This window comes from Limnohabitans sp. WS1, from assembly GCF_003063265.1.
Taxonomy (GTDB): Bacteria; Pseudomonadota; Gammaproteobacteria; order Burkholderiales; family Burkholderiaceae_C; genus Limnohabitans_A.
This window is the reverse complement of the sequence record NZ_NERU01000003.1, coordinates 56,827-287,512: the sequence shown is the minus strand read 5'-3', so window position 1 is coordinate 287,512 and position 230,686 is coordinate 56,827. Positions and strand designations below refer to the sequence as shown.

Below are 230,686 nucleotides of genomic sequence, written 5' to 3'. Positions count from 1 at the left end.
TGAGTTGAGGTAACCCAAGCCCCCCATTTCCTCGGCCTTGCCCAAATTTTGCAACTGTTCGTTGACGGTGATCACGTCTGCAGGTTTGGATGCATTGATCAATGCACCAATCGCTGCGTAAATCAATTTGTGCTCGTGGCGGTAAAAGTCATTGTCAACCAGCAAATCACCCACTCGATCCCAAGCACTGTTGTCCAGCAAAAGTCCACCCAAAACACTTGACTCGGCCTCAATGGAATGAGGCGGCACACGCAACTTGGCCACTTGGCTGTCCGTGGACAGATCAGCAGGGAAAGTGTTCAGAGGTGGGGAAAATGCAGCGGACATGGATGAATGGCTTTAAAAGGCCATGGTAGAGGTGAAAGTAGGAAATTGATCGAAATAAAGCGACAGCTAGACTTTGATTATTCGGTGACCCACACAATAAAAGTCAATCCGGGCGGCATCAAACTCCAACAAAAAAGCCGCCAAGCACAAGGCCAGGCGGCTTTCTCAGAACGTTGCAGTGATCAGGCAGTTTCGCCGAGCACGGACACTGTCACATCAACCACCACATCGGTGTGCAAAGCCACAGCAACAGAAGATTCGCTGACGGTTTTGATCGGGCCCATGGGCATACGAATCTGCGACTTGAGCAGTTTGTAGCCTTGCTTGTTCAGCGCATCGGCGATGTCGTTGTTGGTCACGGAACCAAACAAACGGCCATCCACACCCGCTTTTTGAGACAACTTGATGACCAAGCCAGCGAGTTTTTCGCCTTGGGCTTGTGCATCGGCCAATTTGGCAGCTGCGGCTTTTTCAAGTTCAACACGGCGTGCTTCGAACTCGGCCTTGTTGGCTTCGGTGGCACGACGAGCACGACCCTGAGGGATCAGAAAGTTGCGAGCGTAGCCGTCTTTGACTTTGACGATATCGCCCAGATTACCCAGGTTCACAACCTTTTCGAGCAGAATGATTTGCATGGTTGGACTCCTTAGACTTTGTGCTGGTCGGTGTAGGGCAACATGGCCAAGAAGCGTGCACGCTTGATGGCTGTGTTGAGTTGACGCTGGAAAATGGCACGGGTGCCAGTCAAACGTGCGGGAATGATCTTGCCGTTTTCGGCGATGAAGTCACGCAAAGTGTCCACATCTTTGTAGTCGATTTCTTCGACACCGGTCACTGTGAAGCGGCAAAAGCGCTTGCGCTTGAACAGCAGTGACTGGGTGTTGCGCTTGGGGCGCTTGTCTTTGTTGAATTTTTTGAACGTGGCCATGGGGCCTCCTGAAATTAATCTTGCTGAAACTCTTGAATGTGCAACACGACACTTTTGCCTTGTCGAGGGGTGGCCAAAAAGCCTTTAAACGACCAAACACTGCCTACCGATTGCTTGACCAGTCTTTCAGCGAGTGACCCGAAGGCCAAGGCACGAAGTTTTAACTGGATTTTGCGCATTTGCCCTGCCTCTTGAATTTCAGAGGCATGCTCCAGAATCAAGTCCAAAGCAGGCAATCCGGCGGGGGTGTATCGCAAAGCGGCTTGCTCGGCAATACAGGCGGTCAGTTCGGTACGGTTCACTCCTCAACAAGCACGTGTCAAGCAGCGAATTCGGCTTGTTGTGACTTGCGGGCTTCTTCGCGCTCGACGGTCTTCATCATGGATGAAGGACCGGTATCGGCTTTTTTCTTCAGAACGGTCAGGTGACGCAGCACGGCATCGTTGAACTTAAAGGCGTGTTCGAGTTCAGCCATCACAGCTTGGTCGGCTTCAATGTTCACGCAAAGGTAATGTGCTTTGCCCAGCTTGTTGATCTGGTACGCCAATTGACGGCGACCCCAGTCTTCAACGCGGTGGATCGCACCACCACCGGCAACGATCATGCCTTTGTAACGCTCCAGCATGGCTGGAACTTGTTCGGACTGATCGGGATGGATCAGCAAAATGATTTCGTAATGACGCATTGAGACTCCTTGCGGTTAACCCAAAAGGTTGGAAAAGCCGCCCCCAGCGTCTGGTCGGGGTGCGGCAAGGGAAAGCCTAAGATTATAGCCTGAAATCACAAACCCGGATAGGCATCCCTGGCCTCTGTGGCCAACACTTGAATCTGCGCAGCCGGTTCAACCCACCGCTTTGGAATCATCCAAGTTCCTAATGCGATCACCACAAAACCCAGTGGAACACCAAATACGCCTGCAGACATGGGCTGAATTCCCCACCATAGCCCCGAGAACGGATCCATTTGGAAAAAGTGCCTGAATCCTGGCGCATTCAACACCATGTAAAACATGGTCAAGCCTAAGCCAGACAACATGCCCAGGATGACCGCCACGCGATGTACTCGCGGCCAGGTCATGCCCAACACCATACTGGGGAAAAAAGCAGAGGCTGCCAAAGAGAACGAAGCAGAGACCAAGGCCAATATTTCGGCTGGCTTGAAGGCTGCCACCACAGCGGCCACCATGGCTACGGCAAGCAACGCGAATTTGGACAAAATGACCCGACCCTCAGATGACTTGGGGCCCTTAAGACCACTCGGACGCATGTCACGGACCACCGCATTGCTGATGGTCAAAAGCAAACCATCAGCGGTTGACAGTGCAGCGGCCAAGCCCCCTGCAGCAACCAAGCCAGACACCACAAATGGCATACCCCCTAATTCGGGGGTGGCCAACATGATCATGTCCGCCCCCAACTTGAGTTCACCCAACTGCAACACGCCATCACCATTGACATCCGAGAAAGAAACCAAGGCAGGGTCGAGTCGTGCCCATTGGGCCATCCAACTGGGTAAATCAGAAAAACTTTGGCCAACCAAATTGTTGAGCACCTCGAATTTGACCAAGACAGCCAAAGCAGGCACGCACAAATAAATCAATGCGATGAAAAACAAGGACCAAGCCACTGAGGTTCGTGTTTCAGCGACCGATGGCAAGGTGTAAAACCGGGTCAAAAGATGCGGCAAACCGGCCGTACCAATCATGAGGCAAAAAATCAATGCCAAAAAATTCAGTCTTGACTCACTGAACAAGCGTTCCTGAGCGAGTCCACCATCAGGATCCCCGGTGTAAGCTTTGGCATGTGGCGGCATGCCTCCCAAGGGTCGCGCCCTTTCTAAATTGTCATGCATGGCGCGTGTCCATTGTTCGCGAGCGGTAGACGCATCACGAGGCACCGCCAAAAGCTCACGACGCACTTGAGCAATGGTCGAAAAATCAGCCCCTTGCGCTTTGAGGATCTGAATTTTTTCTTCCAACTCCAGACGCAAATCTTGCATGGCAGCATCCACATCCTGCAAGCGAACTGCAAACATCTTGGCACGCTGGGCGTATTCGCGTCTGACCTCGTGCTCTGCCGGGTCGTCCATCAAGCGCTGCTCAATGCTGGCGATGGCAGATAACTGGGAGCCATACACAAAAGGGGCTGCAGGGTTACCCAATTGCTTGTAGGCCAACCACGACACGGGAATCAAAAAGGCCAGCAGCAGCATGATGTATTGCGCCACTTGAGTCCAAGTGATGGCACGCATGCCCCCAAAAAAAGAACACAACAGAACACCGCCCAGTCCCAGCAAAATACCTATTTCGAACTGCACCCCCGTTAGGCGTGAAGCAATCAGGCCAATGCCATAAATTTGTGCCACCACATAAGTGAATGAACACAAGACAGATGCCAGTGCTGCAATCACACGAGGCCAACGGCCACCAAAGCGTTGGTCAAAATAATCCGGCAAGGTGTACAAACGCATGACCCGCAAATGGGGCGCAATCAAAAGCGCCACCAAGCAAAAGCCTCCCGTCCATCCGATCACATAAGCCAAGCCCCCGGGCTGGTTACCACTTCCTGAAAAACCTTGGAGGTACAGCGCACCCGCCAGACTGATGAAGGAGGCCGCACTCATCCAATCGGCAGCAGTGGCCATACCGTTGTACATGGCCGGTATGCGCCGACCAGCGACGTAGTACTCATCCTCATCCGTGGTTCTGCCAGCAATGCCAATCAAGGCATAAATCATCACGGTGCTGAAAAGGAAAATCGGACCAATCAGGTTTCGTGATAAACCCAAATGCTCGGCCCACGCCAAAGCACCAATCAAGACCAACAAAAAAACAATGTAAATCAGGACGTTGCGATGGAGCCGCCAGCGGTAAGCCGATGTCATCGCGACTTCCAGAGGATTGCGCATCAAGCTGTCCTGATTTACGGGGATAGGGACAGCTTCAGCTGCCCAGATTGGTCCAAGTTTCGATGACGGTATCGGGATTGAGCGAGATCGAGCTGATGCCCTGGTCCATCAACCAATGCGCAAAGTCAGGATGGTCCGATGGGCCTTGGCCACAAATACCGATGTACTTGCCCTGCGCCAAACAGGCTTGGATGGCTTGCGAGATCAAGGCTGTGACCGCCGGATCGCGTTCGTCAAAGTCTGCGGCCAGCAACTCCATGCCCGAGTCGCGGTCCAGCCCCAAAGTCAGCTGTGTCAGGTCATTCGAGCCAATCGAGAAGCCGTCAAAGAACTCGAGGAACTGCTCGGCCAGAATGGCGTTGCTGGGCACCTCGCACATCATGATGACTTTGAGCCCCTGCTCGCCACGGCTCAAACCTTGGCTGGCCAGCAATTGGGTGACCTTTTCGGCTTGCCCCAAGGTGCGCACAAAGGGCACCATGATCTGCACGTTGGTCAAGCCCATTTCGCCGCGCACCCGTTTGAGGGCTTCGCATTCCATGGCAAAGGCTTCGCCAAAGTCTGCGCTGATGTAACGCGCAGCGCCTCGGAAGCCGAGCATCGGGTTTTCTTCTTCCGGCTCGTAACGGCTGCCGCCAATGAGTTTGCGGTATTCATTGCTCTTGAAGTCCGACAAACGCACGATGACCGGCTTGGGCCAGAAAGCGGCAGCGATGCTGGCCACGCCTTCGGTGACTTTGTCCACATAAAAAGCACGGGGGGATGCGTGGCCACGGGCCACCGATTCCACGGCTTTTTTCAGGTCGGCGTCGATGGCGGGGTAATCCAGGATGGCCTTGGGGTGCACGCCAATGTTGTTGTTGATGATGAATTCCAAACGCGCCAGGCCCACACCGGCGTTGGGCAGCTGGGCAAAGTCAAAGGCCAGCTGGGGGTTGCCCACGTTCATCATGATCTTGGTTTTGATCTCGGGCAGCACGCCGCGCTGAATCTCACTGATCTCGGTTTCCAGCAAGCCGTCGTAAATGTGGCCGGTATCGCCCTCGGCGCAGCTCACGGTGACCAGCGTGCCTTCGGTCAGTTGCTCGGTGGCGTTGCCGCAACCCACCACCGCCGGAATGCCCAGCTCACGGGCAATGATGGCGGCGTGGCAGGTGCGCCCGCCCCGGTTGGTGACGATGGCGCTCGCACGCTTCATCACCGGCTCCCAGTTTGGGTCCGTCATGTCGGTCACCAGCACATCGCCGGGCTGGACCTTGTCCATCTCGCTGATGTTGTGCACCAAGCGCACGGGGCCCGTGCCAATCTTTTGACCAATCGCGCGGCCCTCGGCCAGGATGGTGCTTTTGCCTTTGAGTTTGTACCGCAGTTCAGGCGTGCCCTTGGCCTGGCTTTTCACGGTCTCGGGGCGGGCCTGCAAGATGTAAAGCAAACCGTCGGTGCCGTCTTTGCCCCACTCGATGTCCATGGGACGGCCGTAATGCTGCTCAATCACCACCGCGTAGCGGGCCAATTGTTCGACCTCGTCGTCGGTCAGGCTGTAGCGGTTGCGCAATTCGGTGGGCACATCGGTGGTTTTGACCAGCTTACCCGACGCGGCTTTTTCTTCGGGGGTGGCGAACACCATCTCAATCAGCTTGGAGCCCAGGTTGCGGCGGATCACGCTGCGCTTGCCCGCGGCCAACATCGGCTTGTGCACGTAAAACTCGTCAGGGTTCACAGCCCCCTGCACCACCGTTTCGCCTAGGCCGTAGCTGGAGGTGATGAACACCACGTCTTCAAAACCGGACTCGGTGTCGATCGTGAACATGACGCCCGCCGCGCCCAAATCGGAGCGCACCATGCGCTGCACGCCGGCCGACAAGGCCACATCGGCGTGTGCAAAGCCCTTGTGCACGCGGTAGCTGATGGCGCGGTCGTTGTAGAGCGAAGCGAACACCTCTTTCATCTTGTGCAGCACGTCCTCGATGCCGACCACGTTCAAGAAGGTTTCTTGTTGGCCTGCGAAAGAAGCGTCAGGCAAGTCTTCGGCTGTGGCCGAAGAACGCACCGCAAACGAGGCCTCCGGGTTACTGCCCTGCAGGCGCACGAACTCTTCGCGGATGGCTTGCTCCAGATCGGCCGGGAAAGGCTGGTCTTCGACCATGGCGCGGATTTCAGCACCAGCGGCGGCCAAGGCACGCACGTCCTCGGTGTCCAAAGCATCCAAACGGGCATTGATGCGCTCGGCCAGGCCGCCAAACGATAAAAACTGGCGAAAAGCGTGGGCAGTGGTGGCAAAGCCTGTGGGCACGCGCACGCCCGAAGGCAACTGGGAAATCATCTCCCCCAAACTGGCGTTTTTGCCGCCGACCGACTCGACATCGGTCATGCGCAACAACTCAAAGGGAACGACCAGGGCGGTCTCACTGAAAAGAACAGACATGCTAAAGCTCCAAAGTTAAAACCGGGCTCCAAGGCGCAGGTCAGGGTTTTTGTTGTTCTTTGAATGGAACCCCAAGCGGACAGCGGTGGATAATCATTCGATTTTAGGGGTCATGTCGACCTCGGCCATTGAAATAAATTACAAGCATGCCAAAACGCACTGTATTTTTCGTCTCTGACGGCACCGGCATCACCGCCGAGACTTTTGGAAACGCCATTCTTGCCCAGTTCGACATGAAGTCGCGGCATGTGCGCCTTCCCTTCACCGACACCATCGACAAAGCTCACCAAGCAGTTCGGCAAATCAACCACACCGCCGAGACCGAAGGCAACAAACCGATTGTGTTCACGACTTTGGTGAACATGGATGTGCTCAAAGTCCTGCAAGAGCACTGCCAAGGCATGTTGCTCGACATGTTCGGCACCTTTGTGAACCCACTCGAAGCGGAACTGGGCATCAAATCGCACCACCGGGTGGGCCGGTTTTCGGATGTGAGCAAAAGCAAGGAATACCACGACCGGATCGAAGCGATCAATTTTTCATTGGCACACGACGATGGTCAATCGAACCGCGATTTGGAGTCCGCAGAGGTGATTTTGGTGGGCGTGAGCCGCAGTGGCAAAACCCCGACCAGCCTGTATCTGGCCATGCAGCATGGACTCAAAGCCGCCAACTACCCCTTGATCCCCGAAGATTTTGACCGCCGCCAATTGCCGCCAGCCTTGGTACCACACCGCAAAAAGATTTTCGGCCTGAGCATTCACCCTGACCGTTTGGCCGAAATCCGTGCAGAACGCCGACCCAATTCCCGTTACGCGAGCATCGAAAACTGCCGCATGGAAGTCTCAGAAGCCGAAGCGATGATGCGCCGCTCGGGCATCCGCTGGTTGTCCACAACCACCAAGTCCATCGAGGAAATCGCCACGACCATCTTGCAAGAAATCAAGCCTGATCGGCTGATTTACTGAGACAGAACTGCAGACTTCATCACAGTACTCTCAACGCGTTGAGCGACAGGCTCAAGCCGCGCCAAGATTTCAGCGCAAGGTCGCTGCAATTCGTTCAGCGCATTCCTGCGCTTGTACGGCATCGCGTGCTTCAACCATGACGCGCACCAAAGGTTCGGTGCCACTGGCGCGGATGAAGACCCGACCGGAATCGCCCAGTTCTGCCTCGGCCGCACGTGTGGCATCCCACAGTGGCTGGTGGCCTTGCCAGTCAAATCCGGGGGTCAAGCGCACATTGATGAGGGTTTGCGGGAACAACGTGATGCCCTCCAACAATTGCGACATGGTCTTGCCGCTGCCCACACAGGCTTGCAGCACCTGCAAGGCGCTGACCAGGCCATCGCCCGTGGTGTGCTTGTCCAGCGCCAACAAATGACCAGAGCCCTCGCCACCCAGCAACCAGCCTTTGTCGTGCAAGACCTCCAGCACATAACGGTCGCCCACTTTGGCCCGCACAAACTGCACACCACGCTGCTTGAGCGCGACTTCGACTGCCAAGTTGGTCATCAAAGTGCCCACAGCACCGGGCACCGCCTCGTCGCGGGCCAAGCGGTCGGCCACCATCAAGTACAAGAGTTCGTCGCCATTGAACAAACGTCCGGCCGCGTCCACAAACTGCAGGCGGTCGGCATCACCATCCAAAGCAATGCCGTAATCGGCTCGGTGGTCTTTCACGGCTTGAACCAATGCAGCCGGATGCGTGGCCCCCACGTCTTTGTTGATGTTCAGGCCATCGGGTGAGCAGCCGATGGCGATGACCTCGGCACCCAGCTCATGAAAAACCTTGGGGGCGATTTGGTAAGCCGCCCCATGCGCGGCATCCACCACGATCCTCAAGCCCTTGAGGGTCAAGTCGTTCGAAAAGGTGCTCTTGCAAAACTCAATGTACCGGCCAGCCGCATCGTCCAATCGGCGGGTTTTACCGAGGGCTGCAGAGTCGACCCAAACAGGGTCTTCCAACAACGTGGCTTCAACAGCCTCTTCCCAAGCGTCCGACAATTTTTTGCCTTGTGCGCTGAAAAACTTGATGCCGTTGTCTGCAAACGGGTTGTGACTGGCACTGATGACAACGCCCAGTGAGGCGCGTTGTGCACGGGTCAGATAAGCGACTGCAGGCGTGGGAACCGGACCCAACAACACCACATCCACGCCCGCAGAGTTGAAACCAGACTCCAAAGCACTTTCCAGCATGTATCCAGAAATACGTGTGTCTTTGCCGATCAATACCGTAGGGTGAGGCTCTTGTGATTTCAAAACCCGACCCACAGCATGTGCCAAACGCAAGATGAAGTCTGGCGTGATAGGACTTTGGCCCACCGTGCCTCGAATACCGTCTGTGCCAAAGTATTGCCGTGCCATGCGAGAGTTCCTGATTTTTGTTGTGGATGGATGAATGAATTCTAGCGAGTCAAAAGATCAACAAAACTGACACACATTCTGAATCGACGATTCAAAGTACACCGTGTTGTTGGTTCACGAAATGCCAAATTTTGAGTGCATCCACTGTGGCCTTGACGTCATGCACCCTCACCACCGATGCCCCCCGTTCCACAGCCATCAAAGCGGCAGCCACGCTGGCCACTTGCCTTTGTGCGGGTTCTGGCATGTGTCCATCTTGCGCCAATGCAGCACCCAGAGCCGATTTGCGCGACCACCCGGCCAACAGAGGAAAACCCAAGCGCAATAAATGGGATTGCTCGGCCAGAAGCTGAAAGTTCTGTGCCACGGTTTTACCAAAACCAATGCCAGGGTCCAACACGACTCGGGATGCTGTCACACCCAATTCCAGCAAGGCGTTCACGCGGGCGCTCAAAAAGGCGTTCACTTCGGTCAACACATCCCCCGTCATCGGTTGAACTTGCATGGTTTGGGGGGTGCGGTGCATGTGCATCAAACAAACGCCGCACCGGGGGTGGGTGGCCACCACCTGCTCAGCACCCGGTTGACGCAAAGCCCAAATGTCATTGACGATGTCAACGCCCCAGTCCAGGCAGGCTTGCATCACCTCGGGTTTGTAAGTGTCCACAGAAATCGGAACCCCCCAGCTCACCGCTTCACGCAAGAAGGGTTCTAGCCTTGCCAACTCTTGCTCCACGGGAACCACCACAGCGCCAGGCCGGGTGGACTCGGCCCCGATGTCCAAGATATCCGCACCCTCGCAAAGGAGTTGCTCGGCATGGCGCAAGGCCTGAGAAGTTTCGGCATGCAAGCCGCCGTCGGAAAAGGAATCTGGCGTGACATTGACAATGCCCATGATCAAAGGCTGAGTCAGATCCAAGTCAAAACGAGAGGTTTGCCAGCGGTTGATCGAAGCGTGTGGCATGGGCTTGAATGTCATCAAAAATTTTCCATGAAAAACGGGGCCTAAGGCCCCGTTCTTTTAAACACCGGACTTGAAAATCAAGCCGCCGTGGTGGCTGGCTCCGGCTGCACGGCCGGTGTACCGCCACCGCTGTTGCCACCGGAAGGCGGCGTGCGAGGGGTCCAGTCCTTGGGAGGCAAAGGATCACGACCGGCCATGATGTCGTCAATCTGGTCCTTGTCGATGGTTTCCCACTCCAGCAAGGCCTTGGCCATGGCGTGCATCTGCGCACTGTGCTCTTCAATCAAACGACGGGCCAAGCTGTACTGCTCGTCAATGATGCGGCGCACTTCCATGTCCACTTTTTGCATGGTGGACTCGCTCATGTTGGTGGTCTTGGTCACCGAACGGCCCAAGAACACTTCGCCTTCGTTTTCGGCATAAACCATTGGGCCCAGAGCATCGGTCATGCCATAACGCATGACCATGTCACGGGCGATGGATGTGGCCCGCTCGAAGTCATTGCTCGCACCCGTGGTCATCTGGTGCATGAACACTTCTTCGGCAATGCGGCCACCGAACAACATGCTGATCTGGTTCAACATGAATTCCTTGTCGTAGCTGTAGCGGTCTTGCTCAGGCAGGCTCATCGTCACACCCAGGGCGCGGCCACGGGGAATGATGGTGACCTTGTGCACCGGGTCGCACTTGGGCAGCAACTTGCCAATCAAGGCGTGACCGGCTTCGTGATAAGCGGTGTTGCGACGCTCATGCTCGGGCATGACCATGCTCTTGCGCTCAGGGCCCATCAAGATCTTGTCCTTGGCCTTTTCAAAGTCGACCATCTCGACCACGCGGGCATTGCGGCGTGCAGCCATCAATGCTGCTTCGTTGCACAAGTTGGCCAAATCGGCGCCGCTCATGCCAGGCGTGCCACGGGCGATGACACCCGCATTGACGTCTTGGCCAATCGGCACTTTGCGCATGTGCACGTTCAAAATTTGCTCGCGACCGCGAATGTCGGGCAATGTGACATACACCTGGCGGTCAAAACGACCGGGGCGCAGCAGGGCAGCATCCAAAATATCAGGACGGTTGGTGGCCGCCACGACGATCACACCCAGGTTGGTCTCAAAGCCGTCCATCTCGACCAGCATCTGGTTGAGGGTTTGCTCGCGCTCGTCGTTGCCACCGCCCAAACCGGCACCACGTTGGCGACCGACCGCGTCAATTTCGTCAATGAAAATGATGCAAGGCGCGTTCTTTTTGGCGTTTTCGAACATGTCGCGGACACGGGCAGCGCCCACACCGACAAACATTTCCACAAAGTCGGAACCAGAGATGCTGAAGAACGGCACCTTGGCTTCTCCAGCGATGCCTTTGGCCAGCAGGGTTTTACCCGTACCAGGGGGGCCGACCAACAACAAACCACGGGGAATGCGACCACCCAGTTTCTGGAATTTCTGGGGGTCTTTCAGGAAGTCCACAACTTCCTTGACCTCCTCTTTGGCCTCGTCACAGCCGGCCACATCTGCGAAGGTGACCTGGTTGTTGTTTTCGTCCAGCATACGGGCCTTGGACTTGCCAAAGCTGAACGCTCCGCCCTTGCCACCACCTTGCATTTGGCGCATGAAATACACCCAAACACCAATCAAGAGGAGCATCGGCCCCCAGCTGACCAGCAAGGTCATGAGCAAGGAGCCCTCCTCGCGGGGCTTGACGTCGAACTTCACGCCGCTGTTGATCAGGTCACCGACCAGACCGCGGTCGAGGTAAGTGGCCGTCGTTTTGATGCGGCGGTCGTCGTTGGTGATGGCCAGAATTTCGGTGCCACCAGGGCTCTCGGAAATGGTGGCGCTCTTGATCCGGTTACCGCGAACCTCTTCGAGGAAATCTGAATAGCCAATGGCGTTCGCACCTGCGACACCACGGTTGTCAAATTGCTTGAACAAGGTGAACAGCACCATGGCAATCACCATCCAGACGGCAATTTTGGAAAACCAAGGGTTATTCAAGAGTGACTCCAATCGAAAAAAAAGACTGATCTCATTTTAGGCCTGCAGCAGCCCCTTAGAGCATTGCAATAGGGTTTGGCCCTCGAAAAGGCAGGAATTAATGATTCAAAGGTCATGAATCAAGCCCATGCCCACCAAAAAAGTCTCCGAAGACTTGTCTCGCGAGGACTTGGGCTTGATGGGTTTGACCACTTTGAAAGTCTCTTTGAACATCTTGACAATCTGGCTGTAACCGCTGCCGTGAAAAACTTTGACCACCAAGGCTCCTTGCGGCTTCATGTGGTTCTGGGCAAATTCGACCGCCAACTCGATCAAATGTTGAACACGGGCTGCATCTGAGGACTCAATGCCGGACAGGTTGGGGGCCATGTCGGACACCACCACGTCAGCCTGCCGCCCTTGCAATGCCGCCTCCAGCAAAGCAGCCACCTCATTCTCGCGGAAATCCCCCTGAATGAACTGCACCCCCTCAACCGGGTCCATGGGCAGAATATCCAGCGCGATGATGCTGCCATTGAGTTCGCCCACAGCCGCACCATCGGGTGACAAGCGGCGACGCAGGTACTGACTCCAAGCACCGGGGGCAGAGCCCAGGTCCACCACCAAATGGCCAGGCCGGATCAGGCCCATGGTTTCGTCGATTTCTTTGAGTTTGTAAGCTGCACGCGCTCGGTAACCCTCTTTCAAGGCCAGTTTCACATAGGTGTCATTCACATGGTCGTTCAACCATGCCTTGTTGACCTTTTTACTTTTGGTTTTGACTTTCATTCTTTTGCGTCCTTGCGGGGATAATACGGGGATGCCCCAAATACAACTCACACCTGCCGAGCGCAAAGTTTTTCGCGCCGATGCCCACCACCTTGATCCGGTCGTCATGATCGGTGGTGATGGTTTAACTCCTGCCGTCATCAAGGAAACCGAAGCCGCCCTGAACGCGCATGGCTTGATCAAAATCCGCGTACTCGGCGACGACCGCGCCGCACGCGAGACCATGTTCGCCCAATTGGCAGATCAACTCAGCGCCGCGCCCATCCAGCACATTGGCAAATTGCTGATCCTTTGGCGACCACAGCCTGAAAAAATCAAAGAAACCGACGAAGACCGCAAAGCGGGACCTCGTGATTTCAAAATTCTGAAATACAGCTCACGAGGTGGTCAACGTCCTGAAGTTAAAACCGTCCGTGTACTGGGCAATCAACGACTGGCCGCCGGGGGCCAAATCAAACGTGCCAAGCCCAAACAAAAATCAGTCAAAAAAGGTCGCCACGACTGAGGGCTGATCGGACTGAGTCAATCTGACTCGTTCATCTGCAAAGGCCGTTTTATACGGCCTTTGGTTTGGCTCAAATGTAGGAAACACCCACAATCTCGTAACGGCGCACGCCGCCTGGAGCTTGTACTTCGGCCACATCACCCTCCTCTTTGCCTATCAAAGCGCGAGCAATAGGGCTGCTGATGTTGATCAAACCCAGTTTCAAATCGGCTTCATCCTCACCCACGATCTGGTACTTGACCGCTTCGCCTGAGCTTTCATCTTCGAGCTCCACAGTGGTGCCAAACACCACACGGCCACCAGCATCAACCGAAGCGGGGTCGATGATTTGCGCCGCTGACAATTTGCCTTCAATTTCCTGAATCCGGCCCTCGATGAAGCCCTGACGGTCTTTGGCCGCGTCGTATTCAGCGTTCTCGCTCAAGTCGCCTTGGGCCCGAGCCTCGGCAATGGCTTGAATCACGCCGGGACGGTCGACTGTTTTGAGGCGGTGCAACTCTTCTTTGAGTTTTTCAGCTCCGCGTTTTGTGATTGGAATGGTGGACATATGGGGTTCTCCAAAAGCAAACCGCCGAGTGTTGGAACTCGGCGGTCATTGACTGCATTATGCACCGCCCGAGCAATCAAGGGCGGCATTCAACACAAGGTTTCAGGCCAACAGTTGTGCGTGCATTTCTTGAACTGAAATAACGTCCAACTTGTCCATGTACTTCATGCCCTCGACCGCTGCCTCAGCACCCGCAATGGTGGTGAATGTGGTCACGCGATTGAGCAAAGCGGAAGTACGGATGTGGCGTGAATCGGCGATCGCATTGCGGCGCTCCTCGACGGTATTGATGACCAACACAATTTCATTGTTTTTGATCATGTCAACAATGTGTGGACGTCCTTCGGTGACCTTGTTCACGATGGCACACGACACCCCTGCTGCGGTGATCGCATTGGCCGTGCCCTTGGTCGCCACGAGTGAAAAGCCTTGCGCTGACAACTGGCGGGCCACTTCGATTACACGCGCCTTGTCGTTGTTTTTCACCGAGATGAAGACCTTGCCCGAAGGCGTGCCGTCGGCCTTGGTGGGGCGTGGCAACTTGGTGCCTGCGCCCATTTGGCTCTTCACAAAGGCTTCGCCAAAGGTCTTGCCCACGCCCATGACTTCGCCGGTGGACTTCATCTCGGGGCCGAGGATGGTGTCGACGCCAGGGAACTTCACGAAGGGGAAGACGGCTTCTTTCACGCTGAAATAAGGTGGTGTGACTTCTTTCGTGATGCCTTGCGATGCCAGGGTCTGGCCCGCCATGCAACGCGCCGCCACCTTGGCCAATTGAATGCCCGTGGCTTTGGAGACATAAGGCACCGTGCGTGAAGCGCGAGGGTTGACTTCCAGTACGTAGATCACGTCTTGGCCGTCCACATGCTGGATGGCAAACTGAACGTTCATCAAACCCACCACGTTCAAGGCACCGGCCATCGCGGCCGATTGGCGCTTGAGCTCGTCTACTGTGGCGGAGGACAGAGAGTAAGGAGGCAAGGAGCATGCCGAGTCGCCGCTGTGCACACCGGCTTGTTCGATGTGCTCCATCACGCCGCCGATGAAGGTCTTGCCTTCGGGGTCGCGCAAGCAGTCCACATCGCACTCGATCGCATCGTTCAGGAAACGGTCCAGCAGCACGGGTGAATCGTGCGACACCTTAACCGCTTCGCGCATGTAGCGCTCCAAGTCACGCTGCTCGTGCACGATTTCCATGGCGCGGCCACCGAGCACATAGCTGGGACGCACGACCAAGGGGTAACCCAAGGCGGCGGCTTTTTCCAAAGCCTCAGCTTCGGTGCGGGCCGTGGCATTGGGCGGCTGGCGCAGACCGAGGTCTTGCAGCAATTTCTGGAAACGCTCACGGTCTTCGGCCGCGTCGATCATGTCGGGGCTGGTGCCGATGATGGGCACGCCTGCGGCTTCCAAGTCCAACGCCAACTTCAACGGCGTTTGGCCACCGTATTGCACGATGACGCCTGTGGGCTTTTCCTTGTCGACGATTTCAAGCACGTCTTCCAAAGTGACGGGCTCAAAATACAAACGGTCCGAGGTGTCGTAGTCGGTCGACACGGTCTCAGGGTTGCAGTTGACCATGATGGTTTCGTAACCGTCTTCGCGCATGGCGAGCGCGGCGTGCACGCAGCAGTAGTCAAACTCGATGCCCTGACCAATGCGGTTCGGACCACCGCCCAGCACCATGATTTTTTTGTTGGTGGTGGGTTCGGCTTCGCACTCGCCGTCTCCGTTACCTTCATAGCAGGAGTACATGTAGGCGGTGTCGGTCGAGAACTCGGCCGCGCATGTGTCCACACGCTTGTAAACGGGGCGGATGCTCAGCGCATGGCGACGGGCACGCACCACATGCTCGGTGGTTTTGAGCAATTTGGCCAAACGGCGGTCCGAGAAGCCTTTCTTCTTGAGCGCACGCAATTCGTCGGCCGTGATGGCTTCGAGCGTGGTGGTTTCCAATTCCAGTTCGATCTTCACGATCTCTTCGATCTGCACCAAGAACCAAGGGTCGATTTTGGTCAAGGCAAACACCTCGTCCACGCTCAGGCCCATGGCAAATGCATCGCCCACATACCAGATGCGCTCCGGGCCAGGCTCGCCCAGTTCTTTCTCGAGCACTTCGCGGTCTTGGGTTTTCTCGTTCATGCCGTCCACGCCGACTTCCAGACCGCGCAAGGCTTTCTGGAACGACTCTTGGAAGGTTCGGCCCATGGCCATCACCTCGCCCACCGATTTCATTTGGGTGGTCAAACGGCTGTCGGCCGTTGGAAACTTCTCGAACGCAAAACGGGGAATCTTGGTAACCACATAGTCGATCGATGGCTCGAAGGACGCAGGCGTGGCACCGCCCGTGATGTCGTTGCGCAACTCGTCCAGCGTGTAACCCACTGCGAGCTTGGCTGCGACTTTCGCAATCGGGAAACCCGTGGCTTTGGAGGCCAAGGCCGAGGAACGCGACACACGGGGGTTCATCTCGATGACGACCATGCGGCCGTCTTTCGGGTTGATCGAGAACTGCACGTTCGAGCCGCCCGTGTCCACACCGATTTCGCGCAAAACGGCCAGAGAGGCGTTGCGCAAAATCTGGTATTCCTTGTCGGTCAGCGTCTGGGCTGGGGCCACGGTGATCGAGTCGCCTGTGTGCACGCCCATAGGGTCCAGGTTTTCGATCGAGCAAACGATGATGCAGTTGTCCGCCTTGTCGCGAACCACTTCCATCTCGTACTCTTTCCAGCCGAGCAAGGACTCTTCAATCAACAGCTCGGTGGTAGGCGAAGCCTCCAGGCCACGCTTGCAAATGACTTCGAACTCTTCGGGGTTGTAAGCAATGCCGCCGCCCGTGCCGCCCAGCGTGAAGCTGGGGCGAATGACGGTGGGGAAGCCCAAGGTCTTTTGCACATCCCACGCTTCTTCCATGCTGTGGGCGATGCCGGAACGCGCGGAACCCAGACCGATCTTGGTCATGGCGTCTTTGAACTTCAAGCGGTCTTCGGCTTTGTCGATGGCTTCAGGCGTTGCGCCGATCAGCTCAACCTTGTATTTTTCGAGCACGCCGTGGTGCCACAAGTCCAAAGCGCAGTTGAGGGCAGTCTGGCCACCCATGGTGGGCAAGATGGCGTCAGGGCGCTCTTTGGCAATGATCTTCTCGACCGTCTGCCAGGTGATGGGCTCGATGTAGGTGACGTCGGCCGTGGCCGGGTCGGTCATGATCGTGGCAGGATTGCTGTTGATCAGAATGACTTTGTAGCCCTCTTCGCGCAAAGCTTTGCAGGCCTGCACGCCGGAGTAATCGAACTCACAGGCCTGACCAATGATGATCGGGCCCGCGCCAATGATGAGGATGCTTTTGAGGTCGGTGCGCTTAGGCATTATTTTGTCTCCATCAGGTTGATGAAGCGGTCAAAGAGGTAAGCAATGTCGTGTGGGCCGGGCGAGGCTTCGGGGTGACCCTGGAAGCAGAACGCAGGCTTGTCGGTGCGTGCAAGGCCCTGCAAGGTGCCGTCAAACAAAGAGACGTGCGTGGCACGCAGGTTGGCGGGCAAAGATTTTTCATCCACCGCAAAACCGTGGTTTTGGCTGGTGATGGACACGCGACCCGAGTCGAGGTCTTTCACAGGATGGTTCGCGCCGTGGTGGCCAAACTTCATCTTGAAAGTTTTTGCACCGCTGGCCAAAGCCATGATCTGGTGGCCCAGGCAAATGCCGAATGTGGGAATGCCGGTTTCAATCAACTCGGCCGCCGCTGCAATGGCGTAGTCACAAGGCTGTGGATCACCAGGGCCGTTGGACAGGAAGATGCCATCCGGCTTGTGCTTGAGCACTTCGGCAGCGGGTGTCTTCGCAGGCACGACGGTCACTTTGCAACCGCGCTCGGCCAACATGCGCAAGATGTTTTTCTTCACACCGAAGTCGTACGCCACCACATGGAACTTGGGGGCGGTCTGAGTGCCATAACCGGCACCCAGTTGCCACTCGGTTTGGGTCCAGTCGTAAGGCTGGGCCACGGTGACTTGTTGCGCCAAATCGAGACCCGCCATGTTGGGGGCCGCCTTGGCCGCAGCCACGGCTTGGTCGATCAGGGCTTGGGTAACTTCTTGGCCTTTGGCCAAACCCACAATGGCACCGTTTTGGGCACCCTTTGTGCGCAAGAGACGGGTCAGTTGGCGGGTGTCGATGTTGGCAATGGCGACCGTGCCAGCGTCCACAAGGTAGGACGACAAGGTTTGACTGGAGCGGAAGTTGCTTGCCACAAGAGGCAAGTCTTTGATGATCAGGCCAGCAGCATGGACTTGGTCAGCTTCGATGTCTTCCTCGTTGACCCCGTAGTTACCGATGTGCGGGTACGTCAAGGTGACGATCTGCTGGCAGTAGCTGGGGTCAGTGAGGATTTCCTGGTAGCCGGTGAGCGAGGTGTTGAACACCACTTCGCCGACTGTGGAGCCGGTGGCTCCAATCGAGTTGCCGATAAAGACCGTGCCGTCTGCGAGCGCCAAGATGGCGGGCGGGAAGGTTCCCTGAAGAGACAAAAGCACTGGGTTCTCCGGAATAGTTCGGGTACGCCTCAGCACTCACCAGAGATGGGATCTCTTTTTGGCTGCTTGTTCGAGGAATGGGCCTGGGATGGACTGTGGCGTACAGGTTGATGCGGGAAAGCCTCTCATTATAGCTGAGGACCGCTAGTAAACCCTGACAAATTACTCACCACAAGTGTCTTCCTGTTGGCCTCCGACTTACAGCGCAACACTTGCGCTGGCATGCAAACAAATGGCAGCGGCAGTGGCCACATTCAAAGACTCCTCTCCACCAGGTTGAGCAATGCGAACTGACAATTGCGCCATCGCCATCAAGTCATCACTTACTCCTTGCCCTTCATGACCAAACACCCAAGCACATTGACCCGGCAACTCGCCTCGCCGAAGTAACTCATGAATAAAAGGGCCTTGATGCGAACTGGTGGTCAAAATGGGCACTTGCAAAGCGATCACATCGCTTGGGCTGACCGACTCGACCAGCTTCAAACCAAAATGTGCCCCCATTCCAGCCCTCAGGACTTTGGGCGACCACAAGGCCGCCGTGCCTTTGATGGCCAGCACCTGACGGTAACCAAATGCGGAGGCGCAGCGCAAAATGGCTCCCACATTGCCTGCATCTTGCAATCGGTCCAGCACCACGGTAGGCACACCGGGCAAGACTTGCTTTTCCGCCGTCCAAGCCACCACAAAGCCCATTCGAGCCGGCGATTCCAGGCCGCTCAAACTGGCAAATAAGCCATCAGGCAAGACAAACACCTGATCCGTGATCCCCGTCCATTGCTCACCCTGTTCAGACCAAAAAGACTCGGTTAGCACCACTTGCAAAGGGCGAACGCCTCGCTCAAGCGCCGCGCGGCACAGGTGGTCACCTTCCAGCCAAAACTGCCCTGCTTTTCGGTAGGCCGTGGTTTCTTGGGCCAAACGCCGCCAAGCCTTCACATGGGGGTTGTCGCGTGAGGTGATCAGCTGCATTGCACACTCCTGGCCACCGGGGCAAATGTCATTCTGTGGCAATTGGTAGGGCCATGCGCTTGCAAAGCGGCCATGTGCTGGGCGGTGCCATACCCTTTGTGCTGATCGAATCCATACACAGGGTAGCGCTCATGCATTTCAGCGCATAAACGATCACGGTGCACTTTCGCCAAAATGGAGGCGGCGGAGATGGCTGGCACCAAAGCGTCGCCTTTGACAATGGCTTCTGAATGCATGGCCAAGGTTGGCAATCGGTTGCCGTCGACCAAGACCAACTTGGGCACAAGCCGCAAGCCTTCGACAGCCCGCTTCATGGCCAGCAGGGTCGCTTGCAGGATGTTGATTTGATCGATTTCCTCAACGGACGCCTCTGCGATGGCGAAACACAAAGCACGCGCACGTATTTCGTCAAACAAGGCCTCACGTCGCTTGGCTGTGAGTTTTTTGGAGTCGTTCAATCCGAGAATGGGGTTGAGCTCATCCAAAATCACAGCCGCAGCGACCACCGGGCCAGCCAAGGGACCACGGCCAGCCTCATCCACACCCGCCATCAGGCCAGAGACTTGGAAATGCAAAGCAGACTGATCAGCGCGAGAGGACTTTTTCGAGGGCATGGGTAGACAAATCAGCCGTATGGCGCTGTAAAGACAAATGCATTTGTTGAAAACGGGACTGGATGGCTTCCACCCTGTCCGGAGCAGACAACCAAGCCAAACAAGCTTTGGCCAAAGCCTCAGGGGTGCAACGGTCTTGCAGCAATTCAGGCACCACAAAGTCCTGACTGAGGATGTTGGGCAGACCCACCCAGGGCTGAAGTTGTTGTCGCTTCATGATCTGCCAACTGAGCCAATTCATGTGGTAACCAATCACCATGGGGCGTTTGAACAAAGCCGCCTCCAAGGTCGCGGTGCCACTGGCAATCAAGGTGACATCACAAGCAGCAAGTGCGGCATGGGATTGCCCTTGAAGCATCAACAAACCCGGCAAACCGCCCTGCGCTTGCACCATGGCCTCCAGTTGAGGCAAAAGACGCGGAATGGCGGGCAAGACAAATTGCAGCCAAGGGTTTTGCCGCTGCATGATTTGCGCCGCCTGAACAAATCGCGGCGTCAGGTGATCTATTTCCGATTGGCGACTGCCAGGCAACAAGGCCACCACGGGCCTTTGGTTATCCAAACCCAGTGACTCTCGGGCAGCAAACCGGTCAGGATTCATCGGGATGGTTTGCGCCAAAGGATGCCCGACATAAGTGGCCTCAATCCCAGCTTGAGCCAACAAAGCGGGCTCAAATGGAAAGATGCACAACATGTGATCGACACTTTGTCGGATTTTTTCGATGCGCTCCGGACGCCAAGCCCAGACAGACGGGCAAACAAAGTGCACCGTTGGGATGCCCGACTGCTTGAGCTTGGCTTCCAGATCCAGATTGAAGTCAGGTGCATCAACACCAATGAATACATCCGGCGGCTGATTGAGCAAACGCTCTCGCAATTGATTGCGGATAGCGACAATGCCTCGGTAATGTCGTAACACCTCCACATAACCGCGAACAGCCAATTTGTCGTGAGGCCACCAAGCCTCAAAGCCTTGGGCCTGCATGCGTGGCCCACCAATCCCATATCCACGCGCCTGGGGCCAACGCGATGTCAGCCCCTGAATCAGCAAACCCGCCAATAAATCACCTGAAGCTTCACCAGCGACCATGGCAAAGGACAAAGCCCCCGAGGGGGCTTGTGTCAAGGCCACAGATTCCAAATCAGTCAACGCACAATCCCACGTTGAGGAGAAGCTGCTTTCAAAAAGTCCAGCATCATGGCCACGTCAGCCAGCGATTCAGGCTTGTCATGGGCCAAGGCTTCAATGCGCACCATGGCATCGCTGAGAGACAAACCATCACGGTAAAGCGCTTTGTGCATGGCCTTCACCGCAGCAATGCGTTCGGCTGAAAAACCACGGCGACGCAAGCCCTCAAAGTTCATTGAACGCGCCTGTGCCGGTTGACCCTGCGCCATGACAAATGGCGGCAGATCGGCAAACAGCAATGAGTTCATGGCTGTGAAACTGTGCGCACCGATTCGGCAAAACTGATGGACCACCGTGAATCCGCCCAAAATCACCCAATCGTCCACCACGACGTGGCCCGCCAACTGGGTGTTGTTGGCAAAAATCGTGTGGTTGCCCACTTGGCAATCATGGGCCAGATGCACATAGGCCATGATCCAGTTGTCATTCCCTACCGAAGTGACGGCCCGGTCACCGGGCGAACCGATGTTGAAGGTGCAAAACTCCCTAATCGTGTTGCGGTCACCGATCACCAGCTCACAGGGCTCGTTGTTGTATTTTTTGTCTTGGGGCACCGCACCCAGTGAGTTGAACTGAAAAATTCGGTTGTCGCGCCCAATGGTCGTATGGCCTTCAATCACACAGTGGCTGGCCACCGTGGTGCCTGGACCAATGCGAACGTGGGGACCGATCACAGAATACGGACCCACTGACACCGAACTGTCGAGCTCGGCACCCGGGCTGATGATGGCCGTTGGATGGATGTTGCTCATGGCATTCAAGCCTGTGGAATTTTCCGCATGGTGCACATTAACTCGGCCTCGGTCGCAATCTCATCACCCACCTTGGCACGCGCTTTGAACTTGAAAATCCCGGACTTCATTCGATCGAGCTCAACTTCCAAAATCAACTGGTCGCCCGGCTCTACAGGTCGCTTGAAACGTGCACCATCAATGCCCGCAAAGTAATACACAGTCTGATCGTCAGGCGTCTCGCCCAAAGTATCAAATGCCAACAAGGCAGCTGCCTGTGCCAGAGCTTCCAGCATCAAAACACCCGGCATCACTGGGCGATGTGGAAAATGACCTTGAAAATGAGGCTCGTTGATGGACACATTTTTCAGCGCCTTGATGCGCACGCCTTTTTCGATTTCGAGCACGCGGTCCACCAACAAAATGGGGTAGCGGTGTGGCAGCTGCTTGAGAATTTGGTGAATATCCATCATGTTCAGGTTTCCTTGTTATTTTGAATGTGACTTTCCAGTGCCTTGATGCGCTCACGCAAGCGGGAAAGTTGTTTCAGGCTGGCGGCGTTCTTTTCCCAATTGGCATTGCTGTCAAGCGGAAACATGCCGGTGTAGTGTCCGGCTTGATGGATGGAACGCGTGACCACCGAGGCGGCCGAAATGTGCACGTGGTCGGCCAAGCTCAAATGCCCCAGCACCACAGCACCACCACCCACCGTGCAATGGGCACCGATTCGGGCACTTCCGGCAACACCAACACATCCAGCCATGGCCGTGTGGGCACCAATATGCACGTTGTGACCAATTTGAATCAAGTTGTCGAGTTTGACGCCATCGCCAATGACGGTGTCTTCCAGTGCGCCGCGATCAATGCAGGTATTGGCACCAATTTCAACATCGTCACCAATCCGAACGGCACCGAGTTGTTCAATTTTTTCCCATTGACCTTGGTGCAAAGCAAATCCAAAACCATCTGCACCAATGACCACGCCCGAATGAACAATGCAACGGGCACCAATGCGACAGTCTTCGCCCAAAGTGACCCGCGATTTAAGGATGCTTGCAGGACCCACTTGAGCACCGCGCTCGACCACACACAAGGGACCGATCACCGCATCGTCGGCAACCATGGCCGACGGATCAACGATGGCTGAAGGGTGAATCCTGGGCCCCGGGCTGACAGGTCGGCAAACTTGCTTCCACAATCGCGTCAAACGCGCAAAATAAAGGTAAGGATCGTCCACGACTATGGCCGCCAGACGATCAAGGACGGCCGTTTCAAAAGCGGGAGAAACGATCACGCACCCTGCTTGGCTTTGGCCTAGCAAAGGGGTGTATTTGGCATGACTGAGAAAACTGATTTGGTCTGCTCGGGCCAATTCCAAAGAGGCAAGGCCCACGATTGAAAAATCAGGGCTCCCGAGCAAACGACCGCCAAGCCGCTCAACAATAAAGCCCAGTGTGAGCGCCACCATTAACTGCCGGTCAACAACCGGTTATTTGGCTGCTGAAGCGTTGAGGGCCTTGATCACTTTTTCGGTGATGTCGTGCTTGGGATGGATATAAACAGCTTCCTGGAAAATCACATCGTATTTTTCTGACTCAGCCACTTGCTTGACCGCTCGGTTGGCCCGTTCCACCACAATTTGCTGCTCTTCGTTTTTACGAGCATTCAAGTCCTCCTGAAATTCGCGTCGCTTGCGCTGAAATTCACGGTCTTGGTCAATCAATTGTTTTTGTCGCGATGTCCGCTGAGACTCGGCAAGGGTTGGCGCTTCACGCTCAAACTTTTCCGAGGCCAATTTGAGGTTGTTGCCCGTGTCGACCAACTCTTTTTCGCGACGTGAAAACTCCTGCTCCAACTTGGCTTGAGCCTGCTTGGCCGTGGCCGCTTCGCGGAAAATCCGCTCTGTATTGACAAAACCCAGCTTGAATTCTTGAGCCTGAGCCATACCGGCAAAGGCAGCCACACTGGCCAGCAAGGTCACGGAAAAATGTTGACGCAAGGTTTTCATTAGAAAGAAGTTCCGATTTGGAATTGAAGTCGCTGAATTTTATCGCCAGTCTGTTGACGCAAAGGTTTAGCCAAGGAAAAACGCAATGGCCCCATGGGAGAAATCCAACTCAAACCCACACCCGCAGAGGCCCTCAGATCACCCAAAGACACATTCTCGTTTTGACCAAAGGCCCGACCCACGTCCGTGAAGCCAAACAATCGCAATGTTTTGTCGTTGCCAGCACCGGGAAATGGGGTGATGAACTCGGCGTTAAACACAAGTTTTTTCGGGCCACCCAAATAGATACCCGAAGTGGTTGAAGCAGGGCCCAAGGTGGACTGTTCAAAGCCGCGAACGCTGCCCAGACCCCCCACATAGAAGTTTTTGAACAAGGGGTAGTCTTGACCCTTGAGCCCCTCGCCCCAACCCAAGTCGGTATTCAGAGCCAAAGTGTATTGTTTGGTGATCGGGAAATACTGCTGAAATTGGTAATTGGCACGCACATAACGCACGTCACCGGCCACGCTGACATCGGCATTAAACCGCTGCAAAGAGCCACGAGAAGGCACCAATGCACTGTCGCGACCATCACGCGCCCAGCCCACAGTCAAGGGCAAAGCAGAACTCGTTTGACCAAATTTATTGGCATAGTCTTGGTACTCGACAGGCAAACCGGTACCTGCTTTGATTTGGGTTTGCTCTGCATTCACGCCCAAGAACACGGTATCGGTTTCAGTCACCGGCACACCAAATCGCAGACCGACACCCGAGTTGATCAAACTGTAGGCATCAATGGCCCCCAAGTAAGGGCGCGTGGTGCGGTGAAAAACATCCACCGTGCGCGAAATGCCGTTTTTCGTGAAATAAGGGTCTGTGGTGCTGAGCACCAAATTTCGGTTGTACTTGCTGGTGTTGACCTCCACAGCAAGGTAATTGCCGGAACCAAAAGCGTTTTCTTGGCGAATGCCAAAGCTCAGCGCAATTTTTTCTGTTGAAGAGAAACCGGCACCCAAAGAGATGCTGCCCGTCGGCTTTTCTGCCACCGTGAACAGCAAATCGACCTGATCCGGTGCACCCGGTATTTCAACGGTTTCAACGTTCACTTCGGTGAAGTAACCCAAACGGTCAACACGGTCTCGCGACAGGCGAATTTTGTCTCCGTCATACCAAGCGGCCTCCAGTTGCCTGAACTCACGACGAATCACCTCATCTCGGGTGCGATTGTTGCCTGCAACCTGAATGCGCCGAACATATGCACGCCGGGATGGCTCTGCTTGCAAAACAAACTGAACCCGATTGTTTTGTCGATCTATCTCGGGTTTGACTTCAACACGCGCAAAAGCGAAACCAAATTTACCAAAAAAGTCGGTGAATGCCTTGGTGGTTTCGGCCACGGTCTCGGCGTTGTAAGCCTGACCCACCTTGATTTTCACCAAAGACTTGAATTCATCGTCCTTTTCCAAGTAATTGCCTTGAAGTTTGACGCCTGAAACCACAAATCGTTCGCCCTCAGTGACGTTGATCGTGATGGACATGTCTTGTTTATCAGGAGACATCGCCACTTGCGTCGAGTCGACCCTGAACTCCAAGTAACCCCGGGACAGATAAAAAGAGCGCAGGGCTTCCAAATCAGCGTTGAGTTTGGTGCGTGAATAGCGATCTGACTTGGTGTACCAACTCATCCACCCACCGGTATCCAGGTTAAAAAGGTCACGCAACACTTGGTCAGAGAAAACCTTGTTGCCCACGATGTCGATTTGACCAATCTTGGCGGGCCCCCCTTCAATGATCGTGAACGTCAGATTGACGCGATTGCGATCCAGGGGCGTGGCTGTTGTGACCACCTGGGCTCCGTACAAGCTGCGGCCAATGTACTGACGTTTCAGTTCTTGCTCCGCCTTGTCTGCCAATGCCTTGTCATAGGGACGCCCCTCAGACAAACCCACTTCTTTCAAGGCCTTGGTCAGGACATCTTTATCAAACTCTTTGAGACCCATGAACTCCACGGAAGCAACCGAGGGACGCTCTTCAACCACCACCACCAAGACATCGCCTTGTGTTTCAAGACGCACATCCTTGAACAGGCCCAATGCAAACAAAGCTCGAATGGCCGCAGCACCTTGGTCATCGGAGTAACGGTCGCCCACGCGAAAAGGCAATGAGGCAAAAACCGTTCCGGGTTCAATCCGCTGCAACCCCTCTACGCGAATGTCACGAACGGTGAAGGGTTCAACAGCCCAAGCTGGAATGCTGACCAAAGCGCACGCCACCAACTTAAAAGCTGCTGGCTGCAAAAGTGAACGGATGTCAGAAAAAATCATGGTGCAATCATTTAAAAAACCGGTCAGTGACATGTCGTCAAAACCGGTTTTGACCAAACGGGTTCAGTGCCGAATATTGGAATGACAAACATGGCATACAGCCCAAATCGGCAAGAGGGAGCTCAAGCACCCATCCAAACAACTGAAGATAATACATCAGGACTTCACCCACTGAAGACCGAAAATCACGGCCGGTGGTCGGGAGTCAGGCTCACTTCAAACGACCGACCAAACTTTGGGCCACCGAGCGACTGCGTGTGTCCAGCTCGATCAAATCATTCAAACTTTGAGGTGCACTCCCCGTCCACTCATCCAAGGTCTGTCGGTTGACTTGGTGAATTTGATCGAACCTGATGAGACGGGTCAAAAAGGCATCCACCGCCACCTCATTGGCTGCATTGAGGACTGCACAGCTGCCAGGTGCCCCATTCAGGGTCTCCCACGCCAGTTTCAGGCCAGGAAAACGCTGCAGGTGCTGTTCATCGTCCATGGCTTCAAATGTCATCGCGGGCAAGGCACGAAAGTCCAATGCTTGTGCACCCGACGTCATGCGCTCTGGCCAACTCAAGCCATACGCAATGGGCACTCTCATATCGGGTGTTCCCAGTTGGGCCACCACGGAATGGTCATGAAATTGAACCATGGAATGAATCACACTTTGGGGGTGAATCACCACCTCCAATTGCTCTGGCATCACACCAAAAAGATAACGCGCCTCGATGACTTCAAGGGCTTTGTTCATCATGGTGGCCGAATCGACCGATATTTTTCTTCCCATGACCCAGTTGGGGTGGGCACAGGCTTGTTCAGGAGTGACGTCCCGAAGAGTTTGAGGATCACGCGTACGAAATGGTCCACCAGAGGCCGTCAAGATGATCTTTTGAACTCGCTGCGGCCAAGTCTTGGGATCATCGGGCAGTGATTGAAAAATAGCCGAGTGTTCACTGTCGATGGGCAACAGACGCGCCCCACCCTCTTTGACCGCGGCCAAAAATACCTCGCCGCCAACCACCAAGGCTTCTTTGTTCGCCAACAGCAAGCGCTTGCCAGCGCGGGCCGCCGCAATGCAAGGCGACAGGCCGGCTGCCCCCACAATCGCAGCCATCACGGCATCGACCACAGAGTCACAGGCCACATCGACCAAAGCTTGCGCACCCCAACGCACTTGCACAGGCAAACCTTCGGCCTTGACTCTTTCAGCCAGTTGTCGCCCAGCCGCTTCCTGTGCCATGACGGCAACAGCAGGCTTGAACTGTGCGCACTGAGACAACATCAAATCCACTTGCGACGACGCGGTCAAAGCATGAAGTCGGTACGACTGTGGATGCCGACTCAAGACGTCCAGCGTACTGGTACCAATTGAGCCCGTGGAGCCCAAAATGGTGATGATTTGCGGATGGGTCATTTCATGTTCTCCTGATTCAAAGCCAAACCATCAGCATCATGGCCAAAGGCAAGGTCGGTAACAAGGCATCTACACGGTCAAGTACACCCCCGTGACCGGGCAGCAAACCCGAACTGTCTTTCATCTTGGCACTGCGCTTGACCAGTGATTCCACCAAATCACCGACCACACTCATGGCCGCCATGAACATCAATGCGGGACCAGCGACCCCCCACCCTTTGAGCAAAAGCAAAGAGTAAAAACTGGGAACTTGGATCTCAAAATGGCGATCAACAGCCACCCAGGCAAGGGCAACCAAAAACACGCCCAACATGCCGCCAAACACGCCTTCCCAACTTTTGCCAGGACTGATGCTGGGCGCCAATTTGAACGGTACCCAGCGGCCACCCAAAGCACGACCAAAAAAGTAGGCAAAAACGTCAGCGGCCCACACCAACACCAGCACCGACAAAAGGAAATTCACGCCCCTTTGATGGGCTTGTGCCAAGGCCACCCAAGCCAGTGCCAACAAAAAAAGGCCCACCAGCCAACGCAATGGGCGAGGCCAAAGCGACCAACCGGCAACGCCCCGTTGGATCATCCATGCCCCCAACAGCACCCACATGGAGCCAGAGAGCCACCACACCCACGCAGGGGTGCTTTGAACCCAACCCATTTGATCTGCCAGCGTGCACAGCAGCAGGCAAAGCATTGCGCCAAGCCATTGCATGCGTGCACCCAAGCCATTCAAACGCCCCCACTCCCATGCTCCAGCTGTGATCATCAACAAACTCAAGGACCAAAATGGCCAAGAGACGGTCGCAAACATGGCGGGCAACAACAAGGCCAACAGAACCAAGGCGGTGATGACTCTTTGTTTGAGCATGCGGACTCCAAAAAAAAGGCCGCCAAATGGGCGGCCCGTCATGCCGTGGGGGACAACCACGGCTGCACAGGGCAGTCAGACTGCCATGATCTCTTGCTCTTTGGCTGTGACCAATTGATCAATTTCAAGCATGCGCTTGTCTGTTGATTTTTGCACATCCGCTTCAGCACGCTTTTGATCATCTTCCGAGACCAATTTGTCTTTGACCAATTTTTTCACCGACTCGTTGGCATCGCGGCGTAAATTGCGAATAGCAATTTTGGCATTTTCGCCTTCGGTACGGGCCAACTTGGTCATTTCTTTGCGACGCTCTTCACTCATGGCCGGCATGGGCACACGGATCAACTCACCCAAAGATGCAGGATTGAGGCCCAACTCGCTTTCGCGGATGGCTTTTTCAATCTTGGCAGCCATGCTTTTTTCCCAGGGCTGCACACTGATCGTGCGAGAGTCCATCAAAGACACATTGGCCACTTGAGACAGGGGCACCAGCGAGCCGTAGTAATCGACATGGATGGTGTCGAGCAAGGCCGGATTGGCTCGCCCTGTGCGGATACGGGTGAGGTTATTTTTGAACGCAGAGATGGATTGCTCCATCTTGGTCTCGGTTGTTTTCTTGATGTCAGCGATGGTCATGGGGTTCTCCTCGTCAGAACGGTCTCAGGCATGAACCAAAGTGCCTTCGTCTTCACCCAGAACGACGCGCTTCAAAGCGCCATTCTTGATGATCGAAAAGACTTTGATCGGCAATTTTTGGTCACGGCACAAAGCAAACGCAGTGGCATCCATGATGCCCAGATTGCGTGATATGGCCTCATCGAAGGTGATGTCGCTGTAACGTGTGGCGCTGGGGTCTTTTTTCGGGTCGGCTGTGTAAACACCATCGACCTTGGTGGCTTTGAGCACCATTTCGGCCCCGATTTCAGCACCACGCAAGGCGGCAGCGGTGTCAGTGGTGAAAAAAGGATTGCCCGTGCCCGCCGCAAAAACCACCACCTTGCCTTCTTCGAGGTATTGCAATGCTTTGGGGCGAACGTAGGGCTCCACCACCTGATCAATGCCAATGGCCGACATCACACGGGCCGTCAAACCCGCCTTGTCCATGGCATCAGCCAAAGCCAATGAATTCATGACTGTGGCTAACATGCCCATGTAATCAGCCGTGGCTCGGTCCATACCGACCGAGCCGCCAGCCACGCCCCTGAAGATGTTGCCCCCCCCAATCACCACCGCCACCTGCACCCCCAATCGGGTGATCTCAGCGATCTCTTGGGCCATGCGCACGATGGTGGCGCGGTTTATGCCAAAAGCATCGTCCCCCATCAAAGCCTCGCCGGACAGCTTGAGCAAAATACGCTTATAGGCTGGCTTGGCTGAAGACATGAGGGACTCCTTGATCATCAATTGGGACGGTGAAATGGCAACTCAACAAGACAATGGGGCTCAGGCTGCGGTGCCTTGAGCGGCAGCCACTTGGGCAGCCACTTCGGCAGCGAAGTCGTCGACCTTCTTCTCAATGCCTTCGCCCACCACGTACAAAGTGAAGGCGCTCACAGTGGTACCAGCGGCCTTGAGCATTTGCTCCACAGTCTGCTTGTCGTTCTTGACGAAGGACTGGTTGAACAAAGACACCTCTTTGAGGTATTTCTGAACCGAACCTTCGACCATCTTGGTCACGATGTCGGCAGGTTTGCCGGACTCGGCAGCCTTGGCCGCAGCAACCGAGCGCTCTTTTTCGATCAACTCGGCAGGCACTTCGGCGCTGGTCAAGGACACAGGCTTCATAGCGGCCACGTGCATGGCAACGTCTTTGGCAGCCGTTTCGTCACCTTCGAACTCGACCAACACGCCGATTCGGGTGCCGTGCAAATAGTTGGCAATCTTGGCTGCGCCAGCGGCACGCTTGAAGCGGCGGAAGCTCATGTTCTCGCCGATCTTGCCGATCAGGCCTTTGCGCACTTCTTCCAGGGTGGGGCCAAAACCATCTTGGCTGTAAGGCAACTCGCCCAAAGCAGCGATGTCGGCAGGGTTGTGCTCAGCCACCAACTTGGCAGCGGCGTTGGCCAAAGCCAGGAAGCTGTCGTTCTTGGTCACGAAGTCGGTTTCGCAGTTCACTTCGATCATGGCGCCTGTGGTGCCGTTCACAAAGCTGGTCACCACGCCTTCGGCGGTCACACGCGAAGCGGCTTTGCCAGCCTTGGTGCCCAACTTGACACGCAACAACTCTTCAGCTTTGGCCATATCGCCTTCGGCTTCGGTCAGGGCTTTTTTGCACTCCATCATGGGAGCGTCGGTTTTTGCACGCAGTTCAGCGACCATGCTTGCGGTAATTGCAGCCATTTGATTTCTCCGTATTCAGTCTAAAAGTCAGATTAAAAAAAAGGGGCCACAAAGCCCCTTTCATCGAGTCTTGGAAACTCAGGCAGCGGCGTTGTCTTCTTCGACAAACTCGTCTGCACCTTCGGTGACAGCCTTGACCACATCGTTGAGTGCATTGGCACGGCCTTCGATGATGGCGTCAGCGATGCCACGGGCGTACAAAGCCACGGCCTTGGCCGAGTCGTCGTTGCCGGGGATGATGTAGTCGATGCCTTCGGGCGAGTGGTTGGAGTCCACCACACCGATCAATGGAATACCCAATTTCTTGGCTTCCGAGATGGCAATCTTGTGATAACCGACGTCGATCACAAAAATCGCATCAGGCAAAGCCGCCATGTCCTGGATGCCACCGATGTCTTTTTCGAGCTTTTCCATCTCGCGCTTGAACATCAGTTGTTCTTTTTTGCTCAGGCTGTCGAGGCCGACTTCTTGCTGGGCCTTCATGTCCTTCAGACGCTTGATCGAAGTCTTGACGGTCTTGAAGTTGGTCAGCATGCCACCCAACCAACGCTGGTCGACGAAAGGCACGCCAGCGCGTTGGGCTTCGGCAGCCACCAGCTCACGGGCTTGGCGCTTGGTGCCCACCATCAAGATGGTGCCGCGGTTGGCGGACAGCTGCTTGGCGAACTTGATCGCGTCCTGGAACATCGGCAGCGATTTTTCCAGGTTGATGATGTGAATTTTGTTGCGATGGCCAAAGATGAAGGGGGCCATCTTGGGGTTCCAGAAGCGGGTTTGGTGACCGAAGTGGACACCGGCTTCCAGCATTTCGCGCATGGTAACGGACATATTAAATACTCCAAAGGTTGGGTCTAAAACCAGTCCACTGATTGAATGCTGTTCAAAAACACGGCACACAACACCTTGACGGGACTGATTCGCGAATGAACTTTGATGAAACAAACAAAACTGAATTGGCGCGTGTCAAAAGACACACAAAAGACAGCTGCTGCACTCAGCAAAGCCTTAGGATTATAGCATCCTGCCTCACCCGAAAGACGCTTGATCCATGAAAACAGACCTGATTGCCACCCGCCAAGCCATCGCGCAAGGCCTGACCCACCCTCAAGCTGTGGCCGAAGCCAGTCTGGCTGTCGCACAAAGCAAGGCATGTGAGCACGCCTTCATCCAACTGACCTCAGAGGCATTGCGCGACACAGCCCAACAACCCCATGTCAACCAACAAACACTGGCCGGTTTGGCCGTCTCCATCAAGGACCTGTTTGACGTGCAAGGTCAAATCAGCGCAGCCGGCTCGGTGGTGCTGCAAAACCAGCCCCCCGCCTTGCATGACGCGGTGGCCGTCAGTCGTTTGCGAGCGGCAGGCGCAGGCCTGATCGGGCGCACCAACATGGTTGAGTTCGCTTTTTCGGGTGTAGGCACCAACCCTCACTACGGTACACCCGCAGCCTGGGACGGCTTGCACGACTGCGCAGTGGGCGCATCAGACCAGACCCATGTTCCCGGAGGCTCAAGCTCTGGGGCGGCTGTGTCGGTGGCCACAGGTGCCGCTTTCATCGGACTGGGCTCTGACACTGGCGGATCCATTCGAGTCCCTGCGGCTTTGAACGGCATTGTGGGATTCAAAAACACGGCACGGCGGGTGCCCACCGCCGGGGCGGTTCCCTTGTCCACCACCCTGGATACGGTCTGTGCCATGACGCGCAGCGTTCGCGACACCATTTTGGCCCACGAAATCCTGTCCGCCCGCCAAGTTCCCAAGGCGCATCGCCCCCTGTCGGATTACCGCTTGGCCGTTTCACGAAGCCTGATGCAAGAGGGCATGGACCCGACGGTCACACGGGCCTTTGAGCGCAGTTTGAACACATTGCGTGCAGCTGGTGCCCACATTGACGAAATTGACCTGCGCGAGCTGAATGAATTGACCGCCATGATGAGCACGGGGGGCTTCAGCCCGGCAGAAAGCTATGCATGGCACCGCCAACGCATCGCCCAAGATGTCGAACGCTACGACCCCCGTGTGGCCCAGCGGATCTTGCGTGGACGGGACATGAAAGCCCATGAGTACATGGATTTGCTCCAAGCACGTCAGCATTGGATTGGCCGGGTTGAAAGCACCTTGCTCGGCTACGATGCCGTGCTCTCGCCCACTTGCCCCATCGTCGCCCCCCGCATCAGCGACATGGCCCCAGGAGAGCAACGCGATGCCGAATTTTTCAGAACCAACGCATTGCTGTTGCGCAACACCAGCGCGGTCAACACGCTGGACGGCTGCGGCATCTCTTTGCCTTGCCACGCTCAAGGCGAGTTGCCCGTGGGTCTGATGGCCTGGCACGCCGCCATGCACGACGACACGGTCTTGCAACTCGCTTTGTTGCTCGAACCCTTGTTGATGGAGCCCCTGAATCAGGCATCGACATGCAAGCCTTGAGGCCCTTGAGCGGCTGGCCTTTGCTGGATGCAGACTCTGTTCGGCAATTGGAGCCGCAACTGCAGCTGCTCAGCCAACGGCCCCTGATGGAAAGCGCAGGATCTGCTGCCGCCCAACTGGCCATGGCCATCGCGCCCCATGCAAGGCTCATCTGGATCGCCGCTGGACCCGGACACAACGGTGGTGATGGGCTGGAAGCTGCCCGTCTTTTGCACCTGTGGGGCAAAGAAGTCATCGTCAGCCTGATGACACGTCCTCATGAGTGCTCCCCACAACTCAAAGCCACGCTGCAGCGAGCCCAAGACGCTGGCGTGCGGATTCAAAAAGAGCCACCCACAGTCTGGCTACAACAGATGGACGAGCGGGATTTGTGCATCGATGCCCTGCTCGGCATTGGCGCAAGCAGACCCTTGGGGCCAGACATGAGGCACTGGCTTCAGCTCATGCAAAGTTGTCCAGGTCAAGTGCTGGCCATTGACGTCCCTACAGGCCTGAATCCACGGTCAGGCCAGTGGTTGGGCCATGAGGACTTGAACGCGCTGCCCATACACGCTCACCATACTTTATGCCTCATTGCCGCCCAAGCGGGTTTGTTCATGGGCCATGGGCGCGATGCCTGCGGACAAATCTGGCTGGAGGACTTGGGCTACCGCGCAGGGTCGTTCCCGATTGCACCATCCGCTTGGCTCAACATGCCCTACACCCCTCACGCCAAACACCATGCCAGCCACAAAGGCAGCCATGGCGACGTGGCGGTGGTTGGCGGTGAAGCCATGGCGGCACACGGCATGGGCATGACCGGTGCCGCCGTATTGGCGGCCACCGCTGCATTGCATGCCGGTGCTGGTCGAGTCTATTTGAGTTTGCTCGGCACCATGGCCATCGACAACGCCCCGCAAGATGTGATGGAGCGCCCATGGACGCACCTGGATTTGGAAAAAACAACGGTGGTGTGTGGTTGCGGCGCGGGAAAAAGCGTCATAGAAGTTTTGCCTCCCATCTTGCAGCGCAGCGCACAACTGGTGCTCGATGCCGATGGACTCAATGCCTTGGCACACGACAAAGCTCTGCAAACTTTAATGCGTGCTCGCGCCAAAGGCAGTACGGTGATCACCCCTCACCCCCTGGAAGCTGCCCGCCTGCTGGGCACCCAAACCTTGGACATTCAAAGTGATCGCCTCAAAGCGGCACAACAACTGGCAGACCAATTGGAATGCACGGTGGTCCTCAAGGGCTCTGGCACCGTCATCGCCGCACCTGAATGCACGCCACACATCAACCCGACAGGCAACGGACGTTTGGCCACGGGGGGCACAGGCGATGTTCTGGCTGGGCTGATCGGTGCACGCATGGCCCAAGGTTTGAACGCTTTTGAAGCGGCCTGCTCAGCCGTTGCACAGCACGGCCAATTGGCAGACGACTGGCCGGCACACCAAGCCCTGACCGCCAGTCGCCTGGCCCAGCGACTGACATGATCACCCTCAACGGCGAGGCTTGGTCGTTCTGGGGCTCTTTTTCTTGCTCGCTGCTTTTTTTACCGAAGCCTTGAGCGCCTGAATCGGAGAACGGTTGCGCTCGGCATCGGCGAGTTTGCGGTCGGTAGCCGCACGTTTTTGACCTCGTCCGGCTTCGGCTGGCACCTGAACACCTTTGTCGCGCATGGCGCGTGGCACCAAGTCGTCTGAGGCGTTGACCAATCGAAAATCGATTTTGCGGCCATCCAGATCCACCCGGCTGACCTGCACCTGCACTCGGCTGCCAATGGCATAACGAATGCCCGTGCGCTCACCGCGCAGCTCTTGGCGCAACTCGTCAAAACGGAAATATTCCCCACCCAGCTCGGTGATGTGCACCAGCCCCTCGACATACAAAGTGTCCAAGGTCACAAAGATGCCGAAGCTGGTGGCCGCAGACACCACACCGCTGTATTCCTCGCCCAGGTGCTCGCGCATGTATTGGCATTTGAGCCAGGCTTCCACATCGCGGCTGGCCTCGTCGGCGCGGCGCTCGTTGGCACTGCAATGCAGGCCCGCAGCCTCCCAGGCGCGTTGGTCGGCCGCCGACATGCGCACCCGAGGCGCAGACGACTCGGGCGCATTGCCCTTGGCCGCGCGGCTTTTCTCCAACCGTTTGCTCAGCTTGGCATGCGCCTCGCCGGGCACGGGCAAGCTGGGCAAGGTGTATTTGCGGTCCAGCAAAATCGCCTTGATGACCCGGTGCACCAGCAAATCCGGGTAGCGCCGAATGGGGCTGGTGAAGTGCGTATAAGCCTCGTAAGCCAGACCAAAGTGACCGCTGTTCACGGGCGTATAAATGGCCTGCTGCATGGAGCGCAGCAGCATGGTGTGGATTTGCTGCGCATCCGGGCGGTCCTTGGTCGCGAGCGCAATTTTCTGAAACTCGCTGGTGTGCGGCTCGTCACTGATGCCCATGCCCAAACCCAGTGCCTTGAGGTAATTGCGCAAGATGTCTTTTTTCTCAGCCGTCGGGCCTTCATGCACACGGAACAAACCCGGGTGCTTGCCCTGCTGGATGAAGTCGGCACTGCACACGTTGGCCGCCAGCATGGCTTCTTCAATGAGGCGGTGCGCTTCGTTGCGCACGCGGGGCACGATCTTCTCAATCCGTCCACTGTCGTCGCAAACGATCTGCGTTTCGGTGGTTTCAAAATCCACTGCTCCGCGCACCGCTCTTGAAGCCAGCAAGGCTTTGTACACATCCTGCAGGTTCATCAAGTCGGTCACACGCGCTTTGCGTTTGGCCGCTTCCGGTCCACGGGTGTTGGCCAAAATGGCCGCGACTTCGGTGTAGGTAAAACGCGCATGGCTGTGCATCACTGCCGGATAAAACTGGTAAGCGTGCACATCGCCCTTGGCGTTGACCAGCATGTCGCACACCATGCACAAACGGTCCACATCGGGGTTGAGCGAGCACAGGCCATTGGACAATTTTTCCGGCAACATGGGGATCACGCGGCGCGGGAAATACACGCTGGTGGCCCTGTCGTAGGCGTCGATGTCAATGGCGCTGCCGGTTTGTACATAGTGGCTCACGTCGGCAATCGCCACCAGCAAACGCCAGCCCTTGCCCCGACCCACTTTGGCCGGCTCGCAATACACGGCGTCGTCAAAGTCGCGGGCGTCTTCACCATCAATGGTGACCAAGGGCACATCGCGCAAATCCACCCGGTCCTTCCGGTCCTTGGCCAGCACCTTGTCGGGCAAGCCTTTGGCTTGCTCCAGACAGCCGACAGAAAATTCATGCGGCACGCTGTACTTGCGCACGGCAATTTCGATCTCCATGCCCGGGTCGTCAATTTCGCCGAGCACTTCTTTCACGCGGCCCACCGGTTGCCCGAACAAGGCAGGTGGCTCGGTCAACTCGACCACCACCACTTGGCCCGGCTTGGCCGTTCCCGTAGCGCCTTTGGGGATCATCACATCCTGGCCGTAGCGCTTGTCCTCAGGTGCCACCAGCCACAAGCCACCTTCGTGCAGCAAGCGACCAATCAATGGATGCTCCGGGCGCTCGACGATTTCAACGATGCGTCCCTCAGGTCTGCCTTTGCGATCTTGACGAACGATGCGCACCTTGATCCGATCGCGGTGCAGCACCGCACGCATCTCATTGGGCGACAAATAAATATCCGACTCGCCGTCCTCGCGAATCAGAAAGCCGTGACCATCGCGGTGACCTTGCACCTGACCTTCGATTTCATCCAGCATCCCGCTGGTTGGAGTTACTTTTTTGATATACAATCCTTGGATTCTGAGACGCCCAGATGGCGGAATTGGTAGACGCACTAGTTTCAGGTACTAGCGAGTAACATCGTGGAGGTTCGAGTCCTCTTCTGGGCACCATCTTAAACACACAACACCTGACCAAGCCGAAGGCCACAAGCCTTCGGCTTTTTTCATGGTGACCGCTGACACACAGACAAACTGCATCCCGAAAAATTTCAAATCTTTTTCAGCACGCAAGCCAATCAACTGTTCAAGCCCCTTATAATTTGAGAATTCCTGAGATGCCCAGATGGCGGAATTGGTAGACGCACTAGTTTCAGGTACTAGCGAGTAACATCGTGGAGGTTCGAGTCCTCTTCTGGGCACCAAACTTATCCCATCCGATAAGGCAAAAACATGACAAGCCGTTGATTTTTGATCAACGGCTTTTTTGTTGGCCAAAACACCTGCGGCTGTTTCCAAAAAGAAACCACTGCAAAGACCTGCAGGCTTGAAGCCTGCGAGGGTCCAAGCGCAACCGGCAAGCGCCCTGAGCGTGTCCATTGCCCAATGCGCCAAAGAAGCCAGAAAAAAACCGTCAGGCACGCAGCGACGCGGCCCCTGACACGCCAGCATCAAACGGGCAGCCCCACCAAGTCGTGACCTTCCACACTCACAATGCGGGCGCGGGTGAACTCACCGACTTTCAGGGTTTTGCTCAATTTTTCTGGCGGTAACAGGCGAACAACGCCATCAATCTCAGGTGCATCACCAAAGCTGCGCCCCACCCCACCTCGCCGCCCCATGGCCGGCGCACTGTCAACCAGCACCTGCATGGTCGAGCCTACACGCTGGTGCAAACGGGCGATCGACACCTCTTCGGCCACGGCCATGAAGCGGGCACGCCGTGCTTCGCGCAAGGCCTCAGGCAACATGCCAGGCAAGTCATTGGCCGTTGCACCGTTGACCGGGCTGTAGGCAAAACAACCCGCGCGGTCAATTTGTGCTTCTCGCAAAAAGCTGAGCAAATGCTCAAACTCTTCTTCGGTTTCGCCTGGAAAACCAGCGATGAAGGTGCTGCGAATGACCAACTCTGGACACAACTCCCGCCAGCGTTGAATGCGCTCCAAATTTTTCTCACCGCTGGCAGGCCGTTTCATGCGTTTGAGCACATCAGGATGGCTGTGTTGAAACGGCACATCCAGATAAGGCAAAACCCAACCCTGTGCCATCAAAGGGATGATGTCATCGACGCTCGGGTAGGGGTAAACGTAATGCAAACGCACCCAAGCATCGTGCGAACGAGCCATTTCACCCAAGGCTTGCACCAATTCCAACATGCGGGTTTTGACCGGCTTGCCGTCCCAAAACCCGGTGCGGTATTTCACATCTACCCCATAAGCAGAGGTGTCTTGGCTGATGACCAGCAACTCCTTGACACCACCTTCAAACAAGGCCTTGGCTTCTTTGAGCACATCGCCAATGGGCCGCGACACCAAGTCGCCGCGCATGGAAGGAATGATGCAAAACGTGCAGCGGTGGTTGCAGCCTTCGCTGATCTTCAAATACGCATAGTGGCGCGGCGTGAGTTTGAGCCCTGCTTCGCCAAAGCCGCCGGGCACCAAATCCAAAAATGGATCGTGAGGCTTGGGCAAGTGGGTGTGCACCGCATCCATCACTTCTTGCGTGGCATGGGGACCGGTCACCGCCAACACGCTGGGGTGCATTTCCAGCACCATATTGCCGCCGCCCGCGCCCGTCTTGGCACCCAAACAGCCGGTCACAATCACTTTGCCGTTTTCATTCAAGGCTTCAGCGATGGTGTCCAGACTCTCTTTGATGGCCTCGTCAATGAAGCCACAGGTGTTGACAATCACCAGGTCAGCGCCTTCAAAGGTTTTGGAAGTTCGGTAACCCTCGGCGCTCAATTGCGTCAGGATCAGCTCGGAATCTGTCAGGGCCTTGGGGCATCCTAGGCTGACAAAACCCACCTTGGGTGTGGTTGGGTTTGCGGGTACGGTTGCAGTTGGGATCATTTCACTCATCCCTCCATTGTCCCTGCAAAAACGAAACGTTTGTGAAAAAGGGTCTGCGCACAAGCCTCAAGTCTTCAAACCCAACACGCCAAGCAGCTGCTCGGTATTTTTCTGGATCTGTTTTTTCATTTGATCTTGCATCTGAGTCATCACGTTTTGCGACGGGTCGGCCAAACCTGAAAACATGTTTTGCATCAGTGGTGTCTGCCACTGCATGAACTGAGACCAGACCTCAGGACTCAAGGCCGGACTCGATTCGCCTAACTTGCTTTGCCAATCCATGAAAGACTGCACATGCGTCTCCAAATAAGACCCCATGTGGCCCTGCATGGCGTGACCATAAAAACGGATGATGTTGGACAACACCGCCTCGCTGAACATGGGCACACCCGCAGACTCTTCTTCGAGGATGATTTGCAACAAAATGGTGCGCGTCAGGTCTTGACCCGTTTTGGCATCCACCACCCGCAAGGGCGATGCGGCCATGACCCATTTTTTAAGCTCAGCCAAAGTCACGTAACTGGAAGTCTGAGTGTCATACAGGCGCCGGTTGGGATACTTCTTGATGGTCCGAACTGTGCTGGCCAACAGGGCTGACTCGTCGACATGCCCCGCCTTGGCTGCACGGGATGACCTCGAGGGTTTGATCGACTGGACGGGTGGCTTGGCCGGCAAAGAAAACTCCTGGTGACAGGCAGCCCATGAAAAATCTGCTGCAATGCACCATTCTAGGCACACACCCGTGCCCCTGTCGCCTTGGTTAACCCTGAGGTTTTGGAGAAGATGCCCACCACCTGACACGCTTGAAGTTGTGCATTTTTTGTTGCACAGCCCCTGTTCAAACCACTTTACCTGCGAAAATAGAACGCTATGTTCACTGGAATCATCACCGGCGTGGGGCGAATCGTCGCCATCCACGACCTGGGTCGCTCTTTACACCACGGCAAGCGCCTCACCCTCGAGGCCCCCGCCGGGTACCTTGACGATGTGGGCTTGGGCGACAGCATCGCCCTGAACGGCGCTTGCATGACCGTCACCACCTTCAGCCCCGAGAGCCGTCAGTTCACCATCGACATCTCGGCCGAATCGCTGGACAAAACCAGCGGATTGGACCAGCAAGGCAGCGTCAACCTCGAAAAAGCACTGCGTGCCAACGACCGACTGGGCGGACACATCGTGTCGGGCCATGTGGACGGTGTGGGCCAAATCAGCCATTTCGAGCAGATCGGTGAAAGCTGGGAGCTGCGCATTCTGGCACCCCACTCCCTGGCAAAATACCTCGCCTACAAAGGCTCGATCACTGTCAACGGCGTGAGCCTGACGGTGAACAAGGTGGCCGATCTGGCCGATGGCTGTGAGATCAGCATCAACCTGATCCCCCATACCGTGGACAACACCGCCCTCGGCAGCCTGAAAGCGGGCAGCCGGGTCAACCTCGAAATCGACACCGTGGCCCGCTACGTGGAGCGCATGCTCAGCGCAGGCCTGATCCAGAAAGACAAGCCATGAACGCCCCAGCGCAACTGACACCCGTGGCGATCTCGCCCGTCGAAGAGATCGTGGCCGAGATGAAAGCCGGTCGCATCGTCATCCTGGTCGATGAAGAAGACCGCGAAAACGAAGGCGATCTGGTCCTGGCGTCTGACCACGTCACGCCCGAAGCCATCAACTTCATGGCCCGCTTTGGCAGGGGCCTGATTTGCCTCACGCTCACCCGCGAGCGCTGCGAATTTCTCAAGCTCCCGCCCATGGCCGCACGCAACGGCACCTTCTACAGCACGGCGTTTACCGTGTCGATTGAAGCCGCTGAAGGCGTGACCACCGGCATCTCGGCCGCCGACCGCGCCAAGACGGTGCAAGTGGCCGTGGCAAAAGCCAGCCAGCCCACCGACTTGGTGCAACCCGGCCACATCTTCCCGCTGCAAGCGGTGGACGGCGGCGTACTGATGCGTGCCGGCCACACTGAAGCCGGTTGCGACCTGGCCGCCATGGCCGGCTGCAGCCCCTCGTCGGTGATTTGCGAGATCATGAATGACGACGGCACCATGGCCCGCCTGCCCGATCTGCAGCTTTTTGCGGCCGAGCACGGCCTGAAAATCGGCACCATCGCCGACTTGATCGAGCACCGCAGCCGCAACGAATCGCTGGTGGAACGCATTGGCAGCCGCCCACTGCAAACTGCGCATGGCGAGTTCACCGCCCATGCCTTCCGTGACCAAACCAACCAAAGCGTGCACCTGGCCTTGGTCAAGGGCGAATGGACGGCAGAGACCGAGGTGGCGGTCCGCGTGCACGAGCCCCTGTCGGTGCTCGACGCCTTGGAAGTCAACCGCGCCATGCATTCTTGGGGTCTGGACGCCAGCCTGAGCTACATCAATGCCCAAGGCTGCGGCGTCGCGGTGCTGCTCAACTGCGGCGAGTCGGCAGACCAATTGCTGGCCCAATTTGAAGGCCGTGCCCGCTCCGCCCAAGCGCCCGAGCGCGGCAAAATGGACCTGCGCACCTACGGGGTGGGCGCACAAATTCTGCGCGAATGCGGCGTGCACAAAATGCGCCTCATGGGTAACCCGCGCCGCATGCCCAGCATGACCGGCTACGGCCTCGAAATCACCGCTTACATCCCCAAGGAATAACCATGCTCGAAGCCAACAAAGGCCAGGCCGAAGAACTCGACGGCCAATTTCTGCACATCGGCATCGTGCAAGCCCGCTTCAACGAAGACATCACCAACGCCCTGGCCAAAGCCTGCATCGAAGAACTCGAAGCCTTGGGCGTGACCAGCATCGACCACGTCATGGTGCCTGGCGCTTTGGAAGTGCCCGTGGCCTTGCAGGCCATGGCCGAGCGGGCCGAATACGACGCGCTGATTGCGCTGGGCTGCATCATCCGTGGCGAGACCTACCACTTTGAGCTGGTGGCCAACGAATCCGGTGCGGGCGTGAGCCGCGTGGCGCTCGACTACAACCTGCCGATTGCCAACGCGATTTTGACCACCGAAAACCTGGAACAAGCCATCGTGCGCCAAACCGAAAAAGGCCGCGACGCGGCCCGCGTGGCGGTCGAGATGGCCTGCATCATGGACGACCTGGCCGCCGACATGGCCGAGCTGGCCGATGATTTTGACGACGAAGAGCAAGCTTGATGACCGAAGCCACCCCCACACCGGGCACCACAGACGCAGACCCAAAGCCAGCTCCAGCAGCTGGCACTCGCAAATCCTCGGCCAAGCCCGCCCGCAGCCGCTCACGCGAATTCGCCTTGCAGGCGCTTTACCAGCACCTGGTGGGGCGCAACGAAGCGGCCGACATCGATGTCTTCACACGCGACCTCTCGGGCTTTCACAAAGCCGACTCGGCCCATTACGACGCCCTGCTCTATGGTTGTGTGGAACAAGCCCAGGCCCTGGACGCCCTGATCGCGCCCAAGCTGGACCGCAGCTTTGCCGAAATCTCGCCCGTTGAGCGGGCCATCATGTGGATTGGCGTGTACGAAATGCAGCACTGCCTGGACGTGCCCTGGCGCGTGGTGCTCAACGAATGCATCGAGCTGGCCAAGGACTTTGGCGGCACCGACGGGCACAAATACGTGAACGCCGTGCTGAACGGATTAGCCCCTGAACTGCGCAGCGCCGAAGTGCAAGCAGATCGCCAATCCGGCCGCGCCAAATAACCCCGCCACCAGAGTCCAGACACCATGCGCATCTCCGAGCGAGCCGAGCGGATCGAGCCCTTTTGGGTCATGGAAGTGGCCAAGGCCGCCTCACAAAAAGCCCGCGAGGTCGCGCACACCGACCGGCCCGTGGTGTTTCTGAACATTGGCGAGCCCGACTTCACCGCCCCGCCCCGCGTGCAAGCCGCAGCACAAGCAGTCGTCGCCTCCGGCCAAACCCAATACACCCCAGCGCTGGGCTTGGACGCCCTGCGCCAAGCCATCAGCGGCTGGTACACGCAGCGCTTTGGCGTGCAAGTGCCCGCCAGCCGCATCGTGGTCACTGCGGGCGCATCGGCGGCTTTGCAACTGGCCTGCCTGGCTCTGATAGACCGGGGCGATGAAATCCTCATGCCCGACCCGAGCTACCCCTGCAACCGCCACTTTGTGAGCGCAGCAGAGGGCACCGCAGTCTTGCTGCCCACCACGGCCGAAGAACGCTTTCAATTGAGCGCCGCCAAAGTGGCCGCCGCTTGGGGCCCCAACACCCGTGGCGTTTTGCTGGCCTCGCCCTCCAACCCCACCGGTACGTCGATTGACCCGGCCGAGCTGGCCCGCATCATCGATGTGGTGCGCAGCCACGGCGGCGTCACCCTGATCGACGAGATTTACCTGGGCCTGAGCCACGACGACCAGTTCGGCCAAAGCGCCCTGGCCCTGGGCGACGATGTCATCAGCATCAATAGCTTCAGCAAATACTTCAACATGACCGGCTGGCGCTTAGGCTGGCTGGTGGTGCCTGAGCAACTCACGCCCGTGCTCGAGCGCCTGGCGCAAAACCTCTTCATTTGCGCCAGCACCGTGGCGCAACAGGCGGCCTTGGCCTGCTTTGAGCCCGACAGCCTCGCCGAATACGAACGCCGCCGTGCCGAGTTCAAAGCGCGTCGTGACTACTTCATTCCGGCCCTGAACGATTTGGGCCTGACCGTGCCTGTGGCCCCCGATGGCGCGTTTTACGCCTGGGCCGACTGCAGCGCCGCCTGCCAAAAGCTGGGCCTCAAAGACAGTTGGGACTTCGCCTTTGCCGCTCTGGAACACGCCCATGTGGCCATCACGCCGGGACGCGACTTTGGCACCGACCAAACCGCGCGCTTTGTCCGCTTTTCCACCGCCAACTCGATGGCCGAATTGCAGACCGCGATCGCTCGCCTCAAAGCCTGGTTGCAGCCATGAACAGCACCAGCGATAAACCCAGCGTGTTTGAACACCCCATCCGCATCTATTGGGAAGACACCGACGCGGGCGGCATCGTGTTTTATGCCAACTACCTCAAGTTTTTTGAGCGTGCCCGTACCGAATGGCTGCGCGCCCTGGGCTTTGGCCAGCAAGTGCTGCGCGACCAATCGGGCGGCATGTTTGTCGTGAGTGAAACCGCCGTCAAATACCACTCCCCCGCTCGCCTGGACGACACCCTGGTCGTGACCGCCGAGCTGCAAACAGGCGGAAAAGCCAGCCTGACCATTGCCCAGCGTGCCTATCTGCGCACCGCAGATCCAAACCCAAGCAACAAGCAACTCCTGGCCAAAGGCACGATTCGCCTGGGCTGGGTCGACAGCACCACCTTGAAACCCGGCCGCATCCCGGCCCCTGTTCTGGAAGCCCTGAAATGAACCAAGACATGTCCATCGTCTCGCTGCTGCTGAATGCGAGTTTTGTTGTGCAGTTGGTGGTGCTCATTTTGCTCGGCATCTCGGTGGCCAGCTGGGCTGCCATCGTGCGCAAGTTGTCCGCCATCAAGCGCATCAAAAACCTGAACGAAGAATTCGAACGCATTTTCTGGTCGGGCACCAGCCTCAACGAACTGTTCAATGCGGCCAGCCAAAACGCCAAAGTGTCCGGCCCCATGGAACGCATCTTTGCCAGTGGCATGCGCGAATACCAAAAACTGCGCGAACGCCGCATCAGTGATACCGGCACTTTGCTCGACGGTGCACGCCGAGCCATGCGAGCGAGCTTTCAGCGCGAAATGGACGTGGCCGAATCTCAACTGGCCTTTTTGGCTTCGGTCGGTTCAATCTCGCCTTATGTCGGTCTGTTTGGCACAGTGTGGGGCATCATGCACGCCTTCACCGGCTTGGCCAGCTTGCAACAGGTGACCTTGGCCACCGTGGCCCCCGGCATTGCCGAGGCTTTGGTGGCCACCGCCATTGGTTTGTTTGCCGCCATCCCGGCGGTGCTGGCCTACAACCGCTTTTCACACGATGTCGACCGCATCGCCATCAAGCTCGAAACCTTCATCGAAGAGTTCTCCAACATCCTGCAACGCAGCCTGGGTGGGGCAGGCACAGGCCAGTCAGCCTCTGGCCACTGAAGGGGACCGCGCATGCCTGCCACGTCATCCCGAGGTCGCGGTCGACGCACCATCGCTGAAATCAACATGGTGCCTTTCATCGATGTGATGTTGGTCCTGCTGATCATCTTCATGGTGACCGCACCCATGATCACGCCCAGCGTGGTGGACCTGCCCAGTGTGGGCAAAGCCGCCAAGCAACCGGACAAAGTCATTCAAATCGTCATTCAAAAAGACGAACAGCTGAGCTTGTCAAACGAGGGCAAGACCGACACGGCCACTTTGAGCAACGTGGCCAGCAAGGTCAAGCAGCGCGTGGGTGAACACAACAACACAGCCGTTGTCATCAGCGCAGACCGGAACGTGAAATACGAAACCGTGGTCAAAGTGATGGACAGCTTGCAACGCGCTGGCATTGCCCGCGTTGGGCTGTCGGTCCAACTGGTGCCCTGAGAGATTTGCCAGTGAACGCCAAGCCTGTCCCGCATCTGGAGTTTGCGCCCCCGCCGCCGCCTGGGCAGCAACGCGCTTGGTGGATTGCAGGTTTGGCGCATGGGGCGCTGTTTCTGGCCCTGGGCTTGGCCACCGCATGGAAAACACAAACGCACACGGTGCAGGCCGAGGCCGAATTGTGGTCGGCCCTGCCTCAGGCAGCAGCGCCTCGACTGCAAGAGCCAACGCCCACCCCACCTGAACCTGAGCCACAACGACCCGCCAAACCCACCCCACCACCCCCGCCAGCGCCCGACCCCGAATTGGAGCGCCGCGATGCGCAAATCGCCATCGAGAAGAAAAAACAGCTGGAAAAGAAGAAAGAGGCTGAAAAACTCAAAGCCGAACAACTTCGCAAAGACCGCGAAAAACAGGAAAAAGAGGCGCAGGAGAAAGCCGCCAAAGACAAAGCGGCCAAAGAGAAAAAAGCCCTCGAAGAGCGCGACCGGAAAAAAGCCGAAGAAAAAGCCGACGCCGAACAAAAAAAGCGCAAGCAAGAACAAGCCCAAAAGATGGCTGAAAAAGCCGCTCAAGACAAGGCCGATGAGGCACGAGCAGAGGCCATGCGCAAAGAGAACCTGCAACGCATGCAAGGCATGGCGGGAGCCTCAGGGGGTGCCAACGCCACAGGCAGCGCACTCAAATCATCGGGCCCCTCGGCCAGTTATGCCGGTCGCTTGGTCGGGCGCATCAAGCCCAACATCACCTACCCCGGTGAAGCCATCGGCAATCCCCGTGCCGAAGTCGAAGTCAAAGTCAACCCAGACGGCACCATCTTGAGCCGCCGCATCGTGCAGTCCAGCGGCAACAAAGCCTGGGACGATGCCGTACTGCGGGCCATCGACAAAACCGAAATTCTTCCCAAGGACACCGATGGCCGGGTGCCGCCTTTGATCGTGCTGGGGTTCCGGCCACTGGATTGACGCCCAAAGGGTGCGTCCGTCCTGGACAACCTTGACCACTTTTCGGGCATTTTTGCGTCACCCATCTTGTCCACCAAGGTGGGCCGATGGTCTCAAGCTTGGGCAAGATCTGCCGATACCCACTACAAGTCATTTCATTCTCGGGCCTGCTGATGGGTCCGATCCACAGCGTTCCGGGACAAACACCATGTTGAAAATTGCGGGTATCGGCTTCGTGACCGCCGGGCTTGTTCTGTGGACCCACCCCACGTTGGCGCAAGGCAAACCCAGCAGTGGGTGTTTTGTGGCCCAATTCAAGTCCCTGGCTCTGAAAACCCACCATCCCGAGCTGAGGGCCGAGCGGGCTGAAAAGTGGCTGCAGCAAAACACCCCCCTCTGCACCAAAGTCCAACTGTCCTCTATTCAGGCCAACAGCCCCAATTGGCTGGGCAGCTCTTTGACCCTTGAAATCTCCGCCATTTTGGAGGGGGCCATTGAAGCCAGCATCTTGGGCAACCCTGAGTTGATGGGCCGTCTTTACGAATCCGTGGGCAAGGAAGGGCAAAGCGGCACGGTCACCTTAACCAACCCCGCTGCCCGAGCCCCTGTTGTTCAACCCATGGTCAACAATGGCGTGATTTCAGGCAGCGCGAACTACGGCAACATTTCGGGCAACACCACCCTGAACCAAAACACGAACAAACTGGGCAACACCAACAGCAATGCTAACCCAGCCGGCAGCAACATGGTGAACGCCCCTCCCAATACCTCGATGGGTCAAGGCAGTGCACCCACAGGTACTCAGGGCAGACCCTCAGCACCCCGCTGAACGCCCTGTCCAAGGTTTTCGCATGACGCCTTCCCCATCGCTGGCGTCCACATTGCAGCAAACAGGGCAGTCTTGGACTGCGCCGCTCTTTCAGTCGTAAACGATCTGCGCCTGCCCTTGATCGGCTTGCGCCATCCAACTGGCCAAGGCCGCATCGGTGGGGAAAAATTTGGCAGCTTCGCCCAGCGCCAGCTCAGCCCGGGCGGCCAGTTCATCTTTGCGGCGCTCCAGCACCAGTCGCACAGGCAGGCCGCGCACCAAGTCGCCCTGCTCGGTTTGCTCGCGTTGGGCGGGAAACTCTTTGACCAATCGGGCAATGTCGGGCGCTCGGCCATTGACCACCACACGCAGGTACTTGCCATAGCGGCAACGTGCTGCGCCCAAGTCCATGATCTGCTCGACTTTGAGCCGAAAGCCCCCCGAAAAACGGTCAGCCTGCATTTTGGCGGTGACCACGATCAACTCGTCGTCTTTGAGCAAATGCTTGGCGGAATTGATCAAGGACTCGTCGGCAGTGGCTTCCATCACACCCGATTTGTCGTCAAGCTTGAAAATCGCCACCTTGCCGCGCTGTCCGTTGATGATGCGCAAATCGCTCACGATGCCCGCCATCAGCTGGGGTTCTCGGCTGTCGATCAGTTCGTCGATCTTGCGGCGGGCAAACTGGCGCACCTCGCGCTCCACCGCATCGAACAAATGGCCGGACAAGAAAAAGCCCACAGCGGTTTTTTCCAGCAGCAGGCGCTCCTTGATGCCCCAGGGCATGACCTCGACCAGCTCGGGCTCTTGTGTGCTGGAGCCATGGGAGTCGTCGCCCAGCATGTCAAACAAACCACCTTGGTTGGCATTGGCCACGGTGGCTGCAGCAAACTCAAAGGCTTTGTCGATGCTGGCCGACAGGGCCGCACGGTTCATGTGCAGCGAGTCAAAAGCACCCGCTTTGATGAGCGCGTCCACCGTGCGTTTGTTGATGCGGGTGCGGTCCACGCGCACGGCAAAGTCAAACAGACTGGTGAACGGACCGCCTTCGGTGCGGGCGGCGACGATCGCCTCGATGGCTTGTTGGCCCGTGCCCTTGATGGCCCCCAGGCCGTAGCGGATGATCTTGTCGGTCACCGGCTCAAAGCGGTGTGTGCCCCGGTTCACGTCCGGCGGGTCAAAACGGATGCCGAACTTGAGCGCATCCTCGTGCAGCACCTTGAGCTTGTCGGTGTCGTCCATTTCCACCGTCATGTTGGCGCAGAAGAACTCGGCGGTGTAGTGCACCTTGAGCCAACCCGTGTGGTAGGCCAACAGAGAATAAGCGGCGGCGTGCGACTTGTTGAAGCCGTAGCCCGCGAACTTCTCCATCAGGTCAAAAACCTCATCGGCCTTGTCCTGCGCAATGCCGTGGGTGGCCAGGGCACCCGCGCGGAACTTCTCGCGGTGCTCGGCCATTTCCTCGGCCTTTTTCTTGCCCATGGCGCGGCGCAGCAAATCGGCGCCACCGAGCGAGTAACCGCCCAGAATCTGCGCGGTCTGCATCACCTGCTCTTGGTAGACCATGATGCCGTAGGTCTCGCTCAGCATCTCGGCCACCGCCGGGTGCGGGTACTCCACCACTTCGCGCCCGTGCTTGCGGGCCACAAAGCTGGGAATCAGGTCCATAGGCCCCGGGCGGTACAGCGCGTTCAGCGCAATCAGGTCTTCCAGGCGACTGGGGCGGGCGTCGCGCAGCATGCCCTGCATGCCTCGGCTTTCAAACTGGAATACGGCCTCGGTCTTGCCGTCCGAAAACAGTTTGTAGGTGGCCGCGTCGTCGATGGCGATGTTTTCAAAGGCGAAGTTCTCCTGGCCTTTGTGCCGCTTCATGATGAACTCGCGGGCGATCTCCAAAATGGTGAGCGTGGCCAGGCCCAAGAAGTCGAACTTCACCAGACCGGCCGCTTCCACATCGTCCTTGTCGTACTGGCTCACGGCCGATTCGCTGCCGGGCTGCTGGTACAGCGGGCAAAAGTCGGTCAGCTTGCCCGGCGCGATCAACACGCCGCCTGCGTGCATGCCGATGTTGCGGGTCATGCCTTCGAGCTTTTGCGCCAGCTCGATCAGGGTCTTCACGTCCTCTTCGCGCTCGATGCGCTCGGCCAGGATAGGCTCCATGGCGATCGCGTAGTTGTTTTTGTCGCCTTCTTTGGGCGTGGCGGGCGGGTACTGCAGCGTGACCGACATGCCCGGCTTGTTGGGAATGAGCTTGCTGATGCCGTCACAAAAGGTGTAGCTCATGTCCAGCACACGGCCCACATCGCGGATCGCCGCACGCGCGGCCATGGTGCCGAAGGTGGCGATCTGGCTGACTGCGTCACGCCCGTATTTGTCCTTCACATAGTCGATGACGCGGTCGCGGTTGCCCTGGCAAAAGTCGATATCGAAGTCGGGCATGGACACCCGCTCGGGGTTCAAAAAGCGCTCAAACAGCAGGCTGTATTGCAGCGGGTCCAGGTCGGTGATCTTGAGCGCGTAGGCCACGAGCGAGCCCGCACCCGAGCCACGGCCTGGCCCCACAGGGCAGCCGTTGGCCTTGGCCCACTGAATGAAGTCACCCACGATCAGGAAGTAGCCCGGAAAGCCCATCTTCAAAATGGTGCCCAGCTCAAACTCCAGCCGCTCCACATAGCGGGGGCGTTCTGCATCGCGTTTGGCTTCGTCGGGGTAAAGGTGCTTAAGGCGTTCTTCCAGTCCTTCAAACGAGACGTGGCGGAAATAGTCGTCCACCGACATGACCACGCCATTCACAGGCGGGATCGGAAAGTTGGGCAACTGCGGCTTGCCCAACACCAGGCTCAGGTTGCAGCGCTTGGCAATTTCCAGCGTGTTGGCAATGGCACTGGGCACATCGGCAAACAGCGCACACATTTCTTGTGCAGACTTGAAATACTGATCCCGGGTGAACCGCCGCACCCGACGCGGGTTGGCCAGGATCTCGCCTTCGGAAATGCACACCCGCGCTTCGTGGGCTTCGTAGTCCTCGGTCGCCAAAAACTGCACCGGGTGCGTGGCCACCACCGGCAAACCCAAACGTGCGGCCAGCGCCACGGCACCAGCCACTTGGGGCTCGTCTTCAGGGCGGCCTGCGCGTTGCAGCTCCAGGTAAAAGCGGTGCGGAAAAATGGACGCCAATTGCAGCGCAATGTCGGCAGCTTTGTCGCTGTCGCCTTGCACCAGGGCTTGGCCCACGGGGCCGGCTTGTGCACCCGACAAGAGAATCAGGCCTTCGGCCAGCTCCTTGAGCCAGACCAGCTTGACCACGGCCACGTTTTTGACCACGTTCTGGGTCCAGGCCCGGGCCAGCAGTTCGCAAATGTTCAGGTAACCCTGGTGGCTTTGCACCAGCAAGGCCACCCGGCTGGTGGCCCCCAGGTCCCCACCCAGGCCCTGGAGGTTGATTTCTGCGCCCAAGATGGGCTTGACACCTTTGGCCCGGCCTTCTTTGTAGAACTTGACCCCGCCAAACAGGTTGTTCAGGTCGGTGAGGGCCAAAGCCGGTTGCCGGTCTTGGGCTGCTTTTTTGATGACTTCATCAATGCGGCAGGTCGAGTCAACGACGGAAAATTCGGAGTGAAGGCGCAGGTGAACAAACATAAGCCCCATTGTAGAAGGCCACACAAGGCACTTGGCTGCCATGGACTGCGCTGGTGTGCCCTCCCCTCAATCGCGCAGGACTTGCAACACCTCGGAGCGAAACTCACGCCCATACAAAATCAGCACCACCAAAGCCGTGGCCATGACCAAGGCCAAAGGCGAAAAAAACCAGGCCATGGCAGCAAATGAAAAGTAATAAGCCCGCAAACCATCGTTGAAGGTTTCGGCGGCAGCACTCACCAAATTGCCCGCCCTCTCGGCAAAGTGCTGACGATCAAAGCGTTGGTCGGCAAATTCTTGGGGCGGAGGCATCGCACCAATGACCAAAGCCACAAAAGTGTATTGGCGCATGGACCAAGAGAACCTGAAAAAGGCATACACAAAAATGGCCACCAAGACCAAAACCTTGAACTCAAACACCAACATCGGGGTGGGTTGGGCAAAGGGGATTTCACGCACCAATTCGGCCGCCTTGTCGGTGGTGCCCAGCAAAGCAAACAAGCCGCCAATGATGATGATGCTGGTCGATGAAAAAAAGGCCGGGGTTTGCGACAAATTCTGGGTGATCAGGCCGTCGAGCATGCGCGGATCGCGCCCAGTGGCCTGCACCATCCACAGCTGGCGATAGCGGTTGGTGGTCGCAATCAGACTCAAGTCGCGCATGCCGCGCACCTTGGCCACCCAGGCGTAGCCCACCCACATGCTCAAAAAGCAAACCAGACCCAGCCAATCGGCCCAGGGCAGCATCGAAATGATCTTCATAGGGCTGAATCGTAACAAGGAAGAGGGCTCGCCAGCCGTGACCAGGCACCGGGGCATGCGGCCACAGCCGTCCCGACCCTCCCCAAAGGATTAATTGAATAGAACTCAAAAACAACAACGATTTCAATTAAAGTAGATGTATTGAAATTTAACCACTACCTTTTTCGATGGACTTGATTCATTTGCATGCATTGACACCCTCTTGTCAATCGAATCAAACCATGGTCGGTGGCGCTTGACCTCTTGCGCCCACACAGGCAGTGAACCAGATCCACCATGGCCAAAACACCGACTTTGCCGCGTATCGGACTGATCCTCACCGAAGACGCCATCTCCATGGACAACCCCAAACTCATGGGGCGGCAATCGGCTGGACATGGTTTTTTGCGGGCCTGCCTGAACCACGGCAGTTTGCGCGAGCGCATCACCTTGGTGACCCCCAACGCCAAATCACGCGAAGCTGTGCGAAAAGTCGTGCAGCAATGCCTGCCCGCCAGTGCCAAAGACACCAGCCTGCCCGAATTGCCCCTGCAAAAAGTGTCCGCCTGGAACACGCTCGATGTGCTGCACATGCCCGCCCCCATCAGCAGCCAACAACTGGTGCAAAGGGGCGTTCACCGTCTGGACGGCCTGAGTCTGTCAGGGGTGACCCACACCATCAGTTCGGCCTCGGTGGTGCAACAACTGAGTGCCTACGTGCGCGAGCCCACCCGCCAAAGTGATGCCCTGATTTGCACCTCTCAAGCGGTGCGCACTGCCATTGAACGACTGTGGCATGTCGAACAAGCTGTCTTGCAGCGCCGATTTGGCCCCTTTCAACAGGCCCCGGCCTTGCCTGGCCTGCCCGTCATCCCCTTGGGCATTCACACGCGCGATTTCGCCTTCACGGCCATGGACCGCCTGGCCGCCCGGACCACTTTGGGCTTTGCTGCCGACGAGCTGGTGGTGTTGTTTGTGGGGCGTTTGAGCTTTCATGCCAAAGCCAACCCCGTCGCCCTGTACCGCGCCGCTGGCGAGGCGGCCAAACGGACAGGACAAAAGGTGCGCATCCTCGAATGTGGCTGGTTTGCCAACGAACCCACTGAAAAAGCCTTTGACGAAGCGGCCCAACAATTTGGTATCACGGTTCAAAGGGTCGATGGCCGCACCGCCGTGCAAGTGCAACGCAGCTTTGCAGCAGCCGATGTGTTTTGCTCTTTGTCCGACAACATCCAGGAAACGTTCGGACTCACCCCCATTGAGGCCATGGCCTCGGGCCTGCCCTGCATCCTGAGTGACTGGAATGGTTACCGCGAAACCGCCATTCACGGCGAACACGGTTTTCTGATCAAAACCCAAATGCCCAGCCGCACCGGCTTCGAAAGCATCGAACAACGCTTTGCAGACGACACGCTCAACTATGACCACTACATTGGACACATCCATGCGCTGACCTCGGTGGACATCGACAGCGTGGCACAGGCGCTGTCCACCCTGATTGAACAACCCGCATTGCGCCAGCGCATGGGCCAAGCCGGACGCACCCATGCCCGCCAGCAGTTTGACTGGGAACACGTCATTCAACGCTACGACGCGTTGTGGTGCGAGCAGCAGGCACTGCAAAAAGCCCGCAGCGGACCACGCTTACCGCGCATCCACAGCACAAGGCTGAGTCCCGCCGACTTGTTTGGCCACTATCCCAGCCAACAGCTTCAGCCCGACACCCCCTTGTACCGCCAGGAATGGCCGGGCATTTGCAACGTCAAAGCCCCCATCGCCCAAGCACGAGAAATTCGCCAATGGAGCATGTGGAGCTTTTTAAGCAACGGCTGGTTGCCGAGCGCTGACAAAATTGCCCAAGCACTGCCCGCATTGCACGCCACGCAAGCCCACACCATTGAGCAGTGGGGCCAGTCCCTCAAACTCACCAGGCCACAAAGCCTGCGCTTGGCCGCTTGGTTGCTCAAAATCGGATGGGTCCGCAGCCAGCCACCAGCGGCCCACAGCCCGCAGCGCCTGATCCACCTGATCTGCACCCCCACCGATCTGGCCCAGCGCCCCGACCTGAGCAACCTGCTCACCGATGAGCGCTGGGTCTTGCAAACGGCCGACCCTGCCTTGTCGGGCGGTGAGCGCCTGGCCGCCCAGCTCAAGCACATTGCCCAGCAAGGTGGGCACGCGGTGCTGCTGGCACCACAAGCCCATGTGCAGGATTTTTGGCTGGCCGAGCGCTTGCACGACGCTTGGGCGCAACTGGCCTTGGTCGACCAACTGCCACATGCGCTGGCCGTGCGCCACGATTTGTTGGCGCAGGTCTGCCAAAGCCTTCCAGGCCCGCACCCGACGGCTGAACTGGCCACATGGGCCACATTGTTCAGCACCACAGCCAGCGCACAGGGCATGGCCACCGGTCCGTGGGACATGGCCATTGCCAGTCTGGAACTAACACCCGCCACCACCTTGCAAGAGGAATCCGCATGATCAGCCTGCCCCGCCCCCCGGTGGTCTTTGTCTGCGCCACCCGTTTGAGTGTGGCCGATTTTTGGCTCAAAGCGCCACTGGGCCAATCGCTGACCCGCTTGCAACAACAAGGCGTGGCCTTTTCCCTTGAACTGGCTGACCAAAACGCCGCACCTTTGGCCGCCTTGTACAACCGCGCCATTGCCCACTGCGCGGCAGAGCAAATTTTGGTGTTTGTGCACGACGACGTGCGCTTGGATGACCTCTTCATCACCCAGCGGCTGCTTGAAGGACTTGCGGTGTTCGATGTGATTGGCGTAGCGGGCAATCGACGCCTCAAAGCACGGCAAGGCGCATGGGCCTTCGCTGAAAAAATGGGCCAATGGGACCACGCGCACAACCTGCTGGGCGGCATCAACCATGAACTGCCCCACCGGCCCAACGGCTTCAACCGCTACGGCCCCACCCGCACGGCCGCACGCGTGCTCGACGGCGTGTTTTTGGCCGCACGGGCGGCCACACTGCAGCACAACAAAGTGCAGTTCGCGCCCGAACTCGCCTTTCATTTGTACGACCTGGAGTTTTGCCAGCGTGCACACCGCGCCGGACTGCGCCTGGGGGTTTGGCCCATCGCCATGACCCACTTCAGCGGCGGTCAATACGACTCAGACAGCTGGAGACAGGCCTACACAACCTATTGCCAACTCAATTGGCCCACCAGCAGCACCGCGCCCAAGGCAAAACCCCAAGGCAAGCCTGACGACGCCCCAGCCCCTGCTCGAACAGCCGCTGCACACACCCCATGAAAATCCTGTTCATCCACCAGAACTTTCCGGGGCAATACCGTGCACTGGCCCCCTCCATGGTCAAACTCGGCCATGAGGTCATGGCCATCTCCAGCCGCAAGGAAACCAGCATCCAGGGCATCCCCAACATTTGCTACGACAGCCCCCGCAGCTCCAGCAAAAACATCCACCCCTGGCTGCAATCCACCGAAGCGGCCATCATCCGGGGTCAAGCGGTGGCCCGCTCGGTTGAGCTGCTCATGAAAAACGGCTTTGTGCCAGACGCCATCGTCGGCCATGCGGGCTGGGGCGAAATGCAATTCGTGCGCCAAGTGGCACCGCAGGCCCGCATCACCAGTTTTTGCGAATATTTCTACCATGGCCAAGGCAGCGATGTCGACTTCGACCCCGAGTTCCCCGCCGCCCCAGACGCCATGCTGCGCTGCCATGCCCGCAACCTGCACCTGACCTCGGCCCTGGTGGACTCGGACGTGGGCCTGTCGCCCACCGAATGGCAAGCGAGTCAGTTTCCCGACTTTTTGCGCCAACGCATCGAAGTCTGTCACGACGGCATCGAAACCGACCGCCTGACACCTCACAAAGAAGCCTGGATCAAGCTGGGGCGCGACAACATCAAGGCCCAGCTGGGCGATGAAATCATCACCTTCATCAACCGAAACCTTGAGCCCATGCGCGGCTACCACAGCTTCATGCGGGCCCTGCCCCATATCCTGGCCGAAAGGCCCAAGGCCCGGGTGATCTTGCTCGGCGGCAACGAGGTCAGTTATGGACCGGCCCCGGCCACCGGCGGCGGGTACAAAGCCCAATTTTTGCGCGAAGTGCAAGACAAAATCGACCTCTCGCGCGTGCACTTTGTCGGTCAAGTGCCCTACGGCACCATGGTCAACATGCTGCGCATTTCGGCCGTGCATGTGTACCTCACCGTGCCCTTTGTGCTGTCTTGGTCCATGCTTGAAGCCATGAGCCTGGGCTGCTGTGTTGTGGGCTCGGCCACCCCACCGGTGCAAGAAGTCATCACCCATGGCCAAAACGGTCTGCTGGTGGACTTTTTTGAGCCCAAAGCCATTGCCCAACAAGTCTGTGAAGTTCTGGCACGCCCCAAAGACCACCAAGAGCTGCGCCGAGCCGCCCGGGCCCATGTGGTCCAGCACTACGACTACCAAAGGGTTTGCCTGCCTCGCCACCACCGCATCATCACCGGGCAGTCCATGCCCGCATGAGCCCACCCCTTAAGCCGCCCATGTCCGAAAGCATTCAGGCCCAAGCGCTCTTTGCGCTGGGCGTCCAACTGCACGCCAATCGCCATCTCGACGGCCAGCAAGCGCTGGCGGTGTTTGAGCAAGCGCGGCAACTGAGCCCCCACAACGCCGACATCCTGAACGCCTTGGGTGCGGTGCTCTCGCGCATGGGCCGTGATGAGGCCGCCATGGCCTATTTTGAGCAAGCCTTGGCCCAAAAACCGCAGCACCCTGACGCCTTGGACAATCTGGCCGGTCTGCTGCACCGAACCCGTCGCTACGCACAAGCGGCCGAACATGTTGAGCGCTGGCTCGCTCAGGCCCGTCATCCCGCCAAAGAGGCCCCCTACATGCTCGGGCGTCTGGCCTACACACGCCGCCTCATGGCCGACTGGACCGACGACGCACAAAGGCAACAGGCGCTGCGCCTGGCACTGCGCACCAGCGAGCGCAGCGTCTTGCCCTTTGAATTTCTGGGCTTCAGCGACGAACCCGCCGAACACCTCAACTGCGCCCGTCAATTGGTGCAAGACCGTCACCCCCCTGCCGTGCCCCTTTGGACACGCGAGCGCTGGAAAAACCCACGCATCCGCGTGGCTTACCTGTCCAACGATTTTTGCAACCACGCCACCGCCGTGCTGTTGGCACGCGTGCTTGAACTGCATGACAAAAAACGTTTTGAGATCTTTGCCCTGTCCTGGAGCCCTTTGCAAGACAGCATGCAGCAGCGCATTCGTGACGGGGTCGAGCATTTTGTCGACATCTCTGGCCAAAGCGACACCCAAGTGGCCCAGTGGATGGCCGGGCAACGCATCGACATTGCCGTCGACATCAAAGGCTTTGCCAGCAACTACCGGCTGGGCATCCTCGCGCACCGCCCCTGCCCCATCCAAGTCAACTACCTGGGTTACCCCGGCTCCTTGGGCGCCCCCTACATCGACTACCTGATCGCCGACCCCCACGTCATCGCCCCGGCCGACCGACACCATTACAGCGAGCACCTGGTGCGCCTGCCGCACAGCTACCAAGCCAATGACCCTTTGCGCCAAGTGGCCACGGCATGCCCCAGCCGCGTCGCACTGGGCCTGCCCGACAAAGGTCCGGGCACCCAGGGCTTTGTGTTTGCCTGCTTCAACAACAGCTACAAAATCACCCCTGAAGTGTTTGCGCAATGGATGGGCATTTTGCAAGACACCCCGGGCAGTGTGCTGTGGTTGCTCCAAGCCAACGACCAAGTCGAAGAGCGATTGCGCCAACACGCCGAAACGCTGGACGTAGACCCGCAACGCCTGGTGTTTGCACCCCGTGTGCCGACACCGGAACACCTGGCCCGGCACGTTCACGCCGACCTGTTTTTGGACACCTTTCCGGTCAACGCCCACACCACCGCCGCAGACGCCCTGTGGATGGGCCTGCCCGTGCTCACACGCTATGGGCGCAGTTTTTCCAGCCGTGTGGCCCTGTCTTTGCTGCATGGCTGCCAATCCCCCGACACAGGTGCAGCGCCAAGCGTCGATCTGGTCAACACCTTGGCCGTCGACAAGGCCGCCGACTACGCCACCCGCGCGGTGGCCTTGGCCCAAAATCCGCCCCTTCTGCACAGCCTGCAGCAGCACCTCAAAACCCAGCGCGAACGCTTGCCACTGTTTGATGCTGCCTTGACCTGTCAGCACCTCGAATCGGGCTACCTCGCCATGTGCCAACGCTGGCAAAACGGCTTGTCACCGGCCGACATCACGGTTGCGGCCACGCCGGTCCATCGCCTGCAGCACAGCGCACCCGACAAGGGTCCAGCCCAGGGACCCATGCCCCCCTCCCGTGTTCTGGCCGCGCCTTCAGCCCCTGCTGATGTTTCAAAGCCTGCGCCCGATCTGAACCCCAATCTGCATCCTTCCCAACCCACCCCGACCGAGCCGGACAAACCAGCGTCCGTGCCCAGCCCGATGGCCACGCCACAGCAACTGCAAGCCCAAAGTTTGAGTCTGCTGCAAGCAGGCCAAACCGACGCCGCTCTGCGCGTGTTTGACCTGGCCCTCACCCAACGCCCGCAAGAATCGGCTCTGTGGCAAGCACGCGCCCACACCGCCTTGCGCCTGCCCCAAGCCCAGGCACGCGAACAAGCCCTGAACGATCTGCAACACGCCCTGGAACTGGCCCCGGACAATGAACGCCTGCGTTACGAACTGGCGCTCACCCTCGAACAGTCTGGCCAGCCCTTGGCCGCCTGCGAACACCTCGCGCAACTCGAAAGCCTGAACCCGCACAAGCCCGAGTACCCGCTGCTGCACATTCGGCTGCGCCGCCAACTGGCCCAATGGCCCCAAGCTCTGGCCCTGTGCCAAGCCTGGACCACACGGCAAGCCCAGCACAGCACGGCTTGGGTGCAACAAGCCTCGGCCCACCTGGCTTTGCAACAAAACGAGCAAGCCATGGCCTGCACCCTGCAAGCCCTGGCCCTGCAAAAAGACAACGCCGAAGCCCTGAACCTGCGCGGGATGCTGAGCCGGGCCAACGGCCTGCCCACCCCACAAGCCCTGAGCGACTTTGAACAAGCTCACGCGCAAGACCCCGACAACCCGTATTACTTGTCCAACATCGCCATCACACACGACGAGCTCGGCCAACTGGCACTGGCCCTGCCTTGGTGGCGTCGCTTGCTGGACTTGCCCGCGCCCCCCGGCGGCCATGCTCCACCCGTCCTGCTGCTGCAAGCCCACGGGGCACAACAAGTCGACGACTTGCCACGCCAGTTGCAACTGCTGCAAGAAGCCACCCAGCGCCTGCCCGATGACTTTGAGGCCTGGCTGCAATGCGGGCACTGCTGCACGGCGCTGGGCCTGGACCTGCAAGCCCAACAAGCTTATGCCCAGGCCCTGCGCATCGCGCCCAACAACGTCCACGCCCTGTCGGCACTCATGCGAGCAGAACGCTGCGTGGCGGACTGGAAGCACCACGATGAACGCTTGGCACAAGTGCTTAAAGCTGCCACCGACAGCGAGACCCCGGTCAACCCCTTTTTGATGACCATCATCAGCGACGACCCGCTGCTGCAAAAACGCGCCAGCGTGCTCGAATCGGCGCAAATCGGCCAACACATCAAGCCCTGGGCTTTCCCGAAAAACACCACCGGCACCCCCGCCAAAGAACGGCTGCGCATCGGCTACTTTTCGGCCGACTTTCACGACCACGCCACCAGTTACCTGATGGCGCAAATGCTCGAATCACACGACCGCCAGCGGTTTGAAATATTTGCCTACAGCTTTGGCCCCAACGCCAAACAACACGCCTACCGCCAACGCCTGGAGCGTGGTGTTGAGCACTTCTATGAGGTCAGCGCTCTGGGGGCACGCACCATTGCGCGCCTGGCCCGATCACACGGCATCGACATCGCCGTCGACCTCAAAGGCCACACCCGACAAGGACGCCCCCAGATTTTTGCCTGGCGCGCAGCACCGGTGCAGGTGAGTTACATCGGATTTCCGGGCACCCTGGGCTCGCCCTGGATTGACTACGTGGTGGGCGACACCAGCGTTATCCCCCCGGGGGACGAGGTGCACTTCACCGAACAAGTGGTTCGCCTGCCCGGTTGCTACCAAGCCAACGACACCCACAAAAGCGTGGCCACCCCCGGCATGACCCGGGCGCAAGCCGGCTTGCCCGACAAAGCGCTGGTGCTGTGCTGCTTCAACAGCACCTTCAAAATCAGCCCCGAGCTGTTTCAGGTCTGGCTGCGCATCCTCGGTCAAATACCTCATGCCGTGCTGTGGCTGTTTGACAAAAACCGCCAAGTGCAAGACACGCTGCGCCAATACGCCCAAGCCCAAGGCATTGCACCCGACAGGTTGGTGTTTGCCGCATTCGCCCCCTTGGCCGAGCACCTGTCACGCTACCGATTGGCCGATCTGTTTCTGGACACCGCGCCCTACAACGCGCACACCACGGCCAGCGATGCCCTGTGGGTGGGCTTGCCGGTGCTCACCCTGACAGGACGCAGCTTTGCCTCTCGCGTCGGTGCCAGCCTCTTGACGGCGCTCGATCTCCAAGAACTGATCACACACAACTTGAGTGATTACGAAAACCTGGCCCTGAAACTGTGCAAGGACCCCAAAGCCTTGGGTCGACTGCGCCAACGTGTGACCCACAGCCCCAAGCGATCGGCCCTGTTTGACGGCAGACTCCTGGCCCGTCTGATGGAGTCGGCTTACACCCAAATGGCCCACCGACAAGCCCAAGGCCTGCCCCCCGAAGGTTTTCAGGTCTGAACGCCAAGGAGCACAAGCCGCATCGCTGGCCGCGCTGCGAACTGTCACTTGGCCGCCACACCCTTATTGATCCGGCCAGGTGAAGTTTGCATGAACGCTTTTTTTGTGGGAGCGACGCCCTCGTCGCGATAAAGCCCCGCAGACCACCAAGAATCGCCCCGAGGGCGGGGCTCCCACAATGCCCCCATCGCTGATAACTGTACCCAAGGCAAGCCTTGCACTTCAAACTTTACAGGGCCGGATCAATAGGGCTGTCCAAGAACATGGCCCACCCCATGCTCTGCGTTAACTGAGCGACACATCCCCTCGGTTTTGCCCGCTATGCTTCGTGACCAAGGCAGCGTGATTTGGGCCGCTACTGCACCGCCGCCGACTCTCTCCATGAACCCGAAAACACCATGACCACATCCCCCCTCACCCTGCTGAATGACCCGACTTTGCTCAAGACCGACGCCCTGATCAACGGCCAGTGGGTCGCGGGCAGCCAGCGCTTTGACGTGACCGACCCGGCCACAGGCGGCCATTTGGCCAGCGTGGCCAACTTGGGTGCGGCCGAAGCCGAAGCCGCCATTGCCGCGGCCAACGCCGCCTGGGGCCCTTGGAAAACCAAGACCGCCAAAGAGCGCAGCATCATTTTGCGCAAATGGTTTGACTTACTTGTAGCCAACACCGAAGACCTGGCCCGGCTCATGACCGCAGAAAACGGCAAGCCCATTGCCGAGTCGCGTGGCGAAGTGGCCTATGGCGCGAGTTTTGTAGAGTGGTTTGCCGAAGAAGCCAAGCGCGTGAACGGTGAAACCCTGCCCCAGTTCGACAACAACCGCCGCCTCTTGGTGCTCAAACAGCCCATTGGCGTGTGCGCGGCCATCACGCCCTGGAACTTCCCGCTGGCCATGATCACCCGCAAAGTGGCACCGGCGCTGGCAGCCGGCTGCCCCGTGGTCATCAAACCCGCCGAGCAAACCCCGCTCACCGCCCTGGCGGCGGCCGAGTTGGCCATTCGCGCCGGCATTCCGGCCGGGGTGCTCAACATCATCACCGCTGACGGCCCACAAAGCATCGCCATCGGCAAGGTGCTGTGCGCCTCTGATGTGGTGCGCCACATCAGCTTCACAGGCTCCACCGAAGTGGGCCGCATTTTGATGGCGCAGTCGGCCCCCACCGTCAAGAAGATGTCGCTGGAGCTGGGCGGCAATGCGCCCTTCATCGTGTTTGAAGACGCCGACATCGACAGCGCCGTGGAAGGCGCTTTTGCCAGCAAATACCGCAACGCGGGCCAGACCTGCGTTTGCTCCAACCGCTTTTATGTGCAGGAGTCGGTGTACGAAGAGTTCGCCACCAAGTTCGCCGCCAAAGTCAAAACCGCCAAAGTGGGCAACGGCTTTGCCGATGGCGTGAACCAAGGCCCGCTGATCGAGCCCTCGGCCCTCGACAAGGTGGAGCGTCATGTGAAAGACGCCATCGCCAAGGGCGGGCGCGTGCTCACGGGCGGCAATCGCCTGGACGGCCAATTCTTTGAGCCCACCGTGATTGCCGATGCCAGCGCCGACATGGTCTGCGCCAAAGAAGAAACCTTTGGCCCCTTTGCGCCCATCTTCAAGTTCAAGACCGAGCAAGAAGCGATTGACGCAGCCAACAACACCGAATTCGGTCTGGCCAGCTATTTCTACAGCCGCGACATGGGCCGCATTTTCCGCGTGAGCGAAGCACTCGAATACGGCATGGTCGGCATCAACGTGGGCATTTTGGCCACCGAGCATGTGCCTTTTGGGGGCGTCAAGCAGTCGGGCCTGGGCCGCGAAGGCTCGCACCACGGCATGGACGACTATGTGGAGATCAAATACCTCTGTGTGGGCGATATCCTGAAGTAAACTACACAGCTTCGCGGGTGTCGTTTAATGGTAGGACTTTTGCTTCCCAAGCAAATAACGAGGGTTCGATTCCCTTCGCCCGCTCCAAGGTTTCAATCAGCCCATTCAAGCTCAGTCAACGAAGGCCCCGCAAGGGGCCTTCGGCATTTTCAAACCCGCCTTGCCTGCGCCCTTCCTGGCCACACACCCATGCAGATCACCGTCAACGAAGAACTCAAAGCCTACATCGACCCGCTCACACCCGACGAGCACGCCGCGCTGGAGCGCAGCATTTTGGCCGAGGGCTGCCGCGATGCGCTGGTGCTGTGGGGCGATGTGCTGGTGGACGGGCACAACCGCTATGGCATTTGCCAAAAGCACGGCCTGCCCTTTCAGACGGTGCAAAACACGAGATTTCAATCAATCGAAGACGTGCACCTGTGGATGATCGACCAGCACCTGGGTCGTCGCAGCGTGTCGGATTTTCAGCGTGGCGTGCTGGCCTTGCGCAAACGGGAAATTCTGGCCGAGCGCCGCGCGCAAACCATCGCCGCGACCGCATTCCGGGATGAAGCGGCCACGCACGATTCGATCGCCGAGCCCCAGAACAGCGCTGCGCCAGAGCCCAACCCGCTCAAAAGCCGTACCGACGTCGCCAAAGCCGCCCGCTTGAGCAGCAGCCAAGTGGTGCACATCGAAAAGATCCAGAAACAAGCCGCGCCCGAACTGGTCGCCGCCGTCAAAGCCGGCACCATTTCACTCAACACCGCCGCCGCCGTGGCCAGCCTGCCCGCCGAAGAGCAAAAAAGCGCGGCCCTGGGCGGCAAAGAAGAACTCAAGCAAGCGGCCAAGCGCGTGCGCGAAGTCAAACGCAAAACGCCACCAGACACCCAGCCCTCTGACGAAGGCGACAGCGCCGACACAGCACCCAGCGAACTGCAAGCCCTGCGCGAACAGGTCGCCGCCTTGACCACAGAAAATCAGGCGTTGCGTGCGCAGGTGGCGCAGTTGCAGGCGCAATTGGCTGTTTGAATGTCAAGGGATTGAAGCCACCGAAACCCGGCCGTCCTGCTTGGGGCGTTGAACCCTGAGTCTGCGGCTTGTCAGAGCTCCCCATGCCCCAACCAGCCATTCACCAAAACAAAAGGCCCTGAACGGGGCCTTTTGTCATGAGCGAGGCAACAGATCAGAAGATCAGTTTCACACCGGTCTTGCTTTGCAGCTGCTCAGGCGTCACGCCCGGGGCCAATTCGACCACTTTCAGGCCCGCGTCCGTCACGTCCATCACGGCCAGGTCGGTGATGATGCGGTCGACCACGCCCTTGCCGGTCAACGGCAGCGTGCACTCGGGCAGGATCTTCATGTCTTCGGTGCCGTCTTTCTTTTTGGCGACGTGTTCCATCAGGATGATCACGCGCTTGACGCCCGCCACCAAGTCCATCGCGCCGCCCATGCCCTTGACCATCTTGCCGGGGATCATCCAGTTGGCCAGATCACCCTTGTCGGTCACCTGCATCGCGCCCAAGATCGACAGGTTGATCTTGCCGCCACGGATCATGGCAAACGACTGCTCGCTGCCAAAGATGGACGAGCCCTTGATGGTGGTCACCGTTTGCTTGCCTGCGTTGATCAGGTCGGCATCCACTTCATCTTCCACCGGGAAGGGGCCAATGCCCAGCATGCCGTTTTCGCTTTGCAGCCAGACTTCTTTGTCGGCGGGCACAAAGTTGGCCACCAGCGTCGGGATGCCGATGCCCAGGTTCACATAGAAACCGTCTTCCAGTTCGTGGGCCGCACGGGCGGCCATTTGGTCTTGACTCCAGCTCATATCAGACTCCCGCCTTTTCAGTGATGGTGCGCTTTTCAATGCGCTTTTCCGGTTTCGCATTCAACACGATGCGGTGCACATAAATGCCAGGCAGGTGCACGCTGTCGGGGTGCATCTCGCCGGTTTCCACAATCTCTTCGACCTCGACCACACACATCTTGCCCGCCATGGCCACAGCCGGGTTGAAGTTGCGCGAGGTGTAACGGAACTGCAGGTTGCCAGACTTGTCGGCGCGGTGCGCCTTGACCAGCGACACATCGGGCACCAAAGCGCGCTCCATCACGTAGGTCTCGCCATCAAATTCGCGCAGCTCTTTGCCTTCGGCCACCAGGGTGCCCACACCGGTCTTCGTGAAGAAAGCCGGAATGCCCGCACCACCCGCACGCAGCTTTTCGGCCAGCGTGCCCTGGGGTGTGAACTCCAAAGCGAGCTCGCCTGCCAGGTATTGACGTTCAAATTCTTTGTTTTCGCCCACGTAGGACGAAATCATCTTCTTGATCTGGCGGGTTTGCAGCAGCAAGCCCAGACCAAAATCGTCCACACCCGCGTTGTTGGAAATCGCGGTCAGGTTCTGCACGCCGCTGTCGCGCAGCGCAGCGATCAAGGCTTCGGGGATGCCGCACAGGCCAAAACCACCCACGCCAATGAGTTGCCCGTCAGCCACGATGCCCTTGAGGGCATCGGCTGCGGAAGGAAAAATCTTGTTCACGACAAACTCCATTCAGGAAAGAGAACGCTACGATACTACGTATTCAGATACGTAGTTTTTCGTAGAGGCTGGCCCTAGCCGGTTTGGACATGCCATGAACACCGAGATCGACTACCGCCTCGCCTTCGACCTGGCCCCCATCGGCCTGGTGCTCTCGCGCAACCGCGCCATCGTCGACTGCAATCAGCGCGTGTGCGAAATGTTTGGTGTCAGCCGCGAGCAACTGATCGGCCAAAGCTTTCAGTTGCTCTACCCCAGCGCCGATGAATACGAGCGCACCGGCCAGCGCATCGCCCCCATCCTCAACACCAAAGGCGTTTACGCCGACGACCGCGTGATGAAGCGGGTTGACGGCCGCTTTAAAGGCGAGACCTTTTGGTGCCATGTGACCGGCCGGGCGCTCAACCGCGACGCCCCGCACGAAGCGGGCATCTGGACGTTTGAAGACCTGTCGGCCCGCAAACCCGTCAAAGCCGAACTCACCGCCCGCGAGCGCGAGGTCGCCGCCCACCTGATGGACGGCCAAACCAGCAAAGAGATCGGCAAAGCCTTGGGCATCAGCCACCGGACGGTGGAGATTTACCGCGTCAAGCTCATGCGCAAATACGAGGCCTCTGGCGCTGCGGATTTGATTCAGAAATTGATGCGGGGCTGAGGCACCCGTTCCATCACCCTTTCGGACTGTTCAAGTACCAACCTACAGGGCCAGGTATTGGTTTTTTGTAGGTCGGTGGCTTCAGCCCCAACATGGGCCTATGCCAACGCCTACAACGTCGGAGCTGAAGCTGCCGACCTAGAGGGCCAAGTATTGGTTTTTGCAGGTCGGTGGCTTCAGCCCCGACATGGGGGTCTGCCAAGAAGACATGCTCATGCCCCAAGGCCTGAACGAGAAGCCGCCACCCGCCGCAAATGCTGCGCCGCCCCGCCAAACTGCTGCTCGATCACCGTCAGCCGCTTGAAGCCATGGCCCACGGCCAGTTCGTCGGTCATGCCCATGCCGCCGTGCAACTGCACCGCGCCCTGCCCCACCAAACGTGCCGCCCGCAGCACCGTCACATGGGCCGATGACACCCGCTCGGCGCGGCGCTCGGGGCTGTCGCCCAGCACATCGGCACAAGCACTGACTGCCGCCGCGGCCTGCACCAGGGCCATGTACATGTCGGCCATGCGGTGTTGCAGAGCCTGGAAGGCTGCCAAAGGCTGACCAAACTGTTTGCGCTGGCTGGTGTAGTTCAGTGTGTCGCGCATCAGAGTCTGCATCACGCCCACGGCCTCGGCGCCTGCGGCCAGCGTGGCCGTATCCCACGCTTGCGAGAGCGCGGCCAGCGCATCGCCGTGGCCAATGAGGGCTTGCACAGGCGTTTGGTCAAAGGCCAGCTCAGCCGCCCAGGCGCCATCGATCAGGCGCACATCGCGCCGCAGCACCCCGCTGGCTGCGGGGTCGATCAGGCAGATGCGCATCTGGCCCGCTTCGTCTTTTGTGCTGACCAGCCAGTGTGTGGCCCCGGGCGCACCACGCACAAAAGCTTTGCGTCCGGTGATCTGCCACTGGCCGTTCGAGGTGTGCAAGCGGGTCTGCACCTGGCTCAAATCGGTGCGGCCTGCGGGCTCCAAGGCCGCCACGGCCAAGCGCACTTGGCCATCGGCCAGGCCTTGCAGCAAGGCATCAGCCGCCGGGTCGCTCAGCGCTTGCAGCAAGTTGGCACCCAAGACGGCCGAGCTGCTGTAGGGCTCGGCCGCCAAAGCCGCACCCAGAGCCTGGCAGATCAGCATCTGCTCGGGCAAACCACCGCCCATGCCCCCCGGGTGTTCAGGCAGCGCGGCACCCAAGAGGCCCAACTCGTGTGCCAAGCCTTGCCAAAGCGGCGCAATCGCTTGCGGCGTGGCGATCATCTGAGCCCGCTTGTCAAAGGCCCATTTGTCTTGCAGCCAGCCTTGCAGACTGGCCACGAGCATGGCCTGCGTCTCGTCCAGCGGCAGCACAGGCTCCACCACCTCGGCCCCCAGGATGTGGCGGGCGATCAGGTTGCGCTGCACTTCATTGGTGCCGCCATAAATCGAAGCGGCGCGGTCATTCAAGTAAGCCCGGGTGGCAAACACCGACTCTTCGGGCACAGGCAAAGCGTGGGCAGAGGCTTCTTCGATGGTCAGGCTGCTCGCGCCATAGGGGCCTGCAATGTCCAGGCCCAGCTCGGTCAAGTGCTGCTTGAGCTCGGTCGCCAGCACCTTGCCCATGGAGGGCGCTGCTGGCATCCAGCTAGGCTGCGTGCCGCCACCAATGCGGGCAGTCAGCACCTGCTGTTCCCAGGCGTGCAGGGCGTCGATGCGGCACTGCGCGTTGGCCAAGCTCAGGGTGATGTCTTCGTGCTCGGTGCCCGACGCACCTTGCGCAAAGCCTTCTTGCAAGGACTCGCGCAAGCGGGCCAGCCGCCCCCTCAAGAACGGCGCAGACGAGCCACCCCGCTCGTGCTCCAGCAAAAATTTGGCAATGGTCCAGCCCTGGTTTTCTTCGCCGATCAGCGCATCAGCAGGTACGCGGGCCTCGTCAAAAAAGACCTGGTTGAATTCGTGATCGCCCGAGATGCTGACAATCGGCCGGATCTGAATGCCCGGGTTGTTCAGCTCAAACATCAAAAAGCTGATGCCTTGCTGCGGCTTGCCGCTGCTGTCGGTGCGCACCAGGCAAAACATGTGCGTGGCACGGTGGGCGTGGGTGGTCCAAATTTTGGAGCCGTTGATCACCCACTCGTTGCCCTCGCGGCGGGCACGGCATTGCAGCGAGGCCAAGTCGGAGCCCGAACCCGGCTCGCTGTAACCCTGACACCAGTAACTCACGCCATTGCGCAAGTCGGGCAGCCAGCGCTCTTTTTGGGCCTGCGTGCCAAACGCCACCAGCACGGGTGCAGCCATCACCAGACCCAGGGGCGAGACCTTGGGGGCATCGGCCGCTGCCATCTCGCTGGCAAAAATGTCGTGCTGCCGGGGCGTCCAGGCGCAACCACCCCACTCCACCGGCCAATGCGGCGCCGCCCAGCCGCGCTTGGCCAAAATCCGCTGCCACGGAATACCGACCTCGTAGTCGGCAAAAATGCCCGAGGTGCGGTGCCCGCCCAGACGGATTTCGTCGGTCAGCTCAGCGGCCAAAAAGGCGCGCACTTCGTCGCGAAAAGCCAGTTCGTCTTTGCTCAAATTCATGGGGTGTTCGCTCTCAAAGGCGGCCGCCATCGCCCGATGGCGCCAGGGTCATAGGTGGAATCAGAAGCCGACGTAACGCACAAAGTTGGCGGCGTCTTCGCGCACCGACTTCACGCTGTTGGCCACAAAGTCTTCGTCCGGGTAGCCCATGGCGATGCAGATCATGATGTTCTGATCGTCTGGAATGCCCGCGTGCTCGCGCACCACGGCCGACTGCATGATGCCTTGGCCGTTGATGACGCTGCCCAAGCCACGCTCCCAGGCGGCCAACACCAGCGCGTGCGACAAAGCGCCCAAGTCAAACTGGCTGATGGCCGCAGGTTCGAGGTATTTGTCGTAGGTCAGCACCAGCGACACGGGCGCATCGAATTGCCGAAAACCGCGCATGACCCAATCGGTGCGCCGCGCCTTGTCGTCGCGGGCGATGCCCATGGCGTCAAACAGCTGAATCGCGATGTCGACCTGCCGCTTGCGGTGGATGCCGTCGTAGGCCTCCTTCATGGGAAAGTCGCGCTTGGGCGGCACGCCCTTGACCATGTTTTCGGTGTTGCCCCGGCGAATGCGTTCCAGCGGCTCGCCCGTGACCACATGCACATGCCAGGGCTGTGTGTTCATCGACGAGGGCGACCATTTGGCCACTTCGATGATCTCTTCGATCACCTCGCGTGGCACAGGTTTGGGCAAATAGCCCCGAACGCTTTTTCGGGCTTTGATGAGTTCTGAAAATTCCATGCTTCTTCTCCTCATCCGAAGATGAGGGAAAAGCCTTCCACCGTCAATACAAGCGTGATGCCAAGGTTACTCAAACCATCAGGCTTTGGGCTCAATGACCTCGGTGGCACACCGGAAGGCGTCAATCGCCGTTGGAAAACCGCAATACACCGTGGCGTGCAGCATGAGTTCGCGGATTTCTTCAGGGGTCGCACCATTGGTCAGAGCACCGCGAATGTGGGCTTTGAGCTCTTGCTGCTTGCCTTGCGCCGTCAGCATGGCCACCGTGATCAGGCTGCGGGTTTTCAGGTCCAGGCCTGTGCGCTGCCAGACATTGCCCCAGGCGTTGCGGGTGATGAACTCCTGCATGGGCTGGGTGAACTCGGTCGCACCACCCAGGGCACGTTCGACGTAATCGGCACCCACCACTTGGCTGCGGGTGGCCAAGCCGTTTTGGAAATCGGTATCGGTCGGCCAATCCAAAGGCGCGGAATTCTCGGCGGGGGTGTTCAAAGCAGTCATGGTGAAACTCCATTTGGTGGAAAATGAGCCAAGCATAAGCATTTTTAAACCCCTGACGAGCACACCCATGACACCACGCTACCCCGCCCCCGAAATCAATGACTTGCCCGACGACATCAAGGCCAAGGTGCTCGAAGTCCAAGAAAAAGCCGGTTTTGTGCCCAACGTGTTTTTGGCCTTTGCACGCCGCCCCGCTGAGTGGCGTGCATTTTTTGCTTACCACGACGCCCTGATGGTGCCCGAGTCGGTGGGGCGCGAAAGCGGCCTCACAAAAGGTGAGCGTGAAATGATCGTGACCACCACCAGCGCGGCCAACCACTGCCTGTATTGCGTGGTGGCCCACGGCGCGATCTTGCGCATTTACGAGAAAAAGCCTCTGGTGGCCGACCAAGTGGCCATCAACCACCGCAAGGCCGACATCAGCCCACGTCAACGCGCCATGCTGGACTTTGCGCTCAAGGTGTGCAACCACTCCGACCAAGTGGAAGACGCCGACTTTGCTGCCCTGCACGCCCACGGCTTTGACGATGAAGACATCTGGGACATCGCCGCCATCACCGCGTTCTTTGGCCTGAGTAACCGCATGGCCAGCTTCAGCGGCATGATGCCCAACCCCGAGTTTTACCTGATGGGCCGCGCGCCCAAAGCCAAACCTGCGGCCTGACGCAAGCCTACACCCCACCTCCATTGGCCGGGGAACAGGTTCACGTTGGTCACCCGGCCCCTCAGGCTTAGTCGCCCGGGTGACCGGGTCAGGGCGGCGACACAGGTTTGTCCTCTTGCCGTGAAAAAAAACATGGCATTCAATTGGATTTCCATTTCAAGGAGACCCTTTTGAATTCGAACAAGCTTCCCCGTCGTACCTTTGTTCAGGCCTCGGCCGCCATGGCCGTCACGCTGGGGTTTCCAAGCCTGTCGCAAGCGCAGGCTTTTCCGGCCAAACCCATCAAACTGATCTGCCCCTGGCCTGCAGGTGGCTCCAGCGATGCGGTCATGCGAGCCTTGGCCGAAAGTGCCAGCAAAGCCTTGGGCGGACAGGTGATCGTCGAGAACAAGCCGGGTGCCAGTGGCATGTTGGGCCCCAACGAATTGGTTCGTGCCCAGCCCGACGGCTACACCCTGTCGCAAATCACGATCGGCGTGGCGCGTTTGCCGCACATGCAAAAAATGCAGTTCGATCCGCTCAAAGACTTCACTTACATCGCGTGCCTGACGGGCTACACCTTTGGCGTGGTGGTGCGGTCCGACTCCCCCATCAAGTCAATTGCAGACCTCGTGGCTTTTGCCAAAGCCAACCCGGGCAAGTTCACCTATGGGTCGACGGGCAATGGCACCACACCGCACTTGGCCTTTGCCGAATTCGCCAGCAAAGCCAAGATTGACGTCACCCATGTGCCCTTCAAAGGCAGCGCCGATGGCGTGCAAGCCGTGTTGGGCGGCCACGTCATGTCGCACAGCGACGCCACCGGCTGGGCCCCACAGGTGGAGGCAGGCACCATGCGTTTGCTGGCCACCTATGGCAGCAAACGCACCAAGCGCTGGCCCAATGTCCCCACACTCAACGAACTTGGTTTCGACACCGTCTCCGACTCACCCTTTGGCATTGGCGGCCCCAAGGGCATGGACCCGGCCGTGGTCAAGAAGTTGCACGACGCCTTCAAGCAAACCCTGCAAGACCCGGCCGTCATGGCCAGCTTCGACAAATATGACCAATCGGTGATCTACATGGGCACCGAGGAATACACCCAGTTCATCCGCAACACCTTCCAGTCCGAAAAAGCGACCATCGAACGCTTGGGCTTGGCCATGAAAACCTGAAAAAGGCCAATCCACCACGCATCCTGTTCTTGTTAAAACAGGCTGCAGACCCAAAAAAAAACGGCAGCCCAGGCTGCCGTTTTGCATGGCTGCCGGATCAAATCCGGCATGACACAGGGGATCAGTAAGCCTGACCCAGCTGGCCCAAGATGGCGGGGTTCTCGAGGGTGGAGATGTCTTGTGTGATCTCTTCGCCTTTGGCCAGCGAACGCAGCAGGCGGCGCATGATCTTGCCGGAACGGGTCTTGGGCAAGTTCTCGCCAAAGCGGATGTCCTTGGGCTTGGCGATCGGGCCGATTTCTTTGGCAATGTGGTCGCGCAATTGCTTGGCAATCGCCTTGCCTTCGTCGGTATTGGGCAATGCACGCTTGAGCACCACAAAGGCGCAAATCGCCTCGCCTGTGGTGTCGTCAGGGCGGCCCACCACGGCAGCTTCGGCCACCAGCTCGGTGCAGCTCACCAAAGCGGATTCGATTTCCATGGTGCCCATGCGGTGACCCGACACGTTCAGCACGTCGTCGATGCGGCCGGTGATGGTGAAGTAGCCGGTCTTCTCGTCACGGATCGAGCCGTCGCCAGCCAAGTAATACTTGCCCTTGAAGTCTTCAGGGTAGTAGCTCTTCTTGAAGCGCTCAGGATCACCCCAGATGTTGCGGATCATGGAAGGCCATGGGCGCTTGACGACCAAAATGCCACCTTGGCCATTGGGCATGTCTTCACCTGTTTCGCTCACGATGGCGGCCTGGATGCCGGGGAAAGGCAGTGTGCAGGAACCGGGCACCATGGGTGTAGCGCCGGGCAGCGGCGTGATCATGTGGCCGCCGGTTTCGGTTTGCCAGAAGGTGTCGACGATGGGGCAATTGCCGCCACCAACGTGCTGGTGGTACCACTCCCATGCAGCAGGGTTGATCGGCTCACCGACCGAGCCCAACAGGCGCAAGCTGCTGAGGTCATAGCTCTTGGGGTGCACCGCATCGTTGGCTTCTGCGGCCTTGATAAGCGAGCGAATGGCGGTGGGCGCGGTGTAGAAGATGGTGGCTTTGTGGTCCTGAATCATCTTCCAAAAGCGGCCCGCATCAGGGTAAGTGGGCACGCCCTCGAACACGATTTCGGTGCCACCCAAAGCCAAGGGGCCATAGGTGATGTAAGTGTGGCCCGTGACCCAGCCGATGTCGGCGGTGCACCAGAACACGTCGTCGGCCTTCAAATCGAAGGTCCACTTGGTGGTCAAAGCGGCATGCAGCAAATAGCCGCCCGTGCTGTGCTGAACACCTTTGGGTTTGCCGGTAGAGCCGGACGTGTAGAGCAAGAACAGGGGGTGCTCGGCACCGACCCACTCGGGCTCGCAGGTGGTGGCTTGCTGGTCGGCCAAGTCGGCCATCCACTGGTCGCGGCCAGCGGTCATGGCGATGTTGGCGCCCGAGCGCTTGACAACCAGGACGTTTTGGATGGAGCCGCAACCGCCCAAATTGATGGCGTCGTCCACGATGGATTTGAGGGGCAACAACTTGCCGCCACGCACCTGGTTGTCTGCGGTGATCACAGCCACAGCGCCCGTGTCTTCGATGCGGTCACGCAGCGACTGCGCCGAGAAACCACCAAACACCACCGAGTGGGTCGCGCCGATGCGGGCGCAGGCCTGCATGGCGGCCACGCCTTCGATGGACATGGAGATGTAGATGACGACGCGGTCACCCTTTTTGATGCCCAAGCTCTTCAAAGCGTTGGCGTACTGGCAAGTTTTGGCCAGCAGCTGGCTGTAGGTGATCTTGGTCACTTCCCCGCCGTCGGCTTCAAAAATGATAGCGGTCTTGTCGCCCAAGCCTTTTTCGACGTTGCGGTCCAGGCAGTTGTACGAGGCGTTCAGCGTGCCGTCTTCGAACCACTTGAAGAAAGGCGCGTTGGACTCGTCCAGCACCTTGGTGAAAGGTGTCTTCCAGCTGATCAGCTCTTTGGCCAGGCGGGCCCAATAGCCTTCGTAATCGGTTTCGGCTTCTTTGCACAGCGCTTCGTACGCAGCCATGCCGGAAACATGGGCGTTTTTCACGAAGTCAGCGCTGGGTTGGTAAAGGTTTGAACTCATCAGATTTGTCTCCTCAATGACATGACGTTGTTTAAAACTGGTGCAAATGTCTGCTTTCGCTCTTACAAAGCACTGACTGACATGAGTCTTGCACGGGTGATGGCGCGATACCGGATGGGACCGCCTAAAATCCGAATGATGTCACGAGAGACGCTTGCTCTCATCAAACCAGGAAAAACATGTCCAAACCCACACCTCCCGCCAAAATCAACTTGAGCCCCTTGAGCGCCTTCATTTTTGCCAGCCGTTGGCTGCAATTGCCTTTGTATTTGGGCCTGATCGCCGCACAAGCCGTGTACGTGTTCCATTTCTGGGTCGAATTGGTGCACTTGCTGGAAGCCGCTTTTGGCAGCCAAACCGCCTTACAAGCTTTGGTCAACAGCATCGGTTACAAAGCCGATGTGCAGCTGACGGCCTTGAACGAAACCGTGATCATGTTGGTCGTGTTGGCCCTGATCGACGTGGTCATGATCTCGAACTTGTTGATCATGGTCATCGTGGGCGGCTACGAAACCTTTGTCTCACGCCTGAACCTCGAAGGCCACCCCGACCAGCCCGAGTGGCTGAGCCACGTCAATGCTTCGGTGCTCAAGGTCAAGCTGGGCACGGCCATCATCGGCATCAGCTCGATCCACTTGCTCAAGACCTTCATCAATGCCGCCAACTACGACGAAAAAGTGCTGATGTGGCAAACCCTGATCCACATGGCGTTCTTGCTCAGCGCGATTGCCATCGCCTATGCTGACCGCCTGATGTCGCACCACGACAAATCCGACCATTGAACCCTTGACTCACGACTCTCCATTGGAACGACCCATGACCACCCTGATCAAACAAGACGACCTGATCGAATCCGTTGCCGCAGCGCTGCAGTACATCAGCTACTACCACCCGGCCGACTTCATCTCGCACCTGGCCAGCGCCTACGAGCGCGAGCAAAGCCCCGCAGCCAAGGACGCGATTGCGCAAATCCTGACCAACAGCAAGATGAGCGCCTTTGGCCACCGCCCGATTTGCCAGGACACCGGCATCGTCAACGTGTTCCTTGAAGTCGGCATGGACGTGAAATTTGACGGCTTTACCGGCAGCCTGGAAGACGCCATCAACGAAGGCGTGCGCCGTGGCTACAACCACCCCGACAACACGCTGCGTGCATCGGTCGTGTCTGACCCACACTTCAACCGCAAGAACACCAAGGACAACACGCCTGCGGTGATCTTCACCAAGATCGTGCCCGGCCACCATGTGCATGTGACCGTCGCAGCCAAAGGCGGCGGCAGTGAGAACAAGTCCAAGCTGATCATGCTCAACCCTGGCGACAGCATCGTCGACTGGGTGCTCAAGACGGTGCCCACCATGGGCGCGGGCTGGTGCCCTCCGGGCATGCTGGGTATTGGCATTGGCGGCACCGCCGAAAAAGCCGTGCTTCTGGCCAAGGAAAGCCTGATGGAAGACCTGGACATGTACCAGCTGCTCGAAAAATCCAGCAAGGGCGAGAAGCTCGACCAGGTCGAAGAAATGCGCCTGGAGCTCTACCACAAGGTCAACGCCCTGGGCATTGGCGCGCAAGGCTTGGGTGGCCTCACCACCGTGCTCGACATCAAAATCAAGATGTACCCCACACACGCGGCCAGCAAGCCCGTGGCCATGATCCCCAACTGCGCGGCCACCCGCCACGCGCACTTTGTGCTCGACGGCTCCGGGCCCAGCTACCTCGAAGCACCTTCGCTCGACCTGTGGCCCAACGTGGGCTGGACGGCCGACACCGAAAAGAGCCAGCGCGTGGACCTGAACACCTTGACGCCCGAACAGGTCGCCGCCTGGAAACCCGGCCAGACCCTGCTGCTCAACGGCAAGATGCTCACGGGCCGCGACGCTGCGCACAAACGCATCCAGGACATGCTGGCCAAGGGCGAAAAACTGCCGGTGGACTTCACCAACCGCGTGATCTATTACGTGGGCCCGGTGGACCCGGTGGGCGACGAAGCCGTGGGCCCTGCTGGCCCGACCACGTCCACCCGCATGGACGGCTTCACCGAAATGATGCTGGCGCAAACCGGCCTGATCGCCATGATCGGCAAGGCCGAGCGCGGCCCGGTCGCCATCGAAGCCATCAAGAAGCACAAAAGCGCTTACCTGATGGCCGTGGGCGGCGCGGCTTATCTCGTGTCCAAAGCCATCAAACACGCCCAAGTGGTGGGCTTTGCCGACATGGGCATGGAAGCCATCTATGAATTCGACGTGGTCGACATGCCTGTGACGGTGGCGGTGGACGCGGGCGGCACCAGCGCCCACATCACCGGCCCCGCCGAATGGCAAAAGCGCATCGCCACGGGCGAGTTCAAAGGCATTGGCGTCACAGCCGCCTGATGCAGGCAATGACCCGAAAGGCCGCATCAGCGGCCTTTTTTTCAAGCCGACCAAACCACAACTGACCTTGAGCGCCCCCTCTGACATGAACGCAGCGTCCCGCCCCATCGGGGTTTTTGACAGCGGTATCGGTGGCCTGAGCGTGTTGCAGGCCCTGCAAAGCGCCCTGCCCCACGAGCACTTTGTGTATTTGGCCGACAACGCACACGCGCCTTATGGTGAAAAAACCGATCTGCAGGTGAGACAACGCACGCACGCCATCACCGAGCATTTGCTGAACCAACACCACATCAAGGCCTTGGTGGTGGCTTGCAACACCGCCACGGCTGCGGCCATCCATGAGCTGCGCACACGGCATCCACAACTGCCGCTGGTTGGGGTAGAGCCCGCGCTCAAACCCGCCGCAGCCCTGAGCCAAACAGGCCACATTGGCGTCATCGCCACCCGGGGCACGGTGGCCAGTGACAAGTTTGCGCGATTGCTGGACTCGGTGGAGGGACAAGCCCAATTCACGGTGCAAGCCTGCAATGGGCTGGCCTTGGCGATTGAGCAAAGCACCTTGCCCCAGCACGCCGACGAGGCCCAGCAACGCATCACCGAACTGCTGGCGCACTACACCAGCGCCATGGGCACTTTTGGAACAGGCCCTGGACAAATGGACACGCTGGTGTTGGGCTGCACCCATTACGTGTTTGTGGAAAATCAACTTCGAACGCTGCTGGGACCCGATGTGCAGCGGGTGTCCACGGGCGAAGCCGTGGCCCGACAAACACGGCGCTTGCTGGAAGCCGCTGGCATGCTGCGCTCAGGCCCCGCACCGCTGTCGGCGGCACAGCGCATGAGCTTGTTCACCACCGGTGACCTGCACGGCCTTCAGGCCGCGGCAAAGCGATGGCTGGGTTTGCCGCCAGGAGCTTGCCACAAAGCGCCACCACAAGTCTGAAGGCACCCACTCCAGGGGTGGGCTGCAACTCAATCAGCGCCCTGCCCCAGTGCCATGCGACGACCGCGCTGCATGTTCACCGGCATCAACAAGACCAGGCCCAACACAAACAACAAAGAAGTCGAGCCAATCGCCAGGCGCTGGTTGCCATCGCTCAGCCAAGTGATCAGGCCATAAGTCAACGGCCCCAGAATGCTGGCCAGTCGAACGGCAAATGTCCACAGACCAAAAAACTCACCCAAGCGCTGGGGCGGCACCATCAAACCGGCCATGGCGCGACCCGCAGACTGGCTCGATCCCATGCAAAAACCGGCAACCCCAGCCGCCCACCAGAACGTGGCTTTGTCGGCAGACAAGGCCGCAATGAAGCAAGTGGCCACCCAGCCCAACAAAGTCAGTGACAGCGTCAGTTTGTGGCCCAAGCGGTCTTGCACATGACCAAACACCAAAGCCCCCACAAACGCCGCAATGTTGAGCACAAAGATCAGCACCATGGTTTCTTGGGGCTGAAACCCGATGACCTGCTCGGCGTAAATGGCTGCCAAGGTGATGGCGACGGCCACACCGCCTTGGTAGGCCACGGCGCAAGCAAGCAGTTGGATGAAGTCTCGATAAGGCAAGGCCTCGCGCAGGGTTTGGCGCAAATGGCGCAGGCTCTGCATGGCCGAATGCACCGGGGCATCGGGCCGGGCGGGCGAATGCTCGCGCAACAAAGCAAACGTCACCCAAGCCGCTGCGCCATACACAGCCGCCGTGATGAGCATGGTCACGGGCACAAATTGGCTGCCCGACTCGCCGCGCGACTGAGCAGCCAGCACATAAGCCAGGCAGACGCCCAGCGTGAGCATGCCACCGATGTAACCCAGCGACCAGCCCCAACCACTCACGCGACCCATGGCTTCGGGCTTGGCCAATTCGGGTAAAAAAGAAGCGGTCAGCGACTCGCCATAAGAAAAAAAAGTGTTGGACAGCACCAAAATGAACAAGCCCAAAGCCACTTGCCCCGGTCCCACCAAGGCCAAAGCCGCTGTGCTGAGCACACAGCCTACGGTCACCCACATCAGCAAGCGTTTTTTGCCAGCGACCCGATCAGCCCATGCCCCCAAACCGGGCATGGTGAGCATGACGATGAAATAAGACAGGCTCAGGCCCGAAGTCCAGGCCAAGGTGGCCCAGCTTGCGCCATCGGCCACGCCACCCACAAAGTAAGCAGCAAACACGGCGGTGATGACCACCGTGGAATAGCCCGAGTTGGCAAAATCGTACATGGCCCAGCCGAAAACCTCGCGCATGCGAACCCCCGGGTTCAGCGCATCACGAGAAAACAAGCCGAGCATGGCAATCAGTGCAAATGTCGTGGACGGCGACCGCCACCCCCGTGGCTGCCGTTGCCGTTGCCCCCTGCACCTTTGGGGGGCTTACCCAGCTCCAATGAACTGACCAGGTTGTCAAAGCGCTGACTGAAGAGCTTGTCGATTTCAGACACTACACCCGACAACTCGGCCCCATCAAAGTGCCGTTCCATCATGTTCACGACGTCGTGGATGAGCAAATCGCGCTGGGCCTGCATGATGGCCCCAGGGTCCGGCCCCACAAACAACATGACAAAGTCGTCGCGAGAATCGGCGCCACTGGCTTCATCCTCGTCGTCAAATTCGGTGTCGTAAAAAGTGACTTCAATGGGTGTGCCTGCAGAGGACAACTCATTGAGGTTCATGCACAAGTCTTCCATGACCATGCGGAAATCTTCATCCCCCCGCACAGTCCAGCACATTTGCAGTCGATGTGAGCTGGCATCAAAACGAATGCCAGGCTCTTCTTCGTAAAGGCTTGAAGAGGCTTCATTCAAAGATCTTGCGCCAGCGTATTGCCAAAGTGGCTTGAGCGCTTCCTGAATGGATTTGAGGTCGGTGCCGGATTTGATCGGCACATCACCATGCACGTGGATTTCAAGCGGTGCGTTGTCTTGGTTCATGATGATGTTGATGTGTACTTTGGTGCCCCGAGCCGGAATCGAACCGGCACGCCCGTTATTCACGAAGCAACGGATTTTAAGTCCGGTGTGTCTACCGATTTCACCACCGGGGCAGAGGCTCTATTGTGCCTTGAGATCGGGCCGATAAAGTCTCAACTTGTTTGCAAATTGAGCATGGCCAATGCATAAAGTGCCACAACCGACACATAGGCGGCTGACCACACCATGGTTCGCCACTTCGGTTTGTTGCTGACGTAACAAAAAACATAAGCGGTGCGGGCGGTCACAAACAAAATGGACAAGGCGTCGACCGTATGGGGATCCACCCCAGTCAACAAAGCCAAAATCACACCCACCGCAAAGAAGGGAAAGGCCTCAAAACAGTTGGCTTGAGCGGCATTAGCGCGGGCTCGAAAACCTGTTTGTGATGCCAACCACGCCCTCGGGTCACTGTTGTCGTAGCCCTTAAAACCCGATTTGGCGATGCCCGCACAAACGACCGGCATGATCCCTGCGACCAAAACCGCTGCATAGGAAATCAGCATTCCATACCCCCTTGATGAGCAAAGCCTGTGAACAATAGACGAACCGCGTGACCACCAATTAAAAAGCCACTGAGGTCATCAGTGGCTTGCCAAGTCAGGATCAAAAACCTGAGGTGCAGGATCAACCGCCCTTTTTGGAACGCTTGCCAGGATTTTTCTTGCTGCGAGTGGCCACGCCACGCTCAAGGCTGACGCGCTGACCACGACCGCCGGTGCGCAAGGTCACACCAGGCAAAGCTGGCAGTGGGGGGGTGAATTTACGATCTGCTTCGGTGACGATTTTGTTGCCCATCTATGGCTCCAGATAAATAATGCAAAGCGATATTAGGCCACAAGAAGTGGCCTATTCCATCCAATGGACACGATTGACCTGAGAATTTAAGACCCAGCAAGCATGAACTTCGCCCTTGGAGGACGGCCTCCCTGGCACTGCAAGCGGCTCATCAGGCACAAATGTTGCGTTCAGTCGGCCCTGCGCAACGCGACTGCAAAGCCCCTTTGAACCGCCGGCCGAGCCATCATGCGCTCGTACCAACGCTGGACATGAGGAAATTCACTCAAATCCACCCGATGCCGAGCATGACGCCAAACCCAACCCAAAATCGCGAAGTCAGCAATCGACAATTCGCCTGCAAAAAACGCATGCTCGGCCAAACGGCGGTCCATGACCCCATACAAACGCCGTGTTTCGCTCATGAAGCGTTGCAAACCATAGCGCCTGTCACCCTCGTCACTCAATGCAACAAAATGGTGCACCTGCCCTGGGGAGGGACCAAACCCACCCACTTGAAACATCAACCACTCCAGAACAGCCACCCGAGCAGCGCCTGAAGGGGGCAAAAACAGACCCGTCTTTTCTGCCAAGTACATCAAAATGGCACCCGACTCGAAAACGGTTTGCACTTGGCCATCCGGTCCATCGGTGTCCACCAAAACTGGGATTTTGTTATTGGGGCTGATGCGCAAAAAATCGGGATCAAATTGTTCATTTTGTGTGATGTCAACCACTTGCACCGCATAGGGCAAGCCCATCTCCTCCAAGGCCACCGAAATTTTTCGGGCGTTTGGGGTGTCAAAAGCCAACAGTGTCAATGCCATGCAACAAGCTCCTTGAAAAGGGTTCAGTTTATGGACAAAGCGTCCACCCCATGGACCACTCGGTGACTGCATGCCCAGACACCCGCGCTTATGATGATTTTTTAATCAAAAAGGCAAGTGCATGAACCGCGTACTGGCACACACCGGGGCCCAATACCCCATTTTGCAGGCTCCCATGGGCTGGATTGCCCGCAGCGCCTTGGCCTCGGCCGTCTCCAAGGCTGGTGGATTGGGCATCATCGAAACCTCGTCCGGGGAAACCGAAAATTGCCAACGTGAAATCCAGCGCATGCTCGACAGTGGGCTGCCCTTTGGCGTGAATCTTCCGATTCGTTTTTTGAAAGACGACGCCATGCTGCGTTACGTCTGCGAATCTGGCATCCGTTTTGTCACCACATCAGCCGGCAGTCCTGCCAAGTTTGTCGCCCCCTTAAAGGCCGCAGGCATTGCGGTCTACCATGCGGTCCCCACTCTTGAGGCTGCGTTGAAGTGTGCTCAAGCGGGTGTTGACGGCTTGGTGGTGGAGGGCTCCGAAGGCGGTGGTTTCAAAAATCCGGAAGAAGTCAGCACCTTGGTGCTGCTGCAAGCCATCCGCGAACACACCGATTTGCCCTTGATCGCTGCTGGCGGCATTGTGGATGGTCGCGGCATGGCTGCAGCATTTGCCTTGGGTGCCGAGGCGGTACAAATGGGCACCCGTTTTGTGGCTTGCGCAGAAAGCCCCGTTCACGCGCACTATAAACAAGCCATCGTGCAAGCGCCCACCACCGGCACCTACATGCTGAACACCCAGTCTTCGCCTTGCATTCGTGCCCTCAAAGCCCCTTTCACAAAAAGCTTGCACGAGGCAGGGCTGATGGGCCCCGAGGCCTTCAAAGGCATTCAGGACGTTTACTTTGGCGGAGACATGAATGCGGCCCCCGCTTTGGCGGGTCAATCGGCTGGACTGATCCATGAGGTCAAAACCGCCCGTGAAATCATCGAAGAAACCGTGGCCCAGTTCCACGCCATCTCGGCTCGTTTAGGACAACTGGCCTCGACAAGATCTTTTGGATGATGGGGAGCGCTGAACGGCTGTTGTTTTGATCGCATGCCTCGAACACCGGGCCTCCGTTAACATGACAGAAATTTCATTTTTTGCACTCTCCACCCCATGACCATGACCAAACATTTTCTCGCCCCATCGTTGACAAGCCTGACATTGGCTGCGTGTTTTGCCACATCAGCTTTTGCTCAAAACACCGTCATCACCGCCTCATCACAAGAACCGGGGGCTCAGCTGACCGCCTCAGGCATGGTCTACCGATCCCTCAAGGACGGCACCGGAGCCAGCCCCAAGGCTTCAGACAAGGTCAAAGTTCATTACCGAGGCACATTGCCCAATGGCAAGGAATTTGACAGCTCTTACAAACGCAACGAAGCCATCGAGTTCCCGCTGAACCGTGTGATTCCATGTTGGACCGAAGGTGTTCAACGCATGAAAGTTGGCGGCCAAGCCAAACTGACTTGCCCACCCGCCACGGCTTATGGCGAGCGTGGTGCAGGCGGCGTGATCCCACCCAACGCCACCCTTTTGTTTGAAGTTGAATTGCTGGCCATCAACGGTCAATAAATCCGCCAGACGCGTCACATCCCCCAGGAAAAAGCATGAAGCGCCAATCCCTCCGCATGGACCGGGTCGACACCCCCATCATTCCCACCATTGCCGCGCTGGTGCGCGATAACCCGGGCACCATTTCCTTGGGTCAAGGCGTTGTCAACTACGCCCCACCCGCCTCGGCCATTGCCGCTCTGCCCGAACTGATGGCTGACGCACAGCTGCACAAATACCAAGCGGTCAGCGGCATTGCACCTTTGGTCGAAGCCTTTCGACAAAAGTTGGCCGATGAAAACCAGGTGCACTGCGGCACGGAATCCCGAATCATGGTCACGGCTGGCAGCAACATGGCCTTTCTCAACTGCGTGCTGGCCGTGGCCGACCCCGGTGATGAGTTCATCCTGCCCATGCCGTATTACTTCAACCAGGAAATGGCCATTCGCATGTGTGGCTGCATCCCCGTGCCCGTCCCGACCCACAATGATTCGAGTTTGGATGTTCAGGCTTTGGCGGACGCCATCACGCCGCGCACCCGGGCCATTGTCACAGTGTCACCCAACAACCCAACGGGCGCTGTTTACAGCGAAGCCTCTTTGCGGGCAGTCAACGCCTTGTGCGCGAAAGCGGGCATTTACCATTTCAGCGACGAAGCCTATGAATACTTTACCTACGAAGGTGCTCAGCACTTTTCTCCGGCATCGATAGAGGGCGCACAAGGTCACACGCTGTCTTTTTACTCCATGTCCAAAAATTACGGCATGGCCAGCTGGCGAGTGGGTTATGTGGTCTACCCTGCTGATTTGTTTGATGCCATGAACAAAGTTCAAGACACCAACTTGATCTGCGCGCCAGTGGCTTCGCAACTGCTTGCACTGCAATCTTTAAGACTTGGCCGCGATTGGGTTCAGCCAAAAATTCAAAGCCTTTCCATGGTCCGCCATCAGGTCTACCAAGCCTTGGAGGACTTGGGCGATCTGGTGCAGTTCCCCCAAACCCAGGGGGCCTTTTATGTGCTCATGAAACTGCCTGGCATGGCTGACCCTATGGCGTTCAATCGCCACATGACTGAAAAATTCAAAGTCGCGACTTTGCCCGGTTTTGCTTTTGGTCTGACCGACCTGAACAAGGCCAATTACCAACGACTTTCTTATGGCGCATTGGATCCTGCTACGGTGGCACAAGGCGTGCAGCGCTTTGTGGCGGCGGTCAAAGACTGGTATCGAACTTAACGCGCTGACCTCTACACCCAAGCCTTCACCACATTGATTTTTTTCTTTCGCACAACCCATGTACACCATCTCACTTGAACAATTCACGGCCCAGTCCATGGACGAAGGCTTCGATGAAATCATCGTCCGCGAATGGGATGCCGATCTCCAACTCGACACCCACACCCATCCTTTTGATGTCAGTGCCCATGTGGTGCGCGGCGAGTTTTGGCTGACCGCCCATGACAAGGTGACGCATTTGAAGGCCGGTGATTTTTTTCGCTTGGCACGCGATGTGCCTCATGCAGAGAGATATGGTGCGCTGGGCGCCACCGTGTGGGTGGCCAGGGCCAACTGAACGAATATCAACAAGAGTTCACGACAGCTTCACCAAAAACAAATGCCTCAGCAGATGAACTGCTGAGGCATTGAAATTGGAGGCGCGACCCAGAGTCGAACTGGGCTAGACGGATTTGCAATCCGTTGCATAACCGCTTTGCTATCGCGCCCTTGTCAGTGAACTGACTTGGTCTCAATGGATCGTCAAGTGACAAACCCAAGAAACATTCAAAAATTGGAGCGGGAAACGAGATTCGAACTCGCGACCTCAACCTTGGCAAGGTTGCGCTCTACCAACTGAGCTATTCCCGCAAACAGAGCCTCTTATTATACAGCGTCAACAACAACATTGACCAGAATAAGAGACAAAACTCAAAACCATTTCAGAAGAACAAACTGCTGAAAAAATCCAAAAAAACAGGGAAGCTTTGGCTTCCCTGAGTTTAGAAAAATGATCAAACATTTTTCTTTATTTGGAGCGGGAAACGAGATTCGAACTCGCGACCTCAACCTTGGCAAGGTTGCGCTCTACCAACTGAGCTATTCCCGCATATTTCAATCAACTTGGCATTGTATGCTTTGTTGATTGCAATGGTCAAATTGTAATGCAATTTCAGGGGGGCTTTGAGCTCTTCCTGAAATTTTTACATCAATGTTTGACCGCCTCAGATTTTGCCGTTGTGGTGACCGCTGACAAGGCAGTCGCTGCGACCTCTTCCTCACTCAAAGGCATGGGTTTGGCCTCCAAGGCGACATCGAGCACCTGATCGATCCACTTGACCGGGACGATTTCCAAACCATTTTTGACATTTTCGGGAATGTCTTGCAGGTCTTTGACGTTGTCCTCAGGAATCAACACCGTTTTGATGCCACCACGCAATGCAGCCAGCAATTTTTCCTTCAATCCACCAATGGCCGTGACTTCGCCGCGCAGCGTGATCTCACCCGTCATGGCCACATCGGCACGCACGGGAATACCCGTCATGGCCGACACCATGGCGGTGGTCATGGCCGCACCGGCACTGGGACCATCTTTGGGGGTGGCACCGTCTGGCACGTGAATGTGCAGGTCTTTCTTCTCAAAGACTTCGTCCTTAATGCCCAAAAGACGTGAGCGGCTGCGCACCACGGTGCGAGCGGCCTCGACGGACTCCTTCATCACATCACCGAGCGAACCGGTGCGGGTGATCACGCCTTTGCCGGGCATCAGGGCTGCTTCGATGGTCAGCAAATCGCCGCCCACCTCTGTCCAGGCCAAACCAACGACTTGGCCCACTTGGTTTTTTTGCTCAGCACGGCCATAGGTGTACTTGCGAACACCCAAATAGTCATTCAGGTTGTCTGCATTCACCACCACCTGAGGTGTCATTTGCTTGAGCAACAAAGCCTTCACCACCTTGCGGCAGATTTTGCCCAACTCGCGTTCCAGCGACCGCACACCAGCTTCACGGGTGTAGTAACGCACCACATCGCGCACGGCCTCTTCGGTCACCAGGAGCTCAGAATCTTTGACCCCATTGTTGCCCATTTGCTTGGGCAGCAAATACTTCATGGCAATGTTGGTTTTTTCGTCTTCGGTGTATCCGGACAAACGGATCACTTCCATGCGGTCCAACAAGGCCGACGGAATGTTCATGGAATTGGAGGTCGCCACAAACATCACGTCGCTCAGGTCAAAGTCAACCTCGACGTAGTGGTCACCAAAGGTGTGGTTTTGCTCGGGATCCAACACCTCCAGCAAAGCACTCGACGGGTCGCCTCGAAAGTCAGTGCCCAGCTTGTCAATTTCATCAAGAAGGAACAGGGGGTTTTTGGTGCCCACCTTGTTCAGGTTTTGCAACACCTTGCCAGGCAATGCACCAATGTAGGTGCGGCGGTGCCCACGAATCTCGGCCTCGTCACGCATGCCGCCCAAAGCCATGCGCACGTACTTGCGTCCTGTGGCCTTGGCAATGGATTGGCCCAGCGAAGTCTTGCCCACGCCAGGTGGCCCCACCAAGCACAGAATTGGTGCTTTGACCTTGTCCACGCGTTGCTGCACCGCGAGGTATTCCAGGATGCGGTCTTTGACCTTGTCCAGACCGTAGTGGTCTTGGTTCAGGACCTCTTCGGCATTGGCCAGATCGTGCTTGAGCTTGGTTTTTTTGCCCCAAGGCAAACCAATCAAGACATCCAGGTAGTTGCGAACGACCGAAGCCTCGGCCGACATGGGGGACATGAGTTTGAGCTTTTTGAGCTCACCTTCGGCCTTTTTACGCGCCTCGGCAGACAGCTTAGCAGCCTTGATCTTTTTCTCAAGCTCCTCAATGTCAGCGCCCTCTTCCCCGTCGCCAAGTTCTTTTTGAATGGCTTTGACCTGCTCATTGAGGTAGAAGTCGCGCTGGTTTTTCTCCATTTGCCGTTTGACACGACCACGGATGCGCTTGTCCACATTCAAAATATCCACCTCGTGTTCGAGCTGGGCATACAGGTTTTCAAGCCGCAATTTGATGTTGGCCAAGTCCAGCACTTGCTGCTTGTTCTCGAGCTTGAGTGGCAAGTGCGCAGCGATGGTGTCAGCCAAACGGCCTGGATCATCGATGCTGGAGATCGAGGTCAGAATTTCGGGCGGAATCTTTTTGTTGAGTTTGACGTACTGGTCAAACTGCTGCATCACGGCACGGCGCAGCGCCTCAATTTCGCTGCTGGCATCGGATTGCTCGGACACAGGATCAACAGGGGTGAGCGAGGCCACAAAATGCGCTTCGCCATCCACAATGGATTTGACAATGGCACGTTGCTGGCCTTCAACCAACACTTTGACGGTGCCATCGGGCAATTTGAGCATCTGCAAGATGGTCGAGACACAACCCACGTCAAACATGTCGTCAACCGCAGGTTCGTCTTTGGCGGCTGTTTTTTGCGCCACCAACATGATGCGACGGTCGGCAGCCATGGCCGACTCAAGGGCCTTGATGCTCTTGGGGCGTCCCACAAACAAGGGAATCACCATGTGAGGGAACACCACCACGTCGCGCAGCGGCAACATGGGCAGTTCCATCAAGGTGGGCGGCAAAGGTGTGTGTCCAGACATGGTGTATCCCTCGGATCAATTCAGCTACACATGGATGCTGCCCCCGCAATTTCAAGCCATTCATGACAAATGGTTTGCGGGCGGTGCAGCCAAGATGGGTCAGGCCTGTTTGGCCGACTCGCGGTAAACCAGCAAGGGAGGTTTGTTGTCGTCGATGACGGACTCGTCCACCACCACTTTTTCAACATTCGCTTGGTTGGGCAATTCAAACATGGTGTCGATCAAGGCTTGCTCCATGATGGAACGCAAACCACGTGCACCCGTTTTGCGGGCCAAGGCTTTGCGGGCCATGGCTGTGAGTGCATTGGGGCGCACTTCAAGGTCAACGCCTTCCATGGCCAAGAGCTTGGTGAATTGTTTGACGACAGCGTTTTTCGGCTCGGTCAGAATTTGCACCAAGGCCTCTTCGGTGAGTTCAGCCAAGGTGGCGATCACGGGCAAACGACCGACCAACTCGGGAATCAGGCCAAATTTGATCAGATCTTCTGGCTCCACTTCATTGAACACATCGGTGAGCGAGCGTTGCTTCTTGCTTTTGACAGAAGCCCCGAAGCCAATCCCGCCTGATTCAGTGCGGTTCTCAATGACCTTTTCAAGACCTGCAAAGGCGCCACCACAAATGAACAAGATGTTGGTGGTGTCGATCTGCAAAAAGTCTTGGTTGGGGTGCTTGCGGCCACCTTGAGGAGGCACACTGGCCATGGTGCCTTCGACCAACTTGAGCAAAGCCTGTTGCACACCCTCACCCGACACATCACGGGTGATCGAGGGGTTGTCCGACTTGCGGGTGATCTTGTCGATTTCGTCGATGTAGACAATGCCGCGTTGCGCACGCTCGACGTCGTAGTTGCAAGTTTGCAGCAGCTTGGCCACGATGTTCTCAACGTCCTCGCCCACATAACCGGCTTCGGTCAACGTGGTGGCATCGGCCATGACAAAGGGCACGTCCAACATCCGGGCCATGGTCTGAGCCAACAGGGTTTTGCCTGAGCCGGTTGGGCCGATCAGCAAAATGTTGCTCTTGGCCAATTCGACCTCGTCTTTTTTGGCCGACTCTTTGTGCTTGAGGCGTTTGTAGTGGTTGTACACCGCCACCGCCAAGCTGCGCTTGGCCTTTTCCTGACCAATCACATAATTGTCCAGGTTGTTCTTGATGTCCAACGGTGTGGGCAAACCCTCTTTGGCCCCTTCAGCCACCGTGGTGGTGGCCAGTTCATCGCGCACGATGTCATTGCACAAGTCAATGCATTCGTCACAGATGAACACAGAAGGACCTGCTATCAGCTTTTTGACCTCGTGCTGGCTCTTGCCACAAAAGGAGCAAAACAGGTTTTTTTCAGTGCTTGAGCCTTTTTTGTCGGCCATAAATGTCGCCTCGGAATCCGGATATTCGTCAATGATAACGAAAGAAAAACGGCGCTCACCCTTTGGAGGTAAACGCCGTGAACCAAAGTGCCGGCCAGGCCGGTCACCCTCAAGCGCGTTTGGAAATCACCTCATCGACCAAGCCATAGTCCTTGGCCTCGGCAGCAGACAAATAATAGTCACGCTCGGTGTCGAGTTCGATCTTTGAAAGCGGCTGGCCGGTGTTTTCGGACAAGATGCGGTTCAAATGAGCGCGCGTTTTGACAATCTCGCGAGCGGCAATTTCAATCTCGGTCGCCTGGCCACGCGCACCGCCCAATGGCTGGTGAATCATGATCTTGGAGTTAGGCAGTGAAAACCGCTTGCCTTTGGCACCCGAGGACAGCAAGAAAGCGCCCATGCTCGCGGCCATGCCATTGCACAGCGTGGACACATCGGGCTTGATGAAGTTCATGGTGTCGTAAATCGCCATGCCTGCGCTCACCGAGCCACCGGGCGAGTTGATGTACAGCGAAATGTCCTTTTCGGGGTTTTCGCTTTCCAAAAACAACAACTGGGCCACGATCAAATTGGCCATGTGGTCGTTGACCTCACCCACCAAAAAGATCACACGCTCTTTGAGCAAACGCGAGTAAATGTCGTAAGCGCGTTCGCCACGGCCCGATTGCTCGACGACCATGGGGACCATGCCCAAATTTGTGATGTCCAGTGCGCTCATCATTTCTCCAAAATTATGTTTGAGACTTTAACCCGTTTGTCAGGCCCACCAATGAGATGGGGCTTGTCTGCCGAACTGCAAGCCCGGCACAAGCCCCATTGTTCAAGGGTTCAAAGACCTCATCAGGCCTGCTGGCCCATCAGCTCTTCAAACGTGATGGCTTTTTCGGTGACCTTGGCTTGGCCCAAAACGAAATCAGACACATTGCTCTCAATGACCACAGCCTCGACTTCGGCCAAACGCTGGTTGTCGCTGTTGTACCAACGCACCACGTCTTCTGGACGCTCGTAGCTGGAGGCCAACTCGAGAATGTGGGCTTGGATTTGCTCAGGCTTGGCGTGCAGTGTGTTGCCGCGCACAACCTCAGCGACCACCAGACCCAGGCGCACGCGCTGCTCGGCTTGGGGACGGAAGATGTCATCGGGAATCGGGGCCTTGTCAGCATCCTTGACGCCGCGCTGCTTCAGATCTGCGCGAGCACCTTCCTTCAGACGCTCGATTTCGTTTTGCACGATGGCTTGGGGCAGGTCCAGCTCGGCCTTGGACACCAGGGCGTCCATGGCGGCTTGCTTGTTGCGAGCCAGCAAGCGGAACTTGACTTCACGCTCGAGGTTTTTGCGGATGTCGGCACGCAGACCTTCGACAGTGGCGTCGGCAATGCCCAAGGACTTGGCCAGGGCTTCGTTGACTTCAGGCAAATGGGCGGCTTCGAGTTTCTTGACCGTGACCATGAAGTCGGCTGTTTTGCCAGCCACATCTTGGCCGTGGTAATCGGCAGGGAAAGCCAAGGGGAAAGTCTTGCTCTCGCCCGTTTTCATGCCGCTCACGGCATCTTCGAATTCCTTGAGCATCTGGCCGTCGCCCAAAATGAACTGGAAGTCATCGGCTTTGCCGCCAGAGAACACTTCACCATCGATCTTGCCTTCGAAGTCGATGGTGGCACGGTCACCCTCTTGGGCAGCCACATCTTGTGCACGCTGGGCGAAGGTACGGCGCTGCTTGCGCAGGATGTCGATGGTTTTGTCGATGGCGGCATCGGACACTTCAGCCGTGAGTTTTTCGACTTCGGTGTCGGCCAGGTTGCCCAGCTTGACTTCGGGATAGACCTCAAAAATGGCATCAAAAGTCAATTGACCTTCGGGTGCGCCTTCTTTTTCAGAGATGCGGGGCTGGCCGGCCACACGCACTTGGGCTTCATTGGCCGCCACCGAGAAGGCTTCACCCACTTTGTCGTTCAGAACTTCGTACTGAACCGAGTAACCGTAACGCTGAGCGACCACGTTCATGGGCACTTTGCCTGGACGGAAACCGTCCATCTTGACGGTGCGGGCCATTTTCTTCAGGCGAGCATCCACTTCAGACTGGATGGCCGTCACAGGCACAGTCAGGGTGATCTTGCGTTCCAGCTTTTCAAGGGTTTCAACAGTCACAGTCATCGTCGTTCTCGGTTAATTGAATGTCTCACAGGCCAACAGGTCAACCCTGTTGCCACAAGTCAGTTGGTGCGCGGGGCGGGACTCGAACCCGCACAGTGTTGCCACCGTCAGGACCTAAACCTGGTGCGTCTACCAATTTCGCCACCCGCGCATGTCCAAACAAAAAGGGCGTCAGGCCCATCACAAGGCCCTAAAGCCCTTTGACACACCTGACCGCCCGCTTGAAATCGGTCAACTTTCTATTTTAGCCGCTTCAATTGCCCAAATTCAGGCATGGGCTTGATTTGGCCGTTCAATTCTGAACCAAGCGGCATACATGGCCGGCAGCGCCAGCAAGGTCAAGGCCGTTGCCACCACCAGCCCCCCCATGATGGCCACCGCCATCGGCCCCCAGAAAATGCTGCGCGACAGCGGGATCATGGCCAAAACTGCTGCAGCAGCGGTCAACACAATCGGGCGCAAACGGCGCACCGCCGACTCCACAATCGCCTGCCATGGGGCCATGCCCGCCGCCCGGTCCTGCTCAATTTGGTCGATCAAGATCACCGAGTTGCGTTGAATCATGCCCATGAGCGCAATCACGCCCAGCAGCGCGACAAAACCAAACGGCCGGTCAAGAACCAACAAAGCCCCCGCTACACCCGCCATGCCCAAAGGCCCGGTCAAAAACACCAGCATCGCGCGGCTGAAACTTTGCAGCTGCAGCATGAGCAAGGTGAAGGTGATGAACAACATGACGGGCACGCCCGCCGCAATCGAGGCCGATCCTTTGGAGCTTTCTTCCACAGCGCCGGCCACCTCAATGCGGTAGCCCATCAAGCCCTGACCTTGCCAAGTGGCCTCGGTTTTTTTCAGGTCGGGCAGCAACTGCGCCGTGACCGTGGCCCCTTGCAGGCCCTCTGCAATATCGGCTTGCACGGTGATGGCAAACTGCCGCCCCTCGCGCCACATCACCCCTGGCTCCCAGGCAAACACCGGTCTGGCCACCTGCAGCAGAGGAATCGAGCGACCTGAGGCCGTGGGCACGTAGGCTTGACCCAAGTCTGACAAGGCATCGCGCTCGGCCAGAGGCTGGCGCAACACGATATCGATGAGCTTGTCGCCTTCGCGGAACTGCCCCACGGGCGTGCCACTGAGCAAAGTGCGAGAAGCCTGTGCAATCGACTGGCTGGTCACCCCCAAGGCCCGCGCTTGGGCTTGGTCGATTTCCAGGCGAACCGACTTGACCGACTCGTTCCAGTTGTCGTTCACACCCCGGGTGTTCGGATTCAAGCGCATTTGAGCCTTGATCTCATCGGCCTTCAAGCGCAAAACCTGCGGATCGGGTCCCACCACGCGAAACTGCACCGGGTAAGGCACAGGCGGCCCGTTGGGCAGCAACTTGACGCGCCCACGCACCTCGGGAAACTCCTGGGCCAACAAAGCAGGCAGCTTGGCCCTCAAAATTTCACGGGTTTTCAAGTCGGTCGGCAGCACGATCAACTGCGACACGTTGGTCTGCGGAAAGACCTGGTCCAGCGGCAAATAAAAGCGCGGCACACCCGAGCCCACCCACGTCGTGACCGATTTCACACCCGCCTCTTGGGCCAAGCGAAGCTCGACCCGTTTGGCCATGTCCTCACTGGCCTTGAATGGCGAGCCCTCTGGCAGCCACAAGTCCACCATGATTTCAGGGCGCGAAGAGTCCGGAAAAAACTGCTGCTGCACCTTGCCCATGCCCACGATCCCCATGGCAAACAGGAACACCGTGATGGCGATCGTCTTCCAGCGGTGCGTCACGCACCAAGTCACCCAAGTGCGGAAGTGGCGGTAAAACGGCGTGTTGAACATCTCGGCAGAGTCCAGCTGTGCGGCGGACACAACATGGGCTGGGGGTTTGAGCAAAACAGCCCCCAAATACGGCACAAAATAAACCGAGGCCACCCAACTGACCAACAAAGCCACCACCGTGACTGCAAAAATCGCAAAGGTGTACTCGCCCGTCATGGACTTGGCCATGCCAATCGGCAAAAAGCCCGCCGCCGTGATCAAGGTGCCCGTGAGCATGGGCATGGCCGTCAATTCATAAGCAAAGGTCGCGGCACGCACCTTGTCATAACCCTCCTCCATCTTGCGCACCATCATCTCCACCGCAATGATGGCGTCGTCCACCAGCAGGCCCAATGCAATGATGAGCGAGCCCAGCGAGATTTTGTGCAAGCCAATGCCCAGATAGTGCATGGCCAAAAAGGTCACCGCCAACACCAGCGGAATGGTGATGCCCACCACCAAACCGGGGCGAATGTCCAAAGTCCAACGCAGCCACAAGGGGTTGTGGCCCGGCCGCTTGTGCAGGCCCAGCGCCAAAAAGCTCACCGCCAACACAATCACCACCGCCTCAATCAGCACCTTGATGAACTCATTGACCGAAGTCGATACCGCACTGGGCTGGTCCTGCACCTGCGTCAGGGTCATGCCTGCAGGCAAGCTGGCCTGGGTGGCCTCGATCGTGCCACGCAAAGACTTGCCCAAAGCAATGATGTCCCCGCCTTTGCCCATGGAAACCCCCAAGGCAATCACTTCCTGGCCGTCGTGGCGCACTTTCACGCTGGCCGGATCGGCATAACCCCGCGTCACGGTGGCGATGTCAGACAAGCGGATTTGCGCCCCCGAAACACCCCGAATCGGCATGGCCTGCAGATCTTGCAGGGACTGCAACTGCCCCCCCACACGCACCTGCACCACATCAGCAGGCGATTGAACACTGCCCGCCGACTCCACCGCGTTTTGCTGGGCCAACTGGGCCAACACAGCGCCCATGTCCAGGCCCATTTGCGCGAGCTTCTTTTGCGACACTTCGACAAAAATCTTTTCGTCTTGAACGCCAAACAGCTCCACCTTGGCCACATCGGGCACGCGCAGCAACTGTTGCCGCAAGCTGTCGGCCTGCGTCTTGATCTCGGCAGGCGTGAAGCCCTGCCCGCTGATGGCGTAAATCACCCCGTACACATCGCCAAACTCGTCGTTAAAAAACGGTCCCACCACGCCTGGCGGCAAACTGCCACGCATGTCGCCGATCTTTTTACGCACGGCGTACCAGACCTGGGGCACGTCGCCGGGCTTGGAGTTGTCCTTGATCTGAAAAATGATCTGCGCCTCACCCGGCTTGGAATAACTGCGTATCTTGTCGGCGTAAGGCACCTCTTGCAGGGTGCGCTCAATTTTGTCGGTCACCTGCTCGGCCATTTGCGCGGCCGTGGCCCCGGGCCAGTAGGCCCGCACCACCATGGCCCGAAAGGTGAAGGGCGGGTCTTCATCCTGGCCCAATTGAAAGTAAGACGCCATGCCCAAGACCATCAACACCACCATCAGGTAGCGGGTCAGGGCCGGGTGCTCCAGCGCCCAGCGCGAGAGGTTAAAACGGTTGTTGTCGGTGCTGTTCATGCGATCACCGCTGCGCTGCAGATGCGCCTGCCACGGCGGGAACGGCCACCGGGGCCGCAGCGGGAGCTGGCGCGTTGTAAACCGTCACCTTCTGGCCGGGCGAGAGCACATGCACACCCGCACTCACCACCTGCTGCCCGGGTTTGAGGCCCGAGGAAATCACGACCTCATTGCCCTCAACCGCTCCCACCTGCACGGGCTGGGTGTTGACCGTCATGCTGGCCGGATCAAACACCCACACCACGGTGCCAGCCCCTTCTTGGCGCAAAGCACTGGTGGGCAACTTGATCACCCCCGCCTGACTGCCCGGCAATTGCGTGGCCAACACATTGACGGTGCTGCCCAAAGGCAAGCGCTCAGACGCCTCCAGCGCCAGCTTGACGGTGTAAGTGCGCGTCACGGGATCGGCACTGGCGGCCAGTTCACGCACCTTGCCTTGTAAAGGCTGGCCCGTGCTCACCAAGGTCGCCCGCAGGCTCTGACCCACTTTCAGGGCCATCGCCATGGCCTCGGACACGGCAAACACCGCATCGCGGGGGCCATCGTGCGCCAGGCGCACCACCGGCTGACCTGCGGACACCACCTGGCCCACCTCGGCGTCAACGCCCGTGATCACGCCCGACTGGGTGGCCGTCAAACGGGCATAACCGGCTTGGTTGTTTTGGGCTTGCGCCTGGGCCTTGGCTTGGTTGAGTTGTGCATCGGCCGCTTTGAGCGTGGCGTCACGCCGCTCCAAGTCGGCACCGCTGATGAAGTTTTGCGCCTTCAAAGCCTCAAAACGCTTGAAATCTGCCGCAGCCAGATCGCGCTGACTCTGGGCCGACACCACCTGAGCCGCCGCCGCCTGGGCCGCCAATTGGTAATCTTTGGCATCGATCAAGGCCAGCAACTGACCCGCCGCCACTCGCTGACCCGGCTCGGCGGGGCGCTGCACCAGCTTGCCCGCCACCTGAAACCCCAAACGAGATTCCACCCGTGCCCGCACCTCGCCCGAATACTCACCCGACACATTCAAATCAGACCCCGACACCGTGACCAGCTTGACCGAACGCAAGGGCTCTTGTGGAGCCTCCTTTTTGGAACAAGCAGCCAAAGTCGCCAACACAAGGGCGGTGGCACAAAAATGAAAAACTCGCCGCGTGGCGAGTGACAAAGAGCGTGGCATGGAATTCCCGGAGAAAAAGATAATGACTGACTGGTTAGTAATCTATTCAAACACAGGCTTTCTGTCAAGCGACAATAGGGATTAACCATGCAAACAGCCTCTCCCATACAGCCCCGCCAAAGTCAAACCCTGAGCGCGGCACACCGGCAAATTTTGCGCGGCGTGTCGCGCTCATTTGACCTGTCCATCCGTCTCCTGCCCCCGGCCCTGCAAGCCCCAGTAGCCATTGGCTACTTGCTGGCCCGTGCCACCGACACCGTGGCCGACACCACCGCCTTGCCCCTGGGCGAGCGCCAAGTGCTGCTGGACCTGATGACCCAAGCCATCGCCGACCCGCACGCCTGGGCCTTGAAAAACCCAGAACTGACCCGCCTGACCCAAGCCTTTGCCGCACAACAAACCGACCCCCACGAACGCGCGCTGATGCAGGCCCTGCCCCAATGCCTGCCGCTCTTGCACACCCTCAATCTGGACGACCAAGCCAGCGTGCGCGGCGTGTTGGGCCACATCACCCGGGGGCAGCAGTTGGACATGGCCCGCTTTAACTCAGGCCCGCAGGGGCTTGAAGCCCTGCAAACCGAAGCCGAGTTGGCCGACTACACCTGGTTGGTGGCCGGTTGCGTGGGCGAGTTCTGGACCGAGCTGTGCGGCCGTCACCTGCCCGGCTACAGCCTGCTGCCGCAAAACGAGATGATGCGCATCGGGCGCGAATACGGCATGGGCCTGCAGCGCCTGAACATCATCCGAGACGCCGGGGCCGATCTGACCGCCGGGCGCTGCTACTGGCCGGTGGAGACTTTGTCGCAGGCAGGCCTGACTCCAGCCATGCTTGCCCAGGCCGCCCAAACCCGGGATGCAGGCACTCTGCAAGCCTTGGCCCCTCTCTACAGCCAGTGGCTGGACCACACCCAAACCCAATTGGCCTGCGGCCTGCGCTACGCCACGGCGCTCAAACCCCTGCGCCTGCGCCTGGCCAGCGCTCTGCCCGCCTTGATTGGGGCGCGCACCGTGGCCCTGTTGCGCCAAGCCGGACCTGCAGCCTTGGGCCAACGCGTCAAAATGCCGCGCCACGAAATACGCGCCTTGCTCTGGCGCATCGCCTTGAGATTCGGATCAGCGGCCGTGCTGGACAGAGAATTTCGGCAACTGAGCGGCAAAGACCTGTCTTGAGCCCGCACCATGACCTTGCGCTTTGACACGCCACTTTAGGTGCGAGAATCCCAGCCCATGAGCCCGCAAGACTACGTCCAGCAAAAAGCCGCCGCCTCGGGCAGCAGCTTCTATTACGCCTTTTTGTTTTTGCCCCCCGAGCGGCGTGCCGCCATCACCGCCTTTTATGCGTTTTGCCGCGAAGTGGACGACGTGGTCGATGAAATCAAAGACCCCAGCGTGGCTGCCACCAAACTCGCCTGGTGGCAAAAAGAAGTGCAACAAGCCTACGCAGGCCAGCCCAGCCACCCCGTCATGCACGCCCTCATGCCCCTGGCCCCCACCTTCGGCATCGAAAGCCGCCACCTCATGGCCGTGATCGAAGGCTGCCAGATGGACCTGAACCAAACCCGCTACCTGGACTTTGCGGGCCTGACGAAATACTGCCACCTGGTGGCCGGTGTGGTGGGCGAAGTCGCCGCCCGCATCTTTGGCCAGACCGACGAGGCGACCACGGCCTATGCGCACAAACTGGGCCTGGCCTTTCAGATGACGAACATCATCCGCGATGTGGGCGAAGACGCCCTGCGCGGCCGCATCTACCTGCCGCTGGACGAACAGCAACGCTTTGGCGTCAAAGCGCAAGACCTGATGCAGCGCGACTATTCAGACCGCTTCACCGCGCTGATGAAGTTCCAGACCGACCGCGCCCACGCCCTGTACGACGAAGCCCTGGCCCTGCTGCCTGCGGCCGACCGCCGCGCCCAAAAACCCGGCCTCATGATGGCCAGCATCTACCGCACCTTGCTGCGCGAAATCGAAGCTTCGGGCTTTCAGGTGCTGCACCAGCGTATCGCGCTCACGCCGCTGCGCAAGCTGTGGCTGGCTTGGAAGATGCAGGCGCTGGGGCGGTTTTGATGCCAGCAGCTTGAAGGGCGTGCACGGCATGACGTCTCAGCAAGAACGTCAGACGCCCGCCTCTGGAAATCCATGGATATGGATTTCACCTCCCAACGCTTGTATGACGCGCAGCACCAGTGCCAGTTGCACCGATGGCTTGCCTGCCTCCAGCTCCACGACAAAGCGCACACCGACCACTGCCGCCAAGGCCAACTGAGGCTGCGTGAGCGCGAGCTGCTTGCGGGCGGCGCGGATGGCCTCGCCCAATTGCTGTGGTGTTTGAATGCTGGTCATGGCTTGGTAAATTTCCCGTTCAGGAAATTTTGTACCAGAACTCACTTCAAGACCAGGTGCATTTCCCGAACGGGAAATTTTTTGTATTTCAAGGGCATAAGGCTCAATCATTTCCCGTACGGGAAATCAACCTGTCACTCGACGACGGCAGGCAGCGCGCTCACGCTGCTGCGCAAGCTGTGGCTGGCTTCGAAGATGCAGGCGCTGGTGCGGCTCTGAACATCCCTACAGAACTATTTTTTGAAATAAAAATTTAATACAAAACAATAAATTTTTTGTTTAAATTTTATTTTTGAGTTCCAATGGACTCTTTTCACAAGGAGGCATGGCATGAACTCATCAATCACCCCATCCGCAGAGCGTCACGCCCCACTGCGGCGCAAAGTCGCCACAGTCATCTGGACCCTGAGAGTCCTGGGCAGCATCTACACACTCTGGGTGCTGCTTCACATTCTTCACCCCTTGCGAGACCCCTCGGAATTTCTGCACAAGGTCGGCAGTTATTGGCAACGCGATCTCAACGCTGGTGCGAGTTGGCAACTGGGCAGCGCCGTTGGACTCAATCTGTCCCTGTGGTTCCTGTTGTTGGCCGCTGTCATTTGTTTGTGGCAAGGCACCCAACATTTGCTGCGCGACATGGGCTTGAGCACCATCACCAGCAGCTGGCTGCAACGCGGTGCCTGGGCAGGCTTGGGTTGTGCCGTGCTGGGCATCGTGACTCGCCCACTCTGGAGTTACCTGGTCACCCTGCACCTGCCCCCGCAATCTCAGCTCTGGAATTGGGAAATACACCCCAGCGACTTGCTGGGCCTGTTGATTTGCGGCGTCTTGCTCATGCTGTCTTACCTCATGGCCTGGATGTCGGAAATCGCCGAAGAAAACAAAGCGTTTGTCTGATGCCCATCGTCGTGCAACTCGACCTGATGCTGGCCCGCCGCAAGATGCGCTCACGCGATCTGGCCGCCGCCGTCGGCATCTCCGAAGTCAACATCTCACTGCTCAAGTCCGGCAAGGTCAAAGGCGTGCGCTTTGACACGCTGGAGCGCATCTGCGAAGTCTTGCAATGCCAGCCGGGGGATTTGTTGGTTCATGAACCCCAACCCCCCGAATCCACATGATCCGACTGCGCACCCTCACACAGGACCGACTGCGACCGACGGCTGGCCCAAGTGGGGAGCCCGAACTTGCTGCACGTCATTGAGCGGATGAACGAGGGCGCGGACTTTGAAGCCGCCTACACCCCTCCAGCACAACAACCATGACCCCTCTGTCCACCCAGACCCGCCATACAGCCATGTGCCTCACACCATTCCCCATCTGGACTCGCTTCACACGCTGGGGCATGACCGCCTTGATCGCCACACTGGCCGCTTGCGCCAGCGTGCCCACGCCGTCCAGCAACGCCGCCCCTGCCTTGATCCCCGTGCGTGACTTGATGGCCGATTGGAACGGCTCCGGGGCTTATCAAATTTCGCCCGATGGCCAGCGCCTGATGTGGGTGGCCCGCCTGGGTCTGGGGCCGGGGCTGTTTGTCAAAAACCTGAAAACAGCTGAGGTCAAGAGCTACAAAATTTCAGGCGGTGGCGTCTGGGCACGCGACAGCCGCCACATCCTGCTGCAGATGTCCGACCAAGCTGACGAAAACACCCACGTCTGGATGCTCGACACCGACCAACCTCAACTGGCTGCCCGAGACCTGACCCCGTTTGCCGGATCCCGCTCATACATCCTGCGCACCTTGCCCTACAGCAGCGACCTGATCATTGCCAGCAATCGGCGTGACCCCAAATTCGACGACGTGTACCGCTACAGCATGACCACCGGCAAACTCAAATTGTTGGCCACCAATCCCGGCCATGTGGGCACATGGCTGGTCAACGATGACGGTGCGGTGATCGGTCGTGCCCGGCTTGAGGACGCGACATGGGTTTTCGAAACCCCGTTGGACACCGCCCAACAGGCATGGAGCCGCCGCTTTGAAGTCAGTTACTTTGACACCCTGACCCCTGTGGCCCCCAGCGCCACACCCGGCCACTGGTGGGCCATGTCCAACAGGGGGCGGGACAAACTGGTGCTGGTCGAGATCAACTTGCACGATGGTGCCGAGCGCTTCGAACACGCCGATGCCCGCGTGGACTTGGTCGGTGTCATCTGGAGTTGCCTGCAAAACCGTCCCGTGGCGGTGGTGTCCGACCCCGACACCCAGCAATGGCAGGTCTTTGATACCGCACTCGCCCAAGCCCTGCAAAACCTCAAAGGCCAAACCGATGCCCGCGTCAGCATCAACAACCGGAGCGACGACGAGCGCTGGATGAGCGCCACCGTGACCCGCCACAACGGCGGCGAGCATGTGCTCTACGACCTGCAAACGCAGTCTTTTGAGGTGCTGGCCCAACTGGGCAGCAGCCGCATGAACGCCACTGCGCCCCTTGCACCGCAACAGCCCGTCACCTTCAAAAGTGGCGATGGCCTGGACGTGCATGGTTACCTGAGCATGCCGCCGGGCGTGGCCAAGCCCTACCCCACGGTGGTCTATGTGCATGGCGGTCCGTGGAGGCGGGATGTGCATCAAAGCAACGACCCCATGTTGTCCTTTCTGACCAACCGGGGCTATGCCGTGCTGCAAGTCAACTACCGGGGCTCCAGCGGGTATGGCAAAGCCTTCATGAACGCGGGTCAAGGTGAATTTGCAGGCAAGATGCACAGCGACCTGATCGATGCCGTCGATACCCTGGTGGCCCAAGGCGTGGTGGACCCGAAACGCGTGGCCATCAGCGGTGCCAGTTATGGCGGCTACGCCAGCCTGGTGGGCATGACGCACACACCGGGGCGATTCCGCTGCGCTATCAGCCATGTGGGCGTGACCGACTTGGCCGCCCTGCTGAACGACGCGCCGCCTTATTGGGAGTTGGGCAAACCCCTCTGGATTCGCTATGTGGGCAACCCCGCCGACCCCGCCCAACGCGCCGCCATGCAAGAGCGCTCACCGCTTTTCAAAGCCGACCGCGTGCAAGGCCCGATTTTGTTGATGCACGGCGAGCACGACCCCCGCGTCAAAGTCAGCCAGTCGCTGCAAATGGCCGAGGCCCTGCGGGCGAACGGCAAGCCGGTTGAACTGGCCTTGTTCGACAAAGCCGGACATGGCTTTCACAGGTGGCAGGACAACATGGTCGCCTACCGCAAAATCGAAGACTTCCTGGCCCGTTGCCTGGGCGGTCGCACGGGCGGGTTTGACTTTTTTGAGCTGGGGGCGAAGTTGTTTTAGGGCTATGGATCACCCAAAAAGCATCTCGCATGAACGCTTTTTTGAAGGAGCGACGCCCCAATCGCGATAAGCCTCGCAGACCACCAAGAATCGCCCCGAGGGCGGGGCTCCTACAAAATGCAGCGCAATGCCCCCGTAGGAGCGACGCCCTCGTCGCGATCACCCTCGCAGACCACCAAGAATCGCCCCGAGGGCGGGGCTCCCAAACGGTTCACATCGCTGAGCGCAATGCCCCCGCCCTTCACTTCAGCGCACGGGCTTGCTTGTGGGCAGGACGCTCCACACAGGCATGCAGCCAGGCGGAAAGGGCTGGGTACTGCGCCAACAAATCCCCGGCTGGACGCACCCAACTGACCACACTGGCCACGCACACGTCGGCCACGGTGAAGCGGTTGTCGGCCAGATAAGCCTGCCCTTGGGCATTTTGGGCCTGCAGGTGTTTTTCCAGCACGGCCAAGGGCACTTTCAGGCGACTTTCGGCGCGATCGGCCAACTCGGGTTTGCGCTGATCGGCGGGCATGGCCATGCGGTGCATGAGCACCGTGAGCGCATCACTCTCCAGTTCGGACACCGTCCAAAAGCTCCAGCGCAGGGCCTCGGCCTCTTCACGGGCATTGGCAGGTGTGATCGACTGGCCGTCAGCCTTGCCATGCACGCGAGCGATGTACAGGGCGCAGGCCATGCTCTCCCACACGGTGACAGCGCCTTCGGGGCGCTCGTCCACCACCACCGGAATGTGACCATTGGGGTTGATGGCCAAAAACTCGGGCGTGCGCGTGGCACCGCCTTGGTAAGGCGTGGCAATGTGCTCAAACGGCACACCCAGCTCCAACGCAGCCCACAAAGGACGTGCGGCACGCGATGCGCCAATGCCGTAAATTTTCAATGTCATGTCAGTTTCCTCCTGTTCAGATAGCGCAGCTTCCATGTCGGGGCTGAAGCCACCGACGATTGATCCAAGCCAATGATGTCTGCATGAACGCCTTTTTGTAGGAGCGACGCCCTCATCGCGATAAAGCCCCACAGACCACCAAGAATCGCCCCGAGGGCGGGGGCTCCCACAAAATGCAGGGCTCCCACAAAGTGCAGGGCATCTCCCCTGTAGGAGCGATGCCCTCGTCGCGATAAAGCCCCGCAGACAACCAAGAATCGCCCCGAGGGCGGGGCTCCCACAAAATGACGATCGCCCCGAGGGAATGGCCCCCACTCGGCTCTCATCACTGATCGCAATGCCGAAGACAAACCGTTCACCTCAAACCCCGCAGGACCGGATCAATCAGCGTATTCGGGCCAACTGGCGCACAGCGCGTGCAAGTCTCGCACCTCCAAGTGAGGCCGCGTGTCGCCATGGGTCCACTCGTGGCCTTCGCGGTTGAGCCAAGCCACCTGCATGCCGGCAGCCAAAGCGCCCACGCAGTCGGCATGTGCGTCGTCGCCAATGTGCAGCACCTCGTGCGGTGCCACACCTGCGGCCTCGGCACCGGCCACAAAGATGCGCAGGTCCGGCTTGGCCACGCCGAGCGACTGGGCGCTCACGCTGGCGTGAAAGTGATGGCCAATGCCCACGCGGTGCACATCGGCGTTGCCATTCGACAAGGCCACCACCGGATAGCGCTGGCTCCAAAAGGCCAAGGCGGGCAGCGCATCGTCAAACAAGTCCACCCGCTGGCGTTCGGCAAAAAAGGCTTCAAACGCAGGCTCGGCCAAGTGCACCGGATCCCCGGCTTGCTGCAACAAGGCGCGAATCGACTGCAAGCGCAAAAACGACAAATCATGCGCCCGGTCGGCGTGGCGGGCGTTGATCTCGGCGCGAACGGCTTTTTTGAGCTCGGCATCGGCCGACAGCGCCGCCGTGCTGGGCGCATGTGCGGTCAGCCATGCGGTCAACACGGCCTCGGCCCGGCCAATGGTGGGCCAGACGGGCCACAAAGTGTCGTCCAGATCGAGGGTAATGGCTTTGATTCGGGGAATGTCAATCATGGTGAGGGAGAATACCCCACATGGCATTTCAAAAAGAACCCTCCTTCCAGCATGGTCAAGCCGCCAAAACGGCCGTCTTGTACTGCAACCTCGGCACCCCGAGTGCCCCCACCGCCCCTGCCCTGCGCAAATACCTGGCCGAGTTTTTGGGCGACAGTCGCGTGGTCGAGATCCCCAAGCCCATCTGGTGGCTGATCCTGCACGGCATCATTTTGCGGGTGCGCCCCAAAAAGTCGGCCGCCAAATACGCCAGCATTTGGACCGAAGGCGGCTCGCCGCTCAAAGTGTTCACCGAACAACAAGCCCATTCGCTGGGCACCGCGCTGCAAGAGCGTGGCCACAACGTCAGCGTGCGTTACGCCATGCGTTACGGCCAGCCGTCCATCCCCGAACAGCTGAACGCCCTCAAGGCCGAAGGCGTGCAGCGCGTGCTGATCGTGCCCGCCTACCCCCAATACAGCGGAACCACCACCGCCAGCGTGTTCGACGCCGTTTACCGCTGGGGCCTGAAAACCCGGCTGGTGCCCGAGATGCGCTTTGTCAACCGCTACCACGACGACCCGCGTTACATCGCCTCGCTGGCCCAAACCGTGCGTGAACACTGGGCCGCCCACGGCCAGGCCGAGAAGTTGGTGATGAGTTTCCATGGCGTGCCCGAACGCACCCTGCAACTGGGCGACCCCTACCACTGCGAATGCATGAAAACCGGCCGCCTGCTGGCCGAAGCATTGGACCTGAGCAAGGACCAATACAAACTCACCTTCCAGTCGCGCTTTGGCAAAGCCAAGTGGCTGGAGCCCTACACCGAACCCACGCTGATCGCCATGGCGCAGCAAGGCGTGAAAAAGGTCGACGTGATCTGCCCAGGCTTCACCAGCGACTGCCTGGAAACGCTGGAAGAAATCCAGCAAGAAGCGCAAGAAGCCTTCCTGCATGCAGGCGGCGAAAGCTTCAGCTACATCTCCTGCCTGAACAACCACGCCCAGTGGATTGAGGCTTTGGCCGACATCAGCCTGGGGCACATGCAGGGCTGGGATTTGTCAGCGCCAGATGCCAAGGCGCTGGCCGCCAGCCGGGAGCGGGCATTGGCGCATGGGGCGAAAAACTGACAGGCTTGATTCGGCCAAGTGAAGTTGGCATGTCCGAATTTTTGTAGGAGCGACGCCCCCGTCGCGATCACCCTCGCAAACCACCAATAATCGCCCCGAGGGCGGGGCTCCCACAAAATGCAGGAGGCCCCCTGTAGGAGCGACGCCCCCGTCGCGAAAAGCCTCGCAGACCACCTCCATCGCCCCGAGGGCGGGGCTCCTACAAAATGCAGGAGGCCCCCTGTAGGAGCGACGCCCCCGTCGCGAAAAGCCTCGCAGACCACCTCCATCGCCCCGAGGGCGGGGCTCCTACAAAATACAAGTGCCCCCTTGTAGGAGCGACGCCCCCGTCGCGATCACCCTCGCAAACCACCAATAATCGCCCCGAGGGCGGGGCTCCCACAAAATGCAGGAGGCCCCCTGTAGGAGCGACGCCCCCGTCGCGAAAAGCCTCGCAGACCACCTCCATCGCCCCGAGGGCGGGGCTCCTACAAAATGCAGGAGGCCCCCTGTAGGAGCGACGCCCCCGTCGCGAAAAGCCTCGCAGACCACCTCCATCGCCCCGAGGGCGGGGCTCCTACAAAATACAAGTGCCCCCTTGTAGGAGCGACGCCCCCGTCGCGAAAAGCCCCGCAGACCACCACCCATCGCCCCGAGGGCGGGGCTCCCACAAAATACAAGTGCCCCCCTGTAGGAGCGACGCCCCCGTCGCGAAAAGCCTCGCAGGGCACCTCCATCGACCCGAGGACGGGGCACCCACGGCGATACCTTGGCCGATCTCAGTGCCCACACCCAGCCGTTCAGTACGAGGCAGCTCTGTGCTGGATTGACGCGCCCGTTGGGCAATGGCACAGACTCAGCATGTCAGGGCTGATGCCGCTGACCAGCGGGCCGTCAAGCGCCCAACCACCCCCGCACCACCAAGTCCGCCCTCACCTGCTCCGGCGTCTCAAAGCGGATGCCCTGCCAGCCGTGTTGCTCGGCAGCGTCGATGTTGTGTTGCACGTCGTCGATGAACACCGGCTGGCCGCGCAATGGCCACCGCGCTTGCGCCGTGGCAAAAATGTCGGGCTTGGGTTTGATCTGCTGCACATGCGCTGAAAAGATGCCGTCGTCAAATTGGCTGAAAAACGGGTTCACCCGCACCAGATGCTCGGCATAGCCTGCAGGCATGTTGGACAGGTAATACAGCCGATGGCCTTGCGCTTTCAGCGCGTGGATCAGGTCCACCGTGCCGGGGATGGGCTGCAGGTGCGCGGGGATGCAGGCAATCAAGTGCCGCAAATCGGCCTCAGCCAAACCGGTGCGGGCGGCGATGCGTTGGGCCAGCGGCTCGGGCTCGATGCGGCCCAGGTCAAACAGCGCCCAGTCGGCCTCGGGGTGAAAGGTTTCAAAAATCTGGCTGGCCCATTGGCGGGCCTCGGCCTCGCTGCGCACTTGCGCTGGGAACAGCTCTTGCAGCAGCATCAGCGGCTGCCAGCGAAACACCACACCGCCCAAATCAAACACCACGTCTTGGCTCATTGCATGTCTTTCTTTGTTGGCCCATTCAAGGGGCCGTAGGTCGGAGCTTTAGCTCCGACAAATGTCAGCGGTGCACTGTGTCGGGGATAAAGCCACCGACCTCCAAAAGACACCGGACTCTGTTTCAGCATGCACCCCCATGGGGCACCTTGACACAAACTCACACCGCAACCGCAGCAATGCTGCGGCCGGGCAGGCTCAGGGCCAGCACTTGGCCGATGCGCCAGTCGCGGCCCACCTCGGGGGACACCACAAACACCGGACCCAACTCGGTCTCAAATGTCAGCTCCATGAAGCTGCCCAAATAGGCACACTGTTTGAGCAAACCGCGCAAAACCTGCTGGGGCTGTTCGCCTCCCGCCAGCTCACGCCCCACCAACCAAGCCTCGGGGCGCACCGCTGCACGCACCGCACCGGGGGCGACCAGGTGGCGCGGCACCAGCCGCAGCGGGCCCAGCTGCACCATGCCGTCGCTGAGCGACTGTCCATCAAACAGCACCGCCTCGCCCATGAAGCCGGCCACAAAGGCCGAGGTCGGGCGTTCATACAGGTCTTGCGGCGTGCCCGCCTGCGCAATGCGCCCTGCCTCCATGACGATGATCTGGTCGCTCACGGCCAGGGCTTCGCTTTGGTCGTGCGTCACATAGGCCACCGTCAGGCCCAAGCGCTGCTGCAGATGGCGAATCTCGTCGCGCATGGACCGGCGCAGCCGGGCGTCCAAGTTGGACAGTGGCTCATCAAAGAGCAACACCGAAGGCTCCAGCACCAGGGCGCGGGCCAGGGCCACGCGTTGCTGCTGACCACCCGACAGTTCACTGGGCAGGCGCTCTTCGTAACCCGCCAGCCCCACCAGAGCCAGGCTTTTTTGGGCACGCTCCAAAGCTTCGGCTTTGTGCACACCGCTCACGTCCAAGCCGTAGCGCACGTTGCCGATCACGTTCATGTGCGGGAACAGCGCGTAGCTTTGGAACACCATGCTCACATTGCGCTCGGACGGGCCCAGATGTGTCACGTCCACACCGTCGATCAAAATCTGCCCGCCCGAGGGCGCTTCCAGCCCCGCGATCATGCGCAAGGTGGTGGTTTTGCCGCAGCCTGATGGCCCCAAGATGGTGGTCAAGTTGCCCTTGGGCACCAAAAAGTCGATGCCCTGCACCACCAGTGGCGAGTTGGCCCCGCCATAGCGTTTGGTGACTTGTTTGAATTGAATGCCCATGCTGTTGAATCCTTGTCTCAAGCCGATGTGACCACAGTGGCCCGCCGCCCCAGCTGCCGCTGGCCCACCAGCTTTTGTATGCCCCAGGTGATGACCGACATGAGCACCATGAGCACCGTGCAGTAAGCCAGCGCCACGCCATAGTCGCCATTGCCCACGCGGCCAATGATGTAGGTCGTGGCCAGCTCGTATTGCGCCGTGACCAAAAAGATCACCGCCGACACCGTCGTCATCGAGCGCACAAAGCTGTAAACCAGCGCCGCCACCAGCGCGGGTTTGAGCAGCGGCAACACCACCCGGCGCAGTGTGGTCAGCGTGCTGGCCCGCAGCATTTGCGAGGCTTCGTCCAGCGACCGGTCCAGCTGCTTGAAGGCCGCCGTGCCCGCCCGCACGCCCACCGGCAAATTGCGGAACACAAAACACAACACGATGACCAGCCCGGTGCCGGTCAGCTCTACAGGCGGCACATTGAAGGCCAGGATGTAGCTCACGCCCAGCACAGTGCCCGGAATGGCGAAGGTCAGCAGTGCAGAAAATTCGAACGCCGCCTTGCCCCGGAACTCGGTGCGGGCCAGCAACCAGGCGATCAGCAAGCCCACGCCCGCGCAAATGGGCGCGGCCATGGCCGACAGGCTGAGCGTGGTGAAGAGCGACTTCCAGGCCGTGCCCGCAAACACCCAGCCAAACTCGCCCTGCTGCACATCGAACGCAGTTTTGAAATGCGCCAGCGTGAAGCTGAAGTCACGCCCCCAGGTCTGCACAAAGCCGCCCGCAAACGCAAACAGGTACACCACCACGGTGAACAAGAGCCACGGTCCTGCCACGCTGCGGCACACACGCAGCACCGCAGGCGGCAAAGCCATGGCCACGCCCGCATCGCCCTTGCCCGAGACGGTGGTGAAACTGCTGCCCGAGAGCACCCGGCGCTGCACCAAAAACACCGCCAGCGCAAAGGCCGTGAGCACCAGCGCCAAAGCTGCGGCCATGCCCGGGTCCAGTGCCGCGCCCACGATGGCAAAAAAGATTTCGGTGGACAGCACCGCGTACTGCCCACCCAGAATGATGGGGTTGCCAAAGTCAGCCATGCTCTCGATGAAACCCACCAGAAAGGCGTTGGCCAGCCCCGGCTTGAGCAGGGGCAACGTCACCGTCCAGAAGGTTTGCATGCGGCTGGCCCGCAGGGTTTGTGCAGCCTCTTCCATGCTGGGGCTCACGCCCTGCACCACGCCGCGCATGATCATGAAGGCAATGGGCGTGAAGGCGAACATCTGCGCCAGCCAGATGCCAAACACGCCGTAAAACCAGCGCCCGGGCTCGATGCCGAAGGCCCACTCCAAGCCTTGGTTGAACAGGCCCGCACGGCCAAACAACAGAATCAAGCCCAGTCCCACCACAAAGGGCGGCGTGATGATGGGCAGCATGGCCAAAATATTGAGCGGTTTGGACAAGCGCGTGCCGCCTCGTTCAGCCCACAAGGCCAGCAAAGTGCCCATGACGGTGGTGCCGGTGGCGGTGATGAAGGCCAGCCACAAAGTGTTCCAAGCGACGCCGCAGCGCCCCTCGCCCTGCAAGCAGCCCAGGCCCCACACGCGTTCGGTGGCCACACGGTCCAGCAGGTGCCCCCAGGCATAAGCGCCCGCATCGTCCACCCAAGCGGCCACCAAAGAGCGCAGCACAGGGTAGACCACAAACAGCGCCAGCAGCGCCGTGCAGCCGACCACCGCTGCGGCCACAAACACATCACCCCGAAAACCGCCCAAACGCGCCAGCGCAGCGCCCAAAAGCACCAACAAACTAAGCAAAACCAGCGCAGCGCCCCAACCCATGCCGTACTGGCCAACCGGCAAAGCGCCCCACGCCGATTCCAGCGATGCAAAAGCCCAGCCCGTGGCCCCAATGGCAAAACCACTGCCCAACAGGCCCAGCAAGCCCGTCAAGCTGCCCAGCAACAACAGGGCACCTTGCTGGCGGGCAGGCCAAGGCCGCATGACCGCCAAGGCGCAGCCGCCCAAACCCAGCGCCGCCGACCACAACCAAGGCCGCCCATGTTGCAAGGCCTGCGCCCAGCCGCTGGCTGTTTCGGCCCCGGCCCAGACGCCGGGCAAGGCCTGCACCAAGGACATTTGCTGCAAAAAATACCAAGGCAGCAGCGCAAAGCTGAGCAAGCCCAAAAGGACCCACCCTTGCAATGCGCGCTGCAAACGCAACGCTGGATTCATCTCAGACTTTCACTCAGCGCGGCAGCGAATTGACTTCTTTTTCCCAGCGCTGGATCAGGCGGCGGCGCTCGGCCGTCTGGCCGTATTTGGCGTAGTCGTAATTGATCATCTTGATCTTGCGGAAGTCGGGCACACGCGGGTCCACCTTGGCCTCTTTGTGCGAAGGCAGCTGGAACTGCAAAGTGGCCGCAGCCAGTTCTTGCGCCGCCGGGGTCAAGGCCCACTCGTAAAACTTTTTGGCGGCCTCCAGATTGCGGCTGCCGCGCACGATGGACATGGAGCCGATTTCCGCCCCTGTGCCATCGGCCGGGGTGATGGTCTCGATGGGAAAGCCTTGGGCTTTTTCGCCGGGGCCGTCGTGCACAAAGCTGATGGACACGGCCGTTTCGCCCCGCGCCACCGCCTTGATGGGGCCAGTGCCCGAACGGGTGTAGGTGCCGATGTTTTTGTGCAAACCCTTGAGGTACTCAAAGGCTTTGTCTTCGCCCATGAGCTGAACCAGGGTCGCGATCATGGTGTAGGCCGTGCCACTGGACGCCGGATTGGCCGACTGGATTTCGCCTTTGTATTCGGGCTTGAGCAGGTCGCCCCAGGTTTTGGGTACGGGCAGTTTTTTCTTGGCCAGCAGCTCGGTGTTGTAACCAAAGCCCAAGGGGCCGGAATAAATGCCCACAGTTTTGAAGCCGGCCTGCGCCGCTTGCTTTTGCGCCCAATCGTGCAACTTGGGCAGCGTGGGCGATTTGTATTCGAGGCTCAGGTTTTGTTCGGCCGCTTGCAGGTGCGGGTCACCCGTGCCGCCAAACCAGATGTCGGTCTTGGGGTTGGCTTTTTCTGCGGACAGCTGGGCAATCGCTTCGCCCGAGCCCTTGGCCGTCATGTTGACCTTGATGCCCTGGCTTTTCTCAAACGTGACGGCGATCATGCTGCACCAAGCGGCTTGGGCCGAACAAATGATGTTGACCTCGCGGTTTTGGGCTTGAGCGCTCGCCGCCAACAGGGCCAGCAAGGGCAACAGCTTGTAGGACTTCATGAAAAAAACTCCAAAAATTGAAGGGGCTATTGTGCGTCCACTTCAACTCCGCCCACCAGAGTGAAAACACCCATGCAGATGACTTGTCCCACTCACACGGCTTCGATGAACTCGGTCACCCATTCGAGTTGCTGCAGCACATTCAGCGCCGGGGCATGACCGCAGCCGGGCACCTCGATGTGTTTGAGCAAACCGCGTGCGCCCGGACCCCGGCGGCGCATTTCGGCCACCGTTGTGGGCAGCACCAAATCCGACTCCACCCCGCGCAACAAGAGCACGGGCAGTTTCAGGGCATCGTAGTGGTCCCAAATCAGGTAGTCATGGGGGTGCGCGGTGAACTGCGCCACCATCGCCGGGTCGTAGTGCGGCGTGACGCGCCCATCGGGCAATCGGCGGGTCGACGTTTCGGCCAGGCGTCGCCATTGGGCGTCGCTGAGCCACCCATAGGGCTTGTAGACCTGACGCAAAAAGGCTTCGAGTTCGGTCACCGTGGCAAAAGCCGGGGGCGTGCCGGCATAGGCCTTGATGCGGTCGATGGCCGTTTGCGCCAGCTCAGGGGCGTTGTCGTTGAGCGTGAGGCTCAAGATGCGGTGCTTCAAGCTGGGCTCAACCAGACCTGCCGCGCACAGGGTGCCGATGGCGCCGCCCATCGACGTGCCCACCCAGTGCACGGCACGCAGCTGCAGGCCGTCCATCAGTTCGCGGGCGATGCGGGCGTAAAAGGCCAGGCAGTATTCGTTTTCCGGGTCAGCGCTCCACTGCGACAAACCTCGGCCCACCGTGTCCGGGCAAATCACGCGCCAGCCCCGAGCGCTCAAGTGCACGGCCAACTCGTCCATGTCGCGCCCGGTGCGGGCCAGGCCGTGCCAGGCGATCACGGTGCCTTGTTCGGCCTTGCCCCAGTCGGTGTAATGGATTTCCAGACCGGCGCAGCGGATGTAGTGGGATGTGAAAGCCATATCAGCCTCAAGCCTGTTTCGAGGAAGCCAATGCCCGCAGCGCGGCCCGGGTGCGCAAACGCCCCACCACCCCAGTCGGGAAGTAATACACCGACAGCACAAACAGCAGGCCCAGCCAAAGCAGCCAGCGGTCGGGTGAGAGCAAGGCCGACAGCAAAGGCACGGCAGCAGTCGCCTCGCTGGCCAAGCGCAGCAGGTCTTGCAAATAGCTTTGCGCCAACAAAAACAGCACCGACCCAATGGCCGCGCCATAGATGGTGCCCATGCCGCCAATCACCACGATCAGCAGTACGTCCATCATGATTTCAAAACTCAGCGAGGTGTCCGGCCCGTTGTAACGCAGCCAAAGCGCCAGCATGGCCCCGGCCACACAGGCGTAGAGCGCCGACAGCACACTCGACAGCGTGCGGTACACCACCACGCGGTAGCCAATGGCTTCGGCACGGAACTCGTTTTCTCGGATGGCTTGCAGCACACGGCCAAACGGCGAATTAACGATGCGCAGGAGGGACAGCAGCATGCCGACCGCCAGCACAAACAGCAGGTAGTAACAAAGCAGGCGGCCATCCAGCGACACGCCCAAAAACGGCTCTTCACTGAACTCGGTGCTGGGCAGCAGCAGCTCGGGCAGTTTGAAGCTCAGGCCGTCTTCGCCACCCGTAAAGTCTGAAAGCTGCGAGGCCAGCGTCTGAAATGCCGCCGCCACGGCCAGCGTGATCATGGCGAAAAAGATGGCACGTACCCGCAGCGAAAACAGGCCAATGGCCAGTGACAGCACCAGCGTGAGCGCCAGAGACAAGGCAAAGCCAGCGGCCAAAGCGCCCCAGGTGGGCCCCCAGGAGTTGGACGAGATGGCGATGCCATAGGCCCCGATGCCAAAGAACATGGTGTGCGCAAAGCTCACGATGCCGGTGTAGCCCAAGAGCAGGTCAAAACCTGCCACCAGCACCACAAAAATCAGCACCTTGGCGGCGACCGACAAGGCCTTGACGCCCGGAAACAGGAAAGGTGCAAAGGCCAAACCCAGCAAGGTGAGGACCAGCAAGATGGCCAGCAGGCGGCTGCGGGGCTGGTCGTTGGAAATCAAACGGTTGAACATGTCCGGACTTTCAACGGTTGGCCACGGGGTACACGCCCTGCGGACGCCACAACAACACACCCGCCATCAGCGCGATGTTGGAAAACAGCGCCAGCTTGGGCGCCAAAAAGCCGGTGTAATTGGCCATCAGGCCTACCAGCAAGGCACCGATCAGCGCCCCACCTGTCGAGCCCAACCCGCCGATGATGATGACGATGAAGATCAGCACGTTGACCTGTGCGCCCATTTGCGGCACCACGTTTTGCTGGTACAGGCCCCACATGACGCCGCCCAGCCCGGCCAGCGCGCTGCCCACCACAAACACGCCCACAAACAGGCGGCGGATGCGGTAGCCCAGCGACTCGACCATCTCGCGGTCTTGCACGCCCGCGCGAATGAGCAGGCCGATCTTGGTGCGGCCCAGCACCCACATTTGCGCGGCAAACACGGCCAGGCCCACGGCCACAGCCAACAGGCGGTATTTCTCGATGGCCGCATCGCCCCAGAGCACCGAGCCGCGCATGGCTTCGGGCAAGGGCAAGGCAATCTGCAGCGGACCCCAGATGACCTTGATGAGTTCCTCGCCAATGATCATGCCGCCCATGGTGATGAGGATTTGCTTGAGGTGCTGGCCATACACAGGCCGCACGATGAAGCGCTCAAAGGCTAAGCCCACAGCGGCGGCCACGGCCATCGCAATCAACATGGCGGGCAACACCGCCACCATGTTGCGCCACCATTCGCCCGAGCCGGTCCAGTCCCCCATGGCCCCCAGCACGCTGGTGGCCACAAAAGCGCCCAGTGCGATGAACAGGCCATGACCGAAATTCAGCACGTCCATCAGGCCAAACACCAACGTCAGGCCCGAAGCCATGATGAAGATGATCATGCCCATGGCGAGACCCGCCACGGTGAGCGTGAGCCAGGTCGAGCCCGAGCCGATCAAGGGAAATGCCAACAGCGCCAGCACGGGCACCATCAGCAAGGGGCGCACATCAAGATCGCCGAAGAGTTTGTTCATGGTGCTCATAAAGCCAGTCCCAACAAGGATTGCTGCAAAGCCGTGTCATCGGCCAGCGCCTGCATGCGGCCCGCGTGCACCACACGGCCGTTGTCCATCACGGCCACGGTGTCGCCCAACTGCTGGGCGAAGTGGATGTTTTGCTCGACCAGCAAAATCGTCACGCCGCTCTGTTTGAGCTGCTGAAAAGCCTCGATCATGTTCTGGATGATGGCCGGGGCCAGACCCTTGCTGGGCTCGTCGATGATCAGCAGATCACGCGGCTCCACAATCGCCCGCGACACGGCCAGCATCTGCTTTTGCCCGCCAGACAATTTGCCTGCCGGGTGGTTCCAGAACTTCTCCACTGCGGGGAAGAGTTTGAAAATCCACTGCAGCCGCGCTTCGTCCATCTGCGCCGCGTTTTGGGCGCTGCGGGCGGCCAGCAGCATGTTTTCTTTCACGGTCAGATCCGAGAAGATGCCCATGTTTTCCGGCACATAAGCGATGTTCTTTTGGGCAATGGCGGGTGTGTTGAGTTGCGTGATGTCTTCGCCGCCAAAGGTGATGCGCCCTTGTGACGCTTGCCACAGGCCCATGATGGTGCGCAGCGTGGTGGTCTTGCCCGCGCCGTTGCGGCCCAGCAGCATGGTCAGCTCGCCACGCGGCACCACCAAGTCCACCCCGTGCAGGATGTGGTAGGCCCCGATGTGCGTGTGCACGCCTTCAAGCGTCAGCAAATTTGTGTTCATGTCGGCTTGGTTCATGCGGCCACCTTCGCTTTGCCCAGGTAAGCCTCTTGCACGATGGGCGAGGCGATCACCTCGTTCGGCTCGCCATCGGCCACCAGCTGGCCGTTGTGCAGCACGATGATGCGGTCCGCCAACTCGCGCACCACGTCCATCTTGTGCTCCACCAGCAAGATGGTTTTGCTCTTGTCTTTTTTGAGCTGGCGGATCAGGTCGAGGATGACGGGCGCTTCGTCGTGGCTCATGCCTGCGGTGGGCTCGTCAAACATGTACACCGAAGGCTCCAGCGCCATCAAGAGCGCCACTTCGAGCTTGCGCTGGTCGCCATGCGGCAAGCTGGCCACAGGGGCTTCTTGCTGTGCGGTCATCGAAACAGATTGCAGAATTTCCAACGCGCGGTTCGTCAAAGCTGCGTGGTCACTCCAGATGCTCCACAAGTTCAGACCCCGGCGGTGTGCGCCCTCCTTCGTGGCCTGCACCGCCAAGCGCACGTTCTCGAGCACCGAAAGGTTCGGGAACAAATTGGTCAACTGAAACGCCCGGCCCAAGCCTGCGCGGGTGCGTGCGGATGCGGGCAAACCCGTCAACTCCCGCCCGTTCAGGTGCACCGTGCCATCGGTCGCAGGCAACTGACCCGAGATCAGGTTGAAATACGTCGTTTTGCCAGCCCCGTTGGGGCCAACGATGGCCGTGAGCGTGCCGGGTTCAAAGCGGCACGAGACCGCATTGACCGCCACATGACCGCCAAACCGCACAGTCAGGTTTTGGGTTTCTAGCATGCGTTCAATTCAAATAGTAGGCGATTCCGCCAGGACGACAGAACATGATTTTTGTAGGTCGGCGGCTTCAGCCCCGACAAGCGCCTTCGCACAAGCAGGATGTCGGGGATAAGGTTGTAGGTCGGCGGCTTCAGCCCCGACACAGGCTTTTGCCCAACCTGCACGTCGGGGCTAAAGCCACCGACCTACAAGACACCTTGTTTCGGGGCTGAAGCCACCGACCTACATTGAGACCATCAACGTTTGTTGCGGATCGGCACGTTCATTTCTTCGGGCTTGATCTCGCGGATCAGCTCGGGCACGCCCCAGGCAAAAGCCGGATCAATCTTGATCTTGAAGTGGTACATGCTTTGCATGGCCTGGTGGTCTTCCTTGCGGAAAGTCATCTTGCCTTTGGGCGTGTCAAAGCTCATGCCTTCCATGGTGCTGATGAGCTTGTTGGTGTTGGTGTCGCCGTTGGTCTTTTTGAGCGCCGTCACCAAAGCCATGGCCGACGAGAAGCCGCCAGCGGTGAAGAAGTCGGGTGGCGACTTGAACTGCTGGTAGTGCGAGGCCACCATGGCGTCGTTCACCGGGTTCTTGGGCATGCCGAAGTAATAGTAAGCCGCGCCTTCCATGCCGGGGAACTGCTTGTAGGCCACCATCGCGGGCAGGATGTTGCCGCCCGTGGCGATCTCGATGCCGTAGCGCTTCAAGTCCATGTCGGCGATCTTGAAGGGGTTGCCACCGGCCCAGATGATGAAAATGATCTTGCGGCCGGGCTGGCCCTTGAGCTTGTCGATCATGCGCTGGGCACCGGCGGTGAAGTCGGTGGTGGCGGGCGGCAGGTACTCTTCGTGCACCAGCTTGGATTTTTTCAGCGCTTCCTTGAAGGCCTTGACGCCATCACGGCCAAAAGCCGAGTCCTGCGCCATGGTGACCACACTCACACCGTCCTTGTCCACCGCCACGGCGTTGGCAATCGCGTCCTGGCTGCTGTTGCGGCCCGTGCGGAAGATGTATTTGTTCCACTTGTCACCCGTGATGGAGTCGGCCACAGCTGGCTCGACCAGCAAAATCTTTTTGTACTCTTCGGCCACGGGCAGCATGGCCAGGGCCACGGGCGAGGCGGTGGGGCCCACAGCCAGGTCCACTTTGTCGTCGCCATAAGCGGCGGCCAACAGGTTCTTGCCCAGGTCAGGCTTGCCTTGGTCGTCCTTTTCAATCACCACAATCTTGCGGCCGCCCACTTCCATGGTGCCGCCAGTGGCGTAGCTCAAACCCATCATCAAACCGGTTTGGGTCTGCTTGCCATAGGCCTCCAAGGGGCCGGTCTTGCTGTAGATGTGGGCGATCTTGATGTCTTTGCCCTGAGCCATGGCGGCGGGGATCAAAGCAGTTGAAACGGCCAACGCGGCCAAAGAAACAAGGTGTCTACGGAACATGAGGGTCTCCTGTGGGAATGGTCCGCTGAGGTGCGGTGCCCAGTCATTGTGCACAAGCCGTGCCAACTCGGTTGCCGCAAACGCGTCACGTAAACCCTTGTCAGATCAACACTTTTTAAATGACACTGAAAGACCAAGCACGATTTGTCTGAAATAAATACATTTCATGTGCATTAAAAAAATACACATGCATGAATTTAAGACACCTTGGGCAAGCATTGGTAAAGTTTGGCGCGGGAAATACCGAGCAATTTGGCCGCTGCTTGTTTGTTGCCCTGGCTGAACGCCAAAGCATGCTGCACGGCATCCAACTCCAGCGCACGAACAAGGTCGCCCAAAGGCGCAGGGGCTTGCTTGGGGTCTTGGGGGACACCGTGGGCTTCGGGCACTTGGCCGGCCAAAGGAGCCGGCGCAATGTGACTCAGCCCAGATTCGCGCAGCACAGCCCCCACCGCCTGCGCATCGACCATGCCCGCCTCACAGCGCAGCAAAAGTTGCTCAATCACATTGCGCAGCTCGCGCACATTGCCACGCCAATGCTGGGCCGACAACAAGGCCAGCGCCTGTGCTTGAAATTCTGGCTGCGGCAAGGCACTGCGCAAGGCCAAGTCTTCTGACAAAAACTCCACCAAGGCCGGAATATCGGATGCCCGGTCTCGCAAGGCGGGCACGCGGAGCGGCAACACATTGAGGCGGTAATACAAATCCTCGCGAAACAAACCTTCGCGCACCAACTTCACCAGATCGCGAGACGTGGCGGCGATGATCCGAGCATCAAAAGGCACCAGACGGTTGGAGCCCAAGGGCTCGATTTCGCTTTCTTGCAAAGCCCGCAACAACTTAGCTTGCAGCCCCAAGGGCATGTCACCAATCTCATCCAGAAACAATGTGCCGCCATCGGCCAACTTGAATTTGCCCTCACGCCCTTTTTTGTCAGCACCGGTGTAGGCCCCGGGCGCGACCCCAAAAAATTCAGCCTCGAGCAAGGTTTCGGGTACGGCGGCAATGTTCACGCTGACCAAAGGCCCCCGGGCACGCGGCGAACTGGCATGAATGGCATGGGCCAACAACTCTTTGCCGGTACCGGTTTCGCCCAACAACAAAACGGGACTGCTCGACTGCGCTGCACGCCGAGCCTGGCGCTTCAAATCGGCCACCACCGCGCTGGAACCAATGAAACTGGCAAAACTGTGCCGCGCTTGACGCAACCCACCACCCACCTTGCGCTGCGCGGCCAAGGCGGTGCGGGCTTCGTCCAATTCACGTTGCATCAAGGCAAACTTGGCCATCAAGGGCTGCAAATTGGTTTCAGGTTGATCAAACAAGACCACCCCCAATGCGCCAATGACCGCGCCGGCTTCGTCACGCAAAGGAAAACGGCTGACCAAAAAAGTGCCGGCCCGGTTGCTCAACAGGTCTATCAAAATGGGTTTGCCCGTCTCCATCACCTGGTTCATCAAGGTGTTTTGCACCACCTCAACCACCGGTTTGCCCACAAAATCAGCCTCCCGTTCAAAACCCAATGCGGGCAAGTAACGACGGTAGTGGTCATTGATCCAAACCACACGGCCCGAGCGGTCCACCAACAACATGCCCTCGCTGGCATTGGCAAAAACATCAAACAAAGAACGGGCAGCCAGGCCCAAAATGCTCTGGGCGTCGGTAGGCAAAGCAGCCGTCAAGCCCAAAGGGTCCATGTGCGAAGTCACGTCAGAGTCCACCATGGTCTGGCCCCTCAAAATAAACAGTACTTTTTGAGTATGTATTCATCAGAAATATTGGCAAGTCCAGATAAAATTTAGTAAAGCAAACAGAGACGGCAGTCTCGAAAAAGAAATCATCCTCAGGCAATCCATGAATTTTGACGATTTCAAAGGCCATATTTACCTGATTGATGACGATCCATCCATCCGCAGAAGCTTGGCTTACAGCCTCAGCTCGGTGCGTTACTCCATCCAAACCTTTGACAGCCCAACGGCTTTTTTGCGGGACGCTTTGCCCATCACGCCGGCCGTCATTTTGCTGGACATCCGCATGCCCGGCATGAACGGACTCTCCTTGCAAAACGAGATGATTGCCAGGGGCAGAAAAACCCCCATCATTTTCATCTCGGGCGAGAGCCAGCCCACCGAAATCATCGAAGCCATGAAAAAAGGCGCGGTCGATTTTTTGATCAAGCCTTTTGGCCTTGAACCCCTGCTGGAGGCCATCGACTTGGCCCTGCAAAAAGACAAACACCAGCAAAATCAAAAAATCCTCACCTTGAACGTGCGCGATCGCTTCATGCGCTTGACCGACAAAGAGCGCGAAGTCTGCCGTTGGATGGTCAAGGGCTACGGCAACAAGGAAATTGCCAACATGAACGGGTCGGCTCCAGCCACTGTCAAGCTCCACCGCAGCCGTGTCCTTGAAAAAATGGGCTGTGCATCACTGCCTGAATTGATGGCATTGGCCTTGGATGCAGAACGCAAAATCATCGACATCTTCACCGAATCCGAGCCCGCACCGACCTTGGAGCCTCAACGCGGCTTGGAATGACTGACGTTGGGGCGGCTCACATCGTAGCCAAACCAGCGGTTTGAAATGTCCTTGAACGAACCATCAGACAACATGGTTTGAATCGCCGCCGTCATGCGTGCGGCCATGTCTTTGTTGCCCTTGCGCACCGCCAAACCCGAGGCCATGGGGGGTGCAAAGGGTGACGTGATCTTGATGGGCAAGCCATCGCGCTCGATGTAGTAATCGGCAATCAGACTTTCTTCGAGCACGGCATCGAGCTTTTTTTCGGCCAGTTGTTTCAAGGCCTGATCGATCACAGGAAATGGCAAGACACTTTTACCCAAAGCCCCCTTGGCCTGCTCTTCAACGCCGGTGCTGGCCAAGACCCCCAGTTTTTTGCCCACCAAATCGTCCAGGCTCAAAAAATCCCGATTGTCATCTTCGTGCTGAATACACACCAACTGGTTGGCGGCATAAGGCTTGGCAAAGTCAAACACACGGCGATTTTCTGGCGTGGGCAGGAGTTGATTGCCAATCACGGAAATTTCATCAGCCTGTAATTTTTTTTGCAAATTGGCCATGCCATCGGGGTGAATTTGAAGTTGCAGTTTCATGATGGCCGCCAAGCGCTTCATCACATCCACATCAAAACCCTGCAAAGACCCCTCGGTGAAACTGAAGGGCTTGTAATGGGCCAACACCCCCACCCGAAGCACCCCATCACCGGGGTTTTGAGCCTGGGCAGCGGATACCCAAGCCGTGCCGAGCGATGCCAGCGCCCAGCGCAAAAAATCATGCCGGTTCAATTTCAAGCCTGCGCCGCACAATGACCGATCAGTCATGAAAGGCCCCCTCAAAACAATGCCGCAGCTCATGGCCCAGGTAGTTGTAGCCGGTGGTGATGGGGGTGACGATGGTGCACTCTTTGCGGCGAACATTCCAAAAAGCACAAGCCATGGGCCGAGATGTGGGGGTGATCGGAATTCCGGTGATGCGGGCGCAATATTCAAACCCGTCGGTGCGCACCAAAAACTTGACTTTGGGTTCTGCCAGCACCCGCTTTTCTGGGGCCATGGGGGTAAAACGAACCGTGTCCACCTGGGGGGGTCTCATGGTCGTGGTCTCGCAGCCGGACAAGACAACCAGCAACAAGGCCCACAGCACACCAAGCCAACGTCGATCCCACACAGCCCGGAAATTGAACTGTGACCCGCTCATCAGCGCCCCTGAAGGCAGTGCAAAAACAGGTGGCCCAACTGTGAATGGCTGGTGTGCGTGGTGGTCACAATGGTGCAACGGGCGCTGGCCAGGTGCCAGTAGACACAACCTTCGGGCCTTCTGGCCAAGCCATCTTTGGGCTGGGCCTGCGTGCACACCGCCTCAGGGGAGGATCGGATGAGCCAACTGACCATGGGCTCGGCAATTTTTCGCTGACTGACCTCCGGTGGATTGAACATGCTGAAATCCATCAAAGGATCGGCCGTGGCAGTGCCAGCCCAGAGGGCGGCCACCACCATGCATTTCAGTTTATCGATCGCAGTCACAAAATCACTACATCCAAGAATCAGTTGACCCAGCCACACTCAAATCAGGTTGAGTGTGATGCCGGTTTGCACAAACAGGCTCAGACCCAACGCATCGTTGGTGTAGGCCGCATAGTCCTTGTCACCCAGTGTGACAGCTGAATTGTTTTTAGTCCAATCCAAATCTGTAGTGCCCACCAAATCATCCAAATTAACGGTATCTGCAGCATCCCCGTCAATACGCATTTGGAGATGATCTTTGTGTGCTGTTGCCGTAGTGAAGCTGTTTTTCACACCCAAGTCCAGCACATCGCCCATTGTCAGCTTAAGGACATGAGTGCCCTTGGTGATGTCCACATGGTTGACTGCAGCCAGATCACCCATGGCCGGGATGCCGTCGTACAAGGATGCCATGTCAAAGTCCTTTGGGTCTGTGGATGACAAAACCAACTTTCCAACTGAGTCTACCAATTGATTACCGCTGAAGCCGGGCAGAGGCCATTCTGCAGCAATCAAAGGCCCCGGTGTACCCATCTTTGCATTGACAAAGTCCATTCGGCCAAAATCATTTTTAATGGAGTAGGTGTTACCTGCCCAATCCTTGAATTCCAAACTAAAAGTATCTTTTTCAAAGCTCTTTCCAACAAGCTCATCCAATTTAAACAAACCACCCACATACTCTTTTTCAACGATATTTGCGCCAACCCCAGTCGTGTACTTGTAGGTTCCACGCTCTTTAGATGAAAAATTAATTTCAGAATATGTCCAAAGTCCGCTGCCTTTTGATGCATTCGATGCATCAATGATTTCAGCCCAACGATCAATCACAAAAGACTGATCCGTAGCTTGCAGCGTATTGCCAGCCGCATCCACCAAAGTTGACCTCACGGTATAAGTACCAGTTTTTCCGTCAACACCCAACTTTGCCAAATTCTCAAAAGACCAACTCTTACCTGTCGGGGTCACATGTTCCTGTGAAATGACTTTGCCATCCACCCCAAACACCTGCACCAAAACCCGATCACCGTTTTCGACAAAATCCTTGTCAAAACCACCACGGAAGGTCAGAAGCTGGTCGTTGGTGAGGTAATCGGTGGTGTTGATGCCGGTGTCGTCCTCGAAGGTGACGGGCAACATTTTCAGGTTGGCGTTGGGATCGGTTTTGCCTCCGTTGTCGGTGGTGCTGTTGTCGATCACCAAAGCCTGCACGTCGGTGTGGATCGGGTTGCCGGCTTTGTCCACCAAGGAGGCCTGCAAGTCGTACGTGCCATCGACCAAACTCAAATCGGTTTGTTTGTCCCACGTCCAACCCCAAACACCTGCGGTTTTGACCGGTTTGACGTAATCTGAGGCCATCACTTTGCCCGTGGCGTCTTTGAGGACCACTTCGACAAAAGCACCGTTGTCGTTGAAATCGGTGATGCTGCCCGCAAACTTGAGCGTGCGGTCTTTGGTGATGAAGTCCTTGTTGCTGTACCCCGTGTCCTGGGTCGCAGACAAGATGTCGACCTTGAAGCCGCTGTTGGGATCGACCGCTTTGTCAGGCGCGTGGTTGTTGTTTTTGTCGGTGTCAATGAAGACATCTTGTGCATCCACCGTCGAGGGCACCGTAGCGTTGTCCTTGACGGGGGTGCCTGCGCCATTGACCAAGGATGCGTTGAGCGTGTATTGACCATCGGCCATGGCCGCAGACTTGGTGCGGTCCCAAGACCATGTCCACTCACCTGCTTCGTTTTTCACGGGTTTGACGTAAACCATTTCCATCTCGACCTTTTTGGCGTCGAGCAAAGACAGTTTGACCTGATCTCCATTTTCGGTGTACTTGCTCAGCGTGCCCTTGAAAATGAGCTGGGTGTCTTTGGTGTAGAAGTCGGTCGTATTTTGACCCGTGTCTTCGGTGATGGCCGTGATGTCGAGCTTGACCCCGGCATTGGGGGATTTGTCGGTCGGAGCGTTGTCGACCTTGAATTCGGTGCCCTTGAACACTGGCGATTTCAGGCCATTGATGGTGGCAGTCACCTCTGGGGTGTAAGCCCCGTCCGGCAAAGCGTCGGCGTCCGGGATCTGGATCACAAACTCACCAGTGGGAGAGGCTTTGCCGGTGTAGGTTTTGCCGTTCACAAGCACCGCCACATCGGCGTTGCCTGAAGCTTTGCCCGAAATTCGGGGGGTTTTGTCGGTGGTGACGTTGTCTTTGGGGCCCGTGTCATCTTCGGCCATCAGGCTGGCCGAGGTCACCGCTGGTTGCTGCGGGTTCTGGTCGACGTAGATCAACTGGCTGTCGATGTTGGTGGGCTTGGCAGAGCCGTCAGTGATCAAGGCACCGGCACCGTTGACGATGCTGGCATCGAGCGTGTATTTGCCGTCGGGCAATTCGGCTTTGGTTCGGTCCCATGACCAAGACCAGACACCGGCTGTTTGGACGGGCTTGACGTAGACCATGTCAATCTCAGCGCCCTTGTCGTTTTTGAGGGACAGTTTGACGTGATCACCGTTGGCGGTGAACTTGTCCAGATCGCCTTTGAAGACCAAGGTGTTGTCGGCGGTGTGGAAGTCCGAGGGACTCAGACCTGTGTCTTCGGTGATGGAGACGATGTTCAAAACCAGGCCAGCGTTGGTTTTGTCGGTGCCGTTGCCGTTGTCAACTTTGAAAGGGGTTCCCGCAAAATCTGGCGACTTGACACCGGCCAAGGTGCTGGTCACCACAGGGGTGTAGCTGCCGTCCACCAAGGCGTCGGCATCCGGAACCTGGATCACAAACACACCGGTTGAAGAAGCCTTGCCGGTGTATGTTTTCCCATTGAGCACAACAGAGACGTCTGAGTCGGGCGTGGCTTCACCGGTGATGCGCGGCGTTCTGTCGGTCGTGATACCGTCTTTGGGGCCGGTATCGTCTTCAGGCATCAATTTGGCCGAAGTGACTTTGGGCGTGGCGGCCACGGCGGTGCTGCTTGAGCCACCGCCGCCCGCTGCGGCACCCAGCAAACCCAAAGGGGCCAGCAACCAGGGGTTGAACGCAGCGGCGGCCAAAACACCCACCGCCGCACCCGATGCATTGATTTCTGCACCGCCCAAGGCCATGCCCACCTGATTGGAACCGTCGGCCAACAAAGGCACCGCCGTGTTGCCCACAGCGGTTTCGGGGATGTATTCGTAAAAACGGCCCGTTTCGGCCTCGCCAATCAGACCATTAAAACCCTCTGGGGCCACTTCGTAATAGTCTTCAACGACCAAATCGGCCGCACTGCGCCCTTCAAAGAAAACGCGCAAATCTTTGCCTGAACGGCTGGCGCGGATGTTTTCAGGGCCATAACCCGTGGTCGCATCCAAGAGCTGGTATTTGCCCCCAGGCACCGCCTTGACCACCATGGGGGTTTTGCCATCCCCTGTGGTGGGAATGTCAACAAACTTGGCCTCGCCTTGGCCTTGGTTCACTTTGATTTTGTATGTTTTGCTCATGATGTGTGACAGTCAAAATAAGGTTAATGAATGGGGCCGGTTGAACTTATCGGCGTGCGCCAGTGATGACCACCACAACGCGTCTGTTGGGTGCGTGGCAAATTTTGTTTTCAGGTGTGGGCTCGTTTCTGCAACCCGTTTTGCTCAATTCGATGGAGCCTCGACCTTCGGCTTCGATGCCTCGGGTCGGCTTGACGTTGCGGGCAGAAATTTGTCGAGCGACCACATCGGCGCGTTGCTGTGACAATTTTTTGTTGATCTGAACCGAGCCAATGGCATCGGTGTAACCCACCACACGGATGCGATCGACCGAGGAATAGTCTTGATTGAGGCGCTGCACCAAGGCCTCAATGGCATTGAAGCCAGAGGCACGCAACTCGGCCTTGCCAAACTCGAACAGGGCATCGGTTTCAAGCGCGTATTCGCGTGGTGCCGGTGGACGTGGGGGGGGTGGAGGAGGCGGAGCCACTGCGGCCTTGCCCGGTTCGCCACAGGTGAGCGCGGCCTTGGCGCGGGAAATGGTGTGGATTTGACGTCGCGTGTTGGACATTTCGGCATTGGCTTGCGATGCCGGCATGCTGAGCACGGCAATACCGGGCTGTCCGGCCTCGTCGACCTTCAGGAACAAGGTCTGCCCGACTTGCATGTTCAGGCGCTGTCCACCGTCTTGTTTGCTCAAATGCAGGCGGGATGCATCATCCAGCGCAGCTTTGATGCTGACGTTGCCCGGTTCTGCACAAAACTCGGTGTAGCCACCGCGCAGCAAAGACGCATGGTATTGGCCATTGAGGTAAATGTTCACCGGTTGTTGAGATACCCCTTGCAAGTTACGGTAAACCAAAACACGGGTTTGGTTGACCGGGGCCAAAGGCGCCGTGGCGTAGGGCTCGCCAAATGAGTCGATGACCACCCGGGTGGCCCCCGATTGGGCCAAGGCCAACGGTGACAAAGCCGCCACGGACAAGCCAATCAACCACTGATTCAACGGTTTAGAAAAAATTTTCATAAGGGTCACCTCAAAAAACTTGTGTCAATTCAGAAACTTAGAGTGACTAATTCATCTGTCACCCGATGACACAATGATGCGTGAGGATGCCTCGTTGTAAACGCGCTAAAAAGCGTACTCTAATAATCAGTTTTAACAATATTAAGTATGTAAATATGTGCAACCTTTGATCATATCGATGGCATCACGCCATGGATGGGTCGAACCACGGCCATGCCTTGTTGGCTTGAAGATTGCAACCCCCCATAAATTATCAAAATATAAAAAATCAGTGGATATGCATTTTTTATTGCAATCACGTCTATTTGCAAGAGACTCGGCACCACAATAAAAAAGCCATCTGACGCTTGGGCATCAGATGGCTCTGTCAAGATTAAAAAAATCAAAAATTTACTGCAGCAAATTCATATTTGATATTTCAAATTCAACCTTGATGGATCATTGAAAATATTCAATTGAATTGGTAACCGAGGGACACATTCATTGACGTCATGCTGGCTTTGGCGGGCGTCAAAGCATCCCCCAATGACACCGCTTTTGATTTGAATTTGGTTGACAGCACTTCAAATTGGACAAAAACATCATTGTTGATGTAAGACTTGAGACCCAAGCCCAAACCAGTGCCGTGGATAGATTCACTGAAACCACCGTTCTGAGAGAACAGACCCCCTTCACCCACAAGAACGGCTGAGTGGTAACCCACTTTGGCAAAAGCTGCGGTGTTCGGCGTCAGCAAAAGTGTAGGCTGCAGGTACAAAGAGTTGTGATTTTTCACCTTGCCGTTGAGCAACACCACATCAAGAATTCTGGATTCACTGAGGTCGTAGGTCGCTCCCATGCCCAGCGCCCATTGATCGTTGAGTGGCAGGCTGTAGCCGACATCAAAAGTGGCAACAATTTTTGTCCGACCCAGATTGCCTGCCTGGCCTTGGTTCAGTTCATTGATTTTCAAATTGCCGTCGACCACCGAGCCACCAAGGGCAGCGGACCAACCCGAGAAATGGGTGCTTTGGGCCGCAGCATGGCCTGCGGTCAGAGCGGCGACAAGAAACAACATTGAATTAATATTTTTGAATTTCATTTGGTGGCTTTTAAATAAAGAGAAATTTTATTTTAACATGGGTTAATTTATGAATTTTATTCATGATAATAAAGCTTAACAAATATATAATATTCAAATCAATATTGATTTAAATCATCCTATATTTTTAAACGTGATTATTTCGTGCGCAAAAATCACCATCAAAGCCATGAAACCACGAAACTGCCCCCCAGTCTGTGCGTTGACCCACCGTCTCATCAGACAAGCGCAGTCGCAAGCACCTCAAACAGGCTCAATGGCCGCTGACTTGACTGACAGACGGTCTGTCAAAAGTCGTCTCTGTCCTGAACTTGGACTTTGGCCAACTGCCACTGTTCTTTGAGCCAGCGCTTGAGCGCAGCATCGTTTTGAATGCGGCGCAGATCGGCCTCCAAGCTGTCCGTGATGTGGCGCTGATCGGCCTGAAGGCGCTGCAACGACTGGGTCATCGCTGATTCGTCGGCTTGAGCCAGCACGGGCACGCACAACTCACGACTCAAGCGGCTTTGCAACTGGTCCAAATCTTCTTCCAATGCCGCGACCTGCTCTTTGAGCAACACGGACATGGCCATCAACTTGTCGTCGGCCATGCGTGCTGCACTTTGCGGATTGACCTGTGTCACCTGCATTTGCAGGCGCAACAAGGTGGTCAGGTCGTTTTTTTCATAAGCGGCATTGACCTCGCTCATCAGACCGGTTTTGCGCAGACGTTCTTGTTCATCCGGCTCACGATCCGGATGCAGTGCGCTGGCCAGCTGCCTGAATATCGTGCGGATGGCACTTTGGGCATCGGCTGCACGCAAGGCTTCAGGGGGTATTTCGCCTTTTTCTGCCGCTGCATTTTTCTTTTGCGCATCTTTTTGCGCCTTGCGGGCCGCCCGTTTGGCCGATTTGCGGGCCTCGTCGGCCTCTTGCTGTTGTTGCCACTGGCGCATGCCCGCCTGCATCATCTCCTCGGGCGTCTGGTATTGCTTGGGTTTGTTCAGGGGCTGGCCCAGCGCTTCTTCGATGCGTTCGCGCAAGCGCTGCGCCGCCTCGGCCTGCTCTTGTGCTGCTTCTTGGGTGTCCACTTCGCTCACATACAAATCGGCCAGGGCCTGCACTTGCGGGTCGGCACTGGCGGTCAGTTGATCGATCAAACCGCGCACCAGTCCCCTGGCCATGCGTTGCTGGCGGTCGGTGAAGTCTGCCGTCTGCAGGCGTTCATGCACAAAGAGCAGCAGGCTTTTGCGGTGCGTCTGCGCCTGCTGCACCGATTCGCGCAGGGCCTGAATGTGCGCATAACGGTGCCGGTCCGACCACGTCTGCAGCCGCTCGATGTGACCCGAAAGCTGCTCGATGCGGGCCAGCAAAGCGTTGAAGCGCTGCTGCGCGGGCGTGGGTGGGGCAAGACCGGGGGGCTGAACCATCAAGGCGGACAGAGAGATGGCAGCGCCTTGAGTCGCTTCGGGCAAGGGGTTCATTTGAAAAACAGCTGGGATAAGGCGAGAAGAGCGGCTGAATGTTAACGCCCCTGCGGCCCAATACAAGAAGGGGCTTCATCCGTCGATAATCATCCCACCCAATCAAAAACCGTCCGCCTGATGCCCAGCCCCACCCCGTTCAAAGTGCTCAGCCTCATCCCGCCGATGACGCAGCTCAACACGCCCTACCCGTCCACGGCCTACCTGACGGGTTTTTTGCGTTCGCGGGGTTTTGATGCGGCACAAGTTGACTTGGCGCTGGCCACCGTGCTGGCCTTGCTGAACAAAAAAGGGCTGACCGAGCTGCGCGATGCAGCGTTGGCCTTGCCTGTCGAAGAGCGCTCGGGTCCGGTGAACTTTTTCCTCGACCACTTCAACGACTACGCTGTCAGCATCGACCCGGTGATCGCCTTTTTGCAGGGCCGCGACAGCACGCTGAGCCACCGCATCGCTGGCCGGGGCTTTTTGCCCGAAGGCCCGCGCTTTGCAGCACTCGACGCTTATGAGGACGATGGTACGGGCGACCCCATTGGCTGGGCTTTTGGCGCTTTGGGCCAGACCGACCGCGCCCGGCACCTGGCCACGCTGTACCTGAACGATGTGGCCGATGTGCTGCGCGACGCCGTGGACGAAGGCTTTGAGTTCGTGCGCTACGCCGAACGCTTAGCCGCCAGCCAGCCCAGCTTTGACGCGCTGGCCGAAGCACTGGCCGAGCCACCCAATTTGATCGACAGCACGCTGGAGCGTTTGGCATTGCAGGCCGTTGAGCGCCACCAGCCCACGCTGGTGCTGCTGTCGGTGCCCTTTCCCGGTTCGGTCTATGCGGCGTTTCGCATCGCCCAGTGCATCAAGCGCTCGCACCCTCACATCCACATTGGTTTGGGCGGTGGCTTTGTGAACACCGAGTTGCGTGAGCTCAAAGACGCCCGCGTGTTTGAGCATGTGGATTTCGTCACGCTCGACGGCGGCGAGCGACCGCTGCTGAGCCTGATCGAGCACCTGCAAGGCCAGCGCAGCATGCAACGCCTGCAGCGCACCTTTGTGCGCAACGACGCAGGTCAGGTGCAGTACATCAATATGCAAGAGCCCGACATCCCGTTTGAGGAGGTGGGCACGGCCACTTGGGATGGCCTGCCGCTGCACAAATACCTGTCCTTGCTGGACATGCTCAACCCGATGAACCGGTTGTGGAGTGACGGGCGATGGAACAAACTCACCGTGGCGCACGGCTGCTACTGGAAGAAGTGCAGCTTTTGCGATGTGAGCCTGGACTACATCAGCCGCTACGAGACCGCGCAGGCCAGCACCCTGGTGGACCGCATCGAGCAAATCGTGGCCGAAACAGGCCAGACCGGCTTTCACTTTGTGGACGAAGCCGCGCCGCCCAAAGCCCTGAAGGCCCTGGCCGAAGAACTTCTGCGCCGTGGCGTTCAAATCTCGTGGTGGGGCAACATCCGATTTGAGAAAACCTTCACCCCCGAGCTGTGCGACTTGCTGGCCCAAAGCGGCTGCATTGCCATGTCAGGCGGGCTCGAAGTCGCCTCCGACCGATTGCTTCAGCTCATGAAAAAAGGCGTCTCGGTCGAGCAGGTGGCGCAAGTCACCAAAGGTTTTGCCGATGCGGGCGTGCTGGTGCACGCCTACCTGATGTACGGCTTTCCCACACAGACCGTGCAAGACACGGTGGACGCGCTCGAATACGTGCGCCAGCTGTTTGAAAACGGCTGCATCCACAGCGGCTTTTTTCACCGCTTTGTCTGCACCGTGCATTCGCCCGTAGGGCAAAACCCCGAGGCTTACGGCGTGACACTGCTGCCCCTGACCGAGGGCACTTTTGCCAAAAACGACGTGGGCTTTGTCGACCCCACCCGCATGCCCCCCGGTGTGGACCACGACCTGCTGGGCCAGGGCCTGAAAAAAGCCATCTACAACTTCATGCACGGCGTGGGGGTGGACAACGATGTGCGCCAGTGGTTTGAACTGCCCAAAGGCCAGTGCCCCAAAACCACCGTGCCGCGCCACAAAATCGCCCGGGCCCTGGGCTGATCTGAAAGGCATCGACCTGCAAGTCGACACCATCAGGCCCACATTGGAGGGCCTGCTTAATCATTGAGCACACCCCGCCAGACCAACAGGGGTGCGGGTTTCAAGGCTTGTTCATGGGCTTATCCACAGCTTGACGCACAGTTACCGGGGGTAAACCCGAGCCCATGTACAGAGCGTGGCTTCAACGGCTGATGGCCATCAAAGCAGCAAAGCCCACAAACACGCCCCCCGTGACGCGGTTGAAATTTTGGATGACGTGGGTTTGCTGCAAATAGCGTGACAGCTTGTGGCCACTGAGGGCGTAAATCAGGTACCAACTGACTTCGATGACGCTGAAAGTGGCCATCAAAACCCCAAATTGCACCAAGGCGGGCCGATCAGGATGGATGAATTGAGGAAAAAAGGCCGCGCAAAACACGATCGCCTTGGGATTGCTGGCCGCCACGGCCAAGCCTTGACGGAAAAATGATGCGCCGCTGCGCATGGGCTCGTCGGCATTGGCAGGGCTTGCTTCAGGGCGGCGCACGGTCGATGCCCACAATTTGTAGCCCAAATAAGCCAAATAGGCCGCACCCAGATAACGCAGTGCATCAAACACCACCGGAAAGTGGGTGAGCAAAGCGCCTAAACCTGCGGCCGAAAGACTCATCATGCACAGCAAAGCGCTCATGCAACCGGCCATGGTCATGACAGCCGCACGCAAGCCCGATCTGGCCCCATGGCTCATGACCAAGAGCATATTGGGTCAGGGTGTGGCCGACACCACAAAAGTCATCACGACAAAAAGCCACCAAGTTTGAAACGTCACATCCATCCCTTTGTTTGTTGTTTGGAAATTCAGGGCTCGATTGTGGCGGTTCAGCCTTGAGCATCAGAGCCTAGGCGTCTGGTGCACTGCCTGCTGTGTTCTCAATAAGCACCCACAGGCCAAACCGTCAAGGGGGCTGCTCGGGGCGGGCTTTTGAATGCGGTCATTTCATGCAGCATTTGGTATCCAAAAATCATGACCAAAAAACACCAACCATGCCGCCGTCCTCCTCACTGCGTCCCCCCACGGGACTTTTTTCATGGTTCAAACGGGTCCAACATGCGGATGGCAAAGAGCGTGAAGGCTTGTTTTTTCGTTCCTGCTCATCCTGGGCTTGGGCTATGGTGCTTTTGCCTTGGTGTCATGGAGCCTGGGATTTGAAATGGGCGTGTGGGGCCAATCCGAGGCCATCGCGAAGTCCATCGCGGCGAGGGCGCCGCTCCTACAAAAACCCGGCACCCTGCCCGCTCAACGCTCATCGCTTGACACCCACCAACACCTCACCAAGCCAAGTGCTGACCGAGGTGGTCCACAAATTGGGCCCGACCGGTGGGCAACAAGGCGTCCAGCACCGCCAACAGCCGCTGGGCTGCTTGTTCGGGGGGCAATGCGTCTGAGCCCACAAAGGGCTGGCTCAACGGGGATTGCACGGTGCCAGGCTGCAAAGCGGCCACCACGGCCAGTGGCCTGCGTCGGGCGATTTCAATGGCAGCGGTTTGCAGCAACATGTTCAGCGCCGCCTTGGCCGACCGGTAACCGTACCAGCCGCCTTTGTGGTTGTCTTCGATGCTGCCCACCCGTGCCGACAACTTGCCCCAAATCACCCGTTGACCGGGGGCCAGCAAAGGCACAAGGTGTTTGAGCAAGAGACTGGGACCCACGGCATTGAGGTGCATGGCACTCAGCAAATGGGTCGCCTCCAATTCGTCCAGCCTTTTTTCAGGGCCACGCCCGTTCAAGGTCAAGGCCCCAGTGGCATCCAGCACCAGATGAAAGGGGCCTTGTGAGGCCAAGTCACGGGCGCAGTCGGAGATGCTGGTTTCGCTCAACAGATCAAGCCCTGGCGAGCTGTCACGCGACACGCCCTTCACGGCGGCGCAGCGCGGATCGTTTTGCAGCTGCAGCAGCAAAGCGCTGCCGATGGCACCACGGGCACCGATGACCAGGGCGCGGTAGCCCTCGGGCAGGGAATTCATCATGGCTTGGACTGGCCCACAGGCATTGGGGCGCGGGCGGGGTTTGCCTGCTCGGGCTTGAGGTCGTAGGCGCAACGAAAGCCAATGTAGACCGCGTAAAAGTCAGCCGGTTTGTAGGCCTGCACATCGGCCTTCATGTTGAAGGCGCCGTACCACCAAGAACCACCCACCGTTCGGCGTTCCTTGCCCTGAGCATCGGTGGTCCATTCCCACACATTGGCCCCCATGTCGAACAAGCCGTTCACGCCTTGGCGTGTGGCCCCTGCGGGCGCGGCCCTGGGCCACGGGTCGGCATCGCTGGTGTTGGCACCTTGCGGGCTGTCGCCCGTGGTCCAGGGGTAGGTGCGGCCCTTGACCCAGGGCGCAGGCGGTGCATCGCGCAGCTCGGTAAACCCGGCCTTTTGCCATTCGGCCCCGCTGGGCAAACGCCCTCCGGCCCACCGGCAGTAAGCCTGCGCCTCGGCAAAGTCCAAATGAACGGCGGGCAAATCAGCGCTCACCGGGGCCACGCCATCGGGCTTGCGCCAAGACCAGCCGGGGCGGCGCTCCCAGCCCGCGCCATATTCAAAACCACCGCCCTCTTTTTCGGCGCGGGTCACGGTGCCGGTGGCCCGCACATAGCGCTCAAACTGGCCGATGGTGACTTCGGTGCGGTCGATGGCCCAGTCGCCCAATGGCACGGGGTCCCCCACCTGAGCCCAAGCCACTGCACAAACCAGCGCAGCAGATGCCCCCAAACCAGTGCCCACGTTCCTCAAGATGGTCATGTCAAGCGCCCCCGCGCCAGCAATCGAGCTTGTCGATCGACCAAAAAAGCTTCCCCCATGGCCGGATAAGCCTCGGTCAGCGCCGTCATGTTGACTTGGTGGGTGACCCAGACTTCACGTCGCCCGGGTGGCAACTCACGCAAACGGGCTCGCATGGCCAAGGCTTGTGCATTGGCGTCGCCTTGGCCTGCAAAGGTCGAGTTCAAAGGCCACCAGTTGTCATAGGCACCAAAGGCCAGCCGGGCCGTGTCTTGGCAACGGCACCATTGGCTGCTGAGCACCGCATCAGGCTTGACGGGCTGGGCCTGCATCCAGCGCCCCAGATCGCGTGATTCCTGACGCCCTTGCTCGGACAGATTGCGTTGGGTTTGACATTGACCCAAGACAAACCCAGGCGGATCGCCCAAGCCCGATTCGGTCGTGGCATGTCGAACCAAGAGCACCCCACCCTCGCGTTGCCAAATCCGGGCCAAGGCCTCGTTGGCCCATGCACGAGGGCTGGCGGCCAGGTTGACCAACAACACCCCGGTCCAAAGGCCTGTGGAGCCTTGCAAAAAGTGGCGACGCGCCGTGTTCAGTTTGTGCATGATGCAGCCGTGAGGGGTCGGCTCAGGACACTTCGCCCGAAGCGATGCGGCGCAAGGCTTGCTCAAACACTTCGACAGGCTGCCCGCCCGAGATCAAATGACGGTCGTTGATGATGACCGCAGGCACCGAGCGAATGCCGGCTTGCGCATAAAACTGCTGGCGCTCGCGCACCGAAGCGCCATGCGCATCGCTGAGGAGCACTTCGCGGGCAGCAGCCACATCCAAACCCGCTGCGGCCACACTGGCCAGCAAGACTTCGGCGTCTTCGACGCATTCGGCCCGCCCTTGGTAGGACTGCAAAAATGCTTTTTTAAGGGCATGCTGAGCACCTGCGCCTTGGCCCTCGGCCCAGTGCAGCAAGCGATGGGCATTGAAGGTGTTGTAGACACGACCGCGCCCCCCGGGGTGAAACTCAAACCCGACTTCGGCCCCTCGGGCGGCAATGGTCTGGCGAATCTGCGCTTGTTGCTCTGCCGTTGAGCCATATTTTTCGCTCAAGTGCTCTCCCAAATCTTGACCCCCCGGGGGCATGTGGGGGTTCAACTCGAAGGGCTGGAAATGCAAATCGGCCTGCACTTGGCCTTGCAAGCGCTCCAAGGCCTGCTCCAGGGCACCCAAGCCCACAGCGCACCAAGGGCACGCAATGTCAGAGACAAAATCAATTTTGAGAGGAGTCATCGGTCATTCCTGGGGCGCAGCCCTTGCTCAGTTAGAAAAATTGACGGCTAACGCAGGGTCCACGAGTGAGCCTCTTGCCCGCCAAAGACCCTGATCTTGCCGCAAATCACCGACAATGTCAGGCGCTCAGGCCAATTGCCCTGATCTTCATCGCGACACCCACCACCATGAAAATCCTGACCCTCAACGGCATCAACCTCAACATGTTCGGCAAGCGCGATCCGGCGCAGTACGGCACCATCACCTTGGCCGAAATCGACGCCCAATTGGTGGCCTTGGGCCAAGAATTGGGCGCCCATGTCGAGTGCTTTCAAACGAACATGGAAGGAGAAATGGCCGAGCGCATTCACCAAGCCCACACCGACGGCACCCAAGCGGTGCTGATCAATGCCGGGGCTTGGACACATTACAGCTATGGCATCCGAGACGCACTGGCCATTCTCAAGTGCCCCATCATCGAAGTGCACATGTCCAACATCCACGCCCGTGAGGAGTTTCGTCACCACTCCGTGATTGCCCCCATCGCCAAAGGTCAAATCGCTGGCTTTGGTGTGGACAGTTATTTACTGGGATTGCGTGCCGCCATCCGTGCCATTCAGGGCTGAATCTGAACCAGCGCCCGTCCAATTACCGCCAAGAACGGCCAAGTACCGCCAGGCCTTTGGCCACTCACGCCCGAAGCACTTGGATCAAAGCGGCGTTGAACCGTTCGGTGGCCTCATAAGGCACCCAATGCCCCACCCCTGACACGGTATGCCACTGGCCCCAGCGGGGGGCCAGTTGTTCCATGGCCGCTTGAACCTCGGGCAAACGAGGACCATACAAGGCATCTTTTTCACCGTAAATGGCGCTCACCCGTGCCTGAACCTTTGGCAAGGTGCGGGCCACGATGTCGGTGGACGACAAGCGTCTGCGCGGCATGCGGTCACGCTGAACATTGGCGGCATGCAAAGCCAAAGCCAAAGGGTCCAATGAAGCTTCATGCTGCAGCATGAGCGCCAGCAAATTGTGCCGGTGCACCTCGCGCTGCGCCTCGGGCGTGGGCAAATGCCGCCACCCCTTGAGCACGGTGCGCTGCGATTGCGCCAGCCCCATGCCCGGAGCCCCCACCAAGACCAGGGCCTGAGCATCTTCGGGATGCGCGGCCAGCCACAAGGCAGCGGTCATGCCGCCAAAGGAAAACCCCACCAAGCTGACCGGCCCCGAGGGCTGCAGCTGTTGCAAACCCTGGTGCAGGTGCGGCGGCAAATCGGTGGTGTCGGTGCAGCCTTCTGGCAAGTCGGAGTCGCCAAAACCGGGCAAATCGGGCACCAGCACACGCCAGCCGGCATCACGCAAAACGGCGATGTTGCGCACCCAGTGGGTCCAACTGCCACTGCCACCGTGCAACAGCACAACGGTGGGGTGTTCGGCCCGGCCCCAAGCATGCCAGACCGTGGTGGATTGCTGGTAGTGTGTTTCTAGACGCACCGCATCGAGCAGTGTTTCTCTCAAAGCCAAGGGCAAAAACTCAGGCAAGGCAGCAAAGGACATACATCAAAGGAACAAAGAGACAGAGGGCAAGAGGCACGGACACTCAAGCAGCGGGGGCATCAGACAAGGGTCTGCGAGGGTGCTGCAAACGCCAGACCCTGTAGGCCGCCGCCGTGGCCACCACACCGGTCAGGCTGCTCAAGGCAAACACACTTTGCAAGCCCCATCGCTCGCTGATGAGCCCGCCCAACAAAGCCCCCAGAACCCCCGGAAACCCATAGGCAATCACGGTGTACAAAGCCTGACCACGGCCCCGCAATCGACCCGCAAAGTGTTGCGAAATCAAGGCAATGCACACCGTGTGGTGCGTGGCAAAGGTGATGGCATGCAGCATTTGCGCCAACAGCAAAATCCACAACACATCGGCCCAAGCGGCCGTCAAGCCCATGCGCAACACCATGACGGCTGAGCAGGCCACCAGCCAGGCCGTCAGGGACAAGCGCGGCAGCCAACGCGATTGGGTAAAAAACCACACCACCTCGACCGCCACCGACACCGCCCACAAGACACCGATCATGGTCTTGCTGTAACCCAAGGAATTGAGGTAAAGCGAGAAAAACACATAAATGCCGATGTGCGAAAGCACATGAAAAAAAGTGGACGCAAAAAACCACTGCACAGGTTTTTGACGCAATACCGGCCCCACCGACACATGCTCGACCACCAAGTGCGCCGCCTCTTTGATGTCGGGCATCCACCACACGCTCAACAGCACCGCGCCCAAACTGAACACCGTCCAACCCGGAAAATGGTGCATGCCAAAGGCTTCAAACCAAGCCCCAGCCACGAACACCGTGAGCAAAAACCCCATGGACCCCCAAAGCCGCACCCGGCCATATCGCTTGGTGTCAAAGGCCCCATTTTGGCTGACCAAATGCGCCATGGCCGCTTCGCTCATGGGCATCATGGCGCTGGTGTGGGTGAACATGAGCAGCAACACCACCCCCAGCCCCACTGGCCCCCAGTCACCCCACAAAAAACAAGCGCAGACAAATGCCACGCCCGCACCGATGCGCAGCAGTTTGACGCGCTCACCGGTTCTGTCGCTGATGGCTCCCCATGCATAAGGCGCAAACAAACGGGTGGTGGCTTGCACCGCCGTGAGCACGCTGATGGTCAACAAGCTCAGGCCCATGTCTTGCAGCCACAGCGGCAAATAGGGGTTAAAAAATCCTATGTGCCCAAAATAACTGGCCGACAGCGCAGCAAACGGCCAAAGTTGACGTCGGGGCGTCATGCATCAAGTCTTGAACGGGGCAATCGGGGGCAATGCATGTTCGACATCGGCACATTGGGCACGGAACTGCAGGGCATGTTCCATGACCACCAAGGCCAACATGGCCTCGGCAATGGGGGTGGCACGAATACCGACACAAGGATCGTGGCGGCCTTTGGTGATGACTTCGGTGGGCTGTCCGTTGGCGTCAATCGAATCCCGCGCAATCAAAATGGAACTTGTGGGCTTGATGGCGATGGACACTTCGATGTCTTGACCGGTGCTGATGCCCCCCAAAACCCCACCCGCGTTGTTTCCCACAAAGCCCTCGGGTGTCAGTGCATCGCCCGCCGTACTGCCCTTTTGGGTGACACAGCCAAACCCAGCACCAATCTCAACGCCCTTGACCGCATTGATGCCCATCATGGCAAATGCAATGTCCGCGTCCATTTTGTCAAACAGCGGCTGCCCCAGACCGGCCGGAACACCTTGGGCCACCACACGCAGTCGGGCTCCGCAGGAATCGCCCGATTTGCGCAGCGCATTCATATAGTCCTCAAGCGCCGACACATCGGCCACCGGGGCAAAAAACGGGTTGTTGGGCACATGGTCCCAACTCTCAAAGCCAATCGGCAGATCGCCGATTTGGGTCATGCAACCCACAAAGGTGGTGCCCCACTTTTCTTTGAGCCATTTTTTGGCCACCGCGCCCGCCGCCACCATGGGGGCCGTCAGGCGGGCCGAAGAGCGGCCACCGCCGCGTGGATCGCGCAGACCGTATTTGCGCCAGTAGGTGTAGTCGGCATGGCCCGGACGGAAGGTTTGCAAGATGTCCCCGTAATCCTTGCTGCGCTGGTCCGTGTTTTGAATGAGCAGGCAAATCGGCGTGCCCGTGGTCTTGCCTTGGTACACCCCCGAGACAATCTGCACCGCATCGGGCTCGTTGCGCTGGGTGACGAATTTGCTGGTGCCCGGGCGACGACGGTCCAGATCGGGCTGGATGTCTGCCTCGCAAAGCGACAGGCCCGGAGGGCAGCCGTCAATCACGCAGCCAATGGCCGGGCCGTGGGATTCACCAAAGTTGGTGACCGAAAAAAGTTGTCCGAAGGTATTGCCGCTCATGGGTAAGGATTATCCCAGAGCGCAGCCCTTGCCGAGCAATATAAAAAACCCATTCAGGGCTCAGCGCTCGCCCAGGGACTGACTCAATGTCTTGACCACGGGTTTGGCCAGGTACTTGAGCACCGTGTTGCTGCCGGTTTTGATCTCTACCGTGCTGGTCATGCCGGGCTGGATGTCGAGCTTTTGATCGGGCTTTGCACTGAAGCGACGCCCATCGGTCTTGACGTGCACCCGGTAATACGGTTGCTCGCCATGTTGAAGGTTGAGGTTCTCTGACAAGGTGTCGGGGCTGATGTAGGACAGCGTCCCTGACAAATCGCCGTAGATCGTGTAGTCGTAGGCATCAATCTTGACCGTGGCTTTGAGGCCCGTCTTGATGAAGGCGATATCGGCCGGGCTGACCCGGGCCTCGATCACCAGATCTTCTTCGAGGGGCACAATTTGCATGACTTCTTCGCCCGGACGCAGCACACCGCCCCGGGTGGTGACACGAACGTTTTTGACGATGCCGTGCAAGGGGGCTTTCAATTCGGTCTGCGTCAATTGGTCTTTGCGCTGCGCCATGACCTGCTGAACGCCCGCCAACTCTTCCAAGGCTTTGCTCAACTCGGCTTGGGTGTCTTGAAAGTATTTGTTTTTCCGGTTGGTGATTTGAGCCTGCGTATCGGCCACCTGACGCTCAAGTCGCAAAACTTCGGTGGCACTGACGTCACCCGTTTTGAGCAAGGGGCGCGTCATCTGCAGTTCTTTTAGCACAATGGCTTTGATGTTTTCATAAGACCGCAGCTCTTCCTGAATGGCAGCAATGCGTTTTTTGAACAACATGCTTTGGGTCTCACGGAACTCCGGGTAGGCTTTGGCTTCGGGCGGAAAACGCGGTTGACGACCCAAAACTTCGGCCTGCAAACGGGCCACAGTGATGGCCAAGGCGGCTGACTTGGCGCGGGTCTCGAGATAACTGGACTCCAAACGGGTGCCATCGATCTTGACCAAGACCTGATCGCGCTGCACCACATCGCCTTCCTTGACCAACAACTCTTCGATCACGCCACCGTCTAAAGACTGGATGATTTGCGAACGCGCACTGGAGATGACCGAGCCTGGCGCACGCGTGATTTGGTCAATTTCGGCGTAATAGGCCCAGGTGAAAAAAACGGCGCTGGTCAAAAACAAAGACCACACCGCCCAACGCGGACGCCTGAGTGAACGGGACAGATTTTCTTGCTGCCCCTGGGGGTCTGCCGACTCCAAAAACCAGAAAATTTTCATGCTGCCGCTCCCGTTGTGCCCGATGCTTCCAGCGCAGCCGGGCTTGGCGCTGCTCCTGAGGGTGATCGCAGGCGATTGAGTACCTCATCGCGTGGCCCATCGAGCACCACCCGACCCTTGTCGACCACCAAAATCCGATTGACCAAGGGCAACACATTGGGTTTGTGGGTGACCACGACGATGGCACTGTCGGCAGGCATTTCCTTGAAAAGGTGTTGCATCACCGTGTTTTCAAGCTTGGCGTCCATCGATGCAGTGGGTTCATCCAGCAGCAACACCTTGGGGCTGGCCAAGAGCATGCGGGTCAGGCCCACCAACTGGCGTTGCCCACCGGAAAGCCCGCGCCCACCCTCGGCGATTTCAAGCTCCAGGCCCAAAGGATGGTTTTGAATCACCTGATCCAAACCGGTCAAAGCGGCCGCCTTGAGGATTTGGGAATCACTGGGCAAGGGCAAACCCAAACTCAGGTTGTAGCGCAGCGAGCCATTGAACAAACGCACATCTTGAGGCAAGTAACCGATGTGCTCCCGCACGAACTCGGGTGCCAAATGCATCATGTCAATGCCGTCCAGAAAAACATGGCCCCCAGTGGGCTTGTAAAGCCCGGACAACAGCTTGATCAAGGTGGACTTGCCAGATCCAACCGTGCCCAACACCGCCACCCGGTCACCCGGACGGATCAGCAAAGACGGCACCTCCAAACCCGGCACATCTTTCATGTAGGCAAAAACCGCCTTGTCGAGTTTCAACTCGCCCAGGCAATCTTCGGGCACCACCAGTCGATCGATGTCCTGGCGGTCACTGGGCATGGCCATGATCCCATCCAAAGAGGTCAAAGCCACCTTGGCATGGTGCCACTGGGCAATCAGGCCCGGTAACTGCGCCACAGGCGTCATGGCGCGGCCCGAAATGATCGAACATGCAATCAATCCACCCATGGTCAACTGACCAGAATTGATGGCGTAGGCCCCCGCAGCCACCATGCAGGCATAACTCAATTGCTGAATGGTCTGGGTCAAATTGCTCGACAAGGTCGAAAACAAGCGCATTTTGAGCTCGCTGCTGGCGATGTTGACCGTCATGGCACGCCATCGATCCAGCAATTTCCACTCGGCATTGGCCGCCTTGACCGACTCAATGCCATCAATGGCCTCGATCAGGAGACCGTTTTTCTCGTTGGACTCCTTCATGTGCATGCCGGTGTATTTTTCAAATGGTTTGTTGAACGCCATACCCGCCAACACCGCCAAGGGCACCGACAACAAAGGAACTAAGGCCACCGGCCCAGCAATCACAGCGATCACCGCCACAAAAAACACCGCAAAAGGCAAGTCGGCCATGATGAACAGACTCGACGAAGTCAAAAAGTTGCGCACCGACTCAAAATGCCGAATTTGCGAAGCAAAAGTGCCCACGGTGCGGGGCCGTGCATCCATGCGAATGTCCAGGGCCTTGCCAAAAAAGACAGCCGACAACTCTTGATCGATCACTTTGCAAGCCCGGTCCACCATGTAGGCACGCACCTGCTTGAGAACCAACTCGATCAAGATAGCGATCACCACCCCGATGGTCAGCACCCACAATGTTGAATAGCCCTTGGTGGGAATGACCCGGTCATACACCTGCATGGAGTAGAGCGCGGCCACCAAACCCACCATGCTGATGACAAAAGTGGCCACCACGGCCTCTAGAAAAACCGAGCGATAACGCCGAATGGACGTGGCAAACCAGTCAGTGGCGCTCATGGAGCGGTGAGCTGTTTCGCCGGGTCGTGCCGGCATGGTGGTCAGCTGCAAGAGCCGTCCCTGCCGCGCTGCAGACATCTCCAGCATGTGGGTCACGCCATCGGCGTCCTGACATGTCAAGGTGTTTCGACCTGAACCTCCTCGCACCAGCCAGACCTGCGCGTCATTCCCTGCGCCCACCCAAAGCAGTGGAAAGTCTGACGGGGAAAGGTTTTTGGCTTCAATGGTCTGGATATCGGCCATGGGAAAGCGGGACAACCACCAGACTTTGAGCCGTTCTTCACGGCTGAGACTTTCGACCTCCACGCCATCAGGGGTACGAGACAGCATGCCAAAACGGTGAGCCGGGACCGCCTGCCCCAGCAAGCCGGCCAATCGGGACAAGACCGCTGCGAGCGAACTGTCCAGCATCACGCTGTCCCTGTCTTGTGGTTCAGTCATGAAGCGCTGCCAGGTTGTGGGCAGACAATTGTCCGGTGAGCAACATCAAGCGCAGCTGCAACGCATCCTTGTTGTTGCTCACATCCACCGCGCTGTAAGCCGCTTGAGAGCTTTCACGCACTGCATTGAGAACGTCCAACCAGTTTTTCTTGCCAATCTGGTACTGACGCAAATAAGAGTCCACCACCTCGTCGGTCGCGCTGACCAAGGCTTGAGCAGGTTCCAGTTGTTGTTCGATGGACTTTAAATCAGCCATCGAAGTGCTGACCTGCTGTTCAAGCAAGCGCTCGGTCGCAGCCGCGTTTTGAAGCACGGTTTCCATGCGCAACCGTGCCGCCGCTGCGGCACTTTTGGCAGACAAACCAGGGCCAGGCGAAAACTGCACGGCCAAATAAGTCTTGTTGGGATCAACACCCACCTCGGACGCACCCAAGGCACGGCGATGGGCCAAGACCAAGGTGGGGTAGACCGAGGCATCGGCGATATCAATCTGGGCTTGAGTGACCAGTTGCTGGGTGCGCAAACGCTGCAACTCGGCTGACGCAGATTTGGCTGAAGCGATGGCCATGGCTTCATCTTGTGCTTGCCACCTCATGGCACGGGGTTGACGCAAGGACGACGACGGCACACCGACCAGTTGTTGCAAAGCCAATTGGGCCGATTGCAAGGAACGACTGAACTGGATTCTTTCGCTCACCGCCTGTTGCAAGCGGGCATTGGCCAGCACTTGATCGGCAACGGGGCTGATTTGAGACACCACACGCCGATCGATCAAGCTCTTTAACTTGTGATGCTCAGTTTCATTTTTCAGCGCCACTTGAAGGCGCTGCCGCCAGCGCAATACCTCAAAAAACTGCTGCCCTGCCTGGAGCATGAGGCTGTTGCGTGTTTCGCTCAAACCCGCCTCGGACAAACCCACATTGGCCTCGGCCATGCGAATTTGTGCATCGATTTTTCCGCCAGCCCACAGAGGTTGCTGCACAAGCACAGCCCCTTGGGGCCGTTTTCCGGTGGTGGTGACCTCGGTGCTCAAGGTGGGGTAGCGCGCCCACTTGGCGGTTTCTTGATCACCCTGAGCGGCTTGAACATCAGCCTTCTTGGCTCTGACAGAAGGGTGCTGACTGGCCGACAGGGCCAAGGCCTCGGACAAGCCCAACTCTGCCGCAGCAGACATGGAGGGACTGACCAGTAAAAAACCGGCACAGGCCAACCAGGCCCGTCCAAAATTGCAATGAGTCATTTGAGTCCCAAAGCCCGGCTAAAGGCTTTGTATTTTTTGGTACTCAAATATTATGCAATAGAAAACCAAGATGTCTTTTAAGTAATTTTTTGAGTTTTTAGGAACTCAAAAAATCCAGAAACCCATGCTCAATCAGGCGCTTGGCGCAGCGGCAGGCGAATCTTGGCCCGGCCAGTCGCGAATATAGGCTTTGAGCATTTTGTTTTCAAAATCTTGACTGTCGACCACGGCCTTGGCGACATCGTAAAAGCTGATGACCCCCATGAGCACATGCTCATCCATGATGGGCATGTAGCGGGCATGGCGCTCGAGCATGATGCGGCGCACCTCATCGAGGTCCGTCTCGCTGGTGCAGGTCAGGGGCTGTGTGTCCATGGCCTCTTGGACCGTAGTCTGGCCCACTTGTCCACCGTTTTTGACCACCTGCTGAATCACTTCACGAAAAGTCAGCATGCCAGCGAGTTGGCCCTGCGACATCACGACCAAAGAACCGATGTCTTTGTCGGCCATGGCGTTCAAGGCGGTGGCCAGCAGTTCATCGGGTTTGACCGTGAACAAAGTGCTGCCTTTGACGCGCAGAATATCGCTGACTTTCATGGGGTGTCTCCTCTGGCCAAAATGTGACTTGTGAAGAATTAATATAGCCCACAATGAACCCTGTGCCCAGCCATTGCCCTTGGCTGGTGCGATCTTTTTTGGAGACACCCCATGGCTGGTTACAGCGATCCCGGTTTTGACACTTTGGCCCTGCATGCAGGTGCGGCCCCCGACCCGGCCACAGGCGCACGGGCCGTGCCCATCCACCTGACCACCTCCTTCGTTTTTGAATCCTCAGACCAAGCGGCGGCGCTGTTCAACCTCGAGCGCCCCGGCCACGTTTACAGCCGTATCAGCAACCCCACCAACGCGGTTCTGGAGCAACGCATTTCGGCTTTGGAGGGCGGCATCGGGGCCATCACCACATCGAGCGGGCAGGCAGCCTTGCACTTGGCCATTGCGACCCTCATGGGCGCGGGCTCGCACATCGTGGCGTCGAGTGCTTTGTACGGCGGCTCACACAACCTGCTGCACTACACCTTGAGCCGATTTGGCATCCGCACCACCTTTGTCAAGCCCGGTGACCTGGACGCCTGGCGCGCCGCCGTGCAGCCCGACACCAAACTCTTTTTTGGCGAAACCGTGGGCAACCCCGGCATGGACGTGCTGGACATTGAGGCCGTGAGCGCCATCGCCCACGAAGCGGGCGTGCCGCTGCTGGTCGACTCCACCCTCACCTCGCCCTGGCTCATCAAGCCCTTTGACCACGGGGCCGATCTGGTCTACCACTCGGCCACCAAGTTTTTGTCGGGCCACGGCACGGTGGTGGGCGGCGTGGTGGTCGATGGCGGCAGCTTTGATTGGGACAAATCGGGCAAGTTTGCCGAGCTGAGCCAAGCCTATGAAGGCTTTCACAACATGGTGTTCAGCGAAGAGAGCACGGTGGGTGCCTTTTTGCTGCGCGCCAGGCGCGAGGGCCTGCGCGACTTTGGCGCTTGCATGAGCCCGCACACCGCTTGGCTGATTTTGCAAGGCATCGAAACCCTGCCCCTGCGCATGGCGCGCCACATGGAGAACACGGCCAAAGTGGTCGAGTTTTTGGCGGCGCACCCGCTGGTCAGCCGCGTGGGCCACCCCTTGCTGGAGAGCCACCCTTCGCACGCATTGGCACAAAAGCTCTTGCCACGCGGCGCAGGCTCGGTGTTCAGCTTCGACATCAAGGGCAGCCGCGCCCAAGGCCAAAAGTTCATCGAAACCCTGAAGGTCTTCAGCCACCTGGCCAATGTGGGCGACTGCCGCAGCCTGGTGATCCACCCGGCCAGTACCACGCACTTTCGCATGACGGACGAAGCACTGGCCGCAGGCGGCATCGGCCCCGGCACCATCCGCTTGTCGATTGGCCTGGAAGACCCGGCCGACCTGATCGACGACCTGAAAAAAGCCCTCAAGGCCGCAGAAAAGGCCTGATCACCATGCACATCCGCACCTACCAAACTTCTGACGAAGCTGCCGTGGTGGCTTTGTGGCAAAGCTGTGACCTGACCCGCCCTTGGAACGATCCCTACAAAGACATCGCCCGCAAGTTGCAAGTGCGCCCGGACCTGTTTTTGGTGGGCGAAGTGCAGGGCCGCTTGATGGCCAGCGCTATGTTCGGCTATGAAGGCCATCGCGGTTGGGTGAACTACCTGGCCGTCTCGCCGGACCACCAAAGACAAGGCCACGCCAAGGCCATGATGCAGCACGGCGAAGCCCTGTTGCTGGCCTCGGGCTGCCCCAAAATCAATCTGCAAGTGCGTGCCAGCAACACCCAAGTGCTGGCTTTTTACGAATCGCTGGGTTACCGCGACGACCAGGTCGTCAGCATGGGCAAACGCCTGATCCCGGACCTTTGAACTGCCACCCATCATGCACATTCCACTGACCACCCACACGCTCTACGCCTACACCGGCGGCAAGCCCTTCAACCCCGAGCAGCCCACCACCGTGTTCATACACGGCGTGCTCAACGACCACAGCGTCTGGATTTTGCAAACCCGCTACATGGCGCACCACGGCTGGAACGTGCTGGCCATTGACCTGCCCGGGCACTGCAAAAGCGAAGGCACCCCACCCCAAAGCGTGGAAGAAGCGGCCGACACCGTCATCGCCTTGCTCGATGCCCTGAAGATCGAAAAGGCTGCGCTGATCGGCCACAGCTTTGGCTCGCTCATTGCCCTGGAGGCGGCGGCCCGCGACGCGCAAGCCCACCCCGGGCGCGTGAGCCACTTGGTCATGGTCGGCACGGCTTACCCCATGCGCGTGTCGCCCGCCCTGCTTGAGTTGTCGGTCAGCGCCCCCTTCAAAGCCATTGACATGGTCAACAGCTTCTCGCATTCCACACTCGCCCCACCGCCTTCGGCTTTGGGCCCCGGCACCTGGCTGTATGGCGGCAGCAAAGCGCTGATGCGCCGGGTGCTGGCCAGCAACACGCAGGTCAACGTGTTCCACACCGGCTTCAAGGCCTGCGACGATTACCGAGGCGCAGAAGCCGCCATGCCGCAAGTGGCCTGCCCCACCCTGTTTGTGCTGGGCAACGCCGACCAGATGACGCCGCCCAAAGCGGCGCAAAGCTTGATTGACCTGTGCACACAACCCAAGGTGGTGAAGCTGCCTGCAGGCCATTCGCTCATGACCGAGGCACCCGAAGGCGTGTTGCAGGCGCTCAAAGATTTTTTGAAACCGTGAGCTGGACGGCCGTTCGCGCACAGGGGTGCGCTTCTACAAGATGAACACATTGACTGACCACATCACCCCGCCCTTGTCGGCAGACAGGGCCCGCGAGTTGGCCCAAAACCTGGACCTGCGGGCCTTGCCGCGCGACTTTCTGGACAACCCTTACCCGGTCTATGCGGCACTGCGCGAGTCCGAGCCCTTCAAGCGCATGCCCGATGGCTCGTATTTCCTCACGCGTCATGCCGATCTGGTGGCGGTGTACCGTGACGCCAAGGTCTTCAGCTCTGACAAACAGGTCGAATTCGGCCCCAAATACAACCACGCGCCTTTCAACCAGCCGCCCTTCGCCACAACAAGCGGTGTCTCCCCGCTGTTCGAGCACCACACGAGCAGCCTGGTCTTCAACGACCCGCCCCTGCACACCCGGGTGCGCCGCCTGATCATGGGGGCGCTCACCCGCCGCGCCATTGAAGCCATGGAGCCTGGCCTGGTGCTGCTGGTGGACAGCCTGCTGGACAAGATCGAAGCTCAAGGCGGCGGCGACCTGATCGAAGACTTTGCCTCGGCTATTCCCGTGGAAATCATCGGCAACCTGCTGGGCGTGCCACATGCCGAGCGCGAACCGCTGCGCGGCTGGTCGCTGGCCATTTTGGGGGCACTGGAGCCCGCCCTGAGCCCTGAGCAGGAAGAGCGGGGCAACCGCAGCGTGAGCGAGTTTCTGGCCTACCTGCGCAAATTGGTGGCAGATCGCCGATTGCACCCGGGTGACCCTGAGCACGACGTGCTGACCCGGCTGATTCAGGGTGAGGAAAATGGAGAAGCGCTGAGCGAAGTCGAGCTGCTGCAAAACTGCGTGTTCCTGCTCAACGCCGGGCATGAAACCACCACCAACCTGATTGGCAACGCGCTCATCAGCCTGCAGGAATGGCCCGAGCAGCGCGAACAACTCAAAGCCGACCTGAAGCAAGCGGCCAGCGTCGAAGAACGGGAACAAATCATGGGCCTGGCCGTGGACGAGTTTTTGCGCTTTGAATCGTCCAACCAACTGAGCAACCGCCGCGCGGTTCAGGCCACGCAGGTCAACGGCGTCGACTTGCCCGCAGGAGCCTTGGTCACGCTGTGCATTGGCGCTGCCAACCGTGACCCTGCCGTTTACGACAACCCCGAACAACTCAACTTGCGCCGCACCGGCAACAAGCACTTGGCCTTTGGCTTTGGGGTGCACCAGTGCGCGGGACTGAGCTTGGCGCGTTTGGAAGGCCGCGTGGCCATCGGCCGCTTTTTGCAGCGCTTTCCAAATTTCCAGCTCACGCAAGCGCCCCAGCGCGGCGGCAGGGCCCGGTTTCGCGGCTTTTTGCACGCACCGTTTTCAATCCAATAAGCAACAAGGAGACACGCCATGAACACCACTGAAACACCAACGGTGCAGCACAACAGCTTTGCCGAGTTCTACCCCTTTTACCTGAGCGAGCACAGCAACCGGACCTGCCGACGCATGCATTTTGTGGGCAGCACTTTGAGTCTGATGTGTCTGGCCATGCTGGCCGTGACCGGCAAACCGCAGTACTTTCTGTATGGCTTGCTGTGTGGTTACGGCTGCGCCTGGATCGGGCATTTTGTGTTCGAGAAGAACAAGCCCGCCAGCTTCAAGCGCCCGCTCTACAGCTTCATGGGCGACTGGGTCATGTACCGGGACATGTGGCGCGGGCGTGTGAGTTTTTGAGCGCTCACCTCGGCAGCAGCTGAACCAAGCGGATCTGGTCCAGACCCGTTTTCTGCCAAATCGGGTCGGTCGCAGACCCCCGCAGCACCAGCAAACGGTCGGCCAGCGGGGCCACCGTGGCCAGCGCAGGGTCGACCAACAAGACCTGCCGGGCTTGGCCCTGGTCGTTTTGCTCGGTCAGGCGTCCTACCCAATCGAGGCCACGCAAAACCTCCAGCACCTGGCGCAGCTCGCTCAACTCCACCCGCAAGCGCTTGGCCAGATCATCGGTGCTCAAACCCCGCCGCTCTGACGCCTTGGCGGCGTTCAACTCGGCCAAGACCTCCAGCGCCAGCCTGAAGGACCAGCCCGCGCCGTCTGGTTTGCGCCACTCTGGGCGACCCAACTCGGGCAAGCTGGCGGCCAGCACCGCGCCCAGCAGCACCAGCAGCCAGGTCACGTAAATCCAGACCAACAAAATAGGCAGCGCAGCGAAGGCGCCGTAAATCAGCGAGTAGGTCGGCACTTGCAGCAGGTAAACGGCCATGCCTTTTTTGGCCAACTCCAGCCCCGCTGCCACCAAAAAACCTGCCGTGATGGCATGGCGCCAGCGCACGCGGGTAAAGGGCACATAAAAATACAAACCACTCACACAGGCCGTGAGCAACACAAACTCAAAACTGTCGAGCAACCACCGAATCGGGCCGGGCAAGACATCCACCACATTTTGCGAGGCGGTGACCACATACGAGGTGATGGCCAGGCTGGCCCCCAAAAACAAAGGCCCCAGGGTGATGGCCGACCAGTACAGCAAGACCCTTTGTGGCAATGGCCGCTGGCGTTGCAAGCCCCAAATCTGGCCCAAGGTGCGCTCGATCGTGACCATCAAAACCACGGCCGACATCAACACCGCGACCAAACCCACCGAACCCAGGCGGCTGGCTTTTCGCGAAAACTGCGTCAAATAGCTCAGCACCTGGCGGGCAATGCTCTCGGGCACCAGACTTTCAACCAACCAACGCTGGATCGTGTCCTGGAACTTGCCAAACACCGGAAACGCCGCAAACACGGCCAGGCCCACCGCAAACAGCGGCACGATGGCCAGCATGGTGGTGAAGGTCAATGAGCCCGCGCTCACCCCCAGGCGAGCATCTCGAAAACGCCGGGCCAAAACACCCGCCATCTGACGCCAGGGAAAGGCACAAAGCTCTTGCCACCACAGGCGGGCATGGTCGTACAACGAGGTCTTGTAGGCGGTAGGCAACATGCCCGGTATGATGCCACCGCAATGAAGCCCCACACCACGCCCCCACCACAAAACGCCCCCCTTTCTGAGACCGAACGTATCCCGGAGGGCCTTGACTTGACCCGATGGATGGCCGTTGGCAGCTTGCTGGGCCTGATTTTGACGGGGCTGCTTTGGGAGCTGTGGCTGGCCCCCTTGCGCCCGGGCGGCTCTTGGTGGGCCATCAAGGTCTTGCCCCTGTGCCTGCCGCTGGCGGGTTTGCTCAAAAATCGCATGTACACCTACCGCTGGGTCAGTCTGCTGATCTGGCTGTATTTCACCGAAGGTGTGGTCCGCGCTTGGGGCGATGCTTGGCCCTCGTCGGGCTTGGCCGGTCTGCAGACTTTACTTTGCGTGGTGCTGTTCGTGGCCTGCGCCCTTCATGTGCGAATCCGCTTCAAAGCCGCCAAGGCGACTGGCTTGTTTGTGCCTGTGCCCAAAAATTAAGGCTCCAGTGAGGGCGGCTTTGCGGCCCACACATCAGTCCCCAAAACAAGCCGCTTGTTGCCTTGAACTTGACCCACACCCTGCCCATGACCACGTCCAGCCCCAGCCTCGCTCATACAACCTTGCTCGCGCAACTGCGCCAAATTTGTGGCGATGCCCACGTCTTGACCCATGAAACACCGGGGGTGGACCTGGCCACTTGGGAACAAGACTGGCGCAAACGTGTTAAGGGCCGGGCCTTGGCCGTGGTGCGGCCTGCAGACACCGCGCAGGTGGCGGCCGTGGTCAAGGCTTGTGCAGCGGCCCAAACCTCGATCGTGCCGCAAGGCGGCAACACTGGCTTGGTGGTGGGCAGCGTGCCTGACGCTTCGGGCACACAAATTGTGTTGAGCATGACCCGCATGAACGCTGTGCGTGCCATCGACAAAGACAACCTGACCATCACCGTCGAGGCGGGCTGCGTGCTGCAGAACCTGCAAGCTGCTGCCGACAGTGCCGGATTGCTGTTCCCTCTGAGTTTGGGGGCCGAAGGCAGCTGCACCATTGGCGGCAATTTGGGCACCAACGCCGGGGGCACACAAGTGGTGCGCTACGGCAACACCCGAGAGCTGTGCCTGGGCCTGGAAGTGGTCACCGCTCAGGGCGAGGTCTGGAGTGGCCTGACAGGGCTGCGCAAGGACAACACAGGTTATGACCTGCGCCATTTGATGATTGGCAGCGAGGGCACTTTGGGCATCATCACAGCGGCCACCATGAAGTTGTTTCCGCAGCCTGCTGCACAACTGACCGCCTGGGCCGCCGTGCCCAGCATGGAGGCGGCTGTGGCCCTGCTGGGCCTGGCCCACCAGCGTTTGGGGCCCAGCCTGACGGGTTTTGAGGTCATGGGGCAATTTGCCCTGAGCTTGGTGGACAAACATTACCCCCAACTGCGCGTGCCTTTGTGGCAAGAAACGCCTTGGTGCGTGCTGATCGAAAACTCGGACAGCGAAAACGAGGCGCATGCCCGCAGTCAGTTTGAGTCACTCCTCGAAGAGGCGATGAACCACGGCTGCGTGACCGATGCCGTGGTGGCCGAAAGCCTGACACAAGCGCGGGGGCTTTGGCACATCCGTGAAAGCATCACCTTGGCGCAGCAGCAAGAAGGCCCGAACGTGAAACACGACATCAGCATTGCGGTGTCCTTGATCCCTGCTTTTGTGGCCGAAACCGACGCTTTGCTGGCCCAGACGTTTCCGGGCGTGCGCATGGTCGATTTTGGCCATTTGGGTGATGGCAATCTGCATTACAACGTGCAAGCACCCGAGGGCCAAGACGGCAAAGCGTTTGTGCTTGCCCATGAAGACGCGGTCAACACCGTGGTGTTTGACCAAGTCAGCCGGTTCAAAGGCTCCATCAGTGCCGAACACGGCGTGGGCGAACTCAAAGCGGGCAAGCTGCCGCTCTACAAAGACCCGACAGCCTTGGCCATGATGCGGGCCGTCAAAAAAGCCCTGGACCCGCACAACCTGCTCAACCCCGGGCGGGTGCTGAGCGCCGAGTGACCTGACCTGCCATGCGGCGGGGCTGCCGCCTGCATTTTGTGAGGGCCCTGCCCTCGGGGGGATGGGGGTGGTTTGCTGGGCTTTTCGCGACGGGGGCGTCGCTCCTACAAGGGGGATGCCTGGCATTTTGTGGGAGCCCCGCCCTCGGGGCGATGGGTTGTGGGCTGCGAGGCTTTTCGCGACGGGGGCGTCGCTCCTACAGGGGGATGCCTGGCATTTTGTGGGAGCCCCGCCGCCTTGGCGATGGGTTGTGGGCTGCGAGGCTTTTCGCGACGGGGGCGTCGCTCTTACAGGGGGGTGCCTGGCATTTTGTGGGAGCCCCGCCCTCGGGGCGATGGGTTGTGGGCTGCGAGGCTTTTCGCGACGAGGGCGTCGCTCCTACAGGGGGGTGCCTGGCATTTTGTGGGAGCCCCGCCCTCGGGGGGATGGGGGTGGTTTGCGAGGCTTTTCGCGACGAGGGCGTCGCTCCTACAAGGGGGGATGCCTGGCATTTTGTGGGAGCACTGCCCTCGGGGCGATGGGTTGTGGGCTGCGAAGCTTTTCGCGGCGGGGGCGTCGCGCCTACAAATCAGTGGACTCTTTGGTGAGGCAAGCCACAGACGGACCAACACGCGGCTCCTATGCTGAAACGGCTGACCCTGCCAGAGCCCTTTGGATTCAGGCAGGGGTCGAGCGTTCCTCTAACCCGTCCAGGAGTTCCATCATGAAAAAAATCCCCCTTCCCTCTTGCGGCTTGCGCACAGCGGCCGCGGTCGCGCTCGTCTTGGGCCTCAGCGCATGCGCTGGCATGACTGAGCAAGAAAAAAGAACCGCCATTGGCGCAGGTGTGGGGGCCGTTGGCGGCTCCATTTTGACGGGCGGCAGCGCGGCAGGCACCTTGGGTGGTGCGGCCGTGGGGGGTGTGGTTGGCCACGAAATCAACAAGAACACAAACTAGGCCCACACCATGCTTGAAACCATTGCGATCGTTTTGCTCTTGCTGTGGGTGGTAGGGCTGGTGTCTTCCTACACGCTGGGTGGCTTCATCCACATTTTGTTGGTCATCGCCGTGGTGACCCTGTTGGTGCGCTTGATTCAAGGCAGACGACTTTAGCAGGCGCTCAGGGGCCCTGTCTGCACAGGGCCCCCTCCAACAACAGCAAAGCCTGCACCTTGAACCCAAGGTGCAGGCTTTTGAATGGGCTGCTTCAGCGTGCTTGCTTGGCACCCGTGACTTCAACTTCCACACGGCGATCCACGCGCAAACAAGTGATCAGGGCTTGACCGGCCTTTTGACCTTTGCACTCGTCTGGCGAGGTGTCGGGCTGGCTCGAGCCCACGCCTTTGGCACTGACCTTGTTGGCCGGTACACCACCGACTTGGATCAGGTAGTTCTGCACCGCTTCGGCCCGTCGCATCGAGAGTTTGTCGTTGTAAGCGGGCGTGCCCAAACGGTCGGTATGGCCTATCACCTGGATCGCCTCGACGTTCACCTCTTTGAGTTCGAGCAGCAGTTTGTCCAAAGCTTGCTTGCCATCGGTTTGCAGACGGTCTTGGTCAAAACCAAACAAAGAATCCGCTTGCAGTTTCACCTTGACCCAAGGTTTGGGTGCCGGAGCCGCCACGGGGGCCGCAACAGGTGCGGGCACCACGACGATGACCGGCTGGGCTGCGGGCGGCTGGGGTGCAGGTGCTTGCGCCACCATCGGGGCGGGCGTTGGGGCCACATAAGGGGTGTAGACCGTTTTGACCGAGGGCTGTGAGCCGCCGAAACGGTAAACCAGGCCCACCGACACCATGTCCACATCACCCCGGTTGCCCACAGCGTCGTTGACTCGGTAACGCTCGGCCTCCAGGCGCAGGGTCAAAGCGGGTGTGAAAGCGTACTGGGTGCCAACGCCGTATTTGTAATTTGTCTCGCGTTTGCGGGGCGAAGGGTCCAGCACGGTGACCGCACCGGTGCCACTGAAGGTGTCTTGGGTTTGCGCATAAGCAGCCCCCACACGCCCCAGCAAGGACCAACGCTCGGTGATGGGCAAAGTGGCCACCACGTCCAGATTCAGGCCCTTGATGCGGGCGCGGCCCGTCAAACTGCCAGACGGAACGGTGTTGGCCACAAAGTCAAAATGGCCCAAATCAAAGTAGCCTGCCTCGACCGCCCAGGTCGGGTTGATCGGCATGCCAATGAAGGCTTTGTAGCCCATGCCCCGTCGGTCCTCGGTCAAGCTGTCCGTGGTGAAGCCAGCGCCCAGCAGGCTTTGTGTGATGCGGGCGTTGTCGATGTTGGCGCGAGACTCGCCCGCACTGATGCCCATGTACATGCCCGTGTTCACGGGGGCGTCCTGAGCATGCAGCATCGGGGTGGTCAAGACCACCAAAGCTGCCAGCACCGGACCTTGTTTGAAAGTCAATCGTTTCATTTCTTTTTCTCCAAAAACAGGCGAAATGCCTCTACCGAAAGGGGAAGGCTTGCTCACGGTGTGGGCAAGGTGATGGTGCAAGCGTCACAGGTGATGGCCGCTGCTGCCGGGCCTTGGTTCAGGGCTCGGCCCTCCAAATTGGCACCGGTTTGCAAGGTCACGGCCGTGCCTGCCAGCAAAGTGCCTTTCATGACCGAATTGACGCCCAGGGTGATGGCGCTGCCCGCCGTCCAGAACACTTGGCTGGCTTTGGCACCGCCGCTCAGCACGATTTGGCTGGTCGACAAGGTGGTGATCGAGGTGGCGCTGCGCAACAAAAACACGGCGTTCGGATCGCCTTGGGCGTCCAGGGTCAAGGCACCACCGGCAGACAAATCCAGCGAGGTCAGGGACTCGTACAGACCCGGGTACAAGGTCAGGCCTGCCAAGTTGGTGGTCACCGACACAGGGGTACCGCGCACGGCATGGTTGGCATTGGCAAAAGCGGCCAAGGCGTCGGTTTTGGCTTGGCTCAGCAGCACCCCATCGGGCAAGGCACAGGCCGGACCGGTGCTGTCCACCGCATAAATTTGCCCCACCACTTCTGGGCAAGTGAGCGGCGAGCTGAAGCCGGTGATGTTGGCCCCGGTGTCCGGCGTCAAGCCCACATGGCCCACGATGGTGGACGTGGGAATGTTGGTCACAGATGCGGAGGCCAGAATGGCAAAACCAGACGATGCGCCCAAAACGACGGGCACCTGGCAAGTGGCGTTCCCCGTGGTGAACGACCAGACCTTGTCGCTGGCCAGTGCGTTGTTGGCCAAGTCTTTCACGCCCAAAGTGCCCGAGCGGACCGTGGCGGTGTAAGCGGTCTGGGCACTCAGCATGGAGCTGGGGTTCATGGAGACGGTGTTCGTCAGGGGGTCGTAACTGAGCACCAGACCCACTGCGGCACCCGGCGCGCTTGTTGGGGCCAAGGTCAGGGTGGACGTGGTCAAGCTCAAGGGGTCCATGGCTTCGCTGAATTGGGCGGTCAGGATGGGGTTGATGCAAATGCCCAAATTGCCTGGTGCGGGCAAAGTCAAGCTGACCAAGGGTGCCGTGCTGTCGAGCGCATTGGCGGTGGAAAATGTCCAGACCATGTTGGCCGCCAAGGGATTGCCCGCCAAATCCGTGGCCAGCGTGCTGACCGTGGCTGTGAAATCGGTGTTGGCCGGCAGCAGCGCCGGGTTGGTCGGTGTGAATGTGGCCGTGCGAGCCCCCACGGCATAACTCACCGTGCCACTGATGGGGACATTGCCCACGGTGGCGTTGAGCATCAGGCTGGCGGTGTTGAGCGACAAGGGTGCCATGTCTTCATTGAAGCTCACCGTGATCTGCGCATTGGTGGCCGCCACAGCGTTCAAGGCCGGAACAAAACCCGTCACCAAGGGGGCTTGGGTGTCGGCCGAAGCAGCGGTTTCAAACGACCACACAAAATCACTGGCCAGGGGCACCCCCAATGCATCCTTGGCCCCCGTGGTCACGGTGGCCACACACAAGGTGCTGGCGGGCAACAAGCCAAGCGGCACAAAGCTCACCACACGGCTGTTTGGCTCATAGGTCACCGTGCCGGCAACCGGCGAAGCCGAGGGGCAGGCCAACAAAACAGTGCCTGTATTCAGTGTCGCGGGGTCCATGGGCTTGTTGAAGGTGGCGGCCAACTGCGTGTTGGTCGCCACGCCAGTGACCGCCGGTTGACGGGCCAAGGGTGCTGTTGCACTGACACTGGGAACCAGAGCAGGTCCGGTGCCCAGGCCCAAAATCGGATCTTTGCCGCCGCCACAAGCGGCCAAAGTGACCGCAGACACCAAAGCCAACACGCCAGCCAGATGGCCAGAACGCAAGAGGGAGTGACTCATGAGGTAATTCCTTGAAATGAGCGTCAATTTGTTGAACTTCAAAAGGGACAGCCCGCTGCGACTTGCTGTGCGCTCTGCGCAAGGTCAAATGGCCCAAGCGATTCGGCCTTCAAGGCGTTTTGGCTTGTTCAAGCATGAGGATGTCCAGCTGAATCTGCTCTTTGAGAACGTCCCAAAAAGCCTGTGTCTGGAAACTTCTGGCCCACACCCCAAAGGCCACCCCCAAGCCCAAAAAGAGCGACGGCAGCCCCCACATGACCCCGATGTAGCGGCCATCCACAACGGGCAAGGCGCTCCAGATCAAGATCGCCAGGCCTGAAAAAGTCAGGCCCAGCATGAGGCTGGCTGCGCTGAGCACATACAAGGCCCAGCGGCATCTCAATCTGCGCAAATGTTGAGCCCATGCCCAGCTTGCAAAATCGGCATATGCCTTGGCATGCCCTTTGTACAAATCAGGGGACAAGGCCAACAACTTGAACAGCAGCTTGAGCATCAGTGTTGACGCGAGCGCAACAACCAAGAAGCAGCCATGGCCGCCAGAGCACCTGTGCCTGCCGCGATCAAGATGGCATTGAGGGGTTGGTGCTGAATGAAGTGCTCGGCCGTGACACGAACGTGGTGGGCTTCGTTTTCAATTTTGTGCTTCACATCGGCAGCGGCTTCCATGCCGACATCGCCCATGTGGTTGAGCTCATCTTTGATGCGGTGGCTCACACGCTCCATCACCGGACGCGCTTCTTTGATCGCGTCGTTGACGTGGCTGGACACATTGGCGCCCATGGACGAAATTTTTTCCTGAGCCGTTTTGGAATCTGACATACAAGCCTTTGAAGTGAATGAAAACCAAGGAGACGTGTTCACTTTAAAAGCCCATGGCGCTGGGGTCTGTGGTGTGGCGCACGCACTCATGCATTCTTTGATTGGCCCTCGAGGTGTGTGTCCCGGCAGCCCGTCGTCGTGCCCGGCGGGGTCAATAACCACAATTGAAACAAGCTGTTGATTGATGCAAGTCAATCAGTGCCCTCGCTGCTGGTGCAAGATGATTTCAAGACCCTGCACTGCTTGACTCCAAAGCAAGGGCCGATCCGGTTTTTTCACAAAAGGCTTCATGAGACGATTTGCAAATCCGTCCATCACACGGTCATGCCTTCAGGCGAGTTCGCCCCGAGTGCCAGCATGATGGACACCCTGACGCGTCCGGCCAACACAATTTTGTCCTGCTTGCCCGAGGTCGATTGGCAGCGCCTAAGGCCCCTGCTGAGCTTGGTCAATCTGCCCTCTGGGCAATCTTTGCACGAGGCAGGCAGCCGTTTTCAGCATGTGTACTTTCCCTTGCGGGGCATCGTGGCCTTGCATGGTCTGATCGAGAACGGTGACTCTTCGGTGCTGTCTTTGGTCGGCCACGAAGGCTTGGTGGGGGTGTCGAGCTTCATGGGGGGGCAATCCACCACCAGCCATGCCACCGTGTTGTTGGCGGGCACCTTTTTGCGCATGCGTGCGGTGGATTTGTTGCAAGAGTTTGAACACTCCACGCCATTGCTGCATGTGCTGCTGCGCTACACACAAGCGCTCATCACACAAATGGCGCAAACCTCGGTGTGCAACCGCCATCACACCGTCGAAAACGCCTTCAGCCGATTTTTGCTCTTGTGCCTGGACCGCACGGCAGACAAAGAACTGCTGCTGACCCATGACAAGGTCGCCACCTTGTTGGGCGTTCGGCGTGTCGGGGTGAGCGAAGCGGCCAAGCGCCTGGAGCGACTAGGATTGATCCGTTACTCTCGAGGGCACATTCAGCTGCTCGATCGCACGGGTCTGGAGCAAAGCACATGTGAATGCTACAAAGTGATCAAGACCGAATACGATCGCTTGTTGCCTAACCTGATGGCCCAATGACAAAGCACCCACACATGACCGCCACGATTGCCGCTGTTGACTGACGATTCCGGGGCCTCACCCCTTGAGGGTCCACGCATTGTGGGCATCGGTGCGTCAGCCGGAGGGCTTGACGCTTTGGAAAAATTCTTTGCCCATGTGCCCTTGGACACGGGCCTGGCCTTTGTGGTGGTGCAGCACACCAGTGCGCAGTACAAAACCTTGTTGGCCTCTTTGCTGCAGACCGTGACCCGTTTGCCCGTGCAAGACGCTCACAACGGCCTTGTGTTGAAACCCGACACTGTGCATGTGATGCCCACCGGCGGCGAACTCACCATAAAGCGCGGTTGCCTGCATTTTCAGGTGGCCCCCAAAGCGCAAGGCCTGCATTGGCCCATCGATGACTTTTTGAAGTCTTTGGCGCTGGACCAACAAGATCGGGCTGTGGGGGTGATTTTGTCGGGCATGGGCAACGATGGGGTGCAGGGCATGCAAGCCATTCACGCAGCGGGCGGCTTGTGCTTGGTGCAGCAACCCGAGACCGCCGCGTTTGCCTCCATGCCACAAAGTGCCATCGATGCCGGAGGCATCGATGCGGTGGCCTCGCCCGAAGACCTGCCCTTGTGCCTGCTGCAAAAAGCCGCGTCCATGGGCACCACGTCAACACCCCCTGCCCCCAGCGCCACGTCAGACACTGACACGACAAGCTCAAGGCCAGTCGATGGATTGCGGACCATTGTGGACATGCTCAATGAGCAACTGCACCACGACTTTTCTCTGTATAAGCCCAGCACTTTGCAACGCCGGGTGGAGCGGCGCATGCATGTGCACCAATTGAGCTGCGTGGCTGACTATGTGAACCACCTCCAAGCCAACCCGCAAGAGTTGAAGTTGCTGTTTTCGGAAATGCTGATCGGGGTCACCTCGTTTTTCAGGGACCCGCCAATTTGGCAGGATCTGGCAAGCCATGTTTTCCCCAAATGGCTTGACGCAGCGCAGCAGCCCAGTGTGAGGGCTTGGGTCTTGGGTTGCTCCACAGGCGAAGAAGCCTACAGCCTGGCCATGGCCTTGCGCGAATCGCAAGACCTGGCTTCAGGCCCACGCAGGGCCGTGCAAATTTACGCCACCGACCTCAATCCTGCGGCCATCACCTTGGCCCGCAAAGGCTGGTACAGCGCAGCGGCTTTGGCCTCTGTCAGCCCTGAGCGGCGTGAGCGGTTTTTCATCCCCAAAGACGGCGGTTACACGGTTCATCCCGACATCCGGTCCATGGTCATGTTTGCCCAACACGATGTGATTGTTGACCCGCCTTTCACACAACTGGACTTGTTGATGTGCCGCAATGTGCTGATTTATTTCAGCGCCTTGCTGCAACGGCGTTTGATGCCCCTGTTTCATTTCAGCTTGCGCAGTGCAGGCGTCTTGGTGCTGGGCAGCGCAGAAACAGTCAGGAGATCGCAGCATTTGTTCACATCACTGATCCCGGGCTCGCGCATTTATGGCCGGATGGCGCAAAGTGGGCCCACCGACTCGCTGGTGTTCCCGGTTCAACGCCGCCTCGATGCGCGACCCACCCACAAGGAACTGACCGTGTCCTCAGCCCCCAACACTCCACCGCACAACCTGCAATCGCTGGCCGATCATGTGTTGCTGCAAACCTTCTCACCGGCGGCTGTCTTGGTCAACGCCTCGGGCGATATTCTCTACATCAGTGGCCGTACAGGTGCCTACCTCGAGCCCGCTGCGGGCAAAGCCAATTGGAATGTGCATGTCATGCTGCGCCCAGCGTGGCGAGCTCAAGTGGCCGTGGCCTTGCGCCAGGCTTTGCAGGACCAGCAAACCGTGGTCGTCAATGCCCTGCCCCTGCAAGCGGTGGCAGATCGACAACTGCAAATCACGGTGCACCCCTTGCAAGAGCCCAAGGGTCTGGAAGGCACCGCCATGCTGATATTCCAAGAGATGCCCCGTCTGGCTGCCCTGGCCCTGCCAGACAAGGCCACAGGGGACAAAGACCCCGTGCAACAGGCCGAACTGCAAATGGCCCGCGATGAAATGCAGACCTTGCGCCAGGAAATGAGCAGCTCCAAAAACCAGATGCATGCGCTCAACGAATCGCTCAAAGCCAGCAACGAAGAACTCCAGGCGGCCAACGAGGAACTGACCACGGCCAAAGAAGAGGGTCAGTCCATGAACGAGGAGTTGCAAACCATCAACAGTGAACTGCAAACACGACTGGACGATCTGGCGCTGGCGCAAAGCGACATGCAAAACCTGCTCAACAGCACAGACATCGCCACGCTGTTTCTGGACAACGGGCTGAATGTGCGCCGCTACACCGAACAAGCGGTGCCCATCTTTCACCTGCGTGAGTCCGATGTGGGTAGACCTTTGAGTGATTTGGCCAACACATTGAACTACCCAGGTTTGCTGCACGATGTGCAAGCCACCTTGCAATCCCTGACCGCCCACACCCAAGCGGTCAGCGCGGCAGACGGTCGTTGGTTTTCGGTGCGCATCATGCCCTACAAGACGCTGGCCAACACCGTCAATGGTGCGGTGCTGACTTTTGTGGACATCAGCACGGCCAAGGCCTTGGAGTTTCGTTTGCGCGAAGCCAATTGAACCTCAATCCAACCGGAACACCCCATGAACCAGCCATCAATGTCCAGCACGCCGACCCCACCCAGCTTGCGTGAACGAGCCCGCACCCAGCTTTCAAGCAACGCCCATGACGCCCTGGTGGGCCGCGATGCCAGCTCGGCCCTCAAGGTCTTGTTTGACTTGGCCTCATCGCCAGACACGGCGCACGATGCGCTGGCTTTGCTGCACGAGTTGCAGGTGCACCAGGTGGAGTTGGACCTGCAAAACGAGGAGCTGCTCGCTTCACGCGCCGAGCTGGAGTCAACCTGCCAGCGCCAGCAACTGTTGCACGATGCCTGGCCCAGTGCCCACATCACGCTAGACGCTGCAGGCAGCGTGCTGGCCTGCAATGCCCAAGCCTTGGCCTGTTTGCAGCAAACGCTGCCCACCGTGCAAGGCACGCCATTGGCCTCATGGCTGCCCATCCAGGACACCCCCCGCCTTCAAGCCTGGCTGTTACAGGTCCAGCAGACCCAGACCCGCCAAAGCCTGCAATTGACTTTGACGGTGCGTGGCCGAGCCCCACAAACCGTGTGTGCTGCGGCCTGCCCCAACCCCTTGGCCCCTGGGGTGTTGATCACTTGGGTCGATGTACCGCCCATCGAATGAAGCCCCTTGGTGGTGCAGCGCACCGACCACACAGCCATTGCTTTCTACGATGAAGAGGCTTGAACAGAAGGCCCACTCGGCCCCTGTTCACGCAATGGTGCCAGGCCTTGGCTTGGTCGTTCTGACTGACTGCACGATAGGACTTCATATGATTCAAAAAACGACCTGGGCCGCATTGGCCGCTTCTTTGGTGCTGCTGGCTGCTTCTGGCTGCGCGGTTTCGCGTGGACAAGAGTCCATGGGGGCTTACGTGGACGACACAGGCATCACCACCTTGGTCAAGTCGCGCTTTTTTGAGGACAAGGATGTGGCAGGCACCGCCATCAGTGTCGAAACACTGAACGGCACAGTCATGCTGTCTGGCTTTGCCAAAAGCGCCTTGGAACGCAACAAGGCCGAGACCATTGCACGCGGGGTCAGAGGCGTGACCTCCGTGAAAAACGAGATCGCTGTTCGGCCCTGAGCCCCGCGCATCCAGCTGACCCAGCACTGAACTTGGCCAGCATGAACCCAGCGCCCCAGGCCTGAACCCCCAAGGCCTCGCGGGCGCGGCCCCAGTTCGTGGCGGACACGATCTGGGCACTTGAAAAATGCACGCTTGCGTGCATTTTTCATGGTGCAAGGGGCATCACAAACACCGCACTCAAGGGCAAGGTGTCGGGCAACACATAAACCACGCCGATGTGCTGCGCAAACGTGGGCACCACCACCTTTTGCCAAAAGGCCACCGGCACATTGATGCAACCATAAGAGATGCGGTTATCGTCCGGCTCAGGACTGGCCAGGCGTTGCAGGCGGCGCTCTTTCGCTGGATGACGGCGAACCGGGTGCAAGGAGATGCCCTGCTCGTAGTCCACCCACAAAATGGCTTGATCGGCCACATTGCGCCCCATGGTCGCCACAAATCGGCCGGCTGGGGTGGTGCGCTCCCAGGGCTGAATGCTCGACAGGGGTCGGTCGCCAATACCGGCCACCCCCTCGTCGCCACGGGCCAGCCCCAACAAGGCGGGTGAGGCCCCTTGCAAATGACCATGGCGGTCAAACACAAACACCCTGGCGTGGTGTTTATCGACCAGCACAAAAGGCAATGCCTGGTGGTCACCCGACTGCATCACCCCATGGGCCACGGCCCGAACTTCGGCAGAAGGCCGTTCTTGGCCAAAGTCAATGGGTTGGACCTGCGCCTGAACTGGCGTGTGCAAAGACACAAGCACCACGGCGCTGGCCCAGATGGGTGTGCCCAAAACCAGCGCAGCGGCCACTCCCGGACGACGCCAAGTCCAGCGCTGTGGGCGGTGGTGTGGAGCAGTCACGGAACTCAAGGGCGCAGGACCTCAGGGGCTCAATTGCGGTCTTGTTTGCGGGGCAGAACAGGCGTTGCAAGGGGCCGCGTCAAGGGCTTGAGCGCTGAGGTGGTTTGTGGCCTTGAAGCGGGCGTGGTGGCAGCTCGGCTTGGCGTGGCCTGGGCGGGCCGCACAGGCACGGGCGTGAGCGCCTGAGCCTCCGGCACCACCACAGGGCCTGGCACGGTGGCCGTGGGCGGGATCAGGCCCAGCACAACTGGAAAGTCATCTGATGGCGCAACCGGGGGAATCGACGCCTCGTTGGGCACAGTGACTTGCGGGGGGATCGCGACCTCGGGGGGCACGACCACCTCAGGTGGCACAACCACATCAGGAGGCACCACCACCACCGGCGGCACCACTACGTCTGGGGGAATCACCACATCGGGTGGCACCACCACGGGTGGAGGCATCACGGCCGGGGTGATGCTCAGTGCACCGTTGACATAACTGATGCTGTAGTTGCCCGGCATGAAGGTGCCGCCTGTGGCGTCGCTGGCGGTGATGGCATAAGGGCTGCCCGCCACCGCTGCCGTGGCCAACTGGCCCGGGCTGCTCAAGGCCACTGTGCCCACGGTCTCGCCATTGACCAAGGCGCTGGTCACAAAACCCGTCAAGGCAGGCGTCTGCCCATACACCTTGCTCAGGTCCTGCGCCGTGATCGTCAGCGCGGCCGGGGTGATGGTGCCCGGGGCCGTGAGCACCGAGACGGCATAGTTCTGGCCCCCATGACCATCGGTCACGGTGTAGCTGCCGCTGGTCACCAAGGTGCTGTTGCCCGTGCCCAGCACGTCCTTGCTGGCAAACGCCTGGCTCAAGTCGCCATTCAAGGTGTCTAAGGCCCGCAAGCCGGTCACCGTCGGCACCCCCACGGATTGGGTGCTGCCGTCATAAGCCCGCACATCGGTCACAGCAGAGACCGTCAAGGGCCTGACCAGCACATCGGCACGGGCCTGGTAAGTGCCCGCCGGTGTGCCCATGGGCGCAAACAAATCGTAGGCCGCCTCCAAAAAGGTGGTCTCAAACACGATGGGCTTGGCCGTGCCAACGTGGCGGGTGTCAAATTGCGCGGCGCTGACCGACCCCAAAGCCACCGGGGGCGCAACGCTGGTCACATCGGGCAACAAGCCACTGACCGTGGCGCTGGGGGTGCCGTCGTAGATTTTGTTGTCTCCTTTGCCAAACACCCAGGCCTTGGCGTTGAGGGTGCCGCCACCCGTGAGCTTGTTGGCATAGGCCAGAATTTCAGCGCTGGTGCTGGCGTAACTGACGGGGTTGAAACGCACATCGAGTTGGCCCGTGGTCAGCGTCAGGCAATTGAGGCTGCAGCTGATGTTGACGGTGCCCGCAGCCACCCCGGGGCCCGTGCCATCGTTGTCGGCGCGAAACACCATGTTGCCGGTGGTCACGGTGGCGGGCGCAGCCACCATGACGTCTCGGCCAGCCACAGCCGTCAATTGGCCAGTCGTGATGGTGGTGGCCGCGTTCAGGGCCACATCCTGCACGGCGGTGAAGCTGAGCTGGCCCGTGGTCGTGGTCACGGCCGCATCCACCTGGACGTTGCGACCGGCCACCACGGCCAAGCTGCCGTCGGTGGCGGTGATCGCTTGGTTCACCCGCACATCACGTGCGGCGTTCAGGCTCAGGGTGGTGGGGGCCGTCCACACAATCGCCGCATTCACCTGAATATCGCCCAAGCCCCCGCCACTCACGCCAGAATTGGTCGTGGTCACGGTGACGTTGGTGCCGCCCAAAGCGGTGACCAAATCGGCTACGTTGATTTGTGCCGCACCCGTGCCCGAATCGGGCATGAACACATCGCCCACCAGGCTGGCACCGGTCGTGGCCGACGAAGAAATGGTCACATCGGCGGGGTCCAGCAACCAAGTGCCTGTTGGGCCTTGCGGCGCCTGCGTGTCAACCCTCAAGCCTTGCACATTCAGCCCATGCGCCGACGTTTCGACCATGCCGCCCGCCCCCCCTTGGGGACCGCCACGCGCGAAGATCTGCCCACCTGCACGCACCGAGTCGGTGGCCCACAACACCACCTGTCCGCCGGGCCCTTGCGCCGTCGCGTTGGCACGGATGAGCGAGTCCGGGCTCATGTACACGGCCGAGGCGGCGGGCAGATCCGGGTTTTTGCCCTGAAAACCACCCCCCACCAAAACCACGCCCCCGCCCAGCCCGCCTGAGGCATCAATTTGCGCCGAGAACAGGCCCACATGCTGCCCCAGGGCGGTCACACTGCCCCCCTGCTGGCCTGCGCCGCCGCGCACATCGAGCTGACCGCCCAAGTTCACCATGCCACTGTCGGAACTGCCCAGCAAAACAATGCGGCCTTGCTGGTTTTCCAGGGTTTGCGCCTGCAACACCCCGGTGTTGTTGACGGCATTGGCCAGCAACTGACCAGCCGCCTGTGTGCTCATGAGCACGGTGCCGCCATCGGCTTGCAACAAGCCCGCATTGGACAACAAGGCTTGCGCGACCCCTTGGTCAATAGGCACATTCAGCAAGCCGTCCCCCAAAAGCGACAGGGTCACCATTTGCCCGGCCGCCAAGGCCACCGAACCCAGCTGGGCCTTGACCACGCCTTCGTTGTGGACACTTCGGCTCAACAAAGCCACATAGCCACCGTCTGCAGCTTGGAGCTGCCCCTGGTTGACGATGTTGCCCGGGCCTGCGCCGTCAAAACGGTAACGACCCGCCAGAAAATCGGCGTCACTCAAGCTCAGTGTCGAGGCGACCAAGCCGCCCACACTCACAGAAGCCCCGGCCCCAAACAACACGCCCTGCGGGTTGATCAAAAAGACCTGACCGTTGGCAGTCAAACTGCCCTGGATCACCGAAGGCTCGGACCCGAGCACACGGTTGAGTGCCAGCGCCTGCCGGTTGGGCTGAGCAAAACGCACCGACTCGCCCGGCAAGATGCCAAAGCTTTGCCAATTGAGCACCACTTGGGGCGTGGTTTGGGTGACCGTCAACTGCCCTGGCGTGCCCCCCAAACTGGCTTGGCCTGCACTCACCACACCCCCGCTGGGCAGGGCCTGCGCCACGCCAGACCAGGCCAACATCAGGGCCCAAGACAATTTTCGCCAACCCAGGCCCACGCGGCCGCCCCGGCTGCTGCGACCACCGGCGGCCGCCCGGCGGGCGGTGACACGCGCCGCTTGAAAGGCCAAGCCGGTGGGAAAAACTGGGCGGGCTCGAAATGGCTGTGTGGTGAACATGGTGGTTTCTCGCAATGAATGGAAGGGGCGCAGCAAGGCAAGGGTCAACATCGGCGATTCAAAAATATTTGACGCCCTGAATCCAGAAACGGCCTGAGCGGTCTGGCGCAGAAACGGCATCGGCGTTGCCCAATTTGCGGGCGTAAAACGCCTTGACCGAAAAGTCACGCGTCTGTGTCCAATAAACCCCCACACCGGCACCGCTGAGGTGGCGGTGGGTCGGTGTGCTGGTCCAAGGGTTGTGGTTGAGCTTGACCACACCTGCATCGACAAAAGCCGCCAGATGCACCTGCCCGCTCGCCGGGGCCAAGCCCAGCAATTGCTGCCTGACTTCAAGGGTCAGCAAGTAGCCTTCATCGGCAGCCGCTTCACCCTCGGGGTAAGCGCGCACCCCGTACATGCCCCCCAAGGCCATTTTTTCGGAAACATCCAGATTTTGAGAGGCCATCTGCCCACTGAGCGAAGTCCACAAGGTCAGCCCCTGACGCACTTGCTGCATGCGGGATACGGCAAATGACAGTTTGTTGAAGTGGCCGTTGGTGTCGGCCGTGCTGGCGTCCAGCGCCCGTGCTGCGGGCGTCTGAATGTCCACATGGCCAGTCGACCAGGCCAAGGAATAGGTGTTCAGACCGCCAGCACCTAGCCCATCGCGTTGGTCGCCATACAAGGACACCGTGGCCACTTGCGCCTGTTTGTCCGTGACCAAGGCCATGGCCTCCAAGCGGTCCTGAAACACCTTGTGGTCCCAGCTCAAGCCCACATTCATGTTGGATTGCCGAGAACGGCGCAAGGGGTAGCTGGCAAACAAGGTGGTGATTCGGGCGTGACCCTGAGCCTGCAGGGGCTCAAACTCATGGCCCAACTGGTACGACAAGTCGCTGTAAGCCAGCCCCAAACGCGCTCGGCCCAGGGGGGCTTGGTACGCGGCGCGCAGGTAATTCAAACCCTCACCCGAGCTCAGTCCGCGCAAGGTCAACAAGTCACCCCGACCGCTGGGGTTGTTCAAATGGACCGTGGCACCGGCCCGGTATTCGCCCGTGTAACGGTTGCCTGCGTTGTCGGCGTCCAGACTGCCGCTGAGCAAGGGGCCGGGCTTGAGTTCCAACACCAGGTCGGACAAACCCCTTGATGCGCCCGGCATCAGGGTAGAACGAACCTGGACACCCGGCACATCGGACAACAACAAAAGGCGCTCCTCCAGTGGCTGCGCCATGATCACGTCCCCGTAATTCAAGTCAGCCAGCAAGGACCGGGGCAGTTGATCGTCCAGGTCACTGCTGTTGTTCAGGGTGATCTGGCCATATTGCCCCTCCAACACGGTGATGGTCACCGCCCCGTTTTGAACTTCCTGGGCTGGCAAATAAGCCTGTGCCACCCCGTAGCCCTGCTGCCGATAATGCCGGGTGATTTTGTCGGCCATCTCACCAAGCGCCCTCAAACTCAGGGCTTGCCCTGGCTCAAAGCCTGCGACCTTGACCAATTCGGCCTCGGTGTAGGCACTGGCACCGGTCACATTCAAGCGTTGCGCCACAAAAACCATTGCAGGGGGTAGCAAACCGGTTACAGGCTTGGGTGTTGGCAAGTCCAGCTGCGGCGCACGCTGTGGCGCAGCAGGCAGCAGCGGCATTTGCTGCAATAGCCCACCTGCACTGGGCAAAGTTTGGGCCATCAGACCACTTGACACCATGAGCAAAAGGCAAGGGCTCCAGGGGTTTGTTTGCATAAGCACTTTCGATGTCAAAAAATAGAGAACCAAGTCATGCCATCAGGCTAAAGCCCACACCCAAAGTGGACAGTGCGCTGCGGCACACACCCCCCGATTCAAGGCCACATGCCCCCTGAACGTGAAAAGAGCTCGCCCGACCTCGCCGGGGGACCTTTGCCTTAAACTTCCAGCCCATGAGCCTTGTTGAACACCCCATCCGCAGCCAATACGAAGACTTCATGCGCCACGTCTACACCACAGGCGTGCAAAAAGGCGACCGCACCGGCACCGGCACGCGCAGTGTGTTTGGCCACCAAATGCGTTTTGATTTGAGCGAGGGTTTTCCGCTGGTGACCACCAAGAAGGTGTTTTTGCGCGCCATCATCGTGGAGCTGCTGTGGTTTTTGCGTGGCGACAGCAACGTGAAATGGTTGCAAGAGCGCGGCTGCACCATCTGGGACGAATGGGCCCGCGAAGACGGCTCGCTCGGCCCGGTGTATGGCGTGCAATGGCGCAGTTGGCCCACGCCGGGCGGCGGCCACATCGACCAGATGCAGCAGGTCATGGACACGCTCAAAAACAACCCCGACAGCCGCCGCATCATCGTGAGCGCCTGGAACGTGGCCGAGCTGGACCAAATGGCCCTCATGCCTTGCCATGCCTTGTTCCAGTTTTATGTGGCCCCACCACAAAACCCTGGTCAAAAAGCCAAACTCAGCTGCCAGCTGTACCAGCGCAGCGCCGACATCTTTTTGGGCGTGCCCTTCAACATTGCCAGCTACGCCTTGCTCACCCACATGGTGGCCCAGCAATGCGACATGGACGTGGGCGACTTCATCTGGACCGGTGGTGATTGCCATATTTACGCGAATCACCACGAGCAAGTCGAGCTGCAGCTCAGCCGCTCGCCCATGGCTTACCCCACACTGCACATCAAGCGCAAACCTGCGTCGATCTTTGATTACGCATTTGAGGACTTCGAGGTCGTGGGCTACGAATGCCACCCCGCCATCAAAGCCCCGGTGGCGGTTTGAGACCCAATTCGATGAAGCTGCACCTGATTTACGCCCGCGCCCGCAATGGCGTCATCGGCAAGAACAACCAGATGCCTTGGCACCTGCCCGAAGACTTGGCGCACTTCAAGCGCGTCACTTTAGGCCAGCCGGTCATCATGGGGCGCAAGACCTGGGACTCTCTGCCCACCCGTTTTCGCCCACTGCCCGGTCGCCTGAACATCGTCATCACACGCCAGACCGACTGGCAGGCCGATGGCGCACTTCGGGCGGGCTCCATCGAAGAGGCCATGCGTCTGTGTGGCGATGTGCCCGATGCCTGGATCATGGGCGGTGCCGACATTTACCGTCAGGCCGCACCGTTGGCCCATACAGCAGTCGTCACCGAAATTGATGCCGACTTTGAAGGCGATGCCTTCGCCCCGGAACTCGGTCCAACTTGGCATGAAGTGCAGCGCGAAGCGCATGTTTCGGCACAAGGCCTGCACTTCAGTTTTGTCAATTACCAACACAAGCTCTAAGGAATCCCCTCATGTCAGGACACGGTTTTCACGTGCACGGCCCGCACGACCACGAACTCGAACACGCCGCCCAAGGGCATGGCGGCAGTCACACCAACGGCATTGCCATGTTCACGGCGGTCATTGCCACAGTGGGCGCTTTATTTGGTTACATGGGTGGGGCCACACAGGCCAATGCGGGTCTGTACAAAAACAACGCCGCCATCAAAAAGACCGAGGCGTCCAACCAATGGAACTATTACCAAGCCAAAAGCAGCAAGCAAAACCTGAGTGAATTGGCGCTGGAGTTGGCACCCGCGAGCCGAAAAGACTTTTACGTCGACGAAATCAAACGCTACAAGGGCGAAAAAGCCGAGATCAAAGTGGCCGCTGAAAAGTTGGAAGCCGAATCCAAGTCATGGGATCAGCAATCGGATGAGCAGATGCACCAGCACCACCGCTGGGCCCAAGCCACCACCGTCTTGCAAGTGGCCATTGCCATGGCCGCCATTGCACTGCTGTCCAAGAAAAAATGGCTCGAATACGTGATGTATGGCGCGGGTGCTGTGGGCGTGGTCATCGGCGGCCTGGCTGCTTTGCACATTTAAGGGGCTTCATGAAAATTGCCACTTGGAATGTGAACTCTTTGTCGGTGCGCCTGCCTCAGGTGCTCGATTGGCTGTCCGCACAAAAAGCCGAGGGCGGTGTGGATGTGCTGGCCTTGCAAGAACTCAAACTCACCGACGACAAGTTTCCCGCTGCCGCATTGGCCGAGGCCGGTTACCAAGCGCAGTGGTTTGGCCAAAAAACCTACAACGGCGTGGCCTTGATTTCCAGCACTTCGGGGCAGGATGTGGTCAAGAACATTCCGGGTTTCGAAGACGACATGTCGCGGGTGATTGCAGCCACTTACCCGGATGGCCAGGGTGGCGACATTCGGGTGATTGGTGCTTACTTTCCCAATGGCCAAGCCCCCGACAGCGACAAGTTTGTCTACAAAATGCGTTGGCTGGATGCGCTGCGCGAGTGGGTCGGCCGCGAGATGCAACAACACCCGAACCTGGTGCTGCTGGGTGACTACAACATCACCTTTGACGAACTCGACATGTGGGACCCGGTGGGCCTGAAGGACACGATCCACTGCACCGTCGCCGAACGTGAAAAGCTGCAGGCCCTGATCGACCTGGGCCTGACCGACAGCTTCCGGCTGTTTGAGCAACCTGAAAAAAGCTACAGCTGGTGGGACTACCGCGAGTTTGCGTTCCGACGCAACCGGGGCCTGCGGATTGACCATATTTTGATTTCCCAAGCCCTCAAAGCCCGGGTCACGGCTTGCGTGATTGACCGTGCGCCCCGCAAAAACGAGCGCCCCAGCGACCACGCGCCCGTGGTCATCACGCTCTAAGGCCATGGTTCCGGCCCTGTGAAGTTTGTACAGGGGAAGGCCCCGCATTTTGTGGGAGTCTCTTGATTTTGTGGGAGCCCCTGCATTTTGTGGGAGCCCCGCCCTCGGGGCGATTCTTGGTGGTCTGCGAAGGTGATCGCGACGAGGGCGTCGCTCCTACAAGGGAATGCCCCGCATTTTTTGGAGGCCCGCCCTCGGGGCGATTCTTGGTGGTCTGCGAGGGTGATCGCGACGAGGGCGTCGCTCCTACAGGGGAAAGCCCCGCATTTTGTGGGAGCCCCGCCCTGGGGGCGATTCTTGGTGGTCTTCGAGGGTGATCGCGACGAGGGCGTCGCTCCTACAGGGGAAAGCCCCGCATTTTGTGGGAGCCCCTAGATTTTGTAGGAGCCCCGCCCTCGGGGCGATTCTTGGTGGTCTGCGAGGGTGATCGCGACGAGGGCGTCGCTCTTACAGGGGAAGGCCCCGCATTTTGTGGGAGCCCCGCCCTCGGGGCGATGGGTGGTGGTCTGCGAGGGTGATTACAAAAATTTACCCTTTTTTATTTTAAAAAACCAAAAAATGAATCGTAATTTTTAAAATCAGAAAAACTTCTGATTTTGACAATGCCCTTTCTCAAACACCCTCTGGTCCGTGCTGTCTGCCTCGCGCAATCGCTCATCTTGATGGTTCCAGCGGCCCCCGTTTACGCGGCCAGCACCAAAACCATCACCTGTGACAGCCGCGATTTCGAACGTGTGCGTTGCGACATCAGCAACAAAAGCGTGCGACTCAAACGGCAACTGTCGGTGTCATCCTGCCGCGAAGGGCGTGATTGGGGTTACGACAAACGCGGGGTGTGGGTGGACAACGGCTGCGAAGCCGAGTTTGAGGTCACCCAAGACAGCGGCTTGTCCAATGGCGAAGCCGCAGCGGCCATCATCATTGGGGGTTTGCTTTTAGGCGCATTGGCCATGGGCGATGACGACAAAAAAGCCCCACCAGCGGCAAGCTCTTCGGCGACCATGCCCCCCAATTGGGCGGTGGGTGGGTTCAGAGGACGCAACCCGTCCACACAAAAAAACGAAGACTTGACCATCGAGAGAAATGGGCAAATCAAAGTCTTCCGGCAAGGCCTGACGCTGCCAGGGCAGTGGCTCAGCGGTCAGCAATTGAGCATCCAAAACGACACCTTTCGCGCCGAACGCATCAGCGGCGGTTTGCGCCTGATCCATGCATCGGGGCCATCGTCGGACTACTTTTTGCTCGACTGAGCAAGGCGTTGTGCCCCTGCCAACACAGAATGCTCTGCGGCCTGGATCAACCGTGGCTGGGCATTAAAAACTCACGGCTGATGCGTCCACCCAGCACATTCACCCGTTCCAAAAACTGGGTCAGGTAGGCGTGCAGACCCGTGGCCAAGATCTCGTCAATGCGGCCAAAGGCCAGTTCGGCACGCAAACGCCCCGCATGGCGCAAGGTGTCACTGTCAGCATCGTGCGAGACCAGCTTCAAGTTGGACAAGACTTCGTTCAGGCTGGCGTGCAACGAGCGCGGCATGTCCGGGCGCAAAATCAGCAACTCCGCCACCCGCTCGGGCCGGATCACGTCGCGGTAAACCTTGCGATACACCTCAAAACCACTGACGCTGCGCAAGATCGCACTCCAGTGATAAAAGTCGTATTCCTGCGTGCTCTCGGTCTCGGATGCGCCGTATTGTGGTGCGCCAAAAAAGTCGTTGTTCATGGCGTGGAACTTCACGTCCACCAGCCGGGCCGTGTTGTCGGCACGCTCTAAAAATGTGCCCATGCGCATGAAGTACAGCGACTCGTCCATCAGCATGGTGCCCACCGTCACGCCGCGAGACAGGTGCGAGCGGAACTTGACCCACTCAAAAAACTGACCCGGATCACGCTCGAACTCGCCGCTTTTGAGCATGCGGTTGACTTCAAGCCAAGTCTGGTTTTGGGTTTCCCAGACCTCGGTGGTGAGCGTGCCGCGCACGGCGCGGGCGTTTTCACGGGCGGCACGCAAGCACGACAGGATGGACGAGGGGTTGTTCTCGTTTTTGACCATGAAGGCCATGACGTCGCGCGGCGTGATGGTTTTGTAGAGTGACAAATACGAGGGCAACAGCTCACTGATGGACAAAATGCCCTCCCAGCCGACTTCGACCGCAGCGGCCGACTGGGGCAAAAGCGAGGTTTCATAGCTCACATTGAGCATGCGGGCGGTGTTCTCGGCCCGCTCCATGTAGCGGGACATCCAGAAAAGGTGGTCGGCGGTTCTTGAAAGCATGGTGAATTCCTTGGAGATTCTTGGATAGGCTTGACTTGGTTTTTGTAGGTCGGCGGCGTCAGCCCCGACATTCAAGGTTAATCAAGCACGATGTCGGGGCTAAAGCCGCCGACCTACGGGGAGACCTTGTGAATGCATTGTTCAGTCTTGCAATATCCAGGTGTCTTTGGTGCCGCCGCCTTGGCTGCTGTTGACCACCAAAGAGCCTTCTTTCAGCGCCACACGCGTCAGTCCGCCAGGCACCATCTGCACCGTGCGGCCGCTCAGCACAAAGGGGCGCAGGTCGATGTGGCGCGGCGCGATGCCGCTGTCGACATACGTGGGGCAAGTGGACAAGCTCAGCGTGGGCTGGGCGATGTAGCCCTCGGGGTTGGCCAGCAGTGCGCCCCGGAAGCGCTCGATCTCTGCCTGGGTGGAGGCCGGGCCAACCAGCATGCCGTAGCCGCCTGCGCCGTGTACTTCTTTGACCACCAGGTCTTTCAGGTGGGCCAGGGTGTACTGCAGGTCGTCAGGCTTGCGGCACTGATAAGTGGGCACGTTTTTGAGGATCGGCTCCTCGCCCAGGTAGAACTTGATCATGTCGGGCACATAGGGGTAGATCGACTTGTCGTCGGCCACGCCCGTGCCCACCGCGTTGCAGATCGCCACATGCCCGGCTTTGTAGGCGTCCATCAGGCCCGCACAGCCCAGGGTCGAGCTGGGGCGGAACACATTGGGGTCCAAAAAGTCGTCGTCCACCCGGCGGTAGATCACGTCCACCCGCTTGGGGCCGCGCGTGGTGCGCATGTAGACGAACTTGTCTTTGACAAACAGGTCTTGCCCTTCGACCAACTCCACGCCCATTTGCTGGGCCAAAAAGGCGTGCTCAAAGTAGGCGCTGTTGTACATGCCGGGCGTGAGCACCACCACCGTGGGTTCGGCCGTGGTGGCGGGGCTGCTGGCACGCAGGGTTTCCAGCAGCAAGTCGGGGTAATGCGCCACCGGGGCCACGCGGTGCTGGCTGAACAGTTCGGGGAACAGCCGCATCATCATCTTGCGGTCTTCCAGCATGTAGCTCACGCCGCTGGGCACACGCAGGTTGTCTTCGAGCACGTAGTACTCGCCCTTGCCCGCGCTGTCGGGGGCACGCACGATGTCGATGCCGCTGATGTGCGAATAAATCTGGTTGGGCACGTCCACACCCACCATCTCGGGGCGGAACTGCGCGTTGCGCTCGATTTGTTCGCGCGGCACCACCCCGGCCCTCAAGATGTCTTGGTCGTGGTACACGTCGTGGATAAAGCGGTTCAGGGCCGTGACGCGCTGCACCAAACCGGCTTCCATGCTTTTCCACTCTTGGGCGGCAATCACGCGGGGAATCAGGTCAAAGGGGATCAAGCGCTCGGTGCCCGATCCGTCTTCGTCTTTGTCGCCATAAACAGCAAAGGTGATGCCCACTCGGCGAAAAATCATCTCGGCTTCTTCGCGGCGCGAAGCCATGGTCTGGGGGTCTTGCGCTTGCAACCATCGGGCATAGGCCAGGTAATGGTCTCTGACTTCTGCGGTATCGCCTGCTGCAGGCAAGCGGCTGTACATTTCATCGAATTGGCGCATGACTCTTCACTCCTGATGACCTCAAAGCAAGATGTATACCCACCCCCGTGGCACGGGCAGAGATCCTCCATGTCGAGGGGAAAAAGACTTGATTGTTCATCAAGGGGGAAGGTGGTGCCAATACCGGCGCGACTGGACCCGTTCGCAATCCAGTTGCTCCGGCCTGTCGCTGCGCCAGCGGGCTGCACCACAACGGGGACTGTCCACCCATTGGATTTGCAAGTCCTTGTAACGAGCCATCACCTCGGGTGCAGGGTGTCCAAATCGGTTGCGATAACCCGCTTGCACCATGGCCCATTGGGGCTGCAGGGCTTGCAAAAAAGCGATGCTCGACGATGTCTTGCTGCCGTGGTGGGGCACCAACAACCAGTCCACGGGCTTCAAACCCTGGCGCACCAAATCCAGCTCTTGGGCTGCCTCGATGTCCCCGGCCAACAAGGCAGCCCCCCCTGCACCCTGAATGCGCAGCACACAGCTGACGGCGTTGGGGCGGATCTTGGACACGCTTGGGCCCTTGGCCACCCGGGATGCCGCCAAGGGATGAAGCACTTCAAAATGAACACCGTCCCAAACCCAAGACTGCCCCGCTTGACAAGGTGTCCAGTCAGGCCTGAGCGCGTGCAGGGGGTGTTCATCCTCCAGCGAAGTCCACAACTTGGCCTGCGCTTGCATGGCGAGCACGGCCGCAGCACCCCCCGTGTGGTCACTGTCCCGGTGACTGAGCACCAGGGCATCGAGCTGCTCACCCATTTGGGCCAATAAAGGCACCAGCACCCGGTGGCCGGCATCGCTCTCGGCGGAATAACGTGGCCCGGCGTCATACAACAAACTGTGCGTGGCCGTGCGAACCAAGACCGCGTTGCCTTGCCCGACATCAGCCGCCAAAAGATCAAACACACCCTGGGCAGGGCGTTGTGGAGACCACCCCATCACAGGCCAAAGCAAGGGCAAGCACAACAATTTCCAGGACCAAGGCAACTTGAGCACGAGTCCCGCTGCGCCCAGCAAAGCCAACAGCGCCAAACCCCATGGCGGTTGGGCCACCGAGACACTGGCCAAGGGCCACGACGCCAACCATGCCAACACCTGAGCCATGGGCAACAAAGCCCAAGCGGCCAGGACCCAGGCCTCGGTCCAGACGACCCCCAGCATGGCCAAGGGCGTGACCACCAGGGTCACCCAAGGTATCGCCAGCAAATTGGCCAATAAGCCCACCACCGACACCTGACCAAAAAAAAGCAAGGTCAGTGGGGCCAAAGCCAGCGTGACCGTGGCTTGTTCGCGGCACAAAGCCCCCAAACGCTGGAGCACAAAAATTCCCCAAATGGGTAATTTTTCTGCACTCAAACGGTGCATTAACGCAGGATGCTCTGATTTGGTGCCCGAGCTCAGGCCCTGCGGTGCAGGTGACTGGGGAGGACCTTTTTGATCGGGCCCAGAAGCCATCAACACCCCCACCGCCACAAAACTCAACCAAAAACCCGGTTGCAACAATGCCCAAGGGTCAAACGTCAAGACCACGGCCCCCGCCGTCCACCAAATCAGTGCACCCGACCATTGCCGGGCCAAGCTGTTGAGGCCCGCCACCACCAGCAGCATGAGCAATGTGCGCTGGGCAGGCACCCCCCAACCACTGAACAAAGCGTAAAAAGCCGCCAAGGCCAAACCCACCACAGCCCCCACATGCACAGCAGGCCAGCGCAAAGGACCTGAAAACCCCCACAGAGCCAACTTGCGCCAGCACCCCGCGACCAAGCCAGAGGCGATCCAGGCAAACATGGTCACATGCAAGCCCGAGATGCTCATCAGGTGCGAGACACCTGTGGCCCGAAATACATCCCAATCGCTGCGGTCAATCGCCGCCTGATCACCGGTGACCAGTGCGGCCACCACCCCTGCCCGCTTGGCCGCATCGGCATCGCTGCCTGGGGGAGACAGATGGGTCAACAAGCGATCGCGCACCGCCTGACGCCAGCCCTCGATCGGGTGGGCCCAAGTGCTGGCCAAGCGCCGGGGAGCGGGGTCTTTGGCACGGGTTCGGACATAACCGGTGGCGCGGATGCCTTGTTCCCACAGCCACAGCTCGTAGTCAAAGCCTCGCGGGTTGAGGTGGCCGTGTGGCGCTTTCAAACGCACCCGAAAGCGCCAGCGCTCACCCGCTTTGACGGGCTCGGGCAGGGGCGACAGGTTCCAGCCACTGTCGTGCAGACCCTCTTGGCCGTACCAGCCCAGATAAACCTGGGACGGCACTTGGGCATCCACCCGCAGCGCATGGCTGGCACCTGTGGCCCCCGATCCGTCCACTTGCCAGGCTTGTTCAATCCGAAAACGAAAGCGCCACCCCAAGTCCTGGCGCTGCGGCATGGCCTGCACCACACCCACCACATCCAGATCCTGCCCCTCGAGCATCGGCTCGATGGTGCTGACCCGCGTCCAAGCATGCAGGCCCGTCACGCCAAAAGCAGCCGCTGCCCACACCAAGGCCCAAGCCGCATGATGGACAGCCCACCCGGCTCTTTCATGGCCCAGCATCCGCCGCAGCCCCAAAGCGCCAGCCATCACGGCACACAAGCCCCCCGCATAAGCCTGCCAAGGCCACAAGACCGCTTGCTGCAAGGCCAATGCCACCCCCATGCACCAAGCGGCCAAGGCCCACCCCAAACTGCGGGCCCAGCCCATCGATGTCATGACGCCCACTCAGCACATGCCGCTGCTGAGCGTCTGGGCTCAGTGCTGGCTTGCCCTGGGTGACGGACATTTTGAGGGGGAGTATGACTGGGCCGTTCTGGCCCATGGCACCCGCTACCCTGCTCGCTCATCTGCTCCGTCTTACCGTCCCGCTTCATGGCAGCCTCCCTGATTTGGCTGGTGTTTGTGCTTGGCTCTGGCGCTCTTGGATTGGAATGGCGTCTGCCCGGGTCTGCAGGGGCAGACAAAAGCCCATCCTGGCGCGTGTCTTGCTTGTTGTAACCGCCCAAGCTGCATTTGTCATGCGTGCAGCCCCTGTTGCGCCTTTAGAAATATGTCGATACACGTTGCCCTGCACCACGTCACCCACTACACCTACGACCGCCCCGTGCAGCTCGGCCCGCAAGTCATCCGCCTGCGTCCCGCCCCGCACAGCCGCAGCCGCATCCTGAGCTACAGCCTCAAAGTCGAGCCCGAGGAACACTTCATCAACTGGCAACAAGACGCCTTTGCCAATTACCAGGCCCGTCTGGTTTTCCCCCAAAAAACCACCTCCTTCAAAGTCACGGTGGATGTGGTCACCGAAATGGCCGTGTTCAACCCCTTCGACTTTTTTCTGGAACCCGCTGCCGAAAAAGTGCCGTTCAAATACACGGACACCGTGCGAGAAGAGCTGCAGTCCTACTTGGTCAAGGAACACAAAACGCCCTTGTTCAAGAAATACCTGGCCAGCATGGATCGCAAGCGCCAGCGCACCATCGACTTTTTGGTGCAAATCAACCAGCGTCTGCACCAGGACATTCGTTACACCATCCGCATGGAGCCGGGCGTGCAAACGGCCGAAGAAACCCTGACCCTGAAAAGCGGGTCTTGCCGGGACTCGGCTTGGCTCTTGGTGCAGCTGTTCCGTCACATGAACATCGCGGCCCGTTTTGTCTCGGGCTATTTGATCCAACTGGCACCGGATGTGAAATCGCTCGACGGCCCCAGCGGCACCGAAGTGGATTTCACCGACCTGCACGCTTGGTGCGAGGTGTATTTGCCCGGTGCAGGCTGGGTGGGGCTGGACCCCACTTCGGGTCTGCTGGCCGGTGAAGGCCACATTCCACTGGCCTGCACACCGCAACCCTCGGCCGCCGCGCCCATCGAGGGCCTGATGGACAAGGCCGAGGTGACGTTTCACCATGACATGAGCGTCACCCGCATTCACGAGTCCCCCCGCGTGACCAAGCCCTACACCGAAGAACAATGGGACGCCGTGCTGCACTTGGGTGAGCAAGTGGACGCGCAATTGGTGGCCCAAGACGTGCGCCTGACCATGGGCGGCGAGCCCACTTTTGTGGCCACGCAGGACCGCGATGCGGCAGAGTGGAACACCGACGCCCTGGGCCCGACCAAACGGGGGCTGGCCACCGAACTGGTGCACAAGCTGCGCCAGCAGTACGGCCAAGGCGGTTTTTTGCACTTTGGTCAGGGCAAGTGGTATCCGGGCGAACAACTGCCGCGCTGGGCGCTGAGCATTTACTGGCGGGCCGACGGCACGCCCTGTTGGCAAGATCCTGCGGTCTTTGCCGATGAACGCGAACCCAGTACCTACACCAGCGCCGATGCCCAGCGCTTCATGCAGGCCCTCACGTCACACCTGGGTTTGCCGGACGACACCGTGCTGCCCGGCTACGAAGACACCTGGTACTACCTGTGGCGCGAGCGCCGTTTGCCGGTGAACGTGGACCCGTTTGATGCGCGGCTGGACGATGAAATGGAGCGCAACCGCCTGCGCCGCATTTTCAGCCAAGGGCTGGACCAGGCGGTGGGCTATGTGCTGCCGCTGCAGCCCGTGGAGGTGCCCGAAGGGGCCCCGCTGCCCGCAGGCAGCGTTTCTGAATGGCAAACCGGCAACTGGTTTGTCCGCGAAGAGCGGCTGTATTTGATGCCCGGCGACTCCCCCATGGGCTGGCGTTTGCCGCTGGACTCGCTGCCTTGGGCCGCGCCCACCGAGCGCTGGCACATGATTGAGCAAGACCCCTTTGCCCCCCGAACGCCACTGCCCTCCAGCACACCGCTGAGCTTGCAATCGCGCACCCACACCGCCCCAACGGTCCGCACCACGCCTGAAAAATTCAAGTCTGACCCCTCGGTGGTGCGCACCGCCCTGTGTGTGGAAGTGCGCGACCCCAACCGTGCCAACGGGCCCAAGGTGGAGGCCGATGCACTGGCCAAAGGCGAAAAATCCGGCGTGCTGTACGTCTTCATGCCGCCTCTGGCGCGTCTGGAAGACTACCTGGCGCTGGTCAGCGCGGTGGAAGCCACGGCGCTGAAGCTGGGCATGAAAATCGTCCTGGAAGGCTACCCGCCCCCACGCGACCCGCGCCTGAAACTCCTGCAGGTCACGCCCGATCCCGGCGTGATCGAAGTCAACATCCACCCGGCGCACAACTGGACCGAGCTGGTCGAGCACACCGAGTTCTTGTACCAAGCCGCCTTTGAAACCCGCCTGTCGGCCGAAAAGTTCATGACCGATGGCCGCCACACCGGCACGGGCGGGGGCAACCACATGGTGATGGGCGGGGCCACACCATCAGACAGCCCGTTCTTGCGCCGCCCCGAACTGCTGGCCAGCCTCATCCTTTACTGGCACAACCACCCGAGCCTGAGCTATTTGTTCAGCGGCATGTTCATCGGCCCCACCAGCCAAGCCCCGCGTGTGGACGAAGCGCGCAACGACCAGGTCTATGAGCTGGAGATTGCGCTGCGCGAGATCACGCGCAACCGAAAAAAATACGGTACCGAAATGGCCCCTTGGGTGGTGGACCGCACCCTGCGCAACATCTTGGTGGACGTGACCGGCAACACCCACCGCAGCGAGTTTTGCATCGACAAGATGTACTCGCCCGACAGCAGCACCGGGCGCTTGGGCCTGCTGGAATTGCGTGCCTTCGAAATGCCACCCCACGCCCGCATGAGCATTGTTCAGCAATTGCTGCTCAGAGCACTGGTGGCCCGCTTCTGGGACAAACCGTATTTGGCCCCCGTCAGCCGCTGGGGCACCGAGCTGCACGACCGCTTCATGCTGCCGCACTGGATCCACAAAGACTTTGACGACGTGCTGACCGAATTGGGCGACGCTGGTTTTCACTTCGACCCCACCTGGTTTGCACCGCATTTTGAATTTCGCTTCCCCTTGGTGGGCCAAATCCAGGTGGACGGCACGGTCGTCACCCTGCGCAATGCGCTGGAGCCTTGGCACGTCATGGGCGAAGAAAGCAGCGCGGGCGGAACGGCCCGCTATGTGGATTCATCGCTTGAACGCATCGAGGTGCATGTCAGCGGCATGAACCCCGCGCGCCACACCCTCACCGTCAACGGCAAACCTTTGCCCCTGCAAGCCACAGGCGTGGTCGGCGAGTACGTCGCCAGCGTGCGCTACAAAGCGTGGAATCCCCCTTCCTCATTGCACCCCAGCATCGGCATGCACGCCCCGCTGACGGTGGACTTGGTGGACACCTGGATGAAGCGCTCGTTGGGTGGCTGCCAATACCATGTGGTGCACCCTGGCGGGCGCAGTTACGACACCTTCCCGGTCAACGCCTATGAAGCTGAAAGCCGCCGCATGGCCCGCTTCTTCCGCATGGGTCACACGCCCGGAGCCATGAAGCAGCTGCCCACGCTGGTGCCCAACGCTTCGCTGCACGCCAGTGCAGAGTTCCCCTACACCCTGGATTTGCGAAGGGTGTGAAACGCACACTGTTTACTGACGCTTGGAACTCACGCCTGAAAGGCGGAGTTTGCAAGCGACAATGCATCCGATGAACGAGTTCTCTCACGCCAACCACCCCGCCTTGCCCGCCCACGCCAACCAGTGGCTGGGTCTGCAGCAAGAATGCGCGCCCGCAGGGCACTGGGATGAAATGCGCGGGGCCTTGACGGAAGCTGGCGACAGCTCGTTGAACGGAAGCGATGAAAACCCCAAACCGCAAGCCACGCTGAGCAGCGCCTGGCTCAGCTTTGCAGCGCAGCAGGACATGGCCACCCTGCCCCCCAAGGGGGCAGCAGATGGCCCCCACGCAGTGGCCGACACCCACGATCTGAATACGCGCATGCTCAACTTGCAAAGGCAAGTGCGCGACAACGGCATCACCTACAACGTTTACGCCGCAGCCGACCAACCCCAGCGGCCCTGGTCTCTGGACTTGTTTCCGCTGATGCTGGACCAAGCCGACTGGCAACAAATTGAATCGGGGGTGCTGCAGCGCATGCAGCTGCTCGAACGCATCATGGCCGACGCTTATGGGCCGCAACAACTGGTCCTCAAAGGCCAGTTGCCCGCCGCCCTGGTTCAGGGTCACCCCGCCTATTTGCCCGCCATGCAGGGCGTGCCCCCCGTGGGGGGGCGCTACTTGTCACTGGCCGCATTTGACCTGGCACGCGGTGCAGACGGCTGCTGGTGGCTCTTGTCCCAGCGCACCCAGGCACCCTCGGGGCTGGGGTATTTGCTGGAAAACCGGCAAATCGTCTCGCGCCTGTTTCCACGGGCCTTTGAAGCTTTCCCGGTTCAACGCTTGGCCGAAACCTACCGCACGCTGATCGACGGCATCAAGGCCCGCAGCCCCGCCGGTGCCGGTGCCCACATCGCGCTGCTCACACCTGGCCCCTACAACGAAACCTATTTCGAGCACGCTTATCTGGCACGCTATTTGGGTTTGAGTCTGGTGCAAGGCAATGACTTGACAGTTCGCGATGAAAAGCTGTACCTCAAGACCTTGCAGGGGCTGCAGCCAGTGCACGGGCTCTTGAAACGCGTCGATGACGACTGGCTGGACCCGCTGGAGTTGCGTGCCGACTCCACCCTGGGCGTGCCCGGCTTGCTGCAAGCCGTGCGCAGCGGCCATGTGCTGGTGGCCAACACACCCGGCTCGGGATTTCTCGAATCGAATGCGCTGCTGGGCTTCATGCCCGCTTTGGCGCGTGATTTGCTGGGGCAAGCGCTGCAGTTGCCCGCCATCCCCAGCTGGTGGTGTGGTGAAGCGGCAGCGCTGCAAGACGTGCTGCCGCGCATTCAGGGCTGCGTGATCAAACCCACTTACCCCTACAACACGGACCGCCAAAGTTTTGAACCGGTGTTGGGCCACAGTCTGTCGCGTCAAGCGCAAAACGAATGGGCCGGGCGCATTTTGCGCGACCCCGATGCGCACACTTTGCAGTCGTGGCTGCCCTTGTCGCACCAACCGACTTGGCAAACCGACGCACAGGGCCAAGCCTGCATTCAATCGCGCCCCGTGGTGCTGCGGGTGTTTGCCGTGACCGATGCCCAGGGCGGCTGGCAGGTACTGCCCGGAGGTTTGGCCAGACTGGGCACCCGTGAAGGCATCGCATCGATGCAGCGCGGTGGCAGCAGCGCCGACGTGTGGGTGCAAAAGGCCTCCAGTGGCCCGACGCAGTCGCAGTCGCAGTCGCAGTCACAGTCACAGTCACAGTCACAGTCACAGTCACAGTCACAGTCACAGTCACAGTCACAGTCGCAGTCGTCACCCATGCCATGGCGTCCTGCGCCAGCTCCGGCGGCCCCGCGGGACCTCAACGCCATGGACACGCAGGCCGACGTCAGTGCCCTGCAAAGACAACGCTTGGTCACCAGTCGGGCTGCTGAAAACCTGTTCTGGATGGGCCGCTACACCGAGCGCACCGAAAACACCCTGCGCCTGGTGCGCTTGAGCCTGGAAATTTTGGGCAGCGAAAACCAAAACCTGCCCAGCTTGCTGAACTTCATCACCCGCATGGCCACCCGCCATGGCTTGGTGCGTGCCGGTGTGCCCGCCGCCACGCAGGCGCACCGGGTGTTTGAACGCTCGTTGATTGCCGGACTGTGGGACCGCGAACTGGCCACCAGCGTAGGGTTCAACTTGCGCTCTGTGCGTTTGGCTGCCGCAGCGGTGCGCGAGCGCCTCTCCCCGGAACACTGGCGCTTGCTGGAACAAGCCGAAACACGTTTTTTCAAACCCGTCGGCACCGAGGTGTCTTGGGTGGCCCCCGACACCGTGGCAGCCCAAAGCCTTTTGGCCGACACCAGCCAAATGCTGGCGGCCCTCACCGGTGCCCAAACCGACCGCATGAGCCGCGACGATGGCTGGCGTTTGCTCTCGATTGGCCGGCACATTGAGCGTTTGACCTTCTTGTCCCATGCTTTGAGTGAAGCCGTGCACCTGGGGCTGATGGCCGAACAAGCCGGCTTTGACGCCGTGCTCGACCTGTTTGACAGCACCATCAGTTTTCATGCCCAGTACCAACAAAGTCGAACCCCACAGGCTTTGATGGACCTGCTGGTCACGCATTCGGACAACCCGCGATCACTCGGCTGGGTGGCGCACACCCTGCGCTCCCGATTGCTGCGCATGGGCAACTTGGCCGACGGTGCCACCTTGGCCTTGGCCCAACAAGTGCCGCAAATGATTGACCTGCCCCCCGAATCGCTGTGGCCCCCTGAAACCCACGACCGCGCCGGGCGGCCACGTCCACCCTGCACTTTGGCACTGCCCCTGGATGCCGTGTTGGCCCATTGCCAAACTGCGGCCCATGAGGTCTCAGACCAGTTGTGTGCTTTGTTTTTCACCCACAGCGGTCAAGCCCGCTACAGCGTGGGCGCTTGAACCCCGAACCCCGCATGCACCTGTCCATCACGCACGACACCCGATACCGCTACAGCCCCTCCGTTCAAACGGCGCAGCATGTGGCGCACTTGCAGCCGGCCCATACCCCGTGCCAAAAAGTCGTGAGCCATGTCATTTGGATCGAACCCCAGGCCACGGTGGTGCACCACATCGATGCCTTTTTGAACCACCGTGCCTACTGGGCATTGACCCATCCACACGATGGCCTGACGGTTCGGGCACACAGCGAAATCATCACCAAGCCACTGCCCCCGGGCAGCAGCAAGCAAAGCTGGGAGTCGGTCCGCGAGCACTTTCGTTACCGTGGCGGGCATGCCGGTGATGTGCACAGCGGCTACGTTTTCGGCTCTCACCATGCCCCCGTGAACGAAGCCTTTGTGGCCTATGCCCAAAGCAGCTTCCCCCCTGGCCGCCCACTTCAGCAAGCCGCGCAAGAACTCACGGCCCGCATGCACCGCGATTTCCATTACGAAACGGCCAGCACCGACATCAACACCCCGGCGCTGGAGGCGCTGCAAAACAAACGCGGGGTTTGCCAGGACTTTGCCCACATCCTGGTGGCTTGTCTGCGCTCGCTGGGCTTGCCCGCCCGCTACGTGAGCGGCTATCTGCTCACCCAGCCGCCGCCGGGCCAGCCCCGCCTGGTGGGCAGCGACGCCTCGCACGCCTGGGCCTCGGTGTATGTGCCCGAGCTGGCCAGCCACGCCAGTCAAGGCTGGCTGGACCTGGACCCCACCAACGACCGCTGTGGCTTGGCGAGTCCGGGCGAAGACTACGTGCGCCTGGCCGTGGGCCGCGATTTTGCCGATGTCTCGCCCCTGCGCGGCGTGCTGCAAGGCGGCGGCTCGCACACCCTTGAGGTTGCGGTCACGGTGGCGCCTCTGGGCATTTGATCTGGACGTTTGATCTGGACCAGTGATCTGGGCGTGTGAAATCGGCGGCCATCCACCCGCCCCTTCAGCGACAATCTCCCTTTTGCCACTCCTGCACAGGCGGGAGTCCCTCTTCAACCCGCGACCGAGACCACCCCCATGAGCGTTTACGACACCCTGAAATCCCTGAACATCGAATTGCCCCCCGTGGCCGTCCCCGCTGCGGCCTATGTGCCCTTTGTGCAGACCGGCAACCTGGTTTTCCTGTCCGGCCACATTGCCAAGAAAGACGGCAAAGCCTGGGTCGGCCAGTTTGGCAAAAACATCGAGACTGCCGAAGGCCAACAAGCCGCTCGCGCCGTGGCCATTGACCTGATGGGGACCCTGCACGCCGCCGTGGGCGACCTGAACAAGGTCAAGCGCATCGTCAAAGTGATGAGCCTGGTCAACTCCACAGGCGACTTCACCGAGCAACACCTGGTCACCAACGGCTGCAGCGAATTGCTCGGCCAGGTGTTTGGCCCCCAAGTTGGTGCGCATGCCCGCAGCGCCTTTGGCGTGGCCCAAATTCCCATGGGCGCTTGCGTCGAGATCGAGCTGATCGCCGAAATCGGCTGATCCACGGCCATGCCCATTGAGCTGAGCAAAGAGGACCGCGCTCAGGCCATTGCCAGCATTGAGCGTTACTTTGAGGCCAACTTCGAGCAAAAGATCGGCAACATTTCTGCCGGTGCCCTGCTTGGTTTTGTCCTCGAAGAAATCGGCCCCAGCATTTACAACCGCGCCGTGAGCGATGCCAAAGAACGCATGCTCATGCGCGTGGAAGATCTGGAATACGAAGTCCGTGCGGACGAATTCCAGTACTGGCAAAAGTTCAACAAACGCAAACCATGAACAAGGCCCTCATCGCGCTGACCCTGCTGGGGGGCCTGTCGGGTTGCGGCCTGATTTCAACGCAAGGCGTGTACGAAGAAATCCGTGCCCAGGAAAGGGCCAAGGCCGTCGGCAGCGGCACCGCCCCGGGAACCCCGCTGCCGACCTACGATCAATACCAAAAAGAGCGCTCAGTGCTCTCGCCCGAACCCCGTTGAACACCGCATGCACACTGTTGAACTGAAACACGCTTACCGTTTGCTCAACCACGGCCCCACGGTGCTGGTGGGCAGCCAGCATGCGGGCCAAAGCAATGTGATGGCCGCCGCCTGGGCCATGCCCTTGGACTTTGACACCCCCAAGATCGCGGTGGTCATCGACAAAGCCACACTCACCCGCGAGCTGATCGACGCCTCTGGTGTGCTCAGCATCAACGTGCCCTGTGTGGCCATGAAAGACCAGGTCATGGCCGCTGGGGGTTTGAGTGGCAAGACTGTCCCCGACAAGCTGGCCCGTTGCCAGATCAGCACTCAGCCCGCGCCACACACCGGTGTGCCGCTCGTCGATGGATGCACCGCACAGCTGGAGTGCCGCGTGCTGCCCGCCACTGCCCATGTGGCGGGGCCACACGATTTGATTTTGGCCGAGGTGATCGGGGCCTGGGCCGACGAACGTGTGTTCAGCCAAGGCCGCTGGCACTTTGAAAACGCCCCACCCGAATTGCGCAGCCTGCACCATGTCGCGGGCGGCCACTTTTATGCCATTGGCGAGGCGGTCCAGGCTTTGCCTGTGACCCACGCTTGAACTTCTAAACCCAAAACCTTCAACAACGAACGGAGACTTTCATGACCATTTCCATGTCCAGCGCCAGCCTGCCCGTGTGCACCCGCATGCTCACCAACCTGAGCCACATCCTGGCCAAGGCCGAGCAATTCGTCGAAACCAAAAAGATCGACCCCACGGCGCTCACCACCTACCGTCTGGCCCCCGACATGTTCCCCTTCACCCGCCAGGTGCTGATCGCTTGCGACGCGGTTAAAAACGGCGTGGCACGCCTGTCAGGCATCGACGCGCCCAAGTTTGAGGACACCGAAACCACCCTGGCCCAGCTGCAAGAACGCATCCAGAAAACCCTGGCCTTCATCGCCACTGTGCCTGCAGCGGCCTTGGACGGCACAGAAGACAAGGACATCACTTTTCCCGCAGGGCCTGGCAAAACGCGCACCTTCAAAGGCCAGGACTACCTGACCAGCTGGATGCTCCCCAACCTGTACTTCCACATCACCACGGCGTACACCATCCTTCGCCACAACGGCGTGGAAGTGGGCAAGATCGATTACCTGCTGGGTGCGCAGGGCTGAGGTCTCCAGCCATATACAGGCCAGGCGCGGAAGATTTCATCGCGCCTGGTACATGGCAACTGCACGCGCTCAACGGCAACTGAAGCTGCTGGCCTCTTCCAGCGAGCCACTGCCCTTGTAAGTGGCCACCGTGGGGTAAGCGCACAGCGGGCGTGTGCGCTTGGCCGACCAATCGGCGGGCAGCTCGGTGTTCACGCCGCCCGCGTTGCCTGCACCACGCACACTGGCCGACACGGCTTGCGGTGCCTCGCCCTGCTCGACCCACTTGACCAAGGGTCCGAGCAGGTCAAATTGGTCAGCGGCCGGGCCCATGCTGCAGTGGTTCATGCCGGGCACCGGGAAGTAGCGTGCAAAGTCAGCGCCGGGGTTCAGGCCCGCCTTGCCCACGCGCTCCACCCACTGGCGGGTGTCTTCGGCAGAAAAGATCGCATCACTCACCCCGTGGTACAGCACCACCTTGGCCCCCCGAGCGCGCACAGCGGCCAAATTGGTGGGATGGGCTTCGCCGGGCGGGGTCATGAGCGACCAACCCGACTCGCGGTAGGTGTCGTTGGTGGCGCTGAACATCTCCAAACGCGCAGCGATGTTGTCCTTGAGCGGGTCCACTGGCGTAGGTGGCACGCTGAAGATCGTGCGAAGCGCCAGCGGATCGCGGATCAAAGAATCGACGAACTTCCAGGTGCCCCAGTTGGCACCCGCCACGCCCGGGTCATAAGGAAAACTGGCGTAAATCCGTTGACCTGCGGGGGTGTGTGCCCCCTCAAACACGCGGGCCACCACGTCTTTTTGTTCAGTGGTCAGGCAAGCGCCATGGCGCGCCCCCGTGCAGGTGGGTACATCGGTCTTCACCTTGAAAGCCGCCTGACAAGCCTGCGTGGCTTGCACCATGCCGTCTTGGGCCCCATCCAGCGCATCACACTTGTCCGCAATGGCCTTGGCCACGGTCAAGCGCTCTTGCGGGGTGAAGGCACTGGCCAGATCGGGCAGTGTGCCGTTGGGGTTGAGCGGGTTTTTGACGGTGGCCCCGGGTGTGGCCAGCGGTGCCCACTGCTGAGCGCCCCAGATTTGGGCCAGTGCCGCATAGGGCAAACGGTAACCCGGAGCCCCCACCAGATAGCCGTCGTACTGGTCGCCCAAACGCGCAGCGGCCACCATGGCGTGCCGCCCACCGTTGGAGCAGCCACCGATATAGGAGCGGTCAGGTCCTTTGCCATAGGCCCCCCGAATCAGTTGCTTGGCCATGGGGGTGAGTTTTTCTACCGCCTGGTAGCCGTAATCCAGCCGCGCCTGGGGCTCCAGGCCAAACACCGTGGTTTGTGGTCCGCTGTGCCCTGCATCCGAGCTGATGACCGCAAACCCCTGCATGAGTGCCCCCGTCAGTGGCCCCCCACCCAAGGCCCCAATCGCCGCCTGAACGTTGCCATCCAGGCCACCATTGCCTTGGTAATAAAAACGGCCATTCCACGCCACGGGCAAACGCATCTCAAACCCAATGGCGTAATCGCGGCCATCGCTGCCCTTGCGCTCATGCATGCGGCCTTTGACCAAACAATGCTCGGGTATGGCTTGTGTGCCCTGCCGCAGTGCGCCTGAGGACACCACGGCAGCCGATTCAATGCGGGTGTGGTCCAGCTTCAACTGACCCGTCAATGCGGTGCAGTTCACCAGACTGCCCCCGGTTGCGGCTTTGAGTTGAGCCACGGGGCGTTCGGGCAAGGCGCTGCAGGCGACCAAAACGCCAGCAGCCGACAGGATGCCCAGACCTTGGGCCCAAGCTTGAATCTTCATTTTTTGCACGGTTCATCTCCAACAGTCCAGACATTCAGCAAGGTTATTCCAAAGTCAGCGATTTGTCTGTCATCTGTGCAGTTCCCGCTGCACGCCAACTGTTTGTCGTCAATGGAAGCCCAGCCTTGAATGAAAGTGGCCATCTTCAGTGCCTGTCAAAAGCACCCGGAAATTGGCGTCATGCAAGAATTGACCATGCCCTTCAAACTCAACGCCTATGGACAACGCCTCTTGCTGTGGTTGGTGCTCTCTGCCCTGGGGGCTGTGCTGCTGGCACGCTCCGAGCTGAGGCAGCTGCGCGAAGCGTTTGAGACCGATGCCCGCATTAGCCACCGCTTGCTCAGCCAACGCGCGGTCCAGCACGAAGCAGTGCTGGCCACGCTGGCCTTGCTGCAACCGACGGCGCAGCCTGGCGTTGCCGACACGGCAGAACAGCGTTTGTCATCGGTGTACCCGCAAATTCTGAGTGTGCAACGGCGTGACCCTGGCAGCATCTGGCCCAACACCAGCTTGGTGGATGCAGAAAACGCCTCGCGCCAGACGCAGCACGCCGCACTGGCGAATCTGGATTTCACGGATCAACTTGGACGCTACCAACTGGTGCTCGCGGCCCAACCCAGCAGTTTTTCTTTGTTGATTGACATGTCTGCCAGCGTGCCTTGGAGCGACTGGTCCATGCCAGTGCAAAGCAGCCCCGTTCGGGTGACGCTGGAGCAAGCGGGCAAAGTGTTTGTGGTGCAACCAGGGCGTGTGACCCCGTCGGGCTGGCGCTTTGAGTTTCGCAAAAATCTGGCCAGCCTGAGCCAGCCATTTGAGCTGGTGGCCGTGCGCCAGGTGGGCTGGCTTGAGTTGCCCTGGGGCGTGATGGCCGTGTGGACATTGCTGATGGCGGCCTTGATGGCGGGCTGGTCAGCTTGGCAGCGCCAGCGCAACGCACGCCGACGTGCCGAAGAATTGCTGCGCGTGGGGCAGGTGGAGCGCCTGAACACGCTGGGGGAGCTGGCTGCAGGCATGGCCCATGAACTGAACCAGCCACTCACCGCCATTCTGGCCAACACCCAGGCGGCCAAACGCTTGCTTCAAGACGACCCCGACGAACTGCCCGCCGCACTGCAAGCCATGCATCAAGCCGTGGTGCAAGCCCGCCGCGCAGCCGATGTATTGGCCCGCTTGCGCCGCGCGGTAGAGCAACCCAACGCGGCGCAGCCGAGTCAGGTGGTTGACTTGGCACAAGCCGTGCGCAATGCGCTGGACTTGCTGGCGCCCGAGGGCAAGCGCCGAGGTGTCACCGTCTCCGTGCAAGTGGTGCAGCCTGTCCAGGTGCTGGCCGAACGGGTGGCGCTGGAGCAAATCGTGCACAACCTGCTGACCAATGCCTTGCAGGCACTGGACCTGGTGCCGATGTCAGAGCGTCATCTGAGTCTGCACATTGAAGTGGTGTCAGGTAGGGGTGTGCTGCGCGTGGCAGATACCGGACCGGGCATTGCACCAGAGACTTTGCCACATGTGTTTGAACCTTTTTTCACCACCCGCGAAGGCGGACTCGGATTGGGGCTGAGCTTGTGTGAAACTCTGGCCACAGGCATGGATGGGCAACTGATTGCCCAGGCCAATGCGCCACGTGGCGCGGTTTTTACCCTCACCCTGCCAATGGCACCCGGCCCATGAATGCACCGCTCTCACCGCTGATCCATTTGATTGACGACGATGAGGCCGTACGCGCCAGCCTGGCGCTGCTGATCGGCACCGTGGGCTTGCGGGTGCAGACTTGGGCTGATCCGCAGGATTTCATGCAGGGTTTCGACCGTCAGGGCATTGGTGCCATCGTGCTCGATGTGCGCATGCCCGGCACCAGCGGCCTGACTGTGCTCGACGCGCTGATGGCCCAAGGTGTGGATCAGCCCGTGGTCATGCTCACCGGGCACGGCACGGTAGAGCTGTGTCGGCGTGCTTTTAAATCGGGTGCGACCGAGTTTTTGGAAAAACCGATCAATGACGAGCTGTTGGTCGAAACCTTGCAAAACGCCGTGCGCCAGCATGTGCGCTCACGTGAACGGCACCAAGCCAGCCGGCAAGCGCATGAGCGTTATGCACAGTTGTCCGGACGCGAGCGTGAAGTGCTGGGCCTGATCATCGAGGGGCTGACCAACAAGGAAATTGGTCGTTCTCTGGGCTTGTCGCCCCGTACCGTAGAGACCCACCGCGCCAACCTGTTTGGCAAACTGCAAGTGGAGTCTCTGGCGCACCTGATACGCCACTACGCCACGGTGGCCGCGCAATCCGATGCCTGAACCAAGCGGCTACTTTGCTGATTGGCTCGGAAAGACTGCGTAGTTCTACGGATGCTCGCACGTAACTGCACGAATGGTCAGCGTGCGCAGGCTTGATTACATTTTCTGCAGGGGATGAACAGTGGCTTCATCACCCATTTTTTTAAGCAAGAAACCCCATGCGATCCATTCATTACTCCACCGCTTTTGTTTTGTCATTGGCCAGTTTGGGCGCCAGCGCCCAAGCCGTTCGTGTTGAAAAGAACATGTCACTTGAACTGGCCACCAAACTCGCGGCCGCCACCGTGGCCGCTTGCAGTGCCGACAAATACAACGTGACCGCCACCGTTGTTGACCGTGCTGGTGGCGTGCGTGCAGTGCATCGCGCTGACAATGCTGGCCCACACACCCTGGCCGCCAGCCAGGCCAAGGCATTCACCTCGGCTTCTGGCAAAAATACCACCACGGCCATGTGGGAAGGTGTGCAAAAGAACCCGGCTTCGGCCAATGTGGCCATGATTCCAGGTTACCTGCTGCTGGGGGGTGGTGTGCCAGTGAAGGTCGGCGACGAGGTGATTGGCGCCGTGGGCGTGGGTGGTGCACCCGGTGGCCACCTGGATGAAAAATGTGCCTTAGCAGGCATCGCCAGTTTGCAAGACATGCTGAAGTAAGCCAACTCTAAGCCAAGCAAGAAAAGACATGGAAATCAAAACCTCATTCCTCACCTGGTTCACAGCTGCGCTCTTGGCCCTCGCCACATGGGCGGGACCAGCCCAAGCGCAGATAGCCCCCAGCGCGGCAGAGGCTGCGCGTTACACAGGCTTGCATGCGGCAGCGCACAAGGGTGATTTGGTGCAGCTTAAAAAGCTGCTCGCCAGCGGTGCCAGCGTCAATGCGCGAGACCCATTTGGCCGCACGCCAGTGCATGTGGCCACTTTTGCCAAGCATCCCGAGATCATTCGTGCCCTGGCCTTGGCGGGTGCGAGCCTTGAACTGCTGGAAAACGACCGCTACGACGCGGTCACGATTGCTGCAGTGGCCGATGACGAAGAGACCTTGCGGGTGTTGCTCGGTTTGGGTGCCAGTGCCAAACTCACCACAAGCCGGTACGACGGCACCGCCCTGATTGCAGCGGCCCACTTGGGGCACGACGGGGTGGTGAGGCAATTGATTGCTGCGGGTGCTCCGCTGGACCATGTCAACAACCTGCATTGGACAGCCATGATCGAGTCCGTTGTGTTGGGCCAGGGTGGTGTCAGGCATCAAGCTGTGTTGCAGGCGCTGCTGGCGGCCGGTGCCAGCACCCGATTGACCGACCGCCAGGGCAATACGCCGCTGGTGCTGGCGAAAGCCCGGGGATTTGCGGCCATGGTGGGAATGTTGGAGAAGGATGGCCTGAGCAAGTGATGCAGTGACGGCCATGTTCAGACCCAACCCATCTGAGCTTCAGTGGGCTTGATTCTCGACCCCTTATCCCATGCGTGAAGGCTTGCCCACACACCCTGAGGTCCATGTGGAACTGTTCACGCCTTTTACCCAAGACCGCGCTTTAGTCAGCTGGGACCGTCCTGCCAGATGCCCACGCCCTCAATGAAGCGATCTGCTCATGCATGACAACTGACAAGGGCCTTGTCACAGACAACTCCTTGAGCATGTGATCTGTGCCGGGGTTTTCTCGCTCGCTCAATGCGCGGTACATACCGTCAATGACCACCTGTTCAATTTCTGAGCCAGAAAAACCTTCACTAGCTCGTGAAAGCTGACTGAGGTCAAAAAAACGCGGGTCCAAATTGCGCTTGCCCAGGTGAATGGCAAAAATATCTTGTCGAACCGCCTGACTCGGCAGGTCCACAAAAAAAATCTCGTCAAATCTGCCTTTTCGGAGCAACTCAGGAGGTAGTCGTGATACATCGTTGGCGGTGGCCACAAGGAAAACTTTTGCGTGTCGTTCATTCATCCAAGTCAACAGGCTGCCCAAAATCCGGTGTGATACACCACCATCGGCATCGCCCGAGCCATTGGCCACGCTTTTTTCAATTTCATCAATCCACAAGACACAGGGCGCCATTGCCTCCGCTTGGCGCAAGGCCTCCTTCAGGTTGTGCTCGGATTCGCCCAGCCACTTGCTGTACAAGTTGCCAAAATCCAAGCGCATCAACGGCACATGCCAACTCCCCGCTACGGCCTTGGCCGCCAAACTTTTGCCCGTACCTTGCACGCCCAAAAGCAGCAAGCCCTTGGGCGGGTCAATACCCTGATCGGCGCGCTCTCCTGTGAAAGTGGCGCGCCTCAATTCCAGCCATTGCTTGAGGTGGTTCAGTCCTCCGACGAGATCAAGACCTTGTGTCTCAATAACAAACTCAATCAGTCCGTCTTTACCGGAGTTTTCTCTTTTGAAATTGAGGATCCGCTTCAGGTCTATCAGTGTCAAACGTCCATCGTCACGAATACTCTCCGCCATCAGTCGACGCACATCTTCTTCGTTTAATCCGGCAAGGTGTCTGACCAGTTTGTCCTCCATGTCACCAGGCTTTATGAACTTGCGTCCACGGTCTTCCCACAGCCATCGATAGACTTCTTCATAGTAAATTTCACGAATGAGTTCACTGTCGGGGAGTGGGGGTGTGAAATACTTTCCAACTCGCTTCAAGTGATCGGGCAATTCAAGGTGGTCGCCCACCAATATCACTGTTCGTAATTGGCCATGCGCGTCTTCCGCCAAATCTATCAGGAGGCGCAAGACCGCAGGGTCCTTGAGATGGGGTTGCGGATCCAATATAACGACCAAGCCCGCGTGAATGTCACTTTTGACGTAAGAGAGTGCTTCCTTTATGTCTTTGATCTGTGGCTGTTGGTCCAATTGGGTTAGACACGTCAGCGCGCCTGTTGCATTCCACGTGAACAAGGGTGTTTGTCGTTCACGAGCCAAGGCTTCAACATGATTAAGGATCCTTGAATCCTCCAAGGTCTCAATGAATACCAAAACTGCGCCCTGGGCTATAAGGGTATCGAGATCCGTAAGGCTGTTGATCATGGTGCTAAAAGGAGGTATTTTTAATGCGTCTCTCAAGAGCAAAAATTCAAGAAAAAACCATTTACATCAAAAAGTTTCATCAACATTCATGCTATTGCACATTGATCTGTTATCGACTGTCAGGGTAAACCAAAAGTTGATCTTCATCAACAAAGCCCTTCGATTTGGATTGACCTTGCGCTCGAAAAACGTATCCCTTGCTCAGTAGTGTCCGGGTCACGGGCTATATCTCATTTGCTTAGTCATTTTTCGACACACCTGTTATCGAGAGAGACTTTGACGCGTGCCAAAAGAAAAAGTTGGAGGGGCTCCGGCAGACCTGATCGGCGAGTTCAGCCGGGCAGCGATGCAGACAATGGATAACAGCAGATAAGCCTGTCGCGCGTTTTTGAACTACAGATTCAAAAATACTGGAAAAGGACAAGAATGAAAGTGGCCATCTTCAGTGCCTGTGAAAAGCACCCGGAAATTGGCGTCATGCTTGCCACAAAAAGATCAAACGAAGTCGCTTGCAAGAGCCAGAAACAAAAAAGCCCACTCGGTGAGGAGTGGGCTAATTTGTTGATTTAACTGGGGTGGCTGATGGGGCTCGAACCCACGACAACAGGAATCACAATCCTGGACTCTACCAACTGAGCTACAGCCACCGTAGAGAGATATTATAGCCTCTAGTTCTTGAAAAAAATGATCTTGCGAAAGTTTTATGAGCCTGTTGATGATTTGGGCTGGGGAACAAGAATCTCAGCCTTGAACTGTGCACGCAAATAGACCAAATAGGCATTGGCTTCGGCGTTTGCCAAAAGGCGAGCAAACTGCTGACGACTTTGATCTTGCTGCTGTGCATTCAACGGTTCTCTTGGAACCAACTTGTTCATGCGAACCAAAGCAAAACCTTGCATGCCCAAATCCACACCCAAGAACGAGGGCACATTCGCGGGGTCTGCACGCAAAGCGGCGTCGATCAATGCTTGTGGCTGGCCTTGCGTTTGATCACGGGAAACGATCAATGGTGCGCCAAGCTGCGCAAGATCAGGTTTGCTCTTCCACTCCAGCAATTTGGCCTGCCCTTCGGCCTTGGCCAATTTCAGAGCCTCTTCCTGGATGTATTGAACACGCACCTCATCTTTGACTTCAGCAAAAGGCTTCAAGGCTGCGGGGCGGTGGTTGATGATTCGCGCTGAAACCAAGGTGTTGCTGCCCACCTCCATGGCAGCCGTGTTTCGACGCTTGCTCACGGAATCCTCAGCAAACACGGCCTCCAACAATTTTGGATTGGCCAAAATGCCCTGGGAGGCAGGTGAAGGTGAACGGGTCAGGTCCTTGGCCGTTTGGATGCTCAGTTTGAGCTTTTCAGCCACGGGCTTGAACGTATCGGCTTGCTCGTAAACACTGTTGCTGAAGGTCTCGGCGAACTCTGCAAACTGGCGTTTGGCTTGTTGCTTGCGCAGATCAGCTTCAAGCTGGGGGCGCATCGCCTCAAGGCTGGGGGCAGCAGCAGCTTTGATGTCGGTGAGCAAAATGATGTGGTAGCCGAACTCAGACTCAACAACCGAGCTGATGTCGCCTTTTTTCAAAGAGAAAGCGGCATCTTCAAAGGCTTTGACCATGGCCCCTTTGGCAAAAAAGTCGAGGTCTCCGCCTTTGCTGGCGGAGCCCGTGTCTTGAGAGTTTTTCCGGGCAAATTCGGCAAAGTTTTTGGGGTCTTTGCGCAAATCAGACAGCAATGCCTCTGCTTTTAACTTGGCCTTCTCGCGATCCGCAGCAGGCGCATCCTTGGCTGCGTTGATCAGAATGTGGCTCGCACGACGTTGCTCTTGACCTGCAAGCCGTTGCAGGTTTTGGTCGTAGTAAGTTTTGATGTCTTGCTCGGGCAAGGTGATGCTTTTTTCGAGCGCTGCGGCATCCAAAACCAGAAACTCGATGTCCGCGGACTCCTTGGAACGGAATCGATCCGATTGGGCCTGATAAAACTTTTCAAGCTCAGGTTCGGTCACTTGGACCTTGCTTGAAAAAGTTGCTGGCTCGAAACGTTGGATTTGGATTTCGCGACGCTGCAAAAATGCTTGCAAAGCCCCTTCGCTTTGTCGCTGAGAGGACATCACAGAACTTTGCAGCGAAGAAAGAACTTGTTTTTGTGACAAGTCGCGCCGAACTTGAGCCTCAAGCATTTCAGGCGTCATGCCTTGACTCGCAGCCAACTGGCGATATTTATCCATATCGAGTTTGCCGTCTGCACCACGCAAACCCGCAATGGACGGGTCTTGCTGCAAATAATTGGCCAAGCGCTGATTGCTCGTGACCAACAATTGCTTATCTGAGGCCAATGCAATCACGCGGTCATTGACCAAGCGCTCAAGAGTTGCATATCGGGCGTCGTCGGAGCCCAAGAGTTTGGCATCCAAATTGGGCACAGACGCACGAATGCGATCCACTTCGCGCTGATGTGCCGCATCCCACTCGACCTGTGTGATTTTCTGGCCATCGACCTTGGCGACAACTGCGCCTTTTTCCTCAAATTGCTGATAGCCATCCACACCAAATAAAACGAAAGAAGGAATGATCAACAAAAACAACAGCCCCATCAGGATTTTTGAGTTGTTGCGGATGGTGTCAAACATGATCTAGGTCTCGGGTTATCAACAAAAAAGGCGAACATTGAGTTCGCCTTTGAGTGAGAGGTGGTGGGTGCTGACGGTCTCGAACCGCCGACCTACTCCGTGTAAAGGAGCCGCTCTACCAACTGAGCTAAGCACCCTCTCAAATTCAAATCAATTCAAAGCGTCCTTCAGACCCTTGCCTGGACGGAACTTTGGAACGTTGGCTTTTTTGATTTTAATCGCAGCGCCAGTGCGAGGGTTACGGCCGGTGCGTGCAGCACGTTTGCCCACCGCAAAAGTTCCAAAACCCACCAACGAGACTGTACCGCCTTTTTTCAAGGTTGTACGGACTGCGCCGATCACGGCCTCCAGCGCACGGCCAGCCGCTGCTTTGGAGAGGTCCGCATCTTTGGCAATGTGTTCGATCAATTCTGTTTTGTTCACAAAAACCTCTGAGAGTTAAATGCCGGGCGTACCAGCTTATGAAATGGCATTGAACATTCATGGCAACAACCATGAATGCAATGTTCGCATCATCACCCTGAATTCGGATGGTCACATGACCCTGCGATGCACCCTAACGAGTGCAAATGAAAGCAATTCGGAGTGAATTCTAGCGTTGAAATTCAACGTTCTGAGGCCGCTTTCGGTATTTTTTGTGCGTGTCAGAAACCTACTTCACATCTGCACACATCAAAGCACTTGTTCAATGGCACGCCCCAAGTCGGATGTGCTGGCAGTGCCCCCTAAATCAGGCGTGCGTGGCGCACCACTGCCCGGTGCAAGCACCTTTTCAATGGCCGCCAAAACAGCGTCGTGCGCCGCTTTGTAGCCCAGAAACTCCAGCATCATGGCCCCGCACCAAATTTGTCCAATCGGGTTGGCAATGGCTTTGCCTGCGATATCGGGTGCAGAGCCGTGCACGGGTTCAAACAATGAGGGGAACAAACGATCCGGGTTCAAGTTGGCGCTGGGCGCAATGCCAATGGTGCCTGTGCAGGCAGGCCCCAGGTCGCTCAAAATGTCACCAAACAAGTTGCTGGCCACCACCACGTCAAAGAAATCAGGGCGCTGCACAAAGTGGGCGGTCAGAATGTCAATGTGGAATTTGTCCACATGGATGCCCGGATATGCCTTGGCCATTTCGGCCACGCGTTCATCCCAATAGGGCATGGTGATGGCGATGCCGTTGGACTTGGTCGCGCTGGTCAAGTGCTTTTTGGGACGGGTTTGGGCCAGTTCAAATGCGAACTTCAAAACCCGATCAACCCCAATGCGCGTCATGATCGACTCTTGCATCACGATCTCGCGCTCAGTCCCGGGGAACATGCGTCCTCCTACGCTGGAGTATTCACCTTCGGTGTTTTCACGCACGATGTACATGTCAATCTCGCCAGGCAGGCGGGGGCTGCCGTCGCGGCGCACCACCGGCGCAATGATGCCCGGCATCAAGCGGGCTGGGCGCAGGTTGATGTACTGGTCAAATTCACGGCGAAACAACAGCAGCGACCCCCACAAGGAGACGTGGTCGGCGATTTTTTCGGGCCAACCCACAGCGCCGAAATACAAGGCATCGTGGCCACCGATCTGGTCTTTCCAGTTGTCGGGCAACATTTTTCCGTGCTTTTCGCAGTAATCCCAGCTGGAAAAATCGAAATGGTCAAAGTGCAAATCGATGCCGAATTTGCGGGCTGCGGCGTCCATCACGCGCAAGCCTTCGGGCATGACTTCTTTGCCAATGCCATCTCCGGGAATGACAGCGATGCGGTGTTTGCTCATATGGGGGACTTTCTGAAACAAAAAATGGGCGTAAATTCAAATGCGCAAGCTTAGCAACAAAGTGCCAAGCGGGGTTTCACCTACGAGACGGCCTCACCACCCAACTCACCCCCAGAGCCGTCAAGGCTGTACCGAGCAAAGTGGTCAACGTGATGGCTTCACCAAACAGCAACCAAGCCATGATGGCCGTCGTGGGGGGCACCAAGTACATGAGGCTGGTGACCGATGCAGCCGCCCCTTTTTGAATCAGCATGTACAAAAGCGAACTGCCGCCCAAAGTCAAACCCAACACCGACCAAGCCATGGCCCCTGCCAATTCGCCGTTCCAACGCATGGTTTCGGTTTCCATGAGTGCCAAAGGCAAAGTGACCACCAAAGCGGCCATGAGCTGCACCGTGTTGGCCGAACGCACGTCGCACGGTTGGACATAGCGCTTTTGATACAACGTTCCAACCGTGATGCTGAGCAAAGCGGTCAATGCAAAAGCCATGTTGGTGGGGGTCACATGGTCCAAGGGCGTGCCCAAGGTCAATTTGCGCCAAACCACCATCATCAAACCCACGAATCCCAAAGACAAACCCAGCCATTGCCGCTGCGACACGCCTGGCTGATCGTGGCCTCTCATGCTGTAAGCCAGCCAAATGGCCGTCAAGATCGGTTGAAAGCCCACCACCAAAGAAGACAGCCCCGAGCCCATACCGGCCTTGACCGCCACCCAAACGCCACCCAAATAACCGCCATGCATCAAGATACCGGTCACCGACAGGTGCAAGAATTGGGCGCGGTTTTGGGGCCAAGCGACTTTGGCCCAAACAATCCAAGGCAAGAAGCAGGCGATGGACAAGGCGTATCGCACGGATAAAAAAGACAGCGGGGGGGCATGGGGCATGCCGAAACGGGCAACGATGAAGCCCGTGGCCCAGATCAAGACGAACGCCACAGGCGTTGCCCTGACCCAGGCATCAGACGCAGACTCCCCGCTCATTTCACGCGGGCTCGGATTTCAGGCAAGGCTTTTTGCATGTAATAAACCATGGACCACACCGTCAAAACAGCGGCCACCACAATCAAGACGGCACCCCAGGCACGGGTGTCGATGAGCCCGAACAGGGTGTCGTTGTAAAGCAAGAAGGGTATCGCCACCATTTGCACCGTGGTCTTGAGCTTGCCCACCATGTGCACGGCCACGCTTTTGCTGGCCCCAATCTGCGCCATCCATTCACGCAGAGACGAGATGGCGATCTCGCGGCCAATGATGATGAGCGCCACCAGCACATTCACCCGGTCCATCTGCACCAGCATCAACAAGGCGGCGCAAACCAAAAACTTGTCGGCCACCGGGTCCAAAAAGGCCCCGAAGGCAGAGGTTTGGTTGAGCTTGCGAGCCAGAAAACCATCCAGCCAATCGGTGAAAGCAAACAACACAAACATGACCGTGGCGATCAGGTTTTGTGTCTCTATCTTCAGGCTGTCGAGGTAGTACACGCCAATGATCAAAGGGATCGCGACAATGCGCGTCCAGGTCATGATGGTGGGAATGGTGAAAAACATGGGCTTGATTGTGGCATGCGCTCAATGCAAGGCGTTGTAAATGGTTTCGGCCAATTCGCGGGAAATGCCCTCTACGCCCAGCAAGTCCTCCACGCTGGCGCTTTCCACACCCCGCACACCGCCAAAGCGCTGCAGCAGTTTGGCCCGTTTGCGGGGACCGATGCCCGGAATTTCTTCGATCTTGCTGCCGCCCATGCGCACCTTGGCCCGCTGGGCCCGCATGCCGGTGATGGCAAAGCGGTGCGCCTCGTCGCGGATTTGCGCCACCAGCATGAGTGCTGCCGAATCCTTGCCCAGGTAGACCTTTTCGCGGCCATCGGCAAACACCAACTCTTCCAGGCCCACCTTGCGGCCCTCGCCTTTTTCCACACCCACGATGCGCGACAGGTCCAGCCCCAGGTCGGTGAACACCTCACGCGCCATGCTCACCTGGCCTTTGCCACCGTCGATCAGCACCAAGTCCGGCAGGCGTGCAGTGCCCTCGCCCGAGCGCAAGGCCTCGGCCAGCTTGCCGTAGCGGCGCATCAGCACCTGGCGCATGGCCGCGTAATCGTCGCCGGGCGTGATGCCCTCGATGTTGTAGCGGCGGTAGTCGCTGCTTTGCATCTTGTGCTGTCGGAAAACAACGCAAGAGGCCTGTGTGTTCTCGCCTGCCGTGTGCGAAATGTCAAAGCACTCGATGTGCAGTTGGTCCAAATCATCCGGAGCCAGATCCAGCGCCTCGGCCAGCGCCCGGGTGCGGGCCTGCTGCGAGCCTTCTTCGGCCAGCAAGCGGGCCAGTTGCAGCTCGGCATTTTTCTCGGCCATCTCCAGCCACACGCGGCGGTGCTCGCGCGGATTCGTCACCGTGCTGATCTTCACGCCCGACTGCGCCGACAAAGCCGCGATCAGCGCTTTGTCCACCACCGCACTCAAGATCAGCAGCGGCGGCACGGGCACACCGATGTAGTGCTGCGCCAAAAAGGCTTCGAGCACCTGCACTTCGACCGGGAGCGGCGCTTCGCCCTCCTCCAGACCCAGCAATTCCTGCGCGTCCTGCACATGCACCGGGAAATAAGGCCGGTCGCCCAAATGCCGTCCGCCGCGCACCATGGCCAGGTTCACGCACGCGCGGCCGCCCTGCACTTTGGCCACCAAAATGTCGGCATCGGTGTCCACCGCCGTGTCCACCGACTGCTGATGCAAGACCCGCGACAGCGCCGTGAGCTGGTTGCGCACCTCGGCGGCCAGCTCGAATTCGAGCTTGTCGGCATGCTGCATCATCCGCGCTTCCATCTCGCGCATCAGCGCCTGGGTCTCGCCACGCAAAAACTGCTCGGCGTGCTGCACATCGGCTTTGTAGTCTTCGGGGCTGATCAGGTTCACACACGGGCCTGAACAACGCTTGATCTGAAACAGCAGGCAAGGCCGGGTGCGGTTGGCAAACACCGTGTCCTCACAGGTGCGCAGCCTGAACACCTTCTGGATCAGCTGAATCGACTCCTTGACCGCCCACGCACTGGGGAACGGCCCAAAGTAACGGTGCTTCTTTTCCACCGCCCCCCGGTAATAGGCCACACGCGGGTAATGCTGCGCCTCGGGCGTCTTGACCAGCGCGGGCAGCGCCACGCGGCCGTTGCCCGTGAGCTTGAGGTAGGGGTAACTCTTGTCGTCCCGAAACAGGATGTTGAAGCGCGGGTGCAGCGTCTTGATGAGGTTGTTTTCCAGCAGCAGCGCCTCGGCCTCGGAGCGCACCACGGTGGTTTCCATGCGGGTGATCTTGCTGACCATGTGGCCAATGCGGGTGCCGCCGTGGTCCTTCTGAAAGTAACTCGACACCCGGCGCTTGAGGTTCAGGGCCTTGCCCACATACAGCAGCTGCTCCTGCGCATCAAAGTAACGGTACACCCCCGGCAAGGCGGGCAGTGCGGCAACTTGCGCGAGCAGGGCTTCATCATGGGTGTTCGACATGGCGGCTATTGTCTGTGAAAAGATGCGTGTGAAATCTCCAGCGACAATCGCCGCATGCAAACTGGCCAACTCTGGGACATCTTCTGCACCGTGATCGACAACCACGGCGACCTGGGCGTGTGCTGGCGCCTGACGCGCCAGTTGCGCGACGCGGGCCAGCGCGTGCGCCTGTGGGTGGACGACGCCTCGGCCCTGGCCTGGATGGCCCCCACCGCCCACCAAGAGCCTGGCATTGAAGTGCGGCCGTGGGCCGATGCCAGCCAAGCCAGCACCCTGCAAGCGCTGCCCCCGGCCGACGTCTGGGTCGAAGCCTTTGGCTGCACCTTGCCCGAAGCCTTTGTGGCGCATGGTGTAGCCACCCGAGCGCAACAACCCAGGTGGATCAACCTCGAATACCTGAGCGCAGAAGACTGGGTGCCCCGCATGCACCAGCTGCCCTCGCCCATCATGAGCGGCCCGGCCAAGGGCTGGACCAAGACCTTCTTTTACCCCGGCTTCACGCCGGACACGGGCGGCCTGCTGCGCGAAACCGACCTGCTGGAGCGCCAGCAAAACTTTGACCTTGTCAAACGTTCGGCAAGGCGGCAACAACACGCCCCCAACCTGCCCCCAAACGGCCTGCTGATCAGCCTGTTCTGCTACGAACCCGCCGCCCTGCCCCAGTTAATGGCACAAGGGGTGGGCACCCCCCACCACCTGCTCGTCACCCCGGGCCGCCCGCTGGCTGCGGTCCAGCAAGCACTGGCGGGCATGGTTGAGCCACCGAGCTGGAGCGCCCTGACCTACACCGACCAAAATGGCTTTGACGAGATGCTCTGGGCCTGCGACTTGAATTTTGTGCGCGGCGAAGACTCGCTGGTTCGGGCCCTTTGGGCAGGCCAGCCCTTCATCTGGCACATCTATCCGCAAGACGACAACGCCCACCATGACAAGCTGGAGGCGTTTTTGAATTGGATGCAGGCCCCGGAAAGCTTGCGCAAGGCGCATCGGGTTTGGAATGGGATGGAAGCGGGGGAATGGCCTGCGCTCAATGCCGAAACGCTGCAGATTTGGAGCCAGAACACCCAAAACAAGCGCCATCAACTTTCTGGGCAAGCTGATTTGGTCACGCAACTGATCCATTTCGTGGGTTGAAAATGAACAAGGGATGCACCATGGTCTTTGGCAACAAACTGAATATCAGCAGCCAGGTTGAACTCCACCTGGTGGAAGAAAAGCTCAGCAAACAAAAAGCCAAACAGTTGTTTGAAAGCGGCGATATCGACAAAGTGGAAGTGGGCACCTTTGCGGGCATGGCCAACATCCATGCTTATTTGTTTGACGAGGTGTATCCCTTTGCCGGCCAGGTGCGCGAGGTGAACTTGGCCAAGGGCAACTTCAGGTTTGCACCCGTTATGTATTTGCAGCCATCGCTGGCACACATCAGCGCCATGCCACAGCAAACCTTCGAACAAATCGTCGAGAAGTACGTGGAAATGAACGTGGCCCACCCGTTTCGGGAAGGCAACGGACGTGCCACCCGCATCTGGCTCGACCTGATGCTGAAAAAAGAAATCCGACAAGTCATTGACTGGAACTTGGTGGACAAAGCCGAGTATTTGTCGGCCATGGAGCGCAGCGTGGTGAAAGACCTGGAAATCAAACACCTGCTCAAGGGCGCATTGACCGACCAAATCCACGACCGCGCGCTGTATATGAAGGGCATCGACGTGAGCTACTACTACGAAGGCTACAGCGAGTACAAGGTTGAGGACTTGTGAGCCAAGGCATTGGCATGAAAGTGGTCAAGTGAAACATCAAAACCCGGAGCGATTCAGGGCTTACGGTGCATGGCTTAGCGGGTCAGCTTGAGCAAGGGGTTAGGCATCGGCGCTCGCGAACCCTGAGTAGGGAACAGGTGCCGAAGCACCCGTTCCCGACAGCACCTCGCCCCCCGTTTTTGTGGGGTCCAGGGAGTTGCCTTTCCTCATAGCCTGCGAAGTGCATCAGGCTGTGCTTGTGCCGTTGGACGCTTCTGCATCGTTGTGCCACAGCACAATTCGAAGTTTGCGTTCCTCCACTCAACTGTAGCAAAGTGCCGCAGGTTGTCCACGTGTGCGCCCAAGAAAGTCCGGCGGCCTTTGTGAATGACCCCGAACGTGGTTGCTGACGTGTGCGGCTTGCGAATGATGCCTACCAGTTGAGGAGCTCCTCCAATCGTGGGTTCGGTCGATTTCGCCAACGTGTCGCAGAAGCAGTGAAAGACGGCTCTGCTTGTGCCCTTGGTTGGTCCGGACTCATACCGGCTGTAGTTTTCCTCGAAGTCGGCCGCCCCTGAACCAAGGGCAAAGAGTACGCCGGAGGCCGCTGGCATTGGGCACTCTTCGCCATGCCAGCCTTGCTTCTTGCTCCATTTGATCGTGTGGCTAAAGAAATTCTTGTTGTTCGTCGTGTCACGGGAGCCGTGGACAACACTCAAGGAGTTCTCCTCGAGCCCGGCATGGAGTGCCGGATACTCCCGGAAGAGATCGTTCAGCTTGTCAACAATCGCCTGAAACTTCTGCTTCGGGGAAAAATCGCTCGCGAACAGAAGACCTGCGTCGGCGAGGTCGACGATCTGATTAAGGGCTATTGAGGGAAAGAGCACGTCGCCGCAGTACCCCAGGACGTCTGGCCATTTGGTGAATGCAAAGACCTTTCGGCCATAGTCAAAGTGGGCTGGTGCCTTCCAGGAGATTCGGCTATCGGCGGCCATGTACAGCGACGAAGGACCGTGGGTGTCAATGCCGACCCAGCAGACTAGGAGCGTCATGAGGGAGTTATTCCGATGCCTAACGTTTGAGCTAACAGGATCGTTGCGGTGGGCGGCTAAAGGCCCAGAATGAAATGGCCGGCCTTTAGCCGCCCACCGCAATGGGTCCGGTTGAGCGAATGGTTAGGCGTCACCGTCGCGTTTGGCAATTCCATCTCGCGCCGATTTTGGAAGATTTCCATATAGTTCTTCTACCCTTGCCGGTGTAGAGATCATTGTCTCTGTTATCAGGTTCACAAGATGGAAGAGATGACCCGCAATATCTTCATTGTCGGTATCAATTTGCCCGGGATGCACGGCGTTGTTTCCTACTACGCGGACAATATCCAGGGACTTTTGCACAATCGCCGGCAGTCCAATTTTGACAAGCATGCCGATGTCCGCGTTGATGTTCTTACCATCTCCGCCTAAGTGAATGCATAGTTTCTGGATGCCGAGCCTTAGAAGTGCCGCGGCGGCTTTCGGCGACGAACTCGCAATTGTTGCCGCCTCCTCATAGTCAGCCTTGACATCGGGGGGCATATCTGAATTCGGGATTGGTGCATTGGCGCGATTCGGGTAAATCATTTTCGTGCCGTGCCATAGAGTGGCCTCTTTGCAGTGCTCACATATGGAAGACGCAAGCCAATCAGTACTTTGGTATTGATTTGCTCCACCCAAACTCTTTTCTGTAACGGAGAACTGGTACTGACGTGCGAAGACGCCGCAGTGCGGGCACGTAAATGACTTTGACGTTCGACTTGGGGCTACGAATTTCATATTTGTAGTGAGTAGGAAAGTTGGATTGAGCGACGCCTAACGTTGAAGCTCAGCGGTCGGCGTAGCCGTCCGCTGCAGCGACCAGTTAGATTTCATGACCACTTCGCCTGGGCGGCCTCAAGCTGAGCGAACGCAAGAAGCTCTTTTTTGCCAAGATCACCGCTAGACAAGTTGAACTTCTCTGGCTCCGGCGCTGGACCTACCGGGTGGTCTTGCCATTCGGCAAGGCTCTTGTTGTATTGCGCTTGTTTCAAACAATACTCAACCGCCTTCGAGTGGGTTGCATCTAGGAAGTTGTTTGACTCGGCGTCAACTGTCCGCCAGTACGCGGCCATGAACCAGTGCTGATACGCAAATTCGTATTGCGCGGTCGCGTGGTATTGGTTCGCGTAGCGTTCGAGCCCGTGGTACTCGGTGTTGTTCTTCGCCGGAATCCGGGAGTCCACGACATCGGGCCTATGGTCGCCCCAAGGGTAATCATCCCGCATGCATAGGAATGTCGAAGTTAGGCCGCTCGTCCCGCCAAAGTGCTGCTGGAGGAACTGCCTAGCGAGCACGCGGTATTCCGCTTTCCATTCGTATGACATCGACTGACCTCGTCTTTGAAATCTAACGTTGGAGATAAGCGGCAAACAACGGCGGCACGGCGCAGGCAAAAGCGCGCAAACGTTGATCGCCGTTGTTTGTCCGCTTGATTGACGGGTTAGGCATCGATGGACTTGCTATAGGCGTAGAAGACTTCATCGCGAGCCCAACCGAGTGATTCGTATGCGGCCTGAGCTAGCTTGTTTGTCTTCGCAGTAGTGAGGTCCATTCTCGCCTTGCCGCTTACGGCCGCAAGCCTTTCTGCAGCTTGCAGGAGAACCTTTCCAGCACCTTTGCGCCTTGCCTGCGGGATGACGAACAGGTCATAAAGCGAGTAGATCGGCTTTGCTTCGACCGAGCAAAAGGTAGGGTACAGCTGGCAGAAACCAACGGTCTTCTGGGTTTCGTTCGAAGCCAGAAGAATCACGGATTCGTTGTTCCGGAGGCGATCGCGAATGAAACTCTTGGCCAAGGCGAGGTTCGGTGCTTGCTCATAGAACTGCCGATAGTCATCGAACAGAGGGGCGATGACATCGAGGTCAGCGAGCGTTGCGATTCGGGTAATGATGTTGCTCATGCGGTCTTAGATTCGATGCCTAACGTGATGTAGACCGCAAAACCCGGTTGATACATCCGGGCCGAGTCGAAACACACTTTTGATGAATGGATTGCAAACCTCATCGAACAAGGCCTTCGGCCCCTATGCCTGAATTTTTGTACAGGTATAAATCACCATGAAACCCGGCACTCCTTGTTGGCCATCAGCTGATCTTCGTCGGTCGCTGCGGACCCAAACTATAACCTTATTAATTACATTTCAATGAGTCACTTCCTAGCATGATCAAAAAATTGAGAGAACCCTTGAACCACAAAGCCTTCAAGCTGGATGTCCGCAAAATTGACCCGATCCGCGTGCCCGATAATCCCGACCCATGACTCTGATTGACACCCTCTTCCCCCTCGGCTGGCAGCACTACCTGCTGGGCGGCCTCACCATTGGCGCTGGCGTGGCGCTGCTGTATTTGTTCAACGGCTGGGTGGGCGGCATGAGTTCCGTCTTTTCCAGCAGTTGGTCGTTTGTGTCCAAACGGGCGTTTTTCCAGCAAGCGCGCTTTGTCAGCACCCGCAACTGGCGGCTGGTTTACGCGCTGGGGGTGGTACTGGGGGCGCTGGTTTGGCGGCTCACGCTGGCGGGCGGCGAGGCGCAGCACACCAGCGTACCCGCCTGGCAGCTGCTGGTGGGCGGCTTTTTGGTGGGCTACGGTGCGCGCCTGGGCAATGGCTGCACATCCGGTCACGGCATTTGTGGCCTGGGCTCGTTGCAACTGCCTTCGCTGGGCGCGGTGCTCACCTTCATGGCCACCGCCTTCATGACCGCCAACCTGATGGCCATCTTCACGAAAGGCCTGGCATGAACCCGCCGAACCCCCACACCCTGACCCTGCCCAAGGCATTGGTCACCCTGGTCGCCGGGGCCTTGTTTGGCTTTGGCCTGTCGCTGGCCACCATGGTTCAGCCTGACGTGGTTTTGAGCTTTTTGCGCTTTCAAGACTGGGGCCTGATGTTGGTCATGGGCGGCGCAGCGGGCTTGGCCATGCTGGCTTACAAAGGTTTTCCGCGCTGGCTGGGCCGCCCTTTGTTGGGTGGTCAGTTCCTGACGCAACCGGCCAGCTGGAACCGCCAAACCGTGATCGGCTCGGCCATTTTTGGCGTGGGCTGGGGTTTGAGCGGGGTGTGCCCCGGCCCGGCCATTGCGGCTTTGGGCACAGGCAACACCGACATCCTGTGGGCTTTGGGCGGGATTGTCTTGGGCGGCTTGGTTCACGGCTTGACAGCACGTGACTGACCGCCTGCATGGACCTTCAGCCAAATACCAAGCCCCACAGGTTAGAATAATGGGCTTGGCTCCAAGCCACCCTCTTTCATTTCAGACTCAATTCCTATGAAAACCGCTCAAGAAATCCGCGTCGGCAACGTCATCATGCACGGCAAAGACCCCATGGTCGTCCTGCGCACCGAATACCAACGCGGTGGCCGCGGCTCGTCCACCGTGCGCATGAAGCTCAAGAGCTTGATCGCCAACTTCGGCACCGAAGTCGTGTTCCGCGCCGACGACAAGATGGACCAAGTCATTCTGGACAAAAAAGAGTGCACCTACTCTTACTTCGCTGATCCCATGTACGTTTGCATGGACACCGATTTCAACCAGTACGAAGTCGAAGCCACCAACATGGGCGACGCCCTGAACTACCTCGAAGACGGCATGGAACTCGAAGTGGTGTTCTACAACGAGAAAGCCATCTCGGTCGAATTGCCCACCAGCGTGGTGCGCGAAATCACCTGGACAGAGCCCGCCGTCAAAGGCGACACCTCCGGCAAAGTGCTCAAGCCCGCCAAGATCGCCACCGGCATGGAAGTGCCTGTGCCTTTGTTCGTGAGCCAAGGCGACAAGATCGAAATCGACACACGCACCGGCGAATACCGCAAGCGCGTCTGATCTTCTGATCAAGCCCCCTGATGAAAGCCCCGCAAGGGGCTTTTTTAATGGGCCAAGGGCAGAACCTTGCACCATCAGGTGCGACTTGCTGCGCATGCACAATCGTCACCATGCACAGCACACCCAAACTCAAACAACCGGTCTTGCCACACGCTTGGGCGGACCTTCATGCCGAAGACCAAAACACACACTGGTTAGAACCTAAAGCCCATCGATTGGCCTTTGCCGATCCAGAATTCATGCTTCGGCGAGAAACCCGTGGGATTCGGCTCCAACTCGAACTGCTCAAACCAGACTTGGCTCAAGCCGAAGCGGGCATCGAACACACGGTGGTGGTGTTTGGAAGTGCACGATTCACCGACCGCGAGACGGCTCAGGCACAACTGAAATCTGCCCTGCTGAGTGAACAAGCCGAAAAAATCAAAGCGGCCCAAGTCATGCTGCGCAACGCTGAACATTACGAAAACGCGCGGGTCTTTGCCCAAAGTGTGGCCCACTCATGTGCCTGCTTGCCTGATGACGAAAAGCTTTTCATTTGCACTGGAGGCGGACCAGGCATCATGGAAGCGGCCAACCGAGGTGCCACGGAAGCGGGTGCCATGTCGGTGGCACTCAACATTTCCCTGCCGCATGAGCAGACACCCAACCCCTATGTCACGCCCGATCTGAGCTTCAAGTTCCATTACTTTGCGCTGCGAAAAATGCATTTCATGATGCGTGCCAAAGCGCTGGTGGCCTTTCCCGGAGGTTTTGGCACACTCGACGAACTGTTTGAAGTGATGACCCTGGTGCAAACCCGCAAAGCCCGGCAGGTCCCCATTTTGCTTTTTGGCAGTGACTACTGGCAACGCCTGATCAACATGGACTTGCTGGTCGAACAAGGCATGATTTCAGCAAACGACCTGAATTTGTTTCGTTACGTGGACACACCAGAAGCCGCCTGGCAGGCCATTTGCGAGTTTTATCAACTCAAAGTTTCATGATGCTTGGAGGCATGGCTTGGGCGCAAACCCCAAGCAGCGCGAGAGCCCATGCCCACGGCGACCCCCACCACCCAAAACACGGGTGCCACCCCCGCAATGGCACCCGCCGCGCCAAAGAGCATGGGCATCAGCACACTCGAGGCGTTGATGCTCATGAGACGCAAACCCAGCGCCTCGCCCTGACGGTGTGCCGGGGTGATTTGGTGCAAAGTGCTCATGATCATGGGCTGCACCGTCCCCAACACCAAACCCAGCAACACCGAGCACACCCCCATGGCCACGGCGGTGGGCATCAGGGGGTAGACCGCAAACAGCAAGGACGTGCACACCATCGCGCCCGTGATGATTTGGTGTTCTTTGACGTGGCGCGAGATGAAAGGTAAACACACCCGTATGAATGCTGCAGCCAAAGCAAATGAACCCAGAATGGAGCCCACCACAGAAGCGCTGTAACCGCGCTCGTGCCCCAACACAGGCACCACAAAGGTGTGCACATCCCAGCACGAAGACAGCAACCAATTGACCCCCAACAAACGCCGCATCATGGGCTCGGCCAGCAAATCCAGTGCACGTCGGGGTTTGTCGTTGGCGAGTTCGGGTGAAAGGGGAAGCTCAGGCACTGGGCGCACCCAAAACCATGTGAACAGCGGAAACACGGCCATCAACAAGAAGGCCCATCTGAACCCCGAAACGTGCCCCGCCTCGGGTCCGGCATAGTCAATCAACAAGCCTGCCAGTACAGGGCCGACAAAATTGGACACGGCAGGACCCAGCGACAACCAACTGAAGGCCACCTTGAGTGCGGCCGGGTCTTTGGCCATGCGGCCCACATGGCGTTGCAAGGCGATCACGGCCATGCCGGTGGCACCGCCTGCGGCCAAAGCGCTCAGGCACATCACCGCAAAGTTGGGCCACAGTGCCGACAGCAGCACACCCGATGCCGCCAGGACAACGCTGATGCGCATGATTTTTTGCAAACCCCGACGGTCGCTGTAACGGCCTGCAGGCAGCGCCAATAACATGGGGGAAAACGCAAACAAGGCCAAAAGTGCGCCCACCGCCACGGCGCTGAAACCCTGGTTGAGGGCCAAAAGGGGGATGGCCATGCGCGTGCCCGCCATGCACGCGTGCAAAAACATCTGACCCGCAATCAGCCGGGCCAGATCAGGGCTCACTTGTTCTCCTCTTGCGCGAGATCCGGCCCGCTGGGCAAAAGTGCTTGCGCTTGCAGCTCGGGCAGCGCATCCACCTGGCGCAGAGCGCGGCTCATGACGTTACTTCGGGTTTGTGCTTGGTCCAATGTGTTGAGCACCGTCTGGGTCTGGTTGCGCACCTTGGTCAGCACATCGCCAAACTTGCCAAACTCGGTCTTGACCGCACCCAGCACCTGCCAGACTTCGCTGGATCGTTTTTCAAGCGACAGGGTTCGAAAGCCCATTTGCAAAGCGTTCAGCATGGCCATCAGGTTGGTGGGACCGGCCAATGTCACGCGGTGGTCGCGCTGCAGGGTTTCCATCAGGCCTGGGCGACGCAGTACCTCGGCATAGAGCCCTTCGGTCGGCAAAAACATGACCGCAAAGTCGGTGGTGTGCGGCGGCTCCAGGTATTTTTCAGCGATCGATTTGGCTTCAAGCTTGATGCGTGCTTCCAACGCCTTGGCACACAGCTCGGCCTGCACAGGGTCAGCGCGGCCTTGGGCCTCGAGCAGGCGCTCGTAGTCTTCGTTGGGAAACTTGGCGTCAATCGGCAACCACACCGGCTGGCCGCTTTCAGACCGGCCAGGCAAGCGAATCGCAAAGTCCACCCGGTTTTTGTCGCCAGGCCGCGTGGCCACCTGCACGGCGTATTGCTCAGGCGTGAGGACTTGTTCGAGCAGAGAGGCCAGTTGTGCCTCGCCAAACATGCCTCGGGTCTTGACGTTGGTCAGCAGGTGCTTGAGGTCGCCCACGCCTTGCGCCAGGGTGTGCATTTCGCCCAGGCCTTTGTGCACCTGCTCAAGGCGCTCGGCCACTTGTTTGAAGCTCTCGCCCAAACGGGCTTGCAAGGTGGCCTGGAGTTTTTCGTCCACTGTCTGGCGCATTTCATCGAGCTTGGCAGCGTTGCTTTGCTGCAGCTGCGACAGCTGGGTTTCCATGGTGCCGCGCATTTCGGTCAGACGTCGGGCATTCGCCTCAGACAGTGCATTGACTTGCTGGGCCAGGCTGTCGGTCAGGCTTTTTTGCAGCAAGGCCAGCTGTTGGGCCAGCGCGTCAATTTGCTGGTTTTGGGTGCGGGTCGCTTCGGCGCTTTGCTGCAGCAGCGATTGCTGGAACAGCGTGAGGGTGTGCATGGCCTCTTGTCGGCCTTGCACACCAGACTGGCTGATTTCGCTGCGCAGTTCGCGCTCCAAACGCTCGGTTTGGGCCTGCAGAGCTGCAAACTGATGTTGCAGCCAGGCGGCTTGCTCGGCGGCCTGGCCAGCAGCTTGCTTGGCCTGTGCCTCGGGCGACGCCCGTGAGCGCAGCAGCAACAGCACCAAACCCAGCAGGTTCAACCCGGCCAGGGCCAGCCACAGCCATTCACTCATGCAGCTGAGCCGGGCACGGAGTTCAGCGGTGTCAGGGCTTGACCACGGGTCAGGTAAGCCACCAGGTTGTCAGCTGCCAACTGCGCCATGGCCTTGCGGGTTTTGACCGTGCTGCTGGCAATGTGGGGCGTGAGCACCACGTTGGAGACGGTCAACAAATCAGGGTGAACCGCAGGCTCGCCTTCAAAGACATCCAAACCGGCGGCGGCAATTTGGCCCGCTGCCAAAGCCTTGGCGAGCGCCGCGTCGTCCACAATGCCGCCGCGTGCAATGTTGACCAGGGTGGCGGTCGGCTTAATCTGCGCCAGCTCTGCCGCGCCAATGGTGTGGTGAGACTCGGCGCTGTAAGGCACAACCAGCATCACATGGTCAGCGGTCTGCAGCAGTTCTTGCTTGGACACATAAGTGGCCTTGCACTCGGCTTCGAGCTCGGCGCTCAAGCGGCTGCGGTTGTGATAGATCACGTTCATGCCAAAGCCATGCGCGGCGCGGCGGGCAATGCCCTGGCCGATGCGGCCCATGCCGATGATGCCGATGGTCGAGCCATGCACCTCGGCCCCGGCAAACATGTCGTAGCTCCACTTTTTCCACAAACCGGCACGCAAATAGTGCTCGCTCTCGGTCACGCGGCGGGCCGTGGCCATGAGCAGGGCAAAGCCAAAATCGGCTGTGGTTTCGGTCAGCACATCGGGCGTGTTGCTGGCCTGCACACCCGCAGCGGTCATGGCGGGCACGTCAAAGTTGTTGAAGCCCACGGCCATATTGGCCACGATGCGCAGCTGCGGATTGGCCTGCAGCAGCGCCACGTCGATGCGCTCGCTGCCGGTGGTCAATGCGCCCACTTTGCCTTGCATGCGGCGGGTCAGCTCTTCGGCAGACCAAACCTCGTCGGCCTGGTTGCTCTCGACTTCAAACACCTGCGCCAAAGACTGCAGGACCTCGGGGAAGATGGCTCGGGCCACCAAAATGGAAGGTTTGGACATCACTTGAACCAGATGAAACTCATGACAACGAACAACGGAATCAGGACAGCGCCCGACCACAACATGTAACCAAAGAAGCTGGGCATTTTCACGCCACGGTCTTCGGCGATGGCCTTGACCATCAAATTGGGCGCATTGCCGATGTAGGTGTTGGCGCCCATAAACACGGCACCGGCCGAAATGGCGGCCAGCGTCGGGGCCAAGGTGGTCATCAGCACCTGCGGGTCACCGCCTGCGGTGTTGAAGAACACCAAATAAGTGGGGGCGTTGTCGAGGAATGAACTCAAAGCGCCCGTGATCCAGAAGTACATCATCACGTCGGGACTGCCATCGGGCTGGGTCACTGCTTGAACCACCGCACCAAATGGGCCGTTGACACCTGCCTTGAGCATGGCGATGACCGGAATGATGGTCAGGAAAATCCCGGCAAACAACTTGGCCACTTCGGCCATGGGTGCCCAACCGAATTGGTTGTCCGCATGCACCTTGGCGGGTGTGATCTTGAGAGACAAAATGGTCAAGGCCACCAGACCCAGATCGCGCAAAACGCCCGGCAAACCGACTTCGGTGCCGTAGATGTTGAAAGACACGGGCGACTTCCAGAAACCGCTCATCAGCACCAAGCCTACAACGGCTGCCAGCAGCCAGAAGTTGATGGCCCCATCAAAACCAATCGCTTTCGAGTCTGGTGTTGGATCTTGCGGCAACACCTCTTCACGGCGGTGGTAGTACCAGGAGTCCAGCGCAAAGAAGATGGCGAGCAAGCTGCCCACCAAGAACAGTGTCTCGGGGAAGATGGTTTTGACAGTCCAGAAGAAGTCAACGCCCTTCAAGAAACCCAAAAACAAGGGGGGATCGCCCAAAGGCGTCAAGGAGCCGCCAGCATTAGAGACGATGAAGATGAAAAACACCACAACATGGGCCACATGCTTGCGGTTGTCGTTGGCGCGAATGAGTGGCCGGATCAACAGCATGGATGCACCTGTGGTGCCCATGAAACTGGCCAGCACGGCCCCAATCCCCAAGATGGCGGTGTTCAGGCCTGGGCTGCCGTGCAAGTTGCCACGGATGAAAATGCCGCCCGACACGGTGAACAAGGCCGTGAGCAAGATGATGAAAGGGATGTATTCGGCGAACAGGGCGTGCACCGTGTTCGCACCTGCCGCGGCAGGACCGAACACCATGGCAAAAGGCACGAGGAAAGCCAAGCCCCAAGCGGCGGCGACTTTGCCGTAATGGTGGTGCCAAAAATTCGGCAAAAGCAAAGGCATCAAGGCAATCGACAACAAAATGCCTGCGAATGGCACGCCCCACATCACCGACAACTGAGCGCCATCAAAGTCGGCAGCAAAAGCCCCTCCGGACAACAACAACAGCGGCATAGCCAGCCACGCGGTCCACCGCTTACCCCATCGCTTCATGATGAAAATCTCCTGTGAATTGGTGCGCTATGTTAACGGCCTGCGAGTGTCGGTCAGTTGATGGGGTTGATCTCGAACACTTGGCGCAAATAGGCCAAATACTTTTCGTCGTCACACATGCCTTTGCCCGGTGAATCCGACAATTTGGCCACAGGCTGACCGTTACAACGGGTCATTTTGATGACAATTTGCAGAGGTTCATAGCCCAGATCGTTGGTCAGGTTGGTGCCCACGCCAAAAGCGAGTTGGCACCGTCCTCTGAATTGCTCAAACAATTCGATGGTTCGGGGAATGGTCAAGCCATCGCTGTAAATCAGCGTCTTGGTTTTAGGGTCGACCCGGTTTTGCTGGTAGTGCGCAATCATGCGCTCGCCCCAGCTGAACGGGTCACCACTGTCATGGCGAGCACCATCAAACAACTTGCAAAAATACAAATCAAAATCGCGCAAAAAAGCGTTAAACCCATACACATCGCTCAGGGCAATGCCCAGATCACCACGGTACTCTTTGGCCCATGATTCAAAAGCAAAGACTTGGCTGTCTCGCAAGCGTGGACCCAGTGCCTGTGCGGCTTGCAGGTATTCATGGGCCATGGTGCCCAAGGGCGTCATTTTGAGCAGGTACGCGTAGTAGACATTGCTGGTGCCCGCAAATTGCCCATCGGGCCCAGTGCCCAAACGGGCCGACATGACACGCAATACCTCTTCGTGCCAAGCGCGAGAAAAGCGGCGACGGGTGCCGTAGTCGGCGATCTTGAGCGTCTCCAGACCCGGTGCATGCAGTTGGTTGATCTTCGTCTCCAAACGGCGTCGACCCTCCATCAGGTCAGGCACCTTTTGGGTGTTGCGAAAGTAGACCTCGTTGACGATGGCCAGCACGGGAATTTCAAACAAGATGGTGTGCAGCCAAGGCCCACGAATCGAGACATCGATCTCACCCGAAGGCAGGGGCAAGACCTCGATGTATTTTTCATTGAGTTTGAACAGGGCCAAAAAATCGACAAAGTCGCTTTTGATGAACCGCAGCGACCGGAGGTATTGAAGCTCAGCCTCCTTGAAGCTCAAGCTGCACAAGGAACAGATTTCTTGCCGAATTTCATCGACATACAAAGCCAAAGGCACGCCCGGGTTGCGGCACTTGAACTTGTATTCGACCTGCGCCCCCGGAAACTGGTGCAGCACGACCTGCATCATGGTGAATTTGTACAGGTCGGTGTCAAGCAGGCTGGTGATGATCATGGTGTGTTGTCTCTGGCAGCTGATGCCGCTCCTTGTGGTGAGGCAGTGTAAAGGATGCCCTGCCCCGTCAAGCGGGGCTCATGCCGCCGAATCGATGCGCCCGCTGGTCAGCACCAGCACCCGCTGCGCATGCCGGGCCAGGATGTTGTTTTGCTCGGCCACCAGCATGGCCACGCCTTCGCGGGCCAGCTGCAGCAGCGCGTCACGCATGGCCGCCACCAACACCGGGGCGATGCCCTCACAAGGCTCGTCCAGCAGCAAAAGGCGCGGGCCGGTCATGAGGGTGCGGGCCAGCGCCAGCATTTGCTGCTCCCCCCCGCTCATTTGGCTTGCCGGGCGATGCAGCATGGTTTGCAGCTGGGGAAACAAAGCCATCACGCGCTCAAACCGCTGCGCGGGCATGGCCTGAGCGCTTGAACCCGAGGGTGCGGCGATCCAGAGGTTTTCTTTCACCGACAAGCCGGTAAACAAACGCCGGTCCTCGGCCACAAAACCCAAGCCTGCACGGGCGCGTCGGTGCGCGGGCCAGGTTTGGATGGGTTCGTTTTGCCAGGTGATACGGCCTTGGGCCCGGGGACCGATGCCGATCAGGCTTTGCAGCAGCGTGGATTTGCCCGCGCCGTTCAGGCCCTGAATGACGACCAACTCGCCCTCGCCCACCGACAAACTCACGTCGAACAAGGCCTGGGCTTGGCCATACCAGGCGTTCAGGCCTTCAACCTTGAGCATCGTGCAGGCCTTTCGGATCGGTATTCACGTTGGCGTTCAGATCGAAATCCATCCCCAGGTAGCGCTCGCGCACCTGCGGGTCTTGCGCCACCACGTCGGGCAGGCCGTCGGCCACCAAGCGGCCTTGCATCAGCACCAGCACCCTGTCTGCCACGCCGAATACGGCGTCCATGTTGTGCTCGGTGTAGAGCACCGTCACGCCTTGCGAGGCCACCTGGCGCACCAGCGCCATCATGTCGGCCCGCTCGGCCAGGGCGAGACCGGCAGCGGGCTCGTCCAGCAGCAGCAAGGACGGGGCTGCGTGTGCATCTTGGTCTGCCCCGGAGCCAGGCACAGCGTCCGGCAAGCCCGCCAGCGCCATGGCCAGCTCCAGGCGTTTTTTGGCACCGTAAGGCAAATCGGCCACGGTGGCGTGGGCCTGGGCTTGCAAGCCCGCTTGCGCGGCCAAGCGCAGCGCCCGCTCGGGTTGACGGCGATCCAGCCGGTCCCACCAGGCCATTGGCGCAGCACCAGCTGGATGTTTTGCAGCACCGTGAGCGCCTCGAAGGTTTGCGCCACCTGAAAGGTGCGCGCCACGCCCAAGCGCTGGCGCTCGGCAGGCGGTTTGCCCAACAGCGACTGGCCTTGCCACAACACCTCACCCGCGGTGGGCACCTGCTGGCCCGCCAAGCATGCAAAACAGGTTGACTTGCCCGCGCCGTTGGGGCCGATCAGGGCCACGCACTGGCCTGCGGGCACAGAGAAATCCACACCGTCCAGCGCCCGCACACCGCCAAAATGCTTGGTCAGACCGCTGACCTGCAAAACTGTTCCACGGCTCATGCGAGGCTCCTCTTGGAAGCAAAGCGGGCCAACAGCATCTGCAACCCACCCAGCACGCCACTGGGGGCCAGCACCATCACCAACATGATGACCAGGCCCAAAACACCGCGCCAATAATCCAGGCCCTGCCCCAGCTCGGCCCCGCCCCAAACCAGCAAAGCACTGCCCACGGCCGAGCCCCACAACTGGTGCACGCCGCCCAGCAAGATGACCAGCAAAGCGTCCACCGACATGGCGACCGAAGCCACCGACGGAAACACCGCGCCTTTGAATGCGGCCCACAAGCCCCCGGCCAGGCCTGCCAAAGTGGCGCTGGCCACAAACACCTGTTAGCGCAAAGCCTGCACCGGCAAACCGCTGGCGGCTGCCCGCAGCGGGGCATCGCGCACAGCCTGCAGAGCTGCGCCCCGGCTGGAGCGGGCCACGCGGGCCATGCCGACGATGGCCAACAGCATGAAGACGCTCAGCGCGGCGTCCCACAGTGCACGCGACTCGGGGGCGATCAAACGCAGGCCGATCAGGCCGTTGTCGCCTCCGGTCAAGCCCACCCACTGCGTGGCCCCCGCCCAAATCATTTGCGCCAGCGCCAGAGACAGCATGGCCAGGTACACCCCGCTGCTGCGCACCACCAAAGCGCCAAAGGCCAAAGCCACGGCCAGCGCCAGCGCCATGCCGGATGCCAAAGCTGCAGGCAAACCCGCACCCCAGTGCAGGTGCGACAGCGCCGCGCCATAAGCGCCCAGTGCAAAAAACGCCGCATGGCCAAAGCTGACCAGACCGCCCAAAGCCATCATCCACTGCAGGCTCAGGCCAAACAACAACATCACCATCACGTCTTCGGCCAAGCTGCGACCGTAGTCGCCCTGCCCCCAAGCCAGCAGCGTCAGGCCCACAAAGACCGCCACAAACAGCGCCCGGCCCCAGCCCGCCACAGGCCACAGCGCAAACACCGGCACGCTTTCGCGTTGCTCGGCATGCGCGGCCGACCCGGCCAGGCCCTGCGGCCGCCAAACCAGCACCACGGCCAAAAAAGTCAGTCCACCCAGTGGGTGAAGTCTTGGGCCGGCACGCGGGTGGTCTCGAAGGTGTTGACCAGCGCTGCTTCGTCGGCATAACCCAGCGACATGCCGCAGACCACCATTTCGTTCTCACCCGCGCCGACCAGCGGCAAGATGATTTTGGAAAAACCGTTCCACGCCGCTTGCGGGCAGGTGTGCAGGCCACGCGAGCGGGCGGCCACCATGATGCTTTGCAAGAACATGCCGTAGTCGAGCAAGCTGCCCCGGCCCATGACTTTGTCGATGGTGAAGATCAGGCCCACGGGCGCATCAAAAAAGCGGAAGTTCTTTTGGTGCTGGGCGTGCATCATGCCCTTGTCGCCCTTGCCAATGCCCAGTACGCCATACAGGCCAAAACCGCACTCGCGGCGGCGGTCGATGTAGGGGCTGACCCATTTTTCAGGGTAATAGTCATAAGACTCAGCGTAGTCAGCGGCCAGGGCCGGGTTGGCGCTGATGGCGTCATGTGCCGCGCAGGTCTTGGCCACCAGCTCGTCGCGCTTGGCGCCTTGCAGCACATACACCTTCCAGGGCTGGGTGTTGGTGCCGCTGGGCGAGCGTGCCGCAACGCTCAGCACCTCTTGCAAAACGCTGCGATCCACCGCTTGGGGCAGGTAGGCGCGGGCCGAAAAGCGGCTCAAGATGGCCGCGTCCACGCTGGCCGGATCGTTCACGCGGGTGCTGACCTGGGGTCCGATGTCCAAAATGCTCATGTCAATGTCTCCAAAAATGCTTTGAGTGCGGCGGGCAGGGGCACGGGGCGGCGGGTCTCGCGGTCCACATACACATGCACAAAGTGGCCCCGGGCGGCGGTCAGGTCTTCGCCTTGCGCGAACAGGCCCACCTCGTAGCGCACGCTGGATGTGCCCAGCTTGGCCACGCGGATGCCTGCGTCAATAGTTTGTGGAAAAGCCAGCGGCGCGAAGTAGAAACACTGGGTTTCCACCACCAGACCGATGGTGGTGCCGGCGTGAATGTCCAGCACGCCCTGCTCGATCAGGGTGGCGTTCACGGCGGTGTCGAACCAGCTGTAATAGACCACGTTGTTCACATGGCCGTACACGTCGTTGTCCATCCAGCGGGTGCTGATGGGGCGAAACGCCTTGTAGCTGCTGCGGGCGTCGGCTTGGGGTTTGGTTGGGGGAGAGACTGGCGTGTTCATCGCCCGAGATTGTGCCAGCGTTGCCAATAGCCCAAAGCCACATCCCAGGTCTGCATTTGCACCTGCACCGTGGTCTCGATGTCGTGGCCGTAGCCGCCGCCCATGCACAGCACCACCGGCAGCCTGCGCTGCCAGGCCCAGTCCATCACCACCCGGTCGCGCGCCTGCATGCCATCCATCGTCAATTTGAGGCGGCCCAACCTATCGCCCTCATGCGGATCGGCTCCGGCCAGGTAAATGACCAGCTGCGGATCAAAACGGTCTTGCAGCGTTTGCAGGGCCTGGTGCAAGGCCTCCAAATAAGGCTCGTCGGTGCAGCCATCCGGCAGGCCCACATCCAGATCGCTCAGCTCCTTGCGGAAAGGAAAGTTCTTTTCGCCGTGCAGCGACAGCGTGAACACACTCGGGTCACTTGCAAAAATGTGCGCCGTGCCATTGCCCTGGTGCACGTCCAAATCGATCACCGCCACCTTCATCTGTTGGCGGTGGTGCCGCCAGGCCTCGGCCTGCATCAGGCGGGCCGTCACGGCGATGTCGTTGAACACACAAAAGCCCCCGCCCTTGTGCGCATAGGCATGGTGCGTGCCGCCCGCCAGGTTGCCTGCCACGCCTTGGGCCAGCGCATCGCGGGCCGCAGCCACCGTGGCCCCAACGGACCGTCGCGCCCGTTCGGCCATGGCCGGGCTCCAGGGAAAACCGATTTCGCGCTGCAAAGCCGCCTCCAAACTGCCCGTGGCAACACCCTGGATGTAGGTGGGTGTGTGCACCAGCGCCAGCTCACCGTCGCTCGCGGCCGGGGCCTCGCACATGCGCACGCCGGGCAGTTCGTGTGTGAGCCGGTCGCGCAAGCGGCTGTACTTGCGCATGGGAAATCGGTGGCCTTCGGGCAGCGGCAAGACAAAGTGGTCGGCGTAGTAAGCGTGCATGGTTTGATTTTGAACAAATCGATTCTAGATAACCCTCTCTAAACTGAGCCACGAGAGGGCCCATGGCCTTGCATTGGCCCGTAGAAACCCTAAAATTCAAACCATGCTGCACTGCAACAAAGTTGTACGGCCCCGGCCAGTTACGGCGCAGTCTTCTTGAAACCAAACTTATCTCTGGAGCTCCTCATGATGACACCCGAACAAATCGTCGCCTCACACAAAGCCAACGTTGAAACCCTGTTTGGTTTGACCGCCAAAGCCTTCGAAGGCGTTGAAAAGCTGGTTGAATTGAACCTGAGCGCAGCCAAGGCCGCCTTGGACGAATCAGCCAACAACACACAAGCCGCCCTGAGCGTGAAAGACGCTCAAGAACTCGTGGCCATGCAAGCCAACCTGTTCCAGCCTTTGGCCGAAAAAACAGCCGCTTACAGCCGTCACCTGTATGACATCGCTTCTGGCACCGGTGGCGAGTTCACCAAAGCCTTCGAATCACAAACGGCTGCCGCTCAAAAGCAGTTTGCCACTTTGGTGGACACTGCCGCTCAAAACGCACCGGCCGGCTCCGAGCAAGCCGTGGCCATGATGAAGGGTGCCGTGACCGCTGCCAGCACCGCCTTTGAATCGGTTCAAAAAGCAGTCAAACAAGCCACCGATTTGGCTGAATCCAATTTGGCTTCTGTGACCCAGTCAGCGGCCCCTAAAGCAGCCAAGAAAAAGTAATTTCTGACACCGGGCAGCCCTGCCAAAGGACTGCCACACACATTGCAAGTTGTCTCCTCGGATCTCTTTGAATTTCATCTGGGAAACAGGGATCCCTTTGAGGGCTGATCGCAAGATCAGCCCTTTTTTTATGGACGCATCTTGCGCCCATCGACACAGCCAGTGCTCGGGCTGCGGGGCGTTCAGATCATCGACCGGCTTCAAATGCAGCCAAGCGTTGCTTTAAACCCGGCAGTGCCTCACGCATGGCGACTCGACCGGCTTCAATCGACCTCATGCGTGCCCCAAAATCAGCACTTTTGACGCCAGACAAGGCTGGCCGAACCACAAAATCAGCCTCTTTCAAAGCCCAGGTTTTGATGCTTTGGCCCATGATCGTGAAGGTCTGCATCAAAATCTGGAAAGTATCCGAAGCTGGATTGCCCATGGGATCACTGGATATGTCCACCGCCAGCACAAAATTCGCCCCCAATTCACGCGCCTGCCGCACAGGAACCGGTGACACCAACCCACCATCCACATACTCCCTGTCACCAAAACGCACAGGCTGAAACACACCGGGCACAGCGCTGGATGCGCGAACAGCCGCCCCGGTATTGCCGCGACGGAAAGTGATCGCCTGCCCGTTGCCCAAATCGGTGGCCACCACCCCGAGTGGAATTTTCATTTGCTCCAGCGTTCGCCCTCCCACTTGGGTGTTCACATATTTGGCCAAAGCTTCTCCACGCAAAGCACCCCGGTTCAAGATCGGCAGCATCCAGTCGGTGATTTCGGCCTCTTGCATGCTTTCAGCCACCCGCACAAGTTCAACGGGTGTTTTGCCGCTCGCATAAAGCGCAGCCACCAGGCTGCCTGCAGATGTGCCCGTGACATAACTCGGGCGCAAACCCGCCTCCTCAAGCACCTGAATCACGCCCACATGGGCAAAACCCCGAGCGGCCCCTCCACCCAAAGCCAAGCCCAAGCGCAATTCTCTCGGCTCTACTTTGGTCTGGTCGCGACCCGCTTCCGTCTGGGGACCTTGCACCACACTGCTGCACGCGGCCAACAGACCAAGCCCAATGCACAAGCACAGTCTTCGCCCAAACGTGATCAGCCTTTTAATCTTTACCTCTGACATCCTTGAATTCCTCAAATCTTATTGATAACCATTCGCATTTAGGATAAACTTGACCACCAACACCCATTGAAAGTCAAGTTCGTGAAACTGTCCAAATCTCTCCTGAGCTTCGCCTGCCTGTGGGCATCCACCTCGGTCATGGCGCAAGACAAAGTGCTGAACATTTATTCGGCCCGGCATTACCCCACCGATGAAGTCATGTACAGCGACTTCACCAAAACTACGGGCATCAAGATCAACCGGGTCGATGCCGACGATGCCGGTATTCTCGCCCGACTCAAAGCCGAGGGCGCAGCCTCTCCCGCTGACGTGATTTTGCTGGTGGACGCGGCCCGCTTGTGGCGTGCCGAGGTCGATGGCCTGTTTTTGCCCATCAAGTCGGCCAAACTCGAAGACGCCATCCCCGCCAACTTGCGCGCCAAGCCCGCCGACAACGGCGGCACGGCGTGGTTTGGCCTGTCCACACGGGCGCGTGTGATCGTGTACGACAAGCTCAAGTTCAGCAAAACCGACGTGGACAGCTACGAGAAACTGGCCGATGCCAAGTTCAAGGGCAGTTTGTGCATCCGCAGCGGCTCGCACCCCTACAACCTGAGCCTGTTCGGGGCCATGACCGAGCACCTGGGTCCGCAAAAAACCGAAGTCTGGCTAAAGGGCTTGGTGGACAACATGGCCCGCAGCCCCAAAGGCGGTGACACCGACCAGATCAAGGGCGTGGCCTCGGGCGAATGCGGCGTGGCGGTCACCAACACCTATTACCTGGCCCGCATGATGCGGTCCAGCAACCCGGCCGACAAAGCCGTGACCGAAAAAATCGGCGTGGTCTTCCCCAACCAAAGCAGCTGGGGTACCCACATGAACGTGGCCGGTGGCGCCGTGGCACGCCATGCCAAAAACACCGACAACGCGGTCAAGTTCCTCGAATACCTGGCCAGCCCCTCGGCGCAAAACCACTTTGCCAACGGCAACAACGAGTGGCCAGCGGCCAAAGGCGTGAGCTTTGACAACCCCGCCCTCAAAGCCATGACCGGCGGCAGCTTCAAAAGCGAATTGCTCCCGATCAGCGCCGTGGGCATGAACCAGATCAAGGTGCAGCAAATGCTGGACCGCGTGGGCTTCAAGTAAGCCAACACGGTAGACGGGTCATGACAAAAATTTGACCCGCCCCTGCAAGGCCTGCAGCGTCACTTGCGGGGCAGACACCCCAGCCCCCACCACCACGCCCACCCCCGCCACAGGGGCCAGGCTGTCGAGCTGGAAACGGCCCACGCCAGGGGTCTGGCGGATGAAGCATTTTTCGTCGAAAAACAAACGGTCCCCATTCGCATCGATCTCGTCGCTGTCGATGGTTTCAAAACCGATCAGCTGACGGATCGCATCCAACCCACCGTCCCAAGGGACGGGGGTGATGGTTTTGGCGGTGGGGTCGATCACAAAACACGTCATCACAGGGCTCCGGTGGGGGGTGAAAAAACCGCCAGCTTAAACGGCTTCTGCGTGTGCGGGGGTTGTGGCGTCACTCACCGGCACAGCAGGCATGCGGATCAGGTGGTCAAAAGCGCTCAAGGCGGCTTTGGCACCCTCGCCTGCGGCAATGACGATCTGCTTATAAGGCACGGTGGTGCAATCACCGGCTGCAAACACACCAGGCACATTGGTGTGGCCTTTGGCGTCCACCACGATCTCGCCGAACTTGCTCAACTCCAAAGTGCCCTTGAGGAACTCGGTGTTGGGCACCAGGCCGATTTGCACGAACACGCCTTCCAGCTCGACCCAATGGTCATCACCCGAGGTGCGGTCTTTGTAGCGAATGCCTTTGACCTTGCCGTCAGCGCCGGTGATCTCGGTGGTTTGGGCGTTGGTGTGCACCGTGACGTTGGGCAGGCTCTTGAGCTTGCTCACCAAGACCGCGTCGGCCTTGAGCTGGTCGGCAAATTCAAACACCGTGACGTGGGCCACGATGCCGGCCAAGTCAATCGCCGCTTCGATGCCGGAGTTGCCGCCGCCAATCACCGCCGTGCGCTTGCCCTTGAACAGCGGGCCATCGCAATGCGGGCAATACGCCACACCCTTGTTTTTGTACTCGGCTTCGCCGGGCACATTCACATTGCGCCAGCGGGCACCGGTGGACAGGATGACCGAGCGGGCTTTGATGCTGGCGCCATTGGCCATCTGCACTTCGATCAGGCCGCCGGGCTGGCTGGCGGGGATGATTTTGTCGGCACGCTGCAAGTTCATGATGTCCACCTCGTAGTGGCGCACTTGCGCTTCCAAGGCTGCCGCAAACTTGGGGCCGTCGGTCTCGAGCACCGAGATGTAATTCTCGATGGCCATGGTGTCGTTGGTCTGGCCGCCAAAACGCTCAGCCGCCACACCCACGCGGATGCCTTTGCGAGCGGCGTACACGGCAGCCGCCGCCCCGGCCGGGCCACCGCCCACCACCAACACGTCAAACGGGTCTTTGGCGCTGAGCTTGGCGGCATCGCGTTCACCGGCGTTGGTGTCGAGCTTGGCCACGATTTCTTCAACCGACATGCGGCCCGAACCAAATACCTGACCGTTCAAAAACACCATGGGCACGGCCATGATCTGACGCGCCTCGACTTCGGCCTGGAAGGCACCGCCTTCAATGACCACGGTTTTCACTTTGGGGTTCACGATGGCCATGAGCGACAGCGCCTGCACCACGTCGGGGCAGTTGTGGCAGCTGAGCGACATGTAGACCTCGAAATTGAAGTTGCCTTCCAGCGCTTTGATGCTGTCAATGACGTCGGCCTCGACCTTGGGCGGGTGACCACCCGTCCACAGCAGCGCCAACACCAGTGATGTGAATTCGTGGCCCAGCGGCAAACCAGCAAAACGCACCCCAGTGGTCTGGCCTTCGCGGGCCACCACAAAAGACGGCTTGCGTGCGTCGTCTCCCGAGGTGTCCAGGCTGACCTTGTCAGACAAACCGACGATGGTCTCAAGCAACTGCTTCATATCAGTGCCGGTCTCGCTGTCGTCCAGCGAAGCAATCAAACGAATCGGCTGGCGCAGCAATGCCAGGTATTGCTGAAGTTGGGCTTTGAGGGTGTCGTCGAGCATGGTGATCTCCGGTTTTCAGGGGGCAGTGAACTTAGACCCGCACTTGTGGCGCAGGCCAGGGAACAGGGGAAATTGGGGGGGACTTGGGGGGAATACGTTGAGCGCAAGGCACGCAGGCTTGTGGCCCGCATGCGTTGAACTCAGCGCCCTGACCAGCAGGGCACCCGAGATTTAGATCTTGCCGACCAGGTCGATGGAAGGAGCCAAAGTCTTGGCGCCTTCTTTCCACTTGGCGGGGCACACTTGGCCGGGGTTGGCGGCGGTGTACTGAGCGGCTTTGAGCTTGCGCAGGGTCTCGGACACGTCGCGTGCGATCTCGTTGGAATGCACTTCAGCGGTCTTGATCATGCCTTCGGGGTTGATGATGAAGGTGCCGCGCAGTGCCAAGCCTTCTTCTTCAATGTGCACGCCAAATGCGCGTGTCAGGGTGTGTGTAGGGTCGCCAACCAAGGGGAACTTGGCCTTGCCCACGGCAGGCGAAGTCTCGTGCCAGACCTTGTGAGAGAAGTGGGTGTCGGTGGTCACGATGTAAACCTCCGCACCGGCTTTCTGAAACTCGGCGTAGTTGTCGGCCGCGTCTTCGATTTCGGTGGGGCAGTTGAAGGTGAAGGCTGCGGGCATGAAAATCAGCACGGACCACTCGCCCTTGAGGGTTTCGTTGGACACTTGCACGAACTTGCCGTTGTGGAAAGCCTGGGTCTTGAAAGGCTGGACTTGGGTATTGATCAAAGAGGACATGGACATTTCCTTGGGGTGGTTAATAAAAACTATCGAATGAGAAAACTCATTGGTCGCAATCATAAAACAACCTAGGGTTTCTACTCATGAGTAGTTTCTATCGACCTCATAGGAAAAAGCTTTCAACTCAAGCCCGTCGATTTACTCTTCCAAACCCCTGCACCAAACCCAGGGCCAAAGCCAGCCAAGCGAATATCCATGCCGCGCCACCCCAAGGCACCATGGACCGCAAAGCGTCCCAAGCCCACACATGCCGGGCATAAAGGTTGAAACTGAACAAAAGCAAACCGACCAGCATGAGCCAACCCGCCGCCTGCAGCCAACGCGACCCCCCGTATACCCGCAGCGCCAGCCCCGTGAACAACAAACCCAGAGAATGAAATTGCTGCTGGCTCAAAGCGGTTTGCACCGCCGTGGGCACGCCTGCGGCAAACACCGGCAAATGCGCAAAGGCGGCGCTGAACACCACGCTGGTGCAGGCACTGATCGCCCCCAGGGCCAGAAACCACCGGGCCGACAAAGGCCAAACCTCGGGCACGGAAAAGGACGACGGAGCAGACGAAGGGCTGGACATGGGGGGCTGCGCATCAAGCGAAAAATGGAAACAGCGCATTGAAACACGGCTTTGTGCGGCTGATTGGATTTTCGTCAGTGACTGCGCCGCCATCCCCTCACACCAGTGGCCTACGGTAGCCCCCCGCGTGGCCGCTGGGCGACAGCACCACCTGCCACAGCTGGTTGTCACGCGCCCTGAACGTGCCCGCACAGCACAGCAGGTAATAGCGCCACATGCGGTAAAAGCGCTCCCCATAGCGGTCTTTCAGCGCGGGCCATGCCGCCTCAAAGCGCTCATGCCAGGCCATCAGGGTCTTGTCGTAGTCCTCGCCCAAGTTGTGCCAATCTTCCATGACGAAATCATCTTCGCTGTAGAACGCGATTTCAGAGGCAGAGGGCAACGCCCCATTGGGAAAAATGTATTTTTCAACCCAGGGGTCAATTCCCGACCCTGCCCTGTTTTTGCCGATGGTGTGCAGCAAAAACAAGCCATCGTCACGCAAGCAACGTCGGGCCATGTCAAAGTAAGCGCGGTAGTTTTTGTGCCCCACATGCTCGAACATGCCCACCGAGGCGATGCGGTCAAAGCGCTGCTCACCCTGCAGGTTGAACTGCCGGTAATCGGCCAACTCAAAACGGATGGGCAAATCCCGCGACTTTTCTGCGCCCAGCCGGGCTTGCGCTTTGGACACCGTCAGCCCCACGCACTGCACCCGGTAATGCCGGGCCGCAAACAGCATCAAACTGCCCCAGCCGCAACCGATGTCCAGCAGCGACATGCCCGGTCGCAGCTGCAGCTTTTGGCAAATCAGGTCCAACTTGGCTTCTTGCGCCTGAGCCAGGGTTTGGGCCACCGGCCAATAGCCGCAGCTGTAGGCCATGGAAGGGTCCAGCATGGCCTCGTACAAATCGTTGCCCAAGTCGTAATGCACCTCCCCCACCTGCCAAGCCCGGTGTGGCGACTGCAAATTGGTCAGCCGCGCCTTGAGCGATGCCCACAGCCACCCGGCCCGACCCACCTGCTCGTCCAGCCGCGCCCGCAAAATCCGGGTGATCAACTCGTCCACCTCGTCGCAGTCCCACCAGCCGTCCATATAACTTTCCCCCAAGCCCAGACTGCCCCGCGTCAGGATGCGGTCAAACGTGGCCGGGTGATGCACCCGCATGTCCCAAGGCCGGCCGCCCCCGACCCGGATATCGGCCGTGGCCAACAAGGCACACGCCTGACGCCAGTTGTCGTCGGTGCGCTCCAAAACCGTTTCATTCCTGTCCCACGAGAGTTCTGAAGCCATGCGGTTCTCCTGTCATGATGCCAACCGGGTCATGCACCCGTGACCTTGTCCATGCTAGAAAAACTGGCGCTGTTTGCACATCCGACCAAACCGGTACGGACCTACCGTGTTTGCGGTAAGTGCACTCGATGGGGCACAGGGATGGCCGATTTGCTAGGCCTCTTTTTATGACGGGCTGCCCTTCGCTCGCCCGTGACCAAAGGGCATAATTGACGTTGACGTAACGTCAATCAAATTCAGGAGCGAAACATGGACATTCAAGGCAAGGTTTTCATCGTCACCGGCGGCGCATCAGGCCTGGGCGAAGGCACGGCACGCATGCTGGCGGCCAACGGCGGCAAGGTGGTGATCGCCGACATGCAGACTGAAAAAGGCGAAGCGATTGCCAAAGAGCTGGGCGGCGCTTTCGTCAAGTGCGATGTGAGCAATGAGGCCGACGGCCAAGCCGTGGTGGCCCAGGCCGTGTCCATGGGCCGCCTCTCTGGCCTCATCAATTGCGCAGGCATCGCCCCGGCCGAAAAAACCGTGGGCAAAAACGGCGCACACAGCCTGGCCGTCTACACCAAGACCATCATGGTCAACCTGGTCGGCACCTTCAACATGATCCGCCTGGCGTCTGAAGCCATGTGCAAAAACGAGCCCGAAGCCACAGGCGAGCGCGGCGTGCTGATCAGCACCGCCAGCGTGGCGGCCTATGATGGCCAGATTGGCCAGGCCGCATACGCAGCCTCCAAAGGCGGCGTGGTCGGCATGACACTGCCCATTGCCCGTGACCTGGCCCGCAACGGCATACGCAACATGACGATTGCCCCCGGCATCTTCGGCACCCCCATGCTGTTTGGCATGCCACAAGAAGTGCAAGACGCCCTGGCCGCCGGCGTGCCCTTCCCCAGCCGCTTGGGCACCCCGCAGGACTATGCCAAACTGGCCAAACACATCATCGAAAACGACATGCTCAACGGCGAAGTGATCCGTCTGGATGGCGCGATTCGCTTGGCTCCGAAGTGATGTGACCCATCGGCCCGCAAATGGGCCGGTGAATGGCCATTGGCCATGGGGCTCAGCCCGACGACATGCCCATCACACTCAGCGCCACCCATGCGGCCAGATAACTGAACGTGAAAGCAATCACACCGGGCACAGCGGCCTGACCAGCCACACGTTCGGCCAACAGGCCCGCCAGCGGGATGAATTGCTGCGCATGAACCGCCAAAAAATGCGCAGGCCGCAGGTCTTGCCAGGTGTGCCATCCCACCACCGGCCAGCCCACCCCAGCAGGGGGCTGTTTAGCACCCAACATGAAGCCACTCACAGTGGACAGCACAAAAGTCAAGGCCAAGCCCAAGATCACAGCCCAACTGGTGGGCGTGAGCACAGCTGTCCCCAACGCCTTCCAGATCACCCACGCCAGCCAAGCTTGTGATGCCACCAAGCCCACCGCTGCCAGCGCCATCAGGCCAAACATCATGGCGCGCACAGGGTCAGTCGTGTTGTAGTGCGAGCCCTCTCCCCGCGCCGCTTGGTAAGTGATGTAGACCACCTCAAACAAAGAGGTGACGATGATCAATGCCGCGATCCACTGAAAGCTTTGGCTTTGACCCACCTTGCCAGGCACCAGCAAAGTCAACCAGACGGTGGTCAAGGCAAACAGCGCCGTACCCGCCATGAATTTCATGGGCTTGGCCCAGATGCCCACATCGCGCAAGGTACGCAGATCGATCCACGACAGCGCGTAGGTCGGCAGCAGCAAGACAGCCATCAGCAAACCATAAACGCACAAGGTTTTTTGCGCCGCGCTCAGTCCGGCCCAACCCAAGGCCGAATCGGCCAAGCCCTGCACTGCTTCTAATAATGACATGATGGCCCCAAAAGTTGACACTGTCTACAAGTGTCGCTTAAACTGTTGACACTGTCAACATGCACCCCCATTCAAAGGCAATATGGTCAAAACCATTCACGAACTGGACCTGAAAGAAGCCTGCATCCAAGCGGCCAGAGAGGTGATTGCCGAGCAAGGCTTGGAAGGCCTGAGCCTGCGCGATGTGGCGCGAAAACTGGGTGTGTCGCACCAAGCGCCCTATCGCCATTACCCCAGTCGAAACCACTTGCTGGCCGCCATCATGCAGCGTTGTTTTGAGGATTTCGCAGATTGCCTAGACCAAGGTGCCAAGCACCATGACTGCGATGCACTGCGCGGCATGGGCGAGGCCTACATGCAGTACGCAGCCCAAAAACCCCTGGAATACCGCCTCATGTTTGGCACACCTTGGCCAGAACCCGCCAGCCACCCAGAGTTGGTGCGGCATGCTGTGCATGCCTTTGGGTTGTTACGCCACCACCTGCTCCAGCAACTGCGCACAGCGCATAACGAAACTAGCGACACGCCCGCCCTGTTGGCGCAAGCCGAGCTTCAAGCACTGTTCATTTGGTCAAGCTTGCACGGCCTGGCCAGCATCATGCAAGCCAACGTCATGCAACACTTGGTGCTCTCCCCCGAGGTCCCCGCATTGGCACAGCCATTTTTAATGGGCATGGTCCATACCGCCTTGACGCACGGCCCCGCCCAAGACCCTGCACCCCACTTGGTGCTCTCCCCCGAGGTCCCCGCATTGGCACAGCCATTTTTAATGGGCATGGTCCATACCGCCTTGACGCACGGCCCCGCCCAAGACCCTGCACCCCAAGTCAGCCCCCAGGACAGCCATGAAGACTGAACCACACCGCCGCTGGACCCTGGCCACCCTGCTCATCGCAGCCGTATCCGCCACGGCCTGCGCCCAGTTCAACCACGCACAACTCAACAGCCCCGTGGCCCTGAGCGCGGTGCCCGCCATCACGCCCGCGCCGCGTGTGGCGCTGGTGCTCGGCAGCGGCGGCCCTCGCGGTTATGCCCACATCGGCGTGATGCGGGTGCTCGAAGACGCGGGCATCCGTGTGGACCTGGTGGTCGGCTCCAGCGTAGGTGCTTTGCTGGGGTCTTTTTGGGCCCATGGCTACTCGGCTCAAGCTTTGGATGACTTGTCTCAAACAGGCGGCCCGCTCACGGTGTTTGATTTTTCCGTGTTCGCCGACCGGGGCTGGATTCACGGGCAGCGCTTGCAGGACTACGTGAACAAGGGTCTGAACGACAGCAACATCGAAGACATGCCACGTCCTTTCATCGCCGTGGCCACTCGCCTGCACGACAAACAACCGGTGTTTTTCAACACGGGCAATGTGGGGGTGGCGGTGCGCGCCTCCAGCGCTGTCCACCGCGTCTTTTCGCCCGTGGGCATTCATGGCGTGGAATACGAAGACGGTGACGAATCCTTGCCCGTGGCCGTTCGCGCGGCCCGCCAAGCCGGGGCCCGCTTTGTGATCGCCGTCGACGTGACAGCCCGCCCGGGCAGTGCCCCAGAGGGCACAACGGCCGCCCGCCTGGAGCGCGAAGCCCGCAGACGTGCGCGCATTGACCCGGAACTGCAACACGCCGATTTTGTGATCCACCCGGACATGGGTTTTGCCACCCGGCCTACACCTGCTTTTTTCCGGATGGCCAGGCAATCGGGCGAGCACGAGGCCCAACGGCTGTTGCCGCAACTGAAGGCGGCATTGCAAAATCAACCCTTGTTGAAACCTTGAACTGGACAGGGACTCCATTCCCACGCCCCACTGTCACGGCCACGATTGAGCCGATGCATGCAACCGTCCACAAAAGAGAAACACCATGAACACACACCTGCCTTTGAGCCTGATCCTGCTGGCGTTGTTGAGCGCCTGCACCACACAGCCACCCGCCAATGCCCTGCGCTACAGCGTGCCCGATCAACCCGCTCAACCCGCTCAACCCGAAGCGGCCAGTGGCAACACGGCCAAACCCGGCTGGGCCTACACGCGCCAAGCGGTGGCTGCAGCCAACCCGCTGGCCACCGATGCGGGGCACCAAGTCCTTCGCGCAGGCGGCTCCGCACTCGATGCGGCCATTGCGGTGCAGATGGTGCTGGGCTTGGTGGAGCCGCAGTCGAGCGGCATTGGCGGCGGCGCGTTTTTGCTGCACTTTGATGGCCAAAAAGTCACCGCGCACGACGGGCGCGAAACCGCACCCGCTGGTGCCCGCGCAGACATGTTCATGGACCAAGGCAAGCCGCTCCCGTTCGCCGATGCCGTGCAAAGCGGCCATTCGGTGGGCGTGCCCGGCGCGGTGCGCATGCTGGAGGTGGCGCACCGCCAACACGGCCGCCTGCCTTGGGCGCAGCTGCTGCAGCCGGCCATCACGCTGGCCGAGCAAGGCTTTCGGGTCAGCCCCCGCTTGCACGCCTTGCTGCAAGCCGACGCGCTGCTCAAAACAGACCCGCTGGCGCTGCGCTTTTTCTACCAAGCCGATGGCCAGGCCTGGCCCGTGGGACATGTGCTGCGCAACCCCGAATACGCCCATGTGCTGCGCGGTATCGCCCAAGCGGGCAGCCGCGCCCTGCACGAAGGGCCTGTGGCTGCAGCCATGGTGGCACGCACGGCGCAAGCGCCGCGCCCCGGCACCCTGAGCCTGCAAGACCTGGCCAGCTACCAGCCCCGCATGCGCGAGGCCCTGTGTTTTGACCACACGGCCGCATCGCGGGCTTACCGCATTTGCGGCTTTCCGCCACCGTCTTCAGGCCAGATCGCCATCGGCCAAATTTTGGGCATGCTGGGCCACACCCAATCCCAAGGCCCCGAGCTGGCAGGCGGCCTGCCCTCGCCCGACTGGCTGCACCGCTACACCGAAGCCTCGCGCCTGGCTTTTGCCGACCGGGCGCAGTACGTGGCCGACCCGGATTTTGTGAGCGCACCCGCTGGTGACTGGCGCAGCATGCTGGCCCCCGACTATCTGCAAAAACGCAGTCAGCTCATCGGTGCACAGGCCATGAAAGCGGCCCCCGCAGGCCAGCCCGGAGGCCAAACCACCAGCTTCGCCCCCATGCCCACACAAACCGAGTACGGCACCAGCCACATCAGCGTGGTCGATGCCCAAGGCCGCGCCGTGGCCATGACCACCACCATCGAAGCCGCTTTTGGCTCGCGCCGCATGGTCACCACCGACCCCACTCGCCCTGGTGGCTTTTTGCTCAACAACGAGTTGACCGATTTCAGCCTGGTCCCTGCCGACGCGCAGGGCCGCCCCATCGCCAACCGGGTCGAGCCCGGCAAACGCCCTCGCTCGTCCATGTCGCCCACCCTGGTGTTCGACAAGGCCACAGGCCAACTGCTCATGAGCGGCGGCAGCCCCGGGGGCGCGGCCATCATCCACTACACCGCCAAGCTGCTCACGGGCACGCTGCACTGGGGCCTGAACGCGCAGCAAGCGATTGACCTGCCCAACTTCGGCTCGCTGGGCGGCCCCACTTTGCTGGAAGCCCAACGCTTTGAGCGCAGCACCATCGAAGCCCTCAAGGCGCGTGGCCACGAGGTGCGCGAAATGGAGATGACCAGCGGCTTGCAAGCCATTGAACGCACCCCCAAAGGGTGGTTTGGTGGGGCCGACCCCCGACGTGAAGGCATCGTGCAAGGTGATTGATGCGCGGCCAGCGCAAGGCCCGGTTCAAACAGATCGGCTGGTGTCCCGGGCCAGCACGGCCCAAGCCATTTGCAGCAAAGCAGCCTCAAATGCCGGGCTGCCCAACAGGGGTGATTTTTCCAGGCTGGCACTGCGCAAGGTGCCAATCACCGAACGGGTCAGCACAAACCATTGCGCCGAGCTCGGTGAATGCAAGGCGGGATGCTGGATGCGCTCGAAAAAAATGGCCAAGCGCTCCGACACCTGCCTGACGGCGCTGGCGGTCTCCTCAGGCTGCTCCAACGTCCAGCACGTCCGAATCAGGCTCTGACTGAGGCCCTCCCCGGTGGCAAAACCGCGAATCAAAATGCGGATGGCTTTGCCCAGAAGTTCACGGCCATCAACTTGCTGCACATCGTGCTGGTTTTCCAGTTCACTCAAATAGCGCTCAAGCGCTTGCAGCACCAAATCTTGCCCCCTTGCGGCCATGGCCCGCATCAAGGCCT

At 59.0% G+C, this 230,686-nt stretch carries 207 protein-coding genes, 10 tRNA genes and 3 pseudogenes (2 of these 220 running past the window's edge); 86 read left to right on the top strand and 134 right to left on the bottom strand.

Annotated elements, in window-relative coordinates; translation table 11 throughout:
• The 7 genes from dnaB to ppsA form a co-directional block, all read right to left on the bottom strand.
• Positions 1-327, bottom strand: partial view of a replicative DNA helicase gene (gene dnaB / locus B9Z48_RS06940; RefSeq protein ID WP_089958169.1) — the 5' portion only. The gene continues 1,092 nt to the left of window position 1, outside the view; 327 of the gene's 1,419 nt are visible here — the first part of the coding sequence; the start codon lies at positions 325-327; its stop codon lies off the left edge, out of view.
• Between the two features lie 182 nt (positions 328-509).
• Positions 510-962, bottom strand: a complete 453-nt coding sequence (rplI, locus tag B9Z48_RS06935) for a 50S ribosomal protein L9 (protein ID WP_089958172.1) — start codon at positions 960-962, stop codon at positions 510-512.
• An 11-nt stretch (positions 963-973) separates the two neighbouring features.
• Entirely contained in the window at positions 974-1,255 is a 282-nt protein-coding gene (gene rpsR / locus B9Z48_RS06930) for a 30S ribosomal protein S18 (RefSeq protein WP_019427495.1), read from the bottom strand.
• A gap of 14 nt (positions 1,256-1,269) precedes the next feature.
• Positions 1,270-1,557: a primosomal replication protein N gene (gene priB / locus B9Z48_RS06925; RefSeq protein WP_089958176.1), complete on the bottom strand. Its 288-nt coding sequence runs from the start codon at positions 1,555-1,557 to the stop codon at positions 1,270-1,272.
• Between the two features lie 17 nt (positions 1,558-1,574).
• Positions 1,575-1,940, bottom strand: coding sequence for a 30S ribosomal protein S6 (rpsF, locus tag B9Z48_RS06920; RefSeq protein WP_089958179.1), 366 nt, complete (start codon positions 1,938-1,940; stop codon positions 1,575-1,577).
• Positions 1,941-2,035: 95 nt separating this feature from the next.
• Positions 2,036-4,162: a VC_2705 family sodium/solute symporter gene (locus tag B9Z48_RS06915; protein WP_108377592.1), complete on the bottom strand. Its 2,127-nt coding sequence runs from the start codon at positions 4,160-4,162 to the stop codon at positions 2,036-2,038.
• Between the two features lie 34 nt (positions 4,163-4,196).
• Positions 4,197-6,587 carry a phosphoenolpyruvate synthase gene (ppsA, locus tag B9Z48_RS06910; protein WP_089958188.1) on the bottom strand — a complete coding sequence of 797 codons (2,391 nt, stop codon included), beginning with the start codon at positions 6,585-6,587 and terminating at the stop codon, positions 4,197-4,199.
• Between the two features lie 146 nt (positions 6,588-6,733).
• Here ppsA and B9Z48_RS06905 point away from each other — a divergent pair, with 146 nt between their 5' ends.
• Positions 6,734-7,555, top strand: coding sequence for a pyruvate, water dikinase regulatory protein (locus B9Z48_RS06905; protein WP_089958193.1), 822 nt, complete (start codon positions 6,734-6,736; stop codon positions 7,553-7,555).
• 69 nt (positions 7,556-7,624) lie between these two features.
• On the opposite strand, the gene glmM is transcribed toward B9Z48_RS06905, so the two are convergent.
• From glmM to B9Z48_RS06885, 4 genes are all read right to left on the bottom strand, one after another.
• Positions 7,625-8,953 (bottom strand): phosphoglucosamine mutase, encoded by a 1,329-nt coding sequence (gene glmM / locus B9Z48_RS06900; RefSeq protein ID WP_108377591.1) that lies wholly within the window; start codon positions 8,951-8,953, stop codon positions 7,625-7,627.
• Positions 8,954-9,044: 91 nt separating this feature from the next.
• Complete coding sequence (gene folP / locus B9Z48_RS06895; protein ID WP_233261038.1) at positions 9,045-9,932, bottom strand: dihydropteroate synthase; 888 nt, start codon at positions 9,930-9,932, stop codon at positions 9,045-9,047.
• 62 nt (positions 9,933-9,994) lie between these two features.
• Positions 9,995-11,911 carry an ATP-dependent zinc metalloprotease FtsH gene (gene ftsH, locus B9Z48_RS06890; RefSeq protein ID WP_089958207.1) on the bottom strand — a complete coding sequence of 639 codons (1,917 nt, stop codon included), beginning with the start codon at positions 11,909-11,911 and terminating at the stop codon, positions 9,995-9,997.
• 105 nt (positions 11,912-12,016) lie between these two features.
• Positions 12,017-12,679, bottom strand: a complete 663-nt coding sequence (locus tag B9Z48_RS06885) for an RlmE family RNA methyltransferase (RefSeq protein WP_108377590.1) — start codon at positions 12,677-12,679, stop codon at positions 12,017-12,019.
• Between the two features lie 31 nt (positions 12,680-12,710).
• Between B9Z48_RS06885 and B9Z48_RS06880 the strand changes: the two genes are divergently transcribed.
• Positions 12,711-13,184, top strand: coding sequence for a YhbY family RNA-binding protein (locus B9Z48_RS06880; protein ID WP_108377589.1), 474 nt, complete (start codon positions 12,711-12,713; stop codon positions 13,182-13,184).
• 70 nt (positions 13,185-13,254) lie between these two features.
• Here the strand turns inward: B9Z48_RS06880 and greA are convergent, their stop codons facing one another.
• The 17 genes from greA to rpsB all read right to left on the bottom strand — a co-directional run bounded on the left by greA (position 13,255) and on the right by rpsB (position 31,512).
• The gene (greA, locus tag B9Z48_RS06875) at positions 13,255-13,731 is read right to left on the bottom strand and encodes a transcription elongation factor GreA (RefSeq protein ID WP_089958219.1); all 477 of its coding nucleotides are present in this window, start codon (positions 13,729-13,731) and stop codon (positions 13,255-13,257) included.
• A 102-nt stretch (positions 13,732-13,833) separates the two neighbouring features.
• Complete coding sequence (gene carB, locus B9Z48_RS06870; RefSeq protein ID WP_108377588.1) at positions 13,834-17,094, bottom strand: carbamoyl-phosphate synthase large subunit; 3,261 nt, start codon at positions 17,092-17,094, stop codon at positions 13,834-13,836.
• Positions 17,094-18,257, bottom strand: coding sequence for a glutamine-hydrolyzing carbamoyl-phosphate synthase small subunit (gene carA, locus B9Z48_RS06865; protein WP_199233469.1), 1,164 nt, complete (start codon positions 18,255-18,257; stop codon positions 17,094-17,096). The genes carB and carA overlap by 1 nt, the downstream gene beginning before the upstream one ends.
• A 198-nt stretch (positions 18,258-18,455) precedes the next feature.
• Positions 18,456-19,229 (bottom strand): RNA methyltransferase, encoded by a 774-nt coding sequence (locus B9Z48_RS06860; RefSeq protein ID WP_089958227.1) that lies wholly within the window; start codon positions 19,227-19,229, stop codon positions 18,456-18,458.
• Complete coding sequence (gene rnhB / locus B9Z48_RS06855; RefSeq protein ID WP_108377587.1) at positions 19,220-19,843, bottom strand: ribonuclease HII; 624 nt, start codon at positions 19,841-19,843, stop codon at positions 19,220-19,222. The genes B9Z48_RS06860 and rnhB overlap by 10 nt, the downstream gene beginning before the upstream one ends.
• Positions 19,815-20,933 (bottom strand): lipid-A-disaccharide synthase, encoded by a 1,119-nt coding sequence (gene lpxB, locus B9Z48_RS06850; protein ID WP_108377652.1) that lies wholly within the window; start codon positions 20,931-20,933, stop codon positions 19,815-19,817. The genes rnhB and lpxB overlap by 29 nt, the downstream gene beginning before the upstream one ends.
• A 56-nt stretch (positions 20,934-20,989) precedes the next feature.
• Positions 20,990-21,784, bottom strand: coding sequence for an acyl-ACP--UDP-N-acetylglucosamine O-acyltransferase (gene lpxA / locus B9Z48_RS06845; protein ID WP_108377586.1), 795 nt, complete (start codon positions 21,782-21,784; stop codon positions 20,990-20,992).
• A gap of 5 nt (positions 21,785-21,789) precedes the next feature.
• Positions 21,790-22,236: a 3-hydroxyacyl-ACP dehydratase FabZ gene (gene fabZ, locus B9Z48_RS06840; RefSeq protein ID WP_089958243.1), complete on the bottom strand. Its 447-nt coding sequence runs from the start codon at positions 22,234-22,236 to the stop codon at positions 21,790-21,792.
• A gap of 2 nt (positions 22,237-22,238) precedes the next feature.
• Positions 22,239-23,228, bottom strand: coding sequence for a UDP-3-O-(3-hydroxymyristoyl)glucosamine N-acyltransferase (gene lpxD, locus B9Z48_RS06835; protein WP_108377651.1), 990 nt, complete (start codon positions 23,226-23,228; stop codon positions 22,239-22,241).
• A 24-nt stretch (positions 23,229-23,252) separates the two neighbouring features.
• Complete coding sequence (locus tag B9Z48_RS06830; RefSeq protein ID WP_089958246.1) at positions 23,253-23,771, bottom strand: OmpH family outer membrane protein; 519 nt, start codon at positions 23,769-23,771, stop codon at positions 23,253-23,255.
• Positions 23,771-26,074 (bottom strand): outer membrane protein assembly factor BamA, encoded by a 2,304-nt coding sequence (gene bamA, locus B9Z48_RS06825; RefSeq protein ID WP_108377650.1) that lies wholly within the window; start codon positions 26,072-26,074, stop codon positions 23,771-23,773. The genes B9Z48_RS06830 and bamA overlap by 1 nt, the downstream gene beginning before the upstream one ends.
• A gap of 211 nt (positions 26,075-26,285) precedes the next feature.
• The gene (locus B9Z48_RS06820; RefSeq protein ID WP_108377585.1) at positions 26,286-27,479 is read right to left on the bottom strand and encodes a 1-deoxy-D-xylulose-5-phosphate reductoisomerase; all 1,194 of its coding nucleotides are present in this window, start codon (positions 27,477-27,479) and stop codon (positions 26,286-26,288) included.
• 16 nt (positions 27,480-27,495) lie between these two features.
• Positions 27,496-28,344: a phosphatidate cytidylyltransferase gene (locus tag B9Z48_RS06815; RefSeq protein ID WP_108377649.1), complete on the bottom strand. Its 849-nt coding sequence runs from the start codon at positions 28,342-28,344 to the stop codon at positions 27,496-27,498.
• Positions 28,345-28,419: 75 nt separating this feature from the next.
• On the bottom strand, positions 28,420-28,980 hold the full coding sequence (gene frr / locus B9Z48_RS06810; RefSeq protein ID WP_089958255.1) for a ribosome recycling factor: 561 nt from the start codon (positions 28,978-28,980) through the stop codon (positions 28,420-28,422).
• Between the two features lie 24 nt (positions 28,981-29,004).
• Positions 29,005-29,727, bottom strand: coding sequence for a UMP kinase (pyrH, locus tag B9Z48_RS06805; protein ID WP_089958609.1), 723 nt, complete (start codon positions 29,725-29,727; stop codon positions 29,005-29,007).
• A gap of 60 nt (positions 29,728-29,787) precedes the next feature.
• Positions 29,788-30,684, bottom strand: a complete 897-nt coding sequence (gene tsf, locus B9Z48_RS06800) for a translation elongation factor Ts (RefSeq protein ID WP_089958260.1) — start codon at positions 30,682-30,684, stop codon at positions 29,788-29,790.
• A gap of 78 nt (positions 30,685-30,762) precedes the next feature.
• A complete protein-coding gene (gene rpsB / locus B9Z48_RS06795) occupies positions 30,763-31,512 on the bottom strand; it encodes a 30S ribosomal protein S2 (protein WP_108377584.1) in 750 nt (249 codons plus the stop codon).
• Positions 31,513-31,732: 220 nt separating this feature from the next.
• Between rpsB and B9Z48_RS06790 the strand changes: the two genes are divergently transcribed.
• Positions 31,733-33,115 (top strand): amidase, encoded by a 1,383-nt coding sequence (locus B9Z48_RS06790; protein ID WP_108377583.1) that lies wholly within the window; start codon positions 31,733-31,735, stop codon positions 33,113-33,115.
• The gene (locus B9Z48_RS06785) at positions 33,103-34,590 is read left to right on the top strand and encodes an NAD(P)H-hydrate dehydratase (RefSeq protein WP_108377582.1); all 1,488 of its coding nucleotides are present in this window, start codon (positions 33,103-33,105) and stop codon (positions 34,588-34,590) included. The genes B9Z48_RS06790 and B9Z48_RS06785 overlap by 13 nt, the downstream gene beginning before the upstream one ends.
• A gap of 6 nt (positions 34,591-34,596) precedes the next feature.
• Here the strand turns inward: B9Z48_RS06785 and rnr are convergent, their stop codons facing one another.
• The gene (gene rnr / locus B9Z48_RS06780) at positions 34,597-36,840 is read right to left on the bottom strand and encodes a ribonuclease R (RefSeq protein ID WP_089958277.1); all 2,244 of its coding nucleotides are present in this window, start codon (positions 36,838-36,840) and stop codon (positions 34,597-34,599) included.
• 50 nt (positions 36,841-36,890) lie between these two features.
• On the opposite strand from rnr, the gene B9Z48_RS06775 reads away from it, so the two are divergent.
• Positions 36,891-36,975, top strand: a tRNA-Leu gene (locus tag B9Z48_RS06775).
• A 166-nt stretch (positions 36,976-37,141) separates the two neighbouring features.
• Positions 37,142-37,226 (top strand) — tRNA-Leu (locus B9Z48_RS06770).
• A gap of 246 nt (positions 37,227-37,472) precedes the next feature.
• On the opposite strand, the gene rimO is transcribed toward B9Z48_RS06770, so the two are convergent.
• A complete protein-coding gene (gene rimO, locus B9Z48_RS06765) occupies positions 37,473-38,882 on the bottom strand; it encodes a 30S ribosomal protein S12 methylthiotransferase RimO (protein WP_089958281.1) in 1,410 nt (469 codons plus the stop codon).
• 57 nt (positions 38,883-38,939) lie between these two features.
• On the bottom strand, positions 38,940-39,464 hold the full coding sequence (gene phaR, locus B9Z48_RS06760) for a polyhydroxyalkanoate synthesis repressor PhaR (protein WP_089958612.1): 525 nt from the start codon (positions 39,462-39,464) through the stop codon (positions 38,940-38,942).
• Between phaR and B9Z48_RS21995 the strand changes: the two genes are divergently transcribed.
• The 11 genes from B9Z48_RS21995 to B9Z48_RS06710 all read left to right on the top strand — a co-directional run bounded on the left by B9Z48_RS21995 (position 39,436) and on the right by B9Z48_RS06710 (position 47,094).
• On the top strand, positions 39,436-39,564 hold the full coding sequence (locus B9Z48_RS21995; RefSeq protein ID WP_255419477.1) for a hypothetical protein: 129 nt from the start codon (positions 39,436-39,438) through the stop codon (positions 39,562-39,564). The two genes, phaR and B9Z48_RS21995, sit on opposite strands and share 29 nt — an antisense overlap.
• Before the next feature lie 179 nt (positions 39,565-39,743).
• Positions 39,744-40,382, top strand: coding sequence for a riboflavin synthase (locus tag B9Z48_RS06755; RefSeq protein ID WP_089958285.1), 639 nt, complete (start codon positions 39,744-39,746; stop codon positions 40,380-40,382).
• Positions 40,379-41,506 (top strand): bifunctional 3,4-dihydroxy-2-butanone-4-phosphate synthase/GTP cyclohydrolase II, encoded by a 1,128-nt coding sequence (gene ribBA, locus B9Z48_RS06750; protein ID WP_089958290.1) that lies wholly within the window; start codon positions 40,379-40,381, stop codon positions 41,504-41,506. The genes B9Z48_RS06755 and ribBA overlap by 4 nt, the downstream gene beginning before the upstream one ends.
• A 2-nt stretch (positions 41,507-41,508) precedes the next feature.
• Positions 41,509-42,015: a 6,7-dimethyl-8-ribityllumazine synthase gene (gene ribH / locus B9Z48_RS06745; RefSeq protein WP_089958294.1), complete on the top strand. Its 507-nt coding sequence runs from the start codon at positions 41,509-41,511 to the stop codon at positions 42,013-42,015.
• Entirely contained in the window at positions 42,015-42,542 is a 528-nt protein-coding gene (gene nusB, locus B9Z48_RS06740) for a transcription antitermination factor NusB (RefSeq protein ID WP_089958299.1), read from the top strand. Before ribH ends, nusB begins: the two co-directional genes overlap by 1 nt.
• A gap of 24 nt (positions 42,543-42,566) precedes the next feature.
• A complete protein-coding gene (locus B9Z48_RS06735; protein WP_089958304.1) occupies positions 42,567-43,754 on the top strand; it encodes a pyridoxal phosphate-dependent aminotransferase in 1,188 nt (395 codons plus the stop codon).
• Positions 43,751-44,191 carry a YbgC/FadM family acyl-CoA thioesterase gene (locus B9Z48_RS06730; RefSeq protein WP_108377581.1) on the top strand — a complete coding sequence of 147 codons (441 nt, stop codon included), beginning with the start codon at positions 43,751-43,753 and terminating at the stop codon, positions 44,189-44,191. The genes B9Z48_RS06735 and B9Z48_RS06730 overlap by 4 nt, the downstream gene beginning before the upstream one ends.
• A complete protein-coding gene (tolQ, locus tag B9Z48_RS06725) occupies positions 44,188-44,892 on the top strand; it encodes a protein TolQ (protein ID WP_089958311.1) in 705 nt (234 codons plus the stop codon). The genes B9Z48_RS06730 and tolQ overlap by 4 nt, the downstream gene beginning before the upstream one ends.
• Positions 44,893-44,904: 12 nt before the next feature.
• Entirely contained in the window at positions 44,905-45,324 is a 420-nt protein-coding gene (gene tolR, locus B9Z48_RS06720; protein ID WP_089958316.1) for a protein TolR, read from the top strand.
• Positions 45,325-45,335: 11 nt separating this feature from the next.
• Positions 45,336-46,286, top strand: a complete 951-nt coding sequence (tolA, locus tag B9Z48_RS06715; protein WP_228769251.1) for a cell envelope integrity protein TolA — start codon at positions 45,336-45,338, stop codon at positions 46,284-46,286.
• A 187-nt stretch (positions 46,287-46,473) separates the two neighbouring features.
• Positions 46,474-47,094: a hypothetical protein gene (locus B9Z48_RS06710; RefSeq protein ID WP_089958324.1), complete on the top strand. Its 621-nt coding sequence runs from the start codon at positions 46,474-46,476 to the stop codon at positions 47,092-47,094.
• A 90-nt stretch (positions 47,095-47,184) separates the two neighbouring features.
• On the opposite strand, the gene dnaE is transcribed toward B9Z48_RS06710, so the two are convergent.
• Positions 47,185-50,712 (bottom strand): DNA polymerase III subunit alpha, encoded by a 3,528-nt coding sequence (dnaE, locus tag B9Z48_RS06705; protein ID WP_108377580.1) that lies wholly within the window; start codon positions 50,710-50,712, stop codon positions 47,185-47,187.
• Between the two features lie 66 nt (positions 50,713-50,778).
• Positions 50,779-51,474 (bottom strand): DUF599 domain-containing protein, encoded by a 696-nt coding sequence (locus B9Z48_RS06700; protein WP_089958333.1) that lies wholly within the window; start codon positions 51,472-51,474, stop codon positions 50,779-50,781.
• A 276-nt stretch (positions 51,475-51,750) separates the two neighbouring features.
• Here B9Z48_RS06700 and B9Z48_RS06695 point away from each other — a divergent pair, with 276 nt between their 5' ends.
• From B9Z48_RS06695 to B9Z48_RS06665, 7 genes are all read left to right on the top strand, one after another.
• Complete coding sequence (locus tag B9Z48_RS06695) at positions 51,751-53,934, top strand: glycosyltransferase family 4 protein (protein WP_108377579.1); 2,184 nt, start codon at positions 51,751-51,753, stop codon at positions 53,932-53,934.
• A complete protein-coding gene (locus B9Z48_RS06690) occupies positions 53,931-54,719 on the top strand; it encodes a glycosyltransferase (RefSeq protein ID WP_158273223.1) in 789 nt (262 codons plus the stop codon). Before B9Z48_RS06695 ends, B9Z48_RS06690 begins: the two co-directional genes overlap by 4 nt.
• Complete coding sequence (locus B9Z48_RS06685; RefSeq protein ID WP_108377578.1) at positions 54,716-55,939, top strand: glycosyltransferase family 4 protein; 1,224 nt, start codon at positions 54,716-54,718, stop codon at positions 55,937-55,939. Before B9Z48_RS06690 ends, B9Z48_RS06685 begins: the two co-directional genes overlap by 4 nt.
• 20 nt (positions 55,940-55,959) lie before the next feature.
• On the top strand, positions 55,960-60,219 hold the full coding sequence (locus B9Z48_RS06680) for a tetratricopeptide repeat protein (RefSeq protein WP_158273222.1): 4,260 nt from the start codon (positions 55,960-55,962) through the stop codon (positions 60,217-60,219).
• 398 nt (positions 60,220-60,617) lie between these two features.
• Entirely contained in the window at positions 60,618-62,090 is a 1,473-nt protein-coding gene (locus tag B9Z48_RS06675) for an NAD-dependent succinate-semialdehyde dehydrogenase (RefSeq protein WP_108377648.1), read from the top strand.
• 13 nt (positions 62,091-62,103) lie between these two features.
• A tRNA-Gly gene (locus B9Z48_RS06670) sits at positions 62,104-62,177 on the top strand.
• 102 nt (positions 62,178-62,279) lie between these two features.
• Positions 62,280-63,101: a plasmid replication/partition related protein gene (locus B9Z48_RS06665; protein WP_108377576.1), complete on the top strand. Its 822-nt coding sequence runs from the start codon at positions 62,280-62,282 to the stop codon at positions 63,099-63,101.
• A 154-nt stretch (positions 63,102-63,255) separates the two neighbouring features.
• Here B9Z48_RS06665 and B9Z48_RS06660 read toward each other — a convergent pair whose 3' ends face one another.
• Positions 63,256-63,897: a 3-oxoacid CoA-transferase subunit B gene (locus B9Z48_RS06660; RefSeq protein WP_089958359.1), complete on the bottom strand. Its 642-nt coding sequence runs from the start codon at positions 63,895-63,897 to the stop codon at positions 63,256-63,258.
• A 1-nt stretch (position 63,898) separates the two neighbouring features.
• Complete coding sequence (locus tag B9Z48_RS06655; protein WP_108377647.1) at positions 63,899-64,606, bottom strand: CoA transferase subunit A; 708 nt, start codon at positions 64,604-64,606, stop codon at positions 63,899-63,901.
• A gap of 94 nt (positions 64,607-64,700) precedes the next feature.
• Between B9Z48_RS06655 and B9Z48_RS06650 the strand changes: the two genes are divergently transcribed.
• Positions 64,701-65,261, top strand: coding sequence for a PAS and helix-turn-helix domain-containing protein (locus tag B9Z48_RS06650; protein WP_089958364.1), 561 nt, complete (start codon positions 64,701-64,703; stop codon positions 65,259-65,261).
• A 212-nt stretch (positions 65,262-65,473) separates the two neighbouring features.
• Here the strand turns inward: B9Z48_RS06650 and B9Z48_RS21780 are convergent, their stop codons facing one another.
• The 3 genes from B9Z48_RS21780 to B9Z48_RS06635 form a co-directional block, all read right to left on the bottom strand.
• On the bottom strand, positions 65,474-67,801 hold the full coding sequence (locus B9Z48_RS21780; RefSeq protein ID WP_146186245.1) for an acyl-CoA dehydrogenase family protein: 2,328 nt from the start codon (positions 67,799-67,801) through the stop codon (positions 65,474-65,476).
• Positions 67,802-67,861: 60 nt separating this feature from the next.
• Complete coding sequence (locus B9Z48_RS06640; RefSeq protein WP_089958377.1) at positions 67,862-68,533, bottom strand: nitroreductase; 672 nt, start codon at positions 68,531-68,533, stop codon at positions 67,862-67,864.
• A 78-nt stretch (positions 68,534-68,611) separates the two neighbouring features.
• Positions 68,612-69,034: a carboxymuconolactone decarboxylase family protein gene (locus tag B9Z48_RS06635; protein WP_089958625.1), complete on the bottom strand. Its 423-nt coding sequence runs from the start codon at positions 69,032-69,034 to the stop codon at positions 68,612-68,614.
• Between the two features lie 67 nt (positions 69,035-69,101).
• Between B9Z48_RS06635 and B9Z48_RS06630 the strand changes: the two genes are divergently transcribed.
• Positions 69,102-69,698, top strand: coding sequence for a peroxidase-related enzyme (locus tag B9Z48_RS06630; RefSeq protein ID WP_089958382.1), 597 nt, complete (start codon positions 69,102-69,104; stop codon positions 69,696-69,698).
• Between the two features lie 170 nt (positions 69,699-69,868).
• Complete coding sequence (locus B9Z48_RS06625) at positions 69,869-70,852, top strand: Bug family tripartite tricarboxylate transporter substrate binding protein (RefSeq protein WP_368664972.1); 984 nt, start codon at positions 69,869-69,871, stop codon at positions 70,850-70,852.
• Positions 70,853-70,973: 121 nt separating this feature from the next.
• Here the strand turns inward: B9Z48_RS06625 and acs are convergent, their stop codons facing one another.
• A complete protein-coding gene (gene acs / locus B9Z48_RS06620; protein WP_089958386.1) occupies positions 70,974-72,935 on the bottom strand; it encodes an acetate--CoA ligase in 1,962 nt (653 codons plus the stop codon).
• Between the two features lie 179 nt (positions 72,936-73,114).
• Between acs and B9Z48_RS06615 the strand changes: the two genes are divergently transcribed.
• From B9Z48_RS06615 to murI, 3 genes are all read left to right on the top strand, one after another.
• Positions 73,115-73,717: a TIGR00645 family protein gene (locus B9Z48_RS06615; RefSeq protein WP_089958390.1), complete on the top strand. Its 603-nt coding sequence runs from the start codon at positions 73,115-73,117 to the stop codon at positions 73,715-73,717.
• Positions 73,718-73,751: 34 nt separating this feature from the next.
• Positions 73,752-75,305 (top strand): fumarate hydratase, encoded by a 1,554-nt coding sequence (locus tag B9Z48_RS06610; protein ID WP_089958395.1) that lies wholly within the window; start codon positions 73,752-73,754, stop codon positions 75,303-75,305.
• An 85-nt stretch (positions 75,306-75,390) separates the two neighbouring features.
• Positions 75,391-76,248, top strand: a complete 858-nt coding sequence (gene murI, locus B9Z48_RS06605) for a glutamate racemase (protein ID WP_089958633.1) — start codon at positions 75,391-75,393, stop codon at positions 76,246-76,248.
• Positions 76,249-76,277: 29 nt separating this feature from the next.
• Here the strand turns inward: murI and B9Z48_RS06600 are convergent, their stop codons facing one another.
• The 6 genes from B9Z48_RS06600 to B9Z48_RS06580 form a co-directional block, all read right to left on the bottom strand.
• On the bottom strand, positions 76,278-77,585 hold the full coding sequence (locus B9Z48_RS06600) for an MFS transporter (protein WP_089958402.1): 1,308 nt from the start codon (positions 77,583-77,585) through the stop codon (positions 76,278-76,280).
• Positions 77,586-77,590: 5 nt separating this feature from the next.
• Positions 77,591-78,223, bottom strand: a complete 633-nt coding sequence (locus B9Z48_RS06595; RefSeq protein WP_089958406.1) for a DUF6806 family protein — start codon at positions 78,221-78,223, stop codon at positions 77,591-77,593.
• 20 nt (positions 78,224-78,243) lie between these two features.
• Positions 78,244-78,336, bottom strand: a tRNA-Leu gene (locus B9Z48_RS06590).
• A 39-nt stretch (positions 78,337-78,375) separates the two neighbouring features.
• On the bottom strand, positions 78,376-78,768 hold the full coding sequence (locus tag B9Z48_RS06585) for an MAPEG family protein (RefSeq protein ID WP_089958411.1): 393 nt from the start codon (positions 78,766-78,768) through the stop codon (positions 78,376-78,378).
• Positions 78,769-78,889: 121 nt separating this feature from the next.
• On the bottom strand, positions 78,890-79,060 hold the full coding sequence (locus tag B9Z48_RS21640) for a hypothetical protein (protein ID WP_194944765.1): 171 nt from the start codon (positions 79,058-79,060) through the stop codon (positions 78,890-78,892).
• A 170-nt stretch (positions 79,061-79,230) separates the two neighbouring features.
• Positions 79,231-79,866, bottom strand: coding sequence for a glutathione S-transferase family protein (locus B9Z48_RS06580; protein ID WP_089958417.1), 636 nt, complete (start codon positions 79,864-79,866; stop codon positions 79,231-79,233).
• 121 nt (positions 79,867-79,987) lie between these two features.
• Between B9Z48_RS06580 and B9Z48_RS06575 the strand changes: the two genes are divergently transcribed.
• The 4 genes from B9Z48_RS06575 to B9Z48_RS06560 all read left to right on the top strand — a co-directional run bounded on the left by B9Z48_RS06575 (position 79,988) and on the right by B9Z48_RS06560 (position 83,029).
• On the top strand, positions 79,988-80,923 hold the full coding sequence (locus tag B9Z48_RS06575) for a nitronate monooxygenase family protein (protein WP_108377574.1): 936 nt from the start codon (positions 79,988-79,990) through the stop codon (positions 80,921-80,923).
• 102 nt (positions 80,924-81,025) lie between these two features.
• Positions 81,026-81,478 (top strand): FKBP-type peptidyl-prolyl cis-trans isomerase, encoded by a 453-nt coding sequence (locus tag B9Z48_RS06570; RefSeq protein WP_089958637.1) that lies wholly within the window; start codon positions 81,026-81,028, stop codon positions 81,476-81,478.
• A 35-nt stretch (positions 81,479-81,513) separates the two neighbouring features.
• Positions 81,514-82,692: a pyridoxal phosphate-dependent aminotransferase gene (locus B9Z48_RS06565; RefSeq protein WP_108377573.1), complete on the top strand. Its 1,179-nt coding sequence runs from the start codon at positions 81,514-81,516 to the stop codon at positions 82,690-82,692.
• 58 nt (positions 82,693-82,750) lie between these two features.
• Positions 82,751-83,029 (top strand): cupin domain-containing protein, encoded by a 279-nt coding sequence (locus B9Z48_RS06560; protein WP_089958432.1) that lies wholly within the window; start codon positions 82,751-82,753, stop codon positions 83,027-83,029.
• Positions 83,030-83,106: 77 nt separating this feature from the next.
• Here B9Z48_RS06560 and B9Z48_RS06555 read toward each other — a convergent pair.
• The 10 genes from B9Z48_RS06555 to B9Z48_RS06510 all read right to left on the bottom strand — a co-directional run bounded on the left by B9Z48_RS06555 (position 83,107) and on the right by B9Z48_RS06510 (position 94,190).
• A tRNA-Cys gene (locus B9Z48_RS06555) sits at positions 83,107-83,180 on the bottom strand.
• Positions 83,181-83,246: 66 nt separating this feature from the next.
• Positions 83,247-83,322: transfer RNA gene (locus tag B9Z48_RS06550), tRNA-Gly, on the bottom strand.
• Positions 83,323-83,484: 162 nt separating this feature from the next.
• Positions 83,485-83,560, bottom strand: a tRNA-Gly gene (locus B9Z48_RS06545).
• Between the two features lie 99 nt (positions 83,561-83,659).
• Positions 83,660-86,083 carry an endopeptidase La gene (gene lon, locus B9Z48_RS06540; protein ID WP_089958436.1) on the bottom strand — a complete coding sequence of 808 codons (2,424 nt, stop codon included), beginning with the start codon at positions 86,081-86,083 and terminating at the stop codon, positions 83,660-83,662.
• A gap of 99 nt (positions 86,084-86,182) precedes the next feature.
• Complete coding sequence (clpX, locus tag B9Z48_RS06535) at positions 86,183-87,448, bottom strand: ATP-dependent Clp protease ATP-binding subunit ClpX (protein WP_089958441.1); 1,266 nt, start codon at positions 87,446-87,448, stop codon at positions 86,183-86,185.
• Positions 87,449-87,557: 109 nt separating this feature from the next.
• Positions 87,558-88,166: an ATP-dependent Clp endopeptidase proteolytic subunit ClpP gene (gene clpP, locus B9Z48_RS06530; protein ID WP_089958641.1), complete on the bottom strand. Its 609-nt coding sequence runs from the start codon at positions 88,164-88,166 to the stop codon at positions 87,558-87,560.
• A gap of 122 nt (positions 88,167-88,288) precedes the next feature.
• A complete protein-coding gene (tig, locus tag B9Z48_RS06525) occupies positions 88,289-89,602 on the bottom strand; it encodes a trigger factor (protein ID WP_089958446.1) in 1,314 nt (437 codons plus the stop codon).
• A 64-nt stretch (positions 89,603-89,666) separates the two neighbouring features.
• Positions 89,667-89,753: transfer RNA gene (locus B9Z48_RS06520), tRNA-Leu, on the bottom strand.
• A 116-nt stretch (positions 89,754-89,869) separates the two neighbouring features.
• Positions 89,870-93,025 carry an efflux RND transporter permease subunit gene (locus B9Z48_RS06515; RefSeq protein ID WP_108377572.1) on the bottom strand — a complete coding sequence of 1,052 codons (3,156 nt, stop codon included), beginning with the start codon at positions 93,023-93,025 and terminating at the stop codon, positions 89,870-89,872.
• A gap of 4 nt (positions 93,026-93,029) precedes the next feature.
• Positions 93,030-94,190 (bottom strand): efflux RND transporter periplasmic adaptor subunit, encoded by a 1,161-nt coding sequence (locus tag B9Z48_RS06510; RefSeq protein ID WP_108377571.1) that lies wholly within the window; start codon positions 94,188-94,190, stop codon positions 93,030-93,032.
• Between the two features lie 87 nt (positions 94,191-94,277).
• Between B9Z48_RS06510 and B9Z48_RS06505 the strand changes: the two genes are divergently transcribed.
• Together B9Z48_RS06505 and hpnD are read left to right on the top strand one after the other, a co-directional pair.
• Positions 94,278-95,360, top strand: a complete 1,083-nt coding sequence (locus tag B9Z48_RS06505; protein WP_108377570.1) for a squalene/phytoene synthase family protein — start codon at positions 94,278-94,280, stop codon at positions 95,358-95,360.
• Positions 95,361-95,417: 57 nt separating this feature from the next.
• Positions 95,418-96,257, top strand: coding sequence for a presqualene diphosphate synthase HpnD (hpnD, locus tag B9Z48_RS06500; protein ID WP_108377569.1), 840 nt, complete (start codon positions 95,418-95,420; stop codon positions 96,255-96,257).
• A 48-nt stretch (positions 96,258-96,305) separates the two neighbouring features.
• Here the strand turns inward: hpnD and B9Z48_RS06495 are convergent, their stop codons facing one another.
• Positions 96,306-96,533 carry a type II toxin-antitoxin system Y4mF family antitoxin gene (locus B9Z48_RS06495; RefSeq protein ID WP_108377568.1) on the bottom strand — a complete coding sequence of 76 codons (228 nt, stop codon included), beginning with the start codon at positions 96,531-96,533 and terminating at the stop codon, positions 96,306-96,308.
• 81 nt (positions 96,534-96,614) lie between these two features.
• On the opposite strand from B9Z48_RS06495, the gene B9Z48_RS21530 reads away from it, so the two are divergent.
• The 4 genes from B9Z48_RS21530 to B9Z48_RS06475 all read left to right on the top strand — a co-directional run bounded on the left by B9Z48_RS21530 (position 96,615) and on the right by B9Z48_RS06475 (position 99,798).
• Entirely contained in the window at positions 96,615-96,752 is a 138-nt protein-coding gene (locus tag B9Z48_RS21530; RefSeq protein ID WP_158273221.1) for a hypothetical protein, read from the top strand.
• Between the two features lie 111 nt (positions 96,753-96,863).
• A complete protein-coding gene (locus tag B9Z48_RS06485; protein WP_108377566.1) occupies positions 96,864-97,430 on the top strand; it encodes a hypothetical protein in 567 nt (188 codons plus the stop codon).
• Entirely contained in the window at positions 97,430-97,651 is a 222-nt protein-coding gene (locus tag B9Z48_RS06480) for a helix-turn-helix transcriptional regulator (RefSeq protein WP_108377565.1), read from the top strand. Before B9Z48_RS06485 ends, B9Z48_RS06480 begins: the two co-directional genes overlap by 1 nt.
• A 140-nt stretch (positions 97,652-97,791) precedes the next feature.
• The gene (locus B9Z48_RS06475; protein WP_108377564.1) at positions 97,792-99,798 is read left to right on the top strand and encodes a S9 family peptidase; all 2,007 of its coding nucleotides are present in this window, start codon (positions 97,792-97,794) and stop codon (positions 99,796-99,798) included.
• Between the two features lie 241 nt (positions 99,799-100,039).
• On the opposite strand, the gene B9Z48_RS06470 is transcribed toward B9Z48_RS06475, so the two are convergent.
• Together B9Z48_RS06470 and B9Z48_RS06460 are read right to left on the bottom strand one after the other, a co-directional pair.
• Positions 100,040-100,690, bottom strand: coding sequence for a glutathione S-transferase family protein (locus B9Z48_RS06470; protein ID WP_108377563.1), 651 nt, complete (start codon positions 100,688-100,690; stop codon positions 100,040-100,042).
• A 380-nt stretch (positions 100,691-101,070) separates the two neighbouring features.
• On the bottom strand, positions 101,071-101,778 hold the full coding sequence (locus B9Z48_RS06460) for an HAD family hydrolase (protein ID WP_108377562.1): 708 nt from the start codon (positions 101,776-101,778) through the stop codon (positions 101,071-101,073).
• A gap of 20 nt (positions 101,779-101,798) precedes the next feature.
• Here B9Z48_RS06460 and hemH point away from each other — a divergent pair, with 20 nt between their 5' ends.
• A complete protein-coding gene (gene hemH, locus B9Z48_RS06455) occupies positions 101,799-102,887 on the top strand; it encodes a ferrochelatase (RefSeq protein ID WP_108377561.1) in 1,089 nt (362 codons plus the stop codon).
• A gap of 873 nt (positions 102,888-103,760) precedes the next feature.
• Here the strand turns inward: hemH and B9Z48_RS06445 are convergent.
• The 11 genes from B9Z48_RS06445 to B9Z48_RS06395 all read right to left on the bottom strand — a co-directional run bounded on the left by B9Z48_RS06445 (position 103,761) and on the right by B9Z48_RS06395 (position 116,568).
• Positions 103,761-104,390 (bottom strand): HAD family phosphatase, encoded by a 630-nt coding sequence (locus tag B9Z48_RS06445; RefSeq protein ID WP_089958493.1) that lies wholly within the window; start codon positions 104,388-104,390, stop codon positions 103,761-103,763.
• Positions 104,391-104,550: 160 nt separating this feature from the next.
• On the bottom strand, positions 104,551-105,606 hold the full coding sequence (locus B9Z48_RS06440; RefSeq protein ID WP_089958498.1) for an ABC transporter ATP-binding protein: 1,056 nt from the start codon (positions 105,604-105,606) through the stop codon (positions 104,551-104,553).
• A 17-nt stretch (positions 105,607-105,623) separates the two neighbouring features.
• On the bottom strand, positions 105,624-107,825 hold the full coding sequence (locus B9Z48_RS06435) for an iron ABC transporter permease (RefSeq protein WP_108377559.1): 2,202 nt from the start codon (positions 107,823-107,825) through the stop codon (positions 105,624-105,626).
• A 13-nt stretch (positions 107,826-107,838) separates the two neighbouring features.
• The gene (locus B9Z48_RS06430; protein WP_108377558.1) at positions 107,839-108,855 is read right to left on the bottom strand and encodes an ABC transporter substrate-binding protein; all 1,017 of its coding nucleotides are present in this window, start codon (positions 108,853-108,855) and stop codon (positions 107,839-107,841) included.
• 92 nt (positions 108,856-108,947) lie between these two features.
• The gene (locus B9Z48_RS06425; protein WP_108377557.1) at positions 108,948-109,814 is read right to left on the bottom strand and encodes an alpha/beta fold hydrolase; all 867 of its coding nucleotides are present in this window, start codon (positions 109,812-109,814) and stop codon (positions 108,948-108,950) included.
• A gap of 7 nt (positions 109,815-109,821) precedes the next feature.
• On the bottom strand, positions 109,822-110,913 hold the full coding sequence (locus B9Z48_RS06420; RefSeq protein ID WP_108377556.1) for a branched-chain amino acid ABC transporter permease: 1,092 nt from the start codon (positions 110,911-110,913) through the stop codon (positions 109,822-109,824).
• A gap of 10 nt (positions 110,914-110,923) precedes the next feature.
• On the bottom strand, positions 110,924-111,922 hold the full coding sequence (locus tag B9Z48_RS06415) for a branched-chain amino acid ABC transporter permease (RefSeq protein WP_108377555.1): 999 nt from the start codon (positions 111,920-111,922) through the stop codon (positions 110,924-110,926).
• Positions 111,919-112,644 (bottom strand): ABC transporter ATP-binding protein, encoded by a 726-nt coding sequence (locus B9Z48_RS06410; RefSeq protein ID WP_108377646.1) that lies wholly within the window; start codon positions 112,642-112,644, stop codon positions 111,919-111,921. The genes B9Z48_RS06415 and B9Z48_RS06410 overlap by 4 nt, the downstream gene beginning before the upstream one ends.
• 11 nt (positions 112,645-112,655) lie before the next feature.
• Complete coding sequence (locus tag B9Z48_RS06405; protein WP_108377554.1) at positions 112,656-113,420, bottom strand: ABC transporter ATP-binding protein; 765 nt, start codon at positions 113,418-113,420, stop codon at positions 112,656-112,658.
• Between the two features lie 236 nt (positions 113,421-113,656).
• The gene (locus B9Z48_RS06400) at positions 113,657-114,844 is read right to left on the bottom strand and encodes a substrate-binding domain-containing protein (RefSeq protein ID WP_108377553.1); all 1,188 of its coding nucleotides are present in this window, start codon (positions 114,842-114,844) and stop codon (positions 113,657-113,659) included.
• Positions 114,845-115,041: 197 nt separating this feature from the next.
• On the bottom strand, positions 115,042-116,568 hold the full coding sequence (locus B9Z48_RS06395) for a sigma-54-dependent Fis family transcriptional regulator (protein ID WP_233261037.1): 1,527 nt from the start codon (positions 116,566-116,568) through the stop codon (positions 115,042-115,044).
• A gap of 130 nt (positions 116,569-116,698) precedes the next feature.
• On the opposite strand from B9Z48_RS06395, the gene B9Z48_RS06390 reads away from it, so the two are divergent.
• A complete protein-coding gene (locus B9Z48_RS06390) occupies positions 116,699-117,382 on the top strand; it encodes a response regulator transcription factor (protein ID WP_089958543.1) in 684 nt (227 codons plus the stop codon).
• Here B9Z48_RS06390 and B9Z48_RS06385 read toward each other — a convergent pair.
• The 7 genes from B9Z48_RS06385 to B9Z48_RS06355 form a co-directional block, all read right to left on the bottom strand.
• Positions 117,364-118,185: an ABC transporter substrate-binding protein gene (locus tag B9Z48_RS06385; protein ID WP_158273220.1), complete on the bottom strand. Its 822-nt coding sequence runs from the start codon at positions 118,183-118,185 to the stop codon at positions 117,364-117,366. The two genes, B9Z48_RS06390 and B9Z48_RS06385, sit on opposite strands and share 19 nt — an antisense overlap.
• The gene (locus tag B9Z48_RS06380; RefSeq protein WP_228769253.1) at positions 118,178-118,456 is read right to left on the bottom strand and encodes a hypothetical protein; all 279 of its coding nucleotides are present in this window, start codon (positions 118,454-118,456) and stop codon (positions 118,178-118,180) included. Before B9Z48_RS06380 ends, B9Z48_RS06385 begins: the two co-directional genes overlap by 8 nt.
• Positions 118,457-118,560: 104 nt before the next feature.
• A complete protein-coding gene (locus tag B9Z48_RS06375; protein ID WP_146186243.1) occupies positions 118,561-118,887 on the bottom strand; it encodes a hypothetical protein in 327 nt (108 codons plus the stop codon).
• Between the two features lie 39 nt (positions 118,888-118,926).
• Entirely contained in the window at positions 118,927-122,325 is a 3,399-nt protein-coding gene (locus B9Z48_RS06370) for an Ig-like domain-containing protein (protein ID WP_108377550.1), read from the bottom strand.
• Positions 122,326-122,371: 46 nt separating this feature from the next.
• Complete coding sequence (locus B9Z48_RS06365; protein WP_089958559.1) at positions 122,372-123,331, bottom strand: OmpA family protein; 960 nt, start codon at positions 123,329-123,331, stop codon at positions 122,372-122,374.
• Positions 123,332-123,782: 451 nt separating this feature from the next.
• Positions 123,783-124,412, bottom strand: a complete 630-nt coding sequence (locus tag B9Z48_RS06360) for an outer membrane beta-barrel protein (protein ID WP_108377549.1) — start codon at positions 124,410-124,412, stop codon at positions 123,783-123,785.
• 287 nt (positions 124,413-124,699) lie between these two features.
• Positions 124,700-125,875, bottom strand: a complete 1,176-nt coding sequence (locus tag B9Z48_RS06355; protein WP_108377548.1) for a hypothetical protein — start codon at positions 125,873-125,875, stop codon at positions 124,700-124,702.
• Positions 125,876-125,995: 120 nt separating this feature from the next.
• On the opposite strand from B9Z48_RS06355, the gene B9Z48_RS06350 reads away from it, so the two are divergent.
• Positions 125,996-127,921: a radical SAM protein gene (locus tag B9Z48_RS06350; protein ID WP_108377547.1), complete on the top strand. Its 1,926-nt coding sequence runs from the start codon at positions 125,996-125,998 to the stop codon at positions 127,919-127,921.
• Positions 127,922-128,102: 181 nt separating this feature from the next.
• On the opposite strand, the pseudogene B9Z48_RS06345 reads toward B9Z48_RS06350, so the two are convergent.
• The 5 genes and pseudogenes from B9Z48_RS06345 to B9Z48_RS06325 all read right to left on the bottom strand — a co-directional run bounded on the left by B9Z48_RS06345 (position 128,103) and on the right by B9Z48_RS06325 (position 131,958).
• Positions 128,103-128,729, bottom strand: a pseudogene (locus B9Z48_RS06345) (LysE family translocator).
• Between the two features lie 500 nt (positions 128,730-129,229).
• Complete coding sequence (locus B9Z48_RS06340) at positions 129,230-129,928, bottom strand: SDR family NAD(P)-dependent oxidoreductase (RefSeq protein ID WP_368665914.1); 699 nt, start codon at positions 129,926-129,928, stop codon at positions 129,230-129,232.
• Entirely contained in the window at positions 129,925-130,692 is a 768-nt protein-coding gene (locus B9Z48_RS06335) for a formylglycine-generating enzyme family protein (RefSeq protein ID WP_233261036.1), read from the bottom strand. The genes B9Z48_RS06340 and B9Z48_RS06335 overlap by 4 nt, the downstream gene beginning before the upstream one ends.
• Complete coding sequence (locus B9Z48_RS06330; RefSeq protein ID WP_108377545.1) at positions 130,689-131,279, bottom strand: histidine phosphatase family protein; 591 nt, start codon at positions 131,277-131,279, stop codon at positions 130,689-130,691. The genes B9Z48_RS06335 and B9Z48_RS06330 overlap by 4 nt, the downstream gene beginning before the upstream one ends.
• Positions 131,280-131,301: 22 nt before the next feature.
• Positions 131,302-131,958 (bottom strand): DsbA family oxidoreductase, encoded by a 657-nt coding sequence (locus B9Z48_RS06325; protein ID WP_089963802.1) that lies wholly within the window; start codon positions 131,956-131,958, stop codon positions 131,302-131,304.
• A gap of 167 nt (positions 131,959-132,125) precedes the next feature.
• On the opposite strand from B9Z48_RS06325, the gene aroQ reads away from it, so the two are divergent.
• A complete protein-coding gene (gene aroQ, locus B9Z48_RS06320; RefSeq protein WP_108377544.1) occupies positions 132,126-132,563 on the top strand; it encodes a type II 3-dehydroquinate dehydratase in 438 nt (145 codons plus the stop codon).
• A 64-nt stretch (positions 132,564-132,627) separates the two neighbouring features.
• Here the strand turns inward: aroQ and B9Z48_RS06315 are convergent, their stop codons facing one another.
• The 7 genes from B9Z48_RS06315 to B9Z48_RS06285 all read right to left on the bottom strand — a co-directional run bounded on the left by B9Z48_RS06315 (position 132,628) and on the right by B9Z48_RS06285 (position 141,121).
• Entirely contained in the window at positions 132,628-133,491 is an 864-nt protein-coding gene (locus tag B9Z48_RS06315; RefSeq protein WP_108377543.1) for an alpha/beta fold hydrolase, read from the bottom strand.
• A gap of 43 nt (positions 133,492-133,534) precedes the next feature.
• A complete protein-coding gene (locus tag B9Z48_RS06310) occupies positions 133,535-134,728 on the bottom strand; it encodes an MFS transporter (protein WP_108377542.1) in 1,194 nt (397 codons plus the stop codon).
• Between the two features lie 3 nt (positions 134,729-134,731).
• Positions 134,732-135,829: a chorismate synthase gene (aroC, locus tag B9Z48_RS06305; protein ID WP_089963809.1), complete on the bottom strand. Its 1,098-nt coding sequence runs from the start codon at positions 135,827-135,829 to the stop codon at positions 134,732-134,734.
• Between the two features lie 60 nt (positions 135,830-135,889).
• Complete coding sequence (locus tag B9Z48_RS06300) at positions 135,890-137,098, bottom strand: HlyD family type I secretion periplasmic adaptor subunit (RefSeq protein WP_108377541.1); 1,209 nt, start codon at positions 137,096-137,098, stop codon at positions 135,890-135,892.
• Positions 137,095-139,284 (bottom strand): type I secretion system permease/ATPase, encoded by a 2,190-nt coding sequence (locus tag B9Z48_RS06295; protein WP_199233468.1) that lies wholly within the window; start codon positions 139,282-139,284, stop codon positions 137,095-137,097. Before B9Z48_RS06295 ends, B9Z48_RS06300 begins: the two co-directional genes overlap by 4 nt.
• The gene (locus B9Z48_RS06290; protein WP_108377540.1) at positions 139,277-140,524 is read right to left on the bottom strand and encodes a TolC family protein; all 1,248 of its coding nucleotides are present in this window, start codon (positions 140,522-140,524) and stop codon (positions 139,277-139,279) included. Before B9Z48_RS06290 ends, B9Z48_RS06295 begins: the two co-directional genes overlap by 8 nt.
• Before the next feature lie 132 nt (positions 140,525-140,656).
• On the bottom strand, positions 140,657-141,121 hold the full coding sequence (locus B9Z48_RS06285) for a CBS domain-containing protein (RefSeq protein ID WP_089963815.1): 465 nt from the start codon (positions 141,119-141,121) through the stop codon (positions 140,657-140,659).
• Positions 141,122-141,232: 111 nt separating this feature from the next.
• On the opposite strand from B9Z48_RS06285, the gene B9Z48_RS06280 reads away from it, so the two are divergent.
• From B9Z48_RS06280 to B9Z48_RS06260, 5 genes are read left to right on the top strand one after another with little or no spacing between them, the layout of a single operon-like run.
• On the top strand, positions 141,233-142,528 hold the full coding sequence (locus tag B9Z48_RS06280; RefSeq protein ID WP_108377539.1) for an O-acetylhomoserine aminocarboxypropyltransferase: 1,296 nt from the start codon (positions 141,233-141,235) through the stop codon (positions 142,526-142,528).
• 5 nt (positions 142,529-142,533) lie between these two features.
• Entirely contained in the window at positions 142,534-142,953 is a 420-nt protein-coding gene (locus B9Z48_RS06275) for a GNAT family acetyltransferase (protein ID WP_108377538.1), read from the top strand.
• Between the two features lie 13 nt (positions 142,954-142,966).
• Positions 142,967-143,785, top strand: coding sequence for an alpha/beta fold hydrolase (locus tag B9Z48_RS06270; RefSeq protein WP_108377537.1), 819 nt, complete (start codon positions 142,967-142,969; stop codon positions 143,783-143,785).
• A gap of 40 nt (positions 143,786-143,825) precedes the next feature.
• Entirely contained in the window at positions 143,826-145,154 is a 1,329-nt protein-coding gene (locus B9Z48_RS06265) for a cytochrome P450 (RefSeq protein ID WP_108377642.1), read from the top strand.
• Positions 145,155-145,172: 18 nt separating this feature from the next.
• Positions 145,173-145,496 (top strand): DUF962 domain-containing protein, encoded by a 324-nt coding sequence (locus tag B9Z48_RS06260; RefSeq protein ID WP_108377536.1) that lies wholly within the window; start codon positions 145,173-145,175, stop codon positions 145,494-145,496.
• A gap of 4 nt (positions 145,497-145,500) precedes the next feature.
• Here the strand turns inward: B9Z48_RS06260 and B9Z48_RS06255 are convergent, their stop codons facing one another.
• A complete protein-coding gene (locus B9Z48_RS06255; RefSeq protein ID WP_108377535.1) occupies positions 145,501-146,742 on the bottom strand; it encodes a YihY family inner membrane protein in 1,242 nt (413 codons plus the stop codon).
• 108 nt (positions 146,743-146,850) lie between these two features.
• Here B9Z48_RS06255 and B9Z48_RS06250 point away from each other — a divergent pair, with 108 nt between their 5' ends.
• The 4 genes from B9Z48_RS06250 to B9Z48_RS06230 all read left to right on the top strand — a co-directional run bounded on the left by B9Z48_RS06250 (position 146,851) and on the right by B9Z48_RS06230 (position 149,841).
• Complete coding sequence (locus tag B9Z48_RS06250; protein ID WP_233261046.1) at positions 146,851-147,207, top strand: DUF2069 domain-containing protein; 357 nt, start codon at positions 146,851-146,853, stop codon at positions 147,205-147,207.
• Positions 147,208-147,293: 86 nt separating this feature from the next.
• Complete coding sequence (locus tag B9Z48_RS06245; RefSeq protein ID WP_108377641.1) at positions 147,294-148,748, top strand: FAD-binding oxidoreductase; 1,455 nt, start codon at positions 147,294-147,296, stop codon at positions 148,746-148,748.
• 703 nt (positions 148,749-149,451) lie between these two features.
• A complete protein-coding gene (locus B9Z48_RS06235) occupies positions 149,452-149,685 on the top strand; it encodes a glycine zipper 2TM domain-containing protein (RefSeq protein ID WP_089963829.1) in 234 nt (77 codons plus the stop codon).
• A gap of 9 nt (positions 149,686-149,694) precedes the next feature.
• Positions 149,695-149,841, top strand: coding sequence for a lmo0937 family membrane protein (locus B9Z48_RS06230; protein ID WP_108377532.1), 147 nt, complete (start codon positions 149,695-149,697; stop codon positions 149,839-149,841).
• Positions 149,842-149,935: 94 nt separating this feature from the next.
• Here the strand turns inward: B9Z48_RS06230 and B9Z48_RS06225 are convergent, their stop codons facing one another.
• From B9Z48_RS06225 to B9Z48_RS06210, 4 genes are all read right to left on the bottom strand, one after another.
• Entirely contained in the window at positions 149,936-151,147 is a 1,212-nt protein-coding gene (locus tag B9Z48_RS06225) for an OmpA family protein (protein WP_108377531.1), read from the bottom strand.
• A gap of 53 nt (positions 151,148-151,200) precedes the next feature.
• The gene (locus B9Z48_RS06220) at positions 151,201-153,027 is read right to left on the bottom strand and encodes an Ig-like domain-containing protein (protein WP_108377530.1); all 1,827 of its coding nucleotides are present in this window, start codon (positions 153,025-153,027) and stop codon (positions 151,201-151,203) included.
• A gap of 109 nt (positions 153,028-153,136) precedes the next feature.
• The gene (locus B9Z48_RS06215; RefSeq protein ID WP_108377529.1) at positions 153,137-153,520 is read right to left on the bottom strand and encodes a hypothetical protein; all 384 of its coding nucleotides are present in this window, start codon (positions 153,518-153,520) and stop codon (positions 153,137-153,139) included.
• Entirely contained in the window at positions 153,520-153,846 is a 327-nt protein-coding gene (locus tag B9Z48_RS06210; protein WP_108377528.1) for a hypothetical protein, read from the bottom strand. The genes B9Z48_RS06215 and B9Z48_RS06210 overlap by 1 nt, the downstream gene beginning before the upstream one ends.
• 324 nt (positions 153,847-154,170) lie before the next feature.
• On the opposite strand from B9Z48_RS06210, the gene B9Z48_RS06205 reads away from it, so the two are divergent.
• The 4 genes from B9Z48_RS06205 (at position 154,171) to B9Z48_RS06190 (ending at position 158,614) form a co-directional block, all read left to right on the top strand.
• Entirely contained in the window at positions 154,171-154,923 is a 753-nt protein-coding gene (locus tag B9Z48_RS06205; protein WP_233261035.1) for a Crp/Fnr family transcriptional regulator, read from the top strand.
• Between the two features lie 36 nt (positions 154,924-154,959).
• Complete coding sequence (locus B9Z48_RS06200; RefSeq protein ID WP_233261034.1) at positions 154,960-157,524, top strand: chemotaxis protein CheB; 2,565 nt, start codon at positions 154,960-154,962, stop codon at positions 157,522-157,524.
• Between the two features lie 24 nt (positions 157,525-157,548).
• Positions 157,549-158,151, top strand: a complete 603-nt coding sequence (locus tag B9Z48_RS06195; RefSeq protein WP_108377527.1) for a PAS domain-containing protein — start codon at positions 157,549-157,551, stop codon at positions 158,149-158,151.
• Positions 158,152-158,299: 148 nt separating this feature from the next.
• On the top strand, positions 158,300-158,614 hold the full coding sequence (locus tag B9Z48_RS06190; RefSeq protein ID WP_089963581.1) for a BON domain-containing protein: 315 nt from the start codon (positions 158,300-158,302) through the stop codon (positions 158,612-158,614).
• A gap of 148 nt (positions 158,615-158,762) precedes the next feature.
• On the opposite strand, the gene B9Z48_RS06185 is transcribed toward B9Z48_RS06190, so the two are convergent.
• Genes B9Z48_RS06185 through B9Z48_RS06175 form a run of 3 tightly spaced genes read right to left on the bottom strand, consistent with a single transcriptional unit; the run spans position 158,763 to position 164,390 of the window.
• Complete coding sequence (locus B9Z48_RS06185; protein WP_233261033.1) at positions 158,763-159,464, bottom strand: hypothetical protein; 702 nt, start codon at positions 159,462-159,464, stop codon at positions 158,763-158,765.
• 29 nt (positions 159,465-159,493) lie between these two features.
• A complete protein-coding gene (locus tag B9Z48_RS06180; protein WP_158273219.1) occupies positions 159,494-162,772 on the bottom strand; it encodes a filamentous hemagglutinin N-terminal domain-containing protein in 3,279 nt (1,092 codons plus the stop codon).
• A 7-nt stretch (positions 162,773-162,779) separates the two neighbouring features.
• A complete protein-coding gene (locus B9Z48_RS06175) occupies positions 162,780-164,390 on the bottom strand; it encodes a ShlB/FhaC/HecB family hemolysin secretion/activation protein (protein ID WP_233261032.1) in 1,611 nt (536 codons plus the stop codon).
• 230 nt (positions 164,391-164,620) lie between these two features.
• Here B9Z48_RS06175 and B9Z48_RS06170 point away from each other — a divergent pair, with 230 nt between their 5' ends.
• From B9Z48_RS06170 to B9Z48_RS06150, 5 genes are all read left to right on the top strand, one after another.
• Positions 164,621-165,460, top strand: coding sequence for a thymidylate synthase (locus B9Z48_RS06170; protein WP_108377523.1), 840 nt, complete (start codon positions 164,621-164,623; stop codon positions 165,458-165,460).
• Between the two features lie 11 nt (positions 165,461-165,471).
• Positions 165,472-165,960, top strand: coding sequence for a dihydrofolate reductase (locus B9Z48_RS06165; RefSeq protein ID WP_108377522.1), 489 nt, complete (start codon positions 165,472-165,474; stop codon positions 165,958-165,960).
• Positions 165,961-165,971: 11 nt separating this feature from the next.
• On the top strand, positions 165,972-166,547 hold the full coding sequence (locus B9Z48_RS06160; protein WP_108377521.1) for a DUF4337 domain-containing protein: 576 nt from the start codon (positions 165,972-165,974) through the stop codon (positions 166,545-166,547).
• Between the two features lie 8 nt (positions 166,548-166,555).
• A complete protein-coding gene (gene xth, locus B9Z48_RS06155) occupies positions 166,556-167,344 on the top strand; it encodes an exodeoxyribonuclease III (RefSeq protein WP_108377520.1) in 789 nt (262 codons plus the stop codon).
• A 602-nt stretch (positions 167,345-167,946) separates the two neighbouring features.
• Positions 167,947-168,594: a DUF3011 domain-containing protein gene (locus tag B9Z48_RS06150; protein WP_108377519.1), complete on the top strand. Its 648-nt coding sequence runs from the start codon at positions 167,947-167,949 to the stop codon at positions 168,592-168,594.
• A 46-nt stretch (positions 168,595-168,640) separates the two neighbouring features.
• Here the strand turns inward: B9Z48_RS06150 and B9Z48_RS06145 are convergent, their stop codons facing one another.
• The 3 genes from B9Z48_RS06145 to B9Z48_RS06135 form a co-directional block, all read right to left on the bottom strand.
• Complete coding sequence (locus B9Z48_RS06145) at positions 168,641-169,618, bottom strand: alpha-E domain-containing protein (protein ID WP_089963567.1); 978 nt, start codon at positions 169,616-169,618, stop codon at positions 168,641-168,643.
• Between the two features lie 141 nt (positions 169,619-169,759).
• Positions 169,760-171,211, bottom strand: coding sequence for a circularly permuted type 2 ATP-grasp protein (locus B9Z48_RS06140; protein ID WP_108377518.1), 1,452 nt, complete (start codon positions 171,209-171,211; stop codon positions 169,760-169,762).
• 99 nt (positions 171,212-171,310) lie between these two features.
• The gene (locus B9Z48_RS06135) at positions 171,311-173,899 is read right to left on the bottom strand and encodes a DNA internalization-related competence protein ComEC/Rec2 (protein WP_108377517.1); all 2,589 of its coding nucleotides are present in this window, start codon (positions 173,897-173,899) and stop codon (positions 171,311-171,313) included.
• Positions 173,900-174,233: 334 nt separating this feature from the next.
• Between B9Z48_RS06135 and B9Z48_RS06130 the strand changes: the two genes are divergently transcribed.
• The 8 genes from B9Z48_RS06130 (at position 174,234) to B9Z48_RS06095 (ending at position 183,670) form a co-directional block, all read left to right on the top strand.
• Positions 174,234-177,635 carry a DUF2126 domain-containing protein gene (locus tag B9Z48_RS06130; protein WP_108377516.1) on the top strand — a complete coding sequence of 1,134 codons (3,402 nt, stop codon included), beginning with the start codon at positions 174,234-174,236 and terminating at the stop codon, positions 177,633-177,635.
• A gap of 70 nt (positions 177,636-177,705) precedes the next feature.
• Positions 177,706-180,543: a circularly permuted type 2 ATP-grasp protein gene (locus B9Z48_RS06125; protein WP_108377515.1), complete on the top strand. Its 2,838-nt coding sequence runs from the start codon at positions 177,706-177,708 to the stop codon at positions 180,541-180,543.
• Entirely contained in the window at positions 180,540-181,457 is a 918-nt protein-coding gene (locus B9Z48_RS06120; RefSeq protein ID WP_233261031.1) for a transglutaminase family protein, read from the top strand. Before B9Z48_RS06125 ends, B9Z48_RS06120 begins: the two co-directional genes overlap by 4 nt.
• A 138-nt stretch (positions 181,458-181,595) precedes the next feature.
• A complete protein-coding gene (locus B9Z48_RS06115; RefSeq protein WP_108377514.1) occupies positions 181,596-182,054 on the top strand; it encodes a RidA family protein in 459 nt (152 codons plus the stop codon).
• Between the two features lie 9 nt (positions 182,055-182,063).
• On the top strand, positions 182,064-182,330 hold the full coding sequence (locus B9Z48_RS06110; RefSeq protein WP_108362741.1) for a DUF2164 domain-containing protein: 267 nt from the start codon (positions 182,064-182,066) through the stop codon (positions 182,328-182,330).
• On the top strand, positions 182,327-182,527 hold the full coding sequence (locus B9Z48_RS06105; RefSeq protein WP_108377513.1) for a hypothetical protein: 201 nt from the start codon (positions 182,327-182,329) through the stop codon (positions 182,525-182,527). The genes B9Z48_RS06110 and B9Z48_RS06105 overlap by 4 nt, the downstream gene beginning before the upstream one ends.
• Positions 182,528-182,534: 7 nt before the next feature.
• Positions 182,535-183,113, top strand: coding sequence for a flavin reductase family protein (locus tag B9Z48_RS06100; protein ID WP_108377512.1), 579 nt, complete (start codon positions 182,535-182,537; stop codon positions 183,111-183,113).
• Between the two features lie 41 nt (positions 183,114-183,154).
• Positions 183,155-183,670 (top strand): DUF1993 family protein, encoded by a 516-nt coding sequence (locus B9Z48_RS06095; RefSeq protein ID WP_199233466.1) that lies wholly within the window; start codon positions 183,155-183,157, stop codon positions 183,668-183,670.
• A gap of 69 nt (positions 183,671-183,739) precedes the next feature.
• Here B9Z48_RS06095 and B9Z48_RS06090 read toward each other — a convergent pair whose 3' ends face one another.
• Positions 183,740-185,458, bottom strand: a complete 1,719-nt coding sequence (locus tag B9Z48_RS06090) for a tannase/feruloyl esterase family alpha/beta hydrolase (protein WP_108377511.1) — start codon at positions 185,456-185,458, stop codon at positions 183,740-183,742.
• A gap of 180 nt (positions 185,459-185,638) precedes the next feature.
• Between B9Z48_RS06090 and B9Z48_RS06085 the strand changes: the two genes are divergently transcribed.
• From B9Z48_RS06085 to B9Z48_RS06070, 4 genes are all read left to right on the top strand, one after another.
• Positions 185,639-187,126 carry an ATP-binding protein gene (locus B9Z48_RS06085; protein WP_228769378.1) on the top strand — a complete coding sequence of 496 codons (1,488 nt, stop codon included), beginning with the start codon at positions 185,639-185,641 and terminating at the stop codon, positions 187,124-187,126.
• Positions 187,123-187,749, top strand: a complete 627-nt coding sequence (locus B9Z48_RS06080; RefSeq protein ID WP_089963550.1) for a response regulator transcription factor — start codon at positions 187,123-187,125, stop codon at positions 187,747-187,749. The genes B9Z48_RS06085 and B9Z48_RS06080 overlap by 4 nt, the downstream gene beginning before the upstream one ends.
• A 158-nt stretch (positions 187,750-187,907) precedes the next feature.
• Positions 187,908-188,399: a heme-binding protein gene (locus B9Z48_RS06075; RefSeq protein WP_089963548.1), complete on the top strand. Its 492-nt coding sequence runs from the start codon at positions 187,908-187,910 to the stop codon at positions 188,397-188,399.
• A gap of 28 nt (positions 188,400-188,427) precedes the next feature.
• Positions 188,428-189,135 (top strand): ankyrin repeat domain-containing protein, encoded by a 708-nt coding sequence (locus B9Z48_RS06070; RefSeq protein ID WP_089963547.1) that lies wholly within the window; start codon positions 188,428-188,430, stop codon positions 189,133-189,135.
• A gap of 142 nt (positions 189,136-189,277) precedes the next feature.
• Here the strand turns inward: B9Z48_RS06070 and B9Z48_RS06065 are convergent, their stop codons facing one another.
• The 9 genes from B9Z48_RS06065 to uvrC all read right to left on the bottom strand — a co-directional run bounded on the left by B9Z48_RS06065 (position 189,278) and on the right by uvrC (position 198,639).
• Positions 189,278-190,762 carry an AAA family ATPase gene (locus tag B9Z48_RS06065; protein WP_108377510.1) on the bottom strand — a complete coding sequence of 495 codons (1,485 nt, stop codon included), beginning with the start codon at positions 190,760-190,762 and terminating at the stop codon, positions 189,278-189,280.
• 571 nt (positions 190,763-191,333) lie between these two features.
• A tRNA-His gene (locus tag B9Z48_RS06060) sits at positions 191,334-191,409 on the bottom strand.
• A 54-nt stretch (positions 191,410-191,463) separates the two neighbouring features.
• Positions 191,464-193,380: a SurA N-terminal domain-containing protein gene (locus tag B9Z48_RS06055; protein WP_108377509.1), complete on the bottom strand. Its 1,917-nt coding sequence runs from the start codon at positions 193,378-193,380 to the stop codon at positions 191,464-191,466.
• Positions 193,381-193,441: 61 nt separating this feature from the next.
• Positions 193,442-193,517, bottom strand: a tRNA-Val gene (locus B9Z48_RS06050).
• A gap of 13 nt (positions 193,518-193,530) precedes the next feature.
• Positions 193,531-193,803 (bottom strand): HU family DNA-binding protein, encoded by a 273-nt coding sequence (locus tag B9Z48_RS06045; RefSeq protein ID WP_089961555.1) that lies wholly within the window; start codon positions 193,801-193,803, stop codon positions 193,531-193,533.
• Between the two features lie 249 nt (positions 193,804-194,052).
• Positions 194,053-195,138 carry a tartrate dehydrogenase gene (locus B9Z48_RS06040; RefSeq protein WP_108377508.1) on the bottom strand — a complete coding sequence of 362 codons (1,086 nt, stop codon included), beginning with the start codon at positions 195,136-195,138 and terminating at the stop codon, positions 194,053-194,055.
• A gap of 76 nt (positions 195,139-195,214) precedes the next feature.
• Complete coding sequence (locus B9Z48_RS06035; RefSeq protein ID WP_108377507.1) at positions 195,215-196,123, bottom strand: DMT family transporter; 909 nt, start codon at positions 196,121-196,123, stop codon at positions 195,215-195,217.
• Positions 196,120-196,689 carry a CDP-diacylglycerol--glycerol-3-phosphate 3-phosphatidyltransferase gene (gene pgsA, locus B9Z48_RS06030; protein ID WP_089961565.1) on the bottom strand — a complete coding sequence of 190 codons (570 nt, stop codon included), beginning with the start codon at positions 196,687-196,689 and terminating at the stop codon, positions 196,120-196,122. The genes B9Z48_RS06035 and pgsA overlap by 4 nt, the downstream gene beginning before the upstream one ends.
• 21 nt (positions 196,690-196,710) lie before the next feature.
• A complete protein-coding gene (gene uvrC / locus B9Z48_RS06025; protein ID WP_108377506.1) occupies positions 196,711-198,639 on the bottom strand; it encodes an excinuclease ABC subunit UvrC in 1,929 nt (642 codons plus the stop codon).
• A gap of 54 nt (positions 198,640-198,693) precedes the next feature.
• Between uvrC and earP the strand changes: the two genes are divergently transcribed.
• Together earP and fic are read left to right on the top strand one after the other, a co-directional pair.
• Complete coding sequence (gene earP / locus B9Z48_RS06020) at positions 198,694-199,773, top strand: elongation factor P maturation arginine rhamnosyltransferase EarP (RefSeq protein ID WP_108377505.1); 1,080 nt, start codon at positions 198,694-198,696, stop codon at positions 199,771-199,773.
• Between the two features lie 20 nt (positions 199,774-199,793).
• Positions 199,794-200,399 (top strand): protein adenylyltransferase Fic, encoded by a 606-nt coding sequence (fic, locus tag B9Z48_RS06015; protein WP_108377636.1) that lies wholly within the window; start codon positions 199,794-199,796, stop codon positions 200,397-200,399.
• Between the two features lie 206 nt (positions 200,400-200,605).
• On the opposite strand, the gene B9Z48_RS06010 is transcribed toward fic, so the two are convergent.
• The 4 genes from B9Z48_RS06010 to B9Z48_RS05995 form a co-directional block, all read right to left on the bottom strand.
• On the bottom strand, positions 200,606-201,430 hold the full coding sequence (locus B9Z48_RS06010; RefSeq protein ID WP_146186242.1) for a hypothetical protein: 825 nt from the start codon (positions 201,428-201,430) through the stop codon (positions 200,606-200,608).
• A gap of 123 nt (positions 201,431-201,553) precedes the next feature.
• Complete coding sequence (locus B9Z48_RS06005) at positions 201,554-201,997, bottom strand: DUF4145 domain-containing protein (protein WP_199233464.1); 444 nt, start codon at positions 201,995-201,997, stop codon at positions 201,554-201,556.
• Between the two features lie 284 nt (positions 201,998-202,281).
• A complete protein-coding gene (locus tag B9Z48_RS06000) occupies positions 202,282-202,776 on the bottom strand; it encodes a hypothetical protein (RefSeq protein ID WP_108377502.1) in 495 nt (164 codons plus the stop codon).
• 116 nt (positions 202,777-202,892) lie between these two features.
• Positions 202,893-203,351, bottom strand: coding sequence for a GNAT family N-acetyltransferase (locus B9Z48_RS05995; RefSeq protein ID WP_108377501.1), 459 nt, complete (start codon positions 203,349-203,351; stop codon positions 202,893-202,895).
• 355 nt (positions 203,352-203,706) lie between these two features.
• Here B9Z48_RS05995 and B9Z48_RS05990 point away from each other — a divergent pair, with 355 nt between their 5' ends.
• The 4 genes from B9Z48_RS05990 to B9Z48_RS05975 all read left to right on the top strand — a co-directional run bounded on the left by B9Z48_RS05990 (position 203,707) and on the right by B9Z48_RS05975 (position 206,254).
• Positions 203,707-204,189, top strand: coding sequence for a YeeE/YedE family protein (locus B9Z48_RS05990; RefSeq protein WP_108377500.1), 483 nt, complete (start codon positions 203,707-203,709; stop codon positions 204,187-204,189).
• Positions 204,186-204,620, top strand: coding sequence for a DUF6691 family protein (locus B9Z48_RS05985; RefSeq protein ID WP_108377499.1), 435 nt, complete (start codon positions 204,186-204,188; stop codon positions 204,618-204,620). Before B9Z48_RS05990 ends, B9Z48_RS05985 begins: the two co-directional genes overlap by 4 nt.
• Positions 204,621-204,716: 96 nt before the next feature.
• Positions 204,717-205,271, top strand: a complete 555-nt coding sequence (gene efp, locus B9Z48_RS05980; protein ID WP_062404128.1) for an elongation factor P — start codon at positions 204,717-204,719, stop codon at positions 205,269-205,271.
• Positions 205,272-205,381: 110 nt separating this feature from the next.
• Positions 205,382-206,254: a TIGR00730 family Rossman fold protein gene (locus tag B9Z48_RS05975; protein ID WP_108377498.1), complete on the top strand. Its 873-nt coding sequence runs from the start codon at positions 205,382-205,384 to the stop codon at positions 206,252-206,254.
• Here B9Z48_RS05975 and B9Z48_RS05970 read toward each other — a convergent pair.
• From B9Z48_RS05970 to B9Z48_RS05920, 13 genes and pseudogenes are all read right to left on the bottom strand, one after another.
• On the bottom strand, positions 206,236-207,429 hold the full coding sequence (locus B9Z48_RS05970) for an MFS transporter (protein ID WP_108377497.1): 1,194 nt from the start codon (positions 207,427-207,429) through the stop codon (positions 206,236-206,238). The genes B9Z48_RS05975 and B9Z48_RS05970 overlap by 19 nt on opposite strands.
• The gene (locus tag B9Z48_RS05965; protein WP_108377496.1) at positions 207,426-208,820 is read right to left on the bottom strand and encodes a DNA recombination protein RmuC; all 1,395 of its coding nucleotides are present in this window, start codon (positions 208,818-208,820) and stop codon (positions 207,426-207,428) included. Before B9Z48_RS05965 ends, B9Z48_RS05970 begins: the two co-directional genes overlap by 4 nt.
• The gene (locus tag B9Z48_RS05960) at positions 208,817-209,803 is read right to left on the bottom strand and encodes a D-glycerate dehydrogenase (protein ID WP_108377495.1); all 987 of its coding nucleotides are present in this window, start codon (positions 209,801-209,803) and stop codon (positions 208,817-208,819) included. The genes B9Z48_RS05965 and B9Z48_RS05960 overlap by 4 nt, the downstream gene beginning before the upstream one ends.
• Complete coding sequence (locus B9Z48_RS05955; RefSeq protein ID WP_089961829.1) at positions 209,803-211,185, bottom strand: sodium:proton antiporter; 1,383 nt, start codon at positions 211,183-211,185, stop codon at positions 209,803-209,805. Before B9Z48_RS05955 ends, B9Z48_RS05960 begins: the two co-directional genes overlap by 1 nt.
• 92 nt (positions 211,186-211,277) lie before the next feature.
• Positions 211,278-212,462 carry a nicotinate phosphoribosyltransferase gene (gene pncB, locus B9Z48_RS05950; protein WP_108377494.1) on the bottom strand — a complete coding sequence of 395 codons (1,185 nt, stop codon included), beginning with the start codon at positions 212,460-212,462 and terminating at the stop codon, positions 211,278-211,280.
• Between the two features lie 78 nt (positions 212,463-212,540).
• Positions 212,541-213,191 (bottom strand): ABC transporter ATP-binding protein, encoded by a 651-nt coding sequence (locus B9Z48_RS05945; RefSeq protein ID WP_108377493.1) that lies wholly within the window; start codon positions 213,189-213,191, stop codon positions 212,541-212,543.
• A complete protein-coding gene (locus B9Z48_RS22090; protein WP_368665915.1) occupies positions 213,178-213,690 on the bottom strand; it encodes a hypothetical protein in 513 nt (170 codons plus the stop codon). Before B9Z48_RS22090 ends, B9Z48_RS05945 begins: the two co-directional genes overlap by 14 nt.
• Positions 213,691-213,746: 56 nt before the next feature.
• Positions 213,747-214,013: pseudogene (locus B9Z48_RS22085) on the bottom strand (ATP-binding cassette domain-containing protein); the annotation flags it as partial.
• The gene (locus B9Z48_RS22080; RefSeq protein WP_233261030.1) at positions 214,010-214,333 is read right to left on the bottom strand and encodes a hypothetical protein; all 324 of its coding nucleotides are present in this window, start codon (positions 214,331-214,333) and stop codon (positions 214,010-214,012) included. The gene B9Z48_RS22080 and the pseudogene B9Z48_RS22085, both read right to left, overlap by 4 nt.
• 9 nt (positions 214,334-214,342) lie before the next feature.
• Positions 214,343-215,035: a branched-chain amino acid ABC transporter permease gene (locus B9Z48_RS22075; protein ID WP_233261045.1), complete on the bottom strand. Its 693-nt coding sequence runs from the start codon at positions 215,033-215,035 to the stop codon at positions 214,343-214,345.
• A gap of 11 nt (positions 215,036-215,046) precedes the next feature.
• Positions 215,047-215,784, bottom strand: coding sequence for a nitroreductase (locus B9Z48_RS05930; RefSeq protein ID WP_108377492.1), 738 nt, complete (start codon positions 215,782-215,784; stop codon positions 215,047-215,049).
• A complete protein-coding gene (locus tag B9Z48_RS05925) occupies positions 215,781-216,233 on the bottom strand; it encodes a thioesterase family protein (RefSeq protein ID WP_108377491.1) in 453 nt (150 codons plus the stop codon). The genes B9Z48_RS05930 and B9Z48_RS05925 overlap by 4 nt, the downstream gene beginning before the upstream one ends.
• Positions 216,230-217,159: a histone deacetylase gene (locus B9Z48_RS05920; protein WP_108377490.1), complete on the bottom strand. Its 930-nt coding sequence runs from the start codon at positions 217,157-217,159 to the stop codon at positions 216,230-216,232. Before B9Z48_RS05920 ends, B9Z48_RS05925 begins: the two co-directional genes overlap by 4 nt.
• Before the next feature lie 186 nt (positions 217,160-217,345).
• On the opposite strand from B9Z48_RS05920, the gene B9Z48_RS05915 reads away from it, so the two are divergent.
• On the top strand, positions 217,346-217,879 hold the full coding sequence (locus tag B9Z48_RS05915; RefSeq protein WP_089961617.1) for a phasin family protein: 534 nt from the start codon (positions 217,346-217,348) through the stop codon (positions 217,877-217,879).
• 187 nt (positions 217,880-218,066) lie between these two features.
• Here B9Z48_RS05915 and B9Z48_RS05910 read toward each other — a convergent pair whose 3' ends face one another.
• Positions 218,067-218,942 (bottom strand): patatin-like phospholipase family protein, encoded by an 876-nt coding sequence (locus B9Z48_RS05910; RefSeq protein ID WP_233261044.1) that lies wholly within the window; start codon positions 218,940-218,942, stop codon positions 218,067-218,069.
• A gap of 195 nt (positions 218,943-219,137) precedes the next feature.
• Here B9Z48_RS05910 and B9Z48_RS05905 point away from each other — a divergent pair, with 195 nt between their 5' ends.
• Positions 219,138-220,124 (top strand): extracellular solute-binding protein, encoded by a 987-nt coding sequence (locus B9Z48_RS05905; protein ID WP_108377635.1) that lies wholly within the window; start codon positions 219,138-219,140, stop codon positions 220,122-220,124.
• Between the two features lie 18 nt (positions 220,125-220,142).
• Here B9Z48_RS05905 and B9Z48_RS05900 read toward each other — a convergent pair whose 3' ends face one another.
• The 5 genes from B9Z48_RS05900 to cfa form a co-directional block, all read right to left on the bottom strand.
• A complete protein-coding gene (locus B9Z48_RS05900; protein ID WP_108377488.1) occupies positions 220,143-220,445 on the bottom strand; it encodes a hypothetical protein in 303 nt (100 codons plus the stop codon).
• Between the two features lie 36 nt (positions 220,446-220,481).
• Entirely contained in the window at positions 220,482-222,086 is a 1,605-nt protein-coding gene (gene ahpF, locus B9Z48_RS05895) for an alkyl hydroperoxide reductase subunit F (protein ID WP_108377487.1), read from the bottom strand.
• Between the two features lie 171 nt (positions 222,087-222,257).
• Positions 222,258-222,824 carry an alkyl hydroperoxide reductase subunit C gene (gene ahpC / locus B9Z48_RS05890; protein ID WP_089961842.1) on the bottom strand — a complete coding sequence of 189 codons (567 nt, stop codon included), beginning with the start codon at positions 222,822-222,824 and terminating at the stop codon, positions 222,258-222,260.
• Between the two features lie 127 nt (positions 222,825-222,951).
• A complete protein-coding gene (locus tag B9Z48_RS05885; RefSeq protein WP_158273218.1) occupies positions 222,952-223,398 on the bottom strand; it encodes a DUF423 domain-containing protein in 447 nt (148 codons plus the stop codon).
• A 97-nt stretch (positions 223,399-223,495) separates the two neighbouring features.
• Positions 223,496-224,671 (bottom strand): cyclopropane fatty acyl phospholipid synthase, encoded by a 1,176-nt coding sequence (cfa, locus tag B9Z48_RS05880; RefSeq protein WP_108377485.1) that lies wholly within the window; start codon positions 224,669-224,671, stop codon positions 223,496-223,498.
• A 249-nt stretch (positions 224,672-224,920) separates the two neighbouring features.
• Between cfa and B9Z48_RS05875 the strand changes: the two genes are divergently transcribed.
• Complete coding sequence (locus B9Z48_RS05875; RefSeq protein WP_108377484.1) at positions 224,921-225,679, top strand: 3-hydroxyacyl-CoA dehydrogenase; 759 nt, start codon at positions 224,921-224,923, stop codon at positions 225,677-225,679.
• A gap of 52 nt (positions 225,680-225,731) precedes the next feature.
• On the opposite strand, the gene B9Z48_RS05870 is transcribed toward B9Z48_RS05875, so the two are convergent.
• Positions 225,732-226,529: a hypothetical protein gene (locus B9Z48_RS05870; RefSeq protein ID WP_146186241.1), complete on the bottom strand. Its 798-nt coding sequence runs from the start codon at positions 226,527-226,529 to the stop codon at positions 225,732-225,734.
• A gap of 82 nt (positions 226,530-226,611) precedes the next feature.
• Here B9Z48_RS05870 and B9Z48_RS05865 point away from each other — a divergent pair, with 82 nt between their 5' ends.
• From B9Z48_RS05865 to B9Z48_RS05855, 3 genes and pseudogenes are all read left to right on the top strand, one after another.
• The gene (locus B9Z48_RS05865; protein ID WP_108377482.1) at positions 226,612-227,385 is read left to right on the top strand and encodes a TetR/AcrR family transcriptional regulator; all 774 of its coding nucleotides are present in this window, start codon (positions 226,612-226,614) and stop codon (positions 227,383-227,385) included.
• Positions 227,375-228,292 carry a patatin-like phospholipase family protein gene (locus B9Z48_RS05860; RefSeq protein ID WP_108377481.1) on the top strand — a complete coding sequence of 306 codons (918 nt, stop codon included), beginning with the start codon at positions 227,375-227,377 and terminating at the stop codon, positions 228,290-228,292. Before B9Z48_RS05865 ends, B9Z48_RS05860 begins: the two co-directional genes overlap by 11 nt.
• Positions 228,293-228,349: 57 nt before the next feature.
• Positions 228,350-230,201: pseudogene (locus B9Z48_RS05855) on the top strand (gamma-glutamyltransferase family protein).
• A 24-nt stretch (positions 230,202-230,225) separates the two neighbouring features.
• On the opposite strand, the gene B9Z48_RS05850 reads toward B9Z48_RS05855, so the two are convergent.
• Positions 230,226-230,686, bottom strand: partial view of a TetR/AcrR family transcriptional regulator gene (locus tag B9Z48_RS05850; RefSeq protein WP_233261029.1) — the 3' portion only. Its footprint extends 223 nt past the window's final position; only the last 461 of its 684 coding nucleotides appear in the window; its start codon lies beyond the right edge, outside the window; the stop codon is at positions 230,226-230,228.

Bases quoted from the DNA above. Each gene is read 5' to 3' on its own strand.
- glmM (WP_108377591.1), bottom strand. From the start codon at position 8,953: ATGGCACGGCAATACTTTGGCACAGACGGTATTCGAGGCACGGTGGGC.
- B9Z48_RS06610 (WP_089958395.1), top strand. From the start codon at position 73,752: ATGACCACCCTGATCAAACAAGACGACCTGATCGAATCCGTTGCCGCA.
- B9Z48_RS06290 (WP_108377540.1), bottom strand. From the start codon at position 140,524: ATGACTCATTGCAATTTTGGACGGGCCTGGTTGGCCTGTGCCGGTTTT.
- B9Z48_RS06640 (WP_089958377.1), bottom strand. From the start codon at position 68,533: ATGGAATTTTCAGAACTCATCAAAGCCCGAAAAAGCGTTCGGGGCTAT.
- B9Z48_RS06005 (WP_199233464.1), bottom strand. From the start codon at position 201,997: ATGATTTACCCGAATCGCGCCAATGCACCAATCCCGAATTCAGATATG.
- B9Z48_RS05885 (WP_158273218.1), bottom strand. From the start codon at position 223,398: ATGTCCAGCCCTTCGTCTGCTCCGTCGTCCTTTTCCGTGCCCGAGGTT.
- B9Z48_RS05925 (WP_108377491.1), bottom strand. From the start codon at position 216,233: ATGAACACGCCAGTCTCTCCCCCAACCAAACCCCAAGCCGACGCCCGC.
- B9Z48_RS06495 (WP_108377568.1), bottom strand. From the start codon at position 96,533: ATGACCAGCATTCAAACACCACAGCAATTGGGCGAGGCCATCCGCGCC.
- B9Z48_RS06225 (WP_108377531.1), bottom strand. From the start codon at position 151,147: ATGAAACGATTGACTTTCAAACAAGGTCCGGTGCTGGCAGCTTTGGTG.
- B9Z48_RS06275 (WP_108377538.1), top strand. From the start codon at position 142,534: ATGCACATCCGCACCTACCAAACTTCTGACGAAGCTGCCGTGGTGGCT.
- B9Z48_RS06585 (WP_089958411.1), bottom strand. From the start codon at position 78,768: ATGCTGATTTCCTATGCAGCGGTTTTGGTCGCAGGGATCATGCCGGTC.
- B9Z48_RS06685 (WP_108377578.1), top strand. From the start codon at position 54,716: ATGAAAATCCTGTTCATCCACCAGAACTTTCCGGGGCAATACCGTGCA.
- B9Z48_RS05995 (WP_108377501.1), bottom strand. From the start codon at position 203,351: ATGAGCAACATCATTACCCGAATCGCAACGCTCGCTGACCTCGATGTC.
- B9Z48_RS05900 (WP_108377488.1), bottom strand. From the start codon at position 220,445: ATGACGTGTTTTGTGATCGACCCCACCGCCAAAACCATCACCCCCGTC.
- B9Z48_RS06475 (WP_108377564.1), top strand. From the start codon at position 97,792: ATGACCCCTCTGTCCACCCAGACCCGCCATACAGCCATGTGCCTCACA.
- pncB (WP_108377494.1), bottom strand. From the start codon at position 212,462: ATGATCATCACCAGCCTGCTTGACACCGACCTGTACAAATTCACCATG.
- B9Z48_RS06470 (WP_108377563.1), bottom strand. From the start codon at position 100,690: ATGACATTGAAAATTTACGGCATTGGCGCATCGCGTGCCGCACGTCCT.
- pgsA (WP_089961565.1), bottom strand. From the start codon at position 196,689: ATGTTTTTCACCATTCCCACCATCATGACCTGGACGCGCATTGTCGCG.
- B9Z48_RS05965 (WP_108377496.1), bottom strand. From the start codon at position 208,820: ATGAGTGAATGGCTGTGGCTGGCCCTGGCCGGGTTGAACCTGCTGGGT.
- B9Z48_RS06570 (WP_089958637.1), top strand. From the start codon at position 81,026: ATGACCAAACATTTTCTCGCCCCATCGTTGACAAGCCTGACATTGGCT.
- B9Z48_RS22090 (WP_368665915.1), bottom strand. From the start codon at position 213,690: ATGGCCTGGTGGGACCGGCTGGATCGCCGTCAACCCGAGCGGGCGCTG.
- B9Z48_RS06510 (WP_108377571.1), bottom strand. From the start codon at position 94,190: ATGCCACGCTCTTTGTCACTCGCCACGCGGCGAGTTTTTCATTTTTGT.
- B9Z48_RS06075 (WP_089963548.1), top strand. From the start codon at position 187,908: ATGCGATCCATTCATTACTCCACCGCTTTTGTTTTGTCATTGGCCAGT.
- B9Z48_RS06390 (WP_089958543.1), top strand. From the start codon at position 116,699: ATGAATTTTGACGATTTCAAAGGCCATATTTACCTGATTGATGACGAT.
- B9Z48_RS21780 (WP_146186245.1), bottom strand. From the start codon at position 67,801: ATGAATTTGAGCAAAGACGAACTGGCTTTTCGCGACGAAGTGCGCGCC.
- B9Z48_RS06790 (WP_108377583.1), top strand. From the start codon at position 31,733: ATGAAAACAGACCTGATTGCCACCCGCCAAGCCATCGCGCAAGGCCTG.
- rpsF (WP_089958179.1), bottom strand. From the start codon at position 1,940: ATGCGTCATTACGAAATCATTTTGCTGATCCATCCCGATCAGTCCGAA.
- greA (WP_089958219.1), bottom strand. From the start codon at position 13,731: ATGTCCACCATTCCAATCACAAAACGCGGAGCTGAAAAACTCAAAGAA.
- rplI (WP_089958172.1), bottom strand. From the start codon at position 962: ATGCAAATCATTCTGCTCGAAAAGGTTGTGAACCTGGGTAATCTGGGC.
- B9Z48_RS06100 (WP_108377512.1), top strand. From the start codon at position 182,535: ATGCACACTGTTGAACTGAAACACGCTTACCGTTTGCTCAACCACGGC.
- B9Z48_RS06440 (WP_089958498.1), bottom strand. From the start codon at position 105,606: ATGGGCATTCAATTCAAACAAGTCACCAAACGCTATGGCGGGGCCAAC.
- B9Z48_RS06285 (WP_089963815.1), bottom strand. From the start codon at position 141,121: ATGAAAGTCAGCGATATTCTGCGCGTCAAAGGCAGCACTTTGTTCACG.
- dnaE (WP_108377580.1), bottom strand. From the start codon at position 50,712: ATGTTTGTTCACCTGCGCCTTCACTCCGAATTTTCCGTCGTTGACTCG.
- uvrC (WP_108377506.1), bottom strand. From the start codon at position 198,639: ATGTCGAACACCCATGATGAAGCCCTGCTCGCGCAAGTTGCCGCACTG.
- B9Z48_RS06130 (WP_108377516.1), top strand. From the start codon at position 174,234: ATGTCGATACACGTTGCCCTGCACCACGTCACCCACTACACCTACGAC.
- B9Z48_RS06115 (WP_108377514.1), top strand. From the start codon at position 181,596: ATGAGCGTTTACGACACCCTGAAATCCCTGAACATCGAATTGCCCCCC.
- B9Z48_RS06755 (WP_089958285.1), top strand. From the start codon at position 39,744: ATGTTCACTGGAATCATCACCGGCGTGGGGCGAATCGTCGCCATCCAC.
- fabZ (WP_089958243.1), bottom strand. From the start codon at position 22,236: ATGATGGATATTCACCAAATTCTCAAGCAGCTGCCACACCGCTACCCC.
- clpX (WP_089958441.1), bottom strand. From the start codon at position 87,448: ATGGCCGACAAAAAAGGCTCAAGCACTGAAAAAAACCTGTTTTGCTCC.
- B9Z48_RS06395 (WP_233261037.1), bottom strand. From the start codon at position 116,568: ATGGTGGACTCTGACGTGACTTCGCACATGGACCCTTTGGGCTTGACG.
- B9Z48_RS06420 (WP_108377556.1), bottom strand. From the start codon at position 110,913: ATGTTCAACCGTTTGATTTCCAACGACCAGCCCCGCAGCCGCCTGCTG.
- rpsR (WP_019427495.1), bottom strand. From the start codon at position 1,255: ATGGCCACGTTCAAAAAATTCAACAAAGACAAGCGCCCCAAGCGCAAC.
- B9Z48_RS06335 (WP_233261036.1), bottom strand. From the start codon at position 130,692: ATGACCATCTTGAGGAACGTGGGCACTGGTTTGGGGGCATCTGCTGCG.
- B9Z48_RS06055 (WP_108377509.1), bottom strand. From the start codon at position 193,380: ATGTTTGACACCATCCGCAACAACTCAAAAATCCTGATGGGGCTGTTG.
- B9Z48_RS06110 (WP_108362741.1), top strand. From the start codon at position 182,064: ATGCCCATTGAGCTGAGCAAAGAGGACCGCGCTCAGGCCATTGCCAGC.
- aroC (WP_089963809.1), bottom strand. From the start codon at position 135,829: ATGAGCGGCAATACCTTCGGACAACTTTTTTCGGTCACCAACTTTGGT.
- B9Z48_RS06135 (WP_108377517.1), bottom strand. From the start codon at position 173,899: ATGACATCGATGGGCTGGGCCCGCAGTTTGGGGTGGGCCTTGGCCGCT.
- B9Z48_RS06505 (WP_108377570.1), top strand. From the start codon at position 94,278: ATGCAAACAGCCTCTCCCATACAGCCCCGCCAAAGTCAAACCCTGAGC.
- B9Z48_RS06250 (WP_233261046.1), top strand. From the start codon at position 146,851: ATGGCCGTTGGCAGCTTGCTGGGCCTGATTTTGACGGGGCTGCTTTGG.
- B9Z48_RS06205 (WP_233261035.1), top strand. From the start codon at position 154,171: ATGCCTTCAGGCGAGTTCGCCCCGAGTGCCAGCATGATGGACACCCTG.
- acs (WP_089958386.1), bottom strand. From the start codon at position 72,935: ATGAGTTCAAACCTTTACCAACCCAGCGCTGACTTCGTGAAAAACGCC.
- B9Z48_RS06270 (WP_108377537.1), top strand. From the start codon at position 142,967: ATGCACATTCCACTGACCACCCACACGCTCTACGCCTACACCGGCGGC.
- hemH (WP_108377561.1), top strand. From the start codon at position 101,799: ATGGCATTTCAAAAAGAACCCTCCTTCCAGCATGGTCAAGCCGCCAAA.
- B9Z48_RS06260 (WP_108377536.1), top strand. From the start codon at position 145,173: ATGAACACCACTGAAACACCAACGGTGCAGCACAACAGCTTTGCCGAG.
- ribBA (WP_089958290.1), top strand. From the start codon at position 40,379: ATGAACGCCCCAGCGCAACTGACACCCGTGGCGATCTCGCCCGTCGAA.
- B9Z48_RS06485 (WP_108377566.1), top strand. From the start codon at position 96,864: ATGAACTCATCAATCACCCCATCCGCAGAGCGTCACGCCCCACTGCGG.
- B9Z48_RS06365 (WP_089958559.1), bottom strand. From the start codon at position 123,331: ATGAAAATTTTTTCTAAACCGTTGAATCAGTGGTTGATTGGCTTGTCC.
- B9Z48_RS06735 (WP_089958304.1), top strand. From the start codon at position 42,567: ATGCGCATCTCCGAGCGAGCCGAGCGGATCGAGCCCTTTTGGGTCATG.
- B9Z48_RS06215 (WP_108377529.1), bottom strand. From the start codon at position 153,520: ATGCTCAAGCTGCTGTTCAAGTTGTTGGCCTTGTCCCCTGATTTGTAC.
- B9Z48_RS06065 (WP_108377510.1), bottom strand. From the start codon at position 190,762: ATGATCAACAGCCTTACGGATCTCGATACCCTTATAGCCCAGGGCGCA.
- ahpF (WP_108377487.1), bottom strand. From the start codon at position 222,086: ATGCTCGACGACACCCTCAAAGCCCAACTTCAGCAATACCTGGCATTG.
- rimO (WP_089958281.1), bottom strand. From the start codon at position 38,882: ATGAGTGAAATGATCCCAACTGCAACCGTACCCGCAAACCCAACCACA.
- B9Z48_RS06090 (WP_108377511.1), bottom strand. From the start codon at position 185,458: ATGAAGATTCAAGCTTGGGCCCAAGGTCTGGGCATCCTGTCGGCTGCT.
- B9Z48_RS06730 (WP_108377581.1), top strand. From the start codon at position 43,751: ATGAACAGCACCAGCGATAAACCCAGCGTGTTTGAACACCCCATCCGC.
- B9Z48_RS06710 (WP_089958324.1), top strand. From the start codon at position 46,474: ATGTTGAAAATTGCGGGTATCGGCTTCGTGACCGCCGGGCTTGTTCTG.
- B9Z48_RS06460 (WP_108377562.1), bottom strand. From the start codon at position 101,778: ATGATTGACATTCCCCGAATCAAAGCCATTACCCTCGATCTGGACGAC.
- B9Z48_RS06245 (WP_108377641.1), top strand. From the start codon at position 147,294: ATGACCACGTCCAGCCCCAGCCTCGCTCATACAACCTTGCTCGCGCAA.
- B9Z48_RS06010 (WP_146186242.1), bottom strand. From the start codon at position 201,430: ATGACGCTCCTAGTCTGCTGGGTCGGCATTGACACCCACGGTCCTTCG.
- B9Z48_RS05860 (WP_108377481.1), top strand. From the start codon at position 227,375: ATGAAGACTGAACCACACCGCCGCTGGACCCTGGCCACCCTGCTCATC.
- B9Z48_RS06400 (WP_108377553.1), bottom strand. From the start codon at position 114,844: ATGTTCCGTAGACACCTTGTTTCTTTGGCCGCGTTGGCCGTTTCAACT.
- B9Z48_RS06885 (WP_108377590.1), bottom strand. From the start codon at position 12,679: ATGAAAGTCAAAACCAAAAGTAAAAAGGTCAACAAGGCATGGTTGAAC.
- B9Z48_RS06675 (WP_108377648.1), top strand. From the start codon at position 60,618: ATGACCACATCCCCCCTCACCCTGCTGAATGACCCGACTTTGCTCAAG.
- B9Z48_RS06170 (WP_108377523.1), top strand. From the start codon at position 164,621: ATGAGCCTTGTTGAACACCCCATCCGCAGCCAATACGAAGACTTCATG.
- B9Z48_RS06785 (WP_108377582.1), top strand. From the start codon at position 33,103: ATGCAAGCCTTGAGGCCCTTGAGCGGCTGGCCTTTGCTGGATGCAGAC.
- B9Z48_RS06255 (WP_108377535.1), bottom strand. From the start codon at position 146,742: ATGTTGCCTACCGCCTACAAGACCTCGTTGTACGACCATGCCCGCCTG.
- B9Z48_RS05870 (WP_146186241.1), bottom strand. From the start codon at position 226,529: ATGTCATTATTAGAAGCAGTGCAGGGCTTGGCCGATTCGGCCTTGGGT.
- B9Z48_RS06425 (WP_108377557.1), bottom strand. From the start codon at position 109,814: ATGGCTTTCACATCCCACTACATCCGCTGCGCCGGTCTGGAAATCCAT.
- B9Z48_RS06175 (WP_233261032.1), bottom strand. From the start codon at position 164,390: ATGGCCCAAACTTTGCCCAGTGCAGGTGGGCTATTGCAGCAAATGCCG.
- B9Z48_RS06140 (WP_108377518.1), bottom strand. From the start codon at position 171,211: ATGCGCCAATTCGATGAAATGTACAGCCGCTTGCCTGCAGCAGGCGAT.
- lon (WP_089958436.1), bottom strand. From the start codon at position 86,083: ATGTCTGGACACACACCTTTGCCGCCCACCTTGATGGAACTGCCCATG.
- B9Z48_RS06230 (WP_108377532.1), top strand. From the start codon at position 149,695: ATGCTTGAAACCATTGCGATCGTTTTGCTCTTGCTGTGGGTGGTAGGG.
- tolQ (WP_089958311.1), top strand. From the start codon at position 44,188: ATGAACCAAGACATGTCCATCGTCTCGCTGCTGCTGAATGCGAGTTTT.
- murI (WP_089958633.1), top strand. From the start codon at position 75,391: ATGAACGCAGCGTCCCGCCCCATCGGGGTTTTTGACAGCGGTATCGGT.
- B9Z48_RS06355 (WP_108377548.1), bottom strand. From the start codon at position 125,875: ATGAACCCCTTGCCCGAAGCGACTCAAGGCGCTGCCATCTCTCTGTCC.
- B9Z48_RS06615 (WP_089958390.1), top strand. From the start codon at position 73,115: ATGTCCAAACCCACACCTCCCGCCAAAATCAACTTGAGCCCCTTGAGC.
- B9Z48_RS06650 (WP_089958364.1), top strand. From the start codon at position 64,701: ATGAACACCGAGATCGACTACCGCCTCGCCTTCGACCTGGCCCCCATC.
- B9Z48_RS05945 (WP_108377493.1), bottom strand. From the start codon at position 213,191: ATGCTCAAGGTTGAAGGCCTGAACGCCTGGTATGGCCAAGCCCAGGCC.
- B9Z48_RS06220 (WP_108377530.1), bottom strand. From the start codon at position 153,027: ATGAGTCACTCCCTCTTGCGTTCTGGCCATCTGGCTGGCGTGTTGGCT.
- cfa (WP_108377485.1), bottom strand. From the start codon at position 224,671: ATGGCTTCAGAACTCTCGTGGGACAGGAATGAAACGGTTTTGGAGCGC.
- rnhB (WP_108377587.1), bottom strand. From the start codon at position 19,843: ATGCCCTCGAAAAAGTCCTCTCGCGCTGATCAGTCTGCTTTGCATTTC.
- B9Z48_RS06635 (WP_089958625.1), bottom strand. From the start codon at position 69,034: ATGACTGCTTTGAACACCCCCGCCGAGAATTCCGCGCCTTTGGATTGG.
- B9Z48_RS05955 (WP_089961829.1), bottom strand. From the start codon at position 211,185: ATGCCGCTGTTGTTGTTGTCCGGAGGGGCTTTTGCTGCCGACTTTGAT.
- B9Z48_RS05865 (WP_108377482.1), top strand. From the start codon at position 226,612: ATGGTCAAAACCATTCACGAACTGGACCTGAAAGAAGCCTGCATCCAA.
- ribH (WP_089958294.1), top strand. From the start codon at position 41,509: ATGCTCGAAGCCAACAAAGGCCAGGCCGAAGAACTCGACGGCCAATTT.
- B9Z48_RS06435 (WP_108377559.1), bottom strand. From the start codon at position 107,825: ATGAATCCAGCGTTGCGTTTGCAGCGCGCATTGCAAGGGTGGGTCCTT.
- B9Z48_RS05985 (WP_108377499.1), top strand. From the start codon at position 204,186: ATGAACCCGCCGAACCCCCACACCCTGACCCTGCCCAAGGCATTGGTC.
- efp (WP_062404128.1), top strand. From the start codon at position 204,717: ATGAAAACCGCTCAAGAAATCCGCGTCGGCAACGTCATCATGCACGGC.
- earP (WP_108377505.1), top strand. From the start codon at position 198,694: ATGCAAACTGGCCAACTCTGGGACATCTTCTGCACCGTGATCGACAAC.
- B9Z48_RS06105 (WP_108377513.1), top strand. From the start codon at position 182,327: ATGAACAAGGCCCTCATCGCGCTGACCCTGCTGGGGGGCCTGTCGGGT.
- B9Z48_RS06095 (WP_199233466.1), top strand. From the start codon at position 183,155: ATGACCATTTCCATGTCCAGCGCCAGCCTGCCCGTGTGCACCCGCATG.
- B9Z48_RS06370 (WP_108377550.1), bottom strand. From the start codon at position 122,325: ATGAGCAAAACATACAAAATCAAAGTGAACCAAGGCCAAGGCGAGGCC.
- B9Z48_RS06565 (WP_108377573.1), top strand. From the start codon at position 81,514: ATGAAGCGCCAATCCCTCCGCATGGACCGGGTCGACACCCCCATCATT.
- B9Z48_RS05960 (WP_108377495.1), bottom strand. From the start codon at position 209,803: ATGTCCAAACCTTCCATTTTGGTGGCCCGAGCCATCTTCCCCGAGGTC.
- tolR (WP_089958316.1), top strand. From the start codon at position 44,905: ATGCCTGCCACGTCATCCCGAGGTCGCGGTCGACGCACCATCGCTGAA.
- nusB (WP_089958299.1), top strand. From the start codon at position 42,015: ATGACCGAAGCCACCCCCACACCGGGCACCACAGACGCAGACCCAAAG.
- B9Z48_RS06830 (WP_089958246.1), bottom strand. From the start codon at position 23,771: ATGAAAACCTTGCGTCAACATTTTTCCGTGACCTTGCTGGCCAGTGTG.
- B9Z48_RS06315 (WP_108377543.1), bottom strand. From the start codon at position 133,491: ATGTCCTTTGCTGCCTTGCCTGAGTTTTTGCCCTTGGCTTTGAGAGAA.
- B9Z48_RS05920 (WP_108377490.1), bottom strand. From the start codon at position 217,159: ATGCACGCTTACTACGCCGACCACTTTGTCTTGCCGCTGCCCGAAGGC.
- hpnD (WP_108377569.1), top strand. From the start codon at position 95,418: ATGAGCCCGCAAGACTACGTCCAGCAAAAAGCCGCCGCCTCGGGCAGC.
- B9Z48_RS06265 (WP_108377642.1), top strand. From the start codon at position 143,826: ATGAACACATTGACTGACCACATCACCCCGCCCTTGTCGGCAGACAGG.
- B9Z48_RS06580 (WP_089958417.1), bottom strand. From the start codon at position 79,866: ATGGCATTGACACTGTTGGCTTTTGACACCCCAAACGCCCGAAAAATT.
- lpxA (WP_108377586.1), bottom strand. From the start codon at position 21,784: ATGAGCAACATCCATCCAACGGCCATCATCAGCCCGGGTGCCGAGCTC.
- xth (WP_108377520.1), top strand. From the start codon at position 166,556: ATGAAAATTGCCACTTGGAATGTGAACTCTTTGTCGGTGCGCCTGCCT.
- fic (WP_108377636.1), top strand. From the start codon at position 199,794: ATGGTCTTTGGCAACAAACTGAATATCAGCAGCCAGGTTGAACTCCAC.
- clpP (WP_089958641.1), bottom strand. From the start codon at position 88,166: ATGAGCGCACTGGACATCACAAATTTGGGCATGGTCCCCATGGTCGTC.
- B9Z48_RS06070 (WP_089963547.1), top strand. From the start codon at position 188,428: ATGGAAATCAAAACCTCATTCCTCACCTGGTTCACAGCTGCGCTCTTG.
- B9Z48_RS06560 (WP_089958432.1), top strand. From the start codon at position 82,751: ATGTACACCATCTCACTTGAACAATTCACGGCCCAGTCCATGGACGAA.
- B9Z48_RS06080 (WP_089963550.1), top strand. From the start codon at position 187,123: ATGAATGCACCGCTCTCACCGCTGATCCATTTGATTGACGACGATGAG.
- B9Z48_RS06380 (WP_228769253.1), bottom strand. From the start codon at position 118,456: ATGAGACCCCCCCAGGTGGACACGGTTCGTTTTACCCCCATGGCCCCA.
- B9Z48_RS06445 (WP_089958493.1), bottom strand. From the start codon at position 104,390: ATGAGCCAAGACGTGGTGTTTGATTTGGGCGGTGTGGTGTTTCGCTGG.
- B9Z48_RS06125 (WP_108377515.1), top strand. From the start codon at position 177,706: ATGAACGAGTTCTCTCACGCCAACCACCCCGCCTTGCCCGCCCACGCC.
- bamA (WP_108377650.1), bottom strand. From the start codon at position 26,074: ATGATTTTTTCTGACATCCGTTCACTTTTGCAGCCAGCAGCTTTTAAG.
- B9Z48_RS06430 (WP_108377558.1), bottom strand. From the start codon at position 108,855: ATGAAGTCCTACAAGCTGTTGCCCTTGCTGGCCCTGTTGGCGGCGAGC.
- B9Z48_RS06385 (WP_158273220.1), bottom strand. From the start codon at position 118,185: ATGACTGATCGGTCATTGTGCGGCGCAGGCTTGAAATTGAACCGGCAT.
- tig (WP_089958446.1), bottom strand. From the start codon at position 89,602: ATGACTGTGACTGTTGAAACCCTTGAAAAGCTGGAACGCAAGATCACC.
- B9Z48_RS06165 (WP_108377522.1), top strand. From the start codon at position 165,472: ATGAAGCTGCACCTGATTTACGCCCGCGCCCGCAATGGCGTCATCGGC.
- B9Z48_RS05930 (WP_108377492.1), bottom strand. From the start codon at position 215,784: ATGAGCATTTTGGACATCGGACCCCAGGTCAGCACCCGCGTGAACGAT.
- ahpC (WP_089961842.1), bottom strand. From the start codon at position 222,824: ATGTCCTCTTTGATCAATACCCAAGTCCAGCCTTTCAAGACCCAGGCT.
- B9Z48_RS06480 (WP_108377565.1), top strand. From the start codon at position 97,430: ATGCCCATCGTCGTGCAACTCGACCTGATGCTGGCCCGCCGCAAGATG.
- B9Z48_RS06145 (WP_089963567.1), bottom strand. From the start codon at position 169,618: ATGCTTTCAAGAACCGCCGACCACCTTTTCTGGATGTCCCGCTACATG.
- B9Z48_RS05990 (WP_108377500.1), top strand. From the start codon at position 203,707: ATGACTCTGATTGACACCCTCTTCCCCCTCGGCTGGCAGCACTACCTG.
- B9Z48_RS06815 (WP_108377649.1), bottom strand. From the start codon at position 28,344: ATGCTCAAACAAAGAGTCATCACCGCCTTGGTTCTGTTGGCCTTGTTG.
- B9Z48_RS06880 (WP_108377589.1), top strand. From the start codon at position 12,711: ATGCCCCAAATACAACTCACACCTGCCGAGCGCAAAGTTTTTCGCGCC.
- B9Z48_RS06340 (WP_368665914.1), bottom strand. From the start codon at position 129,928: ATGATGAATTCCCTGCCCGAGGGCTACCGCGCCCTGGTCATCGGTGCC.
- B9Z48_RS06295 (WP_199233468.1), bottom strand. From the start codon at position 139,284: ATGACTGAACCACAAGACAGGGACAGCGTGATGCTGGACAGTTCGCTC.
- B9Z48_RS06360 (WP_108377549.1), bottom strand. From the start codon at position 124,412: ATGAAATTCAAAAATATTAATTCAATGTTGTTTCTTGTCGCCGCTCTG.
- B9Z48_RS06575 (WP_108377574.1), top strand. From the start codon at position 79,988: ATGAACCGCGTACTGGCACACACCGGGGCCCAATACCCCATTTTGCAG.
- B9Z48_RS06330 (WP_108377545.1), bottom strand. From the start codon at position 131,279: ATGCACAAACTGAACACGGCGCGTCGCCACTTTTTGCAAGGCTCCACA.
- B9Z48_RS06280 (WP_108377539.1), top strand. From the start codon at position 141,233: ATGGCTGGTTACAGCGATCCCGGTTTTGACACTTTGGCCCTGCATGCA.
- tsf (WP_089958260.1), bottom strand. From the start codon at position 30,684: ATGGCTGCAATTACCGCAAGCATGGTCGCTGAACTGCGTGCAAAAACC.
- B9Z48_RS06035 (WP_108377507.1), bottom strand. From the start codon at position 196,123: ATGAGCGGGGAGTCTGCGTCTGATGCCTGGGTCAGGGCAACGCCTGTG.
- B9Z48_RS06915 (WP_108377592.1), bottom strand. From the start codon at position 4,162: ATGCGCAATCCTCTGGAAGTCGCGATGACATCGGCTTACCGCTGGCGG.
- B9Z48_RS06180 (WP_158273219.1), bottom strand. From the start codon at position 162,772: ATGTTGACCCTTGCCTTGCTGCGCCCCTTCCATTCATTGCGAGAAACC.
- rpsB (WP_108377584.1), bottom strand. From the start codon at position 31,512: ATGTCCGTTACCATGCGCGAAATGCTGGAAGCCGGTGTCCACTTCGGT.
- B9Z48_RS06000 (WP_108377502.1), bottom strand. From the start codon at position 202,776: ATGTCATACGAATGGAAAGCGGAATACCGCGTGCTCGCTAGGCAGTTC.
- B9Z48_RS06325 (WP_089963802.1), bottom strand. From the start codon at position 131,958: ATGACTCCTCTCAAAATTGATTTTGTCTCTGACATTGCGTGCCCTTGG.
- pyrH (WP_089958609.1), bottom strand. From the start codon at position 29,727: ATGTCTTCAGCCAAGCCAGCCTATAAGCGTATTTTGCTCAAGCTGTCC.
- rnr (WP_089958277.1), bottom strand. From the start codon at position 36,840: ATGCTGGATGAAATCGAAGGTCAGGTGCAAGGTCACCGCGATGGTCAC.
- B9Z48_RS06210 (WP_108377528.1), bottom strand. From the start codon at position 153,846: ATGTCAGATTCCAAAACGGCTCAGGAAAAAATTTCGTCCATGGGCGCC.
- B9Z48_RS06235 (WP_089963829.1), top strand. From the start codon at position 149,452: ATGAAAAAAATCCCCCTTCCCTCTTGCGGCTTGCGCACAGCGGCCGCG.
- B9Z48_RS06600 (WP_089958402.1), bottom strand. From the start codon at position 77,585: ATGCTCGGCTTGTTTTCTCGTGATGCGCTGAACCCGGGGGTTCGCATG.
- B9Z48_RS05915 (WP_089961617.1), top strand. From the start codon at position 217,346: ATGATGACACCCGAACAAATCGTCGCCTCACACAAAGCCAACGTTGAA.
- B9Z48_RS06160 (WP_108377521.1), top strand. From the start codon at position 165,972: ATGTCAGGACACGGTTTTCACGTGCACGGCCCGCACGACCACGAACTC.
- B9Z48_RS06040 (WP_108377508.1), bottom strand. From the start codon at position 195,138: ATGAGCAAACACCGCATCGCTGTCATTCCCGGAGATGGCATTGGCAAA.
- B9Z48_RS06690 (WP_158273223.1), top strand. From the start codon at position 53,931: ATGATCAGCCTGCCCCGCCCCCCGGTGGTCTTTGTCTGCGCCACCCGT.
- lpxB (WP_108377652.1), bottom strand. From the start codon at position 20,933: ATGGTCGCTGGTGAAGCTTCAGGTGATTTATTGGCGGGTTTGCTGATT.
- B9Z48_RS06820 (WP_108377585.1), bottom strand. From the start codon at position 27,479: ATGACCCATCCGCAAATCATCACCATTTTGGGCTCCACGGGCTCAATT.
- B9Z48_RS06595 (WP_089958406.1), bottom strand. From the start codon at position 78,223: ATGAACCAAGACAACGCACCGCTTGAAATCCACGTGCATGGTGATGTG.
- folP (WP_233261038.1), bottom strand. From the start codon at position 9,932: ATGACATTCAAGCCCATGCCACACGCTTCGATCAACCGCTGGCAAACC.
- B9Z48_RS06085 (WP_228769378.1), top strand. From the start codon at position 185,639: ATGCAAGAATTGACCATGCCCTTCAAACTCAACGCCTATGGACAACGC.
- B9Z48_RS21640 (WP_194944765.1), bottom strand. From the start codon at position 79,060: ATGGGCAACAAAATCGTCACCGAAGCAGATCGTAAATTCACCCCCCCA.
- B9Z48_RS06700 (WP_089958333.1), bottom strand. From the start codon at position 51,474: ATGAAGATCATTTCGATGCTGCCCTGGGCCGATTGGCTGGGTCTGGTT.
- B9Z48_RS06860 (WP_089958227.1), bottom strand. From the start codon at position 19,229: ATGCAGCTGATCACCTCACGCGACAACCCCCATGTGAAGGCTTGGCGG.
- B9Z48_RS06300 (WP_108377541.1), bottom strand. From the start codon at position 137,098: ATGAAAATTTTCTGGTTTTTGGAGTCGGCAGACCCCCAGGGGCAGCAA.
- B9Z48_RS05905 (WP_108377635.1), top strand. From the start codon at position 219,138: ATGGCGCAAGACAAAGTGCTGAACATTTATTCGGCCCGGCATTACCCC.
- B9Z48_RS05975 (WP_108377498.1), top strand. From the start codon at position 205,382: ATGCACAGCACACCCAAACTCAAACAACCGGTCTTGCCACACGCTTGG.
- B9Z48_RS06680 (WP_158273222.1), top strand. From the start codon at position 55,960: ATGTCCGAAAGCATTCAGGCCCAAGCGCTCTTTGCGCTGGGCGTCCAA.
- B9Z48_RS06150 (WP_108377519.1), top strand. From the start codon at position 167,947: ATGCCCTTTCTCAAACACCCTCTGGTCCGTGCTGTCTGCCTCGCGCAA.
- B9Z48_RS06515 (WP_108377572.1), bottom strand. From the start codon at position 93,025: ATGAACAGCACCGACAACAACCGTTTTAACCTCTCGCGCTGGGCGCTG.
- B9Z48_RS06310 (WP_108377542.1), bottom strand. From the start codon at position 134,728: ATGACGCCCCGACGTCAACTTTGGCCGTTTGCTGCGCTGTCGGCCAGT.
- B9Z48_RS06350 (WP_108377547.1), top strand. From the start codon at position 125,996: ATGCCCAGCCCCACCCCGTTCAAAGTGCTCAGCCTCATCCCGCCGATG.
- B9Z48_RS06415 (WP_108377555.1), bottom strand. From the start codon at position 111,922: ATGAGCACCATGAACAAACTCTTCGGCGATCTTGATGTGCGCCCCTTG.
- B9Z48_RS06630 (WP_089958382.1), top strand. From the start codon at position 69,102: ATGACACCACGCTACCCCGCCCCCGAAATCAATGACTTGCCCGACGAC.
- aroQ (WP_108377544.1), top strand. From the start codon at position 132,126: ATGAAAATCCTGACCCTCAACGGCATCAACCTCAACATGTTCGGCAAG.
- ppsA (WP_089958188.1), bottom strand. From the start codon at position 6,587: ATGTCTGTTCTTTTCAGTGAGACCGCCCTGGTCGTTCCCTTTGAGTTG.
- B9Z48_RS05875 (WP_108377484.1), top strand. From the start codon at position 224,921: ATGGACATTCAAGGCAAGGTTTTCATCGTCACCGGCGGCGCATCAGGC.
- B9Z48_RS06405 (WP_108377554.1), bottom strand. From the start codon at position 113,420: ATGCTAGAAACCCAAAACCTGACTGTGCGGTTTGGCGGTCATGTGGCG.
- frr (WP_089958255.1), bottom strand. From the start codon at position 28,980: ATGACCATCGCTGACATCAAGAAAACAACCGAGACCAAGATGGAGCAA.
- B9Z48_RS06695 (WP_108377579.1), top strand. From the start codon at position 51,751: ATGGCCAAAACACCGACTTTGCCGCGTATCGGACTGATCCTCACCGAA.
- carB (WP_108377588.1), bottom strand. From the start codon at position 17,094: ATGCCTAAGCGCACCGACCTCAAAAGCATCCTCATCATTGGCGCGGGC.
- B9Z48_RS06195 (WP_108377527.1), top strand. From the start codon at position 157,549: ATGAACCAGCCATCAATGTCCAGCACGCCGACCCCACCCAGCTTGCGT.
- B9Z48_RS06410 (WP_108377646.1), bottom strand. From the start codon at position 112,644: ATGAACACAAATTTGCTGACGCTTGAAGGCGTGCACACGCACATCGGG.
- B9Z48_RS06190 (WP_089963581.1), top strand. From the start codon at position 158,300: ATGATTCAAAAAACGACCTGGGCCGCATTGGCCGCTTCTTTGGTGCTG.
- B9Z48_RS06665 (WP_108377576.1), top strand. From the start codon at position 62,280: ATGCAGATCACCGTCAACGAAGAACTCAAAGCCTACATCGACCCGCTC.
- B9Z48_RS06905 (WP_089958193.1), top strand. From the start codon at position 6,734: ATGCCAAAACGCACTGTATTTTTCGTCTCTGACGGCACCGGCATCACC.
- B9Z48_RS06660 (WP_089958359.1), bottom strand. From the start codon at position 63,897: ATGAGCTGGAGTCAAGACCAAATGGCCGCCCGTGCGGCCCACGAACTG.